General features: G+C 44.7%; 203 protein-coding genes, 4 tRNA genes and 3 rRNA genes (2 of these 210 only partly in view). 94 read left to right on the top strand and 116 right to left on the bottom strand.

What is annotated here, in order from left to right; all coding sequences use genetic code 11:
* From OV592_RS03675 to focA, 5 genes are all read right to left on the bottom strand, one after another.
* On the bottom strand, positions 1-451 hold the beginning of the coding sequence (locus OV592_RS03675; RefSeq protein ID WP_406610436.1) for an AGE family epimerase/isomerase. 734 nt of this gene lie to the left of the window's left edge; the window shows 451 of its 1185 coding nt (coding positions 1-451); its start codon is at positions 449-451; its stop codon lies off the left edge, out of view.
* A 2-nt stretch (positions 452-453) separates the two neighbouring features.
* On the bottom strand, positions 454-1440 hold the full coding sequence (locus OV592_RS03670) for a carbohydrate kinase family protein (RefSeq protein ID WP_406610435.1): 987 nt from the start codon (positions 1438-1440) through the stop codon (positions 454-456).
* Positions 1441-1592: 152 nt separating this feature from the next.
* The gene (gene arfB, locus OV592_RS03665; RefSeq protein WP_220718960.1) at positions 1593-2006 is read right to left on the bottom strand and encodes an alternative ribosome rescue aminoacyl-tRNA hydrolase ArfB; all 414 of its coding nucleotides are present in this window, start codon (positions 2004-2006) and stop codon (positions 1593-1595) included.
* Between the two features lie 106 nt (positions 2007-2112).
* A complete protein-coding gene (locus tag OV592_RS03660; RefSeq protein WP_406610434.1) occupies positions 2113-4560 on the bottom strand; it encodes an EAL domain-containing protein in 2448 nt (815 codons plus the stop codon).
* Between the two features lie 981 nt (positions 4561-5541).
* On the bottom strand, positions 5542-7065 hold the full coding sequence (gene focA / locus OV592_RS03655) for a formate transporter FocA (RefSeq protein ID WP_406610433.1): 1524 nt from the start codon (positions 7063-7065) through the stop codon (positions 5542-5544).
* Positions 7066-7253: 188 nt separating this feature from the next.
* Between focA and OV592_RS03650 the strand changes: the two genes are divergently transcribed.
* Positions 7254-8159, top strand: coding sequence for a LysR substrate-binding domain-containing protein (locus OV592_RS03650; protein ID WP_016403401.1), 906 nt, complete (start codon positions 7254-7256; stop codon positions 8157-8159).
* A gap of 352 nt (positions 8160-8511) precedes the next feature.
* Here the strand turns inward: OV592_RS03650 and OV592_RS03645 are convergent, their stop codons facing one another.
* Positions 8512-9567 (bottom strand): glycosyltransferase family 4 protein, encoded by a 1056-nt coding sequence (locus tag OV592_RS03645; protein WP_338623979.1) that lies wholly within the window; start codon positions 9565-9567, stop codon positions 8512-8514.
* A gap of 149 nt (positions 9568-9716) precedes the next feature.
* Here OV592_RS03645 and OV592_RS03640 point away from each other — a divergent pair, with 149 nt between their 5' ends.
* Both OV592_RS03640 and OV592_RS03635 read left to right on the top strand, forming a co-directional pair.
* Positions 9717-10814 carry a glycosyltransferase family 4 protein gene (locus tag OV592_RS03640; RefSeq protein WP_406610432.1) on the top strand — a complete coding sequence of 366 codons (1098 nt, stop codon included), beginning with the start codon at positions 9717-9719 and terminating at the stop codon, positions 10812-10814.
* An 11-nt stretch (positions 10815-10825) separates the two neighbouring features.
* On the top strand, positions 10826-11830 hold the full coding sequence (locus OV592_RS03635; RefSeq protein WP_406610431.1) for a hypothetical protein: 1005 nt from the start codon (positions 10826-10828) through the stop codon (positions 11828-11830).
* 44 nt (positions 11831-11874) lie between these two features.
* Here the strand turns inward: OV592_RS03635 and OV592_RS03630 are convergent, their stop codons facing one another.
* From OV592_RS03630 to OV592_RS03620, 3 genes are all read right to left on the bottom strand, one after another.
* Positions 11875-12210: a DUF3634 family protein gene (locus OV592_RS03630; RefSeq protein ID WP_406610430.1), complete on the bottom strand. Its 336-nt coding sequence runs from the start codon at positions 12208-12210 to the stop codon at positions 11875-11877.
* Between the two features lie 336 nt (positions 12211-12546).
* Positions 12547-13125 (bottom strand): YceI family protein, encoded by a 579-nt coding sequence (locus OV592_RS03625; RefSeq protein WP_220718968.1) that lies wholly within the window; start codon positions 13123-13125, stop codon positions 12547-12549.
* A 16-nt stretch (positions 13126-13141) separates the two neighbouring features.
* A complete protein-coding gene (locus OV592_RS03620; RefSeq protein ID WP_406610429.1) occupies positions 13142-13693 on the bottom strand; it encodes a cytochrome b in 552 nt (183 codons plus the stop codon).
* Positions 13694-14142: 449 nt separating this feature from the next.
* Between OV592_RS03620 and OV592_RS03615 the strand changes: the two genes are divergently transcribed.
* Positions 14143-14310: a PA3496 family putative envelope integrity protein gene (locus OV592_RS03615; protein WP_016403511.1), complete on the top strand. Its 168-nt coding sequence runs from the start codon at positions 14143-14145 to the stop codon at positions 14308-14310.
* 73 nt (positions 14311-14383) lie between these two features.
* Positions 14384-14797, top strand: a complete 414-nt coding sequence (locus OV592_RS03610) for a VOC family protein (RefSeq protein WP_406610428.1) — start codon at positions 14384-14386, stop codon at positions 14795-14797.
* A 17-nt stretch (positions 14798-14814) separates the two neighbouring features.
* Here the strand turns inward: OV592_RS03610 and OV592_RS03605 are convergent, their stop codons facing one another.
* Positions 14815-15246: a DUF3859 domain-containing protein gene (locus OV592_RS03605; protein WP_406610427.1), complete on the bottom strand. Its 432-nt coding sequence runs from the start codon at positions 15244-15246 to the stop codon at positions 14815-14817.
* A gap of 171 nt (positions 15247-15417) precedes the next feature.
* Here OV592_RS03605 and OV592_RS03600 point away from each other — a divergent pair, with 171 nt between their 5' ends.
* On the top strand, positions 15418-15861 hold the full coding sequence (locus OV592_RS03600) for a DUF2059 domain-containing protein (protein ID WP_406610426.1): 444 nt from the start codon (positions 15418-15420) through the stop codon (positions 15859-15861).
* A 59-nt stretch (positions 15862-15920) separates the two neighbouring features.
* Here OV592_RS03600 and OV592_RS03595 read toward each other — a convergent pair whose 3' ends face one another.
* Positions 15921-16574 carry a 7-cyano-7-deazaguanine/7-aminomethyl-7-deazaguanine transporter gene (locus OV592_RS03595; RefSeq protein ID WP_016403515.1) on the bottom strand — a complete coding sequence of 218 codons (654 nt, stop codon included), beginning with the start codon at positions 16572-16574 and terminating at the stop codon, positions 15921-15923.
* Between the two features lie 311 nt (positions 16575-16885).
* Between OV592_RS03595 and OV592_RS03590 the strand changes: the two genes are divergently transcribed.
* The 5 genes from OV592_RS03590 (at position 16886) to OV592_RS03570 (ending at position 24363) form a co-directional block, all read left to right on the top strand.
* The gene (locus tag OV592_RS03590) at positions 16886-20605 is read left to right on the top strand and encodes an ATP-binding protein (RefSeq protein WP_406610425.1); all 3720 of its coding nucleotides are present in this window, start codon (positions 16886-16888) and stop codon (positions 20603-20605) included.
* A complete protein-coding gene (locus tag OV592_RS03585) occupies positions 20602-21261 on the top strand; it encodes a condensin complex protein MksE (RefSeq protein WP_152784175.1) in 660 nt (219 codons plus the stop codon). The genes OV592_RS03590 and OV592_RS03585 overlap by 4 nt, the downstream gene beginning before the upstream one ends.
* Positions 21258-22472 (top strand): phosphoenolpyruvate carboxylase, encoded by a 1215-nt coding sequence (locus OV592_RS03580; RefSeq protein WP_406610423.1) that lies wholly within the window; start codon positions 21258-21260, stop codon positions 22470-22472. Before OV592_RS03585 ends, OV592_RS03580 begins: the two co-directional genes overlap by 4 nt.
* A 169-nt stretch (positions 22473-22641) precedes the next feature.
* On the top strand, positions 22642-23322 hold the full coding sequence (locus OV592_RS03575) for a MaoC family dehydratase (protein WP_016403519.1): 681 nt from the start codon (positions 22642-22644) through the stop codon (positions 23320-23322).
* Positions 23323-23376: 54 nt separating this feature from the next.
* Positions 23377-24363, top strand: coding sequence for an alpha/beta hydrolase-fold protein (locus OV592_RS03570; protein WP_406610422.1), 987 nt, complete (start codon positions 23377-23379; stop codon positions 24361-24363).
* Positions 24364-24367: 4 nt separating this feature from the next.
* Here the strand turns inward: OV592_RS03570 and OV592_RS03565 are convergent, their stop codons facing one another.
* The gene (locus OV592_RS03565) at positions 24368-24709 is read right to left on the bottom strand and encodes a 5-carboxymethyl-2-hydroxymuconate Delta-isomerase (protein ID WP_406610421.1); all 342 of its coding nucleotides are present in this window, start codon (positions 24707-24709) and stop codon (positions 24368-24370) included.
* Between the two features lie 183 nt (positions 24710-24892).
* Between OV592_RS03565 and OV592_RS03560 the strand changes: the two genes are divergently transcribed.
* Positions 24893-25498, top strand: coding sequence for an acetate uptake transporter (locus OV592_RS03560; RefSeq protein WP_040307594.1), 606 nt, complete (start codon positions 24893-24895; stop codon positions 25496-25498).
* Here the strand turns inward: OV592_RS03560 and OV592_RS03555 are convergent.
* Positions 25431-26381 carry a DUF6279 family lipoprotein gene (locus OV592_RS03555; protein ID WP_406610420.1) on the bottom strand — a complete coding sequence of 317 codons (951 nt, stop codon included), beginning with the start codon at positions 26379-26381 and terminating at the stop codon, positions 25431-25433. The two genes, OV592_RS03560 and OV592_RS03555, sit on opposite strands and share 68 nt — an antisense overlap.
* Before the next feature lie 152 nt (positions 26382-26533).
* Between OV592_RS03555 and OV592_RS03550 the strand changes: the two genes are divergently transcribed.
* The 3 genes from OV592_RS03550 to OV592_RS03540 are packed head-to-tail and all read left to right on the top strand — an operon-like array spanning position 26534 to position 28057.
* Entirely contained in the window at positions 26534-26989 is a 456-nt protein-coding gene (locus OV592_RS03550; RefSeq protein ID WP_406610419.1) for a hypothetical protein, read from the top strand.
* A complete protein-coding gene (locus OV592_RS03545; protein WP_406610418.1) occupies positions 26986-27597 on the top strand; it encodes an SCO family protein in 612 nt (203 codons plus the stop codon). Before OV592_RS03550 ends, OV592_RS03545 begins: the two co-directional genes overlap by 4 nt.
* Positions 27598-27610: 13 nt before the next feature.
* A complete protein-coding gene (locus tag OV592_RS03540) occupies positions 27611-28057 on the top strand; it encodes a copper chaperone PCu(A)C (protein WP_406610417.1) in 447 nt (148 codons plus the stop codon).
* Positions 28058-28119: 62 nt separating this feature from the next.
* Here OV592_RS03540 and OV592_RS03535 read toward each other — a convergent pair whose 3' ends face one another.
* Together OV592_RS03535 and OV592_RS03530 are read right to left on the bottom strand one after the other, a co-directional pair.
* Entirely contained in the window at positions 28120-29313 is a 1194-nt protein-coding gene (locus OV592_RS03535) for an HD-GYP domain-containing protein (RefSeq protein ID WP_406610416.1), read from the bottom strand.
* A 153-nt stretch (positions 29314-29466) separates the two neighbouring features.
* Positions 29467-29889, bottom strand: a complete 423-nt coding sequence (locus OV592_RS03530) for a GAF domain-containing protein (RefSeq protein ID WP_016403527.1) — start codon at positions 29887-29889, stop codon at positions 29467-29469.
* A 99-nt stretch (positions 29890-29988) separates the two neighbouring features.
* On the opposite strand from OV592_RS03530, the gene OV592_RS03525 reads away from it, so the two are divergent.
* Both OV592_RS03525 and OV592_RS03520 read left to right on the top strand, forming a co-directional pair.
* Entirely contained in the window at positions 29989-30786 is a 798-nt protein-coding gene (locus OV592_RS03525) for a sterol desaturase family protein (RefSeq protein WP_406610415.1), read from the top strand.
* A 149-nt stretch (positions 30787-30935) separates the two neighbouring features.
* Complete coding sequence (locus OV592_RS03520) at positions 30936-31844, top strand: lysine exporter LysO family protein (RefSeq protein ID WP_406610414.1); 909 nt, start codon at positions 30936-30938, stop codon at positions 31842-31844.
* Positions 31845-32113: 269 nt separating this feature from the next.
* On the opposite strand, the gene arcB is transcribed toward OV592_RS03520, so the two are convergent.
* Positions 32114-34456: an aerobic respiration two-component sensor histidine kinase ArcB gene (gene arcB / locus OV592_RS03515; RefSeq protein ID WP_406610413.1), complete on the bottom strand. Its 2343-nt coding sequence runs from the start codon at positions 34454-34456 to the stop codon at positions 32114-32116.
* A gap of 699 nt (positions 34457-35155) precedes the next feature.
* Between arcB and folE2 the strand changes: the two genes are divergently transcribed.
* Positions 35156-36079, top strand: coding sequence for a GTP cyclohydrolase FolE2 (folE2, locus tag OV592_RS03510; RefSeq protein WP_406610412.1), 924 nt, complete (start codon positions 35156-35158; stop codon positions 36077-36079).
* Here the strand turns inward: folE2 and OV592_RS03505 are convergent, their stop codons facing one another.
* Together OV592_RS03505 and OV592_RS03500 are read right to left on the bottom strand one after the other, a co-directional pair.
* Positions 36080-37897: a diguanylate cyclase domain-containing protein gene (locus OV592_RS03505; RefSeq protein WP_406610411.1), complete on the bottom strand. Its 1818-nt coding sequence runs from the start codon at positions 37895-37897 to the stop codon at positions 36080-36082.
* A 107-nt stretch (positions 37898-38004) separates the two neighbouring features.
* Entirely contained in the window at positions 38005-38913 is a 909-nt protein-coding gene (locus tag OV592_RS03500) for a TIGR01212 family radical SAM protein (RefSeq protein ID WP_406610410.1), read from the bottom strand.
* Positions 38914-39128: 215 nt separating this feature from the next.
* On the opposite strand from OV592_RS03500, the gene OV592_RS03495 reads away from it, so the two are divergent.
* The 11 genes from OV592_RS03495 to OV592_RS03445 all read left to right on the top strand — a co-directional run bounded on the left by OV592_RS03495 (position 39129) and on the right by OV592_RS03445 (position 51534).
* On the top strand, positions 39129-39506 hold the full coding sequence (locus OV592_RS03495) for a DUF2750 domain-containing protein (protein WP_406610409.1): 378 nt from the start codon (positions 39129-39131) through the stop codon (positions 39504-39506).
* Between the two features lie 125 nt (positions 39507-39631).
* Complete coding sequence (gene tyrS, locus OV592_RS03490; RefSeq protein ID WP_016403538.1) at positions 39632-40918, top strand: tyrosine--tRNA ligase; 1287 nt, start codon at positions 39632-39634, stop codon at positions 40916-40918.
* A gap of 310 nt (positions 40919-41228) precedes the next feature.
* Positions 41229-42560: an RICIN domain-containing protein gene (locus OV592_RS03485; protein ID WP_406610408.1), complete on the top strand. Its 1332-nt coding sequence runs from the start codon at positions 41229-41231 to the stop codon at positions 42558-42560.
* Between the two features lie 55 nt (positions 42561-42615).
* Positions 42616-44061, top strand: a complete 1446-nt coding sequence (aldA, locus tag OV592_RS03480) for an aldehyde dehydrogenase (RefSeq protein WP_016403540.1) — start codon at positions 42616-42618, stop codon at positions 44059-44061.
* A gap of 406 nt (positions 44062-44467) precedes the next feature.
* On the top strand, positions 44468-45214 hold the full coding sequence (locus OV592_RS03475) for a hypothetical protein (protein ID WP_406610407.1): 747 nt from the start codon (positions 44468-44470) through the stop codon (positions 45212-45214).
* Positions 45215-45398: 184 nt separating this feature from the next.
* The gene (locus tag OV592_RS03470; RefSeq protein WP_016403542.1) at positions 45399-45827 is read left to right on the top strand and encodes a GNAT family N-acetyltransferase; all 429 of its coding nucleotides are present in this window, start codon (positions 45399-45401) and stop codon (positions 45825-45827) included.
* 63 nt (positions 45828-45890) lie between these two features.
* On the top strand, positions 45891-46589 hold the full coding sequence (mtnN, locus tag OV592_RS03465) for a 5'-methylthioadenosine/S-adenosylhomocysteine nucleosidase (protein ID WP_406610406.1): 699 nt from the start codon (positions 45891-45893) through the stop codon (positions 46587-46589).
* The gene (locus tag OV592_RS03460) at positions 46589-47536 is read left to right on the top strand and encodes a cobalamin biosynthesis protein (protein ID WP_406610405.1); all 948 of its coding nucleotides are present in this window, start codon (positions 46589-46591) and stop codon (positions 47534-47536) included. Before mtnN ends, OV592_RS03460 begins: the two co-directional genes overlap by 1 nt.
* A gap of 37 nt (positions 47537-47573) precedes the next feature.
* Positions 47574-48422 (top strand): cobalamin-binding protein, encoded by an 849-nt coding sequence (locus OV592_RS03455; RefSeq protein ID WP_406610404.1) that lies wholly within the window; start codon positions 47574-47576, stop codon positions 48420-48422.
* 338 nt (positions 48423-48760) lie between these two features.
* Positions 48761-50419: a peptidoglycan DD-metalloendopeptidase family protein gene (locus OV592_RS03450; RefSeq protein ID WP_406610403.1), complete on the top strand. Its 1659-nt coding sequence runs from the start codon at positions 48761-48763 to the stop codon at positions 50417-50419.
* Positions 50420-50427: 8 nt separating this feature from the next.
* On the top strand, positions 50428-51534 hold the full coding sequence (locus OV592_RS03445) for an anhydro-N-acetylmuramic acid kinase (protein WP_406610402.1): 1107 nt from the start codon (positions 50428-50430) through the stop codon (positions 51532-51534).
* 70 nt (positions 51535-51604) lie between these two features.
* Here OV592_RS03445 and OV592_RS03440 read toward each other — a convergent pair whose 3' ends face one another.
* From OV592_RS03440 to OV592_RS03425, 4 genes are all read right to left on the bottom strand, one after another.
* On the bottom strand, positions 51605-54733 hold the full coding sequence (locus OV592_RS03440; protein WP_406610401.1) for an efflux RND transporter permease subunit: 3129 nt from the start codon (positions 54731-54733) through the stop codon (positions 51605-51607).
* Positions 54733-55839 carry an efflux RND transporter periplasmic adaptor subunit gene (locus OV592_RS03435; protein WP_406610400.1) on the bottom strand — a complete coding sequence of 369 codons (1107 nt, stop codon included), beginning with the start codon at positions 55837-55839 and terminating at the stop codon, positions 54733-54735. The genes OV592_RS03440 and OV592_RS03435 overlap by 1 nt, the downstream gene beginning before the upstream one ends.
* 188 nt (positions 55840-56027) lie before the next feature.
* Positions 56028-56387, bottom strand: coding sequence for an iron-sulfur cluster insertion protein ErpA (erpA, locus tag OV592_RS03430; RefSeq protein ID WP_016403550.1), 360 nt, complete (start codon positions 56385-56387; stop codon positions 56028-56030).
* A gap of 110 nt (positions 56388-56497) precedes the next feature.
* Positions 56498-57160 (bottom strand): DUF6776 family protein, encoded by a 663-nt coding sequence (locus tag OV592_RS03425; RefSeq protein ID WP_406610399.1) that lies wholly within the window; start codon positions 57158-57160, stop codon positions 56498-56500.
* A gap of 274 nt (positions 57161-57434) precedes the next feature.
* Here OV592_RS03425 and hemL point away from each other — a divergent pair, with 274 nt between their 5' ends.
* Positions 57435-58718: a glutamate-1-semialdehyde 2,1-aminomutase gene (gene hemL, locus OV592_RS03420; protein ID WP_406610398.1), complete on the top strand. Its 1284-nt coding sequence runs from the start codon at positions 57435-57437 to the stop codon at positions 58716-58718.
* Between the two features lie 33 nt (positions 58719-58751).
* Here the strand turns inward: hemL and OV592_RS03415 are convergent, their stop codons facing one another.
* Together OV592_RS03415 and OV592_RS03410 are read right to left on the bottom strand one after the other, a co-directional pair.
* Positions 58752-59030 (bottom strand): hypothetical protein, encoded by a 279-nt coding sequence (locus OV592_RS03415; protein WP_016403553.1) that lies wholly within the window; start codon positions 59028-59030, stop codon positions 58752-58754.
* A gap of 57 nt (positions 59031-59087) precedes the next feature.
* Positions 59088-59459, bottom strand: a complete 372-nt coding sequence (locus OV592_RS03410; protein ID WP_406610397.1) for a YbaN family protein — start codon at positions 59457-59459, stop codon at positions 59088-59090.
* Between the two features lie 209 nt (positions 59460-59668).
* On the opposite strand from OV592_RS03410, the gene OV592_RS03405 reads away from it, so the two are divergent.
* Positions 59669-59872 (top strand): hypothetical protein, encoded by a 204-nt coding sequence (locus OV592_RS03405; protein WP_406610396.1) that lies wholly within the window; start codon positions 59669-59671, stop codon positions 59870-59872.
* A 203-nt stretch (positions 59873-60075) separates the two neighbouring features.
* Here OV592_RS03405 and OV592_RS03400 read toward each other — a convergent pair whose 3' ends face one another.
* The 5 genes from OV592_RS03400 to mrcB form a co-directional block, all read right to left on the bottom strand.
* Positions 60076-60270 (bottom strand): hypothetical protein, encoded by a 195-nt coding sequence (locus tag OV592_RS03400; RefSeq protein WP_016403602.1) that lies wholly within the window; start codon positions 60268-60270, stop codon positions 60076-60078.
* A gap of 19 nt (positions 60271-60289) precedes the next feature.
* Complete coding sequence (locus OV592_RS03395; RefSeq protein WP_152784127.1) at positions 60290-60484, bottom strand: hypothetical protein; 195 nt, start codon at positions 60482-60484, stop codon at positions 60290-60292.
* Between the two features lie 22 nt (positions 60485-60506).
* Entirely contained in the window at positions 60507-60698 is a 192-nt protein-coding gene (locus tag OV592_RS03390) for a hypothetical protein (RefSeq protein ID WP_406610395.1), read from the bottom strand.
* Positions 60699-61312: 614 nt separating this feature from the next.
* Positions 61313-61966 (bottom strand): dUTP diphosphatase, encoded by a 654-nt coding sequence (locus tag OV592_RS03385; RefSeq protein ID WP_406610394.1) that lies wholly within the window; start codon positions 61964-61966, stop codon positions 61313-61315.
* A gap of 9 nt (positions 61967-61975) precedes the next feature.
* On the bottom strand, positions 61976-64375 hold the full coding sequence (mrcB, locus tag OV592_RS03380) for a penicillin-binding protein 1B (protein WP_406610393.1): 2400 nt from the start codon (positions 64373-64375) through the stop codon (positions 61976-61978).
* Positions 64376-64689: 314 nt separating this feature from the next.
* On the opposite strand from mrcB, the gene OV592_RS03375 reads away from it, so the two are divergent.
* Positions 64690-65469 carry an IclR family transcriptional regulator gene (locus tag OV592_RS03375; protein ID WP_406610392.1) on the top strand — a complete coding sequence of 260 codons (780 nt, stop codon included), beginning with the start codon at positions 64690-64692 and terminating at the stop codon, positions 65467-65469.
* A gap of 114 nt (positions 65470-65583) precedes the next feature.
* Here the strand turns inward: OV592_RS03375 and OV592_RS03370 are convergent, their stop codons facing one another.
* The 5 genes from OV592_RS03370 to hrpB all read right to left on the bottom strand — a co-directional run bounded on the left by OV592_RS03370 (position 65584) and on the right by hrpB (position 74502).
* Entirely contained in the window at positions 65584-67947 is a 2364-nt protein-coding gene (locus OV592_RS03370; RefSeq protein ID WP_406610391.1) for a glycoside hydrolase family 2 protein, read from the bottom strand.
* A gap of 252 nt (positions 67948-68199) precedes the next feature.
* Positions 68200-69462: an oligosaccharide MFS transporter gene (locus OV592_RS03365; RefSeq protein ID WP_406610390.1), complete on the bottom strand. Its 1263-nt coding sequence runs from the start codon at positions 69460-69462 to the stop codon at positions 68200-68202.
* Positions 69463-69973: 511 nt separating this feature from the next.
* Positions 69974-71161 carry a patatin-like phospholipase family protein gene (locus OV592_RS03360; RefSeq protein ID WP_406610389.1) on the bottom strand — a complete coding sequence of 396 codons (1188 nt, stop codon included), beginning with the start codon at positions 71159-71161 and terminating at the stop codon, positions 69974-69976.
* 125 nt (positions 71162-71286) lie between these two features.
* Positions 71287-71799 (bottom strand): porin family protein, encoded by a 513-nt coding sequence (locus OV592_RS03355; protein WP_406610388.1) that lies wholly within the window; start codon positions 71797-71799, stop codon positions 71287-71289.
* A gap of 231 nt (positions 71800-72030) precedes the next feature.
* Positions 72031-74502, bottom strand: coding sequence for an ATP-dependent helicase HrpB (gene hrpB, locus OV592_RS03350; RefSeq protein WP_406610387.1), 2472 nt, complete (start codon positions 74500-74502; stop codon positions 72031-72033).
* Positions 74503-74637: 135 nt separating this feature from the next.
* Between hrpB and sfsA the strand changes: the two genes are divergently transcribed.
* The 11 genes from sfsA to OV592_RS03295 all read left to right on the top strand — a co-directional run bounded on the left by sfsA (position 74638) and on the right by OV592_RS03295 (position 83777).
* A complete protein-coding gene (gene sfsA / locus OV592_RS03345) occupies positions 74638-75339 on the top strand; it encodes a DNA/RNA nuclease SfsA (RefSeq protein WP_406610386.1) in 702 nt (233 codons plus the stop codon).
* A gap of 331 nt (positions 75340-75670) precedes the next feature.
* On the top strand, positions 75671-76114 hold the full coding sequence (dksA, locus tag OV592_RS03340) for an RNA polymerase-binding protein DksA (protein WP_016403587.1): 444 nt from the start codon (positions 75671-75673) through the stop codon (positions 76112-76114).
* A 71-nt stretch (positions 76115-76185) separates the two neighbouring features.
* A complete protein-coding gene (gene gluQRS, locus OV592_RS03335) occupies positions 76186-77061 on the top strand; it encodes a tRNA glutamyl-Q(34) synthetase GluQRS (protein WP_406610385.1) in 876 nt (291 codons plus the stop codon).
* Between the two features lie 163 nt (positions 77062-77224).
* A complete protein-coding gene (gene pcnB, locus OV592_RS03330) occupies positions 77225-78520 on the top strand; it encodes a polynucleotide adenylyltransferase PcnB (protein ID WP_406611412.1) in 1296 nt (431 codons plus the stop codon).
* Positions 78521-78522: 2 nt separating this feature from the next.
* Entirely contained in the window at positions 78523-79023 is a 501-nt protein-coding gene (gene folK / locus OV592_RS03325; RefSeq protein ID WP_016403584.1) for a 2-amino-4-hydroxy-6-hydroxymethyldihydropteridine diphosphokinase, read from the top strand.
* Between the two features lie 55 nt (positions 79024-79078).
* Entirely contained in the window at positions 79079-79873 is a 795-nt protein-coding gene (panB, locus tag OV592_RS03320) for a 3-methyl-2-oxobutanoate hydroxymethyltransferase (RefSeq protein WP_016403583.1), read from the top strand.
* Positions 79873-80721 (top strand): pantoate--beta-alanine ligase, encoded by an 849-nt coding sequence (panC, locus tag OV592_RS03315; protein ID WP_406610384.1) that lies wholly within the window; start codon positions 79873-79875, stop codon positions 80719-80721. The genes panB and panC overlap by 1 nt, the downstream gene beginning before the upstream one ends.
* A gap of 27 nt (positions 80722-80748) precedes the next feature.
* Complete coding sequence (gene panD / locus OV592_RS03310) at positions 80749-81129, top strand: aspartate 1-decarboxylase (protein WP_016403581.1); 381 nt, start codon at positions 80749-80751, stop codon at positions 81127-81129.
* A gap of 240 nt (positions 81130-81369) precedes the next feature.
* Positions 81370-81819, top strand: coding sequence for a hypothetical protein (locus OV592_RS03305; protein WP_152785940.1), 450 nt, complete (start codon positions 81370-81372; stop codon positions 81817-81819).
* Positions 81820-81847: 28 nt separating this feature from the next.
* Positions 81848-82939, top strand: a complete 1092-nt coding sequence (locus OV592_RS03300) for a methyl-accepting chemotaxis protein (RefSeq protein ID WP_152785938.1) — start codon at positions 81848-81850, stop codon at positions 82937-82939.
* Position 82940: 1 nt separating this feature from the next.
* On the top strand, positions 82941-83777 hold the full coding sequence (locus tag OV592_RS03295) for a nitrate- and nitrite sensing domain-containing protein (protein ID WP_016403578.1): 837 nt from the start codon (positions 82941-82943) through the stop codon (positions 83775-83777).
* On the opposite strand, the gene OV592_RS03290 is transcribed toward OV592_RS03295, so the two are convergent.
* The 4 genes from OV592_RS03290 to hpt are packed head-to-tail and all read right to left on the bottom strand — an operon-like array spanning position 83778 to position 86716.
* Positions 83778-84440, bottom strand: a complete 663-nt coding sequence (locus tag OV592_RS03290) for a tRNA (guanine(46)-N(7))-methyltransferase TrmB (protein ID WP_406610382.1) — start codon at positions 84438-84440, stop codon at positions 83778-83780. It lies immediately after the preceding gene.
* Positions 84440-85213, bottom strand: a complete 774-nt coding sequence (locus OV592_RS03285; RefSeq protein ID WP_406610381.1) for an ABC transporter permease — start codon at positions 85211-85213, stop codon at positions 84440-84442. Before OV592_RS03285 ends, OV592_RS03290 begins: the two co-directional genes overlap by 1 nt.
* A complete protein-coding gene (locus tag OV592_RS03280; RefSeq protein WP_406610379.1) occupies positions 85210-86127 on the bottom strand; it encodes an ABC transporter ATP-binding protein in 918 nt (305 codons plus the stop codon). The genes OV592_RS03285 and OV592_RS03280 overlap by 4 nt, the downstream gene beginning before the upstream one ends.
* Before the next feature lie 58 nt (positions 86128-86185).
* A complete protein-coding gene (hpt, locus tag OV592_RS03275; RefSeq protein ID WP_016403574.1) occupies positions 86186-86716 on the bottom strand; it encodes a hypoxanthine phosphoribosyltransferase in 531 nt (176 codons plus the stop codon).
* Positions 86717-87007: 291 nt separating this feature from the next.
* On the opposite strand from hpt, the gene OV592_RS03270 reads away from it, so the two are divergent.
* Positions 87008-87625, top strand: coding sequence for a TetR/AcrR family transcriptional regulator (locus OV592_RS03270; RefSeq protein WP_016403573.1), 618 nt, complete (start codon positions 87008-87010; stop codon positions 87623-87625).
* 26 nt (positions 87626-87651) lie between these two features.
* Here the strand turns inward: OV592_RS03270 and mpl are convergent, their stop codons facing one another.
* Positions 87652-89001, bottom strand: coding sequence for a UDP-N-acetylmuramate:L-alanyl-gamma-D-glutamyl-meso-diaminopimelate ligase (gene mpl, locus OV592_RS03265; RefSeq protein WP_406610378.1), 1350 nt, complete (start codon positions 88999-89001; stop codon positions 87652-87654).
* 67 nt (positions 89002-89068) lie between these two features.
* A complete protein-coding gene (locus tag OV592_RS03260; RefSeq protein WP_051147667.1) occupies positions 89069-89401 on the bottom strand; it encodes a hypothetical protein in 333 nt (110 codons plus the stop codon).
* A gap of 49 nt (positions 89402-89450) precedes the next feature.
* On the opposite strand from OV592_RS03260, the gene OV592_RS03255 reads away from it, so the two are divergent.
* The 4 genes from OV592_RS03255 (at position 89451) to OV592_RS03240 (ending at position 92392) form a co-directional block, all read left to right on the top strand.
* Positions 89451-89690 carry a hypothetical protein gene (locus OV592_RS03255; RefSeq protein ID WP_406610377.1) on the top strand — a complete coding sequence of 80 codons (240 nt, stop codon included), beginning with the start codon at positions 89451-89453 and terminating at the stop codon, positions 89688-89690.
* Between the two features lie 81 nt (positions 89691-89771).
* Complete coding sequence (locus OV592_RS03250; RefSeq protein WP_406610376.1) at positions 89772-90692, top strand: hypothetical protein; 921 nt, start codon at positions 89772-89774, stop codon at positions 90690-90692.
* Positions 90693-90769: 77 nt separating this feature from the next.
* On the top strand, positions 90770-91312 hold the full coding sequence (locus OV592_RS03245) for a YtfJ family protein (RefSeq protein WP_016403568.1): 543 nt from the start codon (positions 90770-90772) through the stop codon (positions 91310-91312).
* 258 nt (positions 91313-91570) lie between these two features.
* The gene (locus OV592_RS03240; protein WP_406610375.1) at positions 91571-92392 is read left to right on the top strand and encodes a TIGR03899 family protein; all 822 of its coding nucleotides are present in this window, start codon (positions 91571-91573) and stop codon (positions 92390-92392) included.
* A 54-nt stretch (positions 92393-92446) separates the two neighbouring features.
* On the opposite strand, the gene OV592_RS03235 is transcribed toward OV592_RS03240, so the two are convergent.
* From OV592_RS03235 to OV592_RS03225, 3 genes are read right to left on the bottom strand one after another with little or no spacing between them, the layout of a single operon-like run.
* Entirely contained in the window at positions 92447-93199 is a 753-nt protein-coding gene (locus OV592_RS03235) for a phosphoadenylyl-sulfate reductase (protein WP_406610374.1), read from the bottom strand.
* The gene (cysI, locus tag OV592_RS03230; RefSeq protein WP_406610373.1) at positions 93192-94895 is read right to left on the bottom strand and encodes an assimilatory sulfite reductase (NADPH) hemoprotein subunit; all 1704 of its coding nucleotides are present in this window, start codon (positions 94893-94895) and stop codon (positions 93192-93194) included. Before cysI ends, OV592_RS03235 begins: the two co-directional genes overlap by 8 nt.
* Positions 94895-96685: an assimilatory sulfite reductase (NADPH) flavoprotein subunit gene (locus OV592_RS03225; RefSeq protein WP_406610372.1), complete on the bottom strand. Its 1791-nt coding sequence runs from the start codon at positions 96683-96685 to the stop codon at positions 94895-94897. Before OV592_RS03225 ends, cysI begins: the two co-directional genes overlap by 1 nt.
* Before the next feature lie 213 nt (positions 96686-96898).
* Between OV592_RS03225 and OV592_RS03220 the strand changes: the two genes are divergently transcribed.
* The 5 genes from OV592_RS03220 (at position 96899) to OV592_RS03200 (ending at position 103274) form a co-directional block, all read left to right on the top strand.
* Entirely contained in the window at positions 96899-98701 is a 1803-nt protein-coding gene (locus OV592_RS03220) for an ATP-binding protein (protein WP_406610371.1), read from the top strand.
* Between the two features lie 14 nt (positions 98702-98715).
* Positions 98716-100065: a sigma-54-dependent transcriptional regulator gene (locus OV592_RS03215; RefSeq protein ID WP_406610370.1), complete on the top strand. Its 1350-nt coding sequence runs from the start codon at positions 98716-98718 to the stop codon at positions 100063-100065.
* Positions 100066-100265: 200 nt separating this feature from the next.
* Positions 100266-101246, top strand: coding sequence for a TRAP transporter substrate-binding protein (locus OV592_RS03210; RefSeq protein ID WP_406610369.1), 981 nt, complete (start codon positions 100266-100268; stop codon positions 101244-101246).
* Positions 101247-101315: 69 nt separating this feature from the next.
* Positions 101316-101852, top strand: a complete 537-nt coding sequence (locus OV592_RS03205; protein ID WP_406610368.1) for a TRAP transporter small permease — start codon at positions 101316-101318, stop codon at positions 101850-101852.
* A gap of 24 nt (positions 101853-101876) precedes the next feature.
* Positions 101877-103274: a TRAP transporter large permease gene (locus tag OV592_RS03200; RefSeq protein WP_406610367.1), complete on the top strand. Its 1398-nt coding sequence runs from the start codon at positions 101877-101879 to the stop codon at positions 103272-103274.
* A 55-nt stretch (positions 103275-103329) separates the two neighbouring features.
* On the opposite strand, the gene OV592_RS03195 is transcribed toward OV592_RS03200, so the two are convergent.
* Genes OV592_RS03195 through OV592_RS03160 form a run of 8 tightly spaced genes read right to left on the bottom strand, consistent with a single transcriptional unit; the run spans position 103330 to position 112936 of the window.
* Positions 103330-103776, bottom strand: coding sequence for an acyl-CoA thioesterase (locus tag OV592_RS03195; protein ID WP_152785912.1), 447 nt, complete (start codon positions 103774-103776; stop codon positions 103330-103332).
* A gap of 60 nt (positions 103777-103836) precedes the next feature.
* A complete protein-coding gene (gene prsR, locus OV592_RS03190; protein WP_016403557.1) occupies positions 103837-105183 on the bottom strand; it encodes a PEP-CTERM-box response regulator transcription factor in 1347 nt (448 codons plus the stop codon).
* Positions 105184-105222: 39 nt separating this feature from the next.
* Positions 105223-107262: an XrtA/PEP-CTERM system histidine kinase PrsK gene (prsK, locus tag OV592_RS03185; RefSeq protein WP_406610366.1), complete on the bottom strand. Its 2040-nt coding sequence runs from the start codon at positions 107260-107262 to the stop codon at positions 105223-105225.
* Between the two features lie 54 nt (positions 107263-107316).
* Entirely contained in the window at positions 107317-108387 is a 1071-nt protein-coding gene (locus tag OV592_RS03180; protein WP_406610365.1) for an XrtA/PEP-CTERM system-associated ATPase, read from the bottom strand.
* Between the two features lie 2 nt (positions 108388-108389).
* The gene (locus tag OV592_RS03175; RefSeq protein WP_406610364.1) at positions 108390-109877 is read right to left on the bottom strand and encodes a TIGR03016 family PEP-CTERM system-associated outer membrane protein; all 1488 of its coding nucleotides are present in this window, start codon (positions 109875-109877) and stop codon (positions 108390-108392) included.
* Entirely contained in the window at positions 109831-110724 is an 894-nt protein-coding gene (locus OV592_RS03170) for an XrtA-associated tyrosine autokinase (protein ID WP_406610363.1), read from the bottom strand. The genes OV592_RS03175 and OV592_RS03170 overlap by 47 nt, the downstream gene beginning before the upstream one ends.
* On the bottom strand, positions 110721-112277 hold the full coding sequence (locus tag OV592_RS03165) for an XrtA system polysaccharide chain length determinant (protein ID WP_016404017.1): 1557 nt from the start codon (positions 112275-112277) through the stop codon (positions 110721-110723). The genes OV592_RS03170 and OV592_RS03165 overlap by 4 nt, the downstream gene beginning before the upstream one ends.
* Positions 112278-112294: 17 nt before the next feature.
* Positions 112295-112936: an XrtA/PEP-CTERM system exopolysaccharide export protein gene (locus OV592_RS03160; RefSeq protein WP_194164229.1), complete on the bottom strand. Its 642-nt coding sequence runs from the start codon at positions 112934-112936 to the stop codon at positions 112295-112297.
* Positions 112937-113219: 283 nt separating this feature from the next.
* On the opposite strand from OV592_RS03160, the gene OV592_RS03155 reads away from it, so the two are divergent.
* Together OV592_RS03155 and xrt are read left to right on the top strand one after the other, a co-directional pair.
* Positions 113220-114623 (top strand): TIGR03013 family XrtA/PEP-CTERM system glycosyltransferase, encoded by a 1404-nt coding sequence (locus OV592_RS03155; protein ID WP_016404019.1) that lies wholly within the window; start codon positions 113220-113222, stop codon positions 114621-114623.
* A 3-nt stretch (positions 114624-114626) separates the two neighbouring features.
* Positions 114627-116063, top strand: a complete 1437-nt coding sequence (gene xrt, locus OV592_RS03150; RefSeq protein ID WP_406610362.1) for an exosortase — start codon at positions 114627-114629, stop codon at positions 116061-116063.
* Here the strand turns inward: xrt and OV592_RS03145 are convergent.
* The 9 genes from OV592_RS03145 to OV592_RS03105 all read right to left on the bottom strand — a co-directional run bounded on the left by OV592_RS03145 (position 116040) and on the right by OV592_RS03105 (position 125925).
* Positions 116040-117584 (bottom strand): hypothetical protein, encoded by a 1545-nt coding sequence (locus OV592_RS03145; RefSeq protein ID WP_406610361.1) that lies wholly within the window; start codon positions 117582-117584, stop codon positions 116040-116042. The two genes, xrt and OV592_RS03145, sit on opposite strands and share 24 nt — an antisense overlap.
* A gap of 79 nt (positions 117585-117663) precedes the next feature.
* Complete coding sequence (locus tag OV592_RS03140; protein ID WP_406610360.1) at positions 117664-118671, bottom strand: polysaccharide deacetylase family protein; 1008 nt, start codon at positions 118669-118671, stop codon at positions 117664-117666.
* Positions 118661-119851, bottom strand: coding sequence for a hypothetical protein (locus OV592_RS03135; RefSeq protein WP_406610359.1), 1191 nt, complete (start codon positions 119849-119851; stop codon positions 118661-118663). Before OV592_RS03135 ends, OV592_RS03140 begins: the two co-directional genes overlap by 11 nt.
* Entirely contained in the window at positions 119848-121020 is a 1173-nt protein-coding gene (locus OV592_RS03130; RefSeq protein ID WP_406610358.1) for a glycosyltransferase family 2 protein, read from the bottom strand. The genes OV592_RS03135 and OV592_RS03130 overlap by 4 nt, the downstream gene beginning before the upstream one ends.
* Positions 121021-121545 (bottom strand): serine O-acetyltransferase, encoded by a 525-nt coding sequence (locus OV592_RS03125; protein WP_406610357.1) that lies wholly within the window; start codon positions 121543-121545, stop codon positions 121021-121023.
* Complete coding sequence (locus tag OV592_RS03120) at positions 121545-122726, bottom strand: glycosyltransferase family 4 protein (RefSeq protein WP_152785890.1); 1182 nt, start codon at positions 122724-122726, stop codon at positions 121545-121547. Before OV592_RS03120 ends, OV592_RS03125 begins: the two co-directional genes overlap by 1 nt.
* Before the next feature lie 5 nt (positions 122727-122731).
* A complete protein-coding gene (locus OV592_RS03115; protein ID WP_406610356.1) occupies positions 122732-123364 on the bottom strand; it encodes a polysaccharide deacetylase family protein in 633 nt (210 codons plus the stop codon).
* A gap of 97 nt (positions 123365-123461) precedes the next feature.
* Entirely contained in the window at positions 123462-124589 is a 1128-nt protein-coding gene (locus OV592_RS03110; RefSeq protein ID WP_338623790.1) for a glycosyltransferase, read from the bottom strand.
* A complete protein-coding gene (locus OV592_RS03105) occupies positions 124579-125925 on the bottom strand; it encodes a phenylacetate--CoA ligase family protein (protein ID WP_406610354.1) in 1347 nt (448 codons plus the stop codon). The genes OV592_RS03110 and OV592_RS03105 overlap by 11 nt, the downstream gene beginning before the upstream one ends.
* A gap of 328 nt (positions 125926-126253) precedes the next feature.
* On the opposite strand from OV592_RS03105, the gene OV592_RS03100 reads away from it, so the two are divergent.
* Both OV592_RS03100 and OV592_RS03095 read left to right on the top strand, forming a co-directional pair.
* A complete protein-coding gene (locus OV592_RS03100; RefSeq protein ID WP_338623786.1) occupies positions 126254-127456 on the top strand; it encodes a hypothetical protein in 1203 nt (400 codons plus the stop codon).
* A gap of 29 nt (positions 127457-127485) precedes the next feature.
* On the top strand, positions 127486-128931 hold the full coding sequence (locus OV592_RS03095) for a lipopolysaccharide biosynthesis protein (protein WP_406610353.1): 1446 nt from the start codon (positions 127486-127488) through the stop codon (positions 128929-128931).
* Between the two features lie 50 nt (positions 128932-128981).
* Here the strand turns inward: OV592_RS03095 and OV592_RS03090 are convergent, their stop codons facing one another.
* The 6 genes from OV592_RS03090 to tviB all read right to left on the bottom strand — a co-directional run bounded on the left by OV592_RS03090 (position 128982) and on the right by tviB (position 135709).
* Positions 128982-129881: a glycosyltransferase family 2 protein gene (locus OV592_RS03090; protein WP_406610352.1), complete on the bottom strand. Its 900-nt coding sequence runs from the start codon at positions 129879-129881 to the stop codon at positions 128982-128984.
* 21 nt (positions 129882-129902) lie between these two features.
* On the bottom strand, positions 129903-130790 hold the full coding sequence (locus OV592_RS03085; RefSeq protein WP_406610351.1) for a polysaccharide pyruvyl transferase family protein: 888 nt from the start codon (positions 130788-130790) through the stop codon (positions 129903-129905).
* 62 nt (positions 130791-130852) lie between these two features.
* Entirely contained in the window at positions 130853-132262 is a 1410-nt protein-coding gene (locus OV592_RS03080) for an O-antigen ligase family protein (RefSeq protein ID WP_406610350.1), read from the bottom strand.
* A complete protein-coding gene (locus OV592_RS03075) occupies positions 132220-133275 on the bottom strand; it encodes a GNAT family N-acetyltransferase (protein ID WP_406610349.1) in 1056 nt (351 codons plus the stop codon). Before OV592_RS03075 ends, OV592_RS03080 begins: the two co-directional genes overlap by 43 nt.
* 125 nt (positions 133276-133400) lie before the next feature.
* On the bottom strand, positions 133401-134426 hold the full coding sequence (locus OV592_RS03070; RefSeq protein ID WP_406610348.1) for an SDR family oxidoreductase: 1026 nt from the start codon (positions 134424-134426) through the stop codon (positions 133401-133403).
* Between the two features lie 14 nt (positions 134427-134440).
* On the bottom strand, positions 134441-135709 hold the full coding sequence (gene tviB / locus OV592_RS03065) for a Vi polysaccharide biosynthesis UDP-N-acetylglucosamine C-6 dehydrogenase TviB (protein ID WP_016403871.1): 1269 nt from the start codon (positions 135707-135709) through the stop codon (positions 134441-134443).
* 176 nt (positions 135710-135885) lie between these two features.
* On the opposite strand from tviB, the gene prsT reads away from it, so the two are divergent.
* Complete coding sequence (gene prsT, locus OV592_RS03060) at positions 135886-138645, top strand: XrtA/PEP-CTERM system TPR-repeat protein PrsT (RefSeq protein WP_406610347.1); 2760 nt, start codon at positions 135886-135888, stop codon at positions 138643-138645.
* A gap of 22 nt (positions 138646-138667) precedes the next feature.
* Here prsT and OV592_RS03055 read toward each other — a convergent pair whose 3' ends face one another.
* From OV592_RS03055 to OV592_RS03040, 4 genes are all read right to left on the bottom strand, one after another.
* Positions 138668-139624 carry a PEP-CTERM/exosortase system-associated acyltransferase gene (locus OV592_RS03055; RefSeq protein ID WP_016403874.1) on the bottom strand — a complete coding sequence of 319 codons (957 nt, stop codon included), beginning with the start codon at positions 139622-139624 and terminating at the stop codon, positions 138668-138670.
* A 156-nt stretch (positions 139625-139780) separates the two neighbouring features.
* Positions 139781-140695, bottom strand: coding sequence for a THxN family PEP-CTERM protein (locus OV592_RS03050; RefSeq protein WP_016403875.1), 915 nt, complete (start codon positions 140693-140695; stop codon positions 139781-139783).
* 426 nt (positions 140696-141121) lie between these two features.
* Positions 141122-142024, bottom strand: coding sequence for a THxN family PEP-CTERM protein (locus tag OV592_RS03045; RefSeq protein ID WP_406610346.1), 903 nt, complete (start codon positions 142022-142024; stop codon positions 141122-141124).
* A gap of 155 nt (positions 142025-142179) precedes the next feature.
* Positions 142180-143046, bottom strand: a complete 867-nt coding sequence (locus OV592_RS03040; RefSeq protein WP_406610345.1) for a ThiF family adenylyltransferase — start codon at positions 143044-143046, stop codon at positions 142180-142182.
* Between the two features lie 124 nt (positions 143047-143170).
* On the opposite strand from OV592_RS03040, the gene OV592_RS03035 reads away from it, so the two are divergent.
* Complete coding sequence (locus tag OV592_RS03035) at positions 143171-143923, top strand: serine protease (protein ID WP_406610344.1); 753 nt, start codon at positions 143171-143173, stop codon at positions 143921-143923.
* A gap of 83 nt (positions 143924-144006) precedes the next feature.
* Here the strand turns inward: OV592_RS03035 and OV592_RS03030 are convergent, their stop codons facing one another.
* Together OV592_RS03030 and OV592_RS03025 are read right to left on the bottom strand one after the other, a co-directional pair.
* Positions 144007-144621 carry a single-stranded DNA-binding protein gene (locus tag OV592_RS03030; protein ID WP_152785827.1) on the bottom strand — a complete coding sequence of 205 codons (615 nt, stop codon included), beginning with the start codon at positions 144619-144621 and terminating at the stop codon, positions 144007-144009.
* A 52-nt stretch (positions 144622-144673) separates the two neighbouring features.
* Positions 144674-146038 carry an MFS transporter gene (locus OV592_RS03025; RefSeq protein WP_406611410.1) on the bottom strand — a complete coding sequence of 455 codons (1365 nt, stop codon included), beginning with the start codon at positions 146036-146038 and terminating at the stop codon, positions 144674-144676.
* A gap of 171 nt (positions 146039-146209) precedes the next feature.
* Between OV592_RS03025 and uvrA the strand changes: the two genes are divergently transcribed.
* The 3 genes from uvrA to OV592_RS03010 all read left to right on the top strand — a co-directional run bounded on the left by uvrA (position 146210) and on the right by OV592_RS03010 (position 151557).
* The gene (gene uvrA, locus OV592_RS03020) at positions 146210-149044 is read left to right on the top strand and encodes an excinuclease ABC subunit UvrA (protein WP_406610343.1); all 2835 of its coding nucleotides are present in this window, start codon (positions 146210-146212) and stop codon (positions 149042-149044) included.
* A 333-nt stretch (positions 149045-149377) separates the two neighbouring features.
* Positions 149378-150979: a Wzy polymerase domain-containing protein gene (locus OV592_RS03015; protein ID WP_406610342.1), complete on the top strand. Its 1602-nt coding sequence runs from the start codon at positions 149378-149380 to the stop codon at positions 150977-150979.
* A gap of 455 nt (positions 150980-151434) precedes the next feature.
* Entirely contained in the window at positions 151435-151557 is a 123-nt protein-coding gene (locus OV592_RS03010) for a hypothetical protein (RefSeq protein ID WP_406610341.1), read from the top strand.
* A gap of 104 nt (positions 151558-151661) precedes the next feature.
* Here OV592_RS03010 and rrf read toward each other — a convergent pair.
* From rrf to OV592_RS02990, 4 genes are all read right to left on the bottom strand, one after another.
* A 5S ribosomal RNA gene (gene rrf, locus OV592_RS03005) occupies positions 151662-151777 on the bottom strand.
* Between the two features lie 111 nt (positions 151778-151888).
* Positions 151889-154776: ribosomal RNA gene (locus OV592_RS03000) — 23S ribosomal RNA — on the bottom strand.
* A 241-nt stretch (positions 154777-155017) separates the two neighbouring features.
* Positions 155018-155093 (bottom strand) — tRNA-Glu (locus tag OV592_RS02995).
* 105 nt (positions 155094-155198) lie between these two features.
* A 16S ribosomal RNA gene (locus OV592_RS02990) occupies positions 155199-156743 on the bottom strand.
* The 16S, 23S and 5S rRNA genes sit together here with 1 tRNA gene alongside, the layout of an rRNA operon.
* Before the next feature lie 581 nt (positions 156744-157324).
* Here OV592_RS02990 and rapA point away from each other — a divergent pair.
* From rapA to OV592_RS02970, 4 genes are all read left to right on the top strand, one after another.
* Entirely contained in the window at positions 157325-160243 is a 2919-nt protein-coding gene (gene rapA, locus OV592_RS02985) for an RNA polymerase-associated protein RapA (RefSeq protein ID WP_406610340.1), read from the top strand.
* A 337-nt stretch (positions 160244-160580) separates the two neighbouring features.
* On the top strand, positions 160581-161231 hold the full coding sequence (locus OV592_RS02980) for a pseudouridine synthase (protein WP_406610339.1): 651 nt from the start codon (positions 160581-160583) through the stop codon (positions 161229-161231).
* A gap of 62 nt (positions 161232-161293) precedes the next feature.
* Positions 161294-162076 carry a DUF3530 family protein gene (locus OV592_RS02975; protein WP_406610338.1) on the top strand — a complete coding sequence of 261 codons (783 nt, stop codon included), beginning with the start codon at positions 161294-161296 and terminating at the stop codon, positions 162074-162076.
* 81 nt (positions 162077-162157) lie between these two features.
* Positions 162158-163114 (top strand): D-2-hydroxyacid dehydrogenase, encoded by a 957-nt coding sequence (locus OV592_RS02970; RefSeq protein WP_406610337.1) that lies wholly within the window; start codon positions 162158-162160, stop codon positions 163112-163114.
* On the opposite strand, the gene djlA is transcribed toward OV592_RS02970, so the two are convergent.
* The 3 genes from djlA to OV592_RS02955 are packed head-to-tail and all read right to left on the bottom strand — an operon-like array spanning position 163107 to position 165582.
* Positions 163107-163910 carry a co-chaperone DjlA gene (djlA, locus tag OV592_RS02965; protein WP_220719072.1) on the bottom strand — a complete coding sequence of 268 codons (804 nt, stop codon included), beginning with the start codon at positions 163908-163910 and terminating at the stop codon, positions 163107-163109. The genes OV592_RS02970 and djlA overlap by 8 nt on opposite strands.
* 2 nt (positions 163911-163912) lie before the next feature.
* Positions 163913-164593: an N-acetylmuramate alpha-1-phosphate uridylyltransferase MurU gene (gene murU / locus OV592_RS02960; RefSeq protein ID WP_406610336.1), complete on the bottom strand. Its 681-nt coding sequence runs from the start codon at positions 164591-164593 to the stop codon at positions 163913-163915.
* Complete coding sequence (locus OV592_RS02955) at positions 164590-165582, bottom strand: aminoglycoside phosphotransferase family protein (protein WP_406610334.1); 993 nt, start codon at positions 165580-165582, stop codon at positions 164590-164592. The genes murU and OV592_RS02955 overlap by 4 nt, the downstream gene beginning before the upstream one ends.
* A gap of 198 nt (positions 165583-165780) precedes the next feature.
* Between OV592_RS02955 and lptD the strand changes: the two genes are divergently transcribed.
* From lptD to OV592_RS02925, 6 genes are all read left to right on the top strand, one after another.
* Positions 165781-168009: an LPS assembly protein LptD gene (gene lptD, locus OV592_RS02950; RefSeq protein WP_406610333.1), complete on the top strand. Its 2229-nt coding sequence runs from the start codon at positions 165781-165783 to the stop codon at positions 168007-168009.
* Positions 168010-168071: 62 nt separating this feature from the next.
* On the top strand, positions 168072-169349 hold the full coding sequence (surA, locus tag OV592_RS02945) for a peptidylprolyl isomerase SurA (protein ID WP_406610332.1): 1278 nt from the start codon (positions 168072-168074) through the stop codon (positions 169347-169349).
* Positions 169346-170344 carry a 4-hydroxythreonine-4-phosphate dehydrogenase PdxA gene (gene pdxA, locus OV592_RS02940; protein ID WP_406610331.1) on the top strand — a complete coding sequence of 333 codons (999 nt, stop codon included), beginning with the start codon at positions 169346-169348 and terminating at the stop codon, positions 170342-170344. The genes surA and pdxA overlap by 4 nt, the downstream gene beginning before the upstream one ends.
* Complete coding sequence (gene rsmA / locus OV592_RS02935; RefSeq protein WP_016403734.1) at positions 170337-171167, top strand: 16S rRNA (adenine(1518)-N(6)/adenine(1519)-N(6))-dimethyltransferase RsmA; 831 nt, start codon at positions 170337-170339, stop codon at positions 171165-171167. The genes pdxA and rsmA overlap by 8 nt, the downstream gene beginning before the upstream one ends.
* The gene (gene apaG / locus OV592_RS02930) at positions 171160-171543 is read left to right on the top strand and encodes a Co2+/Mg2+ efflux protein ApaG (RefSeq protein WP_016403735.1); all 384 of its coding nucleotides are present in this window, start codon (positions 171160-171162) and stop codon (positions 171541-171543) included. Before rsmA ends, apaG begins: the two co-directional genes overlap by 8 nt.
* A 13-nt stretch (positions 171544-171556) precedes the next feature.
* Positions 171557-172387 (top strand): symmetrical bis(5'-nucleosyl)-tetraphosphatase, encoded by an 831-nt coding sequence (locus OV592_RS02925; protein ID WP_406610329.1) that lies wholly within the window; start codon positions 171557-171559, stop codon positions 172385-172387.
* Here the strand turns inward: OV592_RS02925 and folA are convergent.
* The 6 genes from folA to rplU all read right to left on the bottom strand — a co-directional run bounded on the left by folA (position 172384) and on the right by rplU (position 176107).
* Positions 172384-172869 carry a type 3 dihydrofolate reductase gene (folA, locus tag OV592_RS02920; RefSeq protein ID WP_016403737.1) on the bottom strand — a complete coding sequence of 162 codons (486 nt, stop codon included), beginning with the start codon at positions 172867-172869 and terminating at the stop codon, positions 172384-172386. The genes OV592_RS02925 and folA overlap by 4 nt on opposite strands.
* A 27-nt stretch (positions 172870-172896) precedes the next feature.
* Entirely contained in the window at positions 172897-173364 is a 468-nt protein-coding gene (locus tag OV592_RS02915) for a threonine/serine exporter family protein (RefSeq protein ID WP_152785513.1), read from the bottom strand.
* Position 173365: 1 nt separating this feature from the next.
* Positions 173366-174187: a threonine/serine exporter ThrE family protein gene (locus OV592_RS02910; RefSeq protein WP_406610327.1), complete on the bottom strand. Its 822-nt coding sequence runs from the start codon at positions 174185-174187 to the stop codon at positions 173366-173368.
* 38 nt (positions 174188-174225) lie between these two features.
* Positions 174226-175398, bottom strand: a complete 1173-nt coding sequence (gene cgtA / locus OV592_RS02905; RefSeq protein WP_406610325.1) for an Obg family GTPase CgtA — start codon at positions 175396-175398, stop codon at positions 174226-174228.
* Between the two features lie 122 nt (positions 175399-175520).
* Entirely contained in the window at positions 175521-175778 is a 258-nt protein-coding gene (gene rpmA / locus OV592_RS02900) for a 50S ribosomal protein L27 (protein WP_016403741.1), read from the bottom strand.
* A 17-nt stretch (positions 175779-175795) separates the two neighbouring features.
* The gene (gene rplU, locus OV592_RS02895) at positions 175796-176107 is read right to left on the bottom strand and encodes a 50S ribosomal protein L21 (RefSeq protein ID WP_016403742.1); all 312 of its coding nucleotides are present in this window, start codon (positions 176105-176107) and stop codon (positions 175796-175798) included.
* 243 nt (positions 176108-176350) lie between these two features.
* Between rplU and ispB the strand changes: the two genes are divergently transcribed.
* On the top strand, positions 176351-177322 hold the full coding sequence (ispB, locus tag OV592_RS02890; protein WP_338623727.1) for an octaprenyl diphosphate synthase: 972 nt from the start codon (positions 176351-176353) through the stop codon (positions 177320-177322).
* Between the two features lie 66 nt (positions 177323-177388).
* On the opposite strand, the gene OV592_RS02885 is transcribed toward ispB, so the two are convergent.
* The 11 genes from OV592_RS02885 to OV592_RS02835 form a co-directional block, all read right to left on the bottom strand.
* Positions 177389-178684, bottom strand: coding sequence for an adenylosuccinate synthase (locus OV592_RS02885; RefSeq protein WP_040307643.1), 1296 nt, complete (start codon positions 178682-178684; stop codon positions 177389-177391).
* An 87-nt stretch (positions 178685-178771) separates the two neighbouring features.
* The gene (locus OV592_RS02880; protein WP_084682022.1) at positions 178772-178960 is read right to left on the bottom strand and encodes a DUF2065 family protein; all 189 of its coding nucleotides are present in this window, start codon (positions 178958-178960) and stop codon (positions 178772-178774) included.
* 32 nt (positions 178961-178992) lie between these two features.
* The gene (gene hflC / locus OV592_RS02875; RefSeq protein ID WP_016403745.1) at positions 178993-179868 is read right to left on the bottom strand and encodes a protease modulator HflC; all 876 of its coding nucleotides are present in this window, start codon (positions 179866-179868) and stop codon (positions 178993-178995) included.
* Between the two features lie 3 nt (positions 179869-179871).
* Positions 179872-181059, bottom strand: a complete 1188-nt coding sequence (gene hflK / locus OV592_RS02870) for an FtsH protease activity modulator HflK (protein WP_016403746.1) — start codon at positions 181057-181059, stop codon at positions 179872-179874.
* 28 nt (positions 181060-181087) lie between these two features.
* A complete protein-coding gene (gene hflX, locus OV592_RS02865; protein WP_406610324.1) occupies positions 181088-182380 on the bottom strand; it encodes a ribosome rescue GTPase HflX in 1293 nt (430 codons plus the stop codon).
* A 49-nt stretch (positions 182381-182429) separates the two neighbouring features.
* Entirely contained in the window at positions 182430-182678 is a 249-nt protein-coding gene (hfq, locus tag OV592_RS02860) for an RNA chaperone Hfq (RefSeq protein ID WP_016403748.1), read from the bottom strand.
* A gap of 86 nt (positions 182679-182764) precedes the next feature.
* Positions 182765-183691 (bottom strand): tRNA (adenosine(37)-N6)-dimethylallyltransferase MiaA, encoded by a 927-nt coding sequence (gene miaA / locus OV592_RS02855; protein WP_406610322.1) that lies wholly within the window; start codon positions 183689-183691, stop codon positions 182765-182767.
* Entirely contained in the window at positions 183681-185528 is a 1848-nt protein-coding gene (gene mutL, locus OV592_RS02850) for a DNA mismatch repair endonuclease MutL (protein ID WP_406610321.1), read from the bottom strand. Before mutL ends, miaA begins: the two co-directional genes overlap by 11 nt.
* A gap of 4 nt (positions 185529-185532) precedes the next feature.
* Positions 185533-186816 (bottom strand): N-acetylmuramoyl-L-alanine amidase, encoded by a 1284-nt coding sequence (locus OV592_RS02845; protein ID WP_406610320.1) that lies wholly within the window; start codon positions 186814-186816, stop codon positions 185533-185535.
* A 55-nt stretch (positions 186817-186871) separates the two neighbouring features.
* A complete protein-coding gene (gene tsaE, locus OV592_RS02840) occupies positions 186872-187342 on the bottom strand; it encodes a tRNA (adenosine(37)-N6)-threonylcarbamoyltransferase complex ATPase subunit type 1 TsaE (protein ID WP_152785525.1) in 471 nt (156 codons plus the stop codon).
* Complete coding sequence (locus tag OV592_RS02835) at positions 187342-188862, bottom strand: NAD(P)H-hydrate dehydratase (protein WP_406610319.1); 1521 nt, start codon at positions 188860-188862, stop codon at positions 187342-187344. The genes tsaE and OV592_RS02835 overlap by 1 nt, the downstream gene beginning before the upstream one ends.
* On the opposite strand from OV592_RS02835, the gene queG reads away from it, so the two are divergent.
* Both queG and ppgK read left to right on the top strand, forming a co-directional pair.
* The gene (gene queG / locus OV592_RS02830) at positions 188861-189994 is read left to right on the top strand and encodes a tRNA epoxyqueuosine(34) reductase QueG (protein WP_406610318.1); all 1134 of its coding nucleotides are present in this window, start codon (positions 188861-188863) and stop codon (positions 189992-189994) included. The genes OV592_RS02835 and queG overlap by 2 nt on opposite strands.
* Before the next feature lie 59 nt (positions 189995-190053).
* Positions 190054-190791, top strand: coding sequence for a polyphosphate--glucose phosphotransferase (ppgK, locus tag OV592_RS02825; RefSeq protein WP_338623710.1), 738 nt, complete (start codon positions 190054-190056; stop codon positions 190789-190791).
* Here the strand turns inward: ppgK and OV592_RS02820 are convergent, their stop codons facing one another.
* The 5 genes from OV592_RS02820 to orn form a co-directional block, all read right to left on the bottom strand.
* On the bottom strand, positions 190792-191511 hold the full coding sequence (locus OV592_RS02820) for a DNA alkylation repair protein (protein ID WP_406610316.1): 720 nt from the start codon (positions 191509-191511) through the stop codon (positions 190792-190794).
* Positions 191512-191808: 297 nt separating this feature from the next.
* Positions 191809-191884: transfer RNA gene (locus OV592_RS02815), tRNA-Gly, on the bottom strand.
* 92 nt (positions 191885-191976) lie between these two features.
* Positions 191977-192052, bottom strand: a tRNA-Gly gene (locus OV592_RS02810).
* A gap of 121 nt (positions 192053-192173) precedes the next feature.
* Positions 192174-192249: transfer RNA gene (locus tag OV592_RS02805), tRNA-Gly, on the bottom strand.
* Between the two features lie 224 nt (positions 192250-192473).
* Positions 192474-193028 carry an oligoribonuclease gene (gene orn, locus OV592_RS02800; protein WP_040307241.1) on the bottom strand — a complete coding sequence of 185 codons (555 nt, stop codon included), beginning with the start codon at positions 193026-193028 and terminating at the stop codon, positions 192474-192476.
* Positions 193029-193121: 93 nt separating this feature from the next.
* Between orn and rsgA the strand changes: the two genes are divergently transcribed.
* The 4 genes from rsgA to OV592_RS02780 all read left to right on the top strand — a co-directional run bounded on the left by rsgA (position 193122) and on the right by OV592_RS02780 (position 199932).
* Positions 193122-194162: a small ribosomal subunit biogenesis GTPase RsgA gene (gene rsgA, locus OV592_RS02795; RefSeq protein WP_406610315.1), complete on the top strand. Its 1041-nt coding sequence runs from the start codon at positions 193122-193124 to the stop codon at positions 194160-194162.
* A gap of 28 nt (positions 194163-194190) precedes the next feature.
* Entirely contained in the window at positions 194191-195045 is an 855-nt protein-coding gene (gene asd, locus OV592_RS02790; protein ID WP_406610314.1) for an archaetidylserine decarboxylase, read from the top strand.
* 134 nt (positions 195046-195179) lie between these two features.
* The gene (mscM, locus tag OV592_RS02785) at positions 195180-198458 is read left to right on the top strand and encodes a miniconductance mechanosensitive channel MscM (RefSeq protein ID WP_406610313.1); all 3279 of its coding nucleotides are present in this window, start codon (positions 195180-195182) and stop codon (positions 198456-198458) included.
* A 70-nt stretch (positions 198459-198528) separates the two neighbouring features.
* Positions 198529-199932, top strand: coding sequence for an SLC13 family permease (locus tag OV592_RS02780; RefSeq protein ID WP_406610312.1), 1404 nt, complete (start codon positions 198529-198531; stop codon positions 199930-199932).
* 34 nt (positions 199933-199966) lie between these two features.
* Here the strand turns inward: OV592_RS02780 and epmA are convergent, their stop codons facing one another.
* Positions 199967-200941, bottom strand: a complete 975-nt coding sequence (epmA, locus tag OV592_RS02775; RefSeq protein WP_406610311.1) for an elongation factor P--(R)-beta-lysine ligase — start codon at positions 200939-200941, stop codon at positions 199967-199969.
* Positions 200942-201138: 197 nt separating this feature from the next.
* Between epmA and frdA the strand changes: the two genes are divergently transcribed.
* From frdA to frdD, 4 genes are read left to right on the top strand one after another with little or no spacing between them, the layout of a single operon-like run.
* Positions 201139-202932 carry a fumarate reductase (quinol) flavoprotein subunit gene (frdA, locus tag OV592_RS02770; RefSeq protein ID WP_016402021.1) on the top strand — a complete coding sequence of 598 codons (1794 nt, stop codon included), beginning with the start codon at positions 201139-201141 and terminating at the stop codon, positions 202930-202932.
* A gap of 1 nt (position 202933) precedes the next feature.
* On the top strand, positions 202934-203668 hold the full coding sequence (locus OV592_RS02765; RefSeq protein WP_406610310.1) for a succinate dehydrogenase/fumarate reductase iron-sulfur subunit: 735 nt from the start codon (positions 202934-202936) through the stop codon (positions 203666-203668).
* Between the two features lie 2 nt (positions 203669-203670).
* Positions 203671-204060: a fumarate reductase subunit C gene (locus tag OV592_RS02760; protein WP_016402023.1), complete on the top strand. Its 390-nt coding sequence runs from the start codon at positions 203671-203673 to the stop codon at positions 204058-204060.
* Positions 204061-204069: 9 nt separating this feature from the next.
* Positions 204070-204423, top strand: a complete 354-nt coding sequence (gene frdD / locus OV592_RS02755) for a fumarate reductase subunit FrdD (protein ID WP_406610309.1) — start codon at positions 204070-204072, stop codon at positions 204421-204423.
* Between the two features lie 84 nt (positions 204424-204507).
* On the opposite strand, the gene OV592_RS02750 is transcribed toward frdD, so the two are convergent.
* The 3 genes from OV592_RS02750 to efp all read right to left on the bottom strand — a co-directional run bounded on the left by OV592_RS02750 (position 204508) and on the right by efp (position 206205).
* Positions 204508-204870 (bottom strand): hypothetical protein, encoded by a 363-nt coding sequence (locus tag OV592_RS02750; RefSeq protein WP_406610307.1) that lies wholly within the window; start codon positions 204868-204870, stop codon positions 204508-204510.
* Between the two features lie 324 nt (positions 204871-205194).
* Entirely contained in the window at positions 205195-205413 is a 219-nt protein-coding gene (locus OV592_RS02745) for a hypothetical protein (protein ID WP_016402026.1), read from the bottom strand.
* 225 nt (positions 205414-205638) lie between these two features.
* Positions 205639-206205 (bottom strand): elongation factor P, encoded by a 567-nt coding sequence (efp, locus tag OV592_RS02740; protein ID WP_040307242.1) that lies wholly within the window; start codon positions 206203-206205, stop codon positions 205639-205641.
* 34 nt (positions 206206-206239) lie between these two features.
* Here efp and epmB point away from each other — a divergent pair, with 34 nt between their 5' ends.
* Positions 206240-207262 (top strand): EF-P beta-lysylation protein EpmB, encoded by a 1023-nt coding sequence (gene epmB / locus OV592_RS02735; RefSeq protein ID WP_406610305.1) that lies wholly within the window; start codon positions 206240-206242, stop codon positions 207260-207262.
* A gap of 74 nt (positions 207263-207336) precedes the next feature.
* Positions 207337-207651: a primosomal replication protein PriC gene (gene priC / locus OV592_RS02730; RefSeq protein WP_016402029.1), complete on the top strand. Its 315-nt coding sequence runs from the start codon at positions 207337-207339 to the stop codon at positions 207649-207651.
* Here priC and OV592_RS02725 read toward each other — a convergent pair.
* Positions 207641-209548: a bifunctional diguanylate cyclase/phosphodiesterase gene (locus OV592_RS02725; RefSeq protein ID WP_016402030.1), complete on the bottom strand. Its 1908-nt coding sequence runs from the start codon at positions 209546-209548 to the stop codon at positions 207641-207643. The genes priC and OV592_RS02725 overlap by 11 nt on opposite strands.
* Before the next feature lie 12 nt (positions 209549-209560).
* Complete coding sequence (locus tag OV592_RS02720) at positions 209561-210052, bottom strand: molybdopterin-binding oxidoreductase (RefSeq protein ID WP_152785556.1); 492 nt, start codon at positions 210050-210052, stop codon at positions 209561-209563.
* A 552-nt stretch (positions 210053-210604) separates the two neighbouring features.
* Between OV592_RS02720 and OV592_RS02715 the strand changes: the two genes are divergently transcribed.
* Positions 210605-212590 (top strand): hypothetical protein, encoded by a 1986-nt coding sequence (locus OV592_RS02715; protein ID WP_406610304.1) that lies wholly within the window; start codon positions 210605-210607, stop codon positions 212588-212590.
* 339 nt (positions 212591-212929) lie between these two features.
* Here OV592_RS02715 and groL read toward each other — a convergent pair whose 3' ends face one another.
* Entirely contained in the window at positions 212930-214588 is a 1659-nt protein-coding gene (groL, locus tag OV592_RS02710) for a chaperonin GroEL (protein ID WP_016402034.1), read from the bottom strand.
* Between the two features lie 52 nt (positions 214589-214640).
* Positions 214641-214931, bottom strand: a complete 291-nt coding sequence (locus OV592_RS02705; RefSeq protein WP_016402035.1) for a co-chaperone GroES — start codon at positions 214929-214931, stop codon at positions 214641-214643.
* A gap of 331 nt (positions 214932-215262) precedes the next feature.
* On the opposite strand from OV592_RS02705, the gene OV592_RS02700 reads away from it, so the two are divergent.
* Positions 215263-215445, top strand: coding sequence for a hypothetical protein (locus tag OV592_RS02700; RefSeq protein WP_016402036.1), 183 nt, complete (start codon positions 215263-215265; stop codon positions 215443-215445).
* 73 nt (positions 215446-215518) lie between these two features.
* Here OV592_RS02700 and OV592_RS02695 read toward each other — a convergent pair whose 3' ends face one another.
* Complete coding sequence (locus tag OV592_RS02695) at positions 215519-216001, bottom strand: FxsA family protein (RefSeq protein ID WP_016402037.1); 483 nt, start codon at positions 215999-216001, stop codon at positions 215519-215521.
* Positions 216002-216194: 193 nt separating this feature from the next.
* On the opposite strand from OV592_RS02695, the gene cutA reads away from it, so the two are divergent.
* The gene (gene cutA / locus OV592_RS02690; protein WP_016402039.1) at positions 216195-216515 is read left to right on the top strand and encodes a divalent-cation tolerance protein CutA; all 321 of its coding nucleotides are present in this window, start codon (positions 216195-216197) and stop codon (positions 216513-216515) included.
* Positions 216491-218284: a protein-disulfide reductase DsbD gene (locus OV592_RS02685; RefSeq protein WP_406610302.1), complete on the top strand. Its 1794-nt coding sequence runs from the start codon at positions 216491-216493 to the stop codon at positions 218282-218284. The genes cutA and OV592_RS02685 overlap by 25 nt, the downstream gene beginning before the upstream one ends.
* 54 nt (positions 218285-218338) lie before the next feature.
* Here OV592_RS02685 and OV592_RS02680 read toward each other — a convergent pair whose 3' ends face one another.
* Positions 218339-220357 (bottom strand): methyl-accepting chemotaxis protein, encoded by a 2019-nt coding sequence (locus OV592_RS02680; RefSeq protein WP_406610300.1) that lies wholly within the window; start codon positions 220355-220357, stop codon positions 218339-218341.
* Positions 220358-220674: 317 nt separating this feature from the next.
* On the opposite strand from OV592_RS02680, the gene OV592_RS02675 reads away from it, so the two are divergent.
* Complete coding sequence (locus OV592_RS02675; RefSeq protein ID WP_016402042.1) at positions 220675-221571, top strand: LysR family transcriptional regulator; 897 nt, start codon at positions 220675-220677, stop codon at positions 221569-221571.
* A gap of 48 nt (positions 221572-221619) precedes the next feature.
* On the opposite strand, the gene OV592_RS02670 is transcribed toward OV592_RS02675, so the two are convergent.
* Entirely contained in the window at positions 221620-222642 is a 1023-nt protein-coding gene (locus OV592_RS02670; RefSeq protein WP_406610299.1) for a GlxA family transcriptional regulator, read from the bottom strand.
* 361 nt (positions 222643-223003) lie between these two features.
* Here OV592_RS02670 and OV592_RS02665 point away from each other — a divergent pair, with 361 nt between their 5' ends.
* Both OV592_RS02665 and OV592_RS02660 read left to right on the top strand, forming a co-directional pair.
* Positions 223004-223936 (top strand): alpha/beta fold hydrolase, encoded by a 933-nt coding sequence (locus OV592_RS02665; protein WP_406610298.1) that lies wholly within the window; start codon positions 223004-223006, stop codon positions 223934-223936.
* Positions 223937-224010: 74 nt separating this feature from the next.
* The gene (locus tag OV592_RS02660; RefSeq protein ID WP_406610297.1) at positions 224011-224388 is read left to right on the top strand and encodes a cysteine-rich CWC family protein; all 378 of its coding nucleotides are present in this window, start codon (positions 224011-224013) and stop codon (positions 224386-224388) included.
* Positions 224389-224417: 29 nt separating this feature from the next.
* Here the strand turns inward: OV592_RS02660 and OV592_RS02655 are convergent, their stop codons facing one another.
* Complete coding sequence (locus tag OV592_RS02655; RefSeq protein ID WP_406610295.1) at positions 224418-224903, bottom strand: ABZJ_00895 family protein; 486 nt, start codon at positions 224901-224903, stop codon at positions 224418-224420.
* Positions 224904-225167: 264 nt separating this feature from the next.
* On the opposite strand from OV592_RS02655, the gene OV592_RS02650 reads away from it, so the two are divergent.
* Together OV592_RS02650 and OV592_RS02645 are read left to right on the top strand one after the other, a co-directional pair.
* Positions 225168-225776, top strand: coding sequence for a LysE family translocator (locus tag OV592_RS02650; RefSeq protein WP_406610294.1), 609 nt, complete (start codon positions 225168-225170; stop codon positions 225774-225776).
* A 62-nt stretch (positions 225777-225838) separates the two neighbouring features.
* Positions 225839-226504 carry a response regulator transcription factor gene (locus OV592_RS02645; protein WP_016402048.1) on the top strand — a complete coding sequence of 222 codons (666 nt, stop codon included), beginning with the start codon at positions 225839-225841 and terminating at the stop codon, positions 226502-226504.
* A gap of 63 nt (positions 226505-226567) precedes the next feature.
* Here OV592_RS02645 and OV592_RS02640 read toward each other — a convergent pair whose 3' ends face one another.
* From OV592_RS02640 to OV592_RS02630, 3 genes are all read right to left on the bottom strand, one after another.
* Positions 226568-228058, bottom strand: a complete 1491-nt coding sequence (locus OV592_RS02640; protein ID WP_406610293.1) for a phage tail sheath family protein — start codon at positions 228056-228058, stop codon at positions 226568-226570.
* 96 nt (positions 228059-228154) lie between these two features.
* Complete coding sequence (locus tag OV592_RS02635; RefSeq protein ID WP_406610291.1) at positions 228155-228766, bottom strand: hypothetical protein; 612 nt, start codon at positions 228764-228766, stop codon at positions 228155-228157.
* A gap of 92 nt (positions 228767-228858) precedes the next feature.
* Positions 228859-230686, bottom strand: the 3' portion of a protein-coding gene (locus tag OV592_RS02630; protein WP_406610290.1) for a NahK/ErcS family hybrid sensor histidine kinase/response regulator. The gene runs 1694 nt beyond the window's last position; only the last 1828 of its 3522 coding nucleotides appear in the window; its start codon lies beyond the right edge, outside the window; it ends in the stop codon at positions 228859-228861.

Here is a 230686-nt window from a genome sequence, read left to right as displayed (position 1 = left end):
CTTGCCAAAAGCGCTGTTCCATCAAATCAAAGGTAGCGGCTAACTGTTCTTTGGCACCTGCTCGTCCCAGCTTCACGGCGGCTGAGTACATCAGCACTACAAATGCCAAACCATAACAAAGGTTACTTTTATCTATTGGGCTATCACCATCAAGTACCCAATTGTAAGCTTGACGTTGTGAGTCAAAATGCTGTTGCTCAACAAACTTAAAGCCATGTTCTGCCAGCTGCAAATACTCGGTATTATTATCCAATAAACCAACATGGGCGAATATGTAAGCGAGTCGTGTTGAGCTCACCAACTGCTTAAGGCCTTTTTCCTGCGCCTCGCCATTAGCGGCAATGGCTTGAAAATATCCGCCTTGCGGGTCAATGGCATGCTGCTGATAAAACTGACTAAGCGCACTTACATGCTGCTCTAAAAACTGAGAACTACGAAAAACCGGAAGCATGACTACTCCTTGCTTTGAATGAATGCGTGAATGTCTGCAGCGCTGGGTAAGGCGCTCCATGCACCGCGTTTGGTAACGGCTAGCGCCCCTGCGACCACTGCCGCTTGTAAGGCATCTAGCAGCGGAGTTTGTGATTCTATGGCCAGGGCTAGCGACTCCCGCTTACAAATGTTTTGCTGCATAAGTGAAGCCAGCCAAGCCCCGGTAAAGGCATCCCCAGCCCCGGTGGTATCAACCACAGTAACCTTGGGTGTAGCAAGGCTTGTCTGCCAATTAGCCGTTAGGAGCTCCACATCTTCGGCACCATCGGTTAACAGGATAAGGCTTACCCCCCGTTCAAAAAGAAATGCTGCTAAATCATCTACCTGGCCAAGTTTGCTAAGGTAATCCCACTCTTCTTGACTGAGCTTAAGCATATCGCTAGCCGCGGCCATATCTATCACCCGCTGAAAAAGCTGCTCGGTGCTTGCCCAAAGCGGTAAGCGTATATTCACATCAAAGCTTATTAGCAAACCAGCTTGTTTAGCTGCAGACAAAATACTAGAGGTGGTTTCTGCGATGTCATTTTCGGTAAGGGTATTAGAGCAAACATGTAAAATACCCTCCTCTTCTAGCACCTGTTGTGGGAAATCATTTAGGCGCACTTTTAGATCTGCAGTCTCACTGCGTTGAAAGCTAAAGCTGCGCTCTCCTTCTGCGTCCAAACTCACAAAGGCCATAGGAGTGGCGTAGAGTTTGCTGCTTAACAGGTAGTCACAATTTACCGCTTGGCGTACTAGGCAATCTCGCAGGTAGTGCCCTGCGGCATCGTCTCCCACTTGCCCTAGCATTAAGGCTTGATGGCCTAAGCCTGCAACGGCCACTGCTACATTGGCTGGCGCGCCACCAGGATATTGCCCATAAATAGGAATATCTATTTTACCTTGGCGTTGAAACTCCAAAGGGATCCAATCCACTAATACTTCACCAAAAGCGAGTAAGCGCGGCATAGTGTGTCCTCGTTGAGAATGGCTAGATAACGTTACACATAAAAACTGCAGACGTCAGCCGCTAAGGAAAAGATTGTGGCAGTTTCCCAAGATTTTCCGAGCGAGGTCACGAGCTGAAAAAACTCACGAAATGAAATAGCAGAAATGCGCGTTTAGTAAGAAATTTTCCCACGTAGCTGCTTGGTTTGGCCACGCTGCGTTTTTTTATCCATGCGGCGACGCTGAGAGCCATAAGTAGCCTTGGTGGGACGACGTTTTTTTTGTACAACCGCCGCGCTTAGGATCAGCTCTTTTAAGCGCTGTAAGGCATCTTCTTTATTTCGTTCTTGAGTACGATGACTTTGCGCCTTAATAATTAATACACCGTCTTTGCTTATGCGCTGATCGTTGAGTTTAAGCAAGCGCTCTTTATAAAACGCAGGCAAGCTTGAATGGGGAATATCAAAGCGCAAATGTACCGCGCTAGAGACTTTATTTACGTTTTGCCCGCCAGCACCTTGAGCACGAATAGCGCTAAGCTCAATTTCCCATTCACCTAAACTAACGGTATTAGATATTTCCAGCATAATTAATTAGTAGCCTGTGCGCCTAGAAGTGGTCATTGTAACAAACTGCAGCAAGGGGCAATACCAAAGTATCAAGCCTTAATGGCCACCAAATGTTGAACGGCTATTAGCGTTTTTGTGGCAGCAAACAAGCGGAGCTTTCACTAAGCATGAGTTCAAACTCATCATGAGGCAAGGGTTTAGCAAACCAGTAACCTTGGGCAAAATCACAACCAGCTTCACGCAGTAAGTTAGCTTGGTGCTCTGTTTCAATGCCTTCTGCAATAACATGAATGCCCAGTTTATGCGCCATCACCACAATCGCTTTACACACAATTAAGTCATCACCGTCTTGCTCAAGGTTATGAATGAACATGCGATCAATCTTGAGATATTCAATATCAAATTTTTGTAGGTAAGCCAGTGAAGAATAGCCGGTACCAAAGTCGTCTAAGGCTACCTCAACGCCAGCCTTGCTAAAGGCTAATAGCTTTTCATTCACTACAGGGCTGTTTTCCATCAGCAAACCTTCGGTAATTTCCATTACCACATCGGCGCTAGATAAACCCGCTTCCGCCAATTCATTTAGCCACTGATTAACATCGCACTCAGCTTCATAATATTGTTTGGGAGAGGTATTAATACTCAATTGAATTGGGCTTAAGCCTCGTTCTTTCCAAGCTTTTAGTTGAGCAACCGCGGTACTAAATACCCAATTGCCGATTTCTACTACCACTCCAGTTTCTTCAGCGACATGAATAAAGTCACTAGGGCTAATCCAGCCTTGGCTAGGGTGTAACCAGCGTACTAGGACTTCAGCCTTAAGCAGTTCTCCGGTATTCAAGTCCACAATTGGTTGGTAGTGTAAGTGCAGCTGCTTTTTAGCTACCGCTTGGCGTAAATCGTTTGCTAACAAACGGCGTACTTGAGCCTGCTCCTGCAAGGATGCAGTGAAGTAACTTAAACGGTTACGCCCTTCTTGTTTGGCCACATACATTGCTTGGTCGGCATGTTTTAGAAGGTCATCAATTTTCTCGCCATCATTTGGCGAAAATGCCACACCGATGCTGGTTGAAATATACACCCGCTCAATGCCCAGCTGGAACGGCGTGCTCAAGGTCTTAAGCACCGCCTCACCCAGTTCCGCTACCCTGCTACCGTCACCGGATTCTTTTAGCAAAATAATAAACTCGTCGCCACCTAAGCGGGCGACATGCTCACCTTGCAATATACAATGTTGAATACGCTGAGCAGCAATTTGCAGCAACATATCGCCCATATCGTGACCCAGAGTATCGTTAATGCCTTTAAATTGGTCTAAATCTAACAACATTAAACTCACGCGCTCAGTTTCTAAACGCGTGGCTAAGGCATCACTAAGAAGCCGATTGAGCATACGCCGATTTGGTAAGCCGGTAAGTGGGTCAAAGTTTGCTTGCTGCCATACTTGTTCTTCGGCCTTTTTACGCACCGCTACTTCTTTACTAAGAGCCGCAGTACGCTGTTTAACCCGCTGCTCCAACAAGGTTCTGCTGGTATAAACCTCACCAGCCATGGCATTAAACTTGGCAATTAACGCGGCAATCTCAACTGGTATAAACCAGCGTTTAGGGTTTACAAATTTGCCCATCTCACCATGAGAAATCCCTTGAGCAGTATCTACTACTTGGCTAATTGGCCGGACAATCATACAGGCCAAATACCAGCTAATTACACCCACTACAAATACACAAAGCAGGCTGACAAAAAATGCATAGCGCTGCAGTTTTAACGAGTAGGCCTGAAGTTCAGTGAGGGGTTGAGGAACAATAATCCCCCAGCCAGTATTTTCGACCTTGGCATAACCTGCGATCATGTCGGCTTGCAATGCGGGTGAATAAAACTCACTCACACCAAAGTTGTTATCTCGCATCAGCACAACTGGCGCTAAGCCAGAAAGATCTTTCGCTCGAATACTCCACTGCTCGTTAGGGTGCGCTAAAACTCGCCCGTATTGATCAAAAATGGCCACATGTCCTAGCTCACCAAATCGCACTTCAGACTGACTTTCTAGCAGGTATTGAGTGCCCAAAGCCCCCATTAAGAAACGATCTTGGCCTTGGTAAACAGCTAAAAAGATGGTCGGCTGAGGCACCCCTTCTACCACTACCCCACTAAAATACACTTGGTTTTTGTTTGCTCGAGCTTGCTCCATAGCTACTTGAACCTGCGCTGGCACACTATTGAAAATGCTTAAGGTTGATTCGCCATAAAAGAAGCGTTGGCCTCGCCCTTGCTGCCACTCAAACAAGGCGTATAAGTTTATTTCTTTAAGTAGTGGTGATAAGTCATTGTGAAAATGTTCAAGGCTGATTTGCTGGTTAGCACTGCTAAAAATAGCTGCTGTATCGTTGGCATAACGAGCCAGTGCAGTACTTAGATTGCGCGCGATAAGTAAGTGCTTTTCATGCACTGTGGCGGTTTCATTTTGTTGAACTTGATGCTGAACCCAAGAGCTAACCATTAAGGTCGGCAGCAAAGCCGCAAACATGCAAATAACAAACAAAATATAACGTAGAGAGATCCGCCGATTCATCCTTGAGCCAGATATGTTAAAAAACAAACGCCGATTTTACATGATATTCATCCATATATGAGTTAATTTTTGCAAAAACAACGCTTAATTGAACAAGCACTTTTAGCGCTATGTATTTACGCTTAACTTAAGTAGCTCACAGCCCAAAGATTTAAGGCACTTATTTAGTCTTTTGCAGATAAAATTTGGCTAAAACTATTCGCTGCTATGTGGCATCAAGCACCTCAAATAGCTTCCTATACTTGAATCAATAAATCTGATACTTATTGAAAACTTAACAAAAGTGCAGTTATTAGCTAATTGAAACCAAGCTAAGTATTTTAAAACTGCTTACATTCAATCAAATTCGCCCCATTCATTGCTTAACAAACCCTTTTGGCAGCTAAGCTAAACCACAATAGCAGCCCTTAGGACAAACCAGCACTTGCTCAAACACTGTGTCAATCAAACATTAGAATACTTAAGCCAAGAGCCCCACCCTTAACAACAGAAAACAATCCTCACAAAAACAAAAACTTAGATAGATCATCACTTTTTATGATACCAACAGGAATAGCTCCATACCGGCAGCACAATCGAAATAATCAGCCTACCTAGTGAACACTGATATCGCCACAAAGCTCGCCAAAGCAAGCTTTACCGGCTAGCCATAAGCTAGTTAAATCCTTGTTTTTATTAATCATAACTTCTGTCCCTTTGTTACCTCTATTGGAAAACAACAAATTCAGTTTTATGGTCTTAATTGTTAGCTAGGCAAGCGATAACTCAGTTTGTAAAAGATAGTTAAAGAAGTAGGCTCTACAAGCAAAGCAGCATGAATATAGGACAGTAGTTACATTAACTATCTGTAAAATGCTGATTAAAGCTTGTTCTAAAAGCTAGATTTGTTGATTTTCGCCCATAAAAAAGCAGCTGCCGTAAGGGCAGCTGCTCATAAGAGTAATTTATATCAAGCTAGCATCACTAGCCTAGCGATAAAGCTTACGCGACTGATTCAGCCACCTCAGCTTGTGGCTCTTCTAACTTTACCGGAGCTCCTAAAGCTGGGCGTAGGGCTTTAAGTACTTGGTGACGTGTAACCACACCAACTAGTTTACCACTATCTACTACTGGGAAAATCTTAGGACGGTAAACACTACTGTTACGTAAACGCTCTTCTAAAGGTTGGTGAGTAGAGCTTAGCAAAACACCTGACTCAGATACTGGGTAAACTTGGGCAACATCAACACTCATGTACTCAGCTAATTTTAATAAGTTGTGATTAGGTGCCACGGTCATAATATCCTTTTGCATAATGCTTGCTACGGTTGTTGTACTTGGTTTGCTGTAATCTTCTAGCCACAGTTTTCTTAAAATTTCTAACTCTGAAACAAAGCCTTGTAGCTCGTTGTTTTCGTTTACCACAACCGCTCCAGATAACTCTTGAGCTACCAGCGCGTCACAAGCACTTGCAATGGTCATGTCAGGGCTAAGTGCATTGTCGGCAGGAGACATGATGTCAGCGACTGTAATTGTTTTTAAGTTTTGCATAGTAGGTTCTCCAACAGGACCAGAATATTGATTTGATAAAACAGAAAATTTAGGACGTACAGGCTCAAGCTGACTACCGCGGCTATATACCGACCAGTAGCCCAAGCCCACAATCACAGCGCCACCAATAATGTTGCCGATAGTGACTGGTATTAAATTGTGTGAGGCAAAATTTGCCCAAGTTAGGTGCTCAAATGCACTTGCTTGAACGCCAACTTGTGCCCAAAAGGCAGGTTCAGCCCAGGCTTTAATTGCAATGCCGAGTGGCACCATGAACATGTTTGCCACTACGTGTTCGAAGCCGGTGCTAACAAACATAGCGACAGGCAATATCACCAAGGCAGCTTTAGCGGCACTGGTTTTAGCACTAAAGGTCATCCATACGGCTAAGCACACCAATAAGTTACATAACATGCCCAGCATCACCGCTTGCATAAAGCCATGTTCCAATTTGTGTTGCGCTATAGATAAGGCATTAAGCCCCCATTGGCCATGATCCAACTGGTAAAGCTTTGCGCCACTCACCACCAGTACTAGCAGTAAGGCGCCAACAAAGTTTCCTAGGTATACTTTGCTCCAGTTAGCTAGCATGGCGCGTGTATTAAGCTGCCCATTGGCCCGCGGAATAATTGACAACACGCTACTAGTGAATAGCTCACCGCCACATACCACCAACATCACTAAACCTAAGCTAAAAGCCAAGCCACCAAGTAGGCGACTAACTCCCCAGCCCACTCCTGAAGATCCAGTAGTTACCGTGATGTAAAAAACAAAAGCTAAACCAATAAACACGCCAGCACTAAGCGCTAAACTCAAGGTTTTAGCAGTAGTATTAGTTGCCTTTTTATAAGCATACTGCTCGGCAAACTGGGTCATTTGATCGGGGCTTAGCGCGGCGGATGAAAGGCTCTCTTTAGGCTTTTCACTGCTTACTACTGTAGGAGCTGGCAATCGCTCCACTTGAATATGATTCATCTACACTAAAACCTGTAATAACAAGCAACTAGAGTCGCTAATGACTGAACGTGTTTTTACAATATCGAGAAAGCGTTGGGCTGGTAAGCGGATAATTTTTATGAGCTATATCAAAACTTCTTATAGCACCTATGTTTACTATACTTAGCAGCTAATAAAGCCTTTTAAAAACATTTCTGGAGTAAGCGATGCGCTATTCTTTAAAGCAACTTACCGTATTTGAAGCCGTTGCAACCCACGGCAGCGTAAGTGCAGCCGCCGACAAGCTCGCGCTCACTCAATCTGCAGCGAGCATGTCGTTGGCTCAGCTTGAAAAACTATTAGGAAAGCCCCTATTTGATAGGCGTGGCAAGCGGATGGTGCTCAGTCAGTGGGGCCTGTGGCTGCGGCCAAAGGCCAAGCAGTTACTGTTAGACGCCATGCAAATTGAAGAAGGGTTTGCCGAACAGCAGCTAGTAAGTGGCGAGCTGCAGCTTTGCGCTAGCCAAACCGCGGCTGAACACTTAATCCCAGATCTTATCAGTAATATTGATAATAACTTCCCGCAGCTACGCATTAGCTTTTCCGTAGAAAATACCGCTGAAGTGATTAATGGCTTAATTAACTACGATTACCAGCTAGGTGTGATTGAAGGGCGCTGTGACGATGACCGAATTGCTCACCAAGTATGGTGTAACGATCACTTGGTGATTGTGGCCGCCGCCCACCATCCTTACGCAAAATTAGAGCGGGTGAGTATTGCCCAGCTCGAACAGGCTCGTTGGGTACTGCGCGAGCAAGGAGCAGGCACCCGAAGAGTATTTGATAGCGCGATTCAAGGCACCATTGACTCACTAAAGGTTCACCGGGAATACGAACATGTGCCGGTGCTGCGCTCCTTAGTGGCCAACAATAGCTATTTAAGCTGCCTGCCTTACCTAGACGTAATAAAAGCTCTAGAGTTAGGAGAGCTGGTTAGGCTAAACGTACCTGAGCTAAACATTGAACGATCTTTATCCTTTGTATGGCGTAACGACACCCCCGAAAACCCACTTCGCGACTTAGTGATTACTGAAGCGAAGCGCATGTTCAAAGTCCACCATCGCGATATGTAACTAAAAGGCTTGCATATAAAAACAAAAGCACCTAGATTAAATGATAATGATTATCATTTAATCTAGGTGCTTTATGAATCGCTTATGTCTTTTATCTAGCTTACTTAGCAGCAGTGCCATAGCAAATACAGTTCCCAGCTCTGAGAGCCTAAATCAATGGGAGTCACTGGCCGTGGCTTTATCACTGCTCGCTACAGCAGTATTTTGCTTATGGGTGATCCGCAAAATAAAAAAGGCGCTAAGCGCGCCCTCACCAAACAGCTTACCTAACCATTGGCCTACAGAGCCAGTTGCTAGAAAAACACCAATAACAATAGTATCGAGTTAGGCCAATAGCTTAAATTAGCCAATGCTATACGCTAGTACCAAAATCCTCATAAATCTTCTGATATTGCTGTTGGGTGCGCTGCAAAGAAAACTCATCCAAAACCCGTTGCCGCCCTGCGCGACCAAATTCAATGAGTCGCTGCGGTTCAGCGAGTGCAGTTTGGATGATCTCTGCTAGCTTTTGGCTATCATCAAAATCAAATAACCAACCATTTTGCTGCTCTTGCACCAGCACTCCGTTTCCGCCCACCTTGCTGGCAACCACTGCCCGCTTGTAGGCCAATGCCTCCATAATGGCCAAAGACATACCTTCGGTTCTTGACGTCATCGCCAGCAATTCGAAACAGTTATAGATTTTGCTGCGATCGCTTACCATTCCATGGAAAACAACTTCGGCATTAGCCAAATGCTGTTGGGTAAACTCTTGCAGCGGAGCCAACTGGTCGCCGGTGCCAAAAAAGTGCACTTCAACCTTTTGTTGTATATCACTAGGCAGTAAACGGATTGCTTCAAGCAAACTAATTTGGTGTTTAAGGCTTACTAAGCGCCCAACTGAGCCAATACGTAAACGCCCATCTTGCGGATGAGGAACAATATCTTTCTCCTCCGGCATCGCAATACCGTTATCAATTACCGAAGAATCTACATGCTCCCAACCGTGCTCTTCGTGAAAGATTTGCTGACCCTCTTCCGAAACGAAACAAATGCTGTCGATAAATCGGCGGGCAAAGCGGTGCACTTTACGCCAACGATTAGTCGCTAATCGCGCTGCGCCATGGCGGGTATAAACAATTTTACGCTCTAAACAAAAAGGCAAGATAGGTAGAGACAACATAACTGCAGAAGGAGAATGCATGTGAATAATTGGGTGACGCCGATAAGCTTGCCACAAGCGCAATTGCACAAGGCCTTTCATACCGCGTATTACCGTCACTTTAATATTAAGCTCTTCAGCAACTGCCACAAGAGGGTCATCATGATGCCCCAGGGATATAATTTCAGGCTCCATTCCCTGAGCACGCTGTTCTACACATAAATCAATAACAAAGCGTTCTGCTCCTCCCACCTGTAAACTACTCACAACATGAGATATCTTTTTACTTAACGCGCTATTCACAATATCATTACTTATTTGACTATCCTTAGTGGCATTATGATAAGCCAGTTAGGGGTGAAGGATCACTCTCTAACTCAAAGAATTTGTTAATTTTTATCAAAGGGTTTAACAGAATGGATTCTTCATTGCGAGTACTTGAGGTGGTACAAAGCCTCGAGCGAGGCGGTCGCACAGTTAGATTCATTACCACCGTAGCTGGATTAAGAGACAACGGTGTGTTTGTGCTGCCGGTAAGTTTTAAAACGCCTCACAGTAGCGATCAACAACCCGACCAGCTAGAAGTGCTGCATACTAAGGCCTTTGACGGTCCTTGTATTTTTTACAACTTAGTCAGATTGATTAAAAAACACCGAATTAACTTAGTTCATTGCCACTGCGACCGCAGTATGATTTGGGCAGGTTTGGCAGCCAAAGTGTGCAATGTGCCTACTGTACTTACTTTCCATCGTTCAATTTTACGCTACTATCAAGAAAATCGAATAAATCGCATTTTAAGGCGCTTAGCCAACTGCTTTGTTGCAGTTTCCGAGCAACGCAGGCAGTTGCTTATGCAAAACCTGGGTTTAAGCGAACAACGCTGCTTAGCGAATCATGCGGGAGTCGATACCCAAATTGCTCCTTTACAACCTGCTCAAGCGCGCAAAAACCTGCAGCTTCCCGAAAATCAAATTATTTTGTTTAGTGCCGGCCACTTAGGGCGAATTAAAGGCCATCAAGATACACTAAAGGCATTTAAACTGTTGCCACAGCAGCAAAACTGCCAGTTATTTATAGCAGGCAGTGGCTCAAAAAAAGAGAGCAAAGCACTGCTGCGCTATCGCGATAAATTAGGACTGCAAGAACGGGTGCATTTCCTTGGGCAAATTAATAACACTGCTGAATGGATGGAGGCTGCAGACATTTTTGTGCAACCTTCGTTAGAAGAAGCCTTTGGTCTAGTATTTATCGAAGCGGGCTTGCGCCATACTCCTGTAGTGGCAACCCAGGTTGGCGGCATCCCCGATATTGTAATAGATGGTGAAACCGGCTTTTTAGTGCCGGCCGCAAAGCCAGAACAATTAGCTGCCACTATTTCTAAGCTAATTGATTCTGAAGCATTGCGCGAAAAGCTTGGTGAGGCAGCGGAGCAGCGTGTTCGCTCACAGTTCGATACCCAGCATATGATCGATAATTATTTAGGTATTTTTAACCAACTTCTCAAGGAAGCTTAAGCGAGAGCAGCATGGACAAGAACTCGATAACCGTTGTAATTACCCCGCGAGACCGTTACTCAGGCATTATTAATTGTATTCGCAATTTATACCTATGCACCGAACAACGCTTTGAGCTAAAAGTCATCGACTTAGATTATCCGTCTTCACTTAAGCAAAAAATCGAAAAAGAGCTAGCTCAACACCACAATGCCGAACTGCTTAGCTATGGTTTAATCTCGCCAATTCAAGCAATGCAAAAAGTGAGACCTCTTATCGAAACAGAGTACGTGATGTTTCTTGATAATGACTCAAACGTAACGGCCAATTGGCTTCCACCGCTATTAGAGATAGCCAACAGCGATCCACAAATTGCGGTGGTAAACCCGGTAACACTCGAGAAAGAAGGTGTGGATAAAGGCGCGGAGTTACGTAATCACCTATTCACAAATGCAGTTCATACCATTGATTATCAAGGTGAAGATTATCTTATTGAACATAAGTCTTTTCGCCGCTCATTACCTGAGGAGCTTCCTCAAGGTGTCCAAGAAAGTGAAATGTTCGAGCTACATGGCGTGCTGTTTAGCACTAAAGCCTTAAAAGACATTGAACTGCCAGATATGGTGATTCGCGAACACATCGATATAGGCATTCAACTTCGTCAAAAGGCTTACAAAATTGTCACTCAGCCTGAATCAATCATTATTTTTGATAATCTAGGCACCAGAATGGCTTGGTACGACATGAAGTTCTTCTTCTTCCGTTGGCACCCAAAATATACCGAAGCCTCCTCACGCCTTTTTGAACAGCGCTGGGGATACCGCTTCTATTCCGAACAAGCGATGTACTTATGGGTATTTAGACGTAAGGTATTTTTATTTGCCCGTTGGTTATACGTTCCGGTGAATGGGGCAAATATGGCAGTGCGTATTGCCGCCAAGCTTCGCTCATATATTAAGCCGGTATGGGATCCCATCAAAGGTGTGGAGCAAAAAGCCTCCCCCGCTCCACTCAGTATGTTTTCTAAAGCCAAATAAAAAAAGCCCGGCATAAACCGGGCTTTTTTCTTTTTTGTAAATTCTTAGTCTAAAGAAACACTACCGTTTATATCCGAAGATTTGGTGTCATACAGTTTATGAGGAAATTGTTTTTCCAAATAGATTTGGTCAGACTGGGCAATGGAAGAAGAAAAGCGCAGCTTCATTTTTCCGTCACTGTTAATACCTTTAACCAAGCCAACAACCTTGCGGCCGCGCATCATTTGACGACAATCGTGAACGAAAGAGCTTGGCACATGACCTTTAACCACGGTGACTTTTCCGGAACGCAATTCACACACAAAGGTATAATGAATATGCCTCAAACGGTACACCAAAACTGCTAAAGCAATAAAGCCAATCACTATGCTGATAGTCAAACGAACACTCCCTGTGTTTAGTTGCTAGCCGAGTAAAATCAAGGCGTTATTGAGCCTTGAAGTGAATAAACTCAACAAGGGTAATATTATGCGCTTCGCTTGACTAGGTTTAAGTTCAAAATTTTGATAGCAATCAGTAATTTATGCTTGTTTTGATAGCTTGATCAACAAAATGTTTACAAACAACAACTTGAAAACATTTTCAATAATTTGACAAAAGCGAACAATAGTTAACTAGATAAATAAGTTAAACGTACAGAAAACCAGCTCATTAAGAGTGAAAAATAGGCGGGAGGAAAAGACTCGCTGCCATAGCTGACAGCGAGAAAGTTAAACTTACTTCTTAATACCTTCGATCACTAAATCCATTGCTACGGTAGTAGATTTAGGACCAAGGTTGGTAGGAATACCAAAGTCTTTCATCACTAATTCTGTTGAGCCAACAAAGCCAGCACGATAACCGCCCCATGGGTCTTTACCTTCACCCACTTTAGTCACATCAATCACGATGTCTTTCGTCACGCCACGCAGCGTAAGCTGACCATAAAGCTTGCCACCTTCGTCACCATTCGCTTCATATTTGCTGCTGGTGAAGCTTGCTTCTGGGTATTGGTCTACCGCCAGAAAGTCTTTACTGCGAATGTGCTTGTCACGCTCAGCGTGATTAGAGTTAACCGAAGTAGCATCAATTTTAACGCTAACGGTAGTCGCCTCTGGCGCCGCTTGGTCGTAGCTAAAGTCACCACTAAAGGTATCAAAGCGGCCTACTACAAAGCTGTAACCTAAATGGTTAACTTTAAAGTTAATTGAAGCATGTGCACCGCGAGTATCAATGGTGTAATCGGCAGCGCTAGCCGGTAAGGCTAAGCCCATAGTACTGGCTAACAATAATGCGGCTTTAAGTTGTGTTTTCATTGTCTGTCCCTTTAGGTTATTTAGTCGACTTAAGCATTCGAACTAAGGTGTTATCTTTATCTATAAAGTGATGTTTTAGAGCAGCAAAGGCATGACCTGCAGCCAATACAATTAGTGCCCAAGCTAAAATCTCATGAATATCACCAGCCAGCTCTTCTTGCTGAGCAATACCGGTAATAGTGGCGGGAACCTCAAACCATTCAAACACTACAATGGCACGTCCATCGGCGGTAGAAATTAGGTAACCCGAAATCATTAAACAAAATAGTAGTGCGTAAAGCAGCCAATGGCCGACTTTAGCTCCCTGCCTTTCCCAAGCTTTATGGTTAGCTGGAGGCTCTGGATGTGGATTCAACATTCTCCAAATCAGCCGGAATAGCATCAACATAAACAACAATATCCCAACACTTTTATGGATCATCGGGGCGGTTTGGTACCAACTAGAGTAATAGTTTAAATCAACCATAAATAACCCTAGCCCAAACAAAGCAAAAACACTTAATGCCACCAACCAATGGATAACAATGGCTACCCATCCATAAGTCTGTTTGGTATTGCGAATACTCACTCGGTCCCCTTAAATATCTTCTGATATTACGTCGATGAAACTAGCATCGCTTAAATCCACAATGAAAAAAATTGAATTTTATGTGAAAAATCATTCGAACAATTAGAAAGAAAACCGCTCAAAGTTTTACTTCTCTCTCAAAAAAGCAACAAAACATCAGCAAAAGATCTTAGTTTATTTGTACTTTTAGTCTTAAAGCATAGTGCTAAATAAAGCTTAAAAGCGCCTTAAAAACCAAGATTTAATCAGCCAAGTGGAAAGTTACCTATGCGCTATGGCATAGCTTGTTTGCGGTAGGCTAACGTCACATTACAGTAATAAAATATTCATTTTACCTACTATACTTTTTACTGCACATTTTGCGTGTCTCGCAGCCGCGAGAAGAAATCACGTTGGGCCCAAAACACTAGGTATATTGGGCCCAATAAAGTAAGGCTTGGAGTAGGCTTATGAAACGATCACGCTTTGATGATATGGACGAATGGGATGAAGAAGACCTGGTCCATAACGCAAAAAGTCATAAAAACCAGCGGGACAAAGCACGTGCTCGTCGCCGCATCGACGAATACAACGAGCGGAAACAATTAGAACGCTACATAGACGAAGACTATAACTAGTTACAGTAATCGCGAAGGGGGGAAGTGTTGGCACTTCCCCCTTTCTATTACCATCACAACAAGGTATTTAGCTATGCAAGCCATTATTCCCTACCTTAATTTTTCAGGTAAAGCCGAACAAGCTTTAGCTTTTTATCAGCACTGCTTTAAAGGCGACGTTATTGCATTAATGCGCTTTGGCGATAATCAAACCGACATGCCAATTCCCGATGAGTTGTTGAATAAAGTGATGCATTGTCACTTCAAAGCCGGAGAACTGGAATTTATGGCATCCGATGGTATGCCCGGCGAACAGCTAAAAAGCGCTGGAAATATCGAGCTCAACTTAAACTTTTCAAACTTGGCCGAACAACAACAGGTGTTCGAAAAACTCTCTGAAAACGGCAGCATCACCATGGGTTTACAAGATACGTTTTGGCAAGCGCGTTTTGCTAGAGTGTGCGACCAGTTTGGCATCAACTGGATGCTAAATTGCCCTCTCAACTAAGAAGTTAATGATGTTACTTACATGCCACGTTTGCGGAAAAACTGGGCTGCATCACCGGGGCTCTCTTGGTACAACTCAAACGACTTCTCAGCAATTATCTCTCCAGTTAATTCAATGGTCATGCGCCAAGTTCCTAGCTTATTGCTAATAGGAGCCCAAATGGTGTCACCTAAGTAAAAATCCCAATCGTTGCTGCGAATGTACTCCTCACCATCAAAAGGCGCCATAACCTCGCCATCTTCATCTGGGATATTGGGGTGGTAGATGCAATAGCGAACCTTCTGGCCTTTGGCTTTCTTAATATTAATAATCAAGCCGAATTCAACATCTATTTGAGCTTCAACTTGAGTGGTAAATTGGCTAACCTGCGGCAGTGCTTTGGCATCGCTATCCCATTTATTGTAAATACCGTAACTGTGTAACTTAACTTGAGGTTTTGCCTTCGCCATTGCTGTAAAACTCGCCTAATTGAATATCTAAACTCTCTATTTTACCTTAGACCTAGCTTTAGCTGCCATTACAATCCTTTCCCCCGCTTTACTTAAGGTGTAGGCTAAAAGCATAAATGAATCATAGCTTGGCCTTTAAGCCACCAGCTAAATTTTCTCAAGGATGAACCTATGAAAAAGCTACTGACAGCAGCCCTTGTTTTTGCCAGTTGTTCACTGCAAGCAGCGCCCATTAATGAATTGTTGGAGCTCAACGACAGTGAATTGCAAATGCAGATAATTCGTAACAATCTCAATCAAGCACTAATTCGTCAAAACCCTCCTTTAGAGAACTTTCGACCAGTACTGGACGAGTGGGCAAACACCTATCTGACTTGGGAAGAGATGAAACCAAAGATTGCTGAGGTTTATCTAAAACACTTTACAGATGAAGAGCTAGAGCAGCTAGTCGCATTTTATAAAACCCCGGTTGGCAAAAAGAGCCAAGAGTTGAATGCTACATTAATTCGTGAAAGCGCGCTGGCTAGCGCTTTGGTGGCTAAGGGGCATCACAAGAAACTTGAGGAAATGTTGCAGCAAGCCGCAGCCAAACAAAAACAGCAAACAGGTGACTAAACGACGGCGTATCTCATTGTAATGCCAGCATCAACAAACTGGCATTACAACAGCAAGCTTTACGCTAGTGCTTTATTAGCTTTTAAACGGCTTTGCAAAAAGTGTAATAACATGCCGTACAGCGGAACAAACAAAGCAAGATTAACCGCAAGTTTAAAGCCATAATCTACCCAGGCAATCTCTACCCAATGTTCAGCCATAAAGGCGTCGCTGCTGGCATAAAAGGCCACCGCAAAGAATAAGAAAGTATCCACCAAGTTGCCAAACACACTTGAGCCCGCAGGCGCTACCCACCAGTGCTTAAGCTGGCGTAAACGGTCAAACACTTTTACATCCAATAATTGACCTACCGAATAAGCCAAAAAGCTCGCCAAAGCTATACGCGCAACAAAGGCGTTCCAGGCTAACAAGCCGGCTAAACCTTGATATTCACCTTGGTAAAACAGTACCGACACAATGTAGCTCACCACTAGGGCAGGCAACATTGCGGTGAAAATAATCTTTCTAGCTCTGCTTGCACCAAACAAGCGAACGGTAAGGTCGGTGGCTAGAAATATAAATGGGAAAGTAAACGCGCCCCAAGTGGTATGAAAACCAAATATAGTGAAGGGCAATTGCACTAAATAATTACTAGCGGCAATAGTAACGATATGAAATAAAGCGAGAATAATAACACTGCGGCGCTCGGCCTCAGTTAATTGTAAAAACCACATTATAGAACTACCTATCTTTTTGTTAATTGGGGGTGAGAGAACCCAAGGGCGGCGGAGTATTCCACAACTATAAGCTAACTGCAATAGCTAAACGATTAGTCAAGAAATCATCGCTATTTGATTTTTTTGGTGATAACTAACAGTTTTTAAGCAAACACACCTCTCAAGGCTTCGCTCGCTGTCCGTTCTTAGTTAAACTGAGCTATTGCCCTGCCCGCGTTCAAGCCCATCTGTGGTTTGTTGTTTGATTATGGCAGCAGCACTTGCTTCAGCGGTGGGTGCTACGTTTAGTTAATTTAAAAGGATGCACTTTGTCTGGCTTATTGCGGATCATCTTGATCGATACTCACCTAAAAGGTGTGGTAGAACTTAAACTCGACCAACACAGCAATATATGTGGAACTAACGCCTCAGGTAAAACCACATTACAGCGTCTTATTCCGGTATTTTATGGCGAATACCCCAGCCGCGTAGTGCCAAGTACCCGCGACAGTTTTGAGCGCTGGTACCTACCACGAGAAGCCAGCTACATTATCTACGAGTACCAGCAATACAATGGCCAAGTTGCCCAAGTAGTCTTGTCATCGGGTCGCGAAGACCAAGGGGTAAAATACCGCTTTATTGGTAAGCCTTTTGAACTAGAAGATTTTATCGACAAACAAGACGAGCAAGGTACTTGGTTTTTGGCTCCCGCTAAACTAGGCCAAAAACTTAAAAAGCAAGAGTTCAACGGCGCTGCCCTAGCCACTACCCGCTTTCTTAATACCAGAGAATTTCGTGCAATTATTCAAAACGATCGCAGCTTACAAAATGCCGGCGACAGCGATTTGAAAGCTTTTGCTCGCCAGTTTTCTATGTGCGATCCAAAGCATGGCCTGCGCCACATTGAAAAACTAGCCAAAGCAGTGCACTCCAAAGAAGGCAAAATGGAAACCATCAAATCGATGATTGCCGCCATTTTGGAAGAAGAAGGCGTAACCTTAAAACCAACTTGGGTAGATGCCAATAAAGCGCAAGCGTGGATCCAAGAAACCCGCTTAATCCAGCAGTTTGAAGCGATTCGCCCTAAGTTCGTAAAACTAGAGCAAATCAACCAACAACTGCTTAGCAGCGAAGCTCAGTTGCACCAGCTAGACAAAAACCTGCAAAGCGATGAAGCGGAGCTATTTTCCCAAAGTGAACATAGCCAACGCCAGCTTAACCAATTAAAACAACAGTTAAGCGAACTAGAGCAAGAGTGGCAGAATCAACGCGAACAGCTTAACCAAGCCATCTCTAGTGCCAATGCCGATGTTTCTAGTTTCGACCAGCAACTTAACCACATCGAAGATGATTACCAAGCTTGGCAAGATAAAAATATCGAGCAAGCACTTAGCGCGGTTGAGCAGCTACCACTTTGGCGTGAGCAAGTGCGAGAAGTTAGCGAACGCCACCAGCTGCTCACCGAGCAACACAGCGATATTGAAGCCCACTTCAACCAACGCAAAAGCGAAATCAACGAGCAGCTAAACTCGGCATTAAACAAACTGCATAAAAACAAAGATCAGCAGCAGCAGCAGCTCAACCAAGAGAAACAACAGCAACAATCTGAGTTAAATAACGAACAACAGCAGCAACAAAAACAAATTAATCAGGTTGAGCAAAGCTTCCAACAACAGCAGCATAAAAATCAGCTAGAACTGGCGCAGCTAGAGGCCGGCACCCTGCAAATGGGCTATACCGAAGAAGAAAGCCGCCAGCTTAATATCATGGATAATCGTCTCGACGAGGCCAACCAGCAGCAACAGTTGTTATCTGCGCAAGTACGCCAACACACCGAACAATTGCACAGCCTAAAGCAGCAGCGCCAACAAGCCGACCAAACCTTAGCCAACGCCAGCCAACAATCTCGCCAGCTAGAACAAAAGCTAAGTGGGCTAAAAGACAGCCTGCAACCGGCCGATGGCAGCCTACTGGCGCACCTACGTAGCGAGCACCCACAGTGGGAGCAAAGCATTGGTAAGTTAATTAACCCTGAGCTGCTCAATCGTCGTGATTTAAAACCTCATAGCGAAACGAACCATCAAAGCGTATTTGGCTTAGCCTTAGACTTAAAAGCCATCGATGCTCCAGAATGTGCCGCCACCGAAGAGCAAATCAAACAGCAAATTGAGCAAATTCAGCAAAGCTTTAACGAAGCGCAGAAACAGCTTAAACAAGCTGAACTTGACTTAAGTGACGCCAACAAAGCCGTGCAGCAGCAAGATTTGTCAGTTGCCGAAGCCACAGCAGCTCACCACAACAGTGAAGATCAACTCAAACGTCTACAAGAAGAAAAACAGCTACTCAAAGAGAGCTTTTCTAGCGCGCTTAAACAGCGCCAAAGCGTGGGACTAGAAAAACAAACTAAGCTGAAAACCTATTTAGACAATGCGCAAACACAGCATCAAGAATACCTAGACGAGTTACGCGAACAACACCAAGAAGCCAAGCTAGAAAAAATGGCCTGGTGGGAAGAAAAGATTGATGCATTAGCCTTGCAACTAAGCCAAGCTCAAGACGCCATTAGCAATCGCCAGAAACAAGCGAAAGAAGCGCTAAAACAGTCGGAACAATGGTATCGCGGCGAGTTGCAGGCACAGGGCTTAGATGACCAGCTAATTGTTGATTTAGCCAAGCAAAAGCGCCAACTTAATCAACAAATTCAAGACGCCGAGCAGTACCGTGATGAAGTAAGCGAATACAAAATTTGGCATCAACAAGTGTGGCTAAACCAAAAACCACAACTTAACGATGCCCTTGCCAATGCTCGCCAAGCACAAAGCAGTGCTAAACAAGCCCTTAACGAGCAACTGGCTCACTTCAAACAGCAGCGCGATAGCCAGCAAGCTGAGCTCAGCAAGCTTAAACAAGAGCTAGAACAGCTACAGCAACAATACAGCCAAACTCAAAACCTGTTGCGAAAAATCAAACAATTGGCTTTACCCAAACAAAACCAAGCAGACCAAACAGCAGAAGCTGCCGGTACACCCGCCGAGCGAGCCCGCCAAGCCGAGCAGCAAATTGTGCAGCGTAACCAGCAGCTTGAGCAAGTTAATGAATCAGTTCGCCATTTTGATAGCTTATTAGCGCAACAAGCTGGCTCAGACTTAAGCGAAACTTGGGAGCGTTCGCGTGCCGCATGCCGGCGCACCAACGAAGAAGGGGAAAGCACCCTCGCCTACCGTGAGTTAGTGCCACACCTATCTGAACTGTTAAACGGTTTAGTGCCGCAAAAAGTACAAGGCCTAATCGACCACGGTCGCAACCTAGGCATGAGCATTAGCAGCTTCTACCAAAACTTAAGCGACATTGACCAACGAATTTTGAGCCAAAGCCGCCGTATTACCCGCGAAATTGGTGAAGACTTAAGCCTAGATGGCGTATCTGATTCAGCAGTAAAAATTCGCTCTAAGATTAGCGAACTAGAGTTTTGGGACGAACTAAAAACCTTTGTAGATAACTTCCAAGCGTGGCAACAGCAAGGCTTTAATCAACTGCCCGACGAAGACTACGCCACCAGCATGCGGGTAGCCCTAGACATTATTGGTCGCAGCGCACTTAAAGAAGGGGTATCTCGGTTATTGCTGATTGAGCTAACCCTGCGCGAAGGCAATAGCGACCTAGTGATCCGCACCGACCGCCAGCTTAATGAATCCAGTAGCCACGGCATGGCCTACTTAATTTTGTGTAAGTTCTTATTGGCCTTTACCCGCCTATTGCGTGGTAATGCCGATACTTACATTCACTGGCCAATTGATGAATTAGGCACCCTGCACCAAAGCAACGTGAAAAAGATCTTTGATGCCTGTGACCATAACCAAATTCGCATACTGGGGGCTTTTCCTAACCCAGAATCTGAGGTATTGGACTTGTTCACCCACCGCTACATCATCAACCGTGACAAGCGCCAACTGCAGGTTGTGCAGCCGCGAATTAATCCTTTACAAGAAAAGCTAAAAGCAGCCCAAGCGGCAAAAGCCAATACTAAACAAGCGGAGGCTGAGCTATGAGTAAGTTAAGCGCCACCGGCATGAGCGAAACCGGGCGGATTTTAGAAGCCCTGTTAAGTGGCCAATTTATCTGCCAAGTGAGTGACGAAGATGGTTTTCACTTTTTAGCCGAAGAAGCTAACCGCGAGCGCATCGACAGCCACTTACATGTGCTTAATCGCCGCCTTGCCAGTGCTTGTGAAGGCGAACTGTATTTTTGCGCCTATCGCGAGTTAGGTGACAATGAACACAAAGTGATAAGCCAGCAATTTAGCGAAATAGCAGGTAGCTTACTGCCGCTCACCGAGTGGTTAATTCTCAGCCAAGAAGCACAAGGCCAAGATAGCCCTATTAGTGCCGGAGTGGCGCTGCGTTTAAGCGAGTTGCAAACCGTGGTGGAAGACACCCCAGCGCTGCGTGAACAACTGGCAAAAATATCTCAATACAAGTTGTTTGGCTCAACCAGTAGCCAAGTAGATGGTCAACTTAAGCAAGTGTTTAAGCGCCTCTGTGAACAAGGCTACTTAGTTCGACCAAACCAAGAAAAACAAATCTACATTGCCACAGCAAAAGTAGATTACATTTTTGAAGTGATTAGCTTTATTGATGAAGCCGAAGGTCTAGGCTTAGAACAACAAGCCATGGATGCCATTGGCCAGCAGGAGCCCTTACTGTGAACCAACATTTGCAACAAGCTGGCTTAAAGCTATTTAAGCTGCTTGCGCGTCATGGCGAAAGCCTGATGCATGCTTACGTTAACGGCAAGCTAGATGAAAGTAAGCTAGACAGTAAACAGATTGATGCCTTACTCAAAGCTGGCGTTATTTGGCGCCCATCAGCCGACGAAGGCTTGCATTTAAGCTCTAACCTGCGCTCATTATTGGAAGAAGCCTTAAGTGATACTCGTAATCGGCAAATTGATTCTAATGTTGGCTCGCGCTTAGAAACCATTAAAACCTTGGCAGCACACTACAAAGAAGCCTTACATATTGGTGATTTAGCCGCAGCCGACGTCTACCTCAGCGATTTAAGCGAACACAGTTACAGCCTCACCGAAAGCCTGCGCCATAGCTCGCGGGTATTGTGGAGCCGAATCAACAATGAGTTTGGTTATGTGCCCAGCTTAAGCGCCAAAATCCGTGAAAATGAACTAGCTCAGCAGCAAGTGAGCGAACTGCTCAATAGCCTTGCCTTATTAAACTTTGATACTTTAAGCCAAATAGCTGGGGATATTCGCGAGCTGCGCCGGATCTTGGTGTTGAACCTAAGCCAAGCGGTTTACGACTGCACCCAAGAGCTGGCCGTTGTGCAAACACGCCTACTCACCTTACTCGGCCGTTTCCGTGAGTTACGTGGTAAGTCTCGCCTGCTTAAAGGTTTGCAGCTATTTCATGCTCAGCATCCCGACTTCAGCCCGAAAGACCCAACGCAACAACTCGATGTAGCGAGCTTATTTAACCAAGCCCCTGCACTACTATCCAAGGCCAGTGTTGATATTCACAACAGCGAACATGAACACGACTTATTGCTATCGCTTAGCCAGCTCAAGTTGCAACGTCACACTAAAGTGAGCGAAACCGACACCGAACATGCGGTATCTCTAGAAGGTGCCGAAGAGTTTGCCCTGCAAGAGCAAAAGATTAAACAAGATGTAGAGAACTACCTGTTGGGCGTAATAGAAAGTGCTGCGGGCCAAACGGCCTTAGAGTACTATCAAGAACAGCACTTAGAATGGGATGCCGAAGCCTGGTTATACCAAGTATGGGGCAGCTACCATGCTCTGCCAGAAGAACAGCGTGACTACTTTGCGCTAGACCCCATTGAAGACCCACACCCAATTTTTAGCGGCAACCGGATTGTTCGCGATTTACAGGTATGGTTACGTTAATTCTGCTAACAAATGTGCTTAGCTAACTAAGCACATTCTTGCCGACTAAATAAGCAGTGCCTATATTTAATTACAAGCACTTACGTTTTACCTATAGAAATATTTGACTGACTAATTCATTATTTTAGAATATGTCAGTTGTTGGGCCGGTACGCATTAGAGAGTAAATATGAAAGTAGTTGATTTTATTAAGAAAAAGCGTGAAATGCTAGCCCAAAACCCATTTGAATTGAAAGATTGGCTGTCGCCTGCAATTCGCGATCACTGGATTGAGTTTCTAAATAAAGCTCATGATAGTCAATTAGTTAACTGGGTAAGAGAACACCAATTAAGCTCCAATGGTGAGCAACAAGCCAGTTTTAAAGAAACCATAGAATTACATCCAAAAGCTGAAGCCTTGTTAGAAGAGCTGTCGATGCAGCTGGGTGAAGAAATCCACATTGGTGATTGGCTCAATGTCACCCAAGAGCGAATTAATCAATTTGCCGATGTCACTAAAGATCACCAGTGGTTACACACCGATCCGCAGCGCGCCGCAGAAGAATCACCGTTTAAAACCACCATTGCTCATGGTTTTTTAACCTTGTCCTTGCTGCCAGCACTTACCGAAAGTGTTGACCCAGATAAACCGCTTTATCCATCAGCAAAAATGATGGTGAATTACGGCATCAACCAAGTTCGTTTTCCTTACCCGGTTAAGGTAAATAACCGGATTAGAGCGCGTACCCGTTTGACCAAGGTTGTACCAATTAAGCGAGGTTTAGAGTTAGTAAAAGAAATTACCGTAGAAATTGAAGGCTGTCGCCGCCCAGCTTGTGTGGTTGAATCGGTAGTTCGTCTCTATTTTTAGTCGCCACAACTCGCTATGATGGTTCACGTTAGGGTTTAGTTAAAGGAGCTTAACGTGAACACAGCGCATTCTCATTCCATCTCTGTTCAACAGCATACTCATCAAAATAAACCTTCCTACCAGTATTTACTGAGTCAGCTTAGCTCGCTAGATAGCGCTAAACATTACCCTTTAGTACTGTTTCTGCATGGTCGTGGGGAAATAGGCGGTGAGATTGAAAAGCTGCTTAATTTTGGCCCCAATAGCTACTTACAACAGCATCACCTAGACGCTATTTGTATTAGCCCACATGTGCCGGAAGGTCGCGACGGTTGGGCCATCGCAGAGCTGATCAGCTTACTTGACCAAATAGAACAGCAGTTTTCCATCGATAAACAGCGAATATATTTAACGGGTTTAAGCATGGGCGGTTTTGGCGTTACCAATTTAGCCTTAGCGCAACCACAGCGCTTTGCTGCCTTAAGTATATTGGCGGCGGGAGATCCTAATCGCTTAGCGCCGTGGTCATTAAACTTGCCAGCTCGCCCCGTTTGCGAAGAGCTATACCAACGACTTAATCAGCTACCAATTTGGTTAGCTCATGGCTTAAAAGACCAAGTAATCCCAGCAGAGTTTTCTGTAGAGCTAGCGCATAAGCTTGGCCAAATGGAGCGCCAAGCTCAGCTACAAAGCACGTGGTACCCGCAGCATGAGCACAATATTTGGGACGATTTTTATGCCACTAATAGTTTTTGGACCTGGCTATTTGAACAAACGAATCCAAACCCAAAAAGTGAACGGCAAAGTTTTCAAGATTTAAGTCATCTTGCTGGTGACTACGGTAATCAGCATGACTATGTCAGCATTAGTTATTGCGAAAAACAGGGGCTTAAGCTGCTTTGTAAAGACCTACAAGACAACGAGCTCAGCTTCACTCTTTATCCGGTGACCAAAGATCTACTGTTTTGTGAAATAGGTTGCTTACGCTTTATCGAGCAAGCCAAGCACACTCAGCTAGCCCTTACTCGCCTCACCCTACTAGATAAATTTGAGTTAGGTTAAACCGCTAACTAATTCGTTTTATGTAGCTCTCGCGCTGAATATCTAACACTTCAGCGCTAATACTTTTTACCATGGGCAATTCTGCACCGAGTCCCTCTACTAGCGCAGTGGTTAAGGCTAGCTTTTGCTCAGTCGTTCTTCCAGAAAGAATGTGCAAACGCAGATGTAAGAAGCTGTGATCGTCTAAACCACTCAATACATCTTGATAAGCAATGGCTCGTAGCTTAATCGCTGTTGGCTCAAACTCACCACTATTTTTGAGTAAATTAAAAGCCTTAGCTAAAACCTCACTAATAGTAATTTGCTCACTCAAGTCTTGAGAATATTCAACAATACAATGCGGCATTTTCGGTACTTCACACATGCTAAAAATTTATGTTTTACGATAGAAAAATTTATTTAGTAATACAATTTATAAAAACCAAGCTTTTGTTGATCTAGATCACACCTATCAAGTATGCTCGCTCAGATAATGCACGGCCCTTGGAGCACTGTGCTTTTTTTAACCTTTTACTTGGAATCATCGACTATGAGCAATACTACTACCGCTAACCCAGCCCCACTTGGATTGATGGGTTTCGGTATGACTACCGTGTTACTAAACATTCACAATGCCGGATTTTTTCCAATTGATGCAATGATTTTGGCTATGGGCATTTTCTACGGTGGTTTATCTCAAGTAATTGTAGGGATTATGTGCTTCAAACGCGGTGATACTTTTGGTACTACTGCCTTTACCTCTTACGGCTTATTCTGGTTAACTCTAGTCGGCTTGTTGGTGTTACCTAAAATGGGCTTAGCCGAGCCTAGCCCTCACACCTTTATGGGTTGGTACTTAGCACTTTGGGGCTTGTTCACTGCGTTCATGTTTGTGGGCTCATTACGTTACCCAACAGCTAAACAAGTAGTATTCGGCAGCTTGACCATTTTGTTTGCGCTATTGGCAATTCGCGATTTCACAGGCAGTGAACTGATTGGCACTATTGCTGGCTACGAAGGCATCTTCTGTGGTCTGTCGGCTATCTATTTTGCAATGGCCCAAGTACTTAATGCTGAATATGGCCGTACTATTTTGCCTGTTGGTCGTCCGATGAAGTTTGAAGACAACAGTGCGCCACTAAAAGTGGCTGCGTAAGCCTTAATTGCTTAACTAGCTTTGCCACCACATCTGGCTTTGCAGGTTGTGGATTGTCTTCTATAAGTGATTGAAGATCTTCAATATAAGCGTCTATCTTAGCTAAGATATGACGCTTTTGTTGTTTATTGGCCAGCGCTAATATTTCGCTCATGCCTTGTGCCCACAATTGCCGATTATGATAGAAACGTTCAGCTAAGCCAGGCGGCCAGAGTGATTCTGAATTCACCATCAATACATAAAATTCTTGCTCAAAATTTTCCGACTTACTTTGCCCACTTAGAGAATAAGCCAAATATTGCTGCCAACGACTTTGCACGTTGTGCCAATCGGCGCGAGTATCAATTAGCTGCTTAGCCAGCTGCTCTATTACCTGTTGTTGTTTGGGAGATACATCGCCAAGCCAGCGCTCAACACTGTTAGAGATGTGTTCAATACGGTAATCATAATGGCTTTGTTGGCGGTCGCTATCTTCGCGTTGCTCGGCTAGCTTAGCCATAAAGTCTGATAGCTGCTGCGAAGAAGCAGTTTGTGCGAGCTGCGCTACATCAAGATACACATGACCAGCCAATACTCGATAATGCTCTTGCCAAGCATCTACTTGCTCTAATAATTGTTGTTGGCTTATACCACTATTGATTTGAGCATGAAACAGCTGAAGCTGAGCCAAGTATACCGGCAACTGTTCATTCCTGTGCCATACCAGCCAGCTTTTTAACATGGGTTTAAAAGCTGCTTTTTGCTCGCTGTTCATTTCGATGTAATCATCGATGTACCAGTAAGCCAGCCAGTTAAGGTTGTTATACACAAAGCGCATACCACAGGCGCTCAGTAAGCCGCTGAGTATCAATATCAGTATCCATCTAAAAGGCTTCGTTTGCATAACACCTCCTTTAATAAACAGACCCAAAGAACCGGAAATAGTTCTCACTCTGCAGCTATTTAATTATTAAGGCTTGTGAGATTAATTCAAGCGGAGTAGATTAGCCCTACTTGCAATGGTGGCGTGAAACCAAGCACGCAATGGATGGTTAATTGGTTGGTTTAACTAAGAAATTATTACTGGTATTAGCAGTTATTGCTGGCGCTTTTGGGCTTGGCATCGGTGTAAGTTATTGGCAGCAACAACAGCTTGAAGCACTAGACTTTGAGCACTGCCAACAATTGCATAATGGTCGCTGTGAGTGGCAAGTTGATGAGCAAACATGGCAATTAACTTTACCTAATGACCAACTTCCCGCCATGTTAAGCCAGCATCTTGAGTTAAACACCAACCAAGAAAACCCTCCAAGCCTAGAACTCCGTTTACAAGGGATAGAAATGTACATGGGGGAAATCAGCCTGCAGCTAGAGCCCAACGAACATGGTCACTATCAATCGGATATTTTGCTGCCGATTTGTAACACTGGAAAAATGCGCTGGCGAGCAGAAATTGTTTCTTTAGACCCCACCCAACCTGTTGCTCTTAGTTTTGAGGTAGATAGCCAATGAAATACCTAGCATGGATCGCTCTAATTATTGTTAGTGGATTAGCCGGAGTTATGAGTTTTCAATGGTTTTCTGCAGACTCTAGCCCTAAACAAGCGGCGGTAAGCAATAAAGTGATTGCTACAGTGCCCACAAACTTGTTCAAAATTACCAGTAGTGACGGGCGCTTTACTGAACTGAATAACGATAAACAACTCTATATTGCTTACTTTGGTTTTACCCACTGCCCAGACGTTTGCCCAACCTCTTTAGCGGTACTTAGCGCTGCGCTGCAGGGAATATCAGAGCCGCAACGCCAGCAATTGCAAAGCTTGTTTGTGAGTGTTGACCCAAAACGTGATGACCCAGAAACGGTTTCCACCTACGCAGGTTATTTTCACCCAGATATCGTTGGCTTAAGCCCACAAGAAGGCCAGCTATTAGGCTTAACCCAAAGCTTGGGAGTGTATTATAAGTATGTAGATATTCCCGACTCACAACTGGAATACAGCGTTGACCACAACTCATTTTTTTATTTCTTAAATGCTCAAGGCGAGTTACTGGCAAAAGTGCCACACACCCTAGACCCAGAGCCTTTAGTCACCAAAATTCAACAATTACTTCCTCAATAAAAAAGGATTAACCATGCGCTCAATCTTGCTCGCTCTCAGTCTTTTATTTAGCGTTCACCTAGCAGCCAATGATGCCGCTATTACCGTTAACGACGCCTATGCGAGAGCCACTCCACCTAATGCACCCACCAGCGCTATTTTCATGCAAATGAACAACAACAGTGAGCAAACGGTTAGCCTAGTATCGGCCAGCACGCCTGCAGCAGGTCGTGTGGAATTACACACCATGTTGATGGACGGTGATGTTATGCAAATGCGTCAAGTGGAAAAAATCGAGGTTCCAGCGGGTAAACAGGTAGAGCTAAAGCCGGGCGGTTTGCACTTAATGCTATTTGATTTAGCGAGCAAATTTGCCGAAGGTGAAGAAGTGGAATTAACGCTGGTGTTTTCCGATGGCAGTCAGCAACAGCTCACAGTGCCAGTTAAAAAGGTGATGCACAAAATGAAGCACCACCACTAAATTTCGACCATATAAAGAGATTTTTGGGATTAAGTCTGCGCTTAATCCCATTTAATATTTGGCTATTCAGACAAGTACCTGTCTAAGGATATTCCGTAGTCACGCGCAGATACCGCACTTTCTATTTCTTCATGCGCATACTTACTTAGGTCTATTAACTTAACCTCAGTGTGGGTGTTGGTTAGAGTATTAAATACTTGCTTAATCACTGGCTGTAGAGGCTTAAGTTCATTACGCTCAACCACTACGCCTAACTTACCTGATTTTAGTTTGACTAAGGTGCCGACTGGGTAGACGCCCATGCAACGGATAAACTTTTCAACCAAGGCTTTATCAAACTGAGTGCCAACTCCCGATAACAAAATTCGGAACGCGGCCGTAGGCGGCATACCACTTTTGTAAACTCGGTCGGCGGTTAGCGCATCGTAACAATCTACAATGTTGGCCATACGGGTATAAGCCGATAACTCATCGCCTTTTAATTTGTTTGGATAACCCAGGCCATCCAAACGTTCGTGGTGATTACTGGCAATTTCAAGCATGATCTTGCTAATGCCTTCTTGCTCTTTAAGAATATTGTGGCTGTGCACCACATGCTCTCGCATAATCACAAACTCGTCGTCAGTTAACCGGCCAGGTTTGTGCAAGATCTCATCGGGAGTATTGATCTTACCGATATCATGTAACATTCCGCCCATTAGCAATTGCTTTTGCTTAGTTCGGTTCATACCAAGCGAACGGCCAAAATATGCCAGTAGCATCCCCACGTTAAGAGAGTGCTCCATCAAATACTTATCTTTGGCGCGAATTTTGGCCAAACACAACATGGCGTTGCTTTGGTTTTCTAGGGAGTCAATTAAACCTTCAGCGGCTTTTTCCATTGGTTCAATATCAATGGGTTCTCCTTGTTGTAGCTGCTTAAAGTATTTGGTTTGTAAGCTTTTAGCTTCGTTAAACAACTTTTTAGCGGCTTGCTTTTCGCTTTCACCGCTACGCTTCTTCGGCTTACTACTTGAGCTGCTTATTTCGGTAGATTTTTGTTCCGATTCCTGTTCTGCAAACACGCTTCTGGACCAATCTACATTTACAACTTTTACCCCTTTATTCTTTAGAACTGTAACTTGCTTAGCCTGAGTAATACGCCCAGATTGAGCAATGCTGGTTTTGCCGGTTTGGCTGGTAATGGATACAACAAACATACCTTCTTTTAGGGCATCAATGTTGATGGTTCTTATATCGGCTTTAGGGCTTGTCATACGGCTTGGCAATCACTCATCCAAATTACGGCTAAAGGTAGAAAAACACTGCTTGAATAATACTAAAGCAATCAAAAAAAATAGCCTTCCTTAGAAGTGTAGAATGTTATCGCTATCAAAAAAGGGAAACGAAATGTAAATTTTTTCGAAAGTTTAATCAACTGCTAAATCTGCCAGTTCTAAGTATTCATTGGCTAGCACTTGAATTTTTTCCATATCTTTATCTGAGAACCCTTGTTTCTTTGGTTCTAAAGAGGAGAAATTAAGTGTTCCTATAATTTCGCCATGCTTGACTAAAGGAATGCCGATATAGCTTTCTAAATGCATAGCCTGATAACAAGGGTGTAAGCACATTTCGGTCATGGCGCCCACTTGGTGATAAGCCAATACCTTCTCCTGGCTTATCACATCAGCGCAATAGGTCATATCTACCGGAAACTCATCGCCAGCACGCACTAAATCAAGGCTAGAATAGGCCGCCAGCACTACGTAACGATTATCTTGGATATTGCTGATAATCCCTAGTTGCATATCAAAGGCTTGAGCTGCATCCTTCAACCACTGTTGCACGTCCATCGCTCACTCCAAACAATTTCAAAAAAAGCTTATTAACAATAAGCTAATCTTAGCTTAGATTTGGTTGTTGTTTTAACAATGCTTAGTATACTTTGGTCCATGCAAACACTCGAGTTTTGGCGTTTAGGTATTTTTGTTGGGCTGTTGGCCCTTTTTATGCTGCTAGAAATAGCTTGGCCACGGCACAAACGCAGTATTCCCCGCTCCCAACGCTGGCCAGCCAACTTAGGGTTAATCCTAGTAAATGGCTTATGTTTAAAGCTGCTATTTCCTATCACCACCTTAGCGCTTGCTAATTGGGCGCAACATCAGCAATGGGGCTTGTTTAATCAGCTAAACCTTAGCGCAGCCATTGCCGTACCTTTGTGTGTAATTTTGCTCGATCTGGCGATTTATTGGCAACATAGGTTATTTCACTCGCTGCCTTGGCTGTGGCGAATTCACCGTATGCATCATGTTGACCCAGACTATGATGTAAGCCTTGGATTACGTTTCCACCCTATCGAAATAGCCTTATCGATGCTGATAAAACTAGGCTTAATTACATTGCTTGGCGTGCCGGTATTGGCGGTGTTTTTATTTGAGGTGATACTAAATGGCATGGCGATGTTCAATCACAGCAATCTAAAGCTACCCTTAAAACTAGATGCATTTTTAAGAAAGTTGCTTGTCACTCCTGATATGCACCGAGTACATCATTCGCAAAGATATCATGAACATAATGCCAACTACGGCTTTAATTTGGCGGTTTGGGATAGACTGTTTCATAGTTATGTCGCTCAACCGCAAGATGGGCATAGCCAACTGAAATTTGGCCTAAGTCACTGGCCTAATGCTAAAGATAACCGCCAACTCAAAGGCTTATTAAGCCTGCCGTTTCGCTCACCGAGCAAATAAGCTAAAGCCAATCTGCAATAGCTTAATCAGCTCAAGTTAACAGCTCCTACATAACCAAAGCGTCACCAAAAAACCTTTTACAAAACTCCACTTGGTGAGAGTCTCAGTTCCTTGCTATATTTCAGCTCCGCGCGAATAAGGAAATAGAGATGTATAGCAGCTTATTGATGATTTTAGGGGCATTAGTTGTCGGTTACATGATTCCCGTAAAACATCCCTCGGCCTTGCTTACTATTCGCCGACTAAGTAGCTGGATGCTATATCTGATTCTATTTTTGATGGGTTATGGCTTGGCCTTTATTGATAACCTTAGCCAAAATATTATTCAACTATTTAGTCAAAGCGCAGTATTAGTGAGTTTATTGCTCACCTTCAACCTGAGTGCCTTGTACTTTGTGGGGCGCTATTTGGCGATGCCAGCCGCGGAACCTATCCACAAAAAAAGCAATAACATGCTTGCGATGTTTAAAGAACCTGCGTTGCTTATCGCGCTGTTGATAATCGGTTTAGTTTCGGGCTTGGCTTACCAGCAACAATTACCCGCTCAGTCAGTATTGGCCGAATACGCACTTATTCTGCTAATTTTTTGTATTGGTATCGAGCTGCGAAGTGCCGGTATTAGTGTTCGCCAGATGCTACTTAATCGACGCGGCTTAATTATTGCGGTGGTGATGGTGCTTAGCTCCTTACCTGCAGGTGCTATTACTGCTTACTTGTTCGACTTACCGCTAAACCTAGGCTTAGCCATGAGCAGTGGCTTTGGTTGGTATTCACTATCGGGCGCTTTGTTAAGTAAAGCAGCAACACCATTAATTGGTAGTACTGCCTTTTTTGCCGATTTAAGCCGCGAGCTAATTATCCTGCTATTAATTCCAGTTTTAATGCAGCGCTCACCCGCCGCCACTATTGGTTATGCCGGTGCAACTGCCATGGACTTCTCCTTGCCTATGCTACAGCGTGCTGGCGGCAACCAACTAGTGCCAGTAGCCATTGCCAGCGGCTTTATTCTTAGCCTACTTTGCCCGGTAATGATTTTACTACTGGTTAACTTTGTCTAAGGGCATTAGGGTCTGTTGATCTTTGCTGATGGTTTTTGCAGCAATTTATTAGCCATTTAGGCAAGGCAGTGAGTGTGCAGTTAAGTGGGCTTAATAATCACTCGCTAACGCTGAATAAATGGCTAAGAAATGCTGCCCGAAGGGTTCGGATAAGCGAACTTTACTCTTTGTTAAGCACTTCTTACTTAGCCCACTAGGCTTCTAAGTGCTCGCCGCGATTAAAGCCCGCTTATCTCGAACAAAATTTCAACACCAAAGAGCAACAGACCCTAATCATTGTTATTAAAGTCGGCAATGGCCTTGTCTAATAGCTTCAAATCTTCTGGGTAATCGTGACTAAGTTGGTGGATCCAGTCTTCAACATTATCCCACCACGCAGGAAGTTCTGGTGATTGAATTTTGTTGGCTAAACGCTGGATTCTCGCTAAACCTATCGAGCCCGCAGCGCCCTTAATTTTATGCGCCTCAGAGGCAATGCCATCCTGGTCTTTTGCAAACAAGTTACTCTCGAGTACTTTCATGTAATCGGGCATCACTTGCTTGAACAAATTGATGCTATCGTTAAGCACTTTTACCCCAATGGTCTCGCAAAACTGCTCAACTAAATCTAAATCTAAGATCGGCATAGAGCTGCGACTTAATGCCTGTTTAGGGTTTACTACAGGCTCTGCTTCTGGCTCTTCACCTATCGCAAACACACCGTTAAAACAATGTACTACCGCATTGCGATTAATCGGTTTATGAATAACATCAACCATGCCCGCTTTAGCAAATTCGCTTTTGCTGTTTACCACATTGGCGGTAAGGGCCACCAACGGTGGTAAGTGCTGTTCGGCGAACTGCTCCTGCCAGCGTTTGGCAATATCAAAGCCAGTCATATCCGGTAGCTGAATGTCTAATAAAACCAGGTCGAAATTATCTGGGTCAAATACTTCTAGCGCCTGCTCACCGCTCATTGCCACCTCAACATAGTGACCCAACTTTTCGAGAAGCGCTTTAGCTATGGTGACGTTTAGCTCTACGTCTTCAACCAGCAGAATATCTAATGGAGGATGATCAATTTGTTCTGCTTCATCAGGAATAGCATCTAAGGTGACCTTTAGGGTAACGGTAAAGCATGAGCCTTCACCCTCTTTGCTGCTCACGCTAATGTCACCACCCATTGCCCGAACTAGCTGGCGAGAGACCGACAAACCAATGCCGGTACCGGTTGCTGATTTACTGCCTTCTACTTGGTAGTACATGGCAAAAATCTCTTCTAACTGGTCTTGAGGAATGCCTGGTCCGGTATCTTCAATCATCAATTCAAGTTGCACTTCTTGCTCAGACAAAGGCTCGGCTTTTATGGTTAAAGCAACTTCGCCCTGCTCGGTAAACTTAACCGCGTTATGGGTTAAATTCCATAGCACTTGGCGCAGGCGCGTTGGGTCGCCCATGATGCTATTGGGAATGGGGCCAATTTGCTCAAAACGAAAATCTAAGCCCTTACTTTGTAACTGCATTTCAGTAAGCGTTTCAATGTCGGTGACTAAGGCTTTAAAATCCATTGGCTCTAGCGATACTGCAAAGCGACGTCGGTCTAACTTATCTAAGTCAATAATATCGTTAAAAATATTACCCAGAGTAGTCGCACTCAATAAGATGGTATTTACGTGTTTGCGCTGGTCATCATTAAGTGGGGTGTCTAATAACATTTGGCTTAAACCCACTACCCCATTAAGCGGAGTGCGCAACTCGTGACTCAGCGTCGAAATAAACTGGGTTTTATCTCGATTGGCTTTCTCAATATTAGCTTGATGGCGCATTCTCTCGGTAATGTCTCGACCAAAACCTAACAGACCTAAACGGTTACCATTACGCCCATAAAATGGCACCTTACGTAGTTCAAAAAACGCTTTGCGCCCATCGGGATACTCTAACCATTGCTCGTAGGTAAGTTGTTCATCGTTATCAAATACCTGGTGATCAGTTTCAACAATTTTATCGGCAATATCTTCCGGGTAAACGTCGTAGGGAGTGAGGCCAATAAGTTGCTTTTCAGAGCGCCCAACCAGCTGCTCTAACGCTAAGTTACAACCGGAAAACTGGCCTTGCTCATTACGGTAATAAACCAAATCAGGAGAGCTATCAATAAAACTACGCAACAAGGCAGAGTGTTCTTCTAGCTCTTGCTGCGCTTGCTGGCGTTGTCTTACTTCTTGTTCTAAGTTGGCCATGGCTTGGCCACGAGCAGCTTCGGCTTTCTCGCGCTCATCAATCTCATTATTTAGCTGGCTGATGTTGGCTTTGAGCTTATTAGTAAGCTGCAGGTCTCGAGAGCGCATTTTTTCAAGCTTACGGATCATCTTGCTTAAGCGCTGGCGCGAGTCTTCAATTTGCTCTACCACCACCGACATAAAAAACACCGCCCACGGGGTAATAATTAAACCAAAAAACACCGAGCGAACTAAATCCACCGACGACACCTGGCCAGTAAGCGCGAAGGTAACACTCATTTGGATTGCCAAAGCCACTAAAATAATGGCGCTAGCTAAGCTTATGGTAAATTTAACTACGCCCAATCGAGATAATAAATGAACGTAATAGGTGGCAAGATTTTTCAGTGGCGTCATTAAGCCAGATTCCTTTTATAGCGCGAAGCAAGCTAAGTAAATGTTAGGGTCTGTTAATCTTTGCTGATGGTTTTTGCAGCAATTTATTAGCCATTTAGGCAAGGCAGTGAGTGTACAGTTAAGTGGGCTTAATAATCACTCGCTAACGCTGAATAAATGGCTAAGAAATGGTGCCCGAAGGGTTCGGATAAGCGAACTTTACTCTTTGTTAAGCACTTCTTGCTTAGCCCACTAGGCTTCTAAGTGCTCGCCGCGATTAAAGCCCGCTTATCTCGAACAAAATTTCAACACCAAAGATCAACAGACCCTAGCTAATCCATAAAATAAAGATGGTTAATATTAACCTAGCTTTTGTGGTATAACAGCCCATCTTTTTGTGTCATATAAATGCAATGAGCCCTAGGGGCTGTTTTTCTTTCGAGCTGATTTTTGCAGCCATTTGTGGCTTATTTATACAAGGCAGAAGCTTTAATGTGTAGTTAGTCTACATGAGAAGCTGATAACGCAGTAGAAATAAGCCACAAACGCTGCCCGAAGGGTTCGGCTAAAATCGTTGTATGCTTTGTTAAGGCATGTTTACCTAGAATGCTAGGCTTCACATTCCTTGCCGCGCCTAAAACGATTTTTTCGCGAACAAAATTTAACCTCGAAAGAAAAACAGCCCCTAGCTCACGCATACTGTTGTGGAGTACTAAGTGCATGTCTACTGCAATGCCTGACGTAGCAAACTCAAGCCGCGCCCAAACCGAAGGAAAGCTCGATTGGGTAGGTATGAGCCAAATTGAAATGCCCATAATGCTGGCATTTGAAGCACAAGCAGCTAGCCGCGTGAGTGCTAAAATTGAGGCCTTTGTCAGCTTAGATGACCCACAAGCCAAAGGCATTCATATGTCTCGTTTATATTTGATATTGGATCAATTATCTAACGAAGGCGTATTGGATTATGCTGGATTACACCGCGTTTTGGATCAGTTTATTGAAAGTCATCAAGATTTAAGTGAGCAAGCGCAGGTTCGCTTTAGCTTCGACTACCATTTGCGCCGTAAATCGCTGTTATCTGGCAAAACCGGTTGGAAGGCTTATCCTGTTGCAATCACGGCCACTCGTCACCAACAACAAACCACTATTGAGCTTGAAGTTGAGGTTCCGTACTCATCCACTTGCCCTTGTTCGGCCGCGCTATCACGCCAGCTTATTCAGCAGGCCTTCAAACAACAATTTGCCGATGAGCAAGTTTCAAGTGAAGCGGTGCATCAATGGCTTGGCAGCAGTGAAGGCATAATTGCTACCCCCCACAGCCAGCGTAGTATCGCTCAGCTAAAAGTTAAAATTGCCACTGAACAGCAAGATATTCCCATTATCAGTTTGATTGATGAAGTGGAAAGCAGTTTAAAAACCCCAGTACAAGCCGCGGTTAAACGTGAGGATGAACAAGAATTTGCTCGCCTCAATGGGCAAAACTTGATGTTCTGTGAAGATGCAGCTCGCCGTTTACAGCACAGCTTAAATAGCCGAGCAGATTTAGTTGATTTTTGGGTAAGGGTAAACCACCTAGAAAGCCTACACGCGCATGATGCTGTAAGTATTGTAACTAAAGGAATTGAGCAAGGTTACAGCGCCTAGCTAGGGCGCTGTTTTTGTATCCTCTATAGCGCTGTCTCCGGCGCTACAGTAACGGGCTTTACCCTGATGCTTAGCACGATAAAGCTGTAAATCTGCCACCCTTACCAATTCGCCATAATCCACACCTTGTTGAGGAATAACGCTGGCCACACCAATACTTACCGATACAAAGTCGCTCACATCTGAAAATTCATGAGGAATCTCTGCTTCTTTCATATTGCGCAACACGGTTTCGGCGATTTGCTTAGCACCTTCACAGCCAGTATTAGGTAGCAAAATAGCAAACTCTTCACCGCCATAACGGGCCACTAAATCGGAACCACGCTTCACCGAGCGGCTGATTAACTTAGCCACTTGGCGCAAGGCTTCGTCACCCTGTTGGTGGCCATAGTTATCGTTATATTGCTTGAAGCAGTCAATATCCAGCAACAACAAACTTAACTCTACCCCTTCACGACGATGGGTTAACCACAGCTGCAATAGTTTTTCGTCGAAGCTACGGCGGTTAGCTACCTGAGTTAGGCTGTCGATAAAGCTGAGTTCCTGTAACTGCATAATCGCATCGGCCAGTTGCTGCTCGGTGGCTTTACGCTCGGTAACATCACGAGTGATGAAGATAATGCCGCGCTCGCCACTCACATCATCAAAATACGGGCCTTTGATCACCTCATACCAAATCTGGTGACCATCATCCAAGTACACTAATTCTTCATACCGGATCGGCTTGCCATCTTCTAAAATTTGGCGATTTTGCAACTGATGCTGTTCTAACTGTTCTTCACTAAGAACCTCGGTAAGGTGTTTGCCTAACAACTCATCACTGGTAAAACCAAACATTTTGGCGAAGGGTTCGTTTCCGCCAACAAAATTACCTTTATCATCAATAAAGCCCAATGGATCGGGGGTTGAGTTAAACACGGTGCGAATAAGGTTATTTTGCCGTCCCAACTCTTTCTCGGAGCTGATTCGGTTTTGGTTTTCATGTTCCAGTTTACGGTTAAGCTCGTGCCACTTGGTTACGTCGTAAGACACATTAAGCACACCTGTCACTTCGTCTTGTTGGTTCTTAAGTGGATAGACATTGTTTTGCAGCAGGATTTGTCGGCTATCTGGGGCACTAAACCATTCGGTATGTTGGCAAGGCTCGCCTGCCAATACTTGGTTGTCATAGGTTTGGCTGCGCTCTAACTCATTTCGGGTTAAAAAATCACTCAGCTTCTTACCAGCAAGCTCACCAGGCTTTAAGCCATGAAAGCCCGCCCATGCCTGATTACAGCCCAGCAAACGCTCATTAGCGTCTTTAAAGTAAATAAATTCTGGAATGGAATTAAGCACGTTAGCGAACAGTTTTTGCTCTTGCTCAATTCGATTTAAATAAGAATAACCTTGGGCGTTTTCGTAAGCATTAATGAACCAAACCTCTCGGCCATTATGCGCAGTTAAGCTAGCGTAAAGAAGCAAAACCCGAGTTTGCTGGGGGAAATTAACCAGCCAGTGAACACCTTCAATACTAGCCGAAGACTGATGCGGTTTTAGTAGTTCTAACAATTGCTCAAGGTGGGAAGAATCGAAGAACTGCCAATGTTTACCATTGTTAGCAAGCTGCAGTAACTCACAAACACGAGGATTAGCAAAAATAACCTGTTTGGCTTCTAGGTCAATCATCAGTTGAGCAGCCGGCGACTTCACCATTGCCGCGCGCTGAGCACGCACCTTTCTGCGAGCTAAGGCCCACATAACAATAACAATGACTAGCAGTATGCTAAGTAATGCTATTGTTGCCTGCATCCAGACTGTTGGATAAAAGTTTTCGTGCATCGATTGTCCATTTTTTCTGCAACCGCTGCTACTTTACCTGATTATATGACATAAGAAAATAATCATTTACTAAACAAGCAATTAGCTCACATTTACTGCATCACATTCTAACTTAATGCGCTGCCTTGGGGGCCATCATTGGCCAACTTTTTAGCAATATCCGTGAGGGCTAACCACTTGTTTTGGCACCAATTTGGCGCCAGCAAAACCGGCGGCCGAGCATGGGCACTTACACGGTGATAAACCACATGTTCAGGGGTATGGCGAATAAGACTTACCGCTTGTTCAACATAGTGCTGCTGGCTCATGGTATCTAGGCGGCCTGCTCGCCACGCTTTAGCCATGGTGCTGCCCTCAACCACATGTAAAGGATGCAGCTTAATACCGGCAATATCTTCGGCCAGTACCGCCTTAAGTGATTGCATATAATGTTCAGGCTCTTCACCCGGTAAACCCAAAATAAGATGGGCGCATACTTTTAAACCGTATTGGTGGGCACGAGCTACAGCCTTTTGAAATGCTGCAAAATCATGACCACGGTTTATTTTCTTTAAAGTCTCATCATGGGCAGTTTGCACACCTAGCTCTAGCCAAACTTCTTTACCTTGAGCCTGATACTCTGCCAGCATTTCTAACACCGCTTCGGGTACGCAATCTGGGCGGGTACCAATGCACAAGCCCACCACAGACTCATCGGCTAAAGCTTGCTGATACATCCCACGTAAATATTCTACCTCGGCATAGGTGCTGGTATAGGCCTGAAAGTAGGCTAAATAGCGGATGTCTTTATGCTTTAGCTCAGCCTTGCGTGCATCCAGCTGCTCGCCAATCGACATCATTTGCTGTTGCGGTTTAACAAAAGCGTCTACGTTGCAAAAGGTACAGCCACCTTTACCAATACTGCCATCGCGATTTGGGCAGGTGAAATCGCCATCCACACTTAGCTTGCGCACTCGCCCGCTAAAATGTTGCTTAATATGACGACCTAAAGTGTTTACATATAAATCTAGCTGCACAGCTTTCACTCTTAAATAAGGTGGGAAAAACCCAAAACGGCGGCTAGTCTACTGGCAGGAGCCAACTAGGTCTTAGTTGTAGATCAAGAGAGCACAAGATTTAAACATTAGATGATCAACAACAGCGCTCTCAATTGCTCTTCAGCAAAGATAAACAGCACCTCTTGAAGCTGCTATACTGCGTGCCGCTAATACAGTCGCACCTAGGAATCAACATGAGCTCTCAAGCATTAATCGACGCAAACGACCGTCTAACCACTAAACAGCGTTATCAAAGCTTTATCGAACAAGCCCGTAAGGCCCAACAGGTTTGGACCTTAAGTGACGAACAGGGTTGTTTGATTATCGAAACCGGTGACGAAAAAGTATTACTGCTGTGGAGCGAGCAAGCACTTGCCGAACACTGGGCCAGTAAAGATCACGCCAACTTTAAAGCCCTCGCCATTAGTTTGAGTGACATGACCGAGAAGTGGCTGCCTGGAATGGCCAACGATGGTTTTGATCTAGCAGTGGCTCCTAGCTTTGCCGGTGAAGGCACAATTGTTGCGCCCTTAGATCTTGCCGACGAGCTTAGCAGCGGAAAAATCAAGTAAGCCGGGTATTTACCGCGCTTAAGTCCACTAAGCAGTTTTTTTAGTAAGGACTTAAGTGTAGAATCTTCGGCTCGAAAATTGTTCATAGCGCCCAAACGGGTACAGAAATACATACAGGTTAAATTATGACGACAACGGTTAATCCATTATTAGAAGATTTGAAGGCGCGCGGCCTAGTTGCTCAATGCACTGCCGACGAAGAACTGGCCGAACACCTTTCTAGTGGAGCCCGCACCCTGTATTGTGGCTTTGACCCAACAGCCGACAGCCTACACATTGGTAGCCTAGTGCCACTGCTTATGCTTAAGCGTTTCCAACAAGCTGGTCACAAGCCCTTAGCCTTGGTGGGTGGTGCAACCGGTTTAATTGGTGACCCAAGTTTTAAAGCCGCAGAGCGTAAACTAAATAGTGATGACGTAGTTACCGGCTGGGTAGGCAAACTGCAGAAGCAAGTTAGCCAGTTTATTGAGTTTGGCGACCAAGCAAATGCAGCCAAGGTAATTAACAACCTTGATTGGATTGGCAAAGTAAACGTGATTGACTTCATGCGTAACGTAGGTAAACACTTTAGCGTTAACGCCATGATCAAAAAAGAATCGGTAAAGCAGCGTATCGACCGTGATGAGTCGGGTATCTCGTTCACCGAGTTCAGCTACATGTTGCTGCAGTCTTACGACTTTGCCGAGCTTAGCGACAAAGAAAACACCACCTTACAAATTGGTGGCTCTGATCAGTGGGGTAACATCACTGGCGGTATCGACCTAGCTCGCCGCATGTACAGCAACAAAGTATATGGCCTAACAATGCCATTAGTGACTAAAGCCGACGGCACCAAGTTTGGTAAAACCGAAACGGGTACCATTTGGTTAGATCCTAAGCGCACCTCGCCTTACGCGTTCTACCAATTCTGGATTAACACGGCTGATGCCGACGTATATTCGTTCTTGCGTTACTTCACCTTTATTGACGTAGCAGAAATTGCCGCCATTGAAGAGCGTGATAAAGCCGCCCAAGGTCGCCCAGAAGCGCAAGGTATTTTAGCCAAAGAAGTAACTCGTTTAGTGCATGGCGAAGAAGGCTTAGCCTCAGCAATGCGAATTACTCAAGCGCTATTCTCTGGCGACTTAGCCTCTCTCAGTGAGTCAGATTTAGAGCAGCTAGCCCAAGATGGTTTGCCTACCACTCAACTTGAACAAAGCGAAGCTGGTTTAGTTGAGCTACTTACAGCGAGTGAGTTAGCTAAATCAAATAAAATGGCGCGCGAATTTATTGGTAACGGCGCAGTGTCTGTAAACGGCGAAAAGCTAAACGACCCTCAGCTAACCTTGCAAGCCAGCGATGCCTTATACGGTAAGTATTCAGTAGTTAAGCGCGGTAAAAAATTATTCAGTTTGATCATTTGGGCTAAATAATTTTGCTGTTAAGAGCAATCAGCCACGCTGATTGCTCGATTTAATCCCTTCAACACATTCTCCACCACCTTTGCTGTTGTTATCTGCCAGAACAACCTTTTCTACGTATTCCGATGTCACTTCTTGTTGGCTTCAATCACCCTTCATAAACTCCTCATTGCACTGGTATTTTCCCTAGAAAGCTTTAATTCAAATCTAGCTGCACGAAATCAAAGTCATCAACCAATTCAAATAAACGTTAACCAGTTTGCAGTTTAAGTTAAAAATGTCTGGCATAATTGGTTTACAAATTTTTACTGTATGAGCCAAAATGCTGTTTAGAAACACTCTATTACTTGCCGCCACTAGCCTGATTTTTTCCCTTCAAGCCAAAGATTGGGCAGACTACGACGTACCTGCAGACCCTGGATTTGGGAATACTTGGGAGTTAATTGACGCCTTTTCTGACGATTTTAACTACCAAGGAAAAAACCAACAGTTTAGTGAAAAATGGAACGACCATTACCACAATGCTTGGACTGGCCCAGGCTTAACCATATGGAGTTCTGACCACTCTGATGTAGTAGATGGAAAACTGGTTATTAAAGCCGCCAGAAAACCAGATACCGATAAGGTTCACCTAGGTGTAGTAACTTCTAAAACGCCAATCATCTACCCAGTTTACATGGAAGCCAAAATTAAAGTGGCTAACCAAGTGTTATCGTCTAACTTTTGGTTATTAAGTGCCGATGACAAGCGCGAGTTAGATATACTGGAGATATACGGCAGCGATCGCGCCAACCACCACAAGCATTCTCGCCATGCTAATACCAACTACCATGTATTTATTCGTGATGAGGAAAGCAACGAAATTATTCGAGACATTGGCTCTCAACAGCATCACTTTTTACCAAACGAAGCGCCATATCGCGATAACTTTCATCGCTTTGGCGCTTACTGGATCGATCCATGGAATGTCGAGTTTTACATTGATGGACGTTTAGTTCGTCGCTTAAACAAAACGTCACTTAAAGACCCAGAAAATCTTGGCCTAGACCGTGAGATGTTCATGATCATCGACATGGAAGATCACGACTGGCGCTCAAGTGTTGGTCACATCGCTAGCGATGAAGATTTAGCTGATGAAACCAGAAACAAGATGCTAGTGGATTGGGTACGTGTTTACGTGCCAGTAAAAGCCGATGCAAGCCAGCAGGAACTTGGCCCGCTAAAACTCCCGACCGATGTAGCCGGTTTAAGCTTGCGCCACAGCACCAAGTGTTTTGAAATTAGAAACCCTCGCTCAGAAAAAGGCGCGCGTTATCGCCAAAGCTACTGCAGCCATCGTGGCCAACAGCAGAAGTTTACTTTTACCGAGCAAGTGAGTGAACAGGGCCAGCAAGTCAGCATCAAAAACACCGCAAATGATTTTTGTGTTGCAGCACGAGAAGGCAAACAAGACTTACGCCAACAACGCTGTGATGAGCAATCGGCTGCCCAGTCTTGGCTATTATCAAACAAAGGCCACAATTGGTTCAGCATTAAAAACCTCGCCACTGGTGAATGCCTAGAAATGGCGAAAGGCTCCAAGAAAAATGGCAAAAACTTGTCATTGGGTGAATGTGATGGCTCAGAACATCAAAGCTTTAAATTCGTAAATTAATGGGAAGGCTAGCCGACCAGCTAGCCATTTACTTCGCTTAAACAATAGGTTGTTCATGAAAAATTATCAGATGTACATCAATGGTAGCTGGCTAGATGCAAAATCAGGAGCACGCGCCGAGGTACTTAACCCTTCAACTGAAGAAGTTATCGCCACTGTCGCTAATGGCGATGAAACCGATGCTGAGCTAGCTATGAGCGCAGCTGTAGCAGCACAAAAGCAATGGCGTAAGCTACCTGCTCGCAAACGTGCTGAAAAACTGTATGAGTTAGTGGCAGAGATTAAAGCTAACCGTGACTTCTTAGCCGAGCTGCTTGTGCAAGAACAAGGTAAGTTACTAAAAGTGGCGCGCATGGAAGTAGACGTAACCTGCTCGTTTATTGAATACGCCTGCGAATGGGCTCGCCACATAGAAGGTGACATTGTTGAGTCAGACAACCCTGACGAGCACATTTGGATCCACAAGGTGCCGCGTGGTGTAGTGGTAGCTATTACTGCATGGAACTTTCCACTAGCGCTAGCTGGTCGCAAAATTGGCCCAGCTTTAGTGGCGGGTAATGCGATTATTGTTAAGCCAACTACCGAAACACCATTAGCAACACTTGAACTAGCAAAATTGGCCGACAAAGTTGGCTTGCCAAAAGGTTTGTTAAACGTAGTCACCGGTCCTGGTCGCTCTTTGGGCGATGCACTGGTTCGCCACCCAAAGACAGCCATGGTATCAATGACTGGCAGTACTCCAGCTGGCCAAGCCATTGTGCGGGCGGCCTCAGACAACCTCGCTCATGTACAACTAGAGCTAGGCGGCAAAGCGCCCTTTATCGTGCTCGACGACGCTAACATAGATGCCGCAGTAGACGCAGCGCTAAACTCCAAGTTCGATAATTGTGGTCAAGTATGTACTTGTAACGAACGTTTATATGTTCACGAAGCCATCTACACCGAGTTTATGGACAAATTGCTTGCCAAGGTGAAAGCCATAAAGGTTGGTGACCCAATGAACGAAGATAGCGACATGGGGCCAAAAGTAAGCGCTAAAGAGCTAGCCAATATGGAAGCCATGGTTGCTAAAGCCATAGAAGAAGGTGCCACCTTAGTCACTGGTGGAAAACGCTTAAGCGGCGAGGAGTTTGAAAAAGGCTACTGGTTTGAACCCACCGTGTTTACCGACGTAACCCAAGAGATGAGCCTCGTTCATGAAGAGATCTTTGGCCCTATTTTGCCCGTAGTTAAATTTACTGAGTTTGATGAAGTGATTAACTATGCCAATGACTCTGAGTACGGTTTGTCGGCGATGATCTTCACTGATCGAATCAAACTAGTGATGGACTTGGTAAACGACCTTGAATGCGGAGAGATTTATGTAAACCGCGGTCATGGCGAGCAACATCAAGGCTTCCACAATGGCTACAAACTAAGTGGTTCCGGCGGTGAAGATGGTAAATATGGTTTTGAGCAATACCTAGAGAAGAAAACCTTCTACGTAGACTTCTCAAAATAACACTCTTTTCTTAGGAAGTGAGCAAGCAACTTATTAGCAGTGAGTTGCTTGCTACCCGCAGTTTTGAAAATGGAGACCGCAATACCCAATAGCAATAATAATTAGACGCAAATACCAAGGGGATACTATGCTCTACATCGGATTCTTTTTAAGCTTAGTAATGATCTATTTAGGCGTGTTAGAAATCATTCAGCGGCAACGTGAACACTCATAATTATGCCTCCGCTGCTTTAGGAACGTAGCCAACAACACCGCTATAAAAAGATTAGTGCGGGTTAAGAGCAAGATACTCACTCAACTAAATATTAAGGATAGTTGGACAAGCATTACCCTTCTCACTAATTTTACTCTAAACCCATGATATGCGATGCTTTAATGCGCTGGCATTACCATGGAAAATGGCTGAATGAATGTGATAGAAAACAACACCCTCGCAGTGATAGTTCCGCAAATTCAGCTACAACTTGGCTACCAAGTTGTTGAACTTGGCCACTCATACTTCACCATCCAAAGCTTGGTCTCAATTGAAGATTTTCATCACCTTGCAGATTTAATGGAAGGAAATATAGAAGGCCCGCTAAGCAGTCGATTTAGCCAAGAATATATGGCTTTAGCCGTATTAGGTGCGATTCACTATTGGCAACAAAGCAAGCAGTTAGAACCTGATGACCTAAATACTGCCAAGCGCTTATCCACTAAGCTAGGCGACTATCTAAACTCGTTAAGCCAAAAACGAAAAGAGAGTGAAAATCTTTCACCACCAGCGCCAAGTCAGGCCAATATAGGCGAATGTTACTGCCTGTTTGAATTTGCCGATGGCTGGCAAATAAAAGTAGGTAAGTGCAGCTCAAAGCAAGCCTTCGGTATTTACTTTGTTTGCCCGCTAGTCTGCGATGTGGAGCCGCCGCTAGCATATATGTTGCAACAGATTAATGCCCACACTCAAGCTCTCTCCATTGCCCCGCTTAACGAAGCTGAAGTTAGACGGCGTTTGCGACAAGTACTTAGCAATTGGCTAGCACAATTTAGCCTGCAGCATCCTCAGGCAGTGCAATCTTATACGGAATGGGAATTTGAAGAGCTGAGTCTCACCGAGCAAGCTTTATGCGAAGTATATTGCCAAGCACAGTCTTTACATGAGGCCCTCATCTAACTCGGTGCGCTTTGGTTTGAACGATGAAGTCAGGCCTATTTTGATAACTTGATTAATATAATCGAACACTTTGTCTTAAAAAAGTCATAAATCTTACCTAAGCTGCTTGCAGTTAACCGCTTAAGTCGGTAACTATGGTTTTTTATCAAACCAGTTGTTAGTTCCACTACGATTAAGGAATGCTATGCAAATTCGCCCTATTCATGAAGAAGACGCGGTTGACGTGGCCATGCTGGCAAAGCAGCTAGGCTACAACCCAACGGCACAAACTGTACTACCTAATATTCACGCTATTTTAGAAAACCCTGCCCACCAAGCCTTTGTTTACCTCAACGAGCAAGAGCAAATAGTAGGTTGGGTGCACGTATTTGTTGCCTTGCGTTTAGGCTCGCTACCCTTTGCCGAGATCAGCGGTATGGTGGTAGATCAAGACTCACAAAATCAAGGCATTGGCCGTGCACTTGTTAAACAATGCCGTCATTGGGCAACTAGCCGCGGCGTAGGCGAAATTCGAGTACGTTGTGACTCTACCCGCGAACAAGCAAATCAGTTTTACCAGCACATCAAATTTAAACAACGTAAAACACAACGGGTGTTTGTGCGCGATCTGTAGCTGTTCCTTAAACTAGCTTATGGTAATATTCCGCTGATTTTTCCTTTTGATAAAGAGACGGTTATGACTACAGCTATTATTGGTGCAATGGAACAAGAAGTGGTAGCACTTCGCGAAATGATCGATAACTGTGATACCTATAGTTTTGCTGGTTGTGAATTTTATAGTGGTGAAATTAACCAGCACCCAGTAGTAGTAACCCGCTCTGGCATCGGCAAAGTAGCTGCCGCCATTGCCACTACCGTGTTACTGCAACGCTACCAACCCACTCAAGTGATCAATACTGGCTCTGCCGGTGGTTTTGACCCCGCTTTAAAAGTAGGCGACGTGGTTATCTCTAACGAATTACGCTATCACGATGTAGACCTTACGGCCTTTAGTTACGAAATGGGTCAACTGCCCGCTAACCCAGCTGCGTATAAAGCTGACGCTAAGCTTATCGAGATTGCCGAACAAGCTGCTAAGCAGCTTTCAGGCCATCAAATTGTGCGTGGTCAAATCTGTACTGGCGATATTTTTATGGCTGACCCTGAACGTGTCGCTAAAGCCCGTGCCGACTTTCCAAATATGATCGCGGTAGAAATGGAAGGCGCCGCTATTGCGCAAGTTTGTCATCTCGCCAAAGTGCCATTTGTAGTGGTTAGAGCGCTGTCGGATATTGCCGGTAAAGAGTCTCCATCGTCATTTGATGAGTTCTTAGAAACAGCAGCCAAGCACTCTACTGCCTTGGTACTAGCCATGTTAGAGAAGCTAACTGACTAATGGACGAAAGCTCCTGGCTGTGGCTTAGCCTCAGCCTGCCCTTTTTGGGAATAGCCTTAGAACGTTTAATACCAGGCCGCGGATTTGGTCAGGTAATGCTGCTAGTTCGTTGGTTTGCCGAACAACTATCAATAAAAGTAAATCGCAGCGGCAATGGTCCTCGCCAGCAGCGCATTGCAGGCGGTTTGGCTTTACTGGCGATTTTACTGCCACTAAGCCTAGGCTTAGCCTTGTTTAACCAACTGAATCCCCTCACTGTGTTAGTAGACAGTTTACTGCTACTTTGCTTGCTTCAGTGGCAAGCCCCAATGCACAGTTACCATCGCATTACTCACCTTCTCAACAAACATTTGCACAAACCCGCCCGCAACATTTTACGCCCTTGGGTATTACGCGATTGCGAAAGTTTGTCTGCGGTTGGCGTAGCTAAAGCGTCTGCTGAAATGCTATTGCTGAGGCTAGCGGCTAATTGGTTTGGGGTGATTTTTTGGTTTATGTTGGCAGGCATTGTACCGGCATTAATCTACCGCATCGTTACCGAGTTGCACTTTGCTTGGAACCCTAAACTCGTGCAATTTCGCCAGTTTGGTCATACCGCAAGTCGCTTCTATCAGCTGTTTAGCTTCCTGCCCTTCCAACTATTAGCATTGATTATCTGTTGTTATGGCAAACTCTCTCGTAACAGGGCCGCGCTTAGTGAAGGCTTCCGCTGGCCTTATATCGGCAGCGGTAAGCTGATTAGCGTCAGTGCAAGTAGCTTACAAAGTGAGTTAGGTGGACCTCGCCATTACCAACAGCAAAAAGTTGAACAAGCCCGCTTTGGGCCAAGCCAGCAATACCCAGAAGCAGCTGAATTAGACAGACTCGCCTTAAAACTCAATATGAGTGCGCTACTGTACTTGCTTATTCTTAGTCCAATTTACCTTGCGCGTGTTATCTATCTTTAAGGCTAAAAGAGCCAATACCGTTAAGCTCATAGCCGTATTGTTAGCGACCTTTTTCAGCACTGCGCTTTACGCTAAACCGCAACGCATTATCTCCTTAGCCCCACATTTAACCGAGCAAGTTTATGCCCTAGGTGCCGGTGATAAACTGATTGCCACAGTAGATTATGCCGATTATCCAGAAGCCGCTAAAGCACTGCCACGCATTGGTAATTATCAATATATTAGCCTCGAGAGCATCATTTCTTTAAAGCCCGACTTAGTTTTGGTCTGGCAACAAGGAAACCAACAAAGTTTGGCGCAAAAGCTACGCGCCTTAAATATTCAAGTATTTGTGTCCAAACCCAAACGGCTAGACAACCTACCTAAACAACTAGCAGAGCTGGGTAGTATTTTAGGTGAGCAAGAAACCGGACAACGCTTAAGCCAGTTTGCCGAGCAACAGCTAACTCAATTGGCGCAGCAGTATCAGTCTAAAAGCAAAGTGAGTGTGTTTTATCAGATGTGGCACACGCCGCTGCGTAGCATTTCTGCAAAAAGCTGGATTGATGATGGCATTCGCTTATGTGGCGGGGAAAATATTATGGCCGAAGCGGTGGCACCCTACCCATTGCTGTCAGAAGAGTGGGTACTAGAAGCTGATCCTCAAGCCATTATTATTGCCCAATGGGAATTTGAACACTCTTGGAAGCAATGGCCACAGCTTCAAGCCGTGCAGCAGCAACACATTTACCATCTAGACCCAGATAAGGCCCATCGCTTAACACTTCGCACTCTAGAGAGCCTAAAGCAACTTTGTAGCATGCTGGAAAAAAGCCGAAAAAAAACCCACCCAGATAAACTGAGTGGGACGAGAGCATATACGAGTGAAGAAAAATCTTCGATATAAGTAATGAAAGTGTTGTGCCAGTTTTAAGCAAGCTAAAGATCTTATAAAATTTTCGACAGACAAAACCACCCCTAAAGAGGTATTTGATATTTTATGTCGCTTTACCTTTTTTAAATCCCAAACAAACCAACAAATATGCTTTAGTCATTCGATAAGCCTTCACACAAGCAAAAGTTGCTGATTCAATCGCTTGCACTACTATTAACCAGCTTGCGCCAATTTGGTCAGCATGTGCTCTGTAGCCTGTTTAGCTCACGGCTTGCGCCGCTGAATCTGGCATTATTACTAGCATCTGGCTACAATCGCGGTAATCACTGTGTTTGTATGTTGGAAGTAGATTGCAAAGCTTATTACCTAAACGTCATCGTCGGCTGTTGTTTGTTGCCATTATGCTGGTAGTAGCCGCACTGCTCATCCCAAGTGACAAAAAGTCGGTGAGTGCTAGCCAGAGGCAAACTATCGATCTTTCGGCTAAGGCCAACAACATCCCAGAAGTGCAACCAACAGACGCCACCAGCACTAACGAGCCCAGTTTAGACAAGCTACAATCTACAGCCATTCAGCATGAGCAAATAGAAGAGAAGAAGCTAGCTAGTAAACCCGCAGTTAAACAAGTGGCAGAGGTTTCTCCAAACCAAACGGCTGAGCAAGCTGAAGAGCAACACATAAGCATAGATACCGCTGCTAAATCCCCTGCTGCTGCAGCTGAGGCGGCAAACGAAATCGCCCAAACTGCTGATGAATCAAGTTCATTAGATCCGCAAACTAGCGCTACCGATAATACCGTTAAGGTCAGCGATGCCGCCGAGTTAATCGCGCAACTGCAGCAAGGCAAAGAACTTAACCTTGGTGTTCGTTATCCCCTGCAACTGGAGATAGAACCGCAACAAGCCCTCGAAGAACCCGAGCACTTCTACACCCTTAAACGCCAAACCGTTAAATCGGGTGACAGCATGGCGCTTATCTTCTCGCGGGTGGGTTTAAGTGCTCGCACTTTACACGACATCGACCAACTCGGCGGGGAAGCGAGAAAGCTGCGTACGGTTCACCCTGGCGATACGCTGGATTTTTATCTCGATGACCAAGATCGATTAATGGAGCTACATTATCCACAATCGAAACATCAAACACTGATTATTGAGCGAGATAAGCAAGATGGTTTCGCGGTAAAAGTAGATACCCAAGAGCTAGAAGTAAGAACTAACTTTGCCCAAGGTACCATCAATTCGAGCTTCTGGAATGCCGGTATTAGTGCTGAGCTGAGCCAAGGCCAAATTATGGCGCTAGCCGCTATTTTTGGCTGGGATATCGATTTTGCTTTAGACATTCGTAAAGATGATAGCTTTATGGTGCTGTTTGAAGAGCACTACATCGACGGTCAATTTGCAGGTAATGGCGATATTATTGCTGCCGAGTTTATTAACCAAGGGGATGTATTTAGAGCGGTTCGTCACGAAGATGGCAACTATTACACCCCAGAAGGCCGCCCAATGCGTAAAGCCTTTTTGCGCGCGCCAGTTAACTTCAAATACATTAGCTCTAACTTTAACCCGCGCCGTTTACACCCAGTAACCGGCAGAGTGCGCGCTCACAACGGCATTGATTATGCAGCTAAAGTGGGAACGCCAGTGCAAGCTGCCGGCGATGGCAGGGTAACTAAATCGGGTTACAGCAAATACAACGGAAACTATGTGTTTATTCAGCACAGCAGCGCTTACGTCACCAAGTACTTGCATTTGCATAAGCGCTACGTAAAAACTGGCCAACGGGTTAAACAGGGCAAGAAAATTGGTACCGTTGGCGCGACAGGACGAGTTACCGGCCCACATTTACACTATGAATTTTTAGTACACGGGGTACACAAAAACCCACGTACAGTGAAACTGCCTACATCTACGCCTTTAAAAGGTAAGCAAAAAGACATTTTCTTGCCGATTGCTAAGGCCAGAATCAAGCAGCTAGACAATACCAAACGAGTATTGCTAGCCATGAATTAGGTAAATAAATGACAGACATTTATGTGGGCTTAATGTCGGGCACCAGCATGGACGGCGTAGACGCAGTGGTGGTTGATTTTAGCCAGCAAACACCTGCTCTGCTAGCCCATTGCCAACAGCCAATACCACAAACCTTACTTGAACAACTACACGGTTTATGCAGCCCCGCAGCCAACGAACTAGCTACCATGGCAGAGGCTAGCGTGGCGATTGCCCAGCTATTTGCAGCAACCGCAACTCAAGCCATTGCTCAGGCTAAACTCAAGGCTAGTGACATTGCTGCCATTGGCAGCCACGGGCAAACCATACGCCATTTTCCCGAGTTAGCCTTTAGCCTACAAATTGGTAGCCCTAGCCACATTGCAGTACAAACCAACATTGATGTTGTGGCAGATTTTCGAAACAAAGATATGGCGCTAGGTGGCCAAGGAGCGCCGTTGGTACCAGCCTTTCATCAAGCAATATTCAGCCATGCTAATGAAGCTCGTTTTATTGTTAACATAGGTGGCATTGCCAATGTTACCCGCTTAGTTCCAGAGCAAAGCTTATTGGGGTATGACACCGGACCAGGCAATACTTTGTTAGATCAACACTTTAAACGTCATCACCCTAATGGCTCGGATTATGATGATAATGGTCAGTGGGGGAAAAGCGGCCGCTGCCAGCAAAACTTACTAGATCAAATGCTAGCAGATAAGTACTTTGCCTTAGCTGCCCCAAAAAGCACTGGTCGCGAGTATTTTCATTTAGCTTGGTTAGATAGCTTTCTTACACAGCCAGACTTTGCCCAAATAGCACCTGTAGATGTGCAATGTACCTTGCACCACCTAAGCGCTCAGAGTATTGCTCAAGAGTTATTTGATGCTGATAGGGGCAAGGTGTATCTATGTGGCGGCGGAGACAAAAATGGCTTTTTATTAGAATTGCTGACTAGGGCATTGCCTAAGTTAACACTCAGCCGCACCTCAGAATTAGGCATTCCAGAACAAGCCTTAGAAGCGATGGCTTTTGCTTGGTTAGCACGCTGTTTTAAACTACAACAAACTGGCAACGCCAGCTCGGTAACCGGAGCAAGTCGCCCAGCCATTCTTGGGGCCTTATACCCCGCAAAATAAAAAAGGAGGGATAACATCCCTCCTTAATTCTTTGACAACCTAGACTAACAGTCAGCAACTGCCTTGAGTTTTAAGCCCCCAACAGCTCCTGCTCTTTCGCTTCTTCTATCGCAGCTTGTTTATCTTTACGGCTAAATTTAGCGCCAAGCATTAACAAACACGGTGTAAGAATAAGGGTTAACAGTGTGGCGAAACTTAAGCCACCAGCAACCGCTGTAGCTAGTTGTGACCACCACTGAGAAGAAGGCGCACCTACTTCAAAGCTGCGCTCAAACACATCAATATTCAATTCCAACACCATGGGCATTAAGCCTAAGATGGTTGTAATTGTGGTTAACATTACTGGGCGTAAACGCTGTGCACCGGTACGCATAATAGCTTCTTGAGCAGCAATGCCTTGGCGACGCAGAACGTTGTAGGTATCAATCAACACAATATTATTGTTCACCACGATCCCCGCTAAGGTAATCACCCCCAACCCACTCATAATAATACCAAATGCTTGCCCAGCGATTAACAAGCCAAGCAATACACCAATGGTTGAGAACAATACTGCCGAGAGTATTAACAAGGCTTGGTAAAAGCTATTGAACTGAGTGATAAGAATCAAACCCATCACAAATAGCGCCACCATAAAGGCTCTGCCTAAAAAGGCCATACTCTCTTGTTGGTCTTCATTTTGGCCACGCAGTTTAATATCAACCAAGGGGTCAAGCTCTAGTTGCTTAAGTTGTTCTTGAATCTTAGGTAACTCGATACTTAAGTTTTGCCCAGCCGCTACGTCGGCACTTACGGTTAGTACTTGGCGACCATCCACCTTATTGATCACATCTTGTTTTGGTTTAGCTTCTAAACTTACAAAGTTAGTAATCGGTACTAAGCCGTAAGCCGTTTTCACCCGTAACTCACTCAAGCGGCTAATACTGCGATTCTCCTCTGGAAAACGCACTCGAATCTCTAGCTCATCGTCCACATCATCGGGGCGATAATCACCAATGTTTAGACCATTAGTCACAAACTGTACGGTATTGCCTAGCAAAGTAACATCGGCGCCAAAACGAGCGGCTTTGGCACGGTCAACCTTAAGCTGCCACTCTATCCCGGGTTTGGTGGTAGAGTCTTCGGCATTAACAAAATGCGGGTTGTCATTCACCAACTCTCGAATTTTCTTGGCCATGGGTTCTAAACGTTCCGGAAAACGCGAGCTCAGCTCAAGCTGTAAGTCTTTGCCCGCCGGCGGTCCCGCTTTGTCTTTACGAAACTCAATTTCTAAGCCGGCAATAGGTGCTAAGCGTGAACGCATGTCTTCAATAATTTCGTTAGCTGGTCGACGTTCGTTCCAATCTTTAAGATTAACCCGAATATCCCCCAGCTGATCGCCACCTACTTTGGTGTACAAAGTATCGTAATCTTCTAAATCGATGATGCGGCGCTCAACCTCAAGCATTACTTGTAGCTTTTCATCGGTAGAGTAATCCCCGTGCGAACGAACGATAATGTTGTAACCCACAGGCTCTACTTCAGGAAAAAACTCCACCCCTTTACCCGCACTGGAGTAAGCCATTATTACTGCAATCGCAATAACAATGCCCAAACCCAGCACGCGCAGCGGTGCATTTACCGCTTTGTGCAACACCCGTAAGTAAACACCGGTAAACCCCTCAAGGCCTTGCCATTCGCCTTTATCCGCTTTAATTAGCGCCTGTTGCTGCTTGGCAGTTAATTTACGTGGGCGACCAAAAATATTGCCTAAAGAAGGCACAAAGATTAACGCCATCACCAAGGAAGCACTTAAGGTCGCAATCAAAGTTAACGGCAAGTAACCCATAAACTGCCCCACCATGCCTGGCCATGCCAATAAGGGAGCAAACGCCGCTAAGGTAGTTGCAGTTGATGCAATAATTGGCCACGACATGCGTTGCGATGCCAGCGAGTATGCTTGATGGCGAGGAACGCCTTCGCTCATTTGCCTATCGGCAAACTCGGTAACCACAATGGCTCCGTCCACCAGCATCCCCACCGCCATAATAAGCGAAAACAACACCACCATGTTGATAGTGAGCCCGCCTAAAGACAGCATCAAAATACCAGCCAAAAATGAGCCGGGAATAGCAATTCCCACCAACAGAGATGAACGTACGCCCATTACCGCAATAATCACCACCACCACCAACAAAACTGCAGATAGAATGTTATTTTGCAGCTCTGACAGCATGGTGCGAATATCTTTAGATTTATCACCGGCATAATCAATAATCACCGAATCTGGCCAAAACGCTTGTTCTTGAGCAATTAACGCTTTTACCTGTTCAATGGTTTCAATCAGGTTTTCGCCGGGTCGTTTGCTCACTTCTAAAGAGATGGTTGGCTTACCATTTACCCGCGCGTAAGTACTGGCATCTTTAAAGGTACGTCTGGCTGAGGCCACATCACCAAAGGTAACAATGCGATCACCATCTACCTTAATTGGCAGCTCAATAACATCCTTAACGTTCTCAAATACCGCAGGTACTTTTACCGCAAAACGGCCATTGCCGGTATCAAGTGTACCCGCTGTTACCAAACGGTTATTGCGGCTTACCAAGTTGTAGATATCGGCTTGGTCTAAACCGTAAGACTCCATCAAAAGCGGGTTTACGGTAATCTCCAAAAAGTCTTCACGGTCTCCACCAATGTTAACTTCTAGTACCTGCTTCATGGTTTCCATTTGATCTTGCAGGTCACGGGCAATCGTTAGTAAAGCACGTTGTGGTAAGTCACCCGACAGCAACACCGTAATAGCAGGCTGTTCTGTGGCTAAGGTTACTTGATGCACCTCCGGCTCATCGCCACCGGCAGGCAGCTTAGGTTTGGCTTGATCCACCTTAGCGCGCACATCCGACAAGGCTTGGTCGATATCAACCCCAACAATAAACTCCAGCACCACCGAGCCATGACCTTCACTGGCCGTGGCGGTCATTTCTTTAATGCCTTCTAAACCTTGTAATTCCTGCTCCATAGGGCGCAGCAACAAGCGTTCAGCATCTTGAGGCGAAATCCCATCGTGTGGGATCGATACGTAAATAACCGGGATCTCTACATCGGGATCCGATTCTTTAGGAATGTTGTTGTAGGTAATAATGCCAGCAACAAACAAGAACAGTAAAATAGACAGTACGGTTCGAGTTCTCGATAAAACGGCTTCGATAAAAGCGTGCATTATTCAGCCCTCTCTTGCGCTAACAACTCCGCTTTGGTGACAGGCTCAACCTTATCGCCTTCGCGCACAAAACCTTGGCCTAAAATAATCACATTGTTGTCACCACTAAAGCCAGATAACCAGGCACCGTCGGGATCTGAGCGCACTAAACTGGCTGGTACAAACTGCACCACATCATCCACAACTGTTTTAACCCCTAAATTACCTTCGGCATCTAAGGCTAATACTGCTGGGCTAACTTTAATTGCTTCTACCTCTTCTAGCGGGAAACGCACACTGGCACTCACACCCGCCATCAACTGTTGTTGTTGATTATCGAGCAACACTTCTACTTTAAAGGTTCGAGTATTGGGATCAGACAAGGTAGCAATAAAGTCGATGCTTCCTTCAACTTCTTCTCCAGTAACCAAGTTTACGTAGGCTTTTTCACCCAAAGAAAGCTGAGAGATATCGCGCTCAGACACATCGGTACGCACCAATAGTTGCTGAGTATCGGCAAGCCTTAAGATCGGGTCACCAATACCTAGATAAGCACCCGCCTCAACAATATTTTCTTCAAAAATACCGTTGTATGGGGCTAATACCAGCGTGTTATCAATGGCTAAATTAAGCGATTTAACATTGGATTCTGCATCCACAAGCGCCGCCTTGGCCTCTGCTAAGCGTGCTTTACCTTGGAAACCTTGCTTGCTAAGAGCCTTAACCCCGGCATACTCAATGGTGCGTTGCTCTAACAAGGCTTCAGCACGCAGTAACTGTGAACGTCGATCTTGAATATCTAAACGAGCAAGGGCTTGGCCTTTTTTAATTGGCCGACCTTCGGCAACCAAAAACTCCAACAAACGACCAGATACTTCGGCAGAGATAACACTTTGACGGCGCGCCTCTGTTTGCCCGTATAAATGTAAGCTGCGTTCAATGGTCTCGGCAGTGTAGGTTTTCACTTGCACGCGGGTTAGCTTGTGAGCGGCTTTCTCAGGTTCAGCCTTGGCTTCATCTGCATTAGTCATTTGACCAGAGAGCATCCAAAACACCACTACAGCAACAATAAAAATAGAAAGGATATATGGGCGAGCAGCAAAAAACTGTTTTACGGCAACAGACACAATCAAACACTCCCTGTCGATGATTCAAGTAAGTGAATCAGTATACAAGTTAGTGCAAACAATCTATATGCTTTGCCGAAGACTACTGACAAATTTGCTACAAAGCGTTAGCTAAGTATGAAAAATAGCGAAGCCACCAGACGGTGGCTTACAAAAAGATACAATTGTATGGTGTTTTGCTAACCAGCTTAGATGCTAAATGATGAACCACAACCACAGGTTGTACTAGCATTAGGGTTGTTCACTAGGAAGCGTGATCCTTCTAGGCCGGAGGTGAAATCTACGATACCACCCACTAGATATTGCAAACTCATTGAATCTACAACCATCGATACACCTTGTTTTTCTACTAAGGTATCACCTTCATTTACTTTTTCATCGAAGGTAAATCCGTAAGAAAAACCAGAACAACCACCGCCTGTGACATAGACACGCAACATTAGCGCTGGGTTCTCTTCTTCAGCAACTAGCTCTTTTACTCGCGACGCTGCGGCGTCGGTAAATTGAATTGGAAATGCGGCTTGTTCAGTTACAGCTTGTTCTGACACAATCTATTCCTTAAAAATGTTAACTGGCGCAGATTATCTAATACCCGAGTAATTTGTTCAAGTATTATCCTAAGAGGGTTTATCCATAGCCCTAAGCCATCACTAAGTGTTTATTCTACAGGCCAATTTTGTTTGTAAATAATCTCGGCTTTTTTGTTCCATTTATTGCCCTTAACTTTAGCGGTAAGCTCAATCCGCTCTGCTTTAAAGCCTTCGGGCAACTTAATGTCGGTATTCACTTCTTGAAAATAACGGAACTTAAACGCTAAAGGAGAGGCCTCACTTTGTAAATCTGCCAAATTATATTGCGCTGGTTTTTGGTTCTGACTACCCACTACCACTAACTGCAGCTCCCCACTTAACAAGCGTTTATTGCGCGCTACTTGCATCAACAATACCTGCATTCGGTAATAGTTGGGGCTAAGCATGGGTTCAATGTTTAGTTGTTCAATTTTCATGCCGCCAGCTTGTTTTTCTGGGGCCATGATTTTTCTATACACCAACAGCTCTTCAGTTAAGGCAAGCTTTTGCTCGGTCAGTTGATTAATGCTTTGTTTTAACTGCGCTAACTCTGCCAAGCTGGTGTCTTGCTCTAGGCGCACCATCGATAAACGTTGTTGTAATACCGACTGGCTTTCAAGAGAGTTACTAAGCTGCTGTTTTAATTGGCTAATGAGTTGATCTTTTTCTTCAACAACAACCGATAAACCATACACACTGGTTAAAGCCAAGGCACCGATTAAACTAACAACTAACAACTTTGGCTTTGCCACTTTGTATACACCTGTCGCGAAAAGACGACATTTTACCCAGATTTCCCCTCGGCAACAAACTACAGTTAGTTCTCTGCGATAGCACTAACTTTTTGCCGGTGAAACGAGTTAGATAACGTAGCCCAATTCTTTAGTTTAAATAGCTACAGCCTGCAAGCTGAACCAGCGCCCAAATGCAGCTCCTACGCATTATTACTTGGCTATAGATTATTTGTTATAGTGAGCGCAATTTACTGCCTTTGTGGCGCGTGACTCAGATTTTAAAGGATGCTTTATGTCTCGTTCAGAACAACTTTTTAGCCAAGCCCAGCAAACTATTCCTGGTGGCGTTAATTCACCAGTTCGTGCCTTTAATGGCGTAGGTGGAACACCGGTTTTTATTGAACGAGCCGACGGCGCGCGCATCTACGATGCCGATGGCAACAGCTATATTGATTACGTGGGCTCATGGGGCCCAATGATTTTGGGTCATAACCACCCTGCAATTCACCAAGCTGTAGTTGATGCTGCCGCTAAAGGCTTGAGTTTTGGTGCGCCTACCGCTGCTGAAATCGATATGGCTAATCTAGTGTGCGAATTGGTGCCATCGATGGACCAAGTGCGTATGGTTAACTCGGGCACCGAAGCCACCATGAGCGCGATTCGCCTTGCTCGTGGCTACACCGGCCGTAACAAAATTCTTAAGTTTGAAGGTTGCTACCACGGCCATGCCGACTCATTACTGGTTAAAGCGGGCTCTGGAGCATTAACCCTTGGTCAACCAAGCTCGCCGGGTATTCCCGCCGACTTTGCTCAACATACTCTTACTGCCACCTATAATGATTTAGCCTCGGTTGAAGCTTTATTTGCCGAATACCCAGAAGACATTGCTTGTATCATTGTTGAGCCAGTGGCAGGCAACATGAACTGTATCCCTCCTGTAGATGGTTTCTTACAAGGGCTACGCGCCATTTGTGATAAATACCAAGCGGTATTTATTATTGATGAAGTAATGACGGGCTTTCGAGTTTCATTAGGCGGAGCACAAGCTCATTATGGGGTAAAGCCCGACCTAACTTGTTTAGGAAAAGTGATTGGCGGCGGCATGCCTGTAGGCGCTTTTGGTGGCAGCCAAAAAATTATGGATCACTTAGCGCCTGTTGGTCCGGTGTATCAAGCGGGTACTTTATCGGGTAACCCTATTGCTATGGCGGCTGGTTTAGCGGCACTTAATGCCCTAAAAGATCCAGCGGTTCATCAACACCTAAATGTAATCACCGAGCGTTTGGCCAAAGGCCTCAAAGCGGCTGCAGATCGCCAAGGCATTCCATTAACCGTTAATCAAGTAGGTGCAATGCTAGGCTTCTTTTTCACCGAAGAAAGCAGCGTGACTAACTTCGCCCAAGCTTGCGCCTGTGATGCAGAACGTTTCAAAAAGTTCTTCCACTTAATGCTGGAAGAAGGGGTTTACTTAGCCCCGTCAGCGTTTGAAGCATCATTCACTTCTTTTGCTCACAGCGAAGCAGATATTGATGCCACTATCTCTGCAGCAGAGCGTTGTTTTGCCAAGTTAAAATAAGCTGGATTGCCGCACTTGCCCAAGAGTGCGGCTTTACCTTAGCCATTCAATTTTCACTACCTGGCCGGTTTTTAGATACACCACGTATTTTTTGCCTTTAATGTTATAGAGCACGCCTTCTAACTTATTGAAGTTATCACCGCTTACTACTTCTTCATATTCAGGCTTGCCACAAGCACTAATTAACTCCAGCTTATCGGTACCCGAGCGTATCCAAGTGCCATTACAATTTATATTCGCCACTTCGGTGCCATTACCAGCTTGTACCCCAGCAGCAATAAAGCCTAACAACAAACAAATATGTTTTTTCATATCCAGACTCTTATTGATGATTTTAAAATTCACAAAATGAGTATAGTAAGCAATAACTTAGCGGGAAGAGTTTTTTACTGAAGGTCGAGTCCAAAGAAAAACCATCACTGCTAACAGACATGTACCTGCGGCAATACGGGCAAACCAAGGGACCTCCATCCACAACATTAAACCCGCCGAAATAGCCACCATAAGGGTAGCACTGCACTTTGCTTTAAGGCTTACCACACCATGTTGCTGCCAATCATTTAATAAAGGACCAAAAGTGCGATGCAGCTCAAGCCAAGCAGCAAACCGAGGAGAGCTTTTAGAAAATAGAATCGCGGCTAATAAGATGAAAGGCGTAGTAGGCAGCAAAGGCAAAAAAATACCTACCGTGCCCAGCAATACCGCTAGCCACGCAATTAACAGGTAGAACACTTTTAGCATTAAACAAGCACCTTTAATAAGTAAGCAGATAGTTTACCCTGTGGCGCGATAAATAACTGTTAGTTATGACTTGTAGCAAAATAAAATTAGACATCTAGACGGCCAAATAATAAATTAACTCTGCCGCCGATTTAATCGCCAACTTGCGGGCGGCTAACAAATACCGCTAAAGCGCCTAAGGGCGCGAACTATTTAATCAGGAGTTCGTCATGTTTGAAGCCGTCCAGAAAGAAACTGTTTTTCAAGGTAACACTGCCAGCAGCACTAGCAATAACGTTTATCGATTTACCAGCAAGCGCAATAACCAGCTAAATCAGCATCAGGCTGAACTAAGCCTCCCTGTAGAGTACTTTGAGCAAACCCAGTTTAGCGATCGCTGTCGACCAGGTGCTTATGCTAATCGTAATAGGTAACTGTGCATTCTATCTGGTTAAAATACTCGATAACTGCGTTAGAACTTTTGATTGTAGAATAACGACTTATCGAAAAATTCTGCCTTATTCTTGAGTATTTTTCCTGCGTTTTTTCTGATCACTGACTTGGTGTGATTGGTATTAAACTCCCCATTAAAAAAGGCGATGTAAATCTACATCGCCTTTTTTAATATTCTCAGTGCTTAACAAAAAGGTGATTGCACTTCGCCACGCAAGGCTTCACGCTGGCAGGTATGGCGGTCATTACCGCTAGTGCCTATTTGCACACTACCTTGCAAACTACTTGCTGGGGTAAATGAGGCTTGGCTAGCTGCGCTAAACATCAAAGCAGAACCAAACACTACACTCAATATTGCTGAACTTAATGCTTTCATCATTCTTCTCCTTCCCTAATTATTAACAAAATGGCGATTGAACTTCGCCGCGCAGCGCTTCACGCTGACAGGTATGACGGTCGATACCGCTAGTACCTATTTGCACACTACCTTGCGCGCTATTTGCTGGGGTAAAAGAAGCCTGGCTTGCTGCACTAAACATCAAGGCCGAACCAAACACTACACTAACTAAACTGGTGGTTAACGCTTTCATCATCATTCTCCTAAAACTTATCTACTTAACAAAACGGCGACTGTAATTCGCCACGTAATGCTTCGCGTTGACAGGTATGACGGTCTATTCCACTGGTACCGATATTAGTGCTTCCTTGCGCCCCATTTAGGGGACCAACCGCCGCCTGACTCGCAGCGCTAAACATTAAGAACGAACCAAAAACTACGCTTAACATTGCTGACATAACGGCTTTCATTTTATTTCTCCTAGTAATGGCTTAACTCTGTATAGCCATGACCAAGAAGACCTAGCTGTCTACTTGGTTATTTCAAAGAAATTTAAATTTTTTTAGAAAAAAGTGAGAGAAAAAGGAAAAGTTACGGTTTTTCTTGCAGTTAGATACAGAAAAAATGAGACGCGTGAGATTTAAATGCGGGGTAAAGATTAAGCGCTTAAGATTATTAAGCGCTTTTTAAACAACTAAACAATCACTGAATGAAAGATTATTTAGCATTATTGCGGGTTCGTTTATCGCTCGATTTACTTGGACAAAAACTCGCACCTGATGCACCTCTAAAACTTGAAACAGCCATAATATTTACCTCTACTACTTAAATTGTGAATGTGAAGTTCATCTGTTAACCACACAAATACTAAGGAGCAATAACGAGGCCAATTTTGATATCTTTTTTGATTAGACTAAAAATTCCAGTTTCAAGCCAATGAAAAGCCTATCAATAGTGAAATTATCTAGAAAATTTGTATGAATTTAGTTTTTTATAATAAATCCGGCAAAATAAGAAGTTGTTGCACAATGCGAATGCACTCATATGTGGCGCAAAGCTGCGCCACATTGCAGCAAATGCTACATTATTTAGATTGCCCGTAGCGTTGATGTAAGGCTTGGTACAAGTCGTCTTGAAAACTTAATGCCGAAGCATCTAAGTTAGCCATTAGTTCAACCAAATGCTCGTTATCTTCTCTGCCATCCCACACTTTGCGATAAGTACCTTGTTTGTATCCATTATCTTGGCGGAAGAAATTAAGCACGTTTTTACTCACGTATTGCTGATAAAGATCCACCCAGCTCATCTTACAATCCACCAACAAAGCCGAGAACAAGCCAATACTGGTGCGTTTAGCGGCAGCTAAACCAATAAGCAACTCAAGCTTTTCTAATAAGTTAAGTTGGCTAAACTGCCACTGTTTGCCATCAAACTGCACAGTGCTTTGCTCAATATTCTCGAAAATGTAAGCCTGAGCGGGTGCATGTTCGCCATCTGATTGCAGCAGTAACTCAGACAATACAAAGTGCCAAATATCTACTAGCTCCATTTGTAGCTGTTCTAGGTCGCAGTCTTGTTTCTTCCACCACTTCCAACCGTGATGCTCAATCGCTTCTGCGCCTTCAATAACTACCGCACGCAAAAATGGCGAACGAGTAGTTAGCCACTCTGGGTTCACTTTGGCATTCATGTTATCTTGTAGCTGCAACATAATTTGCGCTTGGTTTGCTTGTAACATTCCAGATCCTTAATTAAATAAACTTTGTAGCCACGTTTTGGCCTTAGTTGCACTTTGTTGCACACAGCCTTCAGCTAATTCAGCTTGGCTGCTAGGTGCAGGCAGTAAGCTTGTTTCACCACAGCCGGCAGAAGTTGGATGCCCATTCGCTTTGGCAAAATGAACCCAGCTTAGGTTATCGGGTTGCATAGCTCGTAGCGACTGTGGATACGAGGTTTTGAGATATGCCGCATACACTGGTAATGCCGCAGAAGAACCGGTAACTGCTGCGGGCTTGTTGTCGTCTCGCCCAACCCAAACCGTAACAATCTCTCGCTGGTCTATGCCCACATACCAACTGTCGCGTAAATCGTTAGTGGTGCCCGTTTTTCCCGCCAAATCAACCTTGGGAATGCGCCACTTGAGCGAGCGCGCAGTACCACTGCGAGTCACTTGGCTCATGCCATACAGCGTGAGGAAGTTGGCCATTTCAGACCAGCGGCGCTCTGCGTCATTATCAGCTTTATACAATACGTTGCCTTGCCCGTCGTTCACTTGGTGCACAGCATAAAGTGGGCGATACTCACCGTCCCCACCTAGGGTTTGATAAAGCTGTGCCATTTGAAATGGCGACAGGCTTAAGCTTCCCAAAAGTATCGACGGATAAGGGCGAGTATTCTCCTCCAAGCCAGCCAACTTTAAGGTATCAACGACCGAATCGACCCCCACTTCAAGGCCTAAGCGCACCGTGGGTACGTTAAGTGACTCAGCCAAGGCACGTACTAACATCACAGGCTCACTAAAGCTCTTATCGTAGTTATTAGGCTGCCAATTGGTGCCATCATCTAAAGGCACCGCCAAGGGGCTGTTTTCCAACAACTCGCCTAACTGATGCCCTTGCTCTATCGCGGTGAGGTAGACAAAGGGTTTAACTAAGGAGCCAATTTGGCGGCGCGCATCCAATGCCCGGTTAAACCCTTGGTTATTCTTTTCTCTGCCGCCAATTAGCGCACGGATCGCGCCAGTATGGCGTTCACTAATCACCATGGCTGTTTGCAATTGCTTTTTCGCGCCCTTGTCTAACTGCTCTAAAACATTTTGCGCGGCGCTTTGAGCATGACGTTGTGATAACGGATCCAGCGTAGTAAATACCTTCACACCATTGTAATTACGCCAGTTGTTAGCATGCTGCTGCAGCTCTCGACGAACCAGCGATACAAAGCCCGGCGTTTTCTGATAGCCCATACTGCCACGCTTGCTCAAGCCTAATGGTTTTTTCACAGCCAGCTGATAACGCTCGGCCGACAATTCACCTTCTTCGGCCAATATACGTAAAACCAAGTCACGACGATTTACCGCGCGCTGTTCATGGCGCCATGGATCGTAATATGAAGGGCCTTTAATAATGGCCACTAACAAAGCCACTTGCTCCACCGATAAATCATTCACTGGACGGCCAAAATAGAAATAACTGGCAAGGCCAATGCCATGCACCGCATTACTACCATTTTGCCCAAGATACACTTCGTTAAAGTAGCTCTCTAAAATCTCATCTTTGCTGTAGCGAAAATCGATGAGCAGCGCCATGTAGGCTTCTTGCAACTTACGCCATAAAGTACGTTCACGCGTTAAAAAGAAGTTTTTAGCCAACTGTTGAGTAATCGTGCTGCCGCCTTGTACCGTGCGACCGGCACGCAAATTCACCACTAAAGCGCGAGCAATTGCCATGGGTGACACTCCGTCATGCTCATAAAACTGACGATCTTCGGTAAGTATCAAGGCCTGCTTTAAGCTTGCTGGAATATCATTTAAAGGCACAAATAGCCGGTCTTCTTGCTCTGTCACATTCAGGCGTTCAAGCAATACTGGGTCAAGTCGGGTTTGAGCAATCTCTTCGCCAGTATCACGGTGCTGAATTTTAGCCAAACGTGAAGGGCTAAAAGTGAGTAGCATCGGCAACTCGGGCTCTACACCATCGGCAAACTCAAATTGGCGACGTACTACCTCAATTTTGGTTTCCGATACCGCATATTCACCACCACGTTTAGCGCGTTTTACTTTGCGATAATTTAGTAACGCTAACTCATCTTGCAGCTCTTTTCTGCTTAGGCGTAAACCAGGATAGAGCTGTAGCTCTCGACCATACACCGCTGCCGGCAGTTGCCACTTATCGCCAGTAAAACGCTGCTGAATTTTGCTGTCTAGTACCACACCCCAAGCAACCATAATGACAATGCCAACTAATGCTAGCTTCCAACTAATGCCCCACAAGCGTTTTCCCCATGAAGGCTTAGTATTTTTTTTAGCGCTTGAGCGCGGTTTAGCGGTCTTTTTAGCTGGAGTACGTTTACTTTTGCTAGCCGGCTTCTTTGCCGAGGCTTTTTTGGGGCTTGGCTTTTTGGCCGAGCTATCGGGCTTTTTGGGACTCATACTGCCTTACTGCTTAATCAAACCTTAGGGGATGGCCTGCAATAGATAGTGCGAGAAAAAGGCAGGCCAAAAGTGCTGTTAGGATACTCCCACTAGCCCAATTTTTTAAGCACAAATATAAGCATGCTACGCAGATACTTATTTCTGGATAAACAAAAACGAAGCTAATAATTAAACACGCCCCACAACGCTATTTAAACAACTCGCTGTTACACAACAAAAATCAGCTCAACCACTAAAGCTGCGATTATTTTTCTTTAAATCAGCTCGCTGTTAACATAGGCAAACTTTGGGTTGTAAAAGTTAAACGACGAATGGATAAGAAATCGCCTGCTACTAACAAATACGCTGTGCCTGCGCTAGATAAAGGCTTAGATATTTTGGAATACATGGTTAGCCAAGAATTGCCAAAATCTCAAACCGAGATAGCCACAGCACTGGCTAGAGGCGCCAACGAAATCTATCGCGTATTGGTTGGTTTAGAAGCAAGAGGCTACTTAATTAGAGATGAAGTATCAGGTAAATATCGCGCCTCGTTAAAAATTTACAACCTGTCTCGCCGCATTTCTCCAATTGATAAAATGCGCCAGTGCGCCCTGCCGCACATGGAAGACTTAGCTTTTTCATCTGGTCACTCTTGCCACCTAAGCATGTTGTATCAAAGCCAAGCCATGGTGATAGTTCATGCTCAAAGCCACGATCCAGTATCGATTAATATTGCCGAAGGTTCACTATTTCCTACCAGCGCCAATGCCTCTGGACGCGTATTACTGGCGAACAGTAAGCCCGATGTACAAGCAATGATCTTGGAGCGCGACCAGCACTACCAACAAATGAAAGCCGCGCAACGCAAACTGTTCATTCAGCAACTCGCTTTAATCAAGCAAAACGGAACCTATTCTGCTGCCAATGAGCTCACAAAAGGGGTATATGAATCTGCAGTATTGGTGGGAGAGCCAGAAGGCTTAGTGATCGCCTCTTTAGCCATTACGACGCTCAACTCGACTGCTATAGATGAGCTCTCTGCAAGCTCAGAACTAATAAGCAGAGCCCAAGCGACTGCCAAGCAGATCACTCAGCAATTGGGTTGTTAGTCGCTCGCTAAAACCACAGCGATGAAGGCTCACCGCTGTGGTTGTCACTTAGGCTTAAAAAGCCGCATCTCTCTCACTAAGAACAGCTAATTTAAGCCCATGCCATATGCGAGCTTATTTAAACTCCCACATCTCTGGCCAGTAGCGGTAAACACTGTGGCCATATTTATCTAGGCGCGCTTGTGCCTCGGCTAAATAGGCCAAACTTTGCTGTTTGGCGGCAAGCTGTTCACCCACTAACAAGCGGTAAGCATTGCTTGCTAAACTTTCTCCCTGTTGATTTTTTAGCGCCAATCTCACTTCAAGTTCGCCGCTTGCATCGTTCGGTAAGCGCCATTCCAGCTCAGAAAATTTAGCCGAGCTGTCAGCCAGCACATCCAAGTTAATACAGTTGCTGGCACAAACCTGCCCTTGATAGACAACTTGCCACTCATAACTTAACTGCTGGTAGGCATGTTGGTAGTCATTCACTACCCACAAACTGGCCGAAAATACTTCACCCGCTTGCCAACGGCGCTTTTCAAACTGCAAACTTGGTAGCAACGGTTGGTAGGTTCGTTTTAGGTAATCAAAACTAATTTTCTTTTCACCATAAAAATCGACCACGCCCCACTTAATATCTGGCACATGGGTAATAAAGTGACAAATTGCTACTCCGCTCATTTTTGGCTTACGGCGGCGATAGGTTTCTAGCGCAAATTGAATCACTGTACCTTGGGCAATTTGAGTGGCTTCGACAAACTCTTCCAAAGAGCCCATTTTGTAGTCATTAAACACTTCAAAATTTAGGTTTTTAAGGATATCTATGTCTGCCCAATGGTAGGCCCAGCTAGGGCCCATCGGCCACAGTTCACCTTCTGGGATAAACTTCTTGAGGCTTGGGATAGACGGCGCAGAAGCAGCAGTTAGCTCTGGAATAATCGCGCAATCTAAAGCCGGGTAATACTCCTCCATAAACTCTGCCCCACCTTGATAGTAGTGTTCGTTAGCATGGATAGATTCATTCGGCTTAAAGCCCATATTTACTGCCGACTCTGAGCTAAGCGGTGATGCCAAACCATAAGGAACATTTGTTTGATCTGCTACCGCTTTGCCAATACGCTCCATTAAAGCTTTATTACCACTTTCTTCGTGAGCCCCTGAGAAAAAGACCTCTTCTCCGCCCATCCAAAAGATTTGCGACGGATGATTACGGCGCTGCTTAACGGTTTCGATACACTCGTGTAATACTCCACTAATAAACTCAGGATCTTTAGGGTAAGCCTGAGTCGCCAAAGTAAAGTTAGTCCAAACGGTGATACCTAGTTCATCACAAATGCGGTAGAAATCCGGTACTTCTGGTGGGTGCCAACCAAAGATACGCAAGTTGTTGATGTTAGCCTGTTTAACCATGGCTAAGCGGTCTTCATATTTGCTTAGACTATTTTGACCATATAGAAACGAAGGCTGACCTCCCCAACAAGCAGAACGTAAAAAATGCTTTTTGCCGTTGATAACAAAGGTCCATGGAAACTCGGCCTGCTCGCGCGAATAGCCCGGATTAAACGCCATGCTAACCTCACGTAAGCCGATCACTTCTGCGCAGCTATCGACGGGCGTATCGTCAAGTTGGACTTCCACCTGCAAATTATAAAGGTGCTGCTGTCCCATATCCCAAGGCCACCATAATTTGGCATCTTCAACCTTGATGGTGTGGCTAAAAGTATTTACTCCGGGAGCCAGCTGATGAACAGACTGTTGGTATATTGTTTCGGTTTGACAATTTTTGCCCGACAACTGTGAAAGCAAAGTAATTTGCTTAGGCTCCGAGCTATAATTAATAACTTCGTAACTGGCATCAACAAGGGCAGTGTTGCTATTCTCAAGTCGAACATCACTACGGATGCTTGATATTTTAAGCTGTTCAGATGCCACCACTCGTACCGGGCGCCAAATGCCAAATGGCACTAATCCAGAGAAATAGTCGCCCGAAAAATTAACCTTTTTACCGCCACAATTTCGGTAATTTTTAGGTGGAGGATCAAGCTTAATCATCAGCATATTGGCACCGCCACGCCAATCTTCAAAGCTAACCACGTCACTTACGTCAAACTCAAACGCAGAAAACATGCCTTCGTGGCGCCCAAGGTGCGTGCCGTTTAGCCACACATCACAGCTGTAATCTACACCCTCAAACTGCAGTACAATCTTTTTACCTTGCATCGATTCAGTAACCGCAAAACGATGGCAGTACCACCACTCATACTCGGCCACCCATTTAGCTCGATGCATATTCCGTCCAAAATACGGATCGGCAATTTCATTAGCACGCCAAAGATCGGTATAAACATCGCCAGGAACGGTCGCAAAATTCCAGCTAAAGTGCGTACCTTGATACTCAGCAGGTAACAAATGTAAGCCTTCTTTTATACCTTGACCGGGCCGCATTCGCTCCATCTGCCAACGGCAGCCGCTCAATTCAATCACTTCTCTAGTCATTTCGCCCTCAAGCTTCAAATAGAAATAATATATTTATATATAAATATATTATTCACCAAGCAATAAGATCAATTGAAAAAAGCGCCAAATATGATCCTGCTCTAAATAAATAGCGGGTCTTAAGCAAACGTATAAGCCTCTTCAAAGGCTTGGCTTCAAGTGAAAATTAAAGGGGAGTGCGCCAGCTAGCAGCTACAAAAAAAGGGCTCAGCAAAAGCTGGCCCCAAACAAGGAGAACAAAAACAGATAGATTTAATTAGCTATAGCGCTATTGGCTGCGGGCGCTTGTGACTTTGCGCTAAGCGTAAACATGGCTAACACCGTGGCAGCGGAGGCAAACAAACCAAAATAGATATAACTCCAAGGGAAGCCATATTGGTCGTACATGCTGCCCATAACCGGTGACGCAATCGCGGTCATTACATTGTTAACTACTTGAAAACCAAACATATAAGTAAAGGAGTTAACTTTTCTGTCGAACTGTTCGGCGGTGTACGCAAATACCGAAATAATAAGCATTGGATTCACAATACCAAATAGCAATTTAGCCACCAGCGCTAAGTAAAAATTCTTCTCGCCTAAGCCAGCGTAACCAATCATTAATAACACCGCAGAAATGCCCGCAGCAGTTAATACTAAACTGCCTTTTGCCCCCACCTTTTTAATGATCAATGGCACCGCCATACTGAAGAAAAACAAAAAGATCGCGGTTATGCCATCCATGCTAGAACTAAATGAAATGCCTTCTTCTTGGGTGGGAAAGAAGCTTATAAAGTAACGAGTAAACTGGGTCATCGACGTCCAAAACACCACCGAAATGGTGCCTGCATAGGTCATAAAAGCCCACATTTTTGGCTGCTTAAGTAAAGCAATCACATCGGCTTTTTGGATCTTCTCTTGGGAAATAACCTCATTATCTAAGCCGTCTAAGTGGCGCACTTTAAGCAGCAAGGTACACAACAGCATGAGTACTGCAGAAACGCTGCACGCGTGGAAAATAAGATCTGGATTAATGTTATACAAATAGCCAGCTAACACTGCCGACACGCCCCAAGCTGCAATGCCAAAACCATTCACAATACCAAAGTCACTGGCGTGGCAGCGAGCAAAGCGGTCACTGTAAGAAGCAATCACACCACTTCCTGCCTGAAACAGCATTCCCAAATACACAGAGCCAACCACAATACCAAGTGCAAAGGTTGCGCTGTTTGCCAACAAAGGACCATAGACATAAATATAGAACGGCCCAATGGCTAAACTCAGTACTGCAATAAAATAAATTAGGTGCTTTTTAAGCCCTAACTTATCCAATATGTAACCAAAGGCAGGTTTAAACAATACGGCTATGCCGGTTTGCAAACCAAACAACACTCCTATCTGCGAACCATCAATACCCACGCGATCATTTAGCCAAACTGAAAACAACGATCCGGAGCTTAAAGACCAGAAAAAGTTGTAGAAGAAATACATTAGGCAGATTTTACCCATGGCAACGCGGTTACTATCGGTTTTCATCGAGACTCCATTTGCTTAGTCGCAACACAGTAAATACTGAATGCCGCGGTGAAATTGATGAAGTTGATACTGCCAATGATGTAAATAATCCAAGCATCCATTTACTGCACTTCCCTGCTCTGCAAACCCAACCTCAAGGATTCATTTGTAAATAAACTATTTATATATAAATACACAATCAACCAGCAAACGCTTAATTTATGATCTCTACCCCATCCCATAGGCAATATTGGCTTAATAAGAACTATAAGAGCAATAAAGTGTTCCCAAGGTGATAGTCAATCCTAGTCAGCGAAGCTTACAAGAGCAGAGTAAAGAGAGGGTGGCACAAGCGCCAGACAACCTTGCCGCAGAATGCAGAGCTAGAAAAACCACTTCATGAGAAAAGCTAGGGGATGACCAAGCTAGTTTTGTCTCGGCGCCGGCGAGCTACTGCGTAAAATTAATACGCATTAGGCATAATACGGCGCGCGTTACACAGTGCGTATTTTTGCTTGGCGATGCGGCAGGTTTATTGAACATGCTGCAAGCTAGGAGGTACATTTTCCCACAAAGAATCAGCCCTGGTTTTTTGATAGCCGTATTGGTACAGGCTGGTCATGTACTCTTTGGTAAAAGCTTCATCACTAATTTTAGAAAAATCATTATCAATATAGGCAAGCCTAAAGCTCATTTGATTGTGTTGAGCAAAGTGATAAATATGCTCTACATCGCCAATTCCTTGATTGCGGATGATAGTTGAAATGGAACGTAAGCCAATATCTGTAAGATTATTATTGGTGACTTGATAATGTGGTTTTAACAAGCCATTGCGAATGACAAAGACATGCTGAGGATTACGTTCAAAGGGTAGGTTATAGTAAGCCCATTGAGGCACCAAAAACACTTGCCGAGATACACCACCGTCTACGTGTAATTCTTCAAAGCGCTGCTGCCCATCGTCAATAACAATGCTTTTTGCTGGAAATGCACCAGGTACAGAACTACTAGCAATAATGATATTTTGAATCAGTGTGATGGCCTCGTCACTGCCTACTTGAGCAATCTTTCCCACATCCCACAAAGACATTTTTTCGTTATCCAGATTGGTTGTTCCAATAACCAATAAACGTCCTTTAGCCCGCTGCTCTGCTAACTGTTTAACAATGTCGGCATCAATGTAACTTCGTACTTGATCCTCAAAGCCTGCGGTATCAAGTACTGCTTCCCCACGCAGTAAGCTCCAAATGCTTTTAACCTGAAATAAACTGCTCATTGGCGTTTCGGTATAATAATTTTTTAGGGTTGAATCATAGTCACTGCCCAAATACGCAAAAACCGAGACAATCGCGCCGGTTGATACCCCAGTCACCAAGTCAAACTCCGGCCTATCACCGTTGGCCGTCCAAGCGTTTAAGACACCAGCCGAAAAGGCACCGTTTACTCCACCTCCCGACAACGCCAAGTGGTAAATGTCACTTCCCACACCGTTATTTCGCGCTCGACTGTCAAGGATGCTTTGATACTCTTGCTCAATATTATGCTCAGTAATTTCGGTGCTTTCGCCATCCCAATACCGCAGCCCAGCGGTGGCTAATGGATACATTAACTCAGATTCTTGAGCAGCATTTCTCTCTGGTGAACTGCAGCCAACGGCCATAAATAGCAGTAAAGCTAAGCAAAACCTTGAACGTATTGAAATAAGCGGGAGCGTAGACAAAGAAAAGCACTCCAATTGAAGTAAATGAATAGAATAATCGTAACAGAAATCAAGACAAATAAATTTAGTTATTACTGTAATTAAGAGCTAGGGCTAACATCCATGCTCAGCCCAAACCGAGCAAACTAGAAACGGTAATCTACCGACATATAAACTTGCTGCGTATCTTTTATTTTAACTCCGTGCGATTGATAATCTTGGTCTAAGTAACGGTAAGCAAGTTCTGCACTCCAGTTACTATTGATGCGGTACATCACACCAGCTTGTCCGCCCCATACAAATTCTGTGGAGCTTTGATTATTAATTTCACTGTCTGCCGCACCAATAGAAGCACCAGCAAATACACTAAATTTCTCACTAACCGGATGGATGTAATCGTAAGATGCTAAAAAGGTATTTTGACTTAATTCATCCATGTAAGCATAAGTGCCCATCACACGGTGATTTTCGTTGATGATAGCACCACCACGCAATTGAAAAGTTGCGTCATCATCTCCGCCAGTATATTCACCTTTGATATTGTCAGCTTGATAACCAACACCACCACCAACAAACCAATCTACATCTGCGTTGGCTGCGTGAGCGCCTAGAGAAACTGAAGAAACAATTAGTGCGCTCAATATAGTCTTTTTATTCATAGTGTGTATTCTCGCCATTTGTAAAGAATCATCATTGGTTAACTCTACTGAGATAACCAAACCGTATTAAGAAGTAACTCGTCCTTAATAACGCGTTAAGCAGCTCGCTGTTGATTGGCGACTGCCGGCACATAATACCGATACAAATTGTTTGGATATAGCATCGCCAACATCACAAACTGTCACGAATAACATTACAATATAGTGATTATAAAATGCTGAAGGTTTTACTTACTTGGATAAATTAAGCTGACGTTTAGTTTTATGAGTGGCTTGCGCACTAACCGGATCATCAGGCCAAGGGTGCTTAGGGTAGCGCCCTTTCATCTCTTTTTTAACTTCCACATAGGCAGACTGCCAAAAGCTGGCTAAATCTTGAGTAAGCTGCAAGGGTTTGCCGCCAGGAGAAAGCAACTCTAAGGTAATAGCAACTTTATTGCCTAGCTGGGGAGACTGCGGTTGGCCAAACATCTCCTGTAGTTTAATTGCCACAACCGGAGCTTGCCCTAGTTGGTAACGAATGGCCGCCCGGTTACCGGAAGGTGCTAAATAGTGGCTAGGCACTAAACTTTCGATTTGTTGCTGTTGCTGCCAATCTAGCCGCGACTTTAAGGCCGCCAACCAATCGATATTTTTAAGCTGCTGCCATGTTCTGCAACTCGCCAAGTGCATAGTTAGCCATTGCTCTGCATCCTCTAACAGCGCTTCTTCACTAAAATCTGCCATCGCCAGTTCACTAAACCACTGTTGAGCACAACGTACCCGCTCAAGCCAAGCGTTGGCCATATCGCCAATTGGCAACCAAGCAAAGCCTTTAACTCGAATCTGCTTAAGCCAAGCACTTACCACTTGTTCTGCTTCAAGCTGCTCAGCTGCTTGGGCACTTAATACCAACTCACCTAAGCATTGCTGCTTTTCGGCGACGATTCGTTTAGCAGAGTCGGACCACTGGCAATGTAACCTGCTAGTATAGCGCTCTGCCTGTAAGGCTTTTAGTTGCGCTAAATCTAGCTGGCAAGCCAGCGCAACTTTGCCTTGATTTCGTCCCTCTGGCCAATATAGATCGCACACCACTAAGGCATCACTTTTGCTCAATTGATGTTGCTGTTCGTCAAGCGCTAAACCAAAACCACCACTGCAGGTATAATTACGCCCTTGGCGCTTTAAGGCGATTCTGTCGGGAAACGCTTGGGCTAACAGCAAGCCATCCCAATGCTCCGCTACGCCCCTAGTCGCTTTAACCTTAAAGCGCTGCGCCAGTTGTTTTAATTGTTGCTGATATTGCTGCTTAGCAAGGCCTTTTAAGGCTGTAAATGCTTGGCTAAGTTGATCGCTTTGATGTGAGTTATTGTTATCTAGCAAAGCGGCTAACTCACAAGCTCGCCACAACAAGCCTTCAACATTGTGTTGCTGCTGCCATTGCTGAGCTTGATCTAACATGGCTAACATTCGTGGCCCAACACCACTGCTATTTAGTTGCTCCGCTCGATCACTTAAACGCCCATCCTTTAATAAGGCTAAATCACTCAACAACTGCTTGGCTTGCCCAAGGTGAGCACTAGGAGGCATGTCTAGCCATTGCAATTCACTGGCATCGGCTCCCCAATGCAAGAGTTCAATCACCAAACGACTTAACTCACTGCGAGTGATCTCTGGGCTAGCAGCAAAGGGACGATGATTTAACTGCTCTTCGCTGTAGGCGCGATAACAATGGCCAGCTTGTAAGCGCCCTGCTCGGCCGGCCCTTTGTATCGCCGATGCCTTACAAATCATTTTGGTTTGTAAGCGCGTGGTTCCACTATTGGCGTGATAACTTGCTTGGCGCTCTAAACCGCTATCAACCACACAACTAATGCCATCAATGGTTAAACTAGTTTCGGCAATATTGGTGGCTAACACGATTTTATGTTTGCCCTCTTGCGCCGGACGAATAGCCGCTTGTTGCTCGGCTAAACTCAACTTGCCGTAAAGGCTATGTAGCTGATACTCGGCCGACAATAATGGCCGCAAGTGCTGCTCAACTTGGCGAATTTCAGCGTTACCCGGTAAAAATGCCAACACGCTACCGGATTGCTCGGCCATGGCTTTTGCCACTAACTGAGCAAAGCGCTCGCTCCATTGCCAATCACGTTTAATGGTGTGATAGCTATAAGTAATGGGAAAACTGCGACCTTGGCTTTCTAGTATCTTCGCCTCGGGCAATAGCTTGCTCAAGGCATCACTTTCAAGCGTAGCCGACATAATCATTAGCTTTAATTCTGGGTTAAAAGCCTGCTGCACTTCTAGGCTAAGCGCTAAACCTAAATCAGCATGAATGCTGCGCTCGTGAAATTCATCGAATATCACCATCGCCACGCCATCTAACTCGGGATCTTGCTGAATCAAGCGGGTTAATATGCCTTCGGTTACCACTAATAATTGGGTCTGAGAAGAATGTCGCTTGTCACCGCGCATTTGATAGCCAACTCGCTCCCCCACCGATTCGCCCAATTGGCTAGCCAAAAACTCTGCGATATTACGCGCAGCTAAACGCCGTGGCTCCAGCAAAATAATTTTGCCTTTAAGCTTTGCTTGTTGCAGTAACATTAGCGGTAATGCTGTCGACTTACCGGCCCCCGGTGGAGCGCACACTATAAACTGTTGTTTATTGCTCAAACTCGCCAATAAATCAGGGAATATCTGGGTAACAGGCAATGCGCTCAAAACCGCTCCATTATTGCAAACCACTAAATCCGGCTAGTGTACCCAAAGCGTGAGAGTGACCCAAGTAAACTTATTCTCCAGCTTGGTGCTTAAGTGTTAGCATGCATTCACTATTTACTCGCTTAACAACGCTGTATGTCATTTGAATCACCATTAAAAGCTGCCACCTTAATCAAACGCTACAAACGTTTTCTCGCCGATGTGATTCTTGAAGACGGCACTGAAACCACCATTTACTGTGCCAACACAGGCGCTATGACCGGTTGTGCCGAGCCTGGTAACACTGTTTGGTACAGTCAATCAAGCAACCCTAAACGTAAGTACTCACTTAGCTGGGAGCTCAGCCAAACCAAAGATGGTGATACTATTTGTGTGAATACCGCCAAAGCAAACGAGTGGGTTGAACAAGCGATTCAACAAGACATTATTACCGAGCTAAGCGGCTATGCTCAGCTTCGCCGCGAAGTAAAATATGGCAGCGAAAACAGCCGTATCGATTTTTTGCTGGAAGACCCAAAGCGTGAAAAGTGCTACATAGAGGTGAAGTCTTGTACCTTGCTGCAAAACGGTAAAGGCTATTTCCCAGATGCAGTAAGCACCCGCGGTCAAAAGCATTTACGAGAACTTATTGAAATGAAGCTACAAGGTCATCGCGCAATATTGTTGTTTGCCGTATTACACAGTGGAATAAATACTGTTCAAGCTGCTGCTCACATCGACCCAACTTACGCAGAATTACTAGATTTAGCTAAGCAACAAGGGGTAGAAGTATTGGCATACAAAGCCAAACTAAGCCCTCAGCAATGCAAGCTAGATCATGCCGTGCCGGTGTACTAGATCGGTCAGTGCTATACTGACTTGTACATTAATATTTACATGAAATTGAGCTAAGTTTGACTCATGGCAAACTGGAACATTTTGCAAATAACGGCTAGATGATAGGGATGACGGTGACATTTTTATGACAACATCAGCAAAACATTTACTACTTTAGAGGAGTGGTCAAAAAAACAGCAAACAGTCTAATTTCTTTTACCGAGCTTAGGCAGAATTGGCAAATTCATGGCAATTCATTTGCGGTACGTTAGCCTTTCTGCTATAGATACCCGCCTAATTTACATCCTCGACTGTTTAACGAAAAAAGTCGTACGGAATTTGGGAGAGAAGTATGCCAGACGGCAAAAAGAAAACACTAGGTGTGCTCTCTATCGCAGGGGTTGAACCATATCAAGCTCAGCCTGGCGAAGAGTACATGAACGATGCTCAGTTAGACCACTTCCGAACTATTCTTGAAGCGTGGCGCAACCAACTTCGTGAAGAAGTTGATCGCACTGTAACGCATATGAAAGACGAAGCGGCTAACTTCCCTGATCCAGTTGACCGCGCAGCGCAAGAGGAAGAATTCAGCCTTGAACTTCGTACTCGCGACCGCGAACGCAAGCTGATCAAAAAAATCGAGAAGACCTTACTTAAAATTGAAGATGACTTCGGTTTTTGTGATGCCTGTGGTGTGGAAATCGGCATTCGCCGTTTAGAAGCTAGACCAACAGCTGATCTGTGTATCGATTGCAAAACCTTAGCTGAGATCAAAGAGAAACAACTGGTCGGCTAGTTTTTGTTTAAAGCCAAGGCAGATAAGCTAATCACTCTATCTGCCTAGCTTTATATTGTAAGAATTTTACTATGAGCGCTAAGCCCTACGTAGGCCGTTTTGCCCCTTCCCCTTCTGGCCCATTACACTTAGGCTCTTTAGTTGCCGCCGTTGGCAGCTACCTGCAAGCTCGTCATCACCAAGGTCAATGGTTAGTTCGCATTGAAGACATCGATCCACCGAGAGAACAAACCGGTGCGAGTCAACTTATCCTGCAACAACTAGAACAGTTTGGACTGCATTGGGATGGTGAGGTCTTATATCAAAGCCAACGCCTAGAAGCGTACCAAGATCAAATTAACCGTTGGCTAAACCAAGACTGTGCTTACTTTTGCCAATGTACCCGCAAGCAAATAAAAGCTTCTGGTGGCTACTACCTTGGTACTTGTCGCAATCTACAGCTAAGTGGCAAAGATCAAGCCGTGCGATTACAAAGCGCGCGGGCCATTGAACAATTTGAAGATGTGGCTTACGGCACAGTAAATATTCCAGCCGCCTTAGCCAAAGAAGACTTCATCATAAAACGCCGTGACGGCCTATATGCCTATAATCTAGCGGTGAGTTTAGATGACGCCGAACAAGGAATTACCGAAGTAGTAAGAGGTGCAGATTTAATTCTAACCACCGGTAGGCAGTTGGCCATTTTTGAGCTTTTAGCTAAACCCGCCCCAAATTATTTACATCTTCCATTAGTACTTGATGAAAGTGGCAATAAACTCAGTAAGCAAAACCACGCGCCTTCCATTTCGGGCAAGCAAAATCAGCAATTGCTGCTGCAAGCCTTAAGATATTTAGGGCAAACGAGCGAAGCCGACTGGCTTGAACTAAGCTGTGAGCAAATACTAATCAAGGCTCTAGCAAATTGGCGGCTTTCTGCAGTACCAAAAATCTCACTAGACAGCCAGTGAATTAGTTGTATTTCTTTGTAAAAAAGCTATATTAGCGCCTTATTTTTCACCATGTAGATAATGCGCGCTCAAGGGGGCACCCATTTTACGCAAACTCGCCAAAGTATATAAGCGGATCATCAAGCCAAATAGCGCTGAGCCAGTGGGCTTGGAGCAACAGGTGATCCCTCGTGCTGAGCACAATATTTCTCGCCAAGACATCAGCGAAAACGCCCTTAAGGTGCTTTATCGCTTACACAAGTCGGGCTACAACGCTTATTTAGTGGGCGGTGGCGTGCGTGACTTATTGCTAGGCAAGCAACCTAAAGACTTTGACATTGCAACCAATGCTACCCCTGAGCAGATTAAAGCCTTATTCCGCAACTGTCGTTTAGTTGGCCGCCGTTTTCGTTTGGCGCACATTTTATTTGGCCGAGAAATTATTGAAGTAGCCACCTTCCGTGGTCATCATGACAGCGCCAATGCCAATACCGAATCAAAACGCAGTGAAGAAGGCATGTTACTGCGCGACAACGTGTACGGCAGCATCGATGAAGATGCAGAGCGTCGCGACTTCACCGTAAATGCGCTGTATTACAACATTGCCGACTTTTCCGTTGTCGATTTTGCGGGTGGTATAAATGATATTGCTGAGCGCCGCTTACAATTAATTGGTGATCCAGAAACGCGCTACCGTGAAGATCCAGTAAGGATGCTTCGCGCTGTGCGTTTTGCGGTAAAACTGGACTTTAGCATTGCGCCTGCAAGCTGTGACCCGATTGCTCAATATGGTCACCTGCTGAAAGATATTCCCGCAGCGCGCCTATTTGAAGAATGTTTAAAGCTATTCTTAGGCGGCGATGGTAAATCTACCTTCAAAATGCTGGCCGATACTCAACTACTTTATCCGCTATTCCCGCTGTTAAAACCCTTGTTACAACAATGGGATGAAGACGCACCAGAGCTACGTTTTATGCTCATGGCCTTAGCCAGCACTGATAAGCGGGTACGTGGCGACCAAAAAGTAACGCCTGCCTTTGTATTTGCAGCACTGCTGTGGCCACTATTGGAAATAAAGAAAGATGAATTACTCATAGAGCTTTCTTTAGGCGAGCATGACGCATCGGCAATGGCGATGAACTGGTTGCTCGACCAACAGTGTAAGAGCGTAGCGATACCAAAACGCTTCACCACTGGCATTCGCGAAATATGGCAGCTACAGGCTCGCCTAGATCGTCGTTTTGGTAAACGTGCTTTCCAAACCTTTGGTCATCCGCGCTTTAGAGCTGCGTTCGACTTTTTAGAGTTGCGTGCTAAAGCCACTCAAGACAAACACCTTGGCGAGTTGGCCCAATGGTGGCAACAATGGCAACGCAGTAACGAGCAAGGCCGCAATACCATGGTTCGCGAGTTAAATAAAAACTCAGGCCGCAGCAAAAGCCGTCGTCGTCCGCGTAAGCCAAAAAAGACTGACAGTTAATAATGACCACTTGCTTCCTGGCCTTAGGCAGTAATTTAGTCAACCCGCTCCATCAAGCCATCGCAGCTAGGCGTGCTCTAGCTGCCTCGGCTGAACTCGATGTTGTTGCTAGCTCTTCACTGTATCAAAGTCGTCCAATGGGGCCACAAGATCAGCCAGACTATCTGAATGCAGTACTCCAGCTAGAAACTGATTTGGCACCACTCGACTTACTCGACCTTTGCCAAAAGATCGAATTAGAACAAGGTCGCGAACGTAAAGAACAACGTTGGGGCCCCAGGACTCTAGACCTCGATATATTGCTTTATGGCAAACAAATCATCGATACACCACGACTAACCGTGCCGCACTATGGAATGAAGCAGCGAGAGTTTGTATTATTACCGCTCGCTGAAATTGCCAATGATTTATGCTTACCAGACGGAAGTTTGGTGCAACAGTTAGCAGAATCTATCGACAGCAACGGCTTACAAGTTTTTAAATGCCCCCAAGAGTGGGCTTAAAGCTAATATTCACTAACAAATTTGCCTCGTAGTTTGAGGCAAACGGTAACGAACTATGAGCAGATTTACAGTTTCTCACTTACAAAAGTTTAAACAAAACAACGAGAAATTCTCCTGTATCACCGCTTACGATGCGAGCTTTGCAGCATTGTTTGATGAGTTAGGCATGCATATGCTGTTAATTGGTGATTCACTAGGCATGGTACTGCAAGGTCACAAAGATACCTTGGCAGTAAGCATTGATGATATTGCCTACCATACTCGCTGTGTTGCTCGTGGCACCGAAAAAACTATGATCGTAGCCGACATGCCTTTTATGTCTTATGCCACTCCAGAGCAAACTTACCAAAACGCCGCCAAGCTTATGCAAGCCGGTGCGCAAATGGTAAAAGTAGAAGGTGGAGAATGGTTAAGCCCTACCATTAAAGGCTTGGTTGAGCGCGGTGTTCCAGTATGTGGTCACCTTGGTTTAACACCTCAATCAGTGCATTTGTTTGGTGGTTATAAAGTTCAAGGCCGCGGCGAGCAGCAAGCTCAAGAGATGTTGCAGCATGCTAAGCAACTAGAAGCAGCCGGTGTTCAATTGTTGGTATTAGAATGCATTCCCACTGAACTCGCTAAACTCATCACGGAAGCCTTAAGCATTCCGGTAATTGGCATTGGCGCAGGTAACGTAACTGATGGCCAAATCCTCGTAATGCATGATGCCTTTGGCATTAGCAAGGGCCATATTCCTAAGTTTTCTAAAAACTTCTTAGCTGAAACCGGCGATATTCGCGGTGCAATTAGTCTCTATTTAGAGCAGGTTGCTTCAGGTGAGTTCCCAGGTGAAGCACAGAGTTTTAGTTAATGCTTAAAGTTGTAGAACAGCCGAGTGAATTACGCTCGGCCCTAGATGCCGCACGCCTAAAAGGTCGAAAAATTGGCTTTGTTCCCACCATGGGCAATCTGCATGCTGGTCATCTTGCGTTGGTTAATGAAGCCCAAAAAAGCTGCGATGTAGTGGTGGTCTCTATTTTTGTTAATCCGCTGCAGTTTAACAACAGTAGTGATTTAGCCAACTACCCTCGCACCCTAGAACAAGATATTACAGCGCTAAACCAAGCTGGTGCTGATTTTGTATTTACCCCTAGCGCTGAAGAGCTTTACCCAAATGGTTTGGAAGCAGAGACTAAAGTAACAGTGCCTGTTCTTTCAGACATTCTGGAAGGCGAATTACGCCCTGGTCATTTTGACGGTGTCTCGACTGTGGTTTGTAAGCTGTTTAATCTCGTGCAGCCACATTTGGCAGTATTTGGCGAAAAAGACTATCAGCAGCTCGCGCTTATTCGCAAGATGACCTCAGATCTGTTATTGCCGATTGAAATTATTGGCCTTGCTACGGTAAGAGAAGCGAGTGGTTTAGCCATGAGCTCACGCAACAACCGCTTAAGTACTGAGCAACTGCAAACTGCGCCACTATTAGCAAAAGAGATGCGGAACATCGCATCACAGCTAAGCCACAGCAATCAAGCTGAACTTAGCAAAGCAGCCCAACAAACGCTGGAAAACAACGGATTTAAGTGCGACGGTATCGATATCGTAGACGCCGAAAGCCTAAGCCCCCTAACCCCCCAATCTCGCTCTGCTGTTATTCTAATGGCCGCCTTCCTCGGAGATGTAAGGCTAATAGATAACTGCGTGATTGAACTACACTAATTTCGTCGATTAAAAGAGAGAACGTCAATGCAAACCACTATGCTAAAAGGCAAACTTCACCAAGCACGCGTAACCCATGCAGAGCTCAACTATGAAGGCTCTTGTGCTATCGACCAGGATGTTTTGGATCAAGCAGGTATTCTCGAATACGAGAAAATTGATATCTATAATATTGAGAATGGCGAGCGCTTTTCTACTTACGCCATCTCTGGTGAACGCGGCTCAAAAATCATCTCAGTAAATGGCGCAGCAGCACGTCGCGCAGCCGTGGGCGACCGAGTTATTATTTGTGCTTATGTTGGTATGAGCAACGAAGAAGCTAAGTCTCATAAACCTTCTTTGGTTTACCTAAACGAGAACAACGATATCGTTAGAACCAGCAAAGATATTCCAGTTCAATTAGCTTAGCACCAAAGCTGTGCAGGCTTTTAAATGGCGCACCATCTACGTGCGCCATTTTTGTACCTTTTGTCATAAAACAGCAAATAAACCCTTACATTTAACCTCGTAGCAACATCATCAAAATATCTCTCCAACAATAAAATCAAAACTAGCGATAAGTTTGCCTTATTAAGGACTTACCAAAGCTTTGGTTTGTTTTTTGCTGTAAAGAACTAAAGATTAAAGTTTGTAGCGCAGGGAGCGGTCGTGCTAAGTATTTATCTGGTATTGCTGGTGTTATTTGTCTTAGCATTAATACCTATTCCATCAATAGTATCAAGCCATCGTCGAGCTGATAATCAACAACAGATTGAACATACACAACTGCTTCAATCGCTCAATCATATGACAAGAAGACATTGGCGCATGCAGGCTCAGAAGCTCTCTGACCCACTGTTTTCGCCTGCTGAGCTAGATGGCACCAAAGAGCAAATTGAAGAAATAATGGTGCTGCTACAAGCTCAAAACAACTACCGCTACTGTGCCAAGGTAGAGCAAATTGTTTTACATTGGCAAGCACTTGCTCACTGCCAAAACCTAAGCCAACTTCGCCACTATCATCAGCAAATATTGCAACTCACCCAACTGGCCACCAGCGACTCTTTTAAACAAAACACTCAAAAGGGAACAGTCTTTGCTTTGACTCCTAATAAGTAAATATGCGGATACGTATAAAGGAGTTTAAATGCGTAGTGCAGCCACTATTTTTTATAGCTTTCTGTTTGGTTTTTTAGTGCTTATAGGGTTGAGCATTATTGACCTACAACAGCAGCAAAGCCTCGCTAACCTCGCTTTAGTCTGTTTAAGCCTGTGTTTAAGTGGCCTCACCTTAAGTGTGCTCAAACTGTTAATGCAACAAATTGAGCAACCAGACAAGGTACACAGTAAAGGCTTAGCCAGCTACCTATTCCAAGATACTCGCCACCAGCAACTCGAGCTGCTAAGAGAACAGCAACGCCGAGTATTAGAACAGCAAGATGCCTTAGACGAAATCAGTCACTGCTCAAAAGAGTTGTCATTGCAGGCTCAGTCGGTAGCTTCGGGCGCAGTGCAACAAGCAGATGCTAGCCAAGCATCTGCCAGCGCAGTGGTAGAAATGAGTGAAAGTATTAAAGATGTTGCCGAGCAAGTTAAGCTGGTAGCGGAAGCCAGCTTTGAAGCCAAGCGCTTCTCGGAATTGGGCCAAGAGGCTGCTTTAGTTGCTCAACAAGGTACCGAAAAAATGGTGGCTAAAGGAGAAGTTAGCCTTGAGAAGGTCACCCAATTACACCAAAAATCGAACACCGTAAGCAGCATTTCAAAAACCATTGAAGAAATAGCTGAACAAACGAACTTATTGGCACTTAACGCCTCCATCGAAGCTGCTCGTGCCGGTGAGCATGGTCGCGGCTTTGCCATTGTGGCCAACGAAGTAAGAAATCTTGCTAACCGCAGTCATCAATCTGCCAACGAAATCAGCGACAGTATGCGTGAAGTACAACGCAACATTAATGAAGTGCTCGAGCACATCACTCAACTAACCACCCAAGCTCAAGAGATTCAAGACACTGTGGATAATTCACGCCAACAACTTAAGCTGATTTACACCAAAAACCAAGAGCTTCAAGCACAAACAGAAATGATAGCGAGCAACAGTGAACAACAACACGCGGCAACCATCGAGCTTTCTGCTCACATCAACCAAGTAGCAGACTCCGCCCGAGAGAACACCGCCAGTGCCGAGCAAAGCGCCGACATTGCCAAACACCTTAGCGTGTTAAGTCAGCAAGGAGCGTAATATGAATACTAGCGTTATTATTGCCACTAGCGTAATTAGCCTACTGCTAATATCAGTTGCTATCTCTTGGTTATTAGCCAAGCGCCGTACTCAGCAGCAGTACGCAGGCCTTGCAGCATTAAAGCAGCTAAAGAATTTAGTGGTTTCGCTGCAAAAACATCGCGGCCTAAGTTGTGCCATTCTAAACGGCGACCAACAGCAATCTGCCGCATTAAATGCACAACAAAAGCAAATTGTAAGCGCCCACCTTAGTTTAAGCGAAGACAGCTTTGTATCGCGCCAAGCTCGTTGGGATAGCTTTAATCAACACTGGCCGAGACTACAGCAAAATTGGCCAAGCAATAACTTAGAAAACAATATTGCTCAACACAGTTTGATGATCAAAAACTTGCTGTTTTTGTCTCAAGACCTAGCCAGTTTTTACTGCTTATCTAGCCTAAGCAAGCAACATAAAAACATCGACTTTTTGTGGTTTGAACTGTTGGAAACAGCAGAATCAATTGGTCAGGTAAGGGCGCTAGGCAGTGGTTTGGCAGCCGCCAAACAAAGCAGCAGTGTTGAGCGGATCCGTTTGGCCTTCTTGCACAACAAAATTGCCCAAATTGATTCGCAATCACTCAACCATTTTGCTCATAGCTTTATTCCCAATGATCCAGCTTATCAGCCCTTGCTGGAACAGCTACTTGATACCATAGAGGTTGAGTTGATCAACAAACCTCAGCCGACTATTTCGGTGAATGAGTATTTTCAGCAGGCGAGTAAAGTACTGGAAGGGCTATACCAACTATTTGATGCTGGAATAGCCCATTTAGAAGCGCAGCAGCACGCTAAACATTAGCTAGTCTAAGTGGCTACGCAGCTGCCAAAGTTGCTGGCCACTGTTTTGATATTTACGTTCAAAAGCAGTAATTGGTGTATCGGTTTTAAAGCTATTTAGCTGGCTTGAATGGCCAGCTAATTCTAGCGCTACTTGAAACTCTTCCAAGTAAGTTTGCCAGTTACTGCGCAGTTCGAGTTGCCCACCAAGCTTAAGCAAATAAGGGAACACTGCACTGCCGTGCCAACGACGCTGCAAGTGTCGCGACTTTGGCCAAGGGTTCGGGTACAAGATGTAATGATGACTAGGCTGCCACCCAGCTTCCACGGCCAAACGCCAAAAGTCGTTTAAATCCACTTGCAGTAGCAAGTAGTTTTGCCCTGCTTGGTCAAAATGCGCCTGGTGCTTAGTTAGCCGATGGGCAGATTTATCCATGCCAATCACCAGAGCATCAGGGTGCAGTTCAGCCAAGGCAGCAGTGCTCACCCCCGTGCCACAGCAAGAATCAAACACTAAAGGTCGCGCCGCCGCTTCTACCTGCTTTTCTAACTGCAAAAATGCTTCTAGAGTATGCTGGCGATAAGGCTTTTTGAACTCTTCATCAAGGTGACGTTGTACCACCTTGTTTAAGTTTTCATGAATACCTTGCTGGTTAGAGCTAACGCTACGAGAATTGCCTTCCATTACGCTCTCAACCCGTAACCACGTTTGATCAGGATATACGCCCAGGTATACAAGATGGCGATAAAGCCCAAGATCATACTAAATGAAAAATACAGCGATACATCGGTTATGCCCAAGAAGCCAAAGCGAAAGGCGTTAACCATGTAAACAATCGGGTTGATTTGCGACACTCCCTGCCAAAACTCAGGCAACAAACTAATTGAATAGAATACCCCTCCTAAGTAAGTAAGCGGCGTTAAGATAAAGGTAGGGATGATGCTAATGTCATCAAAGGTGTTCGCGTAAATCGCATTAATAAGCCCACCTAATGCAAACAGTATTGAAGTTAACAACACCGTGAGCATAATCGCGGCAACACTGTGTAACTGCAGAGGAACAAAGAACAGCGATACCATTGTTACAATAAAGCCAACACATAAGCCACGAGCAACACCACCACCAACAAAACCAAAAATGATGATGTAGTTTGGTACCGGCGCGACGAGCAGCTCTTCAATGTTTCGCTGAAACTTACAGCTAAAAAACGAAGATGCCACATTGGAGTATGAGTTGGTAATCACCGACATCATAATCAAACCAGGAACAATGAATTCCATGTAGCTATAGCCACCCATTTGGCCAATTCGCGAACCGATCAGGTTACCAAAAATAACAAAATACAGGCTCATAGTAATGGCAGGCGGTACTAGGGTTTGCACCCAAATTCGACCAAACCGAATGATTTCTTTACTTAAAATGCTTTTTAAAGCGGTGCCATACAATGCGAGCTTCATGCTTGCCTCCCTTGAGCCACTAAGGTTACAAACAACTCTTCTAAACGGTTGGCTTTATTGCGCATGCTATGAACCACCACACCTGTTTCATCCAGCAAGCGAAACACTGCATTTAAGCCTTGGCTTTTTTCTACATCAACTTCCAAGGTGTGGTCGTCAACTAAACGTGATTCAAAACCCGCTAGCTCCACTGCTTGCTGGCGGCTTTCAATATCAAAAATAAAGGTTTCTAGGTTTAACTTTGAGAGAAGCTGCTTCATTGAAGTGTTTTCTACCAGTTCACCCTTATCAATAATGCCGATATTGCGGCACAGCATTTCAGCTTCTTCTAGATAGTGAGTAGTTAAAATTATGGTTATGCCTTGGCTATTAAGCTGCTTTAAAAAATCCCACATTGAACGACGTAGCTCTATGTCTACACCGGCGGTAGGCTCATCCAAGATAAGCAACTTTGGCTCATGCATTAAGGCTCGCGCAATCATCAATCGGCGCTTCATACCACCGGATAATTCGCGCGCTCGAGCATTGCGCTTTTCCCACAAGTCCAATTGGGCGAGGTACTTTTCTGCGCGCTGCATAGCAAGAGGCCGCGGCACGCCATAGTAACCAGCTTGATTCACCACAATTTGCAACACTGTTTCAAATTGGTTGAAGTTAAACTCTTGGGGAACAAGGCCAACATAAGACTTGGCCGCTTCCAAATCGGTATCAATGTCATGCCCAAAAATCTTAACCGAGCCAGCAGACTTATTTACCAAAGAGGTAATCACCCCAATAGAGGTCGACTTACCCGCTCCATTTGGGCCTAACAACGCAAAGAAATCTCCTTGCTTAACCACTAAATCGAAGCCTTTTACCGCTTGCACCCCACCGGGGTAGGTTTTCTTCAAACCTTGAATCGCTAACGCCTGCATAATCACAACTTAAATTAACAATAAAAAAATGGGCCCTTAGGGCCCAATGATTAACCACTTAGTCTAGCGGTATCACTTTGCCCACATAGGGTAGATTGCGGTAGTACTGGTCAAAATCAAGGCCATAGCCAATCACAAATTCGTCAGGAATAGTGAATCCAGCCCAATCAACAGGTACTTCAACTTCGCGGCGTGAAGGCTTATCTAGCAAAGTACAAATAGATACGCTATTTGGCTCACGCAAAGACAGCATTTCTCTCACTTTACTTAAGGTATTACCGGTATCGATGATATCTTCAACGATGATCACGTCGCAGCCTTTAATATCATCATCTAAATCTTTTAGTACACGAACGTCTCGGGTACTTACCATGCTACTGCCGTAGCTTGATACCGTCATGAAATCGAGCGTTAAGCTACGATCAATTTTACGCGCCAAATCAGACAGAAAAATACAAGAGCCACGTAATAAGCCAACCAGTACCAATTTACGGTCAGATGAGAACTTTTGTTCAATCTCCTTACCAATTTCTGCTACTCGTTGAGCAATTTCCTGCTCGCTGATCATTTCTTCTACGCGATGTTTCATAATGTCGACCTATCAATTGGCTGAGTATCTCAGCAAAAACTTATCTAGCATGAATGAAAAAAGAAAAACAAATATACGAATTATCAATAAATTAACAAACAAATCATTAGTTGTTTATATCAATAGCTATTAATTAGCTTGTAAATACACTATGATTTAATTGAAAGGCATTCGCATGTCGTCGGTTCTTTTTCACTGAACGACACATTTTAGATGATTTTTATCTGAAATGGTAAACAAGAAATGCCTCATAAAAAATAATAATTGAAATAACAAACGCGAGAACAAACTATGCAAACTAGCACCTTAAGACGCCGTACCCGGCTGTCACCAGAAGTTCGCCGTAAACAGCTCATGCAATGCGCTGTTGAAATTTTTGCCCGTCGTGGTATTGGTCGTGCAGGTCACGCCGAAATCGCTGAACTAGCAAACGTATCGGTAGCAACTGTTTTTAACTACTTTAATACCCGTGAAGACCTAGTGGATGCCGTTCTATCTGAGGTAGAGCAAACTATGTTAGGTTTGGTTGAGCAAACTTACCCAACTGATGAAAATGCGATTACTGCTATCCAGCATCATTTGTCAGCTTTGGTAGAACTGGCTTACAGCAACTCAGATGTGACTCACATTTGGCTAGAGTGGAGCTCTTCAGTACGTGAAGACGTATGGCCACGTTTTAGCGCTGTAATGGCTAAAATCAACCAACAAATTGGCGAGAGCATTCAATCGGGCTTCGATAGCAAAGAAATCAGTAGCGCGCTAAATGCTTTACAAGCTGCTCAAGCGATTAACGCAGGATTGTACCTAGCAGTACAAATGATTAATCGACCAGACAGCCCAGAGCGCCAAGAAGTTGTAGATTTCTTGAATGACTTTGTATTGTCACTACTGCGCCCACCGGGTAAGTAAGTAGTAAGGGCCCTAAGGGCCCTTTTTTAATGCTCGATTAACGCACTAAGCTTAGTGTGTATACCTTCAAACCCGCCATTGCTCATTACCAAAATCTGATCACCTTCGACCATCATTTCAGCTACTTGCTCAACTATCTCGGCAACACTGCTAGCGACCTTCGCCTGCTTAAGCGTGGCTGCTGTACTAGCAATGTATTGGTTGCTTTGATCTGGCTGATATAAAAATACCACGTCGGCCACTTGTAAACTCTCGGCTAAACGTTCTTGATGCACGCCCATTTTCATGGTGTTAGAGCGTGCCTCTAAAATTGCAATAATCCGCTGCTTTCCTACTTGGGCACGTAAACCCGCTAAAGTGCTACTAATTGCACTTGGATGATGGGCAAAGTCATCAAACAAACGAATACCGTTTCGCTCAGCTAACAATTCGAGGCGTCGTTTAGGAGGTAAGAATTTTTGTAAGCTATCAATGGCAAGGCTAGGCAAAACCCCAACATGACGGGCTGCGGCAATTGCCATTAAGGCATTCTCAGCATTGTGCTGACCAATTAAATCCCAACTTAAAATACCTTGGGATTGACCATTTAATACTATATCCAGCTCGCTACAATCACTTTTATTAGCGTGCCACTGCCACGCTTCACCGTCTCCAGTTTGCTCCAGATCAGACCAACATCCTTGCCTAATAACCTGCTGAATTGCTTCATTACTTTTTGGTGCGATAACTCGGCCAGCAGCTGGAACTATTCTCATTAAGTGATGAAACTGTTTTTGAATTGCAGCTAGATCGTCAAATATATCAGCATGGTCAAACTCTAAGTTGTTTAACACCAAAGTGCGCGGTTGATAATGAACAAACTTGGAGCGTTTATCAAAAAATGCGCTGTCATACTCGTCTGCTTCCACCACAAAAAATGGCGTATCACCTAATCGAGCAGACCCTGAAAAGTTACGCGGAACGCCACCGATAAGGTAACCGGGCGCCATATCGTTATCTTCCAAAATCCACGCTAGCATACTTGCTGTAGTCGTTTTACCGTGTGTGCCTGCTACCGCCAATACCCACTTTTCGGGTAAAATATACTGTTTAAGCCACTCTGGACCGGAGCAGTATTTGAGGCCTTTGTCTAAAACATATTCAACACAAGGGTTGCCCCGACTCATGGCATTCCCTACTACCACTAGATCAGGAGTAGGCTCTAATTGGGCAGGATCATAACCCTGAATAAGCTCTATACCTAAGGACTCCAATTGCGTGCTCATGGGTGGATATACGTTTAAATCACTGCCTGTTACACGCATTCCAGACTCACGTGCAAGCATCGCCAAACCACCCATAAAGGTGCCACAAATACCTAAAATATGAATATGCATAAATACAATATGTTTGAAAGCAAAAACCAGCGCCTAGAATAGCACTTAACGCCACAAATTATTGAAGCTAATGTGTATTTCTGCGGGTTGTTTCTGGATCAGGAATTTGAATATATAACTGCTGTTGCTGGTAGCGGTATGGTCGATACCAATTTAAACCACATTGATAGTCGCCAGTTGCGTTAAAAACACAACCAATGGGAAGCTCTCTTAACCACTGCAGTTGAGCTTGATTGCGCAGCTGCTCCTGCCATAAATGTTGTTCTAGCAACTCTTTTTGTAGCTCAAAGGCGTCAACCTTATTTGGGTCTGAGCTTTTTTGCACAATAATAGGGCCAGCAGTGGCAGAAAAAGCCAGCAGAAACATAGTAATAAAAGCGTATTTCAGTCGACGCATCATAAGTTTATCATCTACAATCTAAAGCCTTTAAAAGTTTAGGTGATTGCTCATGATTAAGCACGTTGTTATCGCATTTTTTGCTCTTATTTTAATGGCCTGTAGCCAAACTCCAGAGTCTATGCTCAAGGTTGATGGTAGCTGTGAAGAACCTCGTCCACAGATTTGTACTATGGAATATGACCCAGTATGTGGCGAAGTAAATGGTGAGTTGAAAGAGTACGGTAATGCCTGTTCTGCCTGTGGCGATCCTGAGATAAATACTTATCAAAAAGGCGCCTGCCCAAAGTAACAAATAATTAACAAAATTTAGCAAACTCGCCAATCAGTGCTATTTACTTAAGGTATAGCTAATTAGCACTGAGAGGCGATTATGAGTCGAACTGCTGCACTGGGCTTGCTTTATTTAAGCAGCTTACTTTTTAGTAATCAGTCTCTTAGCATTGCTGCCAGTGAACAACTTGGTGACAATACATTCTATGGCGAATGGCAATGGTCTGATACCCAAGGTCAATATCAGCAGCTAAAACTTCAATTTTCTGAAGATTTAATTCATCAGTCTGAAGTAGAAACCTTTCGGTTAAGTTACAGCCTAACCTACCCATCGCAGGCAATTAGCGCTTATTTAAGTCCACGCTTAGAACACGCTGTTGCAATGATTAACCAGTATGTCGACGACCCCGAAACCCGTTTAGATGACATCCTTCAAGCACTGCGTAGTGACAGTGATAGCCCCTCTTCAAAAATGCTGTGGGATGCCTATGAACAATATACTCACGATGCATTTCGCCACCTAGGGCTGCTGCCGTGCTTACACCCACAAGGGGCGCAGTACCCCTGCGTTCGCCCTAATTACTCACAGCTGTTTTATCAAAATCGCGACCGCGTAAATCCAATTATTGAGCACTTCACCCAGCAGGGAGATTTGAATAGATCACTTGCAGAAGCTCAAGCTTGGTTACTTACTATACCCAGCAAACAGGAGAACAATTACAGCTTTACTTCTCCGGTAGATGTATTAAAAGACAACCGAGCCGATAGCGATGAACGCGCTTTATTACTCGCGCTAGTATTAAGTGAACTGGCCCCCAACTATCCTTTGTATATGGTATATCCAGCAGACAGCGTTGGAAGTGCTTCACCGGCTTGGTTAACCATTGATGCCAGCAGCGGCATCGAGGGGCCTACAATAATCATTGGAGATAGCGCTCATACCCTTGTTTCAGGTTCGTCTGAGCTCATAAAAGAGATGTTGCTCGCAGAAGTACAATTGATTAGCGATGCCCTCTATTAAGATTTGTTGATTTTTTGTTATAAATGTTTCACACAGGTCTGACCTGATTAACTCAGCCAAGCATAAAGGATTACAACGTGAAGCATCTATTACTACTTTTAAGCCTACTACCAGCATGGGCGATGGCACTTAACGTAAATACTGGCGGCAACCTACCTAGCATTGATATTGATAACGCAGGGGAACTACAGCTTGCTGGCGACGATATCAGTTATAGCGCTTGGAGCACCCAACAACTTAACGGCAAGGTGATGCTTATTCAAGCAATGGCCGGGCGAACTAGCGCTAAAGAACTCAATGCACCAATGATCGAGGCAGTAAAGCAAGCCAAATTTGGCGATGATGTTTACCAAACCGTAACCATAGTAAACCTAGACGACGCCATCTTTGGCACTTCTGGTTTTGTAAAAGGGAAACTAAAGAAAAACAAAAAAGCCTTTCCAAAGGCAAGCTTCGTACTAGATAAAAAAGGAGAGCTATTTGAGCTATGGCAGCTAAAAGCAAAGTCTTCGGCCATTATTCTACTTGATGCCAGCGGCACCGTTTTATTTGCTAAGGATGGAGAGTTAAATCAACAAGAAATCGATCAGGTTATTGGTTTGATTGAGGCAAATATCTAACTTAAACAACAGTGAAAAGTTGATAGGCGTAAACTTGATTACGCCTATTCAAACATTGTCATTAACACCAACAAGCTAACAACGTAGGCACTCATTAAAACAGTTAGAACTTTATGTCGTTTAGTCCATACGGTAAGGTTTTTTAACACAACCACCTCCCTTATCACCAGTTAACCTAAATTTAACACTTTTAACAATGATTGCAAACTTGCTTTATCGGTGAATCCTCAGTAAAAATGAGGCAGCGAGGAGTAATTCATGTCAGATAAGCCGATCACCGAGAACAAAAACAGCCAAGTAGAGAACAGTAAACTGCAATTAGCCAAAATAGCTAAGCAGCGCGGTTTAGATGCCCTATTATATAAGGAAAAGGCTGCTTCTACCTGGTCACAACGCGCTAAGGTTAGGACTACCGTTGAACTAGCTACGCAACAAAAAAACTTAGAAAGTATTTTTTACTTTGCCGCACAAAAAACCAGTGAACAAGACGTAGGCAGTGAACCTGACGCCGATTGGTTGACCGAGTTTTTGCACTTAGCTAGCAATACCCAAGTTAAATCAATGCAAATGTTGTGGGCCGATATTCTTAGCCAAGAGCTTGCTACTCCTGGTAGCTTTTCGGTTAAAGCGCTGCGCACCTTAAAACTAATGACGCAACGTGAAGCAATGTGGTTTCAAACCGCCTGTGAATTAAGCTCTAGTGTTGGTGGAGAAACTAACAATAAGATCTTAACGGGTGTTGCAAGGCCAGCCAGTAATTTAGGTTTGGTAAGAGCGAAACTGGACAAAATTAGCTTAGGGCAGCATCGCATGCCTTATCACCATGTTTTGCAGTTAATTGACTTAGGGTTAATTTTCGATAAAGAACTCGAGATCCGTCCTTCATCACATCACGACACACCATTGATACATGGGCAAGCACATTATGCCTTAAAACCTCGCTATAAAGGCGCTAGACTGCTTTACCATCGCTTCACTCCTATTGGTGATGAGCTAGCTAAACTGATTACCACTCAGCCTATAGCTTCTTATCAAGAGCATTTAGAGCAACTATTACATAACTATTTTGAGCTTCACTAAGCATTAAAACAAAAAACGCGGCTAAGGCCGCGTTTTGGTTTAACTCTGATAAATTTAAATACCGCTGCCAGCTACTTCTTCGTGTAAGCCACATTCTCGCTTCAAGCCGAAGAAGCGAGTATCTTCTTCACTCATCCCAGCTTGCAAGGGTTGTGAGGTTTGCACATCCCCAACCGACACATAACCTTGTTCCCACAAAGGGTGATAAGGCAAGTTGTGATCTTTTAAGTAATAGTGCACATCTTTATTACTCCAATCGATAATGGGTAATATCTTGAAAGCACCATTTTGAATTTGCAGCACAGGTAAGTCTGAACGAGAAGACGACTGACTGCGACGCAAACCTGAGAACCAGCTCTTAACTTCTAGCTCTTTAAAAGCGCGCTGCATAGGCTCAACTTTATTCAAGGTGTTGTATTGCTTTAAGCCTTCAACACCTTGCTCCCAAAGCTTACCAAAACGCGCTTCTTGCCATGCGTTAGACTGCTTCGACTTATATACCTGTAGGTTAAGGTTTAAGCGTTCAGTTAGCTCATCAATAAAGCGGTATGTTTCAGGAAACAAGTAGCCTGTATCGGTAAGTATCACCGGAATATCGGGCTTAATTTGCGTCAACAGGTGCAAACTAACCGCAGCTTGAATGCCAAAGCTAGAGGTTAATACCACTTGCTGGGGCAAGTTCTCTAGGGCCCAAGCCGCACGTTGTTGTGCACTCATGCCTTCAAGTTCTTTATTTACTTCAGATAACTCAGCAACACGGGCCTCAACAGGGAGTGCAACCAGTTGCTCCAAATCTAAGTTAGTCATGAAAATCCCTAACGCTTACTTTTACTTCAGCGACAATTCCAGCACGAATTACAAAGTCACCAAAAGCTTCATCTTGCTCACGCTCTTTAGCCCAGCGAGCAATTAAACCGTCTAATTCAGACAAGATTTCTTGCTCACCAATGCCCTCTAAATAGAGTTTTGGAATACGTGTTCCGCTTTGGTTACCACCTAGATATAAGTTGTACTTACCTGGTCCTTTGCCCACCAAGCCTGCTTCGGCAAGCATTGCGCGGCCACAACCGTTAGGACAGCCAGTTACTCGTAAAATAATGTGCTCATCGTTCATTGCGTGCTTAGCCAGCAATTGCTCTACATCGTCAACCAAACCAGGCAAGTAACGCTCGGCTTCAGCCATGGCTAGTGGACACGTTGGGAACGCAACACAAGCCATAGAATTTAGACGCTGCGAACTGTGACTATCATCAATTAAGCCATGTTCACGTGCAAGCTTTTCTATTTTGGCTTTGTCTTTAGCTGCTACACCCGCAATAACTAAGTTTTGGTTAGCGGTCATGCGGAAGTCACCTTTGTGAATTTCAGCAATTTTGGCAACGCCGGTTTTCAAGGCCTTTTCGGGGTAATCTAACAAACGGCCGTTTTCAATAAATACGGTTAAGTGGTACTTACCATCAATGCCTTCTACCCAACCAATACGGTCACCGCGAGAGGTAAACTCATAAGGACGACTTGCTTCGAAGTTAATGCCAGCGCGCTTTTCAACCTCTTGCTTAAAGGTATCGCTACCCACACGGTCGAGCGTGTATTTGGTTTTAGCATTTTTACGATTAACTCGGTTACCCCAGTCGCGCTGCGTAGTTACCACTGCCGCAGCCACATCTAAGGTTTTATCAAGAGGAACAAAACCAAAGTCATCGGCGCGACGCGGGTAAGTAGACTTATCACCGTGAGTCATCGCAAGGCCGCCACCTACCAAAACGTTAAAACCTACTAACTTGCCGTTATCAGCAATCGCAACAAAGTTAAGGTCGTTAGCGTGCACGTCTATATCATTGTGAGGTGGAATCACTACTGTGGTTTTAAATTTACGCGGTAAGTAATTAGAACCTAAAATAGGCTCTTCTTCACCACCTTCAACCTTTTCACCATCTAGCCAAATCTCGGCGTAGGCGCGGGTTTTAGGTAATAGGTGTTCACTGATTTTAGTCGCCCATTCGTAAGCTTCTTGGTGCAGTTCAGATTCAACCGGATTACTGGTACATAATACGTTTCGGTTAACATCACCGGCGGTTGCAATAGAGTCAATGCCAATACTGTTAAGTGTTTGGTGCATTAATTTAATGTTTGGCTTTAACACCCCGTGAAACTGGAAAGTTTGACGCGTGGTTAAACGAATACTGCCGTACATAGTGTGGTCGGTAGCAAACTTATCAATGGCCAACCACTGCTTAGGCTGAATAATCCCGCCAGGCATACGCGCTCGTAACATTACATTGTGCAGCGGCTCTAGCTTTTGCTTGGTTCGCTCTGCACGAATATCACGGTCATCTTGCTGGTACATACCGTGGAAACGAATTAACTGAAAGTTATCTGCTGTAAATCCACCAGTGATACGATCACTTAGGTCAGCTTCAATAGTGCCACGCAGGAAGTTACTCTCTCGCTTTAGGCGCTCATTATCTGACAACTTGCCTTCAACAATTAGATCCGAACTCATTAGTAAACATCCTTCTGGTAACGCTTAGCGCTGCGTAACTGTTTTAAATACTCTTCTGCTTGTTCAGGGCTTTGTTTGCCTTGCTCAGCAATAATATCGATAAGGGCTTGGTGCACATCTTTCGCCATGCGGTTTGCGTCACCACAAATGTAAAGGTGGGCACCTTCTTCTAACCATTGGAAAACTTCTTCAGCATTTTCTCTTAAGCGATCTTGCACATAGATTTTCTCTGCTTGGTCACGCGAGAATGCTACGTCTAGCTTACTTAACAAGCCTGATTTCAAGTAACCTTGCCATTCGGTTTGATATAAGAAGTCTTGAGTAAAGGTTTGATCACCAAAGAACAACCAGTTTTTACCCTCGGCATCGCTGGCATCACGCTGTTGCATAAATGCGCGGAATGGCGCGATACCCGTACCTGGACCAACCATAATTACTGGCGTTTCAGGGTTGCTTGGCAAGCGGAAGTTGTCGTTATGTTCAACAAACACTTTAACTTGGGCGCCTTCTTCAGCACGAGCACCTAAGAAACCAGAAGCCCCACCCAAGCGCTGTTCATCACCCTGTTGGTAGCTCACTACACCAACCGTTAAATGAACCTCTTCTTCTACCTCTGCTTGTGCAGAAGCAATAGAGTAAAGTCGCGGCGTAATTTTACGCAAAGCATCAACAAAATCTTGTGCTGCCACTTTGGCTTTTTTCTCTAGCAATACATCGATCACTTGATGATTAGCGGCGTACTCTCGCAGTTTGTCTTTATCGGCAACCACAGTTTGTAGTTTTTTACTGGCAGACCAATTAGCCCAAGCTTCAACAAATGCGCCACTGGTTTGAGTAATTTCTAACTTTTCAGTTAGTGCGTCGACTAAGCTAAATTCTTGCTCGTCAATACTAACGGTTTGGTCTTCTTTTAGACCTAAACGCGCGATAATTTTGGCCACTAACTCACGGTCATTTTCAAACCATACACCTAGGGCATCACCGGCTTGGTATTGAATGCCTGAATCAGCTAAATCGATTTCAACATGGCGAACATCTTTCGCTGAATCACGACCAGTGATCTTCTGGCTTAAGCTCAGCTCAGCAGCATAAGGGTTCTTTTTGTTGTATTGACTAGCTGCTGGAGCGTTTACCGGCAAGCTAACCACCGAGCTAGTCGCTTCTGCGCTTAAGGTTTGCTTAACTTCGGCTAATGCTTGCTCAGTCCAGCTTGCTGCGTCTTTGTCGTAATCAACATCACAATCAACACGCTCACATACACGCTCTGCGCCTAGAGCCGCTAAACGCTCATCAAAATCTTTACCGGTTTGGCAGAAAAACTCATAACTTGAATCGCCTAAAGCCAATACACTGTATTTTAAGTTATCCAGCTTAGGTGCTTTTTTAGAGGCTAAAAACTCGTGGAACTCGATAGCATCATCGGGTGGCTCGCCTTCACCATTCGTACTGGCAACAATCAACAAATGGGTTTCATTCTTCAAGTTTTTTGCTTTGTAATCAGCCACATTAACAACTTCGGCGTTAATGTCTTGAGCTTGAGCAGCAGAATGCAACTCTTCGGCAACACCTTTGGCATTACCCGTTTGAGAAGCATAAAGAATAGTTAGTTTGCCTGCAGGTTGTGCTTGCGCAAGCGGTGCCAACTGACCCGCGTTTTGTCCTACGCCCGCCAGGTAACCACTTACCCAGGCGAGTTGAGTTACCGACAGCTCAGCCGTAGCCTGTTGCAGCAGGCTAACCTGTTGCTCAGACAATGGACTAGCCAATGACGAAAGTTCCTTTAACAGCATTTTATCGCACCCTAGATTCACAATTGCAGCTAGTCTACCCAAGCACGACCTAAGACAATAAAGAATAAAACGGGATTTTTTATAACCGTAGGTAATATATGGTCACTTAGCAGCGGACAATCCGTTCACAATTTGCACTATGTGACTGAACAACCAGCAATATCGGCAATTGTTATATAAGCTTATTTTATTCCCTTGGTTAATTGGTTCGCGATGGAACAGCGTTCAAAAAACAATATTCCCTTAAGGCAAAAGCTGCTGCTAGTGCTAGCTTGGTTGCTACTGTCATTGCTGGCGAGTGTCACTGCGCAATACCAAGCTAAGCAGCAACAGCAAAGCCAACTACTTGAAGAAAGCCAACGTTTACAACGCAGTATTCAGCATGAGCTGGATAGATTTCGCAACTTCCCTAAGGTGCTGGCGATTCAGCAGCAACTGTCCGAGCCACTTAGTCTTAACGTTACCAGCCAGCGTCGTCACGCTCTTAACCTCTACCTGCAACATGTAAACGATCTACAAGGTAGTGATGTTACCTACTTACTCGACCCTAGCGGCACCACCTTGGCTTCTAGTAATTGGCAAAGTGCCCGCTCGTTTGTGGGAAGTAACTATAGTTACCGCCCCTATTTCCAAACCGCTATCTTAGGTAAATATGGGCAATACTTTGCCTTGGGCTCTCGCTCAGGCATTCGCGGTTATTACTTTTCTGCGCCAGTAAAAATACAACAACGGGTAGTTGGGGTAATAGTGGTAAAAGTCGCGCTAAACATTATTGATAAGAGCTGGCGAGACCCTAACTTTGAGTACCTACTCACCGACAAACACGGTGTGGTTTTTTATGCCTCGCAAGCTCACTGGCTTTACCGCAGCATTAAAGCCTTGCCAGAATCGTTACGTCAGCAGCTAATAAACTCTCGCCAATATGGCGAACACCAGCTAAAAAATATGGCGCAAGACTTACGCCCAAACAGTATTAATTTGCCCAATTACGGCGGCCAGCGAGTAGATTACATTAGCACCAACCGAGTATTGCCCACCGCCGGTTGGCGTTTATATGCTTTATCTAAAGACAGTGGTTATATAGGCGATATAGCTGAGGCGCTATTTTTAAGTTCGCTATTTTATCTTGGCTTGGTATTACTTTATTTATATTGGCGACAGCTACAACTAAGCCGTGCAATGCAAGCCCAGGCCAACCATCAATTAGAAGAAAGAGTTACGCAACGCACCGCCGAGCTTACTCAAAGCAATCAACAATTACAGCAAGCTATTGATGACTATCGCCGCACCGCCAATACCCTTAAAAAAACTGAAGATGAACTGGTGCAAGCCGCTAAACTTGCCACCCTAGGCGAGCTCTCTGCGGGGATTAATCACGAACTAAACCAACCCTTAACGGCTATGCAAAGCTATGCCGAAAATGCCCTGCGCTTCCAACAAAAACTGCAACATGAACAAGTGACTCACAACCTACAAGACATCATTAAGCTCACCTCTATGATGAGTAAAATGATTGCTAAATTTAAGATTTTCTCGAGGAAGTCCAGCGGACAAACCAGTGCGGTATCTAGCGCGGTTTCGATTAACGCTGCCCTATCTATTCTCGCTAACCGAATTGTCGCCAATAACATTAAAATTGAATTTAGCGGCCAAGATGAGCAATGGGTAAAAGCCGACGCGATTCAACTAGAGCAAGTACTGATAAACCTTATTAACAATGCCATTGACGCCCTAGAAGGTATTCAATCTCCCCTACTAGGCATTAGGCAATATCAGCAAGACAACTGGCAGTGCATTGCTATTTGGGATAACGGGCCGATGTTGAGCGAGGAACAGCAGCAACGCATATTTGAGCCCTTTTTCACTACCAAAAAACAAGGCTTGGGTTTAGGCATGGCAATATCTAAACGTTTAATCGAGTCTTTTGAAGGCGAACTGAGCGTGAGTAACTTAGCGGATATCGGCCCTGAGTTTGTTATTCGTTTACGCACTCACACCCCACCTGCTAATAGTTAACACTAGAGGTAACTGTGTATACACCGGTAATAATCATTGATGACGACCCCGATATTTTGCGCTCTCTGGGACAAACTTTAGAGTTAGAAGACTACGAATGCCTGCGTTTTGAAAATGCCGAACAGGCTTTACGGCAAATTAAACCTACCTGGCCAGGCGTGATCATTTCAGACATCAATATGCCAGGTTTAAGCGGCTTAGAGATGATGCAACAAGCCCATCAAATTGATGCCGATTTACCGATTATTCTGCTTACCGGCCATGGTGATATATCTATGGCCATTAAGGCGATTCGCGATGGTGCTTATGATTTCTTAGAGAAACCTTTTTCCACCAGCCACTTGTTAGATGTTCTGCAAAGAGCCATAGAAAAGCGCCGACTCACCTTAGAAAACCGCGAGTTAAAAGCGGAGTTGGATGCTCAAAGTGGCCCTGGGCCACGGATACTTGGCTCTACGCCCGCAATCACCCGCATGCGCAAAATTCTTAGCCATATTAAAGATACCCCTGCAGATGTATTAATTCATGGTGAAACAGGCACCGGCAAAGAACTGGTTGCGCGCTTTTTACATGACCATAGCGTGCGAGCCAAACAGCCTTTTGTGGCAATCAACTGTGGTGCAGTGCCAGAAACAATGATTGAGAGCGAGTTATTTGGCCACGAAGCCGGCGCATTTACTGGAGCACAAAAAAAGCGCATTGGCAAAATTGCCTTTGCCAATCATGGCACCCTATTTCTCGACGAGATAGAGAGCATGCCAATGGCGCTGCAGATTAAGCTGCTACGGGTGCTGGAAGAGCGCAGCGTAGAGCCATTAGGCAGCAACCAAGCTACATCGCTTAATATTCGCGTTATTGCCGCCACCAAAAGTGATTTAAAAGATCTGGGCGAGCAAGGTGAGTTTCGCAGCGATTTGTACTATCGCTTAAACGTTGTTGAGGTGCACATACCCGCTTTGCGTGAACGCGCTGAAGACATTCCATTATTATTGGAAAACTTTCTGCGGGTAGCTGCTGCTCGCTATCAGTTAAATAGCCCCGAAGTCTCGCCGTCACGTTTAGCCGAATTAGTTAACCATGACTGGCCCGGCAATGTTCGCGAGCTACGTAATCTAGCTGAGCGTTGGGTATTAATGGGCGAAGATGCGGCATTTAGCGAGAGTCAAAACCACCAGCAGTCACTGAGTTTAATGGAACAGCTTTATCGTTTTGAACGCACCTTGCTGCAAGATGCACTTCAGCGCCATAAGGGCCATTTAAAGACCGTGCAGGAAGAGCTACAAATCGGCCGGAAAACCCTTTACGAAAAGATGAAAAAGTATCAATTAGACAAGGGCGACTACAAAGAAGTCGAACCCGAGTAATGGGGTGAAATCGACCCATTTGCCATTATTAGATGGGGGCGGATCCCCCCATAACTTTAGCTGTAGATAGATTCACCGATTAAGAATAAAACAACTAATCTCATTTATTCAAACACTTAGAGCCAGACTGAAAACTTGGCTTACTGCTTGCTCTAAGGTGTAGCGTTGTAAACAACCAACCCTACACAAGGAAGAATAAAATGAAGCTATTAGCAAGTACGCTCACCGCTTTAAGCATTGCATTTGCCAGCGCTGTAAATGCCGCCCCCATCGAGCTGAAATTCTCACATGTTGTTGCAGAAAATACTCCTAAAGGCCAAATGGCTTTAAAATTTAAAGAACTCGTCGACCAACGCTTACCCGGAAAAGTAGAAGTTAAGGTTTATCCAAATTCTCAGCTATACGGAGACGGGAAAGAGCTAGAGGCCCTGCTACTGGGCGATGTTGAGCTGATCTCACCTTCGCTGTCTAAATTCAAAAAATACACTAAAAAACTACAAGTATTCGACCTTCCTTTTCTATTCCAAGATATGGCGGCTGTTGAGCGCTTCCAAGCCAGTAGCGCCGGTCAAGAGTTGTTGTCTTCTCTAGAAAGTAAAGGCTTAGTGGGGCTAGGTTACTTACACAATGGCATGAAACAGCTATCGGCTAACGAGCCGCTTTACACCCCTGCCGATGCAAAAGGCAAAAAGTTCCGCATTATGTCTTCCGATGTATTAGCTGCTCAGTTTGAAGCCGTTGATGCTGTGCCACTTAAAAAGCCCTTTTCAGAGGTTTTTACCCTACTACAAACCCGCGCCATTGATGGCCAAGAAAATACCTGGTCCAACATTTATTCTAAAAAATTCTTTGAAGTACAAGCCAGCATTACCGAGTCAAACCACGGTGTATTGGACTACCTAATTGTTACTTCAGCCGAATTTTGGCATGAGCTACCGGACGACATACGCAATGAGTTAAAGGCAGCTCTAGACGAAGCAGTTGCACACGGTAACCAAATAGCGGCGCAAAAAGCCGAGAAAGACAAGGCCAACATAATGGCTTCAAACCGTTCAGAAATCATTTCACTAAGCCCAGAGCAACGTCAGCAATGGGTAGAAGCAATGAAACCTGTATGGCAGCAATTCGAAAGTGAAATTGGCAAAAACATTATTGATGCTGCGGTAGCTGCTAACCAGTAAGTGAAGAAGCGCAGAGTCCCCTCGCTCTGCGCTCATTCATTGACTTACGCTCTTGGATAAGGACATCACATGAAGTTTGTTGCTTGGTTCCGCCGCTTTGAAGAAAACTTCATCGCATTATTGTTGGTTACGATGACGCTACTGGTATTTGTAGAAGTGATCATGCGTTTTGTATTCAACGCCGGCATTCATTGGGTACAAGAAGTCACCTTGTATTGCTCAGCATGGTTAGTACTACTAGGCGCAAGCTGGGGCGTGCGAGAAGGTGCTCACATTGGCGTAGATGCCTTTGTAAAGGTGTTACCGCCTAACCAACGCAAGTGGCTTACCTTAATAGCGCTAAGCCTATGTTTGTTTTATTGCTGCCTATTTATGTATGGCTCTTGGGTTTACTTAAGCAAGCTAGCGCGTATTGGCATTGAGATGGAAGACCTGCCCATAGAAAAGTGGAAAACCATGAGTGTGTTGTTCATTGGCTTTGTACTGTTGGTCATTCGCTTCCTAGAAGTGGGCTGGAAAGTACTAACCAACCGGCAAGACGGCTTTCACTTGGCCGATGAAGCCAAAGAAAGCATGCAACTCGCCGACGAACTAAAAAAACAATAAGCACTTGCGGCAAAGGAACTGACCATGACAACTTTTACTCTGTTTATTTTACTGTTTGTATGCATGATTATTGGCATGCCTATCGCCATCGCGCTTGGCTTTGCTAGCATGACAACCATTCTATTGTTTTCTAACGACTCTTTAGCGTCAGTAGCATTAAAGCTATTTGAAGCCACCTCTGAACACTACACTTTATTAGCTATCCCCTTTTTCATTTTGTCATCAGCCTTTTTATCCACAGGCGGTGTCGCGCGCAGGCTAATTAATTTTGCCATGGATAGTGTGGGACATATTCGTGGGGGCCTAGCCATGGCCTCGGTATTGGCTTGTATGCTATTTGCGGCAGTATCTGGCTCTAGCCCTGCTACCGTAGCAGCCATTGGCTCTATTGTAATTGCGGGCATGGTGCGCTCTGGTTACCCAGAATCGCTGGCAGCTGGCGTGATTGCCAATGCCGGTACGCTTGGCATCTTGATCCCACCTTCTATTGTGATGCTAGTTTACGCCGCCGCTACCGAAGTATCAGCTTCGCGTATGTTTATGGCAGGGTTTATTCCTGGGATCATGATGGGCACCATTTTAATGATTGCCATTTATATCGTTGCGCGAGTAAAAAACTTGCCTGCTCAAGCCTATCCGGGTTGCAAAAAATGGGCGATTTCGGCACTTAAAGCCACAGGTGGCTTGATGCTGATTGTGATTGTTCTTGGTTCAATTTATGGCGGGGTAGCTAGCCCAACCGAGGCTGCATCAGTGGCAGCAATTTATGCCTTTTTAGTGTCGGTTTATGGCTATCGAGATATTGGCCCGATTAAACACCAAGCTTGGCAGAACGAAGGCGAAAGCATAGGCGCGGCCGTTGCCCGTAACTTAATGCTATTCCCGGTTAGTATCTTTAAGTCTGTCGGTGATCCGGAAGTGCGCCAAGTACTTAAAGATGCGGCAAAAGTGAGCATTATGCTGCTATTCATTATTGCTAACGCAATGTTGTTTGCGCATGTATTAACCACCGAGCGCATTCCTCACATGATTGCCGAATCCATTGTGGCCTATGGTCTTCAGCCTTGGGCATTTTTGGTAGTAGTGAATATCTTGTTGCTGATTGCTGGTAACTTTATGGAGCCTTCCGCCATTTTGCTTATCATGGCGCCCATCTTGTTCCCTATTGCGACACAACTGGGCATAGACCCAATTCACCTGGGGATCATTATGGTAGTGAACATGGAAATCGGTATGCTTACTCCACCGGTTGGTTTAAACCTCTTTGTTACAGCGGGGATAACTGGAAAGAGCATGGGATGGGTAATTAAGGCATGCTTACCTTGGTTAAGCTTATTGCTATTCTTCCTGATATTAATTACTTACATACCGCAAATATCACTATTTTTGCCGGAGTACTTCGACCGACTAAATGGTTATTAATCTCCCCTCCAAATAAGATAAAGGCCTGCAAAATCTAGCAGGCCTTTTTAGTTTTTTATGCTTTTTCCATGCGCCGCTGACGACGGCGCAAGGCATCATTAAATCGCCGTTTGGCTACTTCTGTGCTTGGTTCAAGCGGTGGCACTTCTGCAGAGTTACCTTGCTCATCAACTGCTACCATCGTGAAAAAGCAAGAGTGAGTATGGCGTACAGTTTGCTCTTTAAGATTCTTAGCAACCACTTTAATACCAATTTCCATGGAGGTTCGTCCGGTGTAATTAACCGAAGCTAAAAAAGTAACAAACTCACCAATCTCTACCGGGTTTTTAAACAATACTTGATCAACCGATAGCGTTACTGCGTAGTTCCCACAATATTGAATAGCTGTGGTGTAAGCTACTTCATCCAACTTTTTTAACATGGCTCCACCATGCATCTTACCGGAGAAATTGGCCATCTCTGGGGTGACCAATATATTCATTTCTGTTTGTGACTTATCCATGTGGGGCCTAATTGAGTAACTACAACAAGCGACTCTCGCCGCTTTACAAAGAAACCGACCTTAGTCAGTTTTCAAACCGTATTTATCGAGCAAAGAATACAAGGTTGGGCGAGTAACACCAAGCAGACCAGCGGTATTAGAAATATTGCCGTTGCTTAGCGCCAAAGCTTTATTAATTGCTTGCTTCTCGGCAGCTTCGCGTACATGGCGAAGATTTAGCGCCAGTTTAACTTGTTCTTCATCGCCAATCGGCAGGGCCAAGTCATCGGCGGTAATTTGCTTATTGTCGGCCATGATAACTGCCGACTTCACCTTATTTTGCAGCTCGCGAATATTGCCAGGCCAACGGTGATTGCTTAAAGCAGTAATAGCGTCATCACTAAAGTTATTAATATTACGCTGCATTTGCTTGTTATAATTTTGCAAGAAAGCACGTGCTAACAACACCACATCTTCACCGCGGTCGCGAAGCGGTGGGATATTAATGGTGATCTCACTGATTCGGTAAAATAAATCTTCACGAAACTCTTTTTGCTCAACCATGTTTTGCAAGTTTTGGTGGGTTGCACAAACAATTTTCACATCAACGGCGATTTCTTTACGTCCGCCTACTCGCTCAACCACTTTCTCTTGCAAGAAGCGAAGAATCTTAGCTTGTAACGGATACGGCATATCGCCGATTTCATCTAAAAATAAGGTACCGCCATTAGCACACTCAATCTTACCTTCGGTGGTTTTATGTGCCCCAGTAAACGCGCCTTTTTCAAAACCAAATAGCTCGCTTTCAAGCAAGTTTTCTGGAATAGAGGCACAGTTAATGGCGATAAAAGGTTTATCTTTACGTGGGCTTTGTTGGTGAATAGCGCGAGCAAGCACTTCTTTACCCGTACCACTTTCACCTAACAACAGTGTGGTTACCTCGGTAGGGGCAATGCGCTCCACCATGCGGCAAACTTTTTGAACTTGCGGAGAGTTACCCAAAAAGCCGTTGTTATCTAACGATGCGCCCTTCAGAGTCTCGTTTTCTAACTCTATATTGGCAACCCAGAAGGCTCTAGCGATAATCACCGACATGGTGTCATCATCAATCGGTTTTTGATAAAAGTCGTGTGCCCCCATGGCGATAGCGCTTAGGGCGTTTTCTTTATCTTCGTTACCGGTAATAACAATAACTTTAAGCTTTGGGTTTAACTCCAGCATTTCTTTGAGCGTTGCCAAGCCTTCACTGGCATTAGCCTCATCTGGCGGCAAACCCAAATCTAAAGTAACCACTTTAGGCTCATAACGACGTAGAGCAGTGATGGCTTCCTTTCTATCACCAGCAATAATGACTTCGTAGTCGCTAAAGCTCCACTTTAACTGTTTTTGAATACCTGGGTCGTCTTCAACAACCAGTAACGTTTCCATGTTATTTCTTCCATCAGCTTTGCTGGCGCATTAGGCCAGCTAAATTTTGTGAATGGGCAAGTACAACTTAAATAAGCTACCCTCGCCAACATTACTCGTAACTTGTATATGCCCACCAAGTTCTTCGACAAATCGCTTCGCGTCATAGGCGCCTACACCCATGCCAGCATTGCCCTTGGTAGTATCAAACGGCTTAAATAAGCGTGTATCAATAAATTCTACGCTCATTCCTTCGCCGTTGTCTTGTATTTCTATTAAACACTCATTGGCTTGCTTGCCAGCGCGTATACTGATCAAGCCGTCTTCTGCCGTAGCATCTTGCGCATTTTGCACTAGATGCGAAACCACATTTACAAAGCGCTCTTGGTCACCCACCAGTTCAAAGTTCTCACTTAAGCTGAACGCTAACTGCGGAATAGGCTTACTAATGGAACGCGATTGGGCAACCTGCTCAAGTGCCGCTTTTAGCTGAAAAGGAGCAACTACCGTATCAACTCGTTGTTTCTTGCTGAGGTGCGCTACAACTTTAGCCAAACGATTGGCTGCAGAGTCTACCGTTTCAAACGCGTCATCAATAAATTCAGGGTTATGTTTATGCTTAACCGCATTTTTCGACATCAGCTGCAATTGTGCCAAAACATTTTTAAGATCATGCACCAGATAAGCAGACATGCGATTAAAGGTATCAAACTGTTGGCTTTCGGCCAACGCCAAGTTAGAACGGTGCAAGTTAAGAAATACCGCCAGTTGGCGACTAATCGCGCGCATCAAATCTCGGTCTTCCCAATTTACACTATGGATAGCAGAGGGTGCAGACAGCAAAATCACCCCCTTAAAGCCAGCACTGGTGCTCATCGGAATGACATAACAAAACTTTGTAATTTGCTGTAACTGGTTAGTGGAGACTTGAAACGGCACTACACTGGTGTCTTCTTTCAGCTCTTCAATATCGACAATCCATTGGTGCTCGATGGCTTGCCCAGCCAAGTGGTCTAAACATAACTGAGCCTGAGAGTCATCATCTCGAATGTTATAAGTGGCTTTAACCACATACCGGCCGTTTTCTACGATAGCCAAGCCAGCATACTGACAATCGAAAGGCTGGTTAATTGCCTTAAGTGCAATGCTGTAAGGCGAAACGCCATCTTCTTCAAGCACCGCTGCAAACTTCATCCACTCTTCACGGTATTCATATTTATTGGCGAAAAAGTGTTTAGTGATTTGCACTTTTAAACGCTTGCGTAAGCGTTCAGACAAAAACAAGCTGACTAGAATTAACGCGCTTAAGGCAAAGAAGCCATTTTGCGCCATGCTGCCCCAGTCACCACCAGCATACCTGATGTAATAACCGACTAAAGCCATAACCAGTAAGTAACCGCCGGCAACCAATAACAGAGTGCTATGGTAAATGACATCACGTGACACATAGATTTTGGTGGACCAACGTTTGATCCTGCGTGCGCTTAATAACACCAACGGCGCGGCTAAAATGGCAACAAATCCACGTAGGCTCCAAAAATCAAAAGAGATCCCTGAAGTAATTAAGGCGTTGGCATACAGCGCAAAGTCGAAAGCAAACATGCCGCCCAAACCAAGGCACATTGGTTTAATAGTGGGACGAGCACTAACATCAATGCGTCGATATAACTGCTCTATTAACCACAGACCAATAACGGTTTGTGATAGCTGTGTTACTAACCAGAACTGATTTAACTTCAGGCCTGCCAAAGCAGTGACCACTTGTAGACATGCGATAAATATCAAGCCAAGCAGCAAGCCTTTTTTTCGCCAAGGGCCACGAACAAAATTACTAAGCTCGAAACGTGGAGCGATGGTGGCATAAAGCAATAAGAACCACAGTGCATTACGCAGGCTCTCGATACCAAATAAATAGCCAAGAGGAAGGGCTATCCACATTTGAGCAACCCCAGCGCTAGCCCAAAGCAGCGTGAAAAACACCACCAAGCTCAATGCTTGGCGCTGGAAGCCGCTTTGTTTAGTGGTGAGCAACAGTAAACTGAATAGCAGGTACACCACCGCTGCAATGCTGTAGCCTAATAAACCAACAATAATACTCAAACGTGACCTTCCATTTCCAAGCTAGGCTTTGTGACAGCGGGTAATGAGAAATACTTAGCTATTTTCGCTTAACTCGACGATTTCTTTGCGCTTCTTCTCAATCATTTTATCTAGATAGCGAATGATTTTAATTTTTCGCAACACTACTTCTTCTAGATAGCTAGACACATCTAGTAGTTTTGCTTTTAACTGACTATCACTAATAGCAGCATTACCAATACTGGCATTAACACCGGTACCGTCTTCATATTGGCGCCCCAACACTGCATCAATATCCGAGACACCTTGCTGTTCTGGCGTACCTTGTAAAGAACCAGAAAGCTCACCGCCCATCTCTTCTATAACTGCAGCTACGTCGGCTTGGCTAATCGCGTGTAAGTCTTCCAAAAACGCATATAAAAACAGTCGGTCAGCAAAGATATTAATCTTTCGTGGAATACCTTTAGTAAAGTCAGCAATTTGCTGAAAAATATCATCATCTAACTTAGGGTTTTCATTCCAACCCACCTGCTTGAGGCGGTGCAATATATAACCTTGGGTTTGCTCTGCATCCAAGGGTTTTAGGTGACAAGAGGCGATAATCCGTTGCCTAAACTGCTCCATTTCTGGCAGTTCAATAATCGGTTTTAGCTCTTCCTGCCCAAGTAAGAAACTCTGAAAAAGAGGTTTGTCGTTGAGTTGAAAGTTAGACAGCATTCGCAGTTCTTCAACGGTTTCTGCTGGTAAATTTTGAGCTTCATCTACCACTAATAAGGCGCGTTTGCCTTGCTTATTTAGAGTCAGCAAATATTGTTCAAATCGCTTTAGGATATCAGCCTTGTTTAGGCCTTCGACATCAATACTAAACTGGGCTGCAACTAAACGAACTAATTCGTCGGGGTTAAGTTTAGTTGTCGCAATTTGAGCAGCCACAATTGAGTCGTCCACCGAGGCTAATAAGCTTCTGGCGATGGTGGTTTTTCCGGTACCAATTGGCCCCGTTACAACAATAAAACCTTCACCTTGAGATAAGCCATAACGCAGATAAGACACCGCGCGATCATGGTGAGGGCTAGCAAAAAAAAACTTAGGGTCGGGGCTAAGCTTAAATGGTTTATCACTTAAGCCAAAAAATGATTCATACATACTTAAAACTGCTTAGTCGCGTTAATCGATACTCGGTTTTCGTCATAGGTTCTGCCCACTATATTGGAGCTACGATGAGTAAATTGGTAGCGATAAGTGAGGAAGAACCCTTCGATGAGGTCTTGATTTAGTGACAGATCATAGCGACTGTACTTATCCACTTGGTCGATGCCATTGAGGCGGTCAAATGTGTAGTGGTCGTAATCAAATGCAAAGGCAATGACCAGCTTACGACTTAACTTATGGTCTAAGCTAATTCCGCCACCATAAGTTGTGTCCTTGACAAAATCCGTTACATCACGCAAACCTTCACGGGTTTGATGGCGTAACTCAAAATCGAGCCCTGAGCGGCGAAGGTCTAAGCCTGTATTCCATCTAAAGGTTTTATCAAGCTTTTGCTCTTCTACACTGTCACCTTCAACAAAGAAACGGCGATCGAAGCTTGTGGGCTCTTCAATGTAGCTAATGTCGGTACTAATACGGCGCTTTTGGTGGAAGAAGGTGAATTCATAGGCATCACCATAAAAACGCTTACTATATTCAAAGAACAATTTGGTGCGGCGATTCGGCTCGAGATTAACCGCAGCCCCCACATAATCTTCGTTTTTATCTTTATCTAGAGAAAAGTTATAGCTCAGTTCGAAGTAGCTTAAACGAGAGCGAAAGTAACGAACTGCTGGCCCCCAGCTTTCTGACTCCCCCACCTTTTCCGATGAGCTAACACCTTGCAAGTAACTCTCAGCATAGTAGCTAATAAAAGGGCTAAAGCCAGATCGCTGCTGCAAACCCAACTCACCTTTATATTTAATATTTTCAGTTTCTGAAGAGTTGCCCCGCGCTTCACGGCGAATGTAGCTAGAATCAATTAACCAAAATACTGAATTTACTTTTTGGCCATTTTTAAACAGCAGCGAGGCGTCATAGTCGTTGTTATTACCACGGTCGTCTTCATAACGATACAAGCTACTGGCAACTCGAGCGTTTAGATCTACCCATTTACGAGGGTTTGATTGATAGTTTAAACCTAGGCCTAACTCGCTGCCTTGAATCAAGTCTCCAGAAATAACATCGGTAATAGCATTGCTACTTACCTCTGCGGGCAGAATATCAACAGATGCAACAGCATCGACACTAAAGCCAGATTTTCCCAGTTTTTTATCACCAGTAAAATCTAGCTCGTGATAAAGCTTATTTTTTTCGGAATCGTAAGAGTGATATGTTTGCCTTGCCCGATAATCAAGGGAGAGTTCACCGTCTTTACCAATAACTTCGGAGACAATGCCCGCTGATAACACACCAATTTCACCAGACTCTGGTGCTTCCTCAGTAAGACCTGCATTATCGGTATAAACTAACTCCGCACCTATTTCTGGGCGAAACTCTACCTCTGCGGCATTAACCGAGCTTGATATTCCAACAGCAATAGCAAGCGCAACAACTGCTCTAGGCGCTGCGTTCTTCCTCATAACCATAGCCATATCCGTAGCCATATCCGTAAGTCCCTGTTTTGCCGTGTACTGCTTTATTCAATACATATCCGATCGCTAGCTCATCGCTAAATTGCGATACAGCAGATCTAATCGCAGCGAGCTTGGTTCCATCTTGTTCAACTACCACCACTGCTTGCCCAATGAAGTTAGACAATACCACCGTTTCGTTTACCCCGAGTACCGGTGGGCTATCGAACAATACGACGCGGTCGGAATAACGGCTATTTAGCTCTTCAGTAAGAGAGCGCATTTTGTCACTGGCCAACAACTCATTGCTCAAGTGATGCGGCATGCCTGCCGGCATAATTCTTAAATTAGGTATATTGGTGTGATAGATAACATCAGCAATGTCATCAGTTTCACCTAATAGATACTCCATCAAGCCCATGTGTTGACCAATACCCAAGGTTTTACTCACAGTTGGCTTTAACACGTCAGAATCAATTAACAGTACTGTTTTATCCTTTTCCAAGGCTAAGCTCAGCGCTAAGTTAATTGAAGTGAATGTTTTACCTTCCCCGGGGTTAGCACTAGTAACCATGATCAAGTTACTTTTATTTTTCGGTATTAAACCTGGCTCAAATGCATTTTTAATCAGCTTACGTTTAATGCTTCGGTACTCATCACTGAGCATTCTGGTTTCGCGAGAGCGAATATCTGACAGCATGCCTAAACGTTTTAACACCGCGGAATCTATTTGCAATACCGGCTTTTCACGCTTTTCTGTAGAAGGCTCACTGCTAGCCGCGGCTTGGTTTGACTCAGCAGCTTCAGGCTGTTCACTACCCTCTTGCTTGGCTTGGGCTTGTTTAGCAAGCTTGCCCATTGCTTTTTCTATGGTACTCATAGCAATCCACCTAAACCGGTAATAATTTTACTGTGTAAGTTTGGCAATAGGTTGATCACCATAAAGCCAACAAAGCCACATAGTAAAACCGCGTTAGACAATACAAACACTCGCATCTTACGTTTTTCTACTTTCAACAAACCAGAGCTTTCTGTGGCAGATACCACTCCTAGAACAGGATAACCAGTTTGCTGGTATAATTGCTGGATACTTGAAACCACTGGGTTCACTTGGCTAAAGGCCAACGACAAACCAACCCCAACAGCTAGGGCAAAAATCAGTACTCCGGCAATAAGAAGAGGACGTTTTGGGCCAGAAGGTTCAATGGGAACCCTTGGAGCATCAATAACCCTAAACTTAATGTCGTCAGTAGTTTTGCCGGCACTTTGTGAAATAAGCGCGCTCTCTCTGCGCGATAACAAGTCTTCGTACTTAGACTTGGTAATCTCATAGTTACGGTTAAGCCCAGTAAGCTTTGCTTCTACGTCAGGTACCTGGCGTAGCTGCTCCTCTAAGTTATCGACTTTCTCTTTGTGTCTTTGCTCACGAACTTTAAGCGAAGCCACATCATTCTCAATTTGACTAACGGTAATCTTGAGATCTTGATAGATCACCGATTCCGAGGCGAGAGCTGCAGGCGTTTTTGCAGTAGTTAAGGCATTTTCTTTTTGCTTTTGTAAAGAAGCCAATTGACGCTGCACTTCCACCACATCAGGATGGCGCTCGGTATAGCGCAACAACAAGTCGTCTAAGCGTGTTTGCATTGCCAAAATACGATCATCAAACTCAGTTCGAACGCGCGCGGTTTGTTGGGAGGCCAATACCTCTTCACTAGCCAATTGCGCTCTGGCTGAGACCAACTTGGTTTCGGCCTCACTAAGTTGTAAGCGAGTCTCTTCTAGCTGCTTTTTAACGTTCTCGAGATTACTGTAGTAAGTAGATTCTTTACCAGGCAAAAAGGCTGTGTATTCCTGCTTAAAAGAAGCTAGGCGTTTTTCCGCTTCAATCAAGCGCGTCTCATACTCTTCAATCTGCTGATTAATAAATGAGTTGGCGGTATCAGTATCTTGGCGCTTTTCACCGAGAGTATTCTCAACAAATACGTCCAATGCCGCTTGCACTACATCACGAACGTACTGTGGTGAGTCGGCTTCAAAACTAATGGTATAGAGATTTTCTCGACGCGTTTTGTCGATCTCGATGGTTTCTTTTAGGCTATCTAGCAAAGCGTCATATTCAGTGCTGTTATTCACCCTAACGTCAGCATCACTAGCCCGAGCAATTTTTTCCAGGTTGCTACGACTTAGCAAAGTTTTAACCATCATCGCTAACTCCTGACTGGGGTCAGTTTGGATGGCTAAACCTTTAAGTAGAGGCTGCAATAATGAGCGAGTATCTGCGTAAACCCGAGCCTCGGCAGTGTATTGATTTGGCATCAATGTCACAGCTATCCAACCAATAGGGCAAATAATCCACAGTGCGATTAAAATATAACGGCGCTTTAACCATACCCCTCGCAGGTATTGCAGAAAGTCCTCAATTAAATCTTGCATTTATACGACTACTCCGACTAAAACCATGCTTCTGGGATAATGATAATATCACCAGGAAGAACGTCTACATTGGCTTCAATCTCACCGTCTTGAATCAATTTACCAACAAGTACTTTATATGAACGCTGCTCACCGCTAACCACTCGAACTAAGCGGGCGTTATCGCCATCAGCATATTCTGTTAGACCACCTACCTGAATCATCACATCTAGCAGCGTCATATCTTCGCGATAGTTAATTGCTTGAGGCTCGAAAGCTTCACCAATTACTCTAACCTGTTCGCTAAATGGTCCAATAAAGCCTTCAACAGTAACTGTTACGATCGGGTCACGAATAAACTCCGCTAATTCTGATTCAATCAGGCGGGCTAATTCAGTTGGTGTTTTACCCGATACCTCTAAGTCTTCAACTAGTGAGGTAGACACCATGCCGTCTGGACGCACAATGAAGGTGCCGGATATTTCAGGGTTACGCCATACAAAGATGTTGAGTTCATCACCTGGGCCGATCAGATATTTGTAATCAGCTGGGTTAGCAGTAAGCGACGGATGAACCGACGCGCCAGGTAAAGTAGGTAGGTTGTTCGAGCAAGCGGTTAGGAAAAGCCCTATCGCCATAAACGAGAGCAATTTAATTACTACTTGGTTGAGTTTTTTCATAGCACTGTCCATTTCGCTGAGAGTCCATCAAAATAACATTGATTGAGGTGGTCCTTTTTTCCATGATAGTGTGCGAGCGCGCATGTTGTAAATCTCTTGAGCTAAATAGTTTTAATATATCGACATTTATCTACTGGCTGTTGGAAATGTAAAGTGCAGGTAACAAACTTAGGTTTAACTAGCTGGGCACAAGTAACACCGATTTTTTGTGGCTCTGCGTTTAAATCTCGGTATACTGATTAGTCTTAAAACTATATTTAATATCTTGTTTCAAGGAAGAAGCGTGGCTGGTTCGAAATTTCATAATCTAGATCCCGGTAGTAGAGCGATCATTCTTGCCGAATTTTTGGTGCTCATCGGGGTTTTTGTCATTGGTGTTGAACTTCTCCGCTTTAGCGGCTTTGAAGGCATCCCCGCCTATGGCGAAGGAATACTGTTATTACACTGTTTGGCATTTACCTTCCCAATACAACTGTCAATATTGTCAGTTGGCTTATATAACCAAAAAATTCGTGAAACCTTTCGTGGAGTAATACGCCGTTTATTGGTAAGTATTGCCTTAGGTTATTTCATATCTTCGGTTATTTATGTACTTACGCCCTTAGATGTTCTTCCTGGTAATTTCCGCGAGCTGCTTTACGCCGCAGTCATGATGGGCTTAACCACTATTCGTTACTTTGCGCTCAAAATGCAATATGAGCATATGGGCCGCAAACGAATTTTGGTATTAGGAGCTGGTGAACGCGCCAGTATTATTGAAAAACGTATGCGCCGTAAATCTGACCGTGTAAGCTTTGAAATGGCTGGTTTCATTCGTATGCCTGGTGACTCTGATGACGGTATTCAACGCGAAACTATTCTCGAGCTTGATCAACCCTTAGAGTCATTTGTACTGGCCAACGGCGTAGAAGAAATAGTGATTGCAGCCGATGAGCGGCGTGCCAACTTGCCGGTAGATAGTTTATTTTTATGTAAACTGCGTGGCGTTGAAATCACCGATATTATCGACTTCATCGAGCGCGAATCAGGGCAAATTGCAGTAAACCTTATTTATCCTTCATGGGTAATTTACAGCAATGGTTTCCACTCTACCAACTATCTACGTAGCTCTTTAGATTGGGTATGTAACACCTTCTTAGGCCTGATCGTATTATTCCTCACTTGGCCATTGATGTTAATTACCGTCATCATGATTAAGTTAGAGGAAGGTATTCGAGCACCCGTGCTCTACTCGCAAGAACGGATTGGTTTAAACGGTCAACCATTTAACATTTACAAGTTCCGTAGTATGCGCACCGATGCTGAAAAAGATGGGGCTAAATGGGCGCAAAAAGAAGACCCTCGGGTAACCAAAGTGGGTAACTTTATTCGTAAATACCGCGTCGATGAACTGCCGCAAATTTATAACGTATTGGTGGGCGATATGGGTTTTGTTGGGCCTCGTCCTGAGCGACCTGCCTTTGTAAAAGAGTTGGTATTATCAATTCCTTATTACAACCAGCGCCACAACGTTAAACCAGGTTTAACTGGCTGGGCTCAGCTTAAGTACCCTTATGGAAGCACTGAAGCGGATGCACTTGAGAAGCTAAAGTTTGACCTTTACTACATCAAGCACCGAAGCTTCCTGCTCGACCTTTTGATATTGGTGCGTACCGCAGAGATTATTTTGTTCGGAAAAGGGCGTTAATCTTTGGTAGCAACAGAGTCAAGCAACAAACTAAACAACAGCGGCTTACTTCAAGCCGCTGTTGTTCTTGGTACTACCGCCTTAATTGCTTTGCTCTTTTGGCCGGTAGTATTAGACATTTGGCGCTATAGCTTTGATGATGGCACCTACTCGCATGCATTCCTGATCCCAATTGTTGCTCTGTATGTGCTTTACGATTGCCGTCAACAACTGCAGTTTCGTCAAGGTGCTAGCTTATGGTTGGTATTGTTAATTGCCAGTTTAGCCATAGAGTTGCTGCTTTACCTAAGCCAAATTAGCTTGCCCGTTAGAGCGCTGTTACCCTTTGTTTTGCTATTTAGCTTATTGAGTATCTTTAAACACCATAAAAGCCTTTATGTGTATGCCTTGGTGCTCCTGTTTGCCACTCCGATTTGGGGCATTTTATCGCCACCTTTACAAAGCTTATCGACCACCGTTGTAGAGATGGTTATGGCCTATACCCATGTTCCTAGTTACTTTGAAGGAAATGTAGTTTCAATTCCTTCTGGGCAATTCGAAATAGCTAACGGCTGTAGTGGCTTACGCTACTTTATTACCTCTTTGTTTCTGTGTTTGTTATATATCTATTTCAATATTCGCAGTGTTAAAAATGCTTTAATCTTTTTTGCTATTTGCATGTTTGGCGCGTTAATCGTTAACTGGGTTCGGATCATCACAATCATTTTGATTGGCCATGAAACTCAAATGCAAAGCGAAATAATTTATGATCATAACAACCTTGGCTGGTATTTATATATCCCATACTTGATATTAGCTTTTTACGTTGGTGGGAAGCTGTCCAGCGAATTAGTAGCTCAAACCAAAGTAAAGCAAACAGAAGGCCCTTCGGTTCGCGGTTTAGCCTTTGTTATTTTGGCGCTATTGATTTTTTCACCCAGCCTAATTGATTGGCCAGTATGGGATGCCAATAAACTAAACACCGAAGATGCTAAAGCAACAACCAGTTACCACCCAGCCCTTCAAGTGGCTCAGTACCAATCTGTTGAGCAACAAAGCCTTAGTGTTAATCAAGTAGAGCTCAATCATTGGGTGTTTTTGTTTAGTGGCTTAGGCTTAGACAACAAAGCCTCATTTTACTTAAATGAAGTAGTACCTGAGAATCTGCGAATTGATAGCTCAGAGACAGAACAAGCAATTAACTTTGTTTACTTCCGCTCTGCAGCCAACCGCCCTGGCGTGTTAGCTTATAGCTATGCAGGCGCTAAAGGCATGGTATCAAATCGTTCTGCTCTGCGAGCTCAACGTTTTAGCGAGATCCTCTCTGGGCAACGCCAAAGCGCAATTGTGGCCGCTTCGGCCTTGTGTGTCGACAACGACTGCAGTGAAGCCAAACAAGCGCTCTCGATGCAATTACTTAAATACCAAGACACCCAATTATTGTTTCAACAACCAGGTTAACGAGCCATTGCTGGCAAACCACCAGTTAAACTTTCTAAGAGGTTTTAGCGACCAGTTGGGATTACTCATGGCTTTTTTCCCTTTCTTATCCATTGTGCCCTCACAAGTGTTCAGCAATTCTTGAGCAAGCAGCTCTAGCAAGAACTCATCTTGTTGACGCTGTCGTTTTAGATACACCCCTTTGTAAACCATACCGGCTACATCGCAAGCATGTTGTCGCTCGGTCCATGAGTTTCTATCTTGAAAAATAGACTGCTTAAAAAACACCAAGTAATCCGGTATGTACAAAGTTTTACCTTTGTACTCTACTGTATATAAACCGTTATGTAGCAGCATGTCAGAAAAGTCGATAATCAAATCCGCTGCTCTTTGATCATCAGTCATCCAAAAGTAACGCCACAGCTGTTCTACCACCAATGCCGACATCCACGGAGAACAGACCATGTCTTTACTGTTTTTATTAGAATGGGCTTTCAAACTGTGCTTTATACAACCACCTTGCCCCGGAGCGCTCACCCATAAGTCCTCGCGGATACCTTCAAGTAGCTGTTCTACCCGCTTAGAGGACTGCTCATCGCTATGTAACTCCCATTGGTTTAACGCCAAACTTAAAGCAACTGACAGATGACGTTCTGTCCAAAAGCCTAATTGAGTTGAATAGCGGGCTGGCCAAGCCAGTCCTTTTTGAGTCATTTTTTCAATAGCCAGCTTGGTCGACCGATGTGGATAGAAAAGGTAGTCAATTAGCAGACCACCACTTAACATGTATTTGAGATCGGCCGAGCCTTTTAGTGCAAAATCACCATTGTCATCGAGCTGACTCATAAAAAACTGTGCTTGCTGGTGAGCTGTTTTCTTCCAACGTGGGTCTGCGGTCTTAAAATACAGCTGATAGAAGGTGAATGGTCGGTCATACAACCAGGGCGCTGCACTGTTAGTGGGTAATGTGGTTTTCTTGGCGGGATCTTTAGGTTTACTCACCTGCTCAATAATAGCTTCATCGGCACTGTAAGCCGCGTAACGCCAATAGGCATTGTCTAACCAACCCCAATCAATATTATTAGCGTTGTAAATTAGCGGGGAATACAGCGCCTTATTGAGCCAAGTTTCTGGGTAGTGCAGCTCTGCTAGCTGAGCTTCTTCAAAGCTTAGGGCTTGGTCCGGCTTCGCCAAACCTTCTCCCCAACTGAGCTCTACACTGCCCTGTTCCAAACCTTCAATTTTAAACAATACACCTCGATAGAATGCAGTGCTTTTAAGTTTTGGCCAAAGTAAATGGGCATGAGCGGTAAACTTAAGGCTTACCCCCTGCTGCTTCAGAGTAAAGCCCTGTTGTTCTGAGACGGTAAAATTAGGAAATGGAATAACGATGTAATGGAACTTATTCGTGCTGGGGAGAGTTTTAACATTTAGCTCAACACTTGCTTTTGCCACATTGCTAACAGCAGCCACCAAAATCAGTAAACAAACAACTAACGGCCGCCAGACTATGCCTGAAGCATTAATAGCAAATCCTTGCATATTCCATATCCTCTATGTGAAAAGGCGTTTACAATTGCTTATTCAGTTAAGTGCAAATGTACGGGTTGAGCAAGCCTAGTTAAGCTCGATGCTTGGTATTTAACTCCATAACTTGTACTTTCAGTGAATCAACTTCTTTATTGCCGTCTACTGAGATCCGCTTTAACTGGTAAGCACTCTGCGCACCTAGTTGAGTATTAATGCCATTCATAAAGGAGAATGCCAAACGGTAACCACACTCTTGTGCAAGCGCTTGGGTTTGCTCAGTAAAACTGTCAGTTCGCCCTACAGGATAGGCAAGCATGGAAACCGCAGTACCCAGTTTGCTTTCGATGAAATCTCGCGATTGAGTTAACTCTTCGCGCTGCTGCTCTAGTGATAAATGCGCTAAAATCGGATGGCTGCGAGTATGTGAGCCAATAGTCATTCCACCCTCTGCCATTTCCTTTAGCTGCTGCCAGTTCGCAAACAAGCTATGTGAGCTGGGCATTGGAGGCGCTTTACACTCTGCTTTTAACATATCTAACTTCTCTTCCATGGAGAAACTATGGTCTTCCTTGAAGGCATAAAGCAGTTTGCGGATATTTTGAGTTTGGTTTTTGCCACTTAAGTCTACAGCGTGGGACCAGTGTTTTAGTTTTAATGTATTAGACTGACAATGCTTAACTAGCCAAGCTACCTCGTCCCACCAGGCAAAAATGCCACCATTGGTGTATTCAGTCACCACAAAAAACACTGCGCTAAGCTGATGTTTTGTTAACAAAGGAAAGGCATACTGGTAGCTATCGATATAGCCATCATCAAATGTGATTAACGCATAGGGTTTGGTGATGGCTTCACCCGAGTCAAGTAAAGCGATTAACGCGGCTTCATCTAATACTTCAAACTCTTGTTTATAAAACAGCAAATGTTGTTCAAATTGCTCTGCGGTACAGCTAAAAACGTTAGGGTCAAACTCACTAAAGCGTGCGTCGCCAATTCTATGATAATTAAATACATAAATGCCGGGCACGCGTTGCTGCCAGCGCTTTTGAGATACGCTACGCTTACCGAAAAAAAATTGCCGTATCTTGGCTTTATTCAGCATCCGTATGCTCATCTAAAGTTTTATAATTTGGCGCTTTAACTAGATAGTCTCGATACTGATTTGGGTTACCCGACTCACCAGCTTCGGCAGCTTTAGCCATGTTGTACATTTCACGCGCCGACACATAGTGCAATACGTAGTTTTCACCATCGTTATACTTACTTTCCAAGTAACTACACATGTCATCGAAAGGTTTACCTAGCAAGGTGGGCATGTCTGCTTCTTGGGTACCATGGGTATGGATCTTAATGAAGCGCCAATCCGGTCGACCTTCGACATGAATATTTGCCTTAACCCACAAATCAACACGATCTTTGGTAGGCATCATGCTGGTGCGAATATCGGAGTTCTCGATTTGCGGGAAAATGCCTTTTTTACGCGCTTTCCAGTTAAGGTCTAGCGGGCCATTAATTAGCATTAAATCACCCCACAATTGACCACCTACTTTGACCATTTTGCCAGTGTCATGCGACTTAGGCGCATGAGGATCGTCTTTGGCATAATAAATCGCGTTCACCGTTGCGGGTTGGGTAACACTCGGAGCAGACGGGAAGGTATAATCAACAAAACAGCCGGTCTCTTTAAGCACAATAAGTTCATCATTCACACCACACAATTTTCCATCTGGGTGCGAGTTATCTAAGGTCCAGTTGCCGTGAATAAACGCGTATTGTAGTTTGCCGGTCTCCTCACTTCGTACAAAGGCACCATGCTTTTCATGTAATAACTCGGTAAAGCCTTCCAAGGTTTTGCGCAAATTATCGCTGGTATCGTCGTCATGGTGCAGATGAATTTCAATTTCACCAAAACCACGCGCACATATATCGGCTACCTTGGCTAAGTGCTCATAGCGATACTCTTCTTCTGGATAGAAGAACGAATGTTTAGGGTGACAACCATCTGCATCTTGGTGTTTGCCAGCCACTACCGGGTATTCATTAAACCAGCGGTCCACACGAGCGCGCTCTTGCTCGAGGCTAATATTTTTGCCCCACTGCGGCTCATAGTGATCGACAAAACAAAACAAAACGTGGGTTGGTCCTTCAAATTTAGCCTTGGCTCTAAACTTCTGTTTTAGGTAGTGAGGTAACCATAGGTGCATGTGCTTCTTTCGAATAATTAGGGTTACCGCTGCTGCGCCAACTAGCAGCAATACAATTAAAGCCAAAAAAATTATCACCGTGATGTCCTTTGCCATGTGCCTTGCACATTTTTAAACAAGAATGAGTAGAAGCCTTTTAATAAAGCCATATTCATAGATACAAAAAAGGTTAGAAACGCAATGCTGCCAGGTACACTTTTGCCGCGCTTGCTGCGACTGTTCCCCCAAGCTGCCACCAAGTAGCCGGCCAATTGAACGGCCAACAAGCTGGCATACAAAGGCTTAGCCACCAGCATTAGGTTACATGCCAAGGCAATTAGCATTAAATGCGGGGTAAACCAGCGCAACACTTTGTGGCTAAGGTAAGCAAAAAAGCGTGCTCCTTGCAGTGGGTTTAGTGCCCACAAACAACGAGTAAAAGCTTGGTAATTACCGGTACCAATACGAATTCGACGTTTTTCTTCATCGTGTAGCGAAGGAGCTACTTCTTCAAACGCTACCGCGTTTGGTTCATACAAAACCTTTTTTCCCGCCTTAGACACATTCATCACAATCATGAAATCGTCAACAATCGTATTAGCAGGTAGCGCCTGATATAAAGGTTTAGCTATCGCATAAATAGCGCCATTAGCGCCGAGTAGAGCACCTAAACGCGACTCATGAAACTTAAGCATTTGTTCATAACGCCAGTAGATACCGTCTTTGTTATCAGCTGATTCAGAATCAACTAAATGCAGTTCCCCACAAACAGCCCCAATGTCGTCACTATCAAAGTGCCTAACTAGGTTTTCGATAGCGTCCACTTCAAAATGGGTGTTGGCATCAGACATGACTAAAATCGGGTCCTCGGCCAATTCCACCAAGTCATTAAGTACATTTATTTTGCCGCGATTTTGCTCAAAGATATGGGCTTTAAAATTGCTCGCCTCCACGGCCTGCAAAATTTCTGCAGAACTATCGGTGCTGCCATCAGAGCCTATGTGAATGGTAAGTTTGTCTTTGGGGTAACTAAGTTGCAGTAAATTGTCTACCCGCTGCTGCAAACAGCTCTCTTCATTATAAGCGGCAATAATAATTGAAACAGACGGCCACTCTTTAGCTTCTAGTGAACGACGTTCTCGGCGACGCCAGAGATAACGGGTATCACGAACCGCTTGTTTAATACCGCTAATCATTAGCAGTACAACTGGATAAGCAGCATAACTGTATCCAATTAAACCCACTGCCAACCAAAATAACAATTCCATTTACTGCTCCATCTCGGCTGACTTTCGGCGATATGCTTTAGCGGGAATACCTAACATGGTTGCGCCTTCTTCTGCAGATTTAGTTAACACAGCATTGGCGCCAACTTTTACCTGATCGGCAACATCTAAGTCACCAATGATTTTGGCGCCAGCACCGACAAATAGCTCAGAGCCTAAACGCGGTGATTTGCCTTTTTCATCACCAATCACCACACCACTTTCTAATGTAATGTTACTACCGCCCTTTACCTTAGAATTAATCACAATGCCTACTGGGTGCATAATCACAAAACCTGGGCCAAACTCTGCGCCAGAACCAATCACGCAACCATTCATAAACTTATTCAGCCATTGGAAGAAATAGGCAAACAAGCCCAAGTTGTGATTGGCGCACCAACGCATCCAACGATAAATAATGTTGGCACTAGAACCATCTGCCATCACAATCCTCAGCATGCTCACAGACGCGCCATCTAATCTGAAAATTTCTTGCTTACGACGAAAATCAGCTTTGATATTTTCCATCACTTCACCAAGGTTAATAGTTGTTCAGCATTATGACGCCACTGCCTTTCACGCTCGATATAAGCTCTAGCTTGTAGACCAACTTGCTGCTGTTGTTCCACTTGAGAAGAAAGGCTGAGCACCTTTTCTACGCAAGATTCACGGTCGTTTGCTTTAAACAACCAACTGGTTTCACCGTCGGCTACAACTTCAGCAATAGGCGTAAAGTCAGGGGCAACCATACCTTTGCCCATAGCCATAAACTCAAACAGTTTCATCGGTGAGCCGTAGTCATTTGAATCCGGCAAAATGCCAAAGTCCATGGCAGATAAATAGGTCGGCACTTGGTCATGGGCGACCCTGCCAGGCATAATAATTTGCTTCTCTGCCCCTGCATCAGCAATGCGTTGTTTAATACTTTGATAACAAACGCCATCGCCTACCAACAATAAAACAATGTTGGGATAATCTTTTAGGCGCTCAGCGATCAAATCTACAAACCAGTCGATACCGTGCCAATGTACAAAAGCACCAACGTAGCCAACGACAACTTTATCTTCTACCTCTAGCTTTTGGCGTAAGGCTAAAGCAGCAGCATCATCGATAATAAACTGATCTAAATCTGCAGCATTTGGCGAAATCACTGAGGGAGCAATATTTGGGTAAGCATCTTGAGCAACTTGTTGAAAGCGACTAGAAATAAACACTAAACCAGTAGCGTTACTAAAAATCCACTTCTCAATTGAGCGAGCAAAACGTTGAAAAAATAGTTCACGAACACGATGCACTAAACAGGAGTCATTAATTTCCAACACAATTGGGATGTTATGGCGCTTTGCCCACCACACACTGGCAAACATGAACAATGAATAGCGCTCATAAACAAATTCTATTTGCTGCTCTTTAACCGCTTTACGTAAGCGCCACCAAGCCAACACATTAAAAGCCAGCTCAAACAGTTCAAACACAAATTCTGGGGTATGTTTGGTTAACTCAGCCAGGCGAGAAAATAAGCTCTTTTTAGCAGGCGGTTTAGCCGCTTGCTGCTGTTTCGGCGCTGCCAGCTCTTCTTCCGGATCAGCACCAGGCAGAGATAAAATGCTTACCTTGTGGCCTAGTTCACGTAGACCTTTAACCACACCACGAATATGTACACCTTCGGCCCCTCGGCCACGTGTTCGGTGGTGGAACAAAATGTTCATTTAACTCAGCTCTCCAATGCTTTAAGTTCAAAACCTTGCGCTTGCCACTTAGGAATCAGTTCCGCTAGAGCGTCAATGCAAAGGTTGTTGTCATCATGAAATAAAATAATATCGCCTGCGCTTACTGGTTGCTCGTCAAAGCGTTTTATTAGTGTTGCACTAGGTTCTTTTTTGTAATCTAAGGAGTCGCGACTCCAATGCACCGCAGTAATCCCACGCCGAATCAAATAAACCAGTAAAGAACTGCTCCAACGTCCTTGCGGAGAACGAAATAAGCGACACGGTTGCTGAGTAAGGTTTTGAATAGCGTTATTGGTCTGTTCTATCTGCAACTTGCGCTCAGCGGCACTGATATGATCAAAGCGGGGATGATTGTAAGAGTGGTTGGCAAGGCTATGACCATGCTCAGCAATTTGGCGTGTGAGCTCAGGAAATTTTTCTGCTCGCGCCCCTAATACAAAGAAAGTTGCTTTAGCTTGATGCTTAGCAAGCAGCGCCAATAAAGCGGTGGTGTACTCTGGATAAGGTCCATCATCAAAGGTTAAATAAAGCGCAGCCTCGCGCGGGCTTCTTTTAATCAGAAACCAACTATCAGGCAGAACTTTACTACGTATAAGATATTTGATCTTATTCAACATTAACTACAAATCCATTTGTGCCAATACTAAGAGCTTAAGCAAGCTTGTTAGTGTAACAAAATACCTGCTTAGCCCCAGCAAATTATTAACTTATCTTTTAAACTTCACCATTTTTCAACATTGCGAGAAATTGTTGTTGATTAAGCGACCAAGAAAACTGACTAGCATGCTGCTTAATCGCCTGTTTATCCCACTGTTTATCCAGTATCAGCTCTAGCCCTTCTGCCACCGCCGACGAACTCTTCGGCGGAATAAGCACGCCACAACAGCGAGTATCCATCACCTCGGGAATGCCCCCAACCTCAGTAGCTAATACCGGTGTGCCAGCCGCCATCGCTTCCAATACAACATTAGGCACCCCCTCTGCATAGCTAGGCAAGGCGAGAAGTTCAGCATTGCCTATCCAAGCTGGTAGATCGGCGTGCGCAACAGAGCCCAAAAATGTCACTCGCTCTGTTAAGCCATCAGCTTGCGCTTGTTGCTCAATGGTCGCTCGTTTGGCACCAGTACCAGCATAAACCAGGTTTAATGCAGGCTGTTTAGCGGCAATCTTAGCAAAGCCCTCATAGAGCTCTACAACGCCTTTGTCTGGCTTTAGATTCCCTACATATAAGATGTAGTCTTGCGCTATTGGTTTGTCACTTTCACCACCAAATTTTTGATGATTGACGCCATTGTAGATAACAGAAACCTTGGATTGCTCTATCCCTAGCCGCTGCATTTCTTTAGCTAAAGCTTTCGATACAGACAAGATACCCAGTGCACTTTGACTGGCATTTTTTATTTGTTTTGCACGTGCTGGATCTTTTGCTAACTGATTAATATCACTGCCATGTACCTTGAAGAAAAAGCGAGCTTTAAACAGTTTAGCTAACCAACTAGTTGCAACTGCTTCTGGGAAAGCCCAGCTTGCCATTAAGATTTTGACTTGCTTGCGCTTTAACCACAATCCAGAATGCAATAACAAAGACAAAAACATCATCACGCTATAAAAACGACGCCCCACTTTTGGTGTGTAAAAATACGGAGCGTAACGTAACTCTTCAGATTGCTTAATCTGCTTACGATGTTTAAACCATTCAGGAAAGGCTACCGGAACTAACAGGCTTAGCTGATACTCAGACTTTAACAATTCAAATTGCTGATGATTAAACTTAGCGCGATTCGGTTCCCAAGGAAGAGGGTATAAATTGGTGATAATCACCATTGCTGGCTTAGACTTCACAAATAGTTACCCTGTGTTTGCCGCTGGCTGTTAACGGAATATCATCCACTAACTCAAAATTAAGCATCAGTTCACCATTGCTATATTTGTTTATTTCATCACTAATGGCGGTTTTATCTGCTTCGCTAAATTGCTCATTAGCTACAATTTTTAGAGTGACTTGTTCAAGTTGCTGTTGTACAACTTGAAAACGCGAAATGCCGACAAACTCTTTAAATAAATGTGGGAACAACTCACCAGGAATACTGCCACCCGACGGCGTTTTTATGATGTCTAGCTTACGCCCGTCAATGCTAGACATCATTGGCAAAGGGTTTCCACAACTACAGGCCTGATGGTTAATCGTTGCGCGATCGCCATTTACATAACGAATCAAAGGCATCCCATAGTTATAGAGATCAGTAACTAAGAGATCGCCACTGGTCTCTGTTACTACCTGTCCTTGGCTATCGATTGTTTCTATCACTAAGTGGTCGATGTTCATGTGCAAATTACGTTGTTCTTGGCAATCTGCCGCCATCAACATAAATTCTCGACAACCAAAAGTGTTGTACACCGGCGTTTTAAAAGCTTTCTCTATCTCTTCTCGTTGAAAGTCATGTAAAGGCTCAGCCCCAGTTAAAATAGCACTGGGGCGCCACACATTTATTCCTTGATCGTTAATATAACGAGCCAGCTCATAAAGCGGGTTTACGTAAGACACCATAGCTGTTGGCTTATAGGCATTAATATCATCAACATACTCTTGTTTGTTATCTTGAGTCATAGCAAAAGAATTGAGCATTTTTCGATTATAGAAGCCGTGGTAAAGCGCATTTTTAATGGTTTTAAAGCGCGATGGCTGGCCTAAATCGGCTCCCCATAAGTACAAGGTTTTTTGGCCTAGCCCTGCGCCTAGCCAGCCATAACCCCGCCACATAACAGCTTCTCGGCGAGTATTACTGTTGAGATCCAGCTCAAAATGAAAAGGCTGTCCGGTAGAGCCACCGGTGGACTTACGGATATTGTTTGGATGTTTGCTCGAAACAAACTCAGCATAGTGCTGCTTAATATCGTTTTTGGTGACTATCGGCAAAGCCTCAAAGTCACGCATGTTGCCAATATCACGTGGATCTTTAATGCCTGCTTCAGCCCAAACGCGAGGATAATACTGAGTATTGTGGTAAGCATGCTGCAGCAGTTTTTGTAGCTCTTGCCATTGATGAGCTAACAACTGCTCTTTAGTCCATAAAAGGCGTTGCTCATAAGCACCTAAGTGCTTTAACAAGTCTTTGCCTTTAATCGCCTCGTAGGCGGGCATTAAGCAGCTTCGTAAAAAAGATGGGTAAATGGCCATCGTTGACTTCCATATCCGTATGATAACTAATGTGTACAAGGCTCAAAGTATTGAACAGGCAAGTTGCTTACTCGCTTTTCTCAAGCGCTGTTATTAACTACGTTCAATGAAACACCTTTGCTACTTACCCTAACATTTAAGTAAACAACAAACATCTACTACTGGGTTGGCGAGGGCTTCCATTAATCGAGCAATTCCTTTTACTTAGGCATTATAGTAACGCTAAACAGGCGTGAATTTAAACGCCAAGATTACTACTAATTTGTTGTTTTATACGTTAGCCTAATCAGCATTGAGCTTGGTGATGTAGTGTTAAGGAAAACGCGATATGGACATCGGTCCAGTTACTATTGTGGCGAAAGGCAGTGCGCTTGTTTATCAAGTGGATTTCGACCTAAAAGGAAGTCATCAACAACTTTGGTTTGAAGTTGACAACCTTGCCCAACAAGAACTGTCGAGTAGTAGCGACACAGCCTTAATGGCTTTATTACTTCCAGCAATGTTAGCCAATGAAAACATTCATGTTAAAGGTAGCGTGTCTGAGCGTTTACTATTTAGTTTAAATGGCGCTTACCAAACTATACTGACCCAAACCATTCCTTATTTGCAGCGAGTGAACATTACCGCCGAGCACTGCAATACACAAAGCTCGTCAGCTACCGGCGTTATCACCGGCTTTTCTGCGGGCGTAGATTCGTTTTGCACCATTACCGACTACTTTTCAGATAGCCCTCCTAAAGCGCTCAAGATTACTCATCTACTTTACAATAATGTGGGTTCTCACGGGCCGGGAGAAGAACGCCTATTTCGCGAACGCTACCAACAATTAAAAGAAACAGCCGATACTTGGCAGCTTCCGTTCATTACTGTTAACTCAAATATGAATGACTTCTATGGCCGTAGTTTGGATTTTCAGTTAACTCACACTCTGCGAAATGCCGCTATCCCGATGTTGTTTCAACAATTCATTGGCCACTTTTTATATTCATCCGCCTACAGCTATCAAGATTTATTTGTTGGCGAGAGCTACGACATGGCATATAGCGACGCTTTTAGTATGCCGCTCTTGGCTACTGAAAGCTTGCAATGTCACTCGGTGGGTAGCGAGCACTCGCGCGTAGAAAAAACCCTGCGTATTAGTAGCAACCCAGATTCATACAAAGTATTAGATGTTTGCGTGAAAGGTGATAGAGCGGGCAATTGCTCACACTGCGATAAGTGTTTACGCACCCTGCTGACCTTAGATTTGGCCGGTAAACTTGAGCTATATAAAGACAACTTTGATTTAGAGGTTTACCAGCAACACAAGCAAGCATTCATTAATGAAGTTCTAATTAGCAAGGACCCACTGCTAAAAGAAATAGTGGTTTGGGCTAAACAGCGGGGATATCGCTTTGCTGCTCATCACTACCTTTCGGCCACTATGTTGTTCCTCAAACGTTCACCGGCCAAAGTCTTTTTGCTATTTAAAAACCAGCTAAAAAAACTGTTGTCTAGCTTAGGTTTATATCACCCCAAGCAATATCACTAATTTGTTCTTCGCGAGCCAAAAGCCTTAACATGACCAAAGATTCCAAGCTAAAAAACCAAGTTCTATCTTCCTTAAAATGGGTAGCCATGGGGAAAATTGTTACCCAAATACTGCGCTGGGCTATGACTTTTTGGGTCATTCGCTTATTAAGCCCAGACGACTATGGCCTGGTTGCTATGTCGGACGTACTGTTTGGTTTTCTTAACTTATTGCTAGGCTCCTTATTCGCTTCGTCAATTATTCAAGAGAAGAACTTAACTAAGCAGAGTTTAAAGCAGTTGTTTGGCGCTATTATTATTAGCCACTTTGGCTTTTTCGCGCTGCAGTATTCCTTGGCAGATGTGGCCGGCAGCTACTATAAATCAGACATAGTAAGCCAAATTTTAAAAGTGAATGCTTGGTGTTTTATTATCTTAGCTTTAGAAGTGATTCCTGCCGCCTTACTAGCTAAGAACATGGAGTTTAAGCGAGTATCGATTATTGCCGCTATCTCCAATATCGTAGCGGCAGTGTCAACCTTAGTGATGGCTTATTTAGGCTATGGATTTTGGTCTTTGGTCATTGGCGAAATAATCTTTATTGGCTTGCGAGCCGCGCTGACCTTTGCAGCCAAACCGATTGATTTTCTACCTAGCTTTAAGATAAACGATATAACCGCCATGCTTAAATTTGGCGGTATGTTGTCTATTCAATCGGTATTGTTTTATATATTCATGCATATGGATGTAGCGATTGCCGGTAGGATAATGACACCAACCGAGGTAGGCCTATATGCCATTGGCTTGCAAGTAGCGCTAATGCCGCAGAAAAAAATCATGCCCTTACTTCGACAAGTGGCCTTCCCTGCATTTTCTCAAATACAAGATCAACCAAAGCTCATCGCCAACTATGTGCTGAAGGCACAGCGTTTATGCATTAGCTTAACCTTGCCCATTTTTTGGGGCTTGGCTTCAGTCACCGATTTGGTGATCCCGCTGCTACTGGGCGAAAAATGGTTAGGCGCAGTAATTCCAACCACTATTATGTTGATGATTATGCCACTTCGCTTCAGCGAAGAATTATTTAACCCCGCACTAAAAAGCTTAAAGAAAGTAAACCACATGCTGGTGAACTTATGCTTTATGGTGGTGATCATGTTTATAAGCATAATGGTCGCAGCTCGCTATGGTGCAACCGGCTTAGCTTTAGCTTGGTTGTGTGGATTTCCGATTGCCTACTTAATCGTGGCTTGGCGAAATAGCCAAACCTTAAATACGCAGTTCAGCCAATTTGTTAAGTTGCTGTTAGCCCCAATGCTATCGGGCGCAGCAATGTTTGCGGTGGTTTATGGTGCTAAATCATTTATTGAAGCAGATATCGTAGTGGCGTTGCTGCTACAAATCATTTTGGGTGGGATAACTTACTTGGGCTTGATGCTGCTATTAGATAGGGCTTCGATTAAAGAAGTACTTAGCATGCTTAAACGTAACGGCTAAAGTCTGTTGCACTTCTGCGGTTAAGTACAACAGACCAAGCATGGGATATGTTATTTCGAGCCTCTTAGCGGGCTCAGCGCTGCTTTAATAAGCGCTTTTATCATTAGCCAAACGGTAGCACCAGAAAACTTCAAGCTTAAGGACTGTGACAATGCTTTAAAGGCAGCAAAGCATTGCTCGTTCCATAATAAGTCTTTTCCCCAATCTAGGTAGATCTTGGCCTTCACTTTACCAACCAGATCCCCCCAACTGGCGCTATTACTACCTTGTCGAGCTAAGAACGCATCTACAACATCAAGGTTGTCTTGATAAGAGGATAACAAACTGCCTAAGCTTCCCTCTATATCGGCTTTCCACACTAAGCTTTTTTGCAATAAACCAATTAGCCCTTGCTCTGCAATACGCAGGTACAGGTCTATATCCTCAGCGGTTTTTAAGCTTTCATCAAATAAGCCGACTTTATTAAGCACTTCTCGGCGCACCATAAATGAAGATGTCACCAAATAAGGATGTAAGAAGACTTGTTGTAAGTCCTTAGAGACCAACTCCGGAGCTTGCTCACTTTGTGGGTTGAGGGTTTCTTCATCAGCCTTGTAGGACGTCTCGGTATAACAGGCCACCCAGTCAGGCTGGGCACGCATAGCGTTAACTTGGTCCATCAACTTCTGCGGACGCCATAAGTCATCAGAATCGAGAAAGGCAACAAACTCTCCTGTTGCCGCTTGAATACCGGTATTTCTTGCCTTAGACGCGCCACCATTTTGCTGACTGATTAATTGTATCTTTGCCCGATACTTTTCCAAGCTCGCAACGGTATCATCTTTAGATCCATCATCTACAACAATGATTTCATAGTCATCAAAGCTTTGCGCCAAGATAGACTCGATGGCTTTGTCGATAAAAGCCGCCGAGTTATAGGCAGGAATGATAATGCTGACTGCAACTGTCATCGCTTATACCCTCCTGGTTAGCTACGCCTGTAAAGCGTCTAAGCTTTGATTAAGTCTAAGAATCAACTGGTTCTGGATAGCCTCACCACTTAACTCCCCTTGGGCGCCATTAGCAATAGCACTCAGTTGAGAACAAACTTCTGAACGAACCATAGCGCTCGAGTTGCGCGGCTTGGGTTTATACCAACTTTTGCCAAATCCGACACTTTGTAGTTGGCGCTTCACTTCATCTTTAATGGCATTAACCGAGCTTGTGCCAGCACTATAAAAGTAGTTAGGCACACTTTCAGGTTGATACTGCATATCCACCGTTGATAGCCAATCCTGCCATTTAACCTGATTGACATGGTCACCTAAGATAACTGCCTTCCAAGGAAGGCGCAGCGCGTCGGCAACAATAGCACCGTGCATCGCTTCTGTTAGCATCAATCGGCATTGCGCCATCTCTGCAAACACCTTGTCTACCGACCACTCAGGAGAAATAAACCTAAAGCCACAAGCTTCGGCAATATTCTCCCAGTCGGCACTACGACAACTCAAGTAATGCGGCATAAAGCCAATATCACCGTTTTCTTTGTGAGTCGGTTCCATCACATTGCGAAGTAATAAGGCTGAGTCTGTAACAACGGTACTAGGGTCAAGATCTAAAGCTTTAGCACTGTAAGGCCCACGAACGGCGTGAACCTTCCACTTATCGGTAACTGCTGGCAGTTGACCATAGCCCACACCAGAGCCGACAATGTGTAAGGTTTTGTCATTGGGTAACCGGTGGTTCAACAAGGTACCAATGCCCACCAGCAACTCTGAAGAATCGTCATTAAAAAAGTCAGGAAGTAACTTGGGCCATAACCATGGGTTAAGGTCATCACCAAAATTGCCCACTTCATCCTTGTAGTAAAATAATTGCATTTTTAACCTAGTTAATCCTTTGCCTTCGGCCGTGTTCAGCCGAGTTATTCAATTTGTGGTGGCTATAAACCAACCTTTAAGGTCATGTAAACAGCAACGATTACCGCCCAGCTATAACCCATACATCGCCAAACCATTTTGGCTGAAAACATTTCTTCTAAATCTGGGCGCAACTTCATCAAGCGTAAATGACTAGCGGTTTGCATCCCCATAAAAATAAACATCAGCAGAGTGAACTGACGACTTAAGAAAAAGGCAGTCACCATAAAACCAATCATCGAATAAAATAACGCTTTATTCAGGTTAGCTTCTTCTTTGTACTGCTCTGATTTCTCTTCGCTTACTTCTAAGTCTTTCGGATCATCATCGTTGGGATAACGATTGAATCGCTTCAAAATCGCGTAACCCACCAGCATATTAAGAATTAGCGCACCGCCCCATAGGCTATAGCCAGGCACACCTAATTCCGCAGCCACATGCACATAAGAGTTATGGGCCACTTTGCCGTGATGATCCATAAAGTTACCCATACCAACCCCAAAAACAGGGTTATGGATAAGCATTTGAATGCCATCGTACCAAGCATCTAAGCGCCCAGCAGCAGAGGACTCAGTCGATGACAAGCCACCAAACGATGCCAATAAGGTAGCAGCAATTGGCGCGCTTAGACATGCAAATAAAATAAGCCGCGCACCTGCATTACTAATGAGGAAATACAGACCAATTACTGCAACAGAGCCCAGCAATGTGCCCCGAGACCCAGTCATATATACGCCGTAGCCAAACGCCACCAAAATAGCCAGCATTGCTATTTTTACAACAGCACCACCTCGACCAAAAAAGTAAGCGACAAAAGGCATATTCATTACCAAGAACATGCCTAAATCGTTAGGGTCACTAAAAAATCCAAGGTAAGTAATGCGCATCTCGTCACGGCCAACAGTAATACTGTCGCCAATGCCAATTCCATACTTTCCGTTAAATGAGGCTTGTTGAATATGTCCGTTGTATACCATCACCAGCGCTGCAGCGATGCATATATACATGAGTAAGCGCTGCCTACCTGGAGTAGCAATTAACGCGCTATAAAGGAAAAAAGGAATAATGGAGCTTACAAATAGGCGCTGCGCCTGAAAAATCCCCCCGGTGCCCCAACCATTTAAAAATGCCGACATCATAATCAATGGCACTAAGCCCAGTAACAAATAGTGTTGAGGCTGCAGCTTTATTGGTCTTAAGGTAATCAAAGTAAAGCCAAAGGAAAGAATGGCAAATACCTTAATGATGATGAAATTAGCCGTTGATAGCGAAAATTCATGCGGCCGAATCAGCACCGCAATGCTGTATAGGCAAAGGAAAAAGAAAGCCAAAGGTGCTGTTTTTTCCTTAATGGGTAAAGGCCTTCTACCTAGCGGTGTTACGTCTGCCGCTAAAGGATTTTGTCGACGAGCTTGAATAGTCTGATCCTCCAAGGGGAATTAATCAGCGACAGATTAACCAAGTTGGTTTCGTCACATGAAAACTTTGCTTTATAGCTTTGCGCGGTGGCGCCCATCATAAAATCATAAAGCACAGCTTTGCTGTTTAAAATACTCCATACATGAAGTGCGAATCCGGGTGAACATTGTGAAAACTGTTTTTCATCCCAGCCAGATTGGTAAAAATGTAACTGCTGCTGTTCTAGCAAATAGAAGTTTAATGCTAAAGGCTGCTGCTTAATAAACACTCCACTCATAGCGACTGAATCAGGATGCTGCTGGCGAAAGTGCTGATGAAATTGGCTAAAACGCTGATCGGAAAATGCACCAAGCTTGCCTTTGTTTTGCCACCTCGCCTGATGAAACGCCACCAAGCTTGGCCAATACTGTTCAATTTCAGAGCTTGTTAACCATCTAAACTCTGCCCCTTTCTCAGCTAAAGCTTTATCGGCTCTGCGCCACTGCGAGCGAGCATTGCGGCTAAGCTGCTTTATAGACCACGGTTTTACTTCTAAAGAATAACGTCGGGCTTCGGCAAGCTGAATCTTAGGCACTCTGTTAAACAGCTGATGCAGAAAGCTTTGCTCTATTACCGCGCGAGCAACAAACACATCAAAACTAATCTTAGACAGCCACACTAACAAAACCTTTAAGGCCTCTGCCTGATAGTCTTGATTTAGCAGTACATCAGGGTATTCAGATGCTACCTCAGCGTGCTCAGGTTCCCCCTGACCAAGTAAAAATAGCTGCTTTATCCCCAACAGCTTAGCACTGCGCCGAATGTAAAAAGGCGCTAACACCACCAACTTTTCATTGGCAAACCCAGCCATACAATAAAGCTCACAGTGCTTGTCCCAAAACTGATTAGTCCAATGTACCAACCAACTAGGACAGTTAAACATGTCTGCTTGGCATAACTGACTAAGGGCCTGCCATTGTTCTTGTATAGCAACAAGTTGGTCTAGTGAGCGAATTTCACGCCACTGTAAAGTATCGGCATCTCTCATTTAGATATGCTAAACAACCTCAGCAAATGGCTAAAATAAAGAAACCAGCATCAAGCTTACTGCTGGTTTCCACTACTTAATCTTTTCTTCCTTAAAAAGATCTTCAGCGCTGTCAATCTGCGGCTTTAGTTCGTTTTAGATTGCTCAATATACCAAGGCATGGCGATAGCTAAGCCCTGACCAATAGTGAACTCTGGCGCATAACCCAACAATTGCTCAGCCTTACTAATGTCAGCGCGCGAATGACGTACATCACCAGCCCGAAAATCGCGATACTCCGGCTTTGCAGAGCGCACAACCCCGTACTTAGATAGGTTTTCACACAGTAAGTCATATAGTTGAGTTAAGCTGGTTTGGTCATTCAGGGCTACATTGAATACTTCACTGCTTTCTAAGCCAGCTGTTGCAGCCAAAATGTTCATTTGCACTACATTGTCAATGAAGCAAAAATCTCGGCTGGTTTCGCCATCGCCATTAATAAATACCTGCTCTTCGTCAATCAGTGCCGCTGTCCACTTAGGAATAACCGCCGCATATGCGCCATTTGGATCCTGGCGAGGACCAAACACGTTAAAGTAACGCAAGCCAATAGATGGGAAATTGTAAGTACGTTGAAATACCGAACTATAGAGCTCGTTAACATACTTGGTCACGGCATAAGGCGATAAGGGATTGCCGATTTTATCTTCCACTTTAGGTAAATCTGGGTGATCGCCATAAGTTGAACTAGACGCGGCATAAACAAAGGCAGATACCTGTTGCTCTTTAGCAGCCTGCAACATATTCAAGTAACCAGAAATGTTTACTTCATTGGTGGTAATAGGATCATTTATCGAGCGAGGAACCGAGCCAAGGGCTGCTTGGTGCAACACAAAATCAGCACCAGATAGAAACTCCTGACAAGTTGCTTGGTCTCGAATGTCGCCTTCTACAAAGCGAAATTGCTGCCATTGCTGCTTACTTACCAAACCTTTTACTTCGTCTAAGTTATGCTGATGCCCAGTGGCAAAGTTATCTAAACCAACTACCTTTTGGTTTAACTTTAATAAGGCTTCTAATAAGTTAGAGCCAATGAATCCAGCCACACCAGTAATTGCCCACACCTTAGGTTCGGCTTTTAGTTGCTCACACACTTGTTGAAAACGCTGCACGGTATCAGTCCCCATTACAAACGCAAATCACTGGCGCCAACTGGCAATAGATATTTAAGATCGTAAAGTACGTGGTCTTTTTTACCAAAGGCACGTATTTGTTCTACTGACATATCTTTAAACTGCTGGTGAGCAACGGCTAAAATAATTGCGTCGTAATTACCAGCCTGTGGGCTTTCTACTAAATCAATACCGTACTCTTCATGGCATTCTTCTTTGTCTGCCCATGGGTCGTAGGTGTCAACTTGAACACCGTAATCTGCAAACTCGTGAACAATATCGATAACTTTGGTATTTCGAATATCAGGGCAGTTTTCTTTAAAGGTTAAACCTAAAATCAAAATCTTACTCTCTACCACCGAGATATTACGTTTCACCATTGACTTAATGCACTGTGATACAACATAACGACCCATATTGTCGTTAATTCTTCGACCTGCAAGAATCACTTCCGGGCGGTAACCAATAGACTCAGCTTTATGCGTTAAGTAGTAAGGGTCGACACCAATACAGTGACCACCAACTAAGCCAGGGCGGAATGGTAAAAAGTTCCACTTAGTGCCGGCGGCTTCTAGTACTGCTTCGGTATCAATATCTAAGCGATTGAAGATGAGCGCCAATTCGTTGATAAGCGCGATATTTACGTCACGCTGAGTATTCTCAATAACTTTAGCCGCTTCTGCCACTTTAATGCTGCTAGCTTTGTGGGTACCCACAACCACTATTTCAGCGTAAAGATCATCGACGATAGTGGCGATTTCTGGGGTTGAGCCAGAGGTAATTTTTTTAATTGTAGAAACACGGTGAGTCTTATCGCCTGGATTGATACGTTCAGGGCTGTAACCAACATAGAAGTCACTATTAAACTTAAGGCCCGAGTTCTTCTCTAAAACAGGCACACATTGCTCTTCGGTTGCACCTGGATACACCGTAGATTCGTAAATAACAATGTCATTAGGTTTAAGTACTTTAGCAACTGTTTCGCTGGCGCGTACCAAAGGTGTTAGATCTGGCTGCTTATGCTCAGTAATTGGAGTAGGAACGGTCACAATGAACACGTTACATTTTGCTAAGTCTTCAATGTTGCAGCTGTAAGACATATTGCCAGCAACGTCTTGTAGCTCTTGATTACTAACCTCTTGGGTAAGGTCTTCACCTTGCTGAAGCTCAGTCACTCGTCCTTGATTAATATCAAAACCAACCACACTGCGTTTTTTAGCAAACTCTACAGCCAACGGCAGGCCAACATAACCTAAACCAATTACGGCAATACTCACGTCCATGTATACATCCATTTAAATTTGAAAACAGTTTTCTAATGCTAATTAAACCGCATATTGGAACAGAAAGTAAGGGTCAAAATCCACATAAAAACAAAACACGCTACAAAGTAAGACATCGGGTTAATTAAGCTGTATTATTTTAATGTGATTTATCAATCCAACAAACAGGGAATAATATGAGTAATCATAGGTTTGGAATGAAGAAAATTCTGGCAGTTAGTGCCTTAACCATCGCATTAACTGCCTGTGGTGGGGACACCGCAGAACAGCACTTATCTAAGGCTACCGAATACTTAGCAAAAAATGATCAGAACGCTGCAATCATCGAACTAAAAAATGCCATAAAAAAAGATGCCTCATTGGCACAGGCACGCTTGAATTTGGGCGAAATTTACCTAGAACGTGGTAACTATCCAGCAGCAGAAAAAGAGCTACTCAGAGCCTTAGACTTAAATGCTGAAAAACAGCAACTCATTCCCCTACTAGCTAGAACCTATTTAAATCAAAATGAGCCTGAAAAGATAGGCGAATTGATTACTCAAAATAGACCCTTTGAGGCTGAGCTAGAAACCGAATTACTGGCAATCCACGCCCTTTCGCTATTTAGAAATGGTCAATTTGATCCAGCTAAAACCACCTTGAATCAGGCCCAAGAGCTTGGCTTTGAAGGCACCTACTCGCGGATGGTAAAGGCCAGTATCTCTGCAGCAGATCAACAATTTGGGGCTGCCAACGAAACACTGGAACAACTAAGCCAAGAAGTACCAGACAACACAGACGTATGGTTGTTAAAAGGCCACCTTGCGTCTATGTCTAATGACACAGAAGTAGCAGTAGAGTCATACAGCAAAGCAGTGGAACTGGCCCCAGATGCTGCTCAGTTCACTTTGTATTTAGCACAGGCTTTGGTAAAAAATAAGCAATTTAGCGAAGCGGAGAAATACTTAGACAGTATTTTGAAAATCGCACCAAACCACATGCTTAGCAATCAACTTAAAGCTTATGTACGTTTTCAAGATGAAGATTTTGAGAATGCATTTACCTTATCAACTAAAGCCTTGCAAAGTGGTTCTCATAACACCGCTACCCAAATTGTTGCGGGTATCTCTGCTTACAAATTACAAAAGTACGAACAAGCCTTAACTCAACTAGAGCGAGTAATTACTAAAGATCCTCAGAATGCCCTGGCACAACGTTTATACGTAACCACTCAATTTAGGATTGGCCAATTAGACAACGCCTTCAATCAACTTAACCAAGCATCGGTTGCTGAGGGCCAAGACAGCGACTTTTTAAGCACAGTGAGCATGCAGCTCAACCGCTTAGGCCGCACCGAAGAAGCAGTACAAATTGCCGAAAAAGCAGCAAGTTCAGGAGGCTTATCAGAAAAAGCCAAACTGGGGTTACTTAAGCTTAAACAAAATGATTTAGATGGAATTGGCATACTCGAAGAGGTGCTAGCTGAAGATCCTGCTCATGCCCAAGCATTTTTAGGTTTACAAACTCATTACTTCCGCCAAGGAAAAGCTGATGAAGTGCTAAAGTCTCTGGATAGCTGGATAGATACTCACCCAGAAGATCAAAGTGTAAAACTATTTAAAGGTGCCATTCTTGAGCAGCAAGAGCGCTACGATGAAGCACTCGCAGCTTATCAATCAATATTAAAAGACCAACCTGATGACCTAGCAGCAAAACTATTTAGCTCATCGGTTTATGTGCAAAAAGGCGAAGTAGAGAAGGCCTATGAGATAACCTACGAGGTTAAAGCCGAGCAGCCCGAAAACTTACGTGTTTTTGAGTTTCTAATGAGTCACGCTTCACAGATAGAAAAGACTGAGGAGGTAAAGGCACTTCTTGATAAACAACTTGCCGAGGCTCCAGATTCTTCATTGTTGAAAGAACAGTTAGGCCGATACTATTTATTTACCCGAGAGTTTCCGAAAGCCATTGAATCTTTTGAGCAAATTGATGCTTTAACCCGCGAAGACAGAGTTTGGCAATTGATCGGTGATTTGTACCTAGAAACGGATAATCAAGAGAAGGCCATTTTAAGTTATCAAGCTTGGCTAGAAAACTCTCCTCTCTCGCTACCGGCGTATGTTAAGAACATCAACATCTTAGAATCTTCTGGTAACTTGAAAGAAGCCGTCGCCTTAAGCAATAGAGCAGTAAAACTATATAAAAATAACCAACGTTTATTGTTTGTTCATTCTGTATTGCAGCTAAAAGCGGGTGATGCCGTAGCCAGCCAAGATGCTCTAAACAACCTTGATGCGAATCAAATGAACACACCTGCGGTTTTGCAGCAGCAAGGTTACATTTATTTAGTTCAAGAAAACTGGCCTGCAGCAACGGATACTTTCAATAAACTATATAAAGCTTATCCAAGTACCCAAACTGCCAACCTGTTAATCAAATCATACAAAGAAGCAGATAAAATCGAGCAAGCCGTTGCTTTCATTAGACAAGCTATCGATGTTCATGGCGAAGCGGCAAAACCTCTTCAACTGCAACTTGCAGAGCTGCAAATGAAAGCTAACCCGCAGCAAGCAATTGAGGAGTACCAAGCGATCATTAAAGATCAGCCGGATAACTTTGTAGCCTGGAACAACCTCGCTTGGGTTTACCATGACTTAAACGAATTTGAAGTAGCCTTAACTTACGCCAAGCAAGCCCACGAACTAAAGCCGGATATACCACAGGTAAAAGACACCTACGGCTACATGTTACTTAAGTCAGGGAAAATAGTAGAAGCAACTAAAGCGCTTGAAGATAGTTACAAGCAAGATGCTAGTAACGAGGTAGGGTTGCACTTGGCAGAAGCACTAATTGCAAATAAGCAAACCAAAGAAGCTAAACAACTACTCGATGGATTAATAAATATTGAGCCAGAGTTAGCCAATAAAAAAGCTGAGCTAGAAGCTCAGCTAAATTAATCTATATTGCCCTAATAAGACCTTATTGGGGCAAGTATAAACCCTTAGATTCACACCATTTATGGCTCTCTCGTAACGATATGTTCGGAGAGTCATTTTTATAGAAACTCGGTGAATACATTTTTTTAATATAGTCATCATTGTCATCATTGTTTCTAGCTGCTAGACAACCCTTTTCTACTTCTTTATCAATGTTACGCATTAAAACTTGAAAGCCTACCGGTAAAGTACGTGTAAGTGTTCCTGCACTAATGTAGTAAGGCGCGCGTAAGCCATGATACTCAATAGCTGGACCAAGCTGCTCAAACTTAATACCTAAAAAGCTCATACTTCTAGCAAGACGCGGCTCCATCATAACAAAGGCGTGATGGGTGCCAGCTCGCACAGCTAGAGCGGCAATAGACAAATACAAACCAATAGCTAAAAAAGGAAAGCAACGTAACTCTTCCTCAGAATAGGTTTGCTCATTGATCGCACCAGAGGCAGCACCATCAAAGTTATCCGCTTTACGACGTCGGAATTGTGGGCGAACCGCTAAACGCGATATTTCACAAATTTCGCTTCTAGCAAATTGCGAAGGGTGATATTTAGCACCTTCAATAGCATTAGAACAAAACTTCTCGATGGGCAGTAACTCATCTTTACTAGAAGGAGATACTATTCGCACACAGCCTGCATAGTTGGTACTAGGTTTGTGCTCGATTAAACAAAAGCGAGAGTATTCATCAAACTCATCTTGTTCCATACCGTTTTCACGGACTGGCTCAAAATTAAGTTCCTCACAGTATACGTCATGACGAATTCGAAATGCTTCTTGTACGGTATCGGTTTTATAAGCAACTACCGGGCGAAGATACTCTGCAAAGTGCTGAGCAATTAGCTTAGCTTCTCGCTTAACCAATAACGAAATGCCACCTCTCACAACAGCCCCAAGATAAGGGATACTTGCTAGGTTTTTCACATGTTTGTTTCGGATCATAAAGCGCTCTCAAAGCTTCAAACTTTCTAAACATAACATTTAGATTTTAGAAACAATTTAGAATTATAAAAGGCAGGCTTGCAGAAAAAACAAAGCGCAGAACTAGGCTGCGCTTTGGATGTACAATGCTAAAACTTAGCGACTTTTAATTAAGCATTATGCGCGGCGACGAACAGCTGCCAAGCCTAATAGACCTAATCCAAAGATAGCTAATGTTCCTGGCTCTGATACTTGTGCAGCAGAGATAGCGAAACCAGCTTTCAATTCGTTAGTTTTATCTTCTTCTGTAAGGAAGCCAATACAAGTTGCGTTTGGTCCACAATCAATATCACCTAATACTTCTAAACCTTGTAGGCGAGTAGTTAGGGTGTATACATAGTCATCGTAACCTGGAATTGGTAGTACGAAGCTATTTGTTAAGTAAATGTCATCACCCACTTCTGTGTATGTAACATCTGGACCCAACACGATAGTGAATAAGTCAGAACAGCCTTCTTGGTTAATTCCGGCTTGTCCTACCAACTGAGTTGGCTCGTACTTACAAACATTGTTAGTTGGTGTGTTGTAGGTTTCTTCAAAAATCACACCGAACTGAAGTACAGGTGCTGGAGCTAATGGGAAAGCAACAGGTGCTGTAGGTGCAAGGAACAAACCATCAAACAATGTAGCTGCTACTAGAGTATCACCAGTTACACCCCAGTTTTCGTGTACAAGGCCAGTACCTTCTGAAAATGCTAGAGCACCAACACCATCTACAACACTGGTAGTCACAGTACCTGATTTAGAATCTTCAATATTCAAAGCACTTTTCTTAAGATCTGGGTTTTCAGCAGCGTACGGGTCACCCCAAGCAAGAGACTTAGGAAGCTCGCCACCAAAAAGTGGGTCAAAATCATCTAAAGTTTCGCCAGTTGCATCAATACCCGTTGGGTCAATTGAACCAGCATCAGAAGTCCACTGATCGAAGCCAGCTTCGTTTAGGTAGTCCCAGTCAGTGATAAGAGCAGCGTTAGCAGAGATGCTTGCAAAACCTAAGCTAGCCGCCAAGCATGTAAGTTTTAATTTGTTCATGTCACCCATCCATTTGGTCAGTACGATTCGAAATACAAGTCATACAAAGCAATCTAGGTGCCAACTTTAAAAAACCTTTAAAAGCAGTAGCTTAAGAAATAACCAAATCATTGAAGTAAATAGGATGTAAAAATTACTGACACAAAAACCCATTATGTTTACCACCGTAAAAGATCCTTAAGATCCTTGTTCTAAAGCTTAATGTATGAAGATTTCCCTTACTAAATCCAATTAACGATTTACCTTGGACCAACAAACAACATTCTGGTGTTAAGTTGCTAAGCACTATAAAGGTAGATGAGAAAGCAGAACCTTCGAACAAGACAGTTACGATTGAGAATCTGAGCTTTGGAAGTGAGAGTTTCTTGAAGGAAATAAAAAATTACTGCTGCGAAAGCGCAGCAGTAATTATATAAGAGTAGCTAATTAAGCGCGGCGACGAACAGAAGCCAAACCCAGCAAACCTAAGCCAAAGATAGCTAAAGTACCTGGCTCTGTTACTTGAGCGGCAGAAATAGCGAAAGCTGCCTTTAATTCGTTCTTCTGGTTTTCTTCAGTTAAGAAACCAATACATGTAGAGTCAGGACCACAATCTAGGTTATCTAATACAGTTAAGCCTTGAAGACGAGTAGTTAAGGTATACACGTAATCGTCAAAACCAGGAATTGGTAGAATGAAGCTGTTTTGAAGGTAGATATCGTTACCAACTTCAGTAAACGTAACTCCGTCATCTAGTACCAATGTGAATAAGTCAGCACAACCAGCTTCATTAATGCCAGCTTCACCTACTTTAGTATCACCGTATTTACAGGTGTCATTAGTAGGAGTGTTGTACGTTTCTTCAAACAATACATCAAACTCAAGAACCGGCGCAGGAAGTGCTGGGCCAACAAAAGGAGCTAGAGGTTGCAGGAACAAGCCATCAAACAAAACTGCTGAAGACAAAGTATTGCCAGTTACACCCCAGTTTTCATGGGTAAGGCCTGTACCTGTTACGAAATCCAATGCACCAACACCGTCAACTACACTTGTACTTACTTGACCAGACTGAGCGTCGTCAATCTCAAGTGAACTTTTGATAAGTTGAGGGTTTACAGCGCCGTATGGTGTACCCCATGCAAGGCTTTTAGGTAACTCACCACCAAAAAGAGGATCAAACTCATCGGCTGTTGCGCCGCCGGTATCAATACCTAGTTGGCCAGCGTTTGAACTCCACTCTTTAAAACCCGCATCATTCGAGTAATTCCATTCAGTGATTAGTTCAGCGTTAGCAGAAATACTTGCAAATCCTAGGCCTGCAGCCAAGCAAGTAAGTTTCAATTTGTTCATTTCACCCATCCAATTTGGTAATAGCGTTTAGATATAAAGACCGTGCATAAAGCAAAACTCGGGCCAAATATAATTAATCAATATTAACAAAGAGTTACACTCTAAAAACAAATAAATCAATTATGATGTGTAAAACTTACTGACATAAAAAACGCTCAACTTTCTTCTTTTAAAACTATCTTTTTGGCTATCTTATATACCATTCGCTGCAAGGGATTACGATTACCCATTGGTCGCCACGTTTTCTTAAATCGATTTCGATAAGCATCAAAATGCAAGCCGTAAGGTGCGGTAATTAGATCTCCACGATTAAGTAGGATTTTTAAAACATACGTACCCGCTATACCACCACACATCTTCACCGCCATAGGCATCGATGGTCCTTTTTTAGCGTGAAAATCTGCTCGACTCGGGTCAACTAGATAAGGGCGCTGCAACATCGCGGGGGATAAACCAATTAGGAACTTAATATATTGCTCGTTTTCACTAGTGGCATCTTCAAATCGAAAATACTCTTCGTAATTCATACTGCCAGGCATAAAACACAAAAATGCACAGCCCATGCCTAACGGTGCAGCAGTAACTAAAGGGATCTTTTTCTCTAAACACTTTTGAAAGACCAACTTTCGCGCAGCCAAGGCAAAAAAGTCTAGGCTATCTACATATACGTCCACACCTTCAAGGAACTCATCAACATTGTGCTCAAAAATACCTTCAGGAAAGGACTTCACCTCCGCTTCAGGGTTTATATCTAAGCAGATGTTTTCCATTACTTTTACTTTGTCTTGGCCAACGGTAGACATAAACGCGCCAGCTTGACGATTAAAGTTGTGAACTTCATATTCATCAAAATCAGAAATGTGAAACTTGCCAACCCCCAAGCGAGCCAAGGTAACAATGTGCTCACTACCAACGCCCCCGGCCCCCGCCATTGCAACACGCTTTCCACGTAACACCTGTTGCTCTGCTTCCGTTACCCAACCGATATTCCGAGAAAAAGCATCTTCGTAATTAAAACTCATAACTAGTTAGCCTTATAAGATTGACGACATCCATTCGCCTGCATATAACCACGAACAACATAGCAACTTGCTCTAATGCATAGTAAAAATTAAGATTAAAAGGTCATTCAAGGAAGAATATAGTATGAAACTCGTCTTCATCGTAATCCTAGCCTCTTTTTCATCTCTGTTTAGTGTAGAAGCTTCCAGCGCACTTGCAGACACTATAGAAAAAATCAAACCGTCTGTTGTAGGAATTGGCACCTACAATAAACTAAATTCTCCTAGAGCCAGCTTGCGCGGTACCGGATTTGTTGTTGGCTCTCACCTTATCGCCACCAATGCACATGTGATCCCAAAAAGCCTAAACCAACAACAGAACGAAAAACTAGTTGTATTTGTTGGCCAAGGTCGCTCGCCAGAACTGCGTATTGCCAGCGTAGTTGCTAGCATTGAACAACACGATTTAGCCATACTACAAATTGAAGGCAAAGCCCTAAAACCACTAACGCTTTCAAGCCAAAAAGTTCGCGAAGGAGAACTATATGCCTTCACGGGTTTCCCAATAGGCGCTGTATTAGGTCTATATCCAGTTACACACCGCGGGATTATCTCAAGTATTACCCCCGTGGTTATACCGGCGAGAAATGCCAGCGAACTAAACCTTGCTCAATTAAAACGTCTCAAATCACCCTATAATATTTATCAACTTGATGCCACTGCCTATCCCGGTAATAGTGGCAGCCCCCTCTATCATCCAGAAACAGGCGAAGTTATCGCCATCATCAATAAGGTTTTTGTTAAAACGACCAAAGAAGCCGTGTTGGCTGACCCAAGCGCGATCAGTTATGCCATTCCGGTAATTCATCTAAAGCAACTTCTCAGCAGCCTGAAATAGTGTTTTGAAAACTTACGGATACAAAAAAGCCCTTCAAAGTAAGGGCTTAATTAGTATTCGTACACTTCTAAGAAATCCTGTTTTTAGAACGGGATATCATCATCAAAGTCCATAGGAGGCTCATTAAACTGCTGAGTTGCCTGCTGTGGAGCTTGTTGAGGTGCCGGAGCAGGTTTAGGCTGTTGCTGATAACCACCTTGCTGAGGTGATTGCTGCTGCGGAGCTTGTTGCTGGAAACCACCTTGCTGAGCAGGGGCTGCTTGAGGCGCCGCTTGCTGTTGACCGCCCCAGTTACCTTGTTGCTGCGGAGCACCACCGCCCATGTTTTGCCCTTGTCCACCACCTTGACGTCCACCTAGCATTTGCATCACGCCATTAAAGCCCTGCACAACCACTTCGGTAGAGTAGCGATCTTGACCACTTTGATCTTGCCACTTACGTGTTTGTAATTGACCTTCAATGTAAACTTGCGAACCTTTCTTAAGGTACTCGCCTGCAACTTCGGCTAACTTGCCAAACAACACTACACGGTGCCATTCAGTACGCTCTTTTTGTTCACCACTTTGCTTGTCTCTCCAGCTTTCTGAAGTTGCAATAGTAATATTGGCGACGGCCCCTCCGTTTGGCATAAAACGAACTTCAGGATCTTGTCCTAAGTTACCAACCAAAATTACTTTATTAATGCCCCGAGTGGCCATGTATATCGCTCCTATGTTCTATCTGTTGTGGCGAGGAAGACCCGCTATCATACTAGGCTGCACGCACCAAATCCAATGCTCTAGCCAATTCAAATTCTTTTGTTTTAACTTTAAGGTAAACAGTATTGTCACTTGCAATAACAACTGCTTCTACAACCCCAGGTAAAACCTGCAGTTTTTCTAAAATACTAGCAGGTTGATCGGGAGATGATATCGTTAATGAATAACTTTTTATGCCACTTTGCGCACGCAATCCTAAACTCACAACGATCCAAATAATCAATAGAGCAATAGCAAACCAACTTACTAAACTTGCACCGCCAGCCGTGTACAAAGCGCCAGCACTAGAACCACCTATAAACGCCCCTAAAAACTGACTAGTAGAAAACACGCCAAGCGCAGCGCCTTTGTTGCCCGGAGGGCACAAATTAGAAATTAGCGCTGGTAAACTGGCTTCCAAATAATTAAAGCCAACAAAAAACACTGCCAAAATTACTCCCAACACCCAAACCGAGGAACCGTTAATCAATAACAAAGCGTTGGCAAATAACAACAAACTAATAGCAAATATGAAGAAAGCACGCTGCTGATTGCGCTTCGCCGCAATAATCAACAAGGGCACCATCAATACAAAAGAAATAAGAACAGCTGGCAAATACACTTGCCAATGATTTTCGGCATTTAGGCCGGCGTCAAGCAAACGAAACGGCATCACAACAAACAAAGCGGTAAGCACTAAGTGTAAGGTAAACACCCCCCAATCTAAACGCAGCAACTGAGGATGTTTAAGTAACTCAAGCATCTGTTTAGAGTTAGCACTTACTTCACCACTAGGCGCTTTAGAATCAGCACTTGGTACAGCAAGCTGCACTACAAACATCGCGAACACGGATAACACAGCAATCAACCAAAACAGACCCGACAAGCCAAGATAAGCAGAGAGAATGGGCCCTAAAACCAGTGAAGCAGCAAACGATAATCCAATGCTAACACCAATAAACGCCATTACTTTCGCACGCTGGGTTTCTCGACTTAAATCAGCAGCTAAGGCCATTACCGTGCTAGCGATAGCGCCCATGCCTTGCAGGGCACGCCCTAACGCGATGCCATAAATAGAATCAGCCGTAGCAGCCACTACTGAGCCAAGCGCAAAAATACTTAATCCCAAGAAAATAATCGGCTTACGGCCAACTTTGTCGGACAACCACCCCATGGGGATTTGAAACATCGCCTGGGTTAAACCATAGGCACCAATCGCGAAGCCCACCCACAAAGGCGAAAAGCCCACAAGCTCTTGGCCATAAACGGCTAATACTGGCATTAACATAAACAAACCGGCCATGCGCAAGGCAAATAACAAAGCCAATGAATAGGCTGCGCGCTTCTCTGTAGAGTTTAATCGTTCGTCTAGGTTCATAACCATCAAAAATACGTCATTAAAGAACCGGCAATGCTACCACAAGCAGCAAGCCGCAAACCAGCGCAAGATGGTCAGCAAGTAATAAGTAAGCGCTCGGCTTTTCAACGGCGCATTTCAATAAATTATGTGTAATACTGGGCGATTTAGTGCAGCAGTGAACAGCTAACAATGGACAGTATTGATATTCGTGGTGCCCGCACCCACAACCTTAAGAACATTTCACTGACCCTCCCTCGCGATAAGCTAATTGTTATCACAGGCTTGTCGGGATCTGGGAAATCTTCTCTCGCATTCGATACACTTTACGCAGAAGGCCAGCGACGCTATGTAGAGTCTCTTTCTGCTTATGCGCGCCAGTTCCTGTCATTAATGGAAAAGCCAGATGTTGATCATATCGAAGGCTTATCACCAGCAATTTCTATTGAGCAAAAATCAACATCTCACAACCCACGCTCTACTGTGGGAACCATTACCGAAATTTATGACTATTTGCGCTTACTTTACGCACGCGTAGGCGAGCCTCGCTGTCCTCATCACAACGAGCCGCTAGCTGCACAAACTATTAGCCAAATGGTCGATAAAGTTTTTGAGGAACCCGAAAACAGCAAACTAATGTTGTTAGCGCCGATAATACGCGATCGCAAAGGCGAGCATGTAAAAACTCTGGAAAACTTAGCGGCACAAGGTTTTATTCGGGCACGCATAGACGGAGAAGTGTGTGACTTAAGCGATCCTCCAGAGCTAGAGCTGCACAAAAAACACAATATTGAAGTGGTGATTGATCGCTTTAAAGTTCGCGCCAGTGAAGATTTAGCCCAACGTTTGGCTGAATCCTTTGAAACAGCCCTAGAGCTTGCCGAAGGCACTGCCATTTTAGTTGACATGGACAGCGGCGAAACTCGCCAACTGTTCTCGGCAAATTTTGCCTGCCCAGTATGTGGCTACAGCATGACCGAACTAGAGCCAAGGATATTCTCCTTTAATAACCCAGCTGGGGCTTGCCAAACCTGTGATGGTTTAGGTGTGGATCAATTCTTCGACGATAAGAAGGTTATTGTAAATCCTGAGCTTAGTTTATCAGGCGGTGCCATCCGCGGTTGGGACAAACGCAACTTCTACTATTACCAAATGCTCAAGTCATTAGCGGCGCATTTCGAATTTAACTTAGATATGGCCTTTCAAGACCTTAGCGACAAACACCAAAAAGTGATTTTGCATGGCTCGGGGCGCACCAGTATTGAGTTCAAATACATGAACGATCGCGGTGATGTTACCGTGCGCAAACACCCTTTTGAAGGGATCATTCCCAATATGCGTCGCCGCTATAAAGAAACTGAATCAAACGCGGTACGCGAAGAGTTGGCAAAATTCATTAGCAACCAAGAATGTCCAGGCTGCGGCGGCAGCCGGTTGCGCGAAGAAGCTCGCAATGTATTTATAGGTAGTACTAACCTACCGGAAGTGAGCTGTAAGTCCATTGGCGAAGCCATGGAGTTTTTTGAAGCGCTCAATCTAACAGGCCAACGAGCACAAATTGCCGACAAAATCTTAAAAGAGATTTGTGAGAGGCTTAAGTTTTTAATCAACGTGGGCCTAGATTACCTTTCGTTAGATCGCAGTGCCGACACGCTGTCTGGCGGCGAAGCGCAGCGAATAAGACTCGCCAGCCAAATTGGCGCTGGTCTAGTCGGTGTTATGTATGTGCTCGACGAACCGTCTATCGGCTTACACCAACGCGATAACGAGCGCTTACTCGCGACCCTCAATCACCTGCGAGATTTGGGCAATACTGTAATTGTGGTAGAACACGATGAAGATGCCATTCGAGCTGCCGACTATATTGTAGACATTGGCCCAGGCGCTGGTGTACATGGCGGAGAAGTTGTTGCTCAAGGCTCAATGCAACAAGTGATTGATACCCCAAGCTCACTTACTGGACAGTATTTATCTGGCAGTAAATCTATAGCAGTACCTAGCAAGCGACAAGAAGGCTCAGGCGATTACTTAAGCCTACTCGGCGCTAGTGGCAACAACCTAAAGAATGTAAATTTGCATATCCCGCTAGGCTTACTTACCTGTATAACAGGTGTATCGGGTAGCGGTAAATCTACCTTAATCAACGATACTTTATATAAAATTGCCCAAAAAGCGCTCAATAGTGCAGCTGGCGAAGATATCGCTCCACACAAATCAGTAAAAGGCCTCGATAAACTCGATAAAGTGGTTGATATAGACCAAAGCCCCATCGGCAGAACACCGCGTTCCAACCCCGCTACCTATACCGGGATCTTCACTCCTATTCGTGAACTGTTCGCCGCTACGCAAGAAGCTCGTTCAAGAGGTTACAAACCCGGTCGCTTTAGCTTTAACGTAAAAGGTGGCCGCTGTGAAGCCTGCCAAGGTGACGGCGTTATTAAAGTAGAGATGCATTTTTTACCCGATGTGTATGTGCCCTGCGACGTATGTAAAAGCAAACGCTATAACCGTGAAACTTTAGAGATAAAGTATAAAGGTAAGAGTATTCATCAAATTTTGGAAATGACAGTAGAAGAAGCTCGACCATTCTTTGATGCGGTACCAGCCATAGCCAGAAAACTACAAACATTGATTGATGTTGGCCTTACCTACATCAAGCTTGGTCAGTCGGCGACAACCTTATCGGGCGGCGAAGCGCAACGAGTTAAGCTCGCTCGCGAACTTAGCAAACGCGATACTGGCCAAACCCTTTATATTCTTGATGAACCAACCACTGGCTTGCACTTTCATGATATTGAGCTGCTGTTAGAGGTTATTCATCGCTTACGTGACCATGGTAATACTATTGTTGTGATTGAACACAACCTAGATGTCGTTAAAACCGCAGATTGGATTGTCGATCTTGGGCCAGAAGGAGGCAAAGGTGGCGGAGAGATTCTAGTTGCTGGCACCCCAGAAGATATCGTTAATGAACCGCGCTCACATACCGCCCGATTCTTAAAACCAATGCTAATAAATCAAAAATAAGGCCAAAAGCCAGATTATCAAGGATGTAACATGCTATCGAAGTTTAGCCTAGAGCGTACTTTTTTTTATGTATTTACTGCAATGATGTTGCTAGGCATGCACTACTTTCAACACAACCAAGGTGGAACAGGCCTAGCCCTCCCTTTTAATTTGGTTGTTTGGTGCTTTGCTAGCATTCTTATCGGCCTTGGCCTTATTAAAGTAAGTCAATCGCAAACTTTGCGCTATAACAAAACACTTATTGGTTTAGCTATTTGTGCTTTTGGCTTATGGATCCCACTGTTTTATCCAAATGCTGAATTTGGTGCTTTTGCTTTAGACCGTTTAATCGGGTTGGCAGCAGGTTTACTGCTTATCTTCTCAATACTTCAGCTTGAAATAAGCCAAAAGCAATGGCAGCAAATGATGTACCTGATTGTTGCAGCAGTCTTAATTGAGAGCCTTTATGCATTAACCCAAATGTACCTATTAACAGCGGGTAATTGGGTCGGCTTCAATGTTAATTCAACCAGAGCGTCAGGTATTTTCCAACAACCTAATGTCTTAGGAACCTTTGTGCTGTTTGGTCCAGCCATATCCGCTTGGTTATTGTCACAACAAGCTATAAACGAAAAATGGCAGCTCTTACTTATACTTGTATCTAGCTTTGCAGCAACATGGGTATGTTTCTTAACAGGATCTAGGACAACTGTAGTAGCGTTGTTTCTTATACTCCCGCTAATGGCTCCTTACCTATTTAAAACTGCAAATTTATCGCACCTTAGATGGTGGCTAGTTAGTATTTTGTTGGGAGTTTTAGCACCTATGCTTCCAGAACTATTCAACTCTAACGAAGCAAGAGATGCCTTAGGTGGCGCAACCACAGCTTATAGAGTAACAATGCTTGAAGTTAGTTGGCAGCTGTTTAAGCAGCAACCGCTGTTAGGCTGGGGTTATGGTGCTTATGACGGTGTTTACCATGTAGCTCAGGCTTTACTTAATCAACAAGGCTTAATCGATGGTTATCATTTTAATGTAGCTCACCCCCATAACGAACTAGCTTACTGGGCGGTTGAAGGTGGACTTCTGCCAGTCACAGCTTTGTTCGCGATGGCTTTCCTAATAATCCAGAGCATGCTCAAACAAGGCTGGGCTAAGGGATTGTTTTATTTTGCAATATTGTTTCCCAGCCTACTTCACTGCATGACTGAACTGCCTTTTTATCACTCAGCTATCTTATGGATTCTATTCTGCATATTGATCACTCAAATTCTAAGAAGTGATGAAATTATAGCCAAAACGTTCCCGGCTAAATTTGCCCCAAAGATATTTGGAGCTCTAATACCATGCTTCACTATCGTGTTCATGGCAACTGGTTTACAGGCCATCCATAAAATCACCCAATTTGAACGAACCGGTAGTACAAATGTAGCTTTGCTCGAAGAAGTGATCAATCCAGTACCCTTGCAAACTCGCTATGAATTCAACGCTATGTCATTTAGGTTAAACGCAGCTTTGTCTTTAGGTCTCAAAGAAGAACTTAAAGGCTACCTAGCATGGTCAGAACAGCTGTTAAAGAGGCAAGCCAGAACTGAACATTTTTATAATCGCTCAGTTGCTTTACGAGCTCTAGGCTTAAACGAACAAGCTAAAGCTAATGACAAACTGGCTAACGACATATATCCAAATTCCGAACGTGTATCCTATAAGCTTGTTTCCGCGACTAATGGCGGTGAGGAAACACTAAGGCAGTATTTGCTATGGAATAAAACTGAGATTGACAAAAAGCCTTTACCACAACTGTATATTCATCAAATTAACGCCTTGGTAAAGCTCGGTGATATTAAACCAGCAGTAGATATGCTTATAGAAGCACAACACAACCTCCCTGAGCAAATCAGTTTAAATAACGTTCCCAGTTTAAAACCCTATATTAAGATTCAAACGCCTAGTTAAGTAAAAGCAGGTGGTGAGCAAAACTAGTTTTACTCACCACTAGCAAATTTATTCAAGCCAGATCATCCGCAGTTTACCGATTGTTAGTTCGAAAACTCTTTTTAGTAAGAATAGCGCCAACGCTTCATGCTCTTTAGTTCCGCAGTTGCTGAACAATCACATATTCACTTCAACTACCTTTAAAGCCACTACAACAGAAGTGAGTTTGGCCTGCCCCACCCAGAGTTGTTTGACTAATTCGAAAGTACCTTTCTAATCTAAGGTTTTAATAAGCCTACAACTATCATATAAGTCAGAATCTAAAGCCTGCTAGCAACAAGAGGGTTTTGTTATTTCGAATTTTGACCCAACCACACACCTAGTACACCTCCTAGAATCCAATACCTTAAGAAAGATTTCATTAACTTAAGAAAAAGTCCCTCAACACTATCTGCATAGACTTAGACGATGAACACATGCGACCACTAAGTATCAACGAGTTAAGCGAGCGGGCGAGCCTTGCTAAAAAACACGCCAAGCGTAATCACTGGTCAACCTTGTATGTGCAAGAGGGCGATGTCTGTGATGCACTAGGTTAGTGCTGTTGATGAAATGATTGAGGCTTGAGTATTTGGTTTGTGGGTGAGACTAAATCGCGGGCAATAAAAAAGCCCTCGTCATTAGACGAGGGCTTAGTATGAGAGCCTGGCGGTGACCTACTTTCACATGGGGAAGCCCCACACTATCATCGGCGCAGTTGCGTTTCACTTCTGAGTTCGGCATGGAGTCAGGTGGGTCCACAACGCTATTGCCACCAGGCAAAAACTGTTGTCTTTAACATTCGAAAAAGCTGAAACATCTCATGAGCACTAACAAGTATTCATGGTTTCTAAAATAAAGTATCTATAAGCAACACCCTTTAGGTGTTGTATGGTTAAGCCTCACGGGTAATTAGTACAAGTTAGCTCAATGCCTCACAGCACTTACACACCTTGCCTATCAACGTTGTAGTCTCCAACGGCCCTTCAGAGGACTTAAAGTCCTAGTGAGAATTAATCTCGAGGCCTGCTTCCCGCTTAGATGCTTTCAGCGGTTATCAGTTCCGAACGTAGCTACTGGGCAATGCTATTGGCATAACAACCCAAACACCAGCGGTTCGTCCACTCCGGTCCTCTCGTACTAGGAGCAGCTCCCCTCAATTCTCAAACGCCCACGGCAGATAGGGACCGAACTGTCTCACGACGTTCTAAACCCAGCTCGCGTACCACTTTAAATGGCGAACAGCCATACCCTTGGGACCGACTTCAGCCCCAGGATGTGATGAGCCGACATCGAGGTGCCAAACACCGCCGTCGATATGAACTCTTGGGCGGTATCAGCCTGTTATCCCCGGAGTACCTTTTATCCGTTGAGCGATGGCCCTTCCATACAGAACCACCGGATCACTATGACCTACTTTCGTACCTGCTCGACGTGTCTGTCTCGCAGTTAAGCTGGCTTATGCCATTGCACTAACCGTATGATGTCCGACCATACTTAGCCAACCTTCGTGCTCCTCCGTTACTCTTTGGGAGGAGACCGCCCCAGTCAAACTACCCACCAGACACTGTCCGCAATCCCGATAAGGGACCAACGTTAGAACATCAACACTACAAGGGTGGTATTTCAAGGTCGGCTCCACGTCATCTGGCGACAACGCTTCAAAGCCTCCCACCTATCCTACACATGTAGGGTCAATGTTCAGTGTCAAGCTGTAGTAAAGGTTCACGGGGTCTTTCCGTCTAGCCGCGGGTACACCGCATCTTCACGGCAATTTCAATTTCACTGAGTCTCGGGTGGAGACAGCTTGGCCATCATTACGCCATTCGTGCAGGTCGGAACTTACCCGACAAGGAATTTCGCTACCTTAGGACCGTTATAGTTACGGCCGCCGTTTACCGGGGCTTCGATCAATAGCTTCGCTTGCGCTAACCACATCAATTAACCTTCCGGCACCGGGCAGGCGTCACACCGTATACGTCATCTTTCGATTTAGCACAGTGCTGTGTTTTTAATAAACAGTTGCAGCCAACTGGTATCTGCGACTCTCAGCAGCTTAGGGAGCAAGTCCCATCACCATCAAGAGCGTACCTTCTCCCGAAGTTACGGTACCATTTTGCCTAGTTCCTTCACCCGAGTTCTCTCAAGCGCCTTGGTATTCTCTACCCAACCACCTGTGTCGGTTTGGGGTACGGTTTCGTATAATCTGAAGCTTAGAGACTTTTCCTGGAAGCAGGGCATCAACCACTTCGTGTCCGTAGACACTCGTCATCAACTCTCAGCGTAATGTAAACCCGGATTTGCCTAAGTTTACCGCCTACTGCCTTTCACGTGGACAACCATCGCCACGCTGGCCTAGCCTTCTCCGTCCTCCCATCGCAATTATACGAAGTACAGGAATATTAACCTGTTTCCCATCGACTACACTTTTCAGTCTCGCCTTAGGGGCCGACTCACCCTGCCCTGATTAACATTGGACAGGAAACCTTGGTCTTTCGGCGAGGGGGCTTTTCACCCCCTTTATCGTTACTCATGTCAACATTCGCACTTCTGATACCTCCAGCAATCCTTACGAATCACCTTCAACGGCTTACAGAACGCTCCTCTACCGAGCATGCAAGCATGCTCCCGTAGCTTCGGTGGTATGTTTAGCCCCGTTACATCTTCCGCGCAGGCCGACTCGACCAGTGAGCTATTACGCTTTCTTTAAATGATGGCTGCTTCTAAGCCAACATCCTGGCTGTCTAAGCCTTCCCACATCGTTTCCCACTTAACATACACTTTGGGACCTTAGCTGACGGTCTGGGTTGTTTCCCTTTCCACGACGGACGTTAGCACCCGCCGTGTGTCTCCCGAGTAGTACTTGATGGTATTCGGAGTTTGCAAAGGGTTGGTAAGTCGGGATGACCCCCTAGCCTTAACAGTGCTCTACCCCCATCAGTATTCGCTCGAGGCGCTACCTAAATAGCTTTCGAGGAGAACCAGCTATCTCCCGGTTTGATTGGCCTTTCACCCCCAGCCACAAGTCATCCGCTAATTTTTCAACATTAGTCGGTTCGGTCCTCCAATTGGTGTTACCCAATCTTCAACCTGCCCATGGCTAGATCACCGGGTTTCGGGTCTAATCCCAGCAACTATGCGCGCAGTTAACACTCGGTTTCCCTACGGCTCCGCTATTCGCTTAACCTTGCTACTGAAATTAAGTCGTTGACCCATTATACAAAAGGTACGCAGTCACCCCACGAAGGGGCTCCCACTGCTTGTACGTATACGGTTTCAGGTTCTATTTCACTCCCCTCACAGGGGTTCTTTTCGCCTTTCCCTCACGGTACTGGTTCACTATCGGTCAGTCAGGAGTATTTAGCCTTGGAGGATGGTCCCCCCATATTCAGACAACATATCACGTGTGCCGTCCTACTCGATTTCACTTAAAGTAGATTTTCATGTACGGGGCTATCACCCTGTATCGCCATCCTTTCCAGAATGTTCCACTAATCACCTAAAAGCTTAAGGGCTAATCCGGGTTCGCTCGCCGCTACTACCAGAATCTCGGTTGATTTCTTTTCCTCCGGGTACTTAGATGTTTCAGTTCCCCGGGTTCGCCTCGCAACGCTATGTATTCACGTTACGATACTGCATAAAATGCAGTGGGTTTCCCCATTCGGAAATCCATGTCTATAACGTCTTTTATCGACTTAACATGGCTTATCGCAGATTAACACGTCCTTCATCGCCTCTGACTGCCAAGGCATCCACCGTATACGCTTAGTCACTTAACCATACAACACCTAAATGTTGTCGCTTAAATCACTTGAATGGTCAGGCTGTATAAATCCTGCCATTCGAGTACGATCACCTTATTTTTGAATACCAAGAACACTTGTTATTAAACTCATATTCTTGAGATATTTTTTATCAGCTTTTCCAAATTGTTAAAGAGCAATTGGTTCCTTAGAAACCAAAGCTAAGCACTATATAAACAAATGCTTAGCTTTGTATTCTCAAACCAGTGAGAGAAAATGGTATCCCGTAGGGGATTTGAACCCCTGTTACCGCCGTGAAAGGGCGGTGTCCTAGGCCTCTAGACGAACGGGACACTGCAGTAGCTGTTCTCGTTGGTTCTACACCACACTAGAACTTCTCTCTTTTCTTTTTCATCAAGCAATCTGTGTGAACACGTCACAAAACCTAAGCATCATAATAAGGAGGTGATCCAGCCCCAGGTTCCCCTAGGGCTACCTTGTTACGACTTCACCCCAGTCATGAACCACAAAGTGGTGAGCGTCCTCCCGAAGGTTAAACTACCCACTTCTTTTGCAGCCCACTCCCATGGTGTGACGGGCGGTGTGTACAAGGCCCGGGAACGTATTCACCGTAGCATTCTGATCTACGATTACTAGCGATTCCGACTTCACGGAGTCGAGTTGCAGACTCCGATCCGGACTACGACATGCTTTTTGGGGTCCGCTTGCTCTCGCGAGTTCGCATCCCTCTGTACATGCCATTGTAGCACGTGTGTAGCCCTGCCCGTAAGGGCCATGATGACTTGACGTCGTCCCCACCTTCCTCCGGTTTATCACCGGCAGTCTCCCTAGAGTTCCCACCATTACGTGCTGGCAAATAAGGATAGGGGTTGCGCTCGTTGCGGGACTTAACCCAACATCTCACGACACGAGCTGACGACAGCCATGCAGCACCTGTATCTGAGTTCCCGAAGGCACCAAACCATCTCTGGTAAGTTCTCAGTATGTCAAGGGCAGGTAAGGTTCTTCGCGTTGCATCGAATTAAACCACATGCTCCACCGCTTGTGCGGGCCCCCGTCAATTCATTTGAGTTTTAACCTTGCGGCCGTACTCCCCAGGCGGTCTACTTAATGCGTTAGCTGCGTTACCCACGAGTTAAACTCACAGACAACTAGTAGACATCGTTTACGGCGTGGACTACCAGGGTATCTAATCCTGTTTGCTCCCCACGCTTTCGTACATGAGCGTCAGTTTTTGTCCAGGTGGCCGCCTTCGCCACTGGTATTCCTTCAGATCTCTACGCATTTCACCGCTACACCTGAAATTCTACCACCCTCTACAAAACTCTAGCTTGCCAGTTCCAAATGCCATTCCCAGGTTGAGCCCGGGGATTTCACATCTGGCTTAACAAGCCGCCTGCGTACGCTTTACGCCCAGTAATTCCGATTAACGCTCGGACCCTCCGTATTACCGCGGCTGCTGGCACGGAGTTAGCCGGTCCTTCTTCTGTCGCTAACGTCAAAGATAGCAAGTATTAATTACTACCCCTTCCTCACGACTGAAAGTGCTTTACAACCCGAAGGCCTTCTTCACACACGCGGCATGGCTGCATCAGGCTTTCGCCCATTGTGCAATATTCCCCACTGCTGCCTCCCGTAGGAGTCTGGGCCGTGTCTCAGTCCCAGTGTGGCTGATCATCCTCTCAAACCAGCTAGGGATCGTCGCCTTGGTAAGCCATTACCTTACCAACTAGCTAATCCCACTTGGGCTAATCTTTACGCGAAAGGTGCCGAAGCATCCCCTCCTTTGGTCCGAAGACATTATGCGGTATTAGCAGTCGTTTCCAACTGTTGTCCCCCACGTAAAGGCATATTCCCAAGCATTACTCACCCGTCCGCCGCTCGTCAGCAAAGTAGCAAGCTACTCTCTGTTACCGCTCGACTTGCATGTGTTAAGCCTGCCGCCAGCGTTCAATCTGAGCCATGATCAAACTCTTCAATCAAAAGTTTTTTCGCTCAAAGTTAAAAACTGAAATTATTACTGTGTTTTACAGTGCAAGACTCCAGTTCACTTAAGCTTAATTTTTTCGCTTAAGGTCCTGTGAGTGCTCACACAGATTGCTTGATAAATTGTTAAAGAGCGTTGCTTCTCAATCGAAGCGAGGTGCGCATTCTACGCTTTCCTCTGTGGCTGTCAACCGCTTTTTAAAACATTTTAAAAAGAAGTTTGAGAGCCGGCTAACTTAGCCCTAGGCCTTGCTAACCCTGACCTAGCCTTGCTTCGCTTTAGCGCGCTGCGTGCCGTGTCAGTGGAGGTGCATTATAGGGATCGATTCCCGCGGCGCAAGCGTTTTTTGAAGAAAATCACAGAAACACGTTTAAGTGTTCAGATAGCAAACAAATTGCACCTTTTTTGACTGAATTCGCCAGATTTGAGCCCAATAACTATAGTTTAGTTTTAGTGCTTTATTATGGGCCTTAGCTACCTTGACCATATATATGTTGGTTTTGTTGTAATACTGGGTTTACTTCACCTGTGTATTGGATACCATAGCCGCCCTTTTTCCTGTGGAGTCTCTTGCTGATGTCATTTTCTATCGGCCAACGCTGGATCAGTGATTCAGAATCTGAGTTAGGTTTAGGTACCGTAGTTGCTATTGAAGGTAGGATGGTTACCTTGTTGTTCCCTGCTAGCGGTGAGAATCGCTTTTATGCCATGGCGGACGCACCAGTTACTCGAGTGGTATTTAATGTTGGTGATGACATAACCAGTACTGAAGATTGGTCGATGACCATCACTGAAGTTGAAGAAGCGGATGAGTTGATTGTTTATCATGGCGTTCGTCACGATACAGAAGAAACGGTTCAGCTACGTGAAATGTTCTTAAGCCACTTCCTCAAGTTTAACAAACCTCAAGACCGACTTTTTGCTGGCCAAGTTGACCGCTTTGATAGTTTTGTTGTGCGTTACCAAACCTTAGTGAAACGCTTTGAACAACAGCAGTCTGAGTTAAAAGGCTTAATGGGCGGTAAAGTTAGCCTAATTCCACACCAGCTTTATATCGCAAGCGAAGTAGGTCGGCGTATTTCTCCTCGGGTATTGCTGTCTGATGAAGTGGGTTTAGGTAAAACCATTGAAGCAGGCTTAATTATCCACCAGCAGCTTATTGCAGGCTTAGCTAAACGAGTATTGATTATTGTGCCTGACGCCCTGCAATACCAGTGGCTAATAGAAATGCTGCGCCGCTTTAACATGCACTTTAGCTTGTTTGATGAAGACCGCTGCATTGAAGCTTATGCCGAAGCTGACAACCCTTTTGAAACCGAACAATTAGTATTGTGTAGCCTTAGCTTTTTACGCGGCAGCAAAAAACGTTTTGAACAAGTTGCAGAAGCTGATTGGGACTTGATGATTGTAGATGAAGCACATCACCTGCAATGGGATGAAGCAACACCAAGTCGGGAATACCAAATCATTGAAACACTGGCCAAACAAATTGCCGGCGTTTTGCTACTTACCGCTACGCCGGATCAACTTGGCCACCAAAGTCACTTTGCCCGCTTAAGGTTGCTCGATCCTGACCGCTTTTACGACTACCAGGCCTTTATAGATGAAGAGCAGCACTATCAGCCGGTAGCGGAAGCTGCCCAGTCTTTGCTGGCCAGTAGCCTACTAAGCACCGAGCAAGCTAATCAACTTAGTGAACTGTTAAGCGAAAATGATATTGAGCCTTTGCTCGCGCTCATAAATGACAGCGCTTCAAGTTATGAACAGCAACAACAGGCGCGTGAAGAGTTACTACAACATCTATTAGATCGCCACGGCACAGGCCGAGTATTGTTTAGAAATACCCGCAGCGCGATTGAAGGGTTTCCGATGCGCCAACTGGCTAGCTACCCTCTCAGCTTACCTAGCCAATATAAAACTGCATTAAAAGTACAGCAAATGATGCAAGGCAGTAACGCTGGTGCCAATAATCAATTAATGTTCCCCGAAGAGCTCTACCAGCAATTTGAAGGTGAAAGCGAAGGGGAAGCCAGCTGGTGTAAGTTCGACCCACGTATCGACTGGTTAATTGGTTTTTTACTGGCGCACAAACAAAAGAAAGTGTTACTAATCTGCGCTAAAGCAGCCACAGCGCTAGCTATAGAAGATGCGGTACGCACTCGCGAAGGTATTCGCGGTACCGTCTTCCATGAAGACATGTCGTTAATTGAACGTGATAAAGCCGCAGCTTATTTTGCTCAAGGCGAAGCCGGCGCACAATTAATGGTGTGTTCAGAAATTGGCTCTGAAGGGCGCAACTTCCAGTTTGCGCACCATATCGTGTTATTTGATTTGCCAACGAACCCTGACCTCTTAGAGCAACGAATTGGTCGCCTGGATCGTATTGGCCAACAAAACGATATTCAAATTCATGTTCCTTATTTAGAAGGTACACCACAACAAACACTGTTACGTTGGTACCATGAGGGTTTAAACGCCTTTGAACAAACCTGTCCAGCAGGCTCAGCCATTTTTGCTGAATTTGGTGAAACCTTAACAAGCCTGCTGGGGCAAAACACGCCAGACGAAGCAGAACTAAACACACTAATAAAAGAAACAGCTAAGCGTTACCATGAAGTAAAAGCCAAGTTAGATGCCGGTCGTGACCGCTTGTTAGAAATACACTCAAGTGGTGGCAACAAAGCTGCAGAACTCATTGAGAAAATTCAAGCAGCAGAGCAAGACCCCCATTTTGTGACGTTTAGCCTACGGTTGTTCGATACCATTGGCATCAACCAAGATGACAAAGGTGAAAATGCCTTGGTACTGCATGCGAGTGAACAAATGCTAGTGCCGTCTATTAATGGCTTGCCGGAAGACGGTTGCACCATTACTTATGACAGAAACACTGCGCTTAGCCGAGACGAAATTCAACTTATGTCTTGGGAACACCCGCTGATTCAAAGCTGTATCGATACTATCTTGGGGGCCGACTTAGGCACAACGTCAGTAGCCTTACTCAAGAATCGCGCCTTACCAGTAGGTAGCTTATTTGTTGAAGGGATCTTTGTAGTAGAAACCAGCGCACCTGCCGAGTACCAAATTGAGCGATACTTGCCCGCTACACCGGTGCGTATTTTGCTGGATAAAAACGGCGGAAACTTGTCTGCTAATGTTGATTTTGAACAGTTCAATCAGCAGCTTTCTGCGGTTAACCGCCACTTAGCCGCTAAGTTGATTAGTGCTTCACAAACACAAATTCATCCTTTGCTTGCACAAGCCAATGAGCTCGCCCAACAACAATTAGCAACTATTGTTGAACAAGCCAGTGAGCATATGAAGCAAAGCTTAAATGGCGAGCTTGAACGCCTTGAAGCCTTAAGCGCTGTAAACCCAAGCATTCGTAAAGATGAATTAGATACCTTACGAAGCTTACGTGACAATGCTGGCGACTACCTACAGAAAGCCCAAGTAAAATTAGATGCGCTGCGGGTAATATTGGTATCGCACAACTAGGGGCTGTAGATCTTTGATGATGGTTTTTGCAGCAATTTCTTAGCCATTTAGGCAAGGCAGTGAGTGTGCAGTTAAGTGGGCTTAATAATCACTCGCTAACGCTGAATAAATGGCTAAGAAATGCTGCCCGAAAGGTTCGGATAAGCGAACTTTACTCTTTGTTAAGCACTTCTTGCTTAGCCCACTAGGCTTCTAAGTGCTCGCCGCGATTAAAGCCCGCTTATCTCGAACAAAATTTCAACACCAAAGATCAACAGCCCCTAGCAAATCGAAATTCTATTTTATTTAATAGCAGGCCTTAGCTTACACTAGGGCCTTATTTTTTAGAGCTGTACTGATGCCAGATTTTGTTTATCGCCCTCCAATGTCCCCCTACTTTAGTGTTGTTTACCAAGACGAAGCTGTAATTGTATTTAACAAAGCCAGTGGTTTACTGTCGGTACCTGGTCGGCTTGAGAAAGATAGCTTGTGGGATCGCGCTCAACGAGTTTGGCCAGACATTAAAGTTGTGCACCGCCTAGATATGGCAACCTCAGGGCTAATAGTTATGGCCTTAGGCAAGCCAGCCCAAAGCCACTTGAGTCGTCAGTTTCAGCAACGACGCACCACTAAAACCTACTATGCCGAGATCTTTGGTCATCCAGAGCAAGAGCATGGCGAAGTAAACCTGCCACTACGTTGTGATTGGCCTAATCGCCCCAAACAAATCGTAGATTTTGAACAAGGCAAAGACGCTTTAACACACTGGCAGATTATTGAGCAAAGGCCTCAAACAAGCTTAGTTGAACTTAAACCGATAACCGGACGAACCCACCAACTACGGGTGCATATGCAACAACTAGGCTGCCCCATTGTTGGCGATGGATTTTACGCATGCCAACAGTCAAAAGCGCTAAGCGAACGCTTACACCTTCATGCTGCCAAATTAGGTTTTTATCATCCAGAAACGGAGCAATTTATGGAATTTGAGTGTGCCCCGCCATTTTAGTTAAAGCAAAGCTGGGTATTGTCCGATACATTAAGCATATATCTCTCCAAGGAACCCAAACTGTGCAGCTTGCTAAGTATTGCTTTCTCTCCAGTTTATTAGCAATAAACTGCGCATTTGCAGAGGTTCAGCCTCAAGATTTTAGCCATTGGCCAGTAAATGGGGAATTAAAACAGCTGGATGTAGAGCAACAACAATTTGTTAGTTTATGGCTAGAAGAAGAAACCCCGCAAAAACGTGGCACCATTATTTTACTTCCCGATTGGGGTATATCACCAAGCGCTCCCAACAGTATTGATTCACTTCGCCAGGCTCTTCCCAAACTAGGCTGGGAAACCGGCGCCATTTTACCCCCTAAGCCCATGTCAGGTTTAATGCAGCAAGCAGAAGCAGAAACCGAAAATGATGAGCAACTGCAGCAATACAAGCAAAGCTTACAAGCGCTTATTCAAGCAGCTAAACAAAATCAGGCTGAGCAGTTTGGTTTTCAAGTGATTATTGCACAGGGTGTTATGGGAGCATGGCTGGTTGAATTGCTTGCCGAAGACGAGCTAGAACAGCCCGATGGTATAGTACTCATTAGTGCTTATTACCCTAATCAAACGCTGAATAAAAAACTGGCGGAACAAACCGCAACACTGGCTATTCCAGTGCTAGATATTTATGCCGAGCACTATAACCATTGGCAGCAACAAGCCCGAGAGCAACGTTTAATAGCCAGTAACAAAAATCAAAAGCTAAACTACCGACAAACCCATTTACCCGCCACTGCCGATACCGCGCCCAACAGCGCAAAACTAAATAAAACGGTTTACGGCTGGTTTAACGCACTGGGCTGGTATTAAGCTAAGACTCCTCTCTAGTGCTGGAGGCAACCACAAGATATTGCTAAGCTGAGGGCCACAAACTCTCGCTAATAGCTTGCCATGAAAATAGTTTTTTTAGATCGCCTCACCCTAGCTAGCCATATCAACTTGGCACGTCCCAGTTTTGCTCATCAATGGCAAGAGTACCCCAGCTCCACACCACAACAAGTACGTGAGCGCTGCCAAGATGCAAACATCATCATTGTGAATAAAGTGCAATTAAGTAGGGATACATTAACTCAATTGCCACAGCTAAAAATGATTGCGGTTGCAGCTACCGGGACCAACAACGTGGATCTAGCGGCAGCCGAAGAACTTGGCATCGTTGTTAGTAATATAAGAAATTATGCCGCTCAAAGCATTGCCGAACACAGCTTGGCGCTGATGTTTAATCTTAGGCGCAATGTATTAGCCTACCACCAGGCGATTCAACAAGATCGTTGGCAACACGCTAAGCAATTTTGTTTTTTTGATTTCCCCATCGATAACTTGGCTAAGCAAACGCTGGCAATAATAGGCGGCGGCAACTTGGGCCAAGCGACCGCCCAATTAGCCAGTAATTTAGGCATGGAGGTGGTAATGGCAGAACACAAAGGCCAAACTCCTCGCCCAGGCAGAGTTGCCTTTGAAGAAGCAGTTAGCAATGCAGATGTGATTAGCATCCATTGTCCACTGACTCCGCAGACTAAGGATCTATTTGGCGAGCCAGAGTTAGAAATGATGAAGGAGACAGCCTTACTGATTAACACTGCACGTGGCGGAATAGTTAATGAGCAGGCTTTATTACAGGCTTTGCAAAGCAAGCAAATTGCTGGCGCGGCAAGTGATGTCTCTGAATGTGAACCACCTACGCACGACAGCCCACTGATGCAAGCACTTAGCCTAAATAACTTTATACTTACCCCACATGTGGGCTGGGCGAGCAGCCAAAACATGCAAGTGTTGGCTGACCAATTGATCGATAATATCGAAGCATTTGTAGCAGGAAAACCACGCCACCAAGTATTCGCTAATTAGCGCTCTTGCGTTGCTGTTTGACTAACTCGTAAGCCTGTTGAATATCTTGAGTGCGCTGCTTAGCTAGCTCCATCATTTCTGGTGGTAAGCCCTTGGCGACTAACTTATCGGGATGATGCTGACTCATTAGTTTGCGGTAAGCACGTTTGATTTGCTGGTCACTATCTTGTTGGTTAACGCCTAAGATTTGGTAGGCTTCTTCTAGCTGCTTAGCGCTACTTTGCGCGCTTTGGCGTTGACCACCATGGCGATGGAACTTGAGCTCGGCTTCCCAGCGCGAAATCATCGCCTGAAGCTCTGCTTCCGAGAAGCCTAAAGCCTTGGCTACACGCTTTAATAAAGCATGTTCACTGTCGTCGATTACGCCATCTGCAAACACCCCTTGCAGCTGGATTTCCATGAACATTTGCAATAAATCACGACGCCCATTAACCGCGCTAACAAAGCGAGAAATTTGCTCCTCCAAGGGGAAGTCTGCATCTTTACCTTGGCGAAAAGCATCTTGAGCTTGGCGCCTAGCTTCGCCTTGCAGCCGCATTTGATCCATCAAAAAGTTAGCGACCTGAATCTCTTGTTGAGTAACCACGCCTTTTGACTTAGCAATATGGCCAAGCACCGCAAAGGTAGAGAATAAAAAGGCTTGCTGAGCAGCTTGGCTACTTGCTGCCGAGAAGGCAAAATTGCCGCCTACCGCTTTATCAAACCGATGACCTAGCCATAGGCCAAGCAAGGCACCAAAAGGCCCACCAAACATAAAGCCAAAAAATACGCCTAATACTTTTCCCCAAATTCGCATCACTATTCTCTATCTTTGGTTAATTGCTGGTCTAGTTGTTGAAGCCGCTCAGGTGTCCCCACATCTACCCATTGGCCGCCTTGTAGTTGACCACTCACTTGTTGGCTTAACATTGCTGCACGCAATAAAGGTGCAAGTGCTTGTTTACCGCTAGGCACATGCTGAAAAAAGCGTTGATGATAAATGGCTACACCACTAAATGTAAACTCAGGCTTATCTATCACCAAACCTTGCTCCAAGCTGAAATCACCGGTTAGGTTGTGGCAGGGATTGGCCACCAAGTATAAATGGGCATCACTGTCTGTTTGATTATTTTGGCAAATAGCTTGGTAATCCCAATTATTCCAAACATCCCCATTAATCACCAAGAACTGCTCACTAGCGATAATGGGTAAGGCGTTAACAATTCCCCCGGCCGTTTCTAAGGCACTAGATTCATGACTATAAAGCACCTCGATTCCCCATTTGTCACCTTGGCCCACATGTGCTTCAACCATCTCGCCTAAATAAGCGGTATTTATTACGATGCGTGTTACGCCTGCGGTAACCAATTTGTCGATATGCCAGTTAATCAAAGCTTTGCCAGCAACGTTTAATAATGGTTTTGGGCAATTATCAGTTAACGGACGCATCCGCTCGCCGCGTCCCGCTGCCAAAATCATTGCGGTGCGAATTTGGCTCATGCTTCAAACTCTTTTGCTATAGGGCTAATCCACTGATGAAATGCCTGTAATTCAGGATAACGCTTGGTCACTTGAAGTACATATTCGAGTGTTTGAGGAATGGCTTCACGATAGGCAGTTTTACCATCCCGATGATCTAATCTGCAAAATATCCCTAGCGCTTTAATATGCCGCTGCAAACCAGTGAGATCAAACCAGCGCTGCCAAGTGCTCGGTTCGATACCCTCAACCAAATATGCCGACTTTTGGTTGAGGTATGCTTGCTGCAAGTGACTCACTAACTCTGGTGGCCAAGCGATATAACAATCACGCAGCAATGAAACCACATCGTAAGCAATAGGCCCCCAAACCATATCCTGAAAATCAATCATCACCATTTGCTGCTGATTGAGCATCAAATTTCGACTATGAAAATCACGATGCATAGGTGCATAAGGCTGTTCTAAAATAGCTTGGCTGACATTGTTACATAAGCCTTGCCAATCACAACGCTGCTGCCAACCTTCTCCCACCTGCAACTCTGCTTCAACAAACCAATCAGCAAATATATCTAATTCACGTTGAATAAATGCTTGGTCAAACTCTTCCATTTCTGCCAAATCTTCACGCTTAGTAGCCTGAAGTTGAACGATTAATGCAAGCGCTTGTCTATAAAGTTCAGAAGCAGTATCGGCACTTAGCACTTGCTCAAGCATGGTGGAGCCGAGGTCTTCAACACATAGAAAACCGGCATCAATATTTGCTGCTAGCACCTTAGGTACAGGCAGCGCTTGTGCACTTAAGGCATTAGCAATATCAACAAACTGTTGGTTTTTCTCGGTGGAGGGCGGCGCATCAACGGCAATGGCAGTGTCACCATTAGAAAGTTGAAAACGAAAGTAGCGCCTAAAACTGGCGTCGCCACTGATCATCGTTAGCTCAGGAGAAACAATGTCTAAGGTTTTTGACAGCCATTGCTGTAAAGCAGATTCGCGCACTAAATTACTCATAATTTCTTATACTAATAACAGCCTTTAAATAGCCGCTCACCAATAAATCCAGTATTATAAGCGGCTAACTTTAACCACAGAATTCATTAAGCACAACGTTGACGTTACTAGCTTGGAATTTGTTTATATCAGGGAATGGTTCACATTTATATGTTCGTAACTAAACGGTGCCTGCAAACATCGCTAGGATTAGCGGCGTTGCTTTCCAGCCTCAGTGCTTACGCAGAAACACCGTTGTCTATGCCTCAGTGCCGAGCACACGTCCCAGAACGCATTAAATCCGGCCCGGTAGATCCTACCGCGCCTTATGTTATTGCCGCCGATGAATTGCATGCAAAACAAGGCGATAAAGCCAGTTTTAGCGGTAATGTTGAGTTCTCCCAAGGCCCTCGCGCATTAAAAGCCGAAAACACTGTGTTAGATGAGCAAGCGCAAACCCTAAAAGCGAGCGGCAACATTGAGTTTCAAGATAATTTAGTCAGCGTAAAAAGTGATACTTTCGACGCCAACTTAAAAGACCATCAAGCCACACTTAACTCTGCTGAATACCAACTGTTTGAACAACAAGGTCGTGGCGAAGCCAGCAACTTAATGATCAATGATGAGCAGAACTTATCATTAGAAGATGCCAGCTATACCGCTTGCCCACCTGATGATGTTACTTGGGAAATTCGCGCAGAAAAAATTGATATCGACTCTAGTGAACAATGGGCAACCACAAAAAATGCCACTGTTAGGCTATTTAACGTGCCGGTAATGTATTTACCGTATTTTTCTTACCCCATCGGCGACCAACGCCACAGTGGTTTCTTATTCCCTAGTATCTCTACGTCCACTAAAAACGGTGTGGATGTCTCCACCCCTTACTACTGGAACATTGCTCCGAATTTTGATGCAACCATTACCCCTCGCTTGATGACACGCCGCGGTATACAACTGCAAACTGAATTCAGATATTTGCTTGGGCAAAACAACGGTAATTTGAATGCCGAATATCTCGCTAACGACCGTGAATTAGACCGTGATCGATACTTATTTCACTGGGACCACAAAGGGCAATACCAGCGTCACTGGCGCTTTAATACTGATTACACCCGTATTAGTGATGATAACTACTTTAATGACTTAGGCGACAAGCTTGGAAAGGTAAATGAGAACCAGTTGCTGCAAACCGGCGATGTGGGTTATCACACCAAAAACTGGTACACCGAGCTGTTAGTGCAAGATTTTCAGGTACTGGGTAACACCGAGCAACCACATACACTGCTTCCGCAGTTAAGCTTTGCCGGTGACTGGGATTTGAACTGGCAAACGCTGCAGTTTGGCTTTGATTCAGAAATCAGTAATTTCACTCACAGTGATAGTAGCTTATACACTGCACAACGGGTGCACTTTGAACCTAGTTTAAGTTTGCCATATGTGGTGCCAGCAGGCTTTTTCAAAGCTGACTTAGCTTTAATGCATACCTACTATAGCCAAGACAAAGGCACTAACTTTGAGTACGACTATTTAGCCAGCTCAGTCAATCGTACTCTACCTAAAGTGAGTGTTGAAGGCGGCTTAAACTTTGACCGCAACACTCTTTGGTTTGGCGATAATTACACCCAAACCCTAGAGCCAGTAATCAAATACCTATATATCCCTTATACCAATCAAGATGATATTGGTATTTACGATACCGATAATCTGCAACAAGATTACTACGGCTTATTTAGAGACAAACGCTATAGCGGTTTAGACCGAATTGCCGATGCGAATCAAATCACTCTTGGGGTGCATTCGCGCTTTTTATCGCCCAGTAACCAAGAGACATTGCGTTTGAGTCTAGGTCAAATCATTTACTTTGAGCCCAGCCGTACCACTTTAATTCCGGGTAGTGAGCCTTCTGATAACTCTAGCTCTGCGCTGGCTTTTGAAGCGGACGCCAATATTCAAAAAGATTGGTACGGACATACCGGCTTTCAAATTGATACTTTGGAAGGTCGACTTAACAAGGCGAATGCGGCTATAGAATGGCGCCCAGAAGCACAAAAGCTAGTGCAAATGAATTACCGCTATTCGCAAGCCACTGAAACCATGGTTAGCGACGTAAACCAAGTAGGTACTAAGGTTGCTTGGCCAATTACCGATAGCGTTTCTGCTGTAGGTAGTTATTATCGCGACATGATTTTAGACCGCAGTATCGAAAGCTACTTGGGTGTGCAATATAACTCTTGTTGTTGGGGCATTCGCCTTACATATCAACGAGGCTTACAAAGCACCTATGTGGATGACTCCTCAGGCGTTGACCGAGTGGGCGAGTTTGACACCTCGCTACGCCTCGACTTTGAAATTAAAGGCTTAGGTGGCAGCGATACCAGTAGCCGAGAAGAAATGCTAGAAGGCGGCAATTTCAAATACGGGCGCCCCTTTTACCTCAACAATTAAAACCTTTAACCCAAATATGGTAGAGTAAGCGGCGTTTTGCTCGCAGTAATGATAGGAACGAAATGAAAAGATTAATTTTGCTTAGTGTAAGTATGTTTATGCTTGCTACTGGGCTGGTTCGGGCTCAAGAGCAATTGCTCGATAAAGTTGTCGCCATTGTCAATAATGATGTGATCACTCAGAGCCAAGTTGAAGGACTCACCAATAAAGTTCTGCGCAATGCCAAAGGGGCAGAACAAGAGCTACCACCTGAAGATGAATTACAACAACAAGTAATGGACAGGCTTATTTTGGAGAGTTTGCAACTTCAATTGGCCGACCGCCTGGGTATTAAAATTAGCGACAGCCAGTTAGAGAACACCATCGATAACATTATTGCTGGTGAAAACAAAAGTCGTGAAGAGTTCTTAGATGACTTAACCAAGCAAGGCATTAGCTATAACCAGTTTCGTGAAGATATTCGCACTGAAATTGTTCTTGGCGAAGTAGGTCGCAGCCAAGTACAGCGTCGAGTTAATGTTTCAGAGCAAGAAATTGATGCCTTAATGAAACTGATTGAAGAGCAAGATAAAGGCACTGTTCGCTATCATGTTGGTCACATTTTACTGCGTATCTCTAGTGACGAACAAGCCACTCAACAGCTGGCAGAGAACCTAGTTCAACAGCTTAAAGATGGTGAAAACTTTAATCAATTGGCAATGACTCATTCACAAGGTCCTAAAGCCTTGGAAGGTGGTGATTGGGGGTGGATGACCATTGAAGAGATGCCTACTTTGTTTGCGGGTGTGGTTAGAAACCAGCACCAAGGGTCAGTAATGGGACCTATTCGCACAGATTCAGGTCTACATATCATTATGGTTTTAGACGCTGAAGGTTTACAAAAAGTAGAAACCTTGGAAGTGAATGCTCGTCATATTCTAATTAAACCTTCAATAATTCTGAGCGATAAAAAGGCGCAGAGTTTATTATCAGAATTCCGCCAACAATTAATCTTAGGTGAAGTGACATTTGAAGAGCTAGCGCGCCAATACTCTGAAGACCCAGGCTCAGCCGTACGTGGTGGTGAATTGGGGTGGTCTGATCCTAGTGTATTTGTACCAGCATTCAGAGACACAGCAACACGTTTGGAGGTAGGAGAATTAAGCCAACCTTTCCGTTCTACCTTTGGCTGGCATTTGATGGAAGTTCTAGACAAACGCACCACCGACACTACCAATAAAGCCAGCAAAAACCGTGCATATCAGATGATCTTCAATCGTAAGTTCAATGAAGAAACTCAATCATGGCAAGAAGAGCTGCGCGAAGAAGCCTACGTAGAGATATTGGACGGTGATGCATGAGTAAGGCCGTTGCTAGAATAGCCATCACCCCTGGTGAACCGGCTGGTATTGGTCCAGATTTAGTGCTGGCCATTAGCCAACGTGATTGGCCAATGGAGTTAGTGGTAGTTGCTGACCCTCGCTTGCTAAAAGAGCGCGCTAATGAATTGGCAATGGATATTACCCTACTCCCTTATCAGCCAGAACAAGCCGCTAAACCGCAAGCGGCTGGCACCTTAACGGTTGCGCCAATTGCGATGGCAAGTCCGGCAGTAGCTGGTCAGTTAGATGAGGCCAATGGCCACTATGTGCTAAATACCTTAAAATTTGCTAGTGATGGCAACATGAATGGCCAGTTTGCTGCAGTAGTTACCGGCCCTGTGCACAAGGGTATTATTAATAAAGCTGGCGTGTCTTTTAGTGGTCATACCGAATTTTTTGCTCAGCAGTCAGGTACTGCCGATGTGGTTATGATGCTGGCAACTGAAGGCTTGCGGGTTGCCTTGGCAACCACTCACCTGCCCTTAGCTTATGTAGCCAAAGCCATTACTCATGAGCGACTACATAATATTATCAGCATTTTACATCACGACCTGCAAACCAAGTTCGCGATTAAACAACCTAAGATATTTGTCTGTGGCCTAAATCCCCATGCTGGTGAAGATGGCCACCTTGGTCGCGAAGAGCTAGATATTATTATCCCTTTGCTTGATGAAATGCGTGAGCAACATGGTATGAACTTAATCGGTCCATTACCTGCAGATACACTCTTCCAAGATAAGTATCTGGCAGAAGCTGATGCAGTGTTAGCCATGTACCACGACCAAGGCCTACCAGTGCTAAAATATAAAGGTTTTGGTCAGTCAGTAAACATTACCCTTGGCCTACCCTTTATAAGAACCTCAGTTGACCATGGAACAGCCTTAGAGCTAGCGGGAACTGGTAAAGCCGATCATGGAAGTATGATTACCGCCATCGAACAAGCCATTGATATGGTAGAGCGAGAACATGAATAAACAAGTTCATCAAGGGCACCGCGCCCGTAAACGTTTTGGTCAAAACTTCCTTAACAACGACTCGGTTATTAGCCAAATTGTCGCGACTATTTACCCTCAAGCAGGTGAAAACCTGGTTGAAATTGGCCCAGGCTTAGGCGCTTTAACTGAGCCCGTTGCTACCACTGCTGGCCACCTACAAGTGGTAGAGTTAGACCGCGATTTAGCGCAGCGTTTACGCGAGCACCCAACGCTAGCTAGCAAACTAACTATTCATGAAATTGATGCACTTAAATTCGACTTCATGCAGTTAGCCAAGCCTGAGCAGAAAATGCGGGTATTCGGTAACTTGCCTTACAACATTTCTACACCGCTTATTTTCCACTTGCTTAGCTTTACTAGCGCTATTTCTGATATGCACTTTATGCTGCAAAAAGAAGTGGTGAAACGCATGGCTGCTGGCCCCGATAGCAAAGCGTACGGCCGTTTAAGTGTAATGACCCAAGTGCAATGTAATGTAATGCCAGCTCTAGAAGTACCGCCTGAAGCGTTCGCGCCACCACCAAAGGTTGATTCAGCGGTAGTTCGCTTAGAGCCCTACGAAACGACTCTTTATCCGCTGAACTCATTAGCAACCCTAGATAGAGTATGTAAAGAGGCCTTTAATCAGCGCCGTAAAACAATTCGTAATGCTTTAGGCAATTTACTTACGGTTGAGCACCTCGCCGAGCTCGATTTAAAGCCCACGCTGCGACCAGAAAATTTAACTATTCAGCAATTTTGTGATATTGCTAATTACATTGATAAAAATCAGTTATTGCAGGCTTCTAGCAGCGATGAGTAATACGCCAGAATATGATTTGGATATTGAAGTTGAATCAGGCTTTTTACCTGAGCACTCTGTTCCAGAAAAACAACAATTCGCTTTTTTTTACACCATCACTATTCGCAACTGCAGCGCTGAAGCGCTACAGCTATTGCGTCGCCATTGGGTAATCACCGATGGCGACGGTAAAGTAAATGAGGTGAAAGGCGACGGTGTAGTAGGTAAGCAACCCCACCTCAAGCCTGAAAAACCTTTTTCCTATACTAGCAGTGCAGTGTTAGCGACCGAAGTAGGCGTAATGCAAGGCAGTTACACCCTGATTGACGAAGCTGGTAACGAGTTTGAAGCGGAGATCCCACCGTTTCGCTTATCACTTCCAAATAAGCTTCACTAATTATAGGTGAGCCATGGCGACTTATTTTGTTGGTGACATCCAAGGTTGCTTGGATGAATTAAAAGCACTACTAAAACAGTGCAAGTTCTCCACTAAAAAAGATCAACTCTGGCTCGCCGGAGACTTAGTTGCTCGAGGCCCTAAATCTCTAGAAACCTTACGCTTCGTTAAGGAGCTAGGCAGCGCTGCTCAGATAGTTTTGGGTAATCACGATTTGCATTTGTTAGCGGTAGCCAACGGTATTCACCGGGCTAAACGTCGCGACAAGCTACAAGATTTACTCGAAGCCCCCGACAAAAACGAATTACTGTATTGGCTGCGCCAACAACCCTTAATTAAGAAACACCCAGACTTCGATGTAGTAATGGTGCATGCGGGCATCTACCCCAAATGGAAAGTCAGCAAAGCACTCAAACTCGGCAAGGAAATTCACAAACAGCTTTCAGGTAATGACTACTTGTCGTTACTTAAGAATATGTACAGTAATGAACCCGCACATTGGAGTGATGAACTAGTGGGGTATGACCGCCTGCGGTGCATTATCAATGTGTTTACCCGGATGCGTTATTGCTTCCCTGATGCTAGCCTTGATTTTGAATCAAAGCTGCCCCCCAACAAAAATACTAACCCTAACCTAAAACCTTGGTTTGAAATCCCCGGAAAGCACCTTAAAGAAACGCATATCGTATTTGGGCACTGGGCTGCTCTAATGGGCAAAAGTAAGCACGACTTAGTGTCTGGGCTGGATACAGGCTGTGTATGGGGTAATCGTTTATCCATGCTGCGCTGGGAAGACCAGCGCATGTACACTCAAGATTGCCTAGACAAAAATATAAGCAACTAAACGCGCTCTAAGGTAACAAACTCATAGTTGTAAGGGTTTTTCTCATCAGCTAGGTGCTTTTCGCTAGCAAGTTGTTGCCATTGATACTTTTGGTAATCTGGGAAGTGAGCGTCCCCTTCCACCTCTTTTTCAATAAAGGTTAAATACAGGGTATCGGCAAACGCTAAACACTGTTGGTAAATATTTCCGCCGCCAATAACCATCACCTCGGCTTCGTCTTTAACTAAATCTAAAGCTGCCTGAACGGTGTTAACTACCGTAACCCCCTCTATGACCAAATCCACATTGCGACTTACCACTATATTTAATCGACCCGGCAGTGGGCGACCAATTGACTGATAAGTTAAGCGCCCCATAATAACCGGCTTGCCCATAGTAACCGCTTTAAAATGCTTAAGATCGGCCGGTAAATGCCAAGGCATTTGGTTATCTTTGCCGATGACTCGTTGCTTCGCCATTGCGGCTATCATTGCTACTTTCACTGTTTTACCTTTTTTAAACTTAGGGCTCTAAACAATTGGCCGACCACGGTATATCACTACCGATGGTATCGCCAAGCCAAAACTCAAGGCCATTAAAATAAACATTGTTCTTAAACCATTTTCGATAATGGTAGCTAATAAAGGTTCACTAAAACCATTGCTGTATAAGCTAATAATTCCCACCATGGTAGTAAACGCATAACTACCCGGAATCATCGGAATAATAGAGGCTACCGTAAATACTGGCCGTGGAATTAAATAACGGCGTGACCAATAAACGCCAATTAAGCCCACGCTGGTAGACGCCACTAAGGTTGCCCATTCAAGTGGCACTCCCCAGTAAATACATAACGTTCTGAGGCTATGTGCAAACGCACCACCAATGGCGCAAAAACCTAACATGCGAGTAGGCACATTAAACACCATGGCGAAGCCAACCGCAGGCACCGCTGAAAATAGCGCGTCTTCAACTAATAGTGCGAGTAATTCAATCATCTTATAACCACCCGCTTACGCCAGTGGCCCACATCGACAACGCGATTCCCATGGCCACGCCCAAACTAAGCAGAGAGGCAAAAAACCAGCGAGAGATCCCCATACTGATATGACCTTTTACCATATCTGAAACGGCATTAATCAATGGGAAGCCTGGTACCAACAGCAGCACAGAAGCCGCCATTACCGTTTGCGGTTGGTTGCCTATATCATAACGTACCGCCAAACCGGCGATAGTAGTAGCCACAAAGGCGGTCATGCCAAAATTAAGAATGGGGTTATGGTGGCGATGCGCCATTTCTTGGCGAAACAACATAGCAACAGCAGAGGCGACAAAGGTCATTGCAAATACCGCCCAATCACCGCCAAATAATCGGCTAAAACACGCGCAAGACAAACCAATCATGAATACCACTAACCAGCGATTATGTTTGTATGGCTGCAAGCGCTCTAAACGTTTTACTACGTCATCAACATCTAATAGCTGCTTTTCTGCCATGATGGTGATCCGCTGCACTTCGCATACCATATGCATGTTAATACCGCGGTCGTACACTCGGCGGGTAGTTGTAATACAACGACCTTGAGATAAACCTGTGAGGATCAGCGCATTAGCAGTAATTGCCAACTCTACGCTATCCAGCCCTAAGGCTTTGCCTAAACGGACTGTCGTTTCTTCAATTAGCTTACTTTCAGCGCCATGCTGCTGCATGATTCTGCCAGCTTGAACTGCAACGCGACAAATTCGAGTTTGTTGTTCTAGAGAAATAATACGAACCGGAGCCTGAACAGGCTCCGGAGAGTTTCTAAATGAGCGTAACATGTAACGATCCAAGTAATACTACCACTACTGATAGCTTACTATGGCTGGTAGATAACCTCTACATCATAATCGTCATCATCCCAGTCATCATCGTCGTCTTCATCATCCCAATCTTCTTGGTTTGCTTTGTCGATTTGTTGTTGATGATAGTCATCCCACTGAAACTTAACTTCTTCACGCTCGGCCATTTCTTCTTCAACCACTGGTAGGGTTTCGATAAATTGACCAATCGCTTTACAAATGTCTTTAGTTCCATTGTTTTCTAAAGCAGAAATTGAGAAAACCTCTCCTTGCCAATCTAGTGCTTCAATCACTTTTTGGCGGATCTCTTCAGCTTCTTCTTCAAGCACTAAGTCGACTTTATTAAATACCAACCAACGTGGTTTTTCGAATAGCTTTTCGCTGTATTGCTCTAGCTCGTTGATAATGGTGATGGCATTTTCCGCTGGGTCGCTACCATCTGGCGGCAGCACATCTACCATATGCAACAATACACGACAACGCTCTAGGTGCTTCAAGAAACGTACGCCAAGCCCTGCTCCGTCTGCAGCGCCCTCAATCAAACCGGGAATATCAGCAATAACAAAACCGCGGTTTTCTGATTGACGCACCACGCCTAAATTAGGGATAAGTGTGGTAAATGGGTAGTCTGCCACCTTAGGTTTAGCTGCAGATACGCTGCGAATAAATGTGGATTTACCCGCATTTGGCAAACCCAACATGCCTACGTCGGCAAGTAGCAATAGCTCCAATTGAAGGTTACGAACCTCACCGGGAGTACCGTTAGATTTACGACGAGGCGCACGGTTAGTACTGCTCTTAAAGCGAGTATTACCTAAACCATGAAAACCACCTTTAGCCACCAACAAACGTTGTTTATGTTGGGTAAGATCGCCAAGGATCTCTCCAGTGTCTTGATCACGCGCTCGCGTACCAACCGGCACAGGCAACTCTAAATCCTCACCACGCTTACCAGTACAATTAGAACCCTGGCCATTTTCGCCACGCTCAGCTTTATGAAAACGCTCAAAGCGGTAATCAATCAAGGTGTTTAGGTTTTCATCGGCAACTAAATATACGCTGCCGCCATCTCCGCCATCACCACCATCAGGACCGCCACGTGGTACATACTTCTCGCGACGGAAACTAATGGTGCCGTTGCCGCCGTCACCCGCGTCTACTTTAATTACCGCTTCATCTACAAATTTCATTTTTCACTCCAGCATTATCGCTTAACTATAATGCACCACGCCTACTTCGTAAGCGAAATAGTGGTTTCTTGGAAAAAAAAAGCCCCGCAGTTGCGGGGCTTTTCAAATATCGAGTTGGACGTTTATTCAGCTTCGATGCTTACAAACTTACGGTTTTTAGGACCTTTAACTTCAAATTTCACTTTGCCTTCGGCAGTTGCGAAAAGAGTATGGTCTTTACCGATACCAACGTTAGAGCCAGCGTGGAACTTAGTACCACGTTGACGAACAATAATGCTACCCGCTAATACAGACTCGCCACCGAAACGCTTAACACCTAGGCGTTTGCTTTCCGAATCGCGACCGTTACGAGTACTACCACCAGCCTTTTTATGTGCCATGAGTATTTTCCTCTAAATTAACCGTTAATGCCTGTAATGCGAACTTCAGTGAACCACTGACGGTGGCCCTGTTGCTTACGTGAATGCTTACGACGACGGAACTTAACGATTTTAACTTTATCGCCACGACCATGAGAAACAACTTCAGCTGTTACTTTGGTACCATCTACATAAGGTGCGCCTACTTTAACGTCTTCGCCATTAGCAACTAGTAATACGTTATCAAATTCAACTGTGTTACCAGTCTCAACGTCTAGTTTCTCAAGGCGAAGTGTTTGACCTTCGGCCACACGGTGCTGTTTACCACCACTTAGGATAACCGCGTACATTTTCTTCAAACTCCGCTTACACCTGATATTTCAAGGTGTCTATAATTCTCAACAATGACGGCGGATTCTACGGAAAAAGATCTGTTCCCGCAAGGGGAATTTCAAAAAAGTTTAAAAATCACGCAAGGCCAAGAATTTTAAGCGGTGAAAGCTGCTTAAACAAAGGAATTGAGATACTATTACAGCATTAAATTATCACCATAATATTGCTGAATCATCGGCAACAACCTCTAATAAGAAATTATGCAATTGGATGCGATAAAAAAGCTGTCTGATCAAGACATGTCTGCGGTAAACGAGCTTATCTTTAAAGAACTCGAATCAGATGTGGCTCTTATAAACCAAATCTCTTTTTATATTGTAAATAGTGGTGGCAAAAGGATCCGACCGCTGTTGACCGTATTGGCAGCGCGAGCTTTAGGTTATCAGCAAGATCAACACATCAAACTTGCGGCCATTATTGAATTCATTCATACCTCTACTCTCTTACACGATGATGTAGTTGATGAATCCGAGTTACGCCGCGGTAAAGATACTGCCAATGCACGCTTTGGCAACGCAGCCAGTGTATTAGTTGGCGACTTCCTCTACTCACGCTCTTTCCAGTTAATGACCCAACTGCAAAACCTTAAAGTGATGGACATACTAGCGGATGCCACCAATGTTATTGCTGAAGGTGAAGTATTACAGCTAATTAACTGCAACGACCCTGATACCGATGAAGCACGTTACTTTGAAGTTATTTACTGCAAAACAGCCAAACTGTTTGAGGCGGCCACTCGCTTAGCAGCAGTAATTGGTGAACAAAGCGCTGAGATAGAACTTGCAATGCAAGACTACGGTAAATACCTAGGCACAGCATTTCAAATTATGGATGACGTATTGGATTATGTTGCAGACCAAGCTGAGATGGGCAAAAACGTGGGTGACGACCTAGCAGAAGGTAAGCCAACCCTACCGCTTATCTACGCTATGGAACAAGCTGAGCCAGCCGATAAGGCGCTAATTAGCGAAGCCATTAAACAAGGCGGCTCGCGCGACCAACTCGACGCGATATTAGCAATTTTAGACAAAACCAAGGCACTTGATTACTGCCGAGAGCGCGCAGCTGAAGAAGCACAAAAAGCGATTGACGCTTTAGCCCTGATTGCTGACAGTGACTACAAACAAGCGCTTATGAGCCTAGCCAATATCGCAGCCGACCGCGCCGCTTAGCTAGTTTTAATAAATGGATACAAAAAAGGCTGCCTAAGGGCAGCCTTTTTATTAGCTCAACATTAATTAAGCAAAAGGATGGCGTAAAATAATAGTTTCTACGCGATCTGGGCCAGTTGAAATAATGTCAACCGGCACTTCTAATAGCTCTTCAATGCGCGCTATGTAGTTTAATGCTGCTTGTGGCAGTTGCTCGCGAGCAGTTACACCAAAGGTGTTCTCCGACCAACCAGGCATTGATTCATATACAGGCTCAGCCACTTCGTAACCTTCAGCTGCCATAGGCGGTACTGAAAGCACATCGCCATTAGGCATTTTGTAACCGGTACAAATCTTTAACTCTTCCAAGCCATCTAGCACATCAAGTTTGGTTAAACACAAACCTGACAGGCTGTTAATTTGTACTGCGCGACGCATAGTTACTGCGTCTAACCAACCACAACGGCGTTTACGGCCAGTGGTAGCACCAAACTCATGACCTTTCACTCCTAAGTGTTGGCCGATGTCATCATCAAGTTCTGTTGGGAAAGGACCAGAACCCACACGCGTGGTGTAAGCCTTCGTAATACCCAAAACATAATCTAAATGGCAAGGGCCAAAACCACTACCTGTAGCTACGCCACCCGCAGTAGTGTTTGATGAAGTAACAAACGGATAGGTACCGTGGTCAATGTCTAATAAAGTGCCTTGAGCACCTTCAAACATAATTGAGTCACCACGACGACGTGCCTTATCTAGCAAGTCAGTAACATCTGTTACCATAGCCGTAATTACTGGCGCCATCTTGGTCATTTGCTCAAGCACTTCTTCATAACTTACGCTTGGCGCGTCGTAGTAATGATTAAGTTGGAAGTTATGGTACTCCATCACTTCTTTTAGCTTGGTAGCAAATTGCTCCATGTCGAACAAATCGCCAACACGTAAACCGCGACGAGCAACTTTATCTTCATAAGCTGGACCGATACCACGACCAGTAGTACCAATTGCGTTTTTACCACGCGCTTTTTCGCGCGCCATGTCTAATGCAACATGGTAAGGCAAAATTAGAGGACAAGCTTCACTGATCACCAAACGTTCTTTTACAGGAACGCCGCGCTCTTCGAGCATAGCCATTTCTTTAAATAGCGCATCAGGTGCTAATACCACGCCATTACCAATAACACAGGTAACGTTATCGCGAAGTACACCAGATGGTATTAAGTGGAGGACAGTTTTTTCACCGTCAATAACTAAGGTATGACCAGCATTGTGACCGCCTTGATAGCGCACCACATAGCTTGATTTGTCGGTAAGTAAGTCTACGATCTTACCCTTGCCTTCGTCTCCCCATTGGGAGCCAAGGATCACTACGTTCTTTCCCATTGTCTTTTGTCGTCTCAGTTAAAAAGCGATTCTAGCAGAAATCGGACAGTCAAGGGGTGCATGTTATACCGATTTTATGTGCCAAGGTCAAAGATTAATCACATACAAGAGTATAATAGAAACACCCACCAAGCCGAGCCCAATTTGCCGAATATTACTCGCCGGCGCTTCCGATAATGTTTTTAGTAGACGTTTCCAACGCTTAGGAAACAATAAAGGCCCTAGGCCTTCGATAAGGCACACTAGAGCCAATGCAAGTAATACAGAATCTGTCATAAAAAAGCCCAGCGTTAACTGGGCCCTCAGTATTATTGTTTCGCCGGTTCTTTCATATAACGGAAGAATTCGCTATCTGGTTCTAACACCATTACGTCTCCACCGTTATCGAAACTGGTGCGATAAGCCATCAAACTACGCCAGAACTTATAGAACTCAGGGTTCTTAGTATAAGCATCGGCGTAAATTTTAGCGGCTGTAGCATCACCTTCACCACGCATTTCGCGACCACGCTTGTCTGCATCGGCCAGCAATACATTTACGCGGCGGTCAACGTTAGCGCGAATAATCTCGGCTTGCTCTTGACCTTGCGAACGGTGTTCTTTAGCTACTGCTAAACGTTCTGCACGCATCCGTTGGTAAATACTACTACTTACTTCATCAGGTAAGTTGATTTGCTTAATACGCACATCGGTAACTTCGATACCAATCTCAGAAGAGCGCGCCATACGTTTAAGCGCATCTTCCATTACTTGGCCACGTTCACCAGATACGATATCGCGAATAGTACGCGCACCAATTTCGCTACGAAGACCATTGTTAATCTTACGCGTTAACAGAGACTCAGCTTGCAGTACTGAACCACCTGTTGATAGGTAGAATTGTGAAAAATCAGCGATTCGCCATTTCACGTAAGAATCAATAATTAAGTCTTTTTTCTCAGAGGTTACAAAACGGTCAGCGTTGCCATCTAAAGTTTGAATACGTGCATCTAAAGTACGCACAGAATCAATAAATGGAACCTTAAACTGTAAACCCGGTGGGTAAACCTTGGTTGCGCCATCAGCGGTACGTTTTACTTTACCAAACTGAATAACAATACCACGCTCGCCTTCGTTCACTACAAATACCGACGAGTAACCCACTAACAAGGCTAAAATAATGCCAAAAATAGCTAATTGTTTCATGGCTTAGTTTCTCCCCGAACTAGAGCGGTCACTGCTTCGAATCGACGAAGGGCGTGACGGAATCGAGCTAGCAGGCTCTGAACTTATAGTAGATGGTTTATTACCCGAGCTAGACTTACGTTGAGTAGGCTGCTGGCCTTGCTCCATTAGCTTATCGATAGGCAAGTAAAGCATGTTGCTGTTATTTGAAGCATCAATCAGCACTTTGTTCGACTTACCGTAAATCTCTTCCATCGTCTCTAGGTATAAACGGTGGCGAGTTACGTCTGGCGCATTTTCGTACTCAGGAAGCAATTGCTCAAAACGAGCTACTTCACCTTGTGCACGCAATACAATCTGCTCTTGATAACCTTGGGCTTCTTGCTCAATACGCTGAACTCGACCACGTGCTCGTGGTTCAATTTCACGTTGATAAGCTTCAGCTTCACGAATGAAACGCTGCTCATCTTCTTGTGCAGAGATAGCATCATCAAAGGCGTCTTTAACTTCTTCTGGCGGACGAGCCGGCAGGAAGTTCACGTCAACCACTTCAATACCTAAGTTATAAGGTTCGATGATTTTGTTTAATAAGGCTTCGGTTTCGCTACGCACAACTTCACGACCCGTGGTTAAAATATCATCCATGGTGGTGTGACCAATCACGTAACGCAAGGCACTGTCGGTAGCTTGTGCCAAGCTATCATCTGGCGCAGTTACACTAAACAGGTAAGCATGTGGACGAACCACTTTGTACTGCACATCCATCTCTACACGTACTACGTTTTCGTCTTCAGTCAGCATAAAGCCCGATGCTGGTAAAGAACGAATAGCCTCTACGTTCACTGGAATCACTTCTTGAACAAAGGTAGCTTTCCAGTTCAAACCAGAATCTACCAAACCTGATTCAGGATCGTATTTACCGAAGGTAAGAATTACGCCCTTTTCAGCTTCTTTAATGGTGTAGAAACCGCTCGCTACCCAAATAACAGCCAAGATGACCACTACTACAGCAATGCCAAAACCACTCACACCACCGCTGCTGCCACCAGATGATGGCTTTTTACCACCACCAAAAATGCCACCAAACTTACGGCTTAGCTTAGTAATTACTTCATCTAAATCAGGCGGACCCTGATTACCATTCTTATTGTTATTGCCCCAAGGGTCACGGTCACCGCCGCCACCTTTGTTGCCAGGCTCATTCCAGGCCATCTGTGTCTCCAGAAATTAAAGTTAATGCCTACTCACATTGAGCAATAAAACTTTCCAAACTATGGTCGAACTGTTTATCTAACCGTTGCCATGCAATAGCATCAAGTCGGATATCTACAACGATATTTCCTTCATCGTCTAAACGTTCACCTGCTACGCAGTCTAACTGATACAGACGACTACGCAAGCGCCCTTCGCTAGGAGGCAAACGTAAAGTGTGGTTAACCATGTCACCGACCAAACGTTCGCTGATTGCCTTAAACAACAAAGGCAAACCTTCTCCCGTTAACGCCGATACCCACACTTTTTGGGGTAAACCTTGGTCATCACGCTCAATGCGTGGACTCATATCAGGGTGTTGATCTACTTTATTGTAGACCTGCAAGAAAGGGATCTCTCCTGCCCCTATTTCATCTAATACTACCTCAACCTGCTCAACGTTTTCAGCCATTCTTTCATCACTACAATCAATCACATGTAATAATAGCTGGGCTTCGCGGGTTTCGGTTAGGGTGGCTTTAAAAGCCGCCACTAAGTCATGAGGAAGGTGGCGTATAAAGCCCACAGTATCGGCAAGTATCACCTTACCTACGTCCTCAATATCGATTTTCCGTAGTGTTGGATCTAGGGTTGCAAACAACTGATCTGCGGCATAAACCTTAGATTCAGTAATTCGATTAAACAAGGTCGACTTACCTGCATTGGTGTAGCCAGCTAAGGAGACAGTGGGTAACTCGGCACGTTGCCTTGCTCTTCTGCCCTGCTCTCGTTGTTTACCAACCTTTTCTAAACGCTGTTGAATTTGTTTAATACGCGCACGCAATAAACGTCGATCGGTTTCTAACTGAGTTTCACCTGGGCCGCGTAAACCGATACCGCCCTTTTGTCTTTCTAGGTGAGTCCAGCCGCGTATTAATCGGGTCGACATATGGCGCAATTGCGCTAGCTCAACTTGCAACTTACCTTCGTGGGTTCGCGCGCGTTGGGCAAAAATATCTAAAATGAGGGTGGTACGATCTAAAACCCGCGCCTCACAGAGCATTTCTAAGTTTCGCTCCTGTGCTGGCGATAAAGCGTGATTAAAAATAATCACATCCGCTTGGGCACTTTTCACTAATTCTGCGATTTCTTCTGTTTTTCCGGCACCTACAAAGTACTTAGGGTGGGGAGAAACTCGGCTACCGGTGATGGTAGCCACCGCATTTACGCCTGCAGAGCTGACTAACATCTTCAGCTCTTCCAGGTCTTCTCGCTCATCTTCGTCACTAAAATTTACATGTACTAAGATGGCTTGTTCACCTGCTTCATAACGGTCAAACAAGCTATTTTACTCCTTGGCATTTACCAAGGCTGATAAGCCTTCGCAAATGCTATTCGTCGTTCTTCGAGTCGTCAGATACTGGGGTATGGTGTGGAACAGCGCGAGCTGGTACCACAGTAGAGATAGCATGTTTGTATACCATCTGGCTGACAGTGTTCTTCAACAAGATGACAAACTGATCAAATGATTCAACTTGGCCTTGCAACTTAATACCGTTTACTAAATAAATTGAAACGGGAATACGCTCACGTCGTAACGCATTCAAAAATGGGTCTTGTAATGATTGCCCCTTCGCCATGTTATTGTTCCTTTTTTCTTATTAATTAATTGGCATAGATCAAATTCGATTATATACCACTAACTTGGAGCCTTATAGCGACAATTTCAAGTATCACTTAGCGAATTAGTAATTATTTTGTTATTTCTTGGATCACCACTCTGTAACCAAGTGAGATTTGACCAGCTTTTTAACCAATTCATTTGTTTTTTAGCCAGTTGCCGTGTAGCCACTACACCACGAAATACCATTTCATCATAATCCATCTCGCCACTTAGATATTGCCACATTTGGCGATACCCAACGCTCCGCATAGACGGCAAACTTAAATCTAAATCCCCCCTCTGCATCAGCGATTTGACCTCGGCTTCAAAGCCAAGTTCCAACATCATCTTAAATCGCACTTCTATGAGATGGTGCAGTTGGGCTTTTTCTTTCGGCGCTAAAGCAAACTGATGGATTTTATAAGGTAAAGGGGCAAGCGGTTGATTATTAATCTCAGTCATAGATTTACCGGTTAAACGATATACTTCAACCGCCCTCATTAAGCGCTGATGATCGTTTACATTGATCCTTGCAGCGGAAGTGGGATCGTATTGGCTAAGTTCTTGATGCAAGCTTTCCCAAGAACCGTCTGCTGCTTGCTGCTGAATCTCACTGCGTAAGGCTGCATCAGCTTCTGGCAAATCAGCAATACCGTCCACTAAGGCTTTAAAATACAACATGGTGCCGCCGACCAACAGCGCGACATTGCCACGCGCATGAATGGCATCAATTTGCTCTAGAACGTCGCGGCGAAAATCGGCGGCTGAATACACTTCAGTAGGATCGCAAATATCAATTAGAGCGTGCGGGGCTTGCTGTTGTTCTTCGGCAGTTGGCTTAGCGGTGCCGATATCCATTCCACGATAGATTAATGCAGAATCAACACTAACCAATTCAGCGCCCATTTGCTGATGAAGCTGAATAGCTAAAGCGGTTTTGCCTGAGGCTGTAGGCCCCATCAATGTAATAACAGGCAGGCTAGTTGTCATGATTAAAACTCTCGATGCTGGCACTTAAATCAACCGCTCGCCAAAGATGCTTAGGCAGTTGACTCGGATAGTGACTATGCAATTGTTGGCTTAACTCTATCGCCTGTTGCCAAGTGTGTTCTTTAGGTTTGCTTTGTAGCTTAATTAGCCCACTTAACAAGGCTTCGGCTTGCTGCCATTCTGAATCCGGAAGCTGACTCATTGCCGTTAATAAACTTGGGATTAACTGAGCAAAGTCAGCTTTGCGTATCAACTTTGGCACTTGAGCCACGATAACTTGCTGCTTGTTAGCAATATTAAACACAAAGCCGATACGCCGCAGTGCTTCTTGTTGTTGGCTTAGTAAAAGATGCGTCGGCTCATCTAAAGCTAGTTTTAGCGGCAATAGCAAAGGAACGCTATCTAATCCTTGCGGCCACTGCTGCATTGCTTGGGTATAGGCCAAGTGTTGCTGGCAAGCCCAAAGGTCTAGCAATATCAACTTCTCACCAGTACGCGCTAACAAATAGGCGCTTTCAACTAAATGCAAAGGATAAAGCGCAGCGGCCTGTGGCGTAGCACTCACAGAACTCACTTGGCCAGTAGAGTCGGCTCTAGCTGCTTGACTAGTAAAATCAGCAGAACTGCTCAACCACTGATGATTAGCGGATAATTCTGAGGATCGCGGCTTATCAGCTCGCTGTAAGCTTGACTGATAGCTCTGGCGACCTTCGCTCACTCTCGGCGTGGCAGGAGCTGCGCTGGTGTAGCTATGAGCAACTTGCGCTAGTGGTGGAGCGAATATTTCATTTACTGGTTCATCTTGGCAAACCGGCAGTTCGCCAGTGTGATTATGGGCCGGTATTTGGCTTAAGGCTGATGCCAATACTTGTACGATGTAGTCATGCACCAAACGGGCTTGATGAAAGCGCACTTCATGCTTAGCCGGATGCACATTCACATCTACTTGGTCTAATGGCAACTCCAAAAACAATACGTAACTGGCATATTGTTCATCGGGTAAATAGGCTGCAAATGCTTGGCGAATAGCGTGTTGTAGCAACTTGTCGCGCATCATTCGACCATTCACATAAAAATACTGCTGGTCGTTTTGCGCTCGTGCCACTTCCGGTAAACCTAACCAACCGTGTAAACGTAATTGGTCATGTTGATTATCTAAATGCAAACAGTGGTTGGCAAAAGGAGCACCAAATACCGTGCTTACTCGCTTCAGCTGCTTATCCAAGTCTGTGGCTATGCGATACTGACGGATTAATTTGCCATTGTGTTTTAAACTCAGCGCCACATCAAAACGGCTTAAGGCTAAACGCTTCAACAGCTCGTCAATGTGCGAAAACTCGGTTTTCTCAGTACGTAAGAACTTACGTCGTGCAGGCGTATTAAAAAACAAATCAAGCACGTCTACCGAACTGCCAATAGGATGGGCGCAGGGTTGCAAACTAACTTGCATGTCACGACCAGCAGCTTGAGCTTGCCAAGCTTGTTCTTGCTCAGCAGTACGAGAACTTAAACTTAGCCGAGAGACCGAGCTAATACTTGCCAAAGCTTCACCGCGAAACCCCAAGGTGGCTATCGCACTTAAATCATCAAGGCTGTCTATTTTGCTGGTTGCATGGCGACTAAGCGCCAAACCCAACTGCTCTTTAGCAATGCCGCTGCCGTTGTCGCGAATTAAAATGCGCTTTGCGCCACCCTTATCAATTTCGATATCGATACGTGTTGCGCCGGCATCAAGGCAGTTTTCAATTAGCTCTTTAACTACCGAAGCAGGACGTTCTACCACTTCTCCGGCGGCAATTTGGTTAGCCAGCTGCGCTGGCAATATTTGAATAGGCATCGAATTAACTATTTGGGATGGTCAGCACTTGACCGATACGCAAGGTATTAGAAGTCAGTTTGTTGGCCTTTTTCAAACCCGCAACGCTGGTATTGTAACGAGCAGCCAACACCGATAAAGACTCGCCCTTTCTCACGGTATGCTTACGCACGCCATAGGTTTGCGCATACAAAGTGCCCGCCAAAGGCTTAGTGCGGTAATGGGCTTTAATGCCTTTCACTACCGCCTTGGCAATCTTTTCTTGGTGATTACCCGTTTTTAGTAACTTCTCTTCTTTGTGGTTGGTAATAAAACCGGCTTCCACCAAAATAGAAGGAATGTCTGGCGACTTAAGCACCGCGAGGCTGGCATGCTCAGGACGTTTTTTATGTAGCGAGGTTACTTTACCCAACTCACTGAGTACCTTCTTCGCCACCTCGTAGGCGGTGTTCATTGAGTAGTCCATCTGCATATCAATCAAAGCGAAGTTAAGGTGCGCGTCATTTTCCACACTGCCCATTACTTCACCCACACCACCCAAAAGGTCAGATTCAGCTTCATGCTGTTCTAAATGTCTACCTACTTCACTTTTAGCCCGGCGAGTAGATACCACCCAAACCGACGCGCCTTTTGGTTGAGAGGAGGTAAATCCATCAGCATGAATCGACACCAAAAAGTCGGCTTTGTTTTTGCGGGCTATTTGCGAGCGTTTATTTAGATTTACAAAGTAGTCACCTTCTCGAATCAACACCGCTTTTAAACCGGGCTCTTGATTAATTAGGCGTTGTGCACGCTTAGCGATAGCCAGCGTGATGTGTTTTTCGTAGGTTCTTTTATTGCCGATGGCGCCGGGATCTTCCCCACCGTGGCCAGCGTCGATAGCAATAATAATGTCGCGATTGCCCGCTAACTGTTGCTGCGTTTTAGCTTTAGAAATCTGCTGTTGTTGCTTTTTAATTTGCGCGCTACCGGCTTTGTCTGGCAAGTCTATCACCAAACGATGGCCATAATTCCCGGTAGGCTTAAGAGCAAATACGGTAGGATTAACCGCTTGTGAAAGCTCTATAACCAAGCGAAAATCGCCTTTAGCCTTTGGGGTACTAGGGCGAATTTTTTTAACCAAGTCGCCAGATAAGGGGACTTTACTCAAATCACTGAGCATTTTACTAGCGGAGAGATCCAAGACAAGGCGGTTGGGTTTACTTAAGTTGAAATGGCTAAACTGTGGCGCGCCAGATAAATCCAATACAATACGAGTGTTATCTGGGCCGCTCCAAACACGCACCCCAGATACATCGCTACTGGCCATTGCCAGTCCACAAAGCAAATACAATCCTAAGCCTATCCAGCGACTTAATCTAAAACTACCCTGCATGTTGACTCAACCACTCCACTACTTTTTGTCCTTGCTCGCTCAATGCTTTCACTTGAGCACTGCGCTGCTCGCCTCGATAAGCTAGCTCAACCAACAAGTCTGCTGCTGGTAAAAAGCCCAGCCCCTTTTCAGGCCACTCCACCAAACACAAACAATCGTCGGCAAAGTAATCGCGAATACCAATAAATTCTAGCTCTTCAGGGTCGGCCAAGCGGTACAAATCAAAATGATTGACTCGCCACTCACCTAATTCATAAGGTTCAACCAAGGTGTAGGTTGGGCTTTTTACTTTACCAGTGTGGCCTTTACCTTGAATAAAACCACGGGTTAAAGTGGTTTTCCCAGCGCCTAAATCACCTTCTAAATAAATAACTGATGCCTGCTGACAAGCTTTAGCTAATAATGCGCCTAAAGCTACCGTTTGTTCTGCGTCAGCTAATTCAATATGCCACGTTTTCATTACAATTTTGGATTCACTAGTTGTCTTATAAAAGGCATTAGATCTGAGGCCAGCATGCCTCTTTCTCCCTGTTCTGCAGCTTCATCTGCAGCCATACCATGAATACACACCCCAAGGCAGGCAATATCAAACAATGAGTGCTTGGCTGCAAATTGGGCGATTAAGCCGCCGATTATACCAGACAAAACATCTCCCATCCCGCCCGAAGCCATGCCGGGGTTACCTACAGTACAAATCTTCACTTGTCCTTGCGCGCCAGCTACAACACTGCCAGCACCTTTTAATACACATACACCACCAAAACAGCGCTGTATGTTTTGAGCAGCGGCAATTCTATCACTTTCTACTTCTGCCACAGAGCAATTCAACAAACGCGCCGCCTCGCCTGGATGCGGGGTTAATACCCATTGCTCATGCTGCATCGGAGCTTTAGCCAACAGGTTAAGTGCATCGGCATCTACCAAGCAGGCTTTGTCTTCACTTAATACAGCTGAAAACAGCGCTTGCGCCCACTCATCTTGTCCCAATCCGGGACCTATCACCTTACAGCTAGCTTGGGCTAAACTTCTGTCTAGCTGCTGCAGAGAATGCTTAGCCACTGCTTTAACCATTAACTCTGGACGCCCGCTGCTCACCACCGACTGATTTTGCGCCTGAGTAAATACATTAACCAAACCAGCACCAGTGCGTAAACAGGCTTCGGCAGCCATACGAATAGCGCCGGCCATTCCAGTATTACCGCCCACTAAAGTCACTCGACCACAACTACCCTTGTGAGCTGTTTTTGCCCTAGGCGCAAGCACCGAGCGTAACTGAGCATAATCTGCGCGGCTAACTTCAGTAGTATTTTGTTGCTCGAACAAATCACTTAGCCCCAAACCGGCAAATAGCAACTTGCCAACATATTCAGGTGCTTGCCCGGTAAACAAGCCTTGCTTGGCAGCGATAAAACAAATGGTAGCGCTAGCTTTTATCGCACTGCCTAACAGCTTTCCGGTATCAGCAGATAAACCTGAAGGTAAATCTAAGGCAAGTACTGGCACGCCACTTTGATTGACTTGAGCAAACAGCGCTTGCAATGGCGCTCGCACATCACTGTTTAAGCCAATGCCCAACACGCCATCAATAATCACATCACAAGGCCAATCAAATTGTTTGCTAAGATCAAGCTGTCCGCCCTCGGCTTGCCAGGCAGTTAAGGCTTGTTGTGCTTCACTAGGCATTCGGTTTAAATCACCTAAGGCAAGCACTTTCACCTCTTTACCCGCTTGCTTGGCCAACCGCGCAACCACCAAGGCATCTCCCCCGTTATTGCCACCGCCCGCTAATACCAAAATACGCTTCGCATTGGGCCATTGGCACTGCATCAGTTTAAAGGCAGCCAACCCCGCCTGTTCCATCAAAGAATACAAGCTAATACCTTGCTGCTCAGCCAGCACTGCTTCTTGGCGTTTCACCACTTCGGCGCGCCATAAACTCTGTGGTAAACTGTGCGAAAACAATCGGTGCTCTGGAGCCATGTCCCTACTATCCGAAATAGACCTAAAACAGCTGGTTCAACATATCAAGCTAACCGCTAAATCGCTAGGTTTTCAGCAGATCGGCATAACAGATGTGGATCTCAGTCAACATCATCAAGATGTTGAGCAATGGCTGGCAAAAAACTACCACGGAGAAATGGACTACTTAGCCCGTAACCTTGAGCTTCGCAAACATCCAGAGCAGTTGCATGAAGGCACTCAACGGATCATTTCGGTGCGTATGGATTACCTACCAGAGGACGCTAAGTTTGCCCAAAGCCTCAGCGCCAGCGATCAGGCATATATTAGTCGTTATGCGCTGGGTCGTGACTACCATAAGCTAATGCGCAAGCGGCTAAACCAACTGGGAAAAGCGATAAATGATTACTGCCAACAGCAGCTAAATATGCGCCCATTTGTCGACTCTGCCCCGGTAATGGAGCGCCAACTGGCCACTAAAGCAGGCTTAGGTTGGACTGGTAAACATAGCTTAATCATCAACCAAGATGCTGGTTCGTGGTTTTTTTTAGGTGAGTTGTTTGTTGATTTACCCCTGCCCATAGACCAACCAGTAGACGAGCAATGTGGTGATTGTGTTGCCTGCATCACCATTTGTCCCACGCAAGCCATTGTTGAGCCCTACCAAGTGGATGCACGTCGCTGCATTTCTTATCTCACCATTGAATACGATGGGATCATAGATGAAGAATTACGACCACTAATGGGCAATCGCATCTACGGCTGCGACGATTGCCAACTTACCTGCCCTTGGAATCGCTACGCCCAGCTAACTCAAGAAGCCGATTTTGCTGCCCGAGAACAACTTGATCAACCAACACTATTGGCGCTATTTTCCTGGACCGAAGAAGAGTTTTTAAAGAAAACTGAAGGCTCGCCAATTCGTCGGATCGGCTATCAACAGTGGCTACGTAATATCGCGATTGCCTTAGGCAACGCCGCCTATTCACAACAAGCTATTGACGAGCTAAGCGCCAAGCAAGGGCTTGAAGCCGTTGCCCAACACCACGTTAATTGGGCAATAGAGCAACAACAGAATAAAGCGGCAAAAGCTTCTCGCAAAACCGCACGTTTGATCCGTATTATAGAAAAAGGATTAACTCGTGATGCTTAATGCATCAGTAGAATAAGTTCTGTTACACTTTTTAAGAACAAATAAAATGGAAGCAGCTCATGCACTTACTTGGCGTTGATATTGGTGGCACCGGCATAAAGGCAGCCATCGTAGATTCTACCACTGGCGAGCTTATTAGCGAGCGTCACCGTATTGCCACCCCACAACCTGCCACGCCCAAAGCAGTAGCCCAAAGCTTAAAGCAGATGGTTGAGCATTTCTCTTGGCAAGGTCCTATTGGTTGCGGCTTTCCTGCAACGGTTCATCACGGGGTTGCCCAAACTGCCTCTAATATTGATAAAAGCTGGATTGGCACCAACGTTGAAGCCTTATTCGCCGAATATACCGACTGCCCGTGTTATGTCGTGAATGATGCCGATGCGGCCGGTATGGCCGAAATGGCCTTTGGCGCAGGTCACCAACACCAAGGTGTGGTAGTGATTATTACCGTTGGCACCGGCTTAGGTAGCGCAGTGTTTGTGAATGGCGAATTGCTTCCCAACACCGAGTTTGGCCATATTATTTTGGAAGGGCGAGTAGCCGAGCACTATGCCAGCGCCAGAGTCCGCGAAGCAGAAGAGCTAAGCTGGAAGAAATGGGGCAAGCGCTTCAACCTTTACCTACAGCGCCTCGAGTTTTTAATGTCGCCCGATTGCTTCATTATTGGTGGCGGTGCCAGTAAAAAATTCGAAAAGTACCAAGCGCAGCTCAATCTAAAAGCTGAAGCATTGCCTGCACAGGGCTTAAACCAAGCAGGCATTGTTGGCGCAGCTATGTACGCCCAACATCAAAGCTAATTAAGATTCGAGAATAGAGCCGCTTAAATAAGATTGGCGAAGCGGTTCGTCAAAATGCTCAATGCTATAGCGAAGCAGCTCTCTGGGCAGTTCGCTAAGGTGCTGTTGCAAAAATGCCTCTACCGCTGGCTTATCTCGCTTGGCCAGCTCTCTCAGCATCCAGCCCACCGCTTTGTGCATTAAGGGGTGAGCATGGGTATGAAAACGCTTTGCTAGCGTAATTGTTAAATCAACATCATTTTGGCGTATATAGTAAAAGCAACTCACCATAGCAATACGTTGCTGCCACATACTACTGCTGCTAGCGAATTGCTCAAGCAGCTCCCAATCTTGATGCTGCCAGATATAAGGGCCAACAATTTTAGGCGCAGAGCAGTCAACCAAATCCCAATTATTCACATACTTTATGTAGCGCTGGTAAAACGCCAACACCGCTTGTTGTTGCTGATGATTTTTCGCTTTTTGATAATGTTGACACATTACTACCAAGGCAAAAAAGCGCTCCTCATGAAAGGCAGAAGAGATTAAGTCTGTGAGCTCCTCTAGAGGTAAAGGATAGGCTTTGGCAACCCTTCTAGTATTAGGCACACGAACACCTAAAAACTGATCACCTTCGCCATAACCACCTGGCAATGCTTGAAAAAACTTTGGCAAGTAAGCCGCTTTTTCTGGCTCAGCATATTCGCGTAAAGCTGTTTGAACTTGTTCTACTTGATTCATCACCCACCCTTTTATGCTCAGCAAAATGCTTACGTTAAACACAAGCTTATACCAATCACACTAAGTAAGTGATCAGAAATAACGCAGGAAAAATACTCGAGAATAAGACAGAATTTTTGATAAGTAGTTATTCTACAATCAAAAATTCTAACGCAGTGATCGAGTATTTTAACCAGATAGAATGAACAGTTACTTAGTACGATTGGTATTAACCCACCATCAACCGCGTGAGTATTTGATTGACCATAAAACAACAGGCAAAAAAAAGCCCCGCATCAATGATGCAGGGCTTTAATTTGGAGCGGCACATCGGGTTCGAACCGATGACCTCAACCTTGGCAAGGTTGCGCTCTACCAACTGAGCTAGTGCCGCTTAATTTTTATCACTATTGAGCGCTGTGTTCTTCGACGCTGAGCTAGTGCAGCTCAACTTCAACTACTTGGTATTAGTTAAAGTTTTAAATTTGGAGCGGCACATCGGGTTCGAACCGATGACCTCAACCTTGGCAAGGTTGCGCTCTACCAACTGAGCTAGTGCCGCTTAAATCTTTATCACTATTTAGTGTGTTAAGAGCGAACCCAATGGTTGCGCTACTCTTTATATCCACACTGAGCTAGTGCTGCTCAACTTCAACTACTTGGTATTAGTTAAAGTTTTAATTTGGAGCGGCACATCGGGTTCGAACCGATGACCTCAACCTTGGCAAGGTTGCGCTCTACCAACTGAGCTAGTGCCGCTTAATCTTTATCACTATTTAGTGCGTTGAGAGCCTAACCAAAGGTTGCGCTACTCTTTGTACCCACACTGAGCTAGTGCTGCTTAATTTTTATCACTAATCAAAGTGACAGCCTAAACTGTCTAAGGCCATGCCTTCACGTTGTTTAGGGCTGCGAATTATACGAGGAAATTTTGCCTTTGCAAGAGCTGCAAAAGAAAAAATTACAGCTCTTAAACTGTTTGTTTAGTTTTCGCCCAGTTTAAAGAAGGTTTTTTGATAATGCTGCATTTCTGCTATTGATTCGCGAATATCATCCAAAGCTAGATGAGTACCGCTTTTAGTAAAGCCATCTAAAATTTCTGGCTGCCAACGGCGAGCCAATTCTTTTACCGTACTTACATCTATGTTTCGGTAATGAAAGAACTGCTCAAGCTCCGGAAGGTACTGGTGCATAAAGCGACGATCTTGACCAATGCTATTGCCACACATCGGAGATACGCCCTTAGGCACCCATTGCTTGATAAAATCGATAGTTTGCTGGGCAGCTTGCTTCTCATCAACACTGCTGGCACGAACTCTAGCAACCAAACCAGATCCAGTATGAGTGTTGGTACACCACTCATCCATGCCCGCTAAAACTTCGTCAGATTGGTGAACAGCTATCACCGGCCCTTCTGCAAGAATGTTTAATTGAGCGTCGGTAATAATCGTCGCGATCTCTAAAACGCGATCAGTCATGGGTTCGAGACCTGTCATCTCCATATCAACCCAAACTAAGTTCTGTTCACTAACAGTCATGTTGACCCTATTTATATTTCGGAAATATTTTCCGCAAATCTTTGATAAGCGGTATCATAGCGATTTATTACACTTACTTGAATAGCAGTTTTCGTGACAAAGAGAAAGAAACTGAGCCAAGGTCAGCTTCGCCGTGTGCGCAGCAACCAAGAAAAGCGCTTAAAAAAACAAGATAGCCACCAATGGTTAGATGACCAATTAGGTCCTCAACAAGAGGGAACTATCATTAGCCGCTTCGGTCAACATGCCGATGTGGAAGCTAACAATGGAGAAATATTCCGTTGTAATATGCGCCGTTCAGTAGGCTCTTTAGTCACTGGAGATGAAGTTGTTTGGCGAGCCGGCAACGAAGAGCAATCGGGCATTCGAGGGGTTATTGAAGCCTGCCACGAGCGCCGCTCAGTACTAACTCGCCCTGATTTTTATGACGGTATCAAAGCTATAGCGGCCAACATCGACCAAGTAGTAATTGTTTCTGCGGTATTACCCGAATTCTCCACCAGCATTGTCGACCGCTACCTAGTTGCCGTTGAAGATGTAGATCTTGAACCCATTATCCTGCTGAACAAAGTTGATCTGCTTGATGCCGAGCAACGCAAAGTAATTGAAGAACAACTCAAAAATTATCAACAACTTGGCTATAAAGTTATTTACGCTAGCACCAAACAAGCTGAAGGGCTTGACGATTTAAGCCAACAATTAAGCAATAGAACCAGTATTTTTGTTGGCCAATCAGGCGTTGGCAAAAGCTCGCTGGTAAATAGTCTTCTGCCAGAGCAAAGCATCGATACCAAAGAAGTATCTGAAGTATCAGGCCTAGGCCAGCACACCACCACTACCGCTCGCTTGTATCACTTAGTATGTGGCGGCCGCTTAATCGACTCCCCCGGAGTACGTGAATTTCAACTTTGGCACCTTGAAAAAGACCGAGTAGCTTGGGGCTTTATCGAATTTCGCCCTTGGTTAAATCAATGCCGTTTTCGTGATTGCAAGCACCAAGGAGACCCTGGTTGTGCGATGCAAGAAGCGATAGACTCAGGCAAAATTTTGCAACAGCGTTTCGACAGCTACCAGCGTATTCTCGAAACGATGGAAAATAACAAACCTTCTCGGGTTATTCCCGGAAAGAAATAATTAAACCAATAAACAACGAGAACGTAGCGTGTTAGACAAAATTAAAGTTGCCGCCCAGTACTGCTTCCCTCAACACGGTTTATCCCGCTTAGTGGGTAAGCTTGCTCAAGCTGAAGCTGGAAAGTTGAGTCATTGGATCATTAAAAAGTTCATAAACCACTATCAAGTAGACATGAACGACGCGGTTCACAGCGAAGCCAATGCTTACTCAAGCTTCAATGCGTTTTTTACTCGCCCATTAAAGCCTGGCACTCGCCCTATTGTTGAAGGCGACAACAAGCTTGCTCATCCGGTAGATGGCGCAGTAAGCCAACTGGGTCCCATTCAGCATGGTCAGTTAATTCAAGCCAAAGGTCATGACTACAGCGCCCGTGAACTACTTGGTGGAGATAAAGCCCTAGCAGAAGAATTTAGCGACGGCGACTTCGCTACCACCTATCTAGCCCCCAAAGACTACCACCGCATTCACATGCCTTGTAAAGGCAAATTACGCAAAATGGTCTACGTACCAGGGCAACTTTTCTCGGTTAACCCTCTCACTGCTGCTAACGTGCCGAATCTGTTTGCCCGCAATGAGCGCGTAGTGGCCATTTTCGATACTGAGTTCGGCCCAATGGCCATGGTATTAGTAGGTGCAACCATTGTTGCTAGCATAGAGACCATTTGGTCTGGCACCGTAACGCCGCCGGGTGGGAAACAAGTATTCACTTGGGATTATCAAGACCAAGACATTAGCCTAGATAAAGGCGCCGAAATGGGCCGCTTTAAATTAGGCTCCACCGTGGTGATGCTGTTTGCCAAAGACGCCATAGAATTTGAGCAATCACTAGCGCCAACAGTTGCTACCGTAATGGGCACTCACTTTGCAACTAAAGCTGAATAGCTACTATAAGCCTTGGTAATTCTTTACCAAGGCTTATTCAATTCTGCTTATTATTACGCTATTTCAAATATTTAATATAAAATAACTAACAAAGCTAAGCGCAATGATGCGGTCTTAACCATGGCTGTTTACCAATGACTTTATCGATTTTCTCTCGCGGTTTCATCGTATCGCTACTGTTCTTTTGCTTAGCGGCACAAGCAAACGTGGGCGGAGAATCTCATCTCAAAGGCTTAATCAGCTCGCTAGATACCCAGCCTAGCAACTTAAACACCCAGCAACAGCAACTCATCTATGAAGAATCCTTAGCGCTATTAAAAGAGGGAAATAGTTACCGCGAAAAAGCCAAATACTACCGCGGTATTATCAACAACTTCTCTCGCCTACGAAAAGAGCAACAAGAGCAACTTAATCAATATCAAGCGCCGGTCATTGAAAACTTAGCTGAGCTAAACTCGAATCAATTAAATGAACAACTCACTATTTGGCAGGCTAAGCTCAGCAATACCAATAGCCAAATTGACGAGCTAAAACAGCGCCAATACCGTATCGATTTAGACGTTAGCGAAAACCACCAGCGCAGCGGACCGCTGCGCGAACAATTAACCACGGTTCGCGCGAAGCTAGAGCAACTTGAATTTGGCGTGCTTAACGAAGTGGAAGAAGCCGAGCGAGTTCGAGCTCAAGTTAACGAAGCCAGCCTAACCGCCCAGTTAGCGATGCTGGAACTCGCTGCGCAAAGTGCCAACCACCGAAACGAGCTGCTGCAGCTTGAAATAAGCTTGCTACAACGCACTCAGTTGGCAGAAAAGCGGATTGTAGAAAGTGTTAAAAATCGCTTGTCACTAGAGCATCGAGCAGAAGCTCAACGGCTATCTGATCAGCTAGCTTTTGCCGCTCCCGAGTTACTTAATGACCCGATAGTGAAAAACTTAGTAGAACAAAATCAGTTACTACAAACAGAGCTATCAGCCTTATTTGAACAAAGTGAAGAGATTGCCGACCTACAGGAAGAGGTAAACGACGAGCTTGAACACATCAAACTCACCTTTGCCAATTTTAAAGAACAAGTATCCTGGTTAAAAGTCACTCGCTCCTATGGTGAATACCTAAGAGAGCAGATCTCGAGTTTGCCAAAATTCAAAGCAGTTGCGCCAATAGAGCAACAAATCATTGAAGTACGGATCAGTAAACATCGTCACCAAAATCTACTTTATACCCAACGTAATCAGAGCCAAAGAAAGGCTCAGCGCGAGTTCATCGCCACCTTAAATCAACAACAAGCCAGAATATTTAACAAGCATTTGAAGCTTAACCAGCAGCTTTCAGACAAATACCTATTGGAGTTAGACGCAAGATTATTTGAGTTAGCTCGACTTAAACTGGATTACTCAAAACTAAACAGTCAACTGAACACCATTAACCAAGAGGCTAACCAAGAGCTGTTTTGGACGGCCGATGTAAAAGCCATCGATTTAAGCTTTTTCAGTGATATTCGTTACTCTTTGATATGGTTATTTAGCGCTCAGCAATACTCACAACTCAGCGATGCCATCGCCAAACTGTCTTGGCTATGGTTAGGCTGGTTATTGCTAGTGGCAGCTAGTGTTGCTTATGTTTACTACTTAAAAAAACATTGGCTTAAAGGCTACCTTCAGCGCATCGATTCCAAAACCGGCAACATTACCCGTGACAAATTTAGCTATACCCTTGCCAATTTGTTAGTCAGTGCGGTATTTGCCACTCCCGTGGCGCTATTTATTGGCAGTGTGGGTTTTGCCCTAATGTATGAATGGGAGTCTTCCTTCGCTCGCGACTTGGGAGATGCCCTATTTAACGTTGCCATCGTGTTATGGCTATTCCATTTGTTACAGCAGTTTTGCCAGAAAAACGGCCTGCTAAATACCCATTTCAAATGGCCTTTGGTAAACATCAGCCAAGCGATTACCTTAATCCGCCGTGTGGTTTACGTAAGCTTGCCCTTAGTATTCATCCTTAATCTGTGCATATTACAAACCAGTCAGCCGGCCTATAGTGGCTTGGCACGTTTGGCCTTTATTGCATTGTTATTATGGGTAGCTTACGGCTTTCACAGTATTTATCGCATTGAGCTTCCGGTGAACTATCACTTAGACATTTTTAAAGCGCCGCAATTAGCGAAAAAGCTGATTTGGGGCGCCGCCATTAGCATCCCCTTAATGGCAGCACTCGCCTCTGCAGCAGGCTTTTTTGCCACCGCATTTACGGTTTATTGGCAGGTTGTGCTTAGCTTCATCATCGCTGCGGTCTTCTTATTGGGCTATTTGCTTATCCACCGTTGGATGCTTTTACAACGCCGCCGAATTGCCTTTGACCGAGCTAAGGTGCGCCGCGCTGAAATGATTGCCCAGCGCCAATCTGAAGAAGAGGACCCTTCTAGCTCAAATGAAGGAGTGATTGATTCAATCGAAGAACCAGTCATCGACCTCGACACCATTAGCGCCCAGTCTTTGGGTCTACTGCGTGCAGCCTTGGTACTGTCTCTAGTATTGGTTCTGCTGTTGAGTTGGTCGGAAATGACCAGTGCGTTTTCGTTTCTAGACAACATCACATTGTGGGAAAGCAGCTCTAGCCGCGCCGGTGTAGCCACGGTAGATGCCATTACCCTGCGCTCTTTAGGCTCTGCCCTATTGGTATTCTTTTTTGCAGTAGTGCTTATCCGCAACTTACCTGGTTTGTTAGAACTGATGGTCTTGCAGCATTTATCACTTAACCCCGGCACCGGCTTTGCCATCACCACCATGATTAATTACATGGTAATACTGTTTAGTATTTTCAGCGGTTTTGGTTTGTTGGGCATCGAGTGGTCGAAACTGCAGTGGTTGGTTGCTGCACTTACCGTAGGTTTAGGTTTTGGTCTGCAAGAGATTTTTGCTAACTTTATTTCAGGCTTAATTATTCTGTTTGAAAAGCCAATTCGAATTGGCGATACCGTGACAATTCGCGAACTTACCGGCACTATTTCTAACATTGAAACTCGCGCTACCACTATTGTGGATTGGGATCGCAAAGAAATTATCGTGCCTAACAAGGCCTTTATCACAGAACAATTTATTAATTGGTCGCTCACCGATCCAATCACCCGTGTGGTGCTAATGGTGCAAGTTAAACAAGGCTCTGATAACCAGCTAGTAAACAAACTATTGCAAGAAGCAGTAGATGCTAACAGCTTGGTATTAGCCAACCCCGCACCAGAAATATACTTTACCGAATACACCAACAACGGAATGAAATTCGAAATGCGTGTTCACGTGAGTGAAATGCGCTACCGCCTACCGATGACCCATGAACTGTACACTTTGATCAATGACAAGTTTAAGGCGAATAACATAGAGATAGCCTACCCACAATTAGATATATCTCTCAATCCCTGAGCACGGTTTTGTTATCTTAAGGGCTATAAAAAACCTCTATTTCAATTAATTAGCCCAGAGACCCTCGATCATGGCCGTGCAAAAACATTTCAAGCTGCTGGTTTGTTTTATTGTTCCCCTGTTAATACTGGCACTTCCCACCAGTGCCATTCCACTACCAGAGTTAACCGTGGTTCAACACCGTATTATTGCTATCTTTGTACTGGCAGCGCTGTTATGGATTTTTGAACCCGTGCCGGTGTTTGCTACTTCATTACTAATTATCACCTTGGAACTGGTACTTATCTCTAATCAGGGAATTAGTGCCATTGTGGCCGATACTGGGCCAGCACCAATGGGTGAACTGCTGCCCTATACCAGTATCTTTAATGCCTTTTCATCGCCAATTATCATCCTGTTTATGGGCGGCTTTGCTTTAGCGATTGGCGCATCTAAGTTTGAGCTAGACAACAACTTAGCCCGCGTACTTCTCAAGCCATTTGGCAAACGCATTCCAATGATCATGCTCGGCATTATGCTAATTACTGCCGTGTTCAGTATGTTTATGAGTAACACTGCAACCACCGTGATGATGCTGGCCATTGTAGGCCCCTTAATTGCCGCTGCACCGCGTAATGACTTGGGCATGAAAGGCCTAATTTTAGCTATTCCAGTAGCGGCTAATACCGGTGGCATAGGTACTCCAATTGGTACGCCACCCAACGCAATTGCCCTGCAATACATTCCAGAGGGGCAAATTACCTTCGCTTCTTGGATGGCATTTGGTATTCCTTTTGTGATCATTCAACTAGCGATTGGCTGGTTTTTACTGTGCAAGCTCTATCCCTCAAAATCCGGTGTATTAGAGCTAAATTTGAAAGGTCATTTTCAACGAAGTACTCGCGCTTACATTGTGTATGCCACATTTGCACTCACCATTTTATTGTGGCTAAGCACTGCGTGGCACGGCATGAACAGTTACGTAGTGGCTATTATTCCTTTAGCGGTGTTTACCTTAACGGGAGTTATTGGCAAAGACGATCTCAAGCTATTTAACTGGGACGTATTATGGTTAGTGGCCGGTGGTATCGCCATGGGTATGGCATTAGAAAAAAGTGGCTTAGCCGCCAAAATAGCTACATCTATCGACTTTGCTAGCCTGCCCACCTTAGCGGTAATTGTGGTGCTATCGATTATTTGTGTGGTGATGGCGAACTTTATGTCGAACACTGCCACCGCCAACTTAATTATGCCCATTGCGGCGGCAGTTGCCACCAGCTTGCATGGTTTGGATGGTGACGGCGGCATCACTACCCTACTAATTATTGTCGCCCTGTCGGCTTCCTTAGGCATGATGTTACCCGTTAGCACCCCGCCCAACGCCTTGGCTTACTCGACCGGCTTTATTGAAACCAAAGACTTAATAAAAGTAGGCGGAATTATTGGCTGTACCGGCTTGGCACTGCTGTACGTGGCTATGATGATATTCCTATAACACCAAAACAAACGGGAGCACTGCTCCCGTTTGTTTAAGCCCTGTCTACGCTAAAGCTTTGCACCGCTTGAATGTTAGGCGCGCCTAACGCCAACATCAATAGGCGGTCGATGCCTAAAGCAACGCCTGCACAAGCGGGGAGGCCTGCCGCTAAAGCAGCCAAGAAATGCTGATCCACTTGCGCAGCAGCCAAGCCCATATTTTCCCGCACCTGCTGGTCTTTAGCAAAACGCGCAGCTTGCTCCTTAGCGTCAGTGAGTTCATGAAAGCCATTGGCTAACTCTACACCTTTAAAATACAGTTCAAAGCGCTCTGCTACTTGTGGGTCTTTTTCGGAAATTTTAGCTAGCGCGGCTTGTGATGCTGGAAAGTGATAAACGAAACAAGGGCGCTGCTGGCCAATTTTAGGCTCAACGCCCAAGCTAAATAACAACTGCAAAATGGTGTCTCGATCAGGCTCATTCGCCACTAAATCTTCAACCGATAGGCGTTTGGCTACTGCAACAAACTCAGCTTGGCTAGCATTAATGGGATTGATGCCAAGGTGTCGCTCAAAGGCTTCAACGTAGCTTAGACGCTCTGCCTTATCACAAGCCAAGACCTCGGTGATTAACTCATCCATTTCATCCATTAAGGCAAAATGGTCAAAGCCAATACGGTACCACTCCAACATAGTGAACTCAGGGTTATGAAAACGCCCAGCCTCTTCATTACGAAAAGCTTTTGCCAGCTGATAAATGCAGCCACTACCAGCAGCTAATAAACGCTTCATATGAAACTCGGGCGAGGTTTGTAAATACAAAGGCATGGTTTGGGGTGCTGCCGGCCCAGACAACGTTGTACTAAAGCTATGCAAGTGCACGTCACTCACGCAGGCCTGGCTTAAACAAGGTGTGTCTACTTCCATCACCTCACGCTTGGCAAAAAAACATCTGATTTTGTTAATGATTTTTGCTCTTTGCTGAAGTGATTGAATACTTGCAGAGGGTTGCCAAAGTGTTTCAGACATGCAAATTTTTTCCTGCATTGAGTTAGAAATTGTCGCGGGGTTTTATACCACTTTGCTAACAAAAGCGGGAGTTATATCTCAAAAGCTAAATTATCTCAGCAGCTTGCACAAAGTAGCGTCAATATTTGATTTTAGTCAAGCATCAAAAAGCTAATACCCGCACAATCATTGTAGGCTTATTTCGTATGGAGAAAAGCGTGGAAGTAATCAAAACTGATGTCGCCATTGTTGGCGCTGGGGGCGCGGGTTTACGCGCCGCCATTGAAGTTGCAGAACAACACCCCGAGTTAGAAGTCGCATTAATTTCAAAAGTATATCCAATGCGCAGCCACACTGTTGCCGCAGAGGGTGGTGCTGCAGGTGTAGCTCAAGATCACGATAGCTTTGATAACCACTTTAACGACACCGTATCGGGTGGCGATTGGTTGTGTGAACAAGACGTGGTGGACTTTTTTGTTGAGCGTGCTCCCAAAGAACTTACTCAGCTAGAACACTGGGGTTGCCCTTGGTCACGTCGTCCCGACGGCAGTGTAAACGTACGCCGTTTTGGTGGCATGAAAATCGAGCGAACTTGGTTTGCAGCCGATAAAAGTGGCTTCCACATTCTTCATACCTTGTTTCAAACTTCAACCAAGTACCCCAGCATTAAGCGCTACGACGAACATTTTGTACTTGACCTAGTCGTAGAAGACGGCCAAGTAAAAGGGGTTATCGCCTTAGATATCGCCGAAGGTGTAGCCAAGCTTATTCAAGCTAAGTCGGTGATTATTGCCACTGGCGGTGCAGGTCGCGTTTATCGCTTTAATACCAACGGCGGCATTGTGACTGGTGACGGTATGGCCTTGGCTTATCGTCATGGCGTAGCACTGCGTGATATGGAGTTTGTCCAATATCACCCTACTGGTTTACCCGGCTCAGGCATTTTAATGACCGAGGGTTGTCGTGGTGAAGGCGGCATTCTTACCAACAAAGATGGCTATCGTTACTTGCAAGACTACGGCCTAGGGCCAGAAACGCCAGTTGGCGAACCTAAAAACAAATACATGGAGCTAGGGCCTCGTGATCGTTTAAGCCAGTGCTTTTGGCAAGAAGCGCAACTTGGTCGCACCATTGAAGGACCAAATGGCGACTACGTAAATCTCGACCTTACCCACTTAGGCGAAGACTACTTACTAGAACGCCTACCGTTTATTTGCGAATTGGCGAAAGCCTATATGGGCGTAGACCCCGTTAAAGAGCCGATTCCAGTGCGCCCAACCGTGCACTACACCATGGGTGGCATTGAAACCGACGGCCGCTGTGCCACATCACTAAAAGGCTTATATGCCGCAGGTGAATGTTCATCAGTTGGCTTGCATGGCGCCAACCGTTTAGGCTCTAACTCACTCACCGAAATAACCGTATTTGGTCAGGTTGCAGGCGAATCGGCAGCGCGCAATGCCATTGTGAGTGAGCATAGCGACAGTGCTTCATTGCTTGAGCAAGCAGAGCAAACGCTGGCTAAGTACCAAGCCTTAAAATCGAATCAAGGTGATGAAAAAACCTCAGACATTCGCAACGAGCTAGGTCGTACCATGGAAGCTGGCGTGGGCATTTACCGCACCGCGGAAACCATGCAACAAACCATCGATAAGATTGCCGAGCTAAAACAGCGCTACAAAAACATTAAATTGGTAGACGACAGCGAAGTGTTTAATACCGAATGGCTCTACGCTGTAGAACTTGGTTACTTACTTGACGTAGCCGAAGCGATGGCGGTCTCGGCGATTAACCGCAAAGAGAGCCGAGGCTCGCACCAGCGTATTGACGGTTATGAGCAGCGTGATGATGTGAATTTCCTTAAACACACTTTAGCTAATTACCGCCCTGACAGTGCACCAGAGATTAGCTATAGCGATGTGAAGATCACCAAATCTCAACCTGCCGAACGTGTTTACGGCGCAGCCGCCGATGCCCAAGAAGCAGCCAAAAAACAAGCGGAGGCAAATTAACATGGCCGAAACGATGAAAATCGATATTCTGCGCTACCGCCCAGAAAGCGACAACGAGCCAGTATGGCAAAGCTACGACGTTCCTTACACCCGCGAAATGTCGCTGCTAGAAGCCTTGGCTTACATTAAAGACGAACTTGACCCAACCCTTAGCTACCGCTGGTCTTGCCGCATGGCTATTTGTGGTAGCTGCGGCATGATGGTAGATGGCGTTCCTAAGTTAGGCTGTAAAACCTTCTTGCGTGATTACCCCAATGGCATGAAGGTAGAAGCGCTAGCAAACTTTCCCATCGAACGTGATTTAGTTGTAGACATGAGCGACTTCATTGAGAAGTTAGAAGCCATAAAACCATACATCATCAACGATAATCCACGCGACTTAGAAGATGGCTGTCACACCCAATCACCTAAGCAAATGGCGCAATATCGTCAATTCTCGATGTGCATTAACTGTGGCCTTTGTTACGCGGCATGTCCGCAATATGGTTTGGATAAATCTTTCACTGGACCGGCTGCACTCGCACTATTGCACCGCTACAACCAAGACAGCCGTGACGCAGGCAAGGCCGAGCGTATGAAAATAGTCAACGCTGAAGAAGGCGCATGGGGCTGTACCTTTGTGGGTTACTGCTCAAAAGTCTGTCCGAAAGACGTCGATCCGGCCGCTGCTATTCAACTAGGCAAAGTAGATAGCGCTAAAGACTATGTGATAGCCATGTTCAAGCCAGGAGAGTAAGCATGAGCAAACGTAAACCTTATGAACGTAAGATGGGTGCAACTTGGTGGCTCAAAAATACTTTTCATACCAAGTACATCATCCGTGAAGGCTCAAGCCTAGTGATTGCCATTTACAGCTTTGTATTGCTGTTTGGTCTATTTCGTTTAAGCCAAGGGGCCGAGGCCTTTAACGGTTGGCTAGATGCAATGAGCCAACCAGGCTGGGTAGTATTTCACTTACTTAGCCTTGCCTGGACGCTTTATCACAGCATTACCTGGTTTAGCTTAGCCCCTAAAGCCGCCAACATTTGGCTAGGCCAAAAGCGCGTACCCGACAGCTGGATAGTAAGTGGAATGTACGGCGCTTTGGCTGTGATTAGCTTAGCTGGCTTAATCTTGGTTTTGATTTAGGAGACACCAATGAAACGTTCTAATGAACCTGTATTTTGGGGAATGTTTGGCGCTGGCGGCATGGTTGCTGCGCTATTCACTCCTATCGCTATTTTAATTACTGGCTTACTGGTGCCTATGGGGATTATTCCGGGCGAACAATTCTCCTATGAGCGACTCCTAGCCTTCTCCCAACACTGGTTAGGCGCAGCAGTAATTTGGATAGTGATTAGCCTGCCGTTATGGTTATGTATGCATCGCCTCTATCACACCCTGCATGACTTCGGCATTCACGCTGGCTACTTAGTAAAAGCATTGTTCTATGGCGTAGCCTTCGCTGGCTCAATCGCCTGCGCAACACTGCTGTTACTGGGCTTAGTATAAATAGCTAAAAACAAAGTGGGCTAAGTTAATTGCCCACTTTGTTTCACCACTACATCATCCCTAACTGCTCGCAATTTATTGCTGCTACCCGCTAAATGCTTCGATAAAACATATCGTACTAATCAGCCCAAATGCCAGCCAAGACAAGTGTTTGGCTTTGGTAAAAAACAGGGCTAGCAAAGCGCTCAGTAAAAACACACTGCCAATAATCAATAACAACAAAGTGTCGGCGGGTGAAGCGGTAAACAATAAAGCGGCGAAGCCCAGTGCGCATACCGACAATATATGCCAACAAAACCGCAGAGTGCCCTTGGTAAAATGATCACCGCCCAATAAATGCGGAATGTTATCGCGTTTAAACAAACGGATAAGAATGTACTTTTCACCTAAATAGGAATGCACCACCGCAATTAAGATCAATATCAGTGCCGCAACAGCAAGCAGCATATCTACTCCTTGGATTCGGAATTTAAAAAACTTAGTACCTAATATACCTTGTCAAAACATAGAACAGCGTAGCACTGCTGCTAAGTGTTGCTAGAGGAGTAAAGACAACAGACTCCCTATAGCAACACCCAGTTTAGTCATTTTGGTGAAAAATAGATGTAGAGAAGAAATGCGATAAAACTGCTTTAGCTGCGGATGCCGGAAGGAATAAAATATAATTAAGCCTAGTAAAAGGGCGGCCAGTGCAACAACACACTCAGTTAAAAACCAATTATCACAGATAACACTTTTACTAGCTTAAAGAGTAAATACGCTGAGCTGGGATCAGCCTACTTTCAAGTCTCGTTGGCAATTACGTTTAAGTAAACGAATTTCTGATTCTAACTGCATCTCTCGCTGTTTAAGCATATCCAATTCTGCTTCTTTACAAGCTAACTGCTCAAACACCCCGGTTGGGTAATCACCTGCGCCTTTTGCAAAACTCAGTTTATGGGAGTAACGCTTACTTACATGCCCTACAGGTGCTTCTATCACTGCTTCCATACTGATAACCTTTTTGTCATTAAGTGGGTCGTTGATTAAGCATTGCAGACAAATGGCGTTTGCGCAAAGTTTAAAATTGACTTAAATCAAAGCGATTAACGAGGAAATTTTATTCAACTAGCAAACATATTTTTCATCTAAAAAGTTAGTTGATCAAACTAGATCTTAAACAAAAAACGAAATAAAAAAGGGAGCCGAAGCTCCCTACTATTTTTTAAGTAGTGATTACTTTACACGGCCTACATATTCGGCGCTGCGAGTATCAACCTTAACCACTTCACCAATCTGAATAAACAATGGCACACGCACAACCGCACCAGTGCTTAAAGTTGCAGGTTTACCACCAGTACCGGCAGTATCACCCTTAAGGCCTGGATCTGTTTCTGTCACTTCTAACTCTACAAAGTTAGGTGGCATTACAGCAATTGGATTTTCGTTCCAAGTGGTAATAACACATACGTCTTGCTCAACTAACCACTTGGCTGTATCGCCCACTGCTTTTTCGTCAGCGGCGATTTGCTCAAACGTATCGTTGTTCATGAAATGGTAGAACTCGCCATCGTTGTATAAATAGGCTAATTCGTAATCCATTACGTCGGCAGCTTCTACAGATTCGCCCGACTTAAAGGTTTTTTCTAATACTTTACCGGTTAATAAACGGCGTAACTTAACGCGGTTAAATGCTTGGCCTTTGCCTGGTTTTACAAATTCGTTTTCTAGAATTGCGTAGGGTTCGCCGTCGAGCATAATTTTTAGCCCGCCTTTGAATTCACTGGTACTATATGACGCCATTTGGTCCTCTACTTACAAGGTAATATCAATTTCAATGTTGCGAATAATACCGCGAAACGACGCTGCTGTGCAGGGTAATTGGCAAAAAGAGCTGGCAAACGCCATCACAGATCCCAAAGATCTGCTGCAATTTTTGCAATTAGACCCGGAAAACTACCAATCAGACATTGCAGCCCGCAAGTTATTCCCAATGCGTGTACCTTTAAGCTTTGCTAAACGCATGCAAAAAGCCAATCCTAATGACCCACTGCTACTGCAAGTTTTGCCTCAACAGGCCGAGTTTATGGAAGTAGCAGGCTTTAACGAAGATCCCTTAGAAGAGCACCAAGCTGCTGCACCCGGTTTACTGCATAAATATAAAAGCCGAGTATTATTTATTGTACGCGGCGGTTGCGCAGTTAACTGTAGATATTGTTTTCGTCGCCACTTTCCTTATCAAGATAACAGCCCAAACAAACAGGGTTGGCAACAAGCGCTAGATTACATCGCACAAGATCAAGCTATTAATGAAGTGATTTTTAGTGGTGGCGACCCACTAATGGCTAACGACCAACAGCTTGCTTGGTTAATAGAACAACTAGAACAAATTCCTCACTTAAAACGGCTGCGTATTCACACTCGATTACCGGTGGTTATTCCAAGCCGAATTACTCACGAGCTGACTCAGCTACTGGCACAAACTCGTTTGCAAACCATTGTGGTAAGCCACATCAATCACCCCAACGAGATAAACCAAGAGCTAAGCAGCGCCTTTGCCAAATTACATGAAGCAGGCATTACCTTGCTAAACCAAGGAGTGCTGTTGAAGGATATAAACGATGATTCCAGCATTCTAGCGCAATTAAGTGAGGCCTTATTCTCGGCTAATATTTTGCCTTACTATTTATTTTTGCTCGACAAAGTTGCCGGCGCAGCCCATTACGATATTGACGAGCAAAGCGCAGTAGCGATAATGCAGGACTTATATCAACGCTTACCTGGCTTCTTAGTTCCTCGCTTAGCCCGCGAGCAAGCAGGCAAACGCAGTAAAACACCCATAGATATTGGCTTGAGCTAAACTATAGCAACAGAACAAGGCTTAACTCCGTTTTAAGTTAAGCGCGTATTCACCCAAATACAGCGACTACATTCATGGATAAAACCAAGCTCATTGAGCAAATACAAGAAAACCTCAAAGACATCTACCACAAGGCCATTGATGCCGACACGGTGATTCAGCAGCAACAAGAGCAAGGCAAAGCCAAGTATACCGAGTTATTTAAAGACAGTTTATTTAAGGCCAAAGATCGTCAGTTTTTGCCCTATGTGGAAGAGTTAGCCAGTGATTTGGTACTACTACAAGAAAGCCAAGACGATGAGCACTTTGTGACTCAACTAAAAGTAATGGTTGCCAAACTAGAGCAAATCCACGGCTTACTGGCCAACTTCAAACAACTTACTCGCTAGGGCTTTCTGCAAATGCTCTTAGGTAGGGGGAGAACTCTTCGGCTGGCGCCCACGCAGCAACAGCCGCTCCCAATACCAACACTTCTTTTGTAATCTCTTTAAGCTGCTCTAAATGCTGTTGATTCTCTACGCCATCTACCACTAATTTCACTCCCAAACGATTGGCAAACATCACCGTGGCGATCAACATAGGCTGTTTGTCGCTGGCATTAAGCAGATCCGACATTAAGGATTTAGCACCGCGCAAGTACTGTACTGGCAGGTGATTGAGCAACTCCAAGGGACATTCTGCACTACCAAAATTATCCAGTGATAAACTCACTCCAATTCGGCGTAACTCTCGAATCGCATCCACACAATCTAACAGCATTTGTTGGTCGCTATCGATAATGTTAATGATTAAGCGATGCGGCAATATTCGGCTCTCAATTAATACTTTATTCACCAGTACTAATAAATCGTTGTGTAAGGTGGATGAAGAAATCGACACTGCCAATTGCAAATTGGTATTTAAGCCATGCTGCCAACGCTTAAGCTGCTGAGTAGATGCACGAAGTACCCAAGATTCTAACGCCACTACACAGCCACAAGCGTGGGCAATGTCCACCAATTCGGCCTGCTCTACCCAGCCATAAACCGGATGTTCCCAGCGCGCTTGCACCTCTGCACCCACCACTTTGTCATTCGCCAAGTCCAAAATAGGTTGATAAAACAAGCTCAAATGCTGGTTTTCTAGAGCATCACGAAACTGGCTAAGTAAATGCTGCTCTCGCTCTTTGGCCAGCTGCATTTGCCCCTCGAAAAACTGCCAAGAGCTACACCGCGATTCCTGCTTAGCCTGATACATGGCGGTATCTGCTTGGCCTAATATAGTGAGCCAGTCGTCTTGGCTGTCTAAGGCGGTGCTAATACCAATGCTGGTGCCTACAAAGCATTCTCGGTCTTCCAAAGACATTGGCTTTTCTATCACGTTAATTAAACGCTGCGCAAAGCCAGAGCAGTCTTCACTTGAACGCACTCGTGTTTGCACAATGGCGAATTCATCACCACCTAAACGCACCGCGTAATCACAATGGCGCATTTGCCCGTTTAAACGCTGCGCCACCACATTTAAGATGCGGTCGCCATACTCGTGACCATAACTATCGTTAATGCCTTTAAAGCCGTTAAGATCTAGCACCATAATCGCGTAATCTCGGCGATTGTTTTCTAGGCTTGCAATAAATTCTCGTAATCCGGCCCGGTTAGGTAAGCCGGTGAGAACATCGTGATTAGCAAGATAGCGATTAATATGATTCTCACGCACTATCATCACAATTAAAATGGAGCCGCTAATTAACAGCGCACCAATGGCAAAAGACAAAATCAGCTGTAGTTGCAATAACTTAAAGTCAGTTTTCTTATCAAACTCGCTGTTTCGCTGAAACTCTTTATTCACCAAGGTATTGATAGGGGCAGAATACATGTTCAGCCGTTCAATCACCTGTACAAACTTCTCGTGACTAGGCGGTAAGGCTTGTAGCAGAGGCTCGATGCGCTGAACCTCTTGAAACAGCTCTCTAACCAGTTGTCTGGCAGACTTTATATTGTGAAAACCGGCGTTTTCTTGGCCTTCTAACAGCACCGGAAAACGGCTCCACAAAATGTCATAACGCAGCATTAAATCAGAATGCTTTACGCCACCAAGTCGGTAAAGTTGCAGCGCATTAATAAAGCGTCGATGCTCCATTTGCAACTGAACCACTGACCAAGACGTCGACGACTTAGGCGACTCAAGTAGCTGAATAATTTGCCTTAATTGATAAATACTGATGACCGCACTAACCACAAACAGCGATACAACTAAGGAAATTAAGAACTTCTTATATTTTTGCGGAAGCTGGGTAAGCCAATTCATCAATAGCTAGGCTCACTTAACAATAATGCTGCGCAACTGCCAAATCATAAAATCGTTATAAGGCATTTGCAGTAGTTCTGGGTGGTCGTCTATCGGCAGCATTAACCATAACGGGCCTTTATCACGCACCCGCATAGGGCGATCGTTATCAGACCAAGCCAAAATAGGCTCAAACTTTTCGATGTCGGAAAAGTCGATTTCAACTTCATAGTTATTTAAGGCCACTAGGGTAAGCTTGCTCGATTGAGCTCCCGCTAACTCGAGTACTTCGGCTACTTTTGGGCCTTTGTAGTGATGGCGGGTTTCAACCCAAGGATGGCGCGTAACAATGGTGTGCTGCGGCAAGGCCTGTAGCATCTTTAGGTCAAAGTCTGCTGCGCCTTGGTTATTTCCATGCAGAATAAGCCCGGCAATAGTTAATATAGGTTCGTCTTGTGGGCTGGGTAATTCAGCAGAGCTGAAAGAGGAACATACCAATAAACTTAATGCTAACAAAAATCGCATAACTCGTTCTCCTTAACGTGGTTAGCTGCGCTATATCTAGTTACTTCATCATAAACCATAGCGCATTTGCTGCAGTTGTATCCTGAGTATGCGGGAGTTTTAGCCAATAAAAAAGGGCAAGCTAAAAAGCCTTAGCTTTTTAGCGGTTAAGAAAGCCAATTAAAGCAAACCATCAATCACAAACCAACAAACTAGTTTTTGATTGGCTATGGATGCCCCCAACATCAGAAAGTTAGTCAGAAAAGTGATAAGCGGCTTAACTCGCTGGCTCTCCTTTGTTTATTCAGAGCACTTTTTAGCTCTCTATTACGCCAAGCTAGCTAAGTTTTGAACGATAACGAGAACATTATTTCTGGCTTAGATAACTACCCTCATCACTAATCACCAACACTTTCATCAATAACTCGAACTTAGCTGTTTGTTTTTGGCTCTAGTTGATGCAATATTACGCAGTATTTACTGATATTTGGTGTAAGTTGTTGTTAGTAAGCCAATTAATCATGTAATCACCAAACAAAAAACAGCCAATGCTAAAATGGAGTTTTACATTAGATGAAATGCAGAAATATTACTCAATTCACCCTTCTGGGATTGAGTATCGCTATAGTGGCCCCTTTTGCTCAGGCAACCGACGCCGACATGAACAAATGTATCGACCGAGCTGCACAAGCAGTTAGCGGAAACAAACTCGCGGGAGCTAAATCAGCCATTCCTCGCTGCTGGCGAACGTTACAGTCCAGCATCAACCAGCAAAACAATATTGATATTGAAGCGTATAGCAGTCAGCTACACCAAATCCAACACGACTTTGAGCAAGCAGGCGGTGATGCACTAGGCAAATTCTTGCTGATCACTGAGGTTGCACCGCTAGACACCAAGCACCATAAAGTCTTGGAGCAGATGCAAAATGAGCTGCGACAGTTACAGCGAGCTATTCAAAAGGGAAGCAGCGAAAAAACGGTTAATCGGCATAATGAGCGCTTTGAAGGCTACGCTAACCGCATTAAAAAAGCCGATCCAGATTATGACTTAAGCAGCAGCTATGCCCTACGCGACCAGCTTGTTGCGAAAACAGCACAGGCTGAGCCAAGTGCAACCGCAGCTTCAGTAACTGCATCTTCAACTACCACAAAGCAAGCGGAAGTAGACCAACAAGTTGCTAACAGCTCCGAGCAAAGCTCAAAGCAAAAGAAGAAAACTGCGCGCAGCACTGGTAACAAAACCAACGACGCTCTAAACAAATGTTTTAGCCAGTTGGATAGCGAGCTTCAATCAGCTCGTAACGATGGCTTTAGTCGTCAGTTCACCCGCTGCCAACGCGATCTGCAAAAAACAATTAACGCCCAAGATACCGATAACGCAGAGCATTATATTGCTCAACTAGACAACTATCATCAACGTGGCACTAACGAGCTAAAGATAGAGCTATTACCACCGCTAGTATTCTACCCACTTGAGCCGATTGACCGTAAAGCTAACACCCAAGTAAAGAACTTACAGAATGCCCTACAGCAAATTCATCGTGATATTTTTAAAGGAGCACCACTCGCTTCCTTGTCCAACACGGTCACTCGCTATGAACGTACACTTCAAAAACTTCAGACCGATTATCCAGACTATGATTTCAGCTTATACACCGAGCTAGCAGCCCGCTTGGACACACAAGCCAATGCTGCCGATGCCGAAGCACAAGAAGTGCGCCAGCAACGCCTGATACTCCAACAGCTAGATAGACAACTAATGACCTTATCCAGCCAGTTCTACATCACCGACAACTACATCGAGCAATGGGAAGCGATTGGCCCCTCTAGCGAATACACTGAAGGCATAGCAGAGTTCCGTGAGTTGTACGCCGATGATGAAAGTATCCAATTCTCCTTAGGCTTTATCGAAAAGTACTTTGCAGCCCTAGAAGACAATGCAGATAAACACTATCAGAAAGATCTGCTACCAATGCTGACAGCAATGGCCGAGTACCAAGATAACTCCGCGCAACGCTACTTCAGTAGCGCGCAAGCCGACAAGATGCGTGATGCCGATGCCCAGCTGAAAGCCCTTTTACCACGCTTGCAAAACGTACATGGTCACTCAGACGTTCTCAAGGACATCATCGCGAACCACCAAGAGCTATCAGCCGCACTTGAACAAAAAATCTCAGCTGGAGAGGCTACCATGCGCCAGCGCCTAGAGAGTGAGTTAAAAGACGCACGTATGCCAAAACCTGCCAGCAGCCAAGATAAGACCCATCAACAGCAAGTTGAAGAACAGCTAGCCAAGGTGATTGGGCGCACCGAAAGCTATGGCAAGCTAATATCGACTCCCATACGTACCAACAGCAATTGGACGCAAGAGAACCACCCGCTAACCGGCTTACCACAGCTGCAAAAAACTGTCTTCCATGCAGCGATGGAAGACCCAGAAGGTAATTGCCACATCATGCAATTGCACGTTGAGCGTGTTTACACAGGTGACGGCTGGAGCGGCCTAAATCTCACCAACTGGTGGAACGAATACCCCATCATGTGCTCGAAGACTTAAGCCTCATGATTTAACAACAAAACGCTCGACTATCGAGCGTTTTGTTTCCTTTCGCCAAACACAGCATCTAGAAATAAGCCGCTTGCTTCAAACAGTGTTTTACACGGCTTTAAAAGGCTTCAATAAATAGGTGATAGTTCTTTAGCAGCTAAGCTACTTATTGCATCAATTTCTTTATCACAGGCCCTCTAACACCTAGCCTGGTGGACACAACCTCATTCACAACTAGCCCACGCAATACTAAAAAACCAAGGTTTAAGCATAAAAAAAGCCCGTAAAGCAATGCTTTACGGGCTTTACGAAACTTTATGAGTTTCTATGAATAGCTGGAGCGATGATTTACATCATGCCGCCCATGCCACCCATACCACCCATTCCGCCCATGCCGCCCATATCTGGAGCGCCACCAGCAGCTTTATCTTCTGGCTTGTCGGTGATCATACATTCGGTAGTGATCATCAAACCAGCAACAGAGCCAGCAAACTGTAGTGCAGAACGGGTTACTTTAGTTGGGTCAAGAATACCCATCTCAAGCATGTCACCGTATACGCTAGTTCCAGCGTTGTAACCAAAGCTAGCTTCGCCTTCTTTCACTTTGTTAGCTACTACAGACGCTTCGTCACCTGCGTTGGTTACGATTTGACGAAGTGGAGCTTCCATAGCGCGAAGTGCTAAGCGAATACCTACGTTTTGGTCTTCGTTGTCACCTTCTAGGCCAGCAACTTTAGCTGCAGCGCGAACTAGTGCAACACCACCGCCAGCTACAACACCTTCTTCTACTGCTGCGCGAGTAGCGTGAAGAGCATCTTCTACGCGGTCTTTCTTCTCTTTCATTTCAACTTCAGTGGCAGCACCAACTTTAATTACTGCTACACCGCCAGCTAGTTTAGCTACACGCTCTTGAAGTTTTTCTTTGTCGTAGTCTGAAGAAGTATCTTCGATTTGCTGACGAATTTGAGAAACACGGCCTTGAATAGCAGCTTCTTCACCAACACCATCAATGATAGTTGTGTTGTCTTTAGAGATAACTACACGCTTCGCGCTACCTAAATCTTCTAAAGTAGCTTTTTCTAGCTCTAGGCCAACTTCTTCAGAGATAACAGTACCGTTAGTTAGAATAGCGATGTCTTGTAACATAGCTTTACGACGGTCGCCAAAGCCTGGTGCTTTAACAGCAGATACTTTAACAATACCGCGCATGTTGTTAACTACTAGAGTAGCTAGCGCTTCGCCTTCTAGATCTTCAGCAATGATAAGCAATGGCTTACCCGCTTTAGCTAGAGCTTCTAATAAAGGAAGCAACTCGCGAATGTTAGAGATTTTTTTATCAGCCAATAGAATGAACGGGTTGTCTAGTTCAACAGTGCCGTTTTCTTGGTTAGTGATGAAGTAAGGAGATAGGTAACCGCGGTCAAACTGCATACCTTCAACTACGTCTAACTCATCAGTTAGCGCTTGGCCTTCTTCAACAGTAATTACGCCTTCTTTACCTACTTTTTCCATTGCTTCAGCAATGATGTTACCAACGGTAGTATCAGAGTTAGCAGAGATAGTACCTACTTGGGCAATCGCTTTAGTATCTGCACAAGGAGCAGAAAGGCCTTTAAGTTCTTCTACAGCAGCTACAACTGCTTTGTCGATGCCGCGCTTAAGATCCATTGGGTTCATACCAGCTGCAACGGCTTTTAGGCCTTCGTTTACAATAGCTTGAGCCAATACTGTAGCAGTAGTGGTACCGTCACCGGCAGCATCGTTGGCTTGAGAAGCAACTTCTTTCACCATTTGTGCGCCCATGTTTTCGAACTTGTCTTCTAGTTCGATCTCTTTAGCTACCGAAACACCATCTTTAGTGATGGTTGGTGCGCCAAAAGATTTGTCTAGCACTACGTTACGGCCTTTAGGGCCTAGTGTAACTTTAACTGCGTCTGCTAGTACGTTTACACCCGCTAGCATTTTGCTGCGAGAATCATTTCCAAAAATTACGTCTTTAGCTGCCATGATACCTTTCCTAATATTCGTTCAGCTTTTTCTTAACCAGAAAAAAGGGAGATTATTCTACAATTGCTAGAATGTCTGACTCAGACATGATCAGCACTTCTTCGCCGTCAACTTTTTCAGTTTTAACGCCGTAGCCTTCGTTGAATACAACAGTGTCACCAACTTTTACGTCTAAGGCTTGGATTTCACCATTGTCAAGCATACGACCTTTGCCTACAGCAAGTACTTCACCACGAGTCGACTTTTCAGCCGCAGAGCCAGTAAGCACGATGCCACCAGCTGATTTACTCTCTTGGTCTTTACGTTTGATGATAACGCGGTCATGCAACGGACGGATGTTCATTGCTATCTCTCCTTAAATAAAACAATCGTGTTTTGTCTATGAAAATGCAGCCAGGGGCCACAAAGCTTTAATGTTGATTTTAAGATGGGGGCGTAAACGCTGCATACAAGGGTTGCTAGCAATTTTTTTTTGGTTTTTTGTCTTAAAAACTTGGCCAATATCAAAATGAAAACATTTTCAGTTACAAATTTTACAAAAAACACTTGAACCCAGACAAAAATTTGAGCAGGATCACAGCGACTGGTCGTACTAGACAGTTATACCAACAATTAGATAACAAACTAATAACAAATGTTGGTTTTATTTGGCGTAACAGCGGGAGCACTTGATTATGCAGCAAATCTATATTGCATTTGAGCGTTTAAGTGGTTTTCTAAGCAAAGAGAAAACTGTTTACTTACCTTTTCAAGGTAGCGTTAAAGAAGCCGAAGAGCATCTACGTTCCGACGAGTTTGATTCGTTTTTGTCTACCAGCAAAGGCTTGAATCCTCGAGTGGTAACACAAAGGCACTAATTGCCTGAGCAACAATTATCTATAAAAAAAGAAGGGCTAATGCCCTTCTTTTTTTTATATCCAAGTTTTGTTATCAGTCGTCCTTTCTTTCGAATTCACCCTCAATGGTGCTGCCTGGCTTGTTATCAACCTTGCCGCTAGGTGGATTGGCGTCTTTCACATTGCCCTCCCCTGGTGTTTGAAAACGCATAGACTGCATTTTTAAGGCCTGAGACTTTAACACTCGAGCAGCCAATAGCGCTCGTAGTGGCGGTAGTAAAATAAGCAAACCGAAGAAATCGGTAATAAAGCCTGGCATCACTAACATTGCACCTGCAATGATTAGCATTAGGCCTTCAATCATTTGTTGAGCAGGGGTTTCTCCTCGCTCCATTGCCGAACGCGCCTGAAAAGCGGTTTGTAATCCTTGGCTACGAACTAGAGATGCACCAACCAATGCAGTAAGAATGGTTAAGGCAATAGCGCTTAACGCGCCCATTTGGCTGCCCACCTGAATCAACACATAAATCTCTGCGTAAGACAGGCCAGCAAACAATAAAAATACATATAAAAACAAGGCGTAGTTCCTCAAAGTCATGGAGAAGCTGAAAATCTGCTTCACCTTAAGGGTAAAATATGAGGGCAGTTGGAGCAAATTTAAAGGCTTATGCTCAATAAACCAGCAAACAACAGGACATTTCGCTTATTTAATGGCGCTTCAATAGCTACTTTCTACACTCAAAGTGACATCTGCTTACCAGAGGCTCAATATGGAAACCGCTTGCTATTTAGTTCTCACCACTTTTGATAATGTAGACGCTGCTCAGCGCTTTGCGCAGCAGCTTGTAGAAAAAAAATTGGCGGCTTGTGTTAATATTTTGCCGCAAGTCAGGTCTATTTATCGCTGGCAAGACAATATTGAATCCAGTAGTGAGGTACAGCTGCAAATTAAAACCAATTTGCGCTGCTTACATTCCTTACAGTGTTATTTTAAACAGCATCATCCCTATGATTGCCCAGAATTTATTGCGCTACCCATTGAACAAGGAGCGAGTGACTACCTGAAATGGCTAAACGATTCTTTACAATAGTATTTTTGCTCTGCTTGAGCTTACCGAGTATTGCCGACAACCTACTCGACCAACTGCCCGGCCTAAAGGCCTCTCCTAGTTCTAATGCAAATGAATTCTTACCTGTAGATAGCGCTTTTGCCTTCAACTTTATTGAGCAAGACGGTGCCCTGCACCTTAGTTGGCAAGTTGCCGAGCAATACTATCTTTACCAAGCTCAGTTTAAAGTTGTGGCAGACGGCCAGTCGATTGATTTAAGCAAACTACTGCCACAAGGTAAGCTATATAACGATGCTTACTTTGGTGAAGTGTTTATTTACCCGCAAGATGTCTCTTTCTCTGTACCGCTTAACCAGCTAAATCAAGCCAATAATATTCAGGTCACTTATCAAGGCTGTGCCGAAGCCGGCTTATGTTACCCGCCAGAAACCAAGCAAGCTTTTCTTTCACAATCTTCAGCAGCTAATGCTGCAACACAAGCGCCCAGCACAACACCAGCTGCACCAATTGCAAACAACGAAGGCTCGGTTCCCATTAGCCAACAATGGGTGCTGGCCGATCGCCTCACCAACAACAATATTTGGCTAAATGTATTGCTGTTTTTTGTATTAGGCATTGGCCTCGCTTTTACGCCTTGTGTATTTCCTATGTATCCCATTCTTACCGGCATTATTGCCGGTGCGGGAAAACAGCTAAGCACTAAGCGCGCCTTTAGTTTATCGATGGCCTATGTGCAAGGTATGGCGGCTACCTTTACCGCCTTAGGCTTAGTGGTGGCCAGCGCGGGTTTACAGTTTCAAGCGGCGCTGCAACACCCAATCATATTAGGCGGCTTAGCCGTGCTCTTTGTGGTGCTAGCGCTGTCTATGTTTGGCTTGTTTAACCTACAACTGCCCAGCAGCCTGCAGCAAAAGCTAAATAGCTTAAGTAACCAGCAGCAGGCAGGTTCGTTATCAGGTGCTGCCATTATGGGCATGATATCTGGCCTAGTCGCCTCTCCTTGCACCGCCGCCCCACTCTCTGGGGTACTGATTTACGTAGCGCAAAGTGGCGATCTCGCCTTAGGCGCGATTACCCTATACAGCTTGAGTTTAGGAATGGGATTACCCTTGTTGCTGTTAGGCGCGAGTAGCGGTCGTTTACTGCCAAAAGCGGGGGCGTGGATGAACCACGTAAAAACCTTCTTTGGGGTAATGCTGCTTGCGGTTGCCATTTTAATGCTAGAGCGTTTTTTATCTGCCGAAGCTATTCGCATCCTGTGGGCTGCATTAGTCATTGGCGCCAGTGGTTATTACTATCATCAAAACCGCTTAGCCCTATTAAGTGGCTGGCAAACCTTTAGGCAACTATTGCTGCTAGCAATAATGGCGATCAGCTTGTTGTGGGCCGCTCAACCATGGTTTGCACCTGCGCCAGCCCAGCAGCAGGGAGAGTTTATTCAAGTGGCCAACCTAGAAGAAATGCAGCAACAGCTGCAACTAGCGGCACAGCAAGGAAAACCTGCTTTAGTGGATTTTTATGCAGACTGGTGCACCGCCTGTAAAGATTTTGAGAATAAGACTTTTCACGCGCCACAAGTTGCAGAAAAGCTGGATAAGATGGTGCTAATCCAAGCTGACGTTACTCAAACTAATGCCACAGCCATTAAGCTGCTCAATCATTATGAAGTGCTAGGTTTGCCCACCATATTGCTGTTTGACCAAAGCGGTGAAGAGTTAAAACAAGCCAGAGTCACCGGCTTTATGAACGCCGAAGCCTTTACCGCACATTTAATTCTTAACGGTTTATAAGCCATAAAAAAGCCACCCTAGGGTGGCTTTTTTATTCATTATTGCGAGTGAAGCTTAGGCAAACTTAAAACCTTGTACTAAGTCTACCTGCTCCTTAGCTACAGATTCCAAATCATCGCTCAAGCGGTTTAGCTCAGTTACAACCGTAAGGTTTTGCTGAGCAGCGCTAGAGATGGTTTCCATACTGCAAGACACATCTACACTGGTGGTTTGCTGTTGGTTAGTTGCCACACTAATCTCTTCGTTAAGCAGTGATAAATGTTCAATGTGGCTGGCAATATCACCAATTTTTTGGTTAATCGCATTCACGTTACTCGCATTTAGCTCCATGCTCTTATTACACTGCTCAATTTCCTTCACGGCTAGCTCGGTATCTTGCTGCAAACCACCAATCATAGTTTGAATTTCGGTAGTAGAGGAAGCTGTGCGCTGGGCTAACTGGCGAACTTCGTCTGCTACTACCGCAAACCCGCGGCCTTGCTCACCCGCACGTGCTGCCTCAATGGCGGCATTAAGCGCTAGCAAATTAGTTTGCTGGGTTATGCCTTCAATCACTTCTAGTATGCCAAAGATAGCGTTACTACTTTCGCTCACATGTTTCACTCTGTCGGTTGAGCTAGCGATGTTAGAGGCCAAAGCTTGGTTGTTTTCTAAGGCTTCTTCGGTGAGGCGAACGCCATCTTGCGTGCTATCGCTGATCTCTCGCATACCTTGTGCAGCAGAGTCTGCTCGGCGCGCGACATCTTGAATCGCCTGCTCCATTTCAGTCATGGCGGCCGACACAGTAATACATTGGCTACGCTGCTCATCCAGCTGCTTCATTATGTCGCTACCATGCTGACGGTTTACGGTAGAGGCTTGCCCTAGCGCTTCACTCTTTTCACGTAAGCCCGTTACGGTGTCTCGCTGCTGTTCAATAACCTGGTTTAGTTGGTTGCTTAACATGCCAAACTCATTGCCACTTTGATACTGACAGCGCTGGCTCAAATCACCGTCGGCTAAGTGCTTAAGGGTATTAATCAATTGCTTCAGCGGAGTTCTAATCAACTGCTGAATAATTAAACCCATGGCGATACAGAACAAAATAGTAAGAGGAATAACCACCGCACCACTGTTTATCAAGGTAGAAATGCTGCCAGAAGCTTCTTCGATTTGCTGCTCGGTGGCGCTTTGGCTCTCTGCAGTAAGTGCACTTAAATTACTATTCACGTCTTGTAGCTGATCAGTAATTGAGGCTTTAAGCTTCATCAGTTTGTTTTGCTTAATTAGGTATTGTTGGTATTGACCTAACAGGCCACCAAACTCGGTCACTTCGTTAAGCAACCAAGGAATTTGTGTTACTAGCTCATGCTCACCTTGTGCATCTTTTAGTTCTTTCTCAATAATCAAATCACCAAAGTCTTCTTCCACAAAAGTTTTGGTTTCACGATTACTGGTAATCACCTTTGAGACTTCGCGAGGATCGGTAGAGTTAAGCACATTAATGGTTGCCAACTGCATAGCCGAGAGATCGGAACTAACTGCTTCAAGCAAAATCTTAAGCATACTAGGGTCTTCTTCATCAAACAGCTGACCTAGTAATAAATTAATGCGTAGTGATATACCTTGGAAGCTAGCAGTACGCTCAGTTAAGGAAGTGCCGCTAGAAATTACATCTTGATGCAACTCAATAAGGTATTCTGCATCTTCGAATAACAATTCATTTTGCTGTTGAACAAGGCTAAAGTTTTCACTTTCTACGCCATTTTCCGACAACCAATTTACCAATACTTGCTCTGCCGCTTGGTAATCGGCCACGCGTTGATGGTATTGCTCAATAAGTTGATTAACTTTTTGTTCATCGCGTTCTTGAATGGTGTTATTCAGCACACGTTCTACAGCGGTTAAACTACGATCAAGCTGGTTCGTATGTCCCATTAAAGGGAAAGCTTGAGTGATCACTTCACCCATTGTGTTTTCTGCCTGTTGCATTTGTTTCCATGCAACTAAACCGAGCACCAGCAATACGATACATAGCATTGAAAATGTCGCCAGAATCAACTGGGTAATGGACAATTTTTTATGTACTAGCATCTTTAATCTCACTTCTTTAATTAGTTCACTTCCGTATGTAAGCGCTTACATAATAACCGTGCGACTAGCTGCTAAAGATTATGTTTTCATAATATAAATTTATGAAAACACGTTTTCGAGAGCTGCTCGATCTTTATGCTGAGGTTAATAATATGTTACTGATTAAAAGGGTGATTTGGCTCATAAAACCAGAATAGGCAAGGCTTAAGCCGTGGCACAAAGCACATTCTAGTTATGAAATAAAATTAGTTTTGGCTTGCTATACAGAAACGCTATAGCCGAGTAAGCTAGGCACGTAGACTAACGATGAGCTCAATATGCAACTTGGAAAAATTAACTTAAATTTACTCAGTGCATTATATTATTTACTGCAAGAACAAAGTGTTACTCGCGCTGCAGAAAAAATGCACCTAAGCCAGTCGGCCATGAGTAAACACTTAGCAAAATTACGCGAAGTATTTGGCGACCCTTTACTGGTGCGAGTGCAAGGACAACTACAGGCAACGCCCAAAGGCATTGAGTTAAAAGCCCAAGTAGCACCGTTGTTAGATTCTGTGGAAAACTTGCTACACCAACAAGCCTTTGAGCCTAGCTTATGCCAGCGTACTTTCACCATTGCTACCTCAGACTATGTAAGTGAACACTTACTGCCAAAAGTTCTCGGTGGTATCTACCAGCAAGCGCCTCAGCTAAATATTGAGCTATGTAACTGGGACCATACCACTAATAGGCTATTACACAGTGGCGAAGTAGACCTAGGCATGACACTGCCTCCCCGCGATAGCACTGAGTTACACGCTACCACCTTAGGCACCGATCACTTAGTGTGTTTAATGCACCAACAACACCCCTATTTATCGATAGCGCAACCCAGCATGAGCGACTACTGCCGCTACCCACACGCCATCATTACTACTGGTGCAGACAAAAACAGCCATATTGACCGCCACCTTAGCCAGCAAGGTTTACAGCGCCAAATTCAATTTCGCGCCTCTTCCTATCCAGCCACGGTTCAAATCCTCAGTGAGACAAGATTCATTCTTACCTTGCCCGCCAAAATCGCCAAACAACTGCTAAAACAGCGCCCTTTAGCAATGGTTGCTTTGCCCTTTGAGGTTAGCCCTTTTGACTACTCGTTGATTTGGCATCATCGCAACCACCACGATCCCGCTCACACTTGGTTTAGACAGCAAATCCATCAAGCAATGACTTAGCCATGTAAGCACTTACTTACCTTATTACTCTTAGATTAAATGGCTTTGCTAACCAACAGCCATATGTTGCTGATGTTGAATACCAAATTGCTGCCGGTAGCTTTCCATAGTCATTGCCATTTGTTTTTTAAATAAACGACGAAAACTGCTTTCGTCTTGATAGCCAACTTCCAACACAATTTTATTGCTGGGTAATTGGGTCGCCTCGAGTAGGCTGCAAGCTTGATTTACCCTAAGCCGCTGAAGATACTGCAAGGGGGAGCAATCTAGGGCCGCAGCAAAGCGGCGCTTTAGTTGGCGATCACTAATGTTTAATTCTTGAGCCACTTCCACCATGCTAATGTCTTGGCTGCTATTTCGCTGCAAGTAAAGCTGGGCCTGTTGCACTAAGGCATCTTGATGCTCCGGCTGATACTGGTGAGCACGATAAGGCGCAGCTGGCGGGGCATTAAGATCCATCATCAGCAACTTGGCGGTATTGATGGCTGTTTGATGCCCGGCAAAGCGCTCTACAAGACGCAGCACTAAATACTCATAAGCCATACTGCCACCAATCGAACACAGTAAATTGCCATACTCAGCAATGGTATTCTGGCTATCAATAGTTAAGTGCGGAAAGGCACGGCGGAAGTGGTGCTCATTACGCCAATGCATTAATGCCGGATTCTTGCCCAGCAAATCGGCTTGCGCTAGCAAAAAAGCGCCAGTGCACATACACACGATCATTTTGTTATCTGCTACATGCTGCTGAAGCACAGGTATCATTACTTCGCTTTGGCGCATCGCCGTTTGCACTTTTTCAAAGTTGCTAGCTGATTGATAAATGCCAGGAATGATCCATATGTCGGGTTGTTCAGAACGCGCTATAAAACTAGCTAAATCGCAATCGGCCTCAATGCGCAATCCATTGGTGGGAGTAACCCTATTACCATCTAGCGAAACCAGCTCCCACTCAAACAACGGCATGGCACCAGATTTAATCAAGCTGTAATTAGCCGCAATAAGCGCATCTAATATGCCATTAATACCCGTGCCAAAGCAGTTATCCATTAACAAAATTGCAGCTTTCATAACCCTGTCCATTTTCACCATCACAATGGCAAATATGACACTTTTTAAGCTTGTCAGCAAATAGGATACTAGGGTCTGTTGATCTTTGGTGTTGAAATTTTGTTCGAGATAAGCGGACTTTAATCGCGGCGAGCACTTAGAAGCCTAGTGGGCTAAGCAAGAAGTGCTTAACAAAGAGTAAAGTTCGCTTATTCGAACCTTTCTGGCAGCATTTCTTAGCCATTTATTCAGCGTTAGCGAGTGATTATTAAGCCCACTTAACTGCACACTCACTGCCTTGCCTAAATGGCTAAGACATTGCTGCAAAAACCATCAGCAAAGATCAACAGACCCTAGTGACTAAATCTCAGGGAGAGACTATATGACTCAGCCAAATCAAGCCAACTCACTAAACTGTGATACCCCGCAGCCAAGTAACAAACAAAAACGACACCAGCGAGTGGTGCCCTTACGTTATCAAGCAGCAGGGTTAGCATTTAACCTGGCCGGCTTAGTCAATCAAGCTTGGGCAGCAAACACATTGGCTAAGTTATGGTTTCGTGTTTTCAAGCGAAAGGTTAGCCCTAATACTCAAGCCTTTTGGCAAAGTGCCGAGCAAACCATCACACTCAAGGTAAACCAACATAAGCTACCCTTGCACTTATGGGGGAAAGGACCTTTAGTGGTTTGTTTGCATGGTTGGAGTGGCAGCGGCGTGCAGTTTCGCCATTTTGTTCAACCTTTGGTTGATGCTGGCTACCAAGTTGCGACATTTGATGCCCCCGGACACGGCAGTCATCAAGATTCGCATAGCCACTTACTCGAATTTAGTGACAGCTTAATGGCCATTCAACAGCAAGTTGCCAAGGTGCACTGTGTACTTGCTCACTCCTTTGGTGCTATGGCCACTACCACAGCCCAGTTACGCGGTTTTGCTCCAACCAAGCTAGTTATGTTAGCCCCACATTTAGATGTAGAAGAAATGTTTTCTACCTATGCCAATCTGCTAAACCTACGCCAGAAGCTTAAAGCAACCTTTAAAGAACAAGTAGGACATAAAATGCAGAAGTTGTTGGCGGGAGACGATCCTTGGCAATTGTTTAGTGTAGAGCGCTTAACCCCGCAAGCTACACCAGGTTTGTTAATTAGTGATAGCCAGGACCAAGAAGTTAGCCAACAACAATTTAAGCAAATTCAACAGTGCTGGCCAAATGCAAAACACCAGCAAACAGAAGGATTAGGCCACTTTCGCCTGCTAAAAGACCCTCATGTTATTGCTGAGACTGTCAGTTTTGTTGGAAATCAAAGCCACTAAATGCAAACTCACATAGGAAGCAAAGGCTAAATACTTTATGCTCGAATAAAAGACATTAACCAAGAAACATGCTCGTGGCACAACAAGTCCTTTCAGTTTGCCCAGGCTGCGGAGCCTCAGTCGGCTGTACGGCCAATGAACAATGCTGGTGTATGAATATGCCAGCTATTTTGCCGGTAAGCGCAGATCTCAATGAGCGGGCATGTCTTTGTCAAACATGCTTATCCAAAAAGTTGGCCGAGAAATTAACGCTGCTGATAGCCAATACGCCTCATCATGAATTACTCGAATTAGCGGCACGCTACCGAACACCAGCTAACCAACAAGCTGCCTTGCAAGAACATCTAGATTTCAGCATGGAAGATGGCTTAATGGTTTTTAGTGCTTGGTATCACTTAAAACGAGGAACCTGCTGCGGTAATGGCTGTCGACATTGCCCTTACCCTAAATAAACTTAAATAAACCCAGTAGCAAACAACAGTTAAGCCAAAGTGTTTACTTGCTTAGTAAAGGCTTTATTAGCAAAGCCATAGGCTAAACGAGTTAGCCCCCAGAAGATGAGCAATACAACGGCAATAATTGCATAAAGTGCGTGCAGGTCAATCGACAGTTCAAACAATAAAGCAGCTAGCTCGGCTTGCACATCTAGCCATGCGATAACGCCATAAATCTCGTAAAACGAATAGGCAAATACCGCTAATAGCTCTGCTACAGAGATAAACACCGAGGCAAGCCACGACCAAAAGCTCAAGTAGCGTAGCTCTGCACGGTTAAGTGCCCGTTGATGGTCTTTGACGAACAACTGCACCGCAATGGAGGCCGACAGCATAAGGACAATAATGCCCAAAAAACTATTCGACTCTAAATCCAACCACGACACTACTGTGCCAAAAACTAACGAACTGGCTAAATAAACCAGTGCGAACCACATTAGGTACTTGTTAAGTGATACTTCAGCCGTTTGCATGCTCTTCCTTTAACCTTACTGCCTAAACTACCCGCGCATATTAACACTAAGACGACAAAATTTAGCATTAGCCTAAACACTTCTACTTACGCAATATCAATTTAATCTGCGCTGAAAAATTCCAGCTCACAGTTTTAAATTGTTTACTCACACATAATTCCAAATTGGAATATTAGAAATATCCATAATTCCATTTTTATAAGCAGCAGCAACTTCTACACTAGCCGCAGTTTTTAAATCTCAATACTTTTCAGGGATGAACGCGTGTTAGAAGCATTAAGCGCACTTTTATTAATCAATTTATTAGGCATGTTAAGCCCTGGCCCAGACATGGTAATGGTATTGCGCCATGCCAGCAGCGGAAAACGCCAAGCAGCATTTTGTGTAATGGGCGTATTGCTAGGCTTTAGTATCCATATCGCGCTAGCCATTGGCGGCTTATCTATCATCATTAAACAATCGCCTTTATTGTTTGAAGTATTGCGTTGGGGCGGCGCAGGCTTTTTGGTATTCCTAGGCTTAAGAACCTTATTTAGTCGCTCCGAGCTGATGGAACTCGCCAGCCAAGGCAAACCTAAGCGCGCTAAAAAAGTGGTGCTAAGCGGTATTGCTTGTAACCTACTCAACCCAAAGATTTTAGTTTTTGTAGTAAGCGTATTTAGTCAGTTTATTGGTAGTGAAACACTACTCAGCGAAAAGCTGATACTCGGAGCTGCTTTGTTACTAGAAACCGCATTACTGTGGTACCTATTGGTGCGAATTTTATCGCATCATAAAGTGCAAATTCAGCTACAGCGCTACCAACAATGGGTGAATAGATTTAGCGGTACAACCCTACTTGGAATGGGAACTTTGCTCGGCCTTCACAGTTAAGCCCTCTGCAAATTGAAACCCGCTGGGCTTGGTGCTATGGTCAAAAAAAAGGCAGATGAATCATGGTTATGGAAGATACCTACAAGATCATTATCGCTGACGACCACCCCTTGTTTCGTAGTGCTCTTCAGCAGGCAGTACAAACTGCCGTTCCCGATGCTCAGTTACTAGAAGCTGAGAATGTTAACGACCTACTTAAACTGCTCGAACTAGAGCGTGAACCCGACCTACTATTATTAGATTTGAAGATGCCCGGCGCCAATGGCTTCTCGGCATTTACCCACTTACATGGCCAGTACCCAGAATTGCCAATTGTGGTGATCTCGGCCAGCGAGGAAGTAAGCGTAGTGCAAAAAGCCAAGCAGCTTGGCGCAACCGGCTTTATTCCTAAATCGACCCCACTACAACAATTGGTTGCCGCCATTCAACACATTATTGAAGGCGACGACTGGTTCCCAGAAGGCATAAGCTTTAGCGCTCAAGCTGAGGAAGACCCTCTAGCCGAACGCTTAGCCAGCCTTACCCCTCAGCAATACAAAGTATTAGTAATGCTTAACGAAGGCCTGCTAAACAAGCAAATTGCCTACGAGCTAAATGTATCGGAGGCCACCATTAAGGCCCACGTTACTGCGATTTTCCGCAAACTTAACGTGAAAAACCGCACCCAAGCAGTAATCGCCTTGCAACAATTAGAGCTAGAGCCAAGCCCAGAAGATAACGAGATTTAAAAAGCTTCTGAAAAATTAGAAAGCCCGCTGGTCGGGCTTAGTGTTTTAGGCAATAAATTAAGCTTAAGATTTTTGCATTTGCTGCTGGAAAGTAATTTCAATAAATTCGGCAGGGCGAGTGATCGCAACAAGTACCGTAATCTTTAAAATCCCTTCAAGAATATCTGCACTGGTCATGGTTTCACCTAAACCAACTTGCACGCTAAAGGCTTCTGCTGGCGCCGTTCCAGCTAAGCCTCCTTGGTTCCAGATTCCTGTAAGGAAGTTAGAAATCATGCTTTTAACTGTGACCCATGTTCGCGCATCGTTTGGCTCAAATACATATGCTTTAGCCGCTAGTTTTAGCGATTGTTCGAGCATAATCATGGTGCGGCGCACATTAACGTAACGATAATCCAAGCTATTGCCATCCAGAGTTCGAGCCCCCCAAACTAAGGTTCCTTGACCGGTAAATGAGCGAATCGCATTTATCGATTTACCATTGCCATCTACGTTTAAGCTTTCTTGCTCTTCGACGGAAACTATTAAAGCGGGTGAAGTGACGCCAACTACTTCAATATTCGCAGGCGCTTTCCATACACCTTGCATATTGTCGGTCATGGTATACAAACCGGCCATCGCGCCTGATGGAGGTAGCAAATTGAGTTGACTGCAAATTTCTTTAACAAGTGCTGGGTAAGTAATGCAGGATGCACGCAAAGCTTTATCAATAACTTCGGGAGTAGGATCGTCATCACCCGTTTCGGTAGCAGTAAGTCCTGCTAACATTTTACCTATAAGTGACGAGGCATCAGGTGCACCAAGCTCTGCGTTTATAGCCGCTTGCAATACCGCTTTACCTTCGTCACTTAAAAAACCGAAGTGAACATCTGAATGACTAAACAAAGTGCTGTTTAGCCATGGGAAATACACTGCGCCAAAACCACCAATCTCTTTATTTGATATTCCAGCTCTAAACGCTGCCACACTGTCTTCTTCATCTTGAAAACCGTTATGAACATCTAACAGTGCAATACGGCTGCGCATTTTACTGCCACAATGCATCAGCATTTGCTGCTGCACCGTGTAACAATCGGCAGCTGCAAGACTGACCGTATCGGGAATCACCACCAGGGTAGGCTCTTGCTCTTCAACTAAGGTAGTAATGCCAGCTAACATTGCGTCTTTAGCCAAGTCTGTCGTGTAATCACCAACCGATACGATGTAGCAAGGACCGCCGCCATTTAAGAAAAACATCTGCATACTTTGGTACAAACGATACTTATTGCCGCTTGCTGCAACCGTATAGTGCTTGTCATCTAAAGACATATCTGCGCTTGCGGCGTCAGCGGCTTCCGCAAAATTAAACTGCAAACTAGCTCCAAAGCCAAAAACACTTTGAAACTCAGCCATAGAGCTTATCCGAATAGGTTTGTTTAGTACTGACTTGTTATTTTTACTGGCGGTTTGGGTATAGCCGATAAATGCCGGTACTGCAGTTGCTACCTCCACGACTGAATTTGGAAACGCATTTTTTTCAACAATATACACACCGGGAGTTTTTATGTTTCTCATGCCGTTTTCCTCTTATAGAGCCACTAATATTTCTGAGGCTTTGGTCTTCTTTGCTGCGTCGAGGTAGATATAACAAACCAAGAAAACTACGCATACTCAAAACATCTTAGTCACATGCTCCTCAGCCGGAGGGATAAATTTGCTGGTACGATGATAACGCTCTCCATCAAACGACAACCACCCGAGCTTAGTAAGAGCACGTAGATCACGGCTCACTAGTGGCTTAGCAAATGCTGGTTCGAGCTGCTCACATCGCCATTCAGCTATATGTGAACTTGTTTTACTGTGATAACTCAGCTCTTCTGGATACTGCTCCAGCGCTTGCAACCACCAGAGTTGATGAACATTAATTCCCAATTGGCGCGCTCGTTTTACTTCTTGAGGGTGACTCTCTGCCTCTAATACTAGCTTCTGGACTTCTTGGCGGAGCATCGTTTGCACAAAACCTTTACTATATTCAGCCATCAATGGGATTAGTTCTGCCCAACTAACTTGCAACTCTCGAGTAACCAAAGACAAATACAAGGTTCTTTCAGCTGTTTCAAAAATTTGCCAACTGCCGGTTGGAGATAGCTTACAAGTTGGAGCGGGTAAGGTTTTAGGTTTAGCCACAATAAAACAATCGAACACCTGCCAGGCACAGCCATTCCAATTGGCCATCAGCCGCATATTGGTGCTAAGAAAACTGTTTACTCCCCACCTAATCAAGCGACCTCTCCCGTTTATAAGAATAAAAATTAGCGACATCGTAAAACTGTTGTTGTTCAAGTACGCGTTAAAGCATCAACCATTCTGTCTACTTAAGAGCTCGGCTTTAGCCAATCATTAGCGCCTTTTTGGCTGTTAAGCAGCTGCTGGCAGAGTTTTTTCAAACGCAATGGACGTAGTGGTTTACTTAAGTAGGCAAAGCCTTGAGCGCGTACGCGGTCGATTAGATCAGTTTGCCTATCGGCGCTAATAACAATGCCATGACAAGAGAGTTGGCCTTGATGAATTAGGCGCTGCAGCGCTTCTAATCCGGTTTTGTCATAGTCGAGATGATAATCACTAAGAATTAATTCTGGCACCCAACCGCCCTCTATTACCTCTGCGGCGGTATCAGCATCTTCGCAGCAAATCACTTCGTAGCCCCAGCGGCTTAGCAGGCTTTCCATGCCTGCCAGAATGTCGGGCTCATTATCAATACAAAGTACTTTTGCACCTTGGGTAGTGCTAATGGGAGCACCTTCTAATTGCTTAGTTTTATAGATATTGGCTGCTTCAACCACGGGCACGGTAACGTAAAATACCGAGCCTTTGCCAAGTACCGACTCAACACCAATGGGAATTTCCAATAACTCGGCAAAGCCTTGGGCAATTGCTAAACCTAAACCTAAGCCTTCTTCTCGAGCCCGGCCAGACTTTTGTAACTGTTGAAACTCTTCAAAAATTTGCTGCTGTTTACTTTGCTCAATTCCAGGGCCGTTATCCCATACTTCTAAACGTAAGCTATTGCCTTTGCGACGCGCCCCCAATAAAACCTTACCTTTAGGGTTATAACGTAATGCATTGGTAAGAAAGTTCTGCAAAATGCGGCGTAATAATTTGCTATCGCTGCTTACAGTAAGCTTGCTGGTATGTAACTTAAGCTCCACCGCTTGTTGCTGGGCTAAGGGGATAAATTCGGCATGAATATGGTCAAGCAAATGGCCTATTTCAAATTGCTCTTTACTCACCACCACACGGCCTGATTCAAGGCGTGAAATATCCAGCAAATCACTAATAATTTCCTCGGCAGAATACAGCGACTTATCGATGCTCGCAGCCAAAAACTTGGTGTCGTTTTCTAAGTCAGCTTCAAGCAAAGAGCCAGCAAATAGCTTAGCGGCATTTAACGGCTGCATAAGGTCGTGGCTTACCGCCGCCAAAAAGCGCGTTTTAGATTGGTTAGCTTGCTCTGCTGCATGAGTAGCATGCACTAATTGTTGGTTAATAGACGATAGCTGTTGAGTACGCTGAGCAACGCGCGCCTCAAGAATTTCGTTAGCTTGCTTGAGCATGTCTTCTGCTTGGCGAAAGGTGGTAATGTCACTAAAGGTCATAACATAGCCACCATTTGGCATCGGGTTACCTTGCACTTGAATCACCCGACCATCACGTCTGATCCGTGAAGAGGTGTGGCTATTGCCACGGCGTAAATGCTCTACCCTACGTTCTACGTGTTCTTCAATATCACCCGGACCACATAAGCCATTAATAGCATTATGGCGAATCAGCTCTTCAATCGGCCTGCCTACCGCAATCATGCCATTAGGAAAATCAAATAGCTCGGTATAACGTCGGTTCCACGACACCAATTTCAACTCTTTATCTACAATGGCAATGCCTTGATCAATGTGCTCAATGGCACCTTGTAACAGATGTTTATTAAACTGCAGCAGCTCCGAGGCTTCTTCGGCAATCGAGGCAAACTCTTCAAGTTGAACTTGCTTACCTTGCAGGGCAGAACCCAGCACTAAACGCGCCGACGAAGAGCCAAATACCCCACCTAACATGCGTTCCGTCTCGGCAATCAGTTCCACCGGTGCTTGTTGATTAGGGCTAAGGTCCAGATCTCGAGAGCTCGCATATTTACCAAATGCCTCGCTT

The organism is Agarivorans sp. JK6, assembly GCF_045277145.1.
Lineage (GTDB): Bacteria > Pseudomonadota > Gammaproteobacteria > Enterobacterales > Celerinatantimonadaceae > Agarivorans > Agarivorans albus.
This window is presented reverse-complemented; position numbering and strand designations above follow the sequence as displayed.

Coding starts and splice junctions, on each gene's coding strand:
- OV592_RS03405 (WP_406610396.1), top strand. CDS start 59,669: ATGTTTGAAGCCGTCCAGAAAGAAACTGTTTTTCAAGGTAACACTGCC.
- OV592_RS02885 (WP_040307643.1), bottom strand. CDS start 178,684: ATGGGAAAGAACGTAGTGATCCTTGGCTCCCAATGGGGAGACGAAGGC.
- focA (WP_406610433.1), bottom strand. CDS start 7,065: ATGAATCATATTCAAGTGGAGCGATTGCCAGCTCCTACAGTAGTAAGC.
- OV592_RS03400 (WP_016403602.1), bottom strand. CDS start 60,270: ATGATGAAAGCATTAAGTTCAGCAATATTGAGTGTAGTGTTTGGTTCT.
- pdxA (WP_406610331.1), top strand. CDS start 169,346: ATGAGTAAGGCCGTTGCTAGAATAGCCATCACCCCTGGTGAACCGGCT.
- OV592_RS03295 (WP_016403578.1), top strand. CDS start 82,941: ATGAATACTAGCGTTATTATTGCCACTAGCGTAATTAGCCTACTGCTA.
- OV592_RS03660 (WP_406610434.1), bottom strand. CDS start 4,560: ATGAATCGGCGGATCTCTCTACGTTATATTTTGTTTGTTATTTGCATG.
- OV592_RS03375 (WP_406610392.1), top strand. CDS start 64,690: ATGGATAAGAAATCGCCTGCTACTAACAAATACGCTGTGCCTGCGCTA.
- OV592_RS03415 (WP_016403553.1), bottom strand. CDS start 59,030: ATGAAAAAACATATTTGTTTGTTGTTAGGCTTTATTGCTGCTGGGGTA.
- OV592_RS02915 (WP_152785513.1), bottom strand. CDS start 173,364: ATGATTGAATTACTCGCACTATTAGTTGAAGACGCGCTATTTTCAGCG.
- OV592_RS03610 (WP_406610428.1), top strand. CDS start 14,384: ATGCAAGCCATTATTCCCTACCTTAATTTTTCAGGTAAAGCCGAACAA.
- gluQRS (WP_406610385.1), top strand. CDS start 76,186: ATGAGCGCTAAGCCCTACGTAGGCCGTTTTGCCCCTTCCCCTTCTGGC.
- OV592_RS03280 (WP_406610379.1), bottom strand. CDS start 86,127: ATGCAGGCGTTAGCGATTCAAGGTTTGAAGAAAACCTACCCCGGTGGG.
- OV592_RS03115 (WP_406610356.1), bottom strand. CDS start 123,364: ATGTTGAATAAGATCAAATATCTTATACGTAGTAAAGTTCTGCCTGAT.
- OV592_RS03195 (WP_152785912.1), bottom strand. CDS start 103,776: ATGGATAAGTCACAAACAGAAATGAATATATTGGTCACCCCAGAGATG.
- OV592_RS03640 (WP_406610432.1), top strand. CDS start 9,717: ATGGATTCTTCATTGCGAGTACTTGAGGTGGTACAAAGCCTCGAGCGA.
- OV592_RS02820 (WP_406610316.1), bottom strand. CDS start 191,511: ATGAATCAAGTAGAACAAGTTCAAACAGCTTTACGCGAATATGCTGAG.
- OV592_RS02955 (WP_406610334.1), bottom strand. CDS start 165,582: ATGAGTAATTTAGTGCGCGAATCTGCTTTACAGCAATGGCTGTCAAAA.
- hemL (WP_406610398.1), top strand. CDS start 57,435: ATGTCTCGTTCAGAACAACTTTTTAGCCAAGCCCAGCAAACTATTCCT.
- OV592_RS03240 (WP_406610375.1), top strand. CDS start 91,571: ATGTCAGATAAGCCGATCACCGAGAACAAAAACAGCCAAGTAGAGAAC.
- aldA (WP_016403540.1), top strand. CDS start 42,616: ATGAAAAATTATCAGATGTACATCAATGGTAGCTGGCTAGATGCAAAA.
- OV592_RS03205 (WP_406610368.1), top strand. CDS start 101,316: ATGAAGTTTGTTGCTTGGTTCCGCCGCTTTGAAGAAAACTTCATCGCA.
- OV592_RS02925 (WP_406610329.1), top strand. CDS start 171,557: ATGGCGACTTATTTTGTTGGTGACATCCAAGGTTGCTTGGATGAATTA.
- OV592_RS03100 (WP_338623786.1), top strand. CDS start 126,254: ATGGACATCGGTCCAGTTACTATTGTGGCGAAAGGCAGTGCGCTTGTT.
- OV592_RS03170 (WP_406610363.1), bottom strand. CDS start 110,724: ATGAGTACCATAGAAAAAGCAATGGGCAAGCTTGCTAAACAAGCCCAA.
- rsmA (WP_016403734.1), top strand. CDS start 170,337: ATGAATAAACAAGTTCATCAAGGGCACCGCGCCCGTAAACGTTTTGGT.
- OV592_RS03255 (WP_406610377.1), top strand. CDS start 89,451: ATGATTAAGCACGTTGTTATCGCATTTTTTGCTCTTATTTTAATGGCC.
- OV592_RS03180 (WP_406610365.1), bottom strand. CDS start 108,387: ATGTATGAATCATTTTTTGGCTTAAGTGATAAACCATTTAAGCTTAGC.
- OV592_RS03595 (WP_016403515.1), bottom strand. CDS start 16,574: ATGTGGTTTTTACAATTAACTGAGGCCGAGCGCCGCAGTGTTATTATT.
- OV592_RS03650 (WP_016403401.1), top strand. CDS start 7,254: ATGCGCTATTCTTTAAAGCAACTTACCGTATTTGAAGCCGTTGCAACC.
- OV592_RS03475 (WP_406610407.1), top strand. CDS start 44,468: ATGAATGTGATAGAAAACAACACCCTCGCAGTGATAGTTCCGCAAATT.
- mpl (WP_406610378.1), bottom strand. CDS start 89,001: ATGCATATTCATATTTTAGGTATTTGTGGCACCTTTATGGGTGGTTTG.
- OV592_RS02745 (WP_016402026.1), bottom strand. CDS start 205,413: ATGGAAGCAGTGATAGAAGCACCTGTAGGGCATGTAAGTAAGCGTTAC.
- panD (WP_016403581.1), top strand. CDS start 80,749: ATGCAAACCACTATGCTAAAAGGCAAACTTCACCAAGCACGCGTAACC.
- OV592_RS03615 (WP_016403511.1), top strand. CDS start 14,143: ATGAAACGATCACGCTTTGATGATATGGACGAATGGGATGAAGAAGAC.
- epmA (WP_406610311.1), bottom strand. CDS start 200,941: ATGTCTGAAACACTTTGGCAACCCTCTGCAAGTATTCAATCACTTCAG.
- OV592_RS03560 (WP_040307594.1), top strand. CDS start 24,893: ATGAGCAATACTACTACCGCTAACCCAGCCCCACTTGGATTGATGGGT.
- OV592_RS03530 (WP_016403527.1), bottom strand. CDS start 29,889: ATGGACGTGCAACAGTGGTTGAAGGATGCAGCTCAAGCCTTTGATATG.
- OV592_RS03460 (WP_406610405.1), top strand. CDS start 46,589: ATGGACGAAAGCTCCTGGCTGTGGCTTAGCCTCAGCCTGCCCTTTTTG.
- priC (WP_016402029.1), top strand. CDS start 207,337: ATGGATAAAACCAAGCTCATTGAGCAAATACAAGAAAACCTCAAAGAC.
- OV592_RS03290 (WP_406610382.1), bottom strand. CDS start 84,440: ATGGAAGGCAATTCTCGTAGCGTTAGCTCTAACCAGCAAGGTATTCAT.
- OV592_RS02680 (WP_406610300.1), bottom strand. CDS start 220,357: ATGCTAGTACATAAAAAATTGTCCATTACCCAGTTGATTCTGGCGACA.
- tyrS (WP_016403538.1), top strand. CDS start 39,632: ATGACGACAACGGTTAATCCATTATTAGAAGATTTGAAGGCGCGCGGC.
- uvrA (WP_406610343.1), top strand. CDS start 146,210: ATGGACAGTATTGATATTCGTGGTGCCCGCACCCACAACCTTAAGAAC.
- OV592_RS03040 (WP_406610345.1), bottom strand. CDS start 143,046: ATGAGTTTTAATTACGAAGATGCTTTTTCTCGGAATATCGGTTGGGTA.
- OV592_RS02760 (WP_016402023.1), top strand. CDS start 203,671: ATGAGCAAACGTAAACCTTATGAACGTAAGATGGGTGCAACTTGGTGG.
- rplU (WP_016403742.1), bottom strand. CDS start 176,107: ATGTACGCGGTTATCCTAAGTGGTGGTAAACAGCACCGTGTGGCCGAA.
- OV592_RS03250 (WP_406610376.1), top strand. CDS start 89,772: ATGAGTCGAACTGCTGCACTGGGCTTGCTTTATTTAAGCAGCTTACTT.
- OV592_RS02655 (WP_406610295.1), bottom strand. CDS start 224,903: ATGCAAACGGCTGAAGTATCACTTAACAAGTACCTAATGTGGTTCGCA.
- OV592_RS03095 (WP_406610353.1), top strand. CDS start 127,486: ATGACCAAAGATTCCAAGCTAAAAAACCAAGTTCTATCTTCCTTAAAA.
- OV592_RS03525 (WP_406610415.1), top strand. CDS start 29,989: ATGCAAACACTCGAGTTTTGGCGTTTAGGTATTTTTGTTGGGCTGTTG.
- OV592_RS03555 (WP_406610420.1), bottom strand. CDS start 26,381: ATGCAAACGAAGCCTTTTAGATGGATACTGATATTGATACTCAGCGGC.
- tviB (WP_016403871.1), bottom strand. CDS start 135,709: ATGGACGTGAGTATTGCCGTAATTGGTTTAGGTTATGTTGGCCTGCCG.
- OV592_RS02765 (WP_406610310.1), top strand. CDS start 202,934: ATGGCCGAAACGATGAAAATCGATATTCTGCGCTACCGCCCAGAAAGC.
- panC (WP_406610384.1), top strand. CDS start 79,873: ATGCTTAAAGTTGTAGAACAGCCGAGTGAATTACGCTCGGCCCTAGAT.
- prsR (WP_016403557.1), bottom strand. CDS start 105,183: ATGGAAACGTTACTGGTTGTTGAAGACGACCCAGGTATTCAAAAACAG.
- OV592_RS02720 (WP_152785556.1), bottom strand. CDS start 210,052: ATGCGATTTTTGTTAGCATTAAGTTTATTGGTATGTTCCTCTTTCAGC.
- frdD (WP_406610309.1), top strand. CDS start 204,070: ATGAAACGTTCTAATGAACCTGTATTTTGGGGAATGTTTGGCGCTGGC.
- OV592_RS03395 (WP_152784127.1), bottom strand. CDS start 60,484: ATGATGAAAGCGTTAACCACCAGTTTAGTTAGTGTAGTGTTTGGTTCG.
- queG (WP_406610318.1), top strand. CDS start 188,861: ATGTCCCTACTATCCGAAATAGACCTAAAACAGCTGGTTCAACATATC.
- apaG (WP_016403735.1), top strand. CDS start 171,160: ATGAGTAATACGCCAGAATATGATTTGGATATTGAAGTTGAATCAGGC.
- OV592_RS03225 (WP_406610372.1), bottom strand. CDS start 96,685: ATGCTGTTAAAGGAACTTTCGTCATTGGCTAGTCCATTGTCTGAGCAA.
- OV592_RS02705 (WP_016402035.1), bottom strand. CDS start 214,931: ATGAACATCCGTCCGTTGCATGACCGCGTTATCATCAAACGTAAAGAC.
- OV592_RS03210 (WP_406610369.1), top strand. CDS start 100,266: ATGAAGCTATTAGCAAGTACGCTCACCGCTTTAAGCATTGCATTTGCC.
- OV592_RS03270 (WP_016403573.1), top strand. CDS start 87,008: ATGCAAACTAGCACCTTAAGACGCCGTACCCGGCTGTCACCAGAAGTT.
- OV592_RS03050 (WP_016403875.1), bottom strand. CDS start 140,695: ATGAACAAATTAAAACTTACATGCTTGGCGGCTAGCTTAGGTTTTGCA.
- cgtA (WP_406610325.1), bottom strand. CDS start 175,398: ATGAAATTTGTAGATGAAGCGGTAATTAAAGTAGACGCGGGTGACGGC.
- hflC (WP_016403745.1), bottom strand. CDS start 179,868: ATGAAACAATTAGCTATTTTTGGCATTATTTTAGCCTTGTTAGTGGGT.
- OV592_RS03565 (WP_406610421.1), bottom strand. CDS start 24,709: ATGCCGCATTGTATTGTTGAATATTCTCAAGACTTGAGTGAGCAAATT.
- OV592_RS03410 (WP_406610397.1), bottom strand. CDS start 59,459: ATGCTAAAAGTGTTCTACCTGTTAATTGCGTGGCTAGCGGTATTGCTG.
- OV592_RS03200 (WP_406610367.1), top strand. CDS start 101,877: ATGACAACTTTTACTCTGTTTATTTTACTGTTTGTATGCATGATTATT.
- mutL (WP_406610321.1), bottom strand. CDS start 185,528: ATGCCTATTCAAATATTGCCAGCGCAGCTGGCTAACCAAATTGCCGCC.
- OV592_RS03090 (WP_406610352.1), bottom strand. CDS start 129,881: ATGACAGTTGCAGTCAGCATTATCATTCCTGCCTATAACTCGGCGGCT.
- OV592_RS02670 (WP_406610299.1), bottom strand. CDS start 222,642: ATGAAAGCTGCAATTTTGTTAATGGATAACTGCTTTGGCACGGGTATT.
- tsaE (WP_152785525.1), bottom strand. CDS start 187,342: ATGAAAACGTGGCATATTGAATTAGCTGACGCAGAACAAACGGTAGCT.
- OV592_RS03145 (WP_406610361.1), bottom strand. CDS start 117,584: ATGCAAGGATTTGCTATTAATGCTTCAGGCATAGTCTGGCGGCCGTTA.
- OV592_RS03035 (WP_406610344.1), top strand. CDS start 143,171: ATGAAACTCGTCTTCATCGTAATCCTAGCCTCTTTTTCATCTCTGTTT.
- OV592_RS03075 (WP_406610349.1), bottom strand. CDS start 133,275: ATGAGAGATGCCGATACTTTACAGTGGCGTGAAATTCGCTCACTAGAC.
- OV592_RS03175 (WP_406610364.1), bottom strand. CDS start 109,877: ATGGCTACGGATATGGCTATGGTTATGAGGAAGAACGCAGCGCCTAGA.
- OV592_RS02640 (WP_406610293.1), bottom strand. CDS start 228,058: ATGAGAAACATAAAAACTCCCGGTGTGTATATTGTTGAAAAAAATGCG.
- OV592_RS02675 (WP_016402042.1), top strand. CDS start 220,675: ATGCAACTTGGAAAAATTAACTTAAATTTACTCAGTGCATTATATTAT.
- OV592_RS02665 (WP_406610298.1), top strand. CDS start 223,004: ATGACTCAGCCAAATCAAGCCAACTCACTAAACTGTGATACCCCGCAG.
- OV592_RS03235 (WP_406610374.1), bottom strand. CDS start 93,199: ATGACTAACTTAGATTTGGAGCAACTGGTTGCACTCCCTGTTGAGGCC.
- OV592_RS03165 (WP_016404017.1), bottom strand. CDS start 112,277: ATGCAAGATTTAATTGAGGACTTTCTGCAATACCTGCGAGGGGTATGG.
- OV592_RS02645 (WP_016402048.1), top strand. CDS start 225,839: ATGGTTATGGAAGATACCTACAAGATCATTATCGCTGACGACCACCCC.
- OV592_RS03140 (WP_406610360.1), bottom strand. CDS start 118,671: ATGCTGAATAAAGCCAAGATACGGCAATTTTTTTTCGGTAAGCGTAGC.
- OV592_RS03025 (WP_406611410.1), bottom strand. CDS start 146,038: ATGAACCTAGACGAACGATTAAACTCTACAGAGAAGCGCGCAGCCTAT.
- OV592_RS02970 (WP_406610337.1), top strand. CDS start 162,158: ATGAAAATAGTTTTTTTAGATCGCCTCACCCTAGCTAGCCATATCAAC.
- OV592_RS03600 (WP_406610426.1), top strand. CDS start 15,418: ATGAAAAAGCTACTGACAGCAGCCCTTGTTTTTGCCAGTTGTTCACTG.
- OV592_RS03495 (WP_406610409.1), top strand. CDS start 39,129: ATGAGCTCTCAAGCATTAATCGACGCAAACGACCGTCTAACCACTAAA.
- efp (WP_040307242.1), bottom strand. CDS start 206,205: ATGGCGTCATATAGTACCAGTGAATTCAAAGGCGGGCTAAAAATTATG.
- OV592_RS02980 (WP_406610339.1), top strand. CDS start 160,581: ATGCCAGATTTTGTTTATCGCCCTCCAATGTCCCCCTACTTTAGTGTT.
- OV592_RS03300 (WP_152785938.1), top strand. CDS start 81,848: ATGCGTAGTGCAGCCACTATTTTTTATAGCTTTCTGTTTGGTTTTTTA.
- OV592_RS03575 (WP_016403519.1), top strand. CDS start 22,642: ATGAAAGTAGTTGATTTTATTAAGAAAAAGCGTGAAATGCTAGCCCAA.
- OV592_RS03505 (WP_406610411.1), bottom strand. CDS start 37,897: ATGCACGAAAACTTTTATCCAACAGTCTGGATGCAGGCAACAATAGCA.
- OV592_RS03670 (WP_406610435.1), bottom strand. CDS start 1,440: ATGCCGCGCTTACTCGCTTTTGGTGAAGTATTAGTGGATTGGATCCCT.
- OV592_RS03260 (WP_051147667.1), bottom strand. CDS start 89,401: ATGATGCGTCGACTGAAATACGCTTTTATTACTATGTTTCTGCTGGCT.
- groL (WP_016402034.1), bottom strand. CDS start 214,588: ATGGCAGCTAAAGACGTAATTTTTGGAAATGATTCTCGCAGCAAAATG.
- OV592_RS02880 (WP_084682022.1), bottom strand. CDS start 178,960: ATGACAGATTCTGTATTACTTGCATTGGCTCTAGTGTGCCTTATCGAA.
- hfq (WP_016403748.1), bottom strand. CDS start 182,678: ATGGCGAAGGGGCAATCATTACAAGACCCATTTTTGAATGCGTTACGA.
- prsT (WP_406610347.1), top strand. CDS start 135,886: ATGAGTAATCATAGGTTTGGAATGAAGAAAATTCTGGCAGTTAGTGCC.
- OV592_RS02725 (WP_016402030.1), bottom strand. CDS start 209,548: ATGAATTGGCTTACCCAGCTTCCGCAAAAATATAAGAAGTTCTTAATT.
- rpmA (WP_016403741.1), bottom strand. CDS start 175,778: ATGGCACATAAAAAGGCTGGTGGTAGTACTCGTAACGGTCGCGATTCG.
- ispB (WP_338623727.1), top strand. CDS start 176,351: ATGCAATTGGATGCGATAAAAAAGCTGTCTGATCAAGACATGTCTGCG.
- surA (WP_406610332.1), top strand. CDS start 168,072: ATGAAAAGATTAATTTTGCTTAGTGTAAGTATGTTTATGCTTGCTACT.
- miaA (WP_406610322.1), bottom strand. CDS start 183,691: ATGACAACTAGCCTGCCTGTTATTACATTGATGGGGCCTACAGCCTCA.
- OV592_RS02750 (WP_406610307.1), bottom strand. CDS start 204,870: ATGCTGCTTGCTGTTGCGGCACTGATATTGATCTTAATTGCGGTGGTG.
- hpt (WP_016403574.1), bottom strand. CDS start 86,716: ATGAAACATCGCGTAGAAGAAATGATCAGCGAGCAGGAAATTGCTCAA.
- OV592_RS03540 (WP_406610417.1), top strand. CDS start 27,611: ATGCGCTCAATCTTGCTCGCTCTCAGTCTTTTATTTAGCGTTCACCTA.
- OV592_RS03390 (WP_406610395.1), bottom strand. CDS start 60,698: ATGAAAGCCGTTATGTCAGCAATGTTAAGCGTAGTTTTTGGTTCGTTC.
- OV592_RS02835 (WP_406610319.1), bottom strand. CDS start 188,862: ATGGCTCCAGAGCACCGATTGTTTTCGCACAGTTTACCACAGAGTTTA.
- OV592_RS03125 (WP_406610357.1), bottom strand. CDS start 121,545: ATGGAAAATATCAAAGCTGATTTTCGTCGTAAGCAAGAAATTTTCAGA.
- mrcB (WP_406610393.1), bottom strand. CDS start 64,375: ATGAGTCCCAAAAAGCCCGATAGCTCGGCCAAAAAGCCAAGCCCCAAA.
- OV592_RS03445 (WP_406610402.1), top strand. CDS start 50,428: ATGACAGACATTTATGTGGGCTTAATGTCGGGCACCAGCATGGACGGC.
- folE2 (WP_406610412.1), top strand. CDS start 35,156: ATGTCTACTGCAATGCCTGACGTAGCAAACTCAAGCCGCGCCCAAACC.
- OV592_RS03030 (WP_152785827.1), bottom strand. CDS start 144,621: ATGGCCACTCGGGGCATTAATAAAGTAATTTTGGTTGGTAACTTAGGA.
- OV592_RS03545 (WP_406610418.1), top strand. CDS start 26,986: ATGAAATACCTAGCATGGATCGCTCTAATTATTGTTAGTGGATTAGCC.
- dksA (WP_016403587.1), top strand. CDS start 75,671: ATGCCAGACGGCAAAAAGAAAACACTAGGTGTGCTCTCTATCGCAGGG.
- OV592_RS03045 (WP_406610346.1), bottom strand. CDS start 142,024: ATGAACAAATTGAAACTTACTTGCTTGGCTGCAGGCCTAGGATTTGCA.
- djlA (WP_220719072.1), bottom strand. CDS start 163,910: ATGCGAATTTGGGGAAAAGTATTAGGCGTATTTTTTGGCTTTATGTTT.
- OV592_RS02780 (WP_406610312.1), top strand. CDS start 198,529: ATGGCCGTGCAAAAACATTTCAAGCTGCTGGTTTGTTTTATTGTTCCC.
- OV592_RS02715 (WP_406610304.1), top strand. CDS start 210,605: ATGAAATGCAGAAATATTACTCAATTCACCCTTCTGGGATTGAGTATC.
- OV592_RS03355 (WP_406610388.1), bottom strand. CDS start 71,799: ATGAATAAAAAGACTATATTGAGCGCACTAATTGTTTCTTCAGTTTCT.
- epmB (WP_406610305.1), top strand. CDS start 206,240: ATGTTGCGAATAATACCGCGAAACGACGCTGCTGTGCAGGGTAATTGG.
- OV592_RS03085 (WP_406610351.1), bottom strand. CDS start 130,790: ATGCAATTATTTTACTACAAGGATGAAGTGGGCAATTTTGGTGATGAC.
- ppgK (WP_338623710.1), top strand. CDS start 190,054: ATGCACTTACTTGGCGTTGATATTGGTGGCACCGGCATAAAGGCAGCC.
- OV592_RS03470 (WP_016403542.1), top strand. CDS start 45,399: ATGCAAATTCGCCCTATTCATGAAGAAGACGCGGTTGACGTGGCCATG.
- mscM (WP_406610313.1), top strand. CDS start 195,180: ATGACTTTATCGATTTTCTCTCGCGGTTTCATCGTATCGCTACTGTTC.
- rapA (WP_406610340.1), top strand. CDS start 157,325: ATGTCATTTTCTATCGGCCAACGCTGGATCAGTGATTCAGAATCTGAG.
- OV592_RS03635 (WP_406610431.1), top strand. CDS start 10,826: ATGGACAAGAACTCGATAACCGTTGTAATTACCCCGCGAGACCGTTAC.
- murU (WP_406610336.1), bottom strand. CDS start 164,593: ATGAGCCAAATTCGCACCGCAATGATTTTGGCAGCGGGACGCGGCGAG.
- OV592_RS03130 (WP_406610358.1), bottom strand. CDS start 121,020: ATGGAATTGTTATTTTGGTTGGCAGTGGGTTTAATTGGATACAGTTAT.
- OV592_RS03365 (WP_406610390.1), bottom strand. CDS start 69,462: ATGAAAACCGATAGTAACCGCGTTGCCATGGGTAAAATCTGCCTAATG.
- OV592_RS03055 (WP_016403874.1), bottom strand. CDS start 139,624: ATGATCCGAAACAAACATGTGAAAAACCTAGCAAGTATCCCTTATCTT.
- hflK (WP_016403746.1), bottom strand. CDS start 181,059: ATGGCCTGGAATGAGCCTGGCAACAAAGGTGGCGGCGGTGACCGTGAC.
- OV592_RS03485 (WP_406610408.1), top strand. CDS start 41,229: ATGCTGTTTAGAAACACTCTATTACTTGCCGCCACTAGCCTGATTTTT.
- OV592_RS03440 (WP_406610401.1), bottom strand. CDS start 54,733: ATGCACGCTTTTATCGAAGCCGTTTTATCGAGAACTCGAACCGTACTG.
- arcB (WP_406610413.1), bottom strand. CDS start 34,456: ATGACGCCACTGAAAAATCTTGCCACCTATTACGTTCATTTATTATCT.
- OV592_RS03520 (WP_406610414.1), top strand. CDS start 30,936: ATGTATAGCAGCTTATTGATGATTTTAGGGGCATTAGTTGTCGGTTAC.
- OV592_RS03010 (WP_406610341.1), top strand. CDS start 151,435: ATGCGACCACTAAGTATCAACGAGTTAAGCGAGCGGGCGAGCCTTGCT.
- OV592_RS03285 (WP_406610381.1), bottom strand. CDS start 85,213: ATGAAGCTCGCATTGTATGGCACCGCTTTAAAAAGCATTTTAAGTAAA.
- OV592_RS03605 (WP_406610427.1), bottom strand. CDS start 15,246: ATGGCGAAGGCAAAACCTCAAGTTAAGTTACACAGTTACGGTATTTAC.
- mtnN (WP_406610406.1), top strand. CDS start 45,891: ATGACTACAGCTATTATTGGTGCAATGGAACAAGAAGTGGTAGCACTT.
- orn (WP_040307241.1), bottom strand. CDS start 193,028: ATGACTGTTAGTGAACAGAACTTAGTTTGGGTTGATATGGAGATGACA.
- OV592_RS02700 (WP_016402036.1), top strand. CDS start 215,263: ATGCAGCAAATCTATATTGCATTTGAGCGTTTAAGTGGTTTTCTAAGC.
- OV592_RS02685 (WP_406610302.1), top strand. CDS start 216,491: ATGGCTAAACGATTCTTTACAATAGTATTTTTGCTCTGCTTGAGCTTA.
- cysI (WP_406610373.1), bottom strand. CDS start 94,895: ATGAGTTCGGATCTAATTGTTGAAGGCAAGTTGTCAGATAATGAGCGC.
- sfsA (WP_406610386.1), top strand. CDS start 74,638: ATGTCATTTGAATCACCATTAAAAGCTGCCACCTTAATCAAACGCTAC.
- OV592_RS03120 (WP_152785890.1), bottom strand. CDS start 122,726: ATGAACATTTTGTTCCACCACCGAACACGTGGCCGAGGGGCCGAAGGT.
- panB (WP_016403583.1), top strand. CDS start 79,079: ATGAGCAGATTTACAGTTTCTCACTTACAAAAGTTTAAACAAAACAAC.
- OV592_RS03105 (WP_406610354.1), bottom strand. CDS start 125,925: ATGGCCATTTACCCATCTTTTTTACGAAGCTGCTTAATGCCCGCCTAC.
- OV592_RS03160 (WP_194164229.1), bottom strand. CDS start 112,936: ATGAAAAAACTCAACCAAGTAGTAATTAAATTGCTCTCGTTTATGGCG.
- OV592_RS03370 (WP_406610391.1), bottom strand. CDS start 67,947: ATGACTAGAGAAGTGATTGAATTGAGCGGCTGCCGTTGGCAGATGGAG.
- OV592_RS03625 (WP_220718968.1), bottom strand. CDS start 13,125: ATGAAAACACAACTTAAAGCCGCATTATTGTTAGCCAGTACTATGGGC.
- arfB (WP_220718960.1), bottom strand. CDS start 2,006: ATGCTGGAAATATCTAATACCGTTAGTTTAGGTGAATGGGAAATTGAG.
- OV592_RS03385 (WP_406610394.1), bottom strand. CDS start 61,966: ATGTTACAAGCAAACCAAGCGCAAATTATGTTGCAGCTACAAGATAAC.
- OV592_RS02910 (WP_406610327.1), bottom strand. CDS start 174,187: ATGTTACGCTCATTTAGAAACTCTCCGGAGCCTGTTCAGGCTCCGGTT.
- OV592_RS03220 (WP_406610371.1), top strand. CDS start 96,899: ATGGAACAGCGTTCAAAAAACAATATTCCCTTAAGGCAAAAGCTGCTG.
- OV592_RS03585 (WP_152784175.1), top strand. CDS start 20,602: ATGAGTAAGTTAAGCGCCACCGGCATGAGCGAAACCGGGCGGATTTTA.
- folK (WP_016403584.1), top strand. CDS start 78,523: ATGACCACTTGCTTCCTGGCCTTAGGCAGTAATTTAGTCAACCCGCTC.
- OV592_RS03535 (WP_406610416.1), bottom strand. CDS start 29,313: ATGACAAGCCCTAAAGCCGATATAAGAACCATCAACATTGATGCCCTA.
- cutA (WP_016402039.1), top strand. CDS start 216,195: ATGGAAACCGCTTGCTATTTAGTTCTCACCACTTTTGATAATGTAGAC.
- OV592_RS02845 (WP_406610320.1), bottom strand. CDS start 186,816: ATGGCCAGTAGCGATGTATCTGGGGTGCGTGTTTGGAGCGGCCCAGAT.